Source organism: Herbaspirillum sp. SJZ107, assembly GCF_006715485.1.
Classification (GTDB): Bacteria; Pseudomonadota; Gammaproteobacteria; order Burkholderiales; family Burkholderiaceae_D; genus Telluria.
Genome location: NZ_VFNH01000001.1, coordinates 1 through 226,539 on the forward strand (window position 1 = coordinate 1; position 226,539 = coordinate 226,539).

At 63.9% G+C, this 226,539-nt stretch carries 218 protein-coding genes, 2 tRNA genes and 1 pseudogene (1 of these 221 only partly in view); 119 read left to right on the top strand and 102 right to left on the bottom strand.

Annotation, left to right across the window (positions count from 1 at the left end; translation table 11 throughout):
* On the top strand, positions 1-234 hold a 234-nt coding region (locus FBX97_RS00005), incomplete at its 5' end, for a TonB-dependent receptor (RefSeq protein ID WP_141828222.1).
* 435 nt (positions 235-669) lie between these two features.
* Positions 670-3,621 (top strand): TonB-dependent receptor, encoded by a 2,952-nt coding sequence (locus tag FBX97_RS00010; protein WP_141828223.1) that lies wholly within the window; start codon positions 670-672, stop codon positions 3,619-3,621.
* A 66-nt stretch (positions 3,622-3,687) separates the two neighbouring features.
* On the opposite strand, the gene FBX97_RS00015 is transcribed toward FBX97_RS00010, so the two are convergent.
* Complete coding sequence (locus FBX97_RS00015; protein ID WP_141828224.1) at positions 3,688-4,416, bottom strand: 16S rRNA (uracil(1498)-N(3))-methyltransferase; 729 nt, start codon at positions 4,414-4,416, stop codon at positions 3,688-3,690.
* A gap of 122 nt (positions 4,417-4,538) precedes the next feature.
* Between FBX97_RS00015 and tkt the strand changes: the two genes are divergently transcribed.
* The 3 genes from tkt (at position 4,539) to FBX97_RS00030 (ending at position 10,760) form a co-directional block, all read left to right on the top strand.
* Complete coding sequence (gene tkt / locus FBX97_RS00020) at positions 4,539-6,533, top strand: transketolase (RefSeq protein WP_370457104.1); 1,995 nt, start codon at positions 4,539-4,541, stop codon at positions 6,531-6,533.
* A 103-nt stretch (positions 6,534-6,636) separates the two neighbouring features.
* The gene (gene gap / locus FBX97_RS00025; RefSeq protein WP_141828225.1) at positions 6,637-7,647 is read left to right on the top strand and encodes a type I glyceraldehyde-3-phosphate dehydrogenase; all 1,011 of its coding nucleotides are present in this window, start codon (positions 6,637-6,639) and stop codon (positions 7,645-7,647) included.
* A gap of 254 nt (positions 7,648-7,901) precedes the next feature.
* Positions 7,902-10,760: a TonB-dependent receptor domain-containing protein gene (locus FBX97_RS00030; protein ID WP_185748405.1), complete on the top strand. Its 2,859-nt coding sequence runs from the start codon at positions 7,902-7,904 to the stop codon at positions 10,758-10,760.
* 98 nt (positions 10,761-10,858) lie between these two features.
* On the opposite strand, the gene FBX97_RS00035 is transcribed toward FBX97_RS00030, so the two are convergent.
* The 5 genes from FBX97_RS00035 to glnE form a co-directional block, all read right to left on the bottom strand.
* Positions 10,859-13,732 (bottom strand): TonB-dependent receptor, encoded by a 2,874-nt coding sequence (locus tag FBX97_RS00035; RefSeq protein ID WP_185748406.1) that lies wholly within the window; start codon positions 13,730-13,732, stop codon positions 10,859-10,861.
* 390 nt (positions 13,733-14,122) lie between these two features.
* Positions 14,123-14,890, bottom strand: coding sequence for a type I methionyl aminopeptidase (gene map / locus FBX97_RS00040; RefSeq protein WP_141828228.1), 768 nt, complete (start codon positions 14,888-14,890; stop codon positions 14,123-14,125).
* 155 nt (positions 14,891-15,045) lie between these two features.
* Positions 15,046-17,955: a TonB-dependent receptor domain-containing protein gene (locus FBX97_RS00045; protein ID WP_255517381.1), complete on the bottom strand. Its 2,910-nt coding sequence runs from the start codon at positions 17,953-17,955 to the stop codon at positions 15,046-15,048.
* A 556-nt stretch (positions 17,956-18,511) separates the two neighbouring features.
* Positions 18,512-21,421: a TonB-dependent receptor domain-containing protein gene (locus tag FBX97_RS00050; RefSeq protein WP_141828230.1), complete on the bottom strand. Its 2,910-nt coding sequence runs from the start codon at positions 21,419-21,421 to the stop codon at positions 18,512-18,514.
* Positions 21,422-21,534: 113 nt separating this feature from the next.
* Complete coding sequence (gene glnE / locus FBX97_RS00055) at positions 21,535-24,306, bottom strand: bifunctional [glutamate--ammonia ligase]-adenylyl-L-tyrosine phosphorylase/[glutamate--ammonia-ligase] adenylyltransferase (RefSeq protein ID WP_141828231.1); 2,772 nt, start codon at positions 24,304-24,306, stop codon at positions 21,535-21,537.
* Between the two features lie 220 nt (positions 24,307-24,526).
* On the opposite strand from glnE, the gene FBX97_RS00060 reads away from it, so the two are divergent.
* The 3 genes from FBX97_RS00060 (at position 24,527) to tldD (ending at position 31,236) form a co-directional block, all read left to right on the top strand.
* On the top strand, positions 24,527-28,813 hold the full coding sequence (locus FBX97_RS00060; protein WP_141828232.1) for a YhdP family protein: 4,287 nt from the start codon (positions 24,527-24,529) through the stop codon (positions 28,811-28,813).
* A complete protein-coding gene (locus FBX97_RS00065; protein WP_141828233.1) occupies positions 28,810-29,616 on the top strand; it encodes a carbon-nitrogen hydrolase family protein in 807 nt (268 codons plus the stop codon). Before FBX97_RS00060 ends, FBX97_RS00065 begins: the two co-directional genes overlap by 4 nt.
* A 159-nt stretch (positions 29,617-29,775) precedes the next feature.
* On the top strand, positions 29,776-31,236 hold the full coding sequence (tldD, locus tag FBX97_RS00070) for a metalloprotease TldD (protein WP_141828234.1): 1,461 nt from the start codon (positions 29,776-29,778) through the stop codon (positions 31,234-31,236).
* A gap of 76 nt (positions 31,237-31,312) precedes the next feature.
* Here tldD and FBX97_RS00075 read toward each other — a convergent pair whose 3' ends face one another.
* On the bottom strand, positions 31,313-34,183 hold the full coding sequence (locus tag FBX97_RS00075; protein ID WP_141828235.1) for a TonB-dependent receptor: 2,871 nt from the start codon (positions 34,181-34,183) through the stop codon (positions 31,313-31,315).
* Between the two features lie 448 nt (positions 34,184-34,631).
* Here FBX97_RS00075 and aroG point away from each other — a divergent pair, with 448 nt between their 5' ends.
* Positions 34,632-35,693 (top strand): 3-deoxy-7-phosphoheptulonate synthase AroG, encoded by a 1,062-nt coding sequence (gene aroG / locus FBX97_RS00080; RefSeq protein WP_141828236.1) that lies wholly within the window; start codon positions 34,632-34,634, stop codon positions 35,691-35,693.
* Positions 35,694-35,771: 78 nt separating this feature from the next.
* Here aroG and FBX97_RS00085 read toward each other — a convergent pair whose 3' ends face one another.
* On the bottom strand, positions 35,772-38,540 hold the full coding sequence (locus FBX97_RS00085) for a TonB-dependent receptor (protein ID WP_221631710.1): 2,769 nt from the start codon (positions 38,538-38,540) through the stop codon (positions 35,772-35,774).
* Between the two features lie 313 nt (positions 38,541-38,853).
* Between FBX97_RS00085 and FBX97_RS00090 the strand changes: the two genes are divergently transcribed.
* From FBX97_RS00090 to typA, 15 genes are all read left to right on the top strand, one after another.
* On the top strand, positions 38,854-39,804 hold the full coding sequence (locus tag FBX97_RS00090) for an ABC transporter permease (protein ID WP_141828237.1): 951 nt from the start codon (positions 38,854-38,856) through the stop codon (positions 39,802-39,804).
* Positions 39,801-40,829: an ABC transporter permease gene (locus FBX97_RS00095; RefSeq protein ID WP_221631711.1), complete on the top strand. Its 1,029-nt coding sequence runs from the start codon at positions 39,801-39,803 to the stop codon at positions 40,827-40,829. The genes FBX97_RS00090 and FBX97_RS00095 overlap by 4 nt, the downstream gene beginning before the upstream one ends.
* 4 nt (positions 40,830-40,833) lie before the next feature.
* Positions 40,834-42,531, top strand: a complete 1,698-nt coding sequence (locus tag FBX97_RS00100) for an ABC transporter ATP-binding protein (RefSeq protein WP_141828238.1) — start codon at positions 40,834-40,836, stop codon at positions 42,529-42,531.
* An 83-nt stretch (positions 42,532-42,614) separates the two neighbouring features.
* The gene (locus FBX97_RS00105; protein ID WP_141828239.1) at positions 42,615-43,853 is read left to right on the top strand and encodes a Gfo/Idh/MocA family protein; all 1,239 of its coding nucleotides are present in this window, start codon (positions 42,615-42,617) and stop codon (positions 43,851-43,853) included.
* A gap of 198 nt (positions 43,854-44,051) precedes the next feature.
* Positions 44,052-44,882 (top strand): DedA family protein/thiosulfate sulfurtransferase GlpE, encoded by an 831-nt coding sequence (locus FBX97_RS00110; RefSeq protein ID WP_370457192.1) that lies wholly within the window; start codon positions 44,052-44,054, stop codon positions 44,880-44,882.
* Between the two features lie 167 nt (positions 44,883-45,049).
* On the top strand, positions 45,050-46,090 hold the full coding sequence (locus tag FBX97_RS00115; protein ID WP_141828241.1) for a glucokinase: 1,041 nt from the start codon (positions 45,050-45,052) through the stop codon (positions 46,088-46,090).
* Positions 46,091-46,575: 485 nt separating this feature from the next.
* Positions 46,576-47,232, top strand: a complete 657-nt coding sequence (scpB, locus tag FBX97_RS00120) for an SMC-Scp complex subunit ScpB (protein ID WP_141828242.1) — start codon at positions 46,576-46,578, stop codon at positions 47,230-47,232.
* Positions 47,233-47,295: 63 nt separating this feature from the next.
* Entirely contained in the window at positions 47,296-49,377 is a 2,082-nt protein-coding gene (rluB, locus tag FBX97_RS00125) for a 23S rRNA pseudouridine(2605) synthase RluB (protein WP_141830727.1), read from the top strand.
* Positions 49,378-49,673: 296 nt separating this feature from the next.
* Complete coding sequence (gene rimP, locus FBX97_RS00130) at positions 49,674-50,162, top strand: ribosome maturation factor RimP (protein ID WP_141828243.1); 489 nt, start codon at positions 49,674-49,676, stop codon at positions 50,160-50,162.
* The gene (nusA, locus tag FBX97_RS00135; protein ID WP_141828244.1) at positions 50,159-51,724 is read left to right on the top strand and encodes a transcription termination factor NusA; all 1,566 of its coding nucleotides are present in this window, start codon (positions 50,159-50,161) and stop codon (positions 51,722-51,724) included. Before rimP ends, nusA begins: the two co-directional genes overlap by 4 nt.
* 95 nt (positions 51,725-51,819) lie before the next feature.
* Positions 51,820-54,726 carry a translation initiation factor IF-2 gene (infB, locus tag FBX97_RS00140; protein ID WP_141828245.1) on the top strand — a complete coding sequence of 969 codons (2,907 nt, stop codon included), beginning with the start codon at positions 51,820-51,822 and terminating at the stop codon, positions 54,724-54,726.
* Between the two features lie 149 nt (positions 54,727-54,875).
* A complete protein-coding gene (gene rbfA, locus FBX97_RS00145; protein ID WP_141828246.1) occupies positions 54,876-55,313 on the top strand; it encodes a 30S ribosome-binding factor RbfA in 438 nt (145 codons plus the stop codon).
* Positions 55,310-56,233 (top strand): tRNA pseudouridine(55) synthase TruB, encoded by a 924-nt coding sequence (gene truB / locus FBX97_RS00150; protein ID WP_141828247.1) that lies wholly within the window; start codon positions 55,310-55,312, stop codon positions 56,231-56,233. The genes rbfA and truB overlap by 4 nt, the downstream gene beginning before the upstream one ends.
* Before the next feature lie 102 nt (positions 56,234-56,335).
* The gene (locus tag FBX97_RS00155; RefSeq protein WP_141828248.1) at positions 56,336-56,893 is read left to right on the top strand and encodes a hypothetical protein; all 558 of its coding nucleotides are present in this window, start codon (positions 56,336-56,338) and stop codon (positions 56,891-56,893) included.
* 263 nt (positions 56,894-57,156) lie between these two features.
* Entirely contained in the window at positions 57,157-58,992 is a 1,836-nt protein-coding gene (gene typA, locus FBX97_RS00160) for a translational GTPase TypA (RefSeq protein ID WP_141828249.1), read from the top strand.
* A gap of 175 nt (positions 58,993-59,167) precedes the next feature.
* Here typA and FBX97_RS00165 read toward each other — a convergent pair whose 3' ends face one another.
* The 12 genes from FBX97_RS00165 to flgB all read right to left on the bottom strand — a co-directional run bounded on the left by FBX97_RS00165 (position 59,168) and on the right by flgB (position 69,056).
* Entirely contained in the window at positions 59,168-60,241 is a 1,074-nt protein-coding gene (locus tag FBX97_RS00165; protein ID WP_141828250.1) for a hypothetical protein, read from the bottom strand.
* Positions 60,241-61,152, bottom strand: a complete 912-nt coding sequence (flgL, locus tag FBX97_RS00170; protein ID WP_141828251.1) for a flagellar hook-associated protein FlgL — start codon at positions 61,150-61,152, stop codon at positions 60,241-60,243. The genes FBX97_RS00165 and flgL overlap by 1 nt, the downstream gene beginning before the upstream one ends.
* A gap of 17 nt (positions 61,153-61,169) precedes the next feature.
* Positions 61,170-62,540 (bottom strand): flagellar hook-associated protein FlgK, encoded by a 1,371-nt coding sequence (gene flgK / locus FBX97_RS00175; RefSeq protein ID WP_141828252.1) that lies wholly within the window; start codon positions 62,538-62,540, stop codon positions 61,170-61,172.
* Between the two features lie 45 nt (positions 62,541-62,585).
* Positions 62,586-62,942 carry a rod-binding protein gene (locus tag FBX97_RS00180; RefSeq protein WP_141828253.1) on the bottom strand — a complete coding sequence of 119 codons (357 nt, stop codon included), beginning with the start codon at positions 62,940-62,942 and terminating at the stop codon, positions 62,586-62,588.
* On the bottom strand, positions 62,942-64,036 hold the full coding sequence (locus tag FBX97_RS00185; RefSeq protein ID WP_370457193.1) for a flagellar basal body P-ring protein FlgI: 1,095 nt from the start codon (positions 64,034-64,036) through the stop codon (positions 62,942-62,944). Before FBX97_RS00185 ends, FBX97_RS00180 begins: the two co-directional genes overlap by 1 nt.
* A 97-nt stretch (positions 64,037-64,133) precedes the next feature.
* Entirely contained in the window at positions 64,134-64,799 is a 666-nt protein-coding gene (gene flgH / locus FBX97_RS00190; protein ID WP_141828255.1) for a flagellar basal body L-ring protein FlgH, read from the bottom strand.
* 2 nt (positions 64,800-64,801) lie between these two features.
* Positions 64,802-65,587 (bottom strand): flagellar basal-body rod protein FlgG, encoded by a 786-nt coding sequence (flgG, locus tag FBX97_RS00195; RefSeq protein ID WP_185748407.1) that lies wholly within the window; start codon positions 65,585-65,587, stop codon positions 64,802-64,804.
* Positions 65,588-65,599: 12 nt separating this feature from the next.
* A complete protein-coding gene (locus FBX97_RS00200; RefSeq protein ID WP_141828256.1) occupies positions 65,600-66,328 on the bottom strand; it encodes a flagellar basal body rod protein FlgF in 729 nt (242 codons plus the stop codon).
* Between the two features lie 29 nt (positions 66,329-66,357).
* Positions 66,358-67,545, bottom strand: a complete 1,188-nt coding sequence (locus tag FBX97_RS00205; RefSeq protein ID WP_141828257.1) for a flagellar hook protein FlgE — start codon at positions 67,543-67,545, stop codon at positions 66,358-66,360.
* A gap of 44 nt (positions 67,546-67,589) precedes the next feature.
* Positions 67,590-68,261: a flagellar hook capping FlgD N-terminal domain-containing protein gene (locus FBX97_RS00210; RefSeq protein ID WP_141828258.1), complete on the bottom strand. Its 672-nt coding sequence runs from the start codon at positions 68,259-68,261 to the stop codon at positions 67,590-67,592.
* Positions 68,262-68,266: 5 nt separating this feature from the next.
* Positions 68,267-68,671 carry a flagellar basal body rod protein FlgC gene (flgC, locus tag FBX97_RS00215; RefSeq protein WP_141828259.1) on the bottom strand — a complete coding sequence of 135 codons (405 nt, stop codon included), beginning with the start codon at positions 68,669-68,671 and terminating at the stop codon, positions 68,267-68,269.
* A gap of 25 nt (positions 68,672-68,696) precedes the next feature.
* On the bottom strand, positions 68,697-69,056 hold the full coding sequence (gene flgB / locus FBX97_RS00220; RefSeq protein WP_141828260.1) for a flagellar basal body rod protein FlgB: 360 nt from the start codon (positions 69,054-69,056) through the stop codon (positions 68,697-68,699).
* 206 nt (positions 69,057-69,262) lie between these two features.
* On the opposite strand from flgB, the gene flgA reads away from it, so the two are divergent.
* Positions 69,263-69,835 carry a flagellar basal body P-ring formation chaperone FlgA gene (flgA, locus tag FBX97_RS00225; protein ID WP_255517229.1) on the top strand — a complete coding sequence of 191 codons (573 nt, stop codon included), beginning with the start codon at positions 69,263-69,265 and terminating at the stop codon, positions 69,833-69,835.
* Positions 69,836-69,861: 26 nt separating this feature from the next.
* On the opposite strand, the gene FBX97_RS00230 is transcribed toward flgA, so the two are convergent.
* From FBX97_RS00230 to FBX97_RS00310, 18 genes are read right to left on the bottom strand one after another with little or no spacing between them, the layout of a single operon-like run.
* The gene (locus FBX97_RS00230) at positions 69,862-70,479 is read right to left on the bottom strand and encodes a glycoside hydrolase family 73 protein (protein ID WP_141828262.1); all 618 of its coding nucleotides are present in this window, start codon (positions 70,477-70,479) and stop codon (positions 69,862-69,864) included.
* On the bottom strand, positions 70,480-70,605 hold the full coding sequence (locus tag FBX97_RS29915; RefSeq protein ID WP_255517230.1) for a hypothetical protein: 126 nt from the start codon (positions 70,603-70,605) through the stop codon (positions 70,480-70,482).
* Positions 70,592-71,020 carry a flagellar export chaperone FlgN gene (gene flgN, locus FBX97_RS00235; RefSeq protein WP_141828263.1) on the bottom strand — a complete coding sequence of 143 codons (429 nt, stop codon included), beginning with the start codon at positions 71,018-71,020 and terminating at the stop codon, positions 70,592-70,594. Before flgN ends, FBX97_RS29915 begins: the two co-directional genes overlap by 14 nt.
* A 3-nt stretch (positions 71,021-71,023) precedes the next feature.
* Positions 71,024-71,299 carry a flagellar biosynthesis anti-sigma factor FlgM gene (gene flgM, locus FBX97_RS00240; protein ID WP_141828264.1) on the bottom strand — a complete coding sequence of 92 codons (276 nt, stop codon included), beginning with the start codon at positions 71,297-71,299 and terminating at the stop codon, positions 71,024-71,026.
* Positions 71,300-71,328: 29 nt separating this feature from the next.
* Positions 71,329-72,297 carry a flagellar motor protein MotB gene (locus tag FBX97_RS00245; RefSeq protein ID WP_141828265.1) on the bottom strand — a complete coding sequence of 323 codons (969 nt, stop codon included), beginning with the start codon at positions 72,295-72,297 and terminating at the stop codon, positions 71,329-71,331.
* An 11-nt stretch (positions 72,298-72,308) separates the two neighbouring features.
* On the bottom strand, positions 72,309-73,202 hold the full coding sequence (gene motA / locus FBX97_RS00250) for a flagellar motor stator protein MotA (RefSeq protein WP_141828266.1): 894 nt from the start codon (positions 73,200-73,202) through the stop codon (positions 72,309-72,311).
* 31 nt (positions 73,203-73,233) lie between these two features.
* A complete protein-coding gene (locus tag FBX97_RS00255; RefSeq protein WP_141828267.1) occupies positions 73,234-73,965 on the bottom strand; it encodes a FliA/WhiG family RNA polymerase sigma factor in 732 nt (243 codons plus the stop codon).
* A 22-nt stretch (positions 73,966-73,987) separates the two neighbouring features.
* Positions 73,988-74,458 (bottom strand): flagellar basal body-associated protein FliL, encoded by a 471-nt coding sequence (fliL, locus tag FBX97_RS00260; protein WP_141828268.1) that lies wholly within the window; start codon positions 74,456-74,458, stop codon positions 73,988-73,990.
* 45 nt (positions 74,459-74,503) lie between these two features.
* On the bottom strand, positions 74,504-75,772 hold the full coding sequence (locus tag FBX97_RS00265) for a flagellar hook-length control protein FliK (protein ID WP_141828269.1): 1,269 nt from the start codon (positions 75,770-75,772) through the stop codon (positions 74,504-74,506).
* 2 nt (positions 75,773-75,774) lie between these two features.
* Entirely contained in the window at positions 75,775-76,098 is a 324-nt protein-coding gene (locus tag FBX97_RS00270; protein WP_255517231.1) for a hypothetical protein, read from the bottom strand.
* The gene (gene fliS / locus FBX97_RS00275; protein WP_141828270.1) at positions 76,091-76,480 is read right to left on the bottom strand and encodes a flagellar export chaperone FliS; all 390 of its coding nucleotides are present in this window, start codon (positions 76,478-76,480) and stop codon (positions 76,091-76,093) included. Before fliS ends, FBX97_RS00270 begins: the two co-directional genes overlap by 8 nt.
* Positions 76,481-76,490: 10 nt before the next feature.
* The gene (fliD, locus tag FBX97_RS00280) at positions 76,491-77,906 is read right to left on the bottom strand and encodes a flagellar filament capping protein FliD (RefSeq protein WP_141828271.1); all 1,416 of its coding nucleotides are present in this window, start codon (positions 77,904-77,906) and stop codon (positions 76,491-76,493) included.
* Positions 77,907-77,920: 14 nt separating this feature from the next.
* Positions 77,921-78,358 carry a flagellar FliJ family protein gene (locus FBX97_RS00285; RefSeq protein ID WP_141828272.1) on the bottom strand — a complete coding sequence of 146 codons (438 nt, stop codon included), beginning with the start codon at positions 78,356-78,358 and terminating at the stop codon, positions 77,921-77,923.
* Positions 78,355-79,671: a flagellar protein export ATPase FliI gene (gene fliI / locus FBX97_RS00290; protein ID WP_141828273.1), complete on the bottom strand. Its 1,317-nt coding sequence runs from the start codon at positions 79,669-79,671 to the stop codon at positions 78,355-78,357. Before fliI ends, FBX97_RS00285 begins: the two co-directional genes overlap by 4 nt.
* Entirely contained in the window at positions 79,668-80,348 is a 681-nt protein-coding gene (fliH, locus tag FBX97_RS00295) for a flagellar assembly protein FliH (protein WP_141828274.1), read from the bottom strand. The genes fliI and fliH overlap by 4 nt, the downstream gene beginning before the upstream one ends.
* A complete protein-coding gene (locus tag FBX97_RS00300; protein ID WP_141828275.1) occupies positions 80,345-81,367 on the bottom strand; it encodes a flagellar motor switch protein FliG in 1,023 nt (340 codons plus the stop codon). The genes fliH and FBX97_RS00300 overlap by 4 nt, the downstream gene beginning before the upstream one ends.
* Positions 81,348-83,063, bottom strand: a complete 1,716-nt coding sequence (gene fliF / locus FBX97_RS00305) for a flagellar basal-body MS-ring/collar protein FliF (RefSeq protein WP_141828276.1) — start codon at positions 83,061-83,063, stop codon at positions 81,348-81,350. Before fliF ends, FBX97_RS00300 begins: the two co-directional genes overlap by 20 nt.
* A gap of 41 nt (positions 83,064-83,104) precedes the next feature.
* Entirely contained in the window at positions 83,105-83,449 is a 345-nt protein-coding gene (locus FBX97_RS00310) for a flagellar hook-basal body complex protein FliE (protein WP_141828277.1), read from the bottom strand.
* Between the two features lie 350 nt (positions 83,450-83,799).
* Between FBX97_RS00310 and FBX97_RS00315 the strand changes: the two genes are divergently transcribed.
* The 7 genes from FBX97_RS00315 to FBX97_RS00345 are packed head-to-tail and all read left to right on the top strand — an operon-like array spanning position 83,800 to position 90,087.
* The gene (locus tag FBX97_RS00315; RefSeq protein ID WP_141828278.1) at positions 83,800-84,663 is read left to right on the top strand and encodes a FliM/FliN family flagellar motor switch protein; all 864 of its coding nucleotides are present in this window, start codon (positions 83,800-83,802) and stop codon (positions 84,661-84,663) included.
* Between the two features lie 6 nt (positions 84,664-84,669).
* The gene (locus FBX97_RS00320) at positions 84,670-85,014 is read left to right on the top strand and encodes a FliM/FliN family flagellar motor switch protein (protein WP_141828279.1); all 345 of its coding nucleotides are present in this window, start codon (positions 84,670-84,672) and stop codon (positions 85,012-85,014) included.
* Positions 85,011-85,787, top strand: a complete 777-nt coding sequence (fliP, locus tag FBX97_RS00325) for a flagellar type III secretion system pore protein FliP (protein ID WP_141828280.1) — start codon at positions 85,011-85,013, stop codon at positions 85,785-85,787. Before FBX97_RS00320 ends, fliP begins: the two co-directional genes overlap by 4 nt.
* 3 nt (positions 85,788-85,790) lie before the next feature.
* Positions 85,791-86,060, top strand: coding sequence for a flagellar biosynthesis protein FliQ (fliQ, locus tag FBX97_RS00330; protein ID WP_141828281.1), 270 nt, complete (start codon positions 85,791-85,793; stop codon positions 86,058-86,060).
* 12 nt (positions 86,061-86,072) lie between these two features.
* Positions 86,073-86,861, top strand: coding sequence for a flagellar biosynthetic protein FliR (fliR, locus tag FBX97_RS00335; protein ID WP_141828282.1), 789 nt, complete (start codon positions 86,073-86,075; stop codon positions 86,859-86,861).
* Positions 86,858-87,997, top strand: a complete 1,140-nt coding sequence (locus FBX97_RS00340) for a flagellar biosynthesis protein FlhB (RefSeq protein ID WP_141828283.1) — start codon at positions 86,858-86,860, stop codon at positions 87,995-87,997. The genes fliR and FBX97_RS00340 overlap by 4 nt, the downstream gene beginning before the upstream one ends.
* The gene (locus FBX97_RS00345; protein WP_141828284.1) at positions 87,994-90,087 is read left to right on the top strand and encodes a flagellar biosynthesis protein FlhA; all 2,094 of its coding nucleotides are present in this window, start codon (positions 87,994-87,996) and stop codon (positions 90,085-90,087) included. Before FBX97_RS00340 ends, FBX97_RS00345 begins: the two co-directional genes overlap by 4 nt.
* A gap of 20 nt (positions 90,088-90,107) precedes the next feature.
* On the opposite strand, the gene FBX97_RS00350 is transcribed toward FBX97_RS00345, so the two are convergent.
* Positions 90,108-90,950: a hypothetical protein gene (locus FBX97_RS00350; protein WP_141828285.1), complete on the bottom strand. Its 843-nt coding sequence runs from the start codon at positions 90,948-90,950 to the stop codon at positions 90,108-90,110.
* Between the two features lie 98 nt (positions 90,951-91,048).
* Positions 91,049-91,936, bottom strand: a complete 888-nt coding sequence (locus tag FBX97_RS00355) for a flagellin (protein ID WP_141828286.1) — start codon at positions 91,934-91,936, stop codon at positions 91,049-91,051.
* A gap of 327 nt (positions 91,937-92,263) precedes the next feature.
* Between FBX97_RS00355 and FBX97_RS00360 the strand changes: the two genes are divergently transcribed.
* Complete coding sequence (locus FBX97_RS00360; RefSeq protein ID WP_141828287.1) at positions 92,264-94,489, top strand: tetratricopeptide repeat protein; 2,226 nt, start codon at positions 92,264-92,266, stop codon at positions 94,487-94,489.
* A 25-nt stretch (positions 94,490-94,514) separates the two neighbouring features.
* Positions 94,515-95,285: a class I SAM-dependent methyltransferase gene (locus FBX97_RS00365; protein ID WP_141828288.1), complete on the top strand. Its 771-nt coding sequence runs from the start codon at positions 94,515-94,517 to the stop codon at positions 95,283-95,285.
* A gap of 29 nt (positions 95,286-95,314) precedes the next feature.
* Here FBX97_RS00365 and FBX97_RS00370 read toward each other — a convergent pair whose 3' ends face one another.
* The 5 genes and pseudogenes from FBX97_RS00370 to FBX97_RS00390 all read right to left on the bottom strand — a co-directional run bounded on the left by FBX97_RS00370 (position 95,315) and on the right by FBX97_RS00390 (position 101,332).
* On the bottom strand, positions 95,315-97,249 hold the full coding sequence (locus FBX97_RS00370) for a response regulator (RefSeq protein WP_185748409.1): 1,935 nt from the start codon (positions 97,247-97,249) through the stop codon (positions 95,315-95,317).
* Between the two features lie 10 nt (positions 97,250-97,259).
* The gene (locus tag FBX97_RS00375; protein ID WP_141828290.1) at positions 97,260-98,747 is read right to left on the bottom strand and encodes an ATP-binding protein; all 1,488 of its coding nucleotides are present in this window, start codon (positions 98,745-98,747) and stop codon (positions 97,260-97,262) included.
* A 72-nt stretch (positions 98,748-98,819) separates the two neighbouring features.
* On the bottom strand, positions 98,820-100,610 hold the full coding sequence (locus FBX97_RS00380; RefSeq protein ID WP_141828291.1) for a sensor histidine kinase: 1,791 nt from the start codon (positions 100,608-100,610) through the stop codon (positions 98,820-98,822).
* A gap of 137 nt (positions 100,611-100,747) precedes the next feature.
* Positions 100,748-101,047: pseudogene (locus FBX97_RS00385) on the bottom strand (EamA family transporter); the annotation flags it as partial.
* A gap of 81 nt (positions 101,048-101,128) precedes the next feature.
* The gene (locus FBX97_RS00390) at positions 101,129-101,332 is read right to left on the bottom strand and encodes a hypothetical protein (protein ID WP_141828293.1); all 204 of its coding nucleotides are present in this window, start codon (positions 101,330-101,332) and stop codon (positions 101,129-101,131) included.
* 489 nt (positions 101,333-101,821) lie between these two features.
* Between FBX97_RS00390 and FBX97_RS00395 the strand changes: the two genes are divergently transcribed.
* The gene (locus FBX97_RS00395; protein WP_185748411.1) at positions 101,822-102,868 is read left to right on the top strand and encodes a DUF2806 domain-containing protein; all 1,047 of its coding nucleotides are present in this window, start codon (positions 101,822-101,824) and stop codon (positions 102,866-102,868) included.
* A 54-nt stretch (positions 102,869-102,922) separates the two neighbouring features.
* On the opposite strand, the gene FBX97_RS00400 is transcribed toward FBX97_RS00395, so the two are convergent.
* Entirely contained in the window at positions 102,923-103,585 is a 663-nt protein-coding gene (locus FBX97_RS00400; protein ID WP_141828295.1) for a recombinase family protein, read from the bottom strand.
* Positions 103,586-103,739: 154 nt separating this feature from the next.
* Here FBX97_RS00400 and FBX97_RS00405 point away from each other — a divergent pair, with 154 nt between their 5' ends.
* From FBX97_RS00405 to FBX97_RS00415, 3 genes are read left to right on the top strand one after another with little or no spacing between them, the layout of a single operon-like run.
* Complete coding sequence (locus FBX97_RS00405) at positions 103,740-104,777, top strand: hypothetical protein (RefSeq protein ID WP_185748412.1); 1,038 nt, start codon at positions 103,740-103,742, stop codon at positions 104,775-104,777.
* A gap of 33 nt (positions 104,778-104,810) precedes the next feature.
* A complete protein-coding gene (locus FBX97_RS00410) occupies positions 104,811-105,299 on the top strand; it encodes a Pycsar system effector family protein (RefSeq protein WP_141828297.1) in 489 nt (162 codons plus the stop codon).
* Positions 105,300-105,308: 9 nt separating this feature from the next.
* Positions 105,309-106,013 (top strand): adenylate/guanylate cyclase domain-containing protein, encoded by a 705-nt coding sequence (locus FBX97_RS00415; protein ID WP_141828298.1) that lies wholly within the window; start codon positions 105,309-105,311, stop codon positions 106,011-106,013.
* Between the two features lie 65 nt (positions 106,014-106,078).
* Here FBX97_RS00415 and FBX97_RS00420 read toward each other — a convergent pair whose 3' ends face one another.
* The 7 genes from FBX97_RS00420 to FBX97_RS00445 all read right to left on the bottom strand — a co-directional run bounded on the left by FBX97_RS00420 (position 106,079) and on the right by FBX97_RS00445 (position 110,638).
* The gene (locus FBX97_RS00420; protein ID WP_141828299.1) at positions 106,079-106,615 is read right to left on the bottom strand and encodes a hypothetical protein; all 537 of its coding nucleotides are present in this window, start codon (positions 106,613-106,615) and stop codon (positions 106,079-106,081) included.
* Positions 106,616-106,735: 120 nt separating this feature from the next.
* The gene (locus FBX97_RS00425; protein WP_141828300.1) at positions 106,736-108,031 is read right to left on the bottom strand and encodes a primase-helicase family protein; all 1,296 of its coding nucleotides are present in this window, start codon (positions 108,029-108,031) and stop codon (positions 106,736-106,738) included.
* A complete protein-coding gene (locus FBX97_RS00430; RefSeq protein ID WP_141828301.1) occupies positions 108,006-108,239 on the bottom strand; it encodes a hypothetical protein in 234 nt (77 codons plus the stop codon). The genes FBX97_RS00425 and FBX97_RS00430 overlap by 26 nt, the downstream gene beginning before the upstream one ends.
* Positions 108,232-108,402 (bottom strand): hypothetical protein, encoded by a 171-nt coding sequence (locus FBX97_RS29405; protein ID WP_185748413.1) that lies wholly within the window; start codon positions 108,400-108,402, stop codon positions 108,232-108,234. Before FBX97_RS29405 ends, FBX97_RS00430 begins: the two co-directional genes overlap by 8 nt.
* Before the next feature lie 361 nt (positions 108,403-108,763).
* On the bottom strand, positions 108,764-109,021 hold the full coding sequence (locus FBX97_RS00435; protein WP_221631712.1) for an AlpA family transcriptional regulator: 258 nt from the start codon (positions 109,019-109,021) through the stop codon (positions 108,764-108,766).
* A gap of 70 nt (positions 109,022-109,091) precedes the next feature.
* Positions 109,092-109,592 carry a hypothetical protein gene (locus FBX97_RS00440; protein WP_141828302.1) on the bottom strand — a complete coding sequence of 167 codons (501 nt, stop codon included), beginning with the start codon at positions 109,590-109,592 and terminating at the stop codon, positions 109,092-109,094.
* On the bottom strand, positions 109,589-110,638 hold the full coding sequence (locus tag FBX97_RS00445) for a site-specific integrase (RefSeq protein WP_141828303.1): 1,050 nt from the start codon (positions 110,636-110,638) through the stop codon (positions 109,589-109,591). The genes FBX97_RS00440 and FBX97_RS00445 overlap by 4 nt, the downstream gene beginning before the upstream one ends.
* 98 nt (positions 110,639-110,736) lie before the next feature.
* On the opposite strand from FBX97_RS00445, the gene dusA reads away from it, so the two are divergent.
* The 8 genes from dusA (at position 110,737) to FBX97_RS00485 (ending at position 119,914) form a co-directional block, all read left to right on the top strand.
* Complete coding sequence (gene dusA, locus FBX97_RS00450; RefSeq protein WP_185748414.1) at positions 110,737-111,741, top strand: tRNA dihydrouridine(20/20a) synthase DusA; 1,005 nt, start codon at positions 110,737-110,739, stop codon at positions 111,739-111,741.
* 251 nt (positions 111,742-111,992) lie between these two features.
* Positions 111,993-112,829, top strand: a complete 837-nt coding sequence (locus tag FBX97_RS00455; RefSeq protein WP_185748415.1) for a glycosyltransferase family 2 protein — start codon at positions 111,993-111,995, stop codon at positions 112,827-112,829.
* A complete protein-coding gene (locus tag FBX97_RS00460) occupies positions 112,826-113,221 on the top strand; it encodes a GtrA family protein (protein ID WP_141828306.1) in 396 nt (131 codons plus the stop codon). Before FBX97_RS00455 ends, FBX97_RS00460 begins: the two co-directional genes overlap by 4 nt.
* A 47-nt stretch (positions 113,222-113,268) precedes the next feature.
* Positions 113,269-115,371, top strand: a complete 2,103-nt coding sequence (locus tag FBX97_RS00465; RefSeq protein ID WP_141828307.1) for a hypothetical protein — start codon at positions 113,269-113,271, stop codon at positions 115,369-115,371.
* A gap of 12 nt (positions 115,372-115,383) precedes the next feature.
* Complete coding sequence (locus FBX97_RS00470) at positions 115,384-116,406, top strand: glycosyltransferase (RefSeq protein ID WP_141828308.1); 1,023 nt, start codon at positions 115,384-115,386, stop codon at positions 116,404-116,406.
* Positions 116,403-117,359, top strand: a complete 957-nt coding sequence (locus FBX97_RS00475; RefSeq protein ID WP_141828309.1) for an NAD(P)-dependent oxidoreductase — start codon at positions 116,403-116,405, stop codon at positions 117,357-117,359. Before FBX97_RS00470 ends, FBX97_RS00475 begins: the two co-directional genes overlap by 4 nt.
* A 346-nt stretch (positions 117,360-117,705) precedes the next feature.
* Positions 117,706-119,478 (top strand): methyl-accepting chemotaxis protein, encoded by a 1,773-nt coding sequence (locus FBX97_RS00480; protein ID WP_255517232.1) that lies wholly within the window; start codon positions 117,706-117,708, stop codon positions 119,476-119,478.
* A gap of 85 nt (positions 119,479-119,563) precedes the next feature.
* Positions 119,564-119,914: an energy transducer TonB gene (locus tag FBX97_RS00485; protein ID WP_141828310.1), complete on the top strand. Its 351-nt coding sequence runs from the start codon at positions 119,564-119,566 to the stop codon at positions 119,912-119,914.
* 58 nt (positions 119,915-119,972) lie between these two features.
* Here the strand turns inward: FBX97_RS00485 and FBX97_RS00490 are convergent, their stop codons facing one another.
* Entirely contained in the window at positions 119,973-121,490 is a 1,518-nt protein-coding gene (locus FBX97_RS00490; RefSeq protein WP_185748416.1) for a vanadium-dependent haloperoxidase, read from the bottom strand.
* A 295-nt stretch (positions 121,491-121,785) separates the two neighbouring features.
* Between FBX97_RS00490 and FBX97_RS00495 the strand changes: the two genes are divergently transcribed.
* Positions 121,786-122,160 carry a YXWGXW repeat-containing protein gene (locus FBX97_RS00495; protein ID WP_141828312.1) on the top strand — a complete coding sequence of 125 codons (375 nt, stop codon included), beginning with the start codon at positions 121,786-121,788 and terminating at the stop codon, positions 122,158-122,160.
* 108 nt (positions 122,161-122,268) lie between these two features.
* Here FBX97_RS00495 and FBX97_RS00500 read toward each other — a convergent pair whose 3' ends face one another.
* The 5 genes from FBX97_RS00500 to FBX97_RS00520 form a co-directional block, all read right to left on the bottom strand.
* Positions 122,269-123,858, bottom strand: a complete 1,590-nt coding sequence (locus tag FBX97_RS00500) for a hypothetical protein (RefSeq protein WP_141828313.1) — start codon at positions 123,856-123,858, stop codon at positions 122,269-122,271.
* 209 nt (positions 123,859-124,067) lie between these two features.
* Positions 124,068-124,143, bottom strand: a tRNA-His gene (locus tag FBX97_RS00505).
* A 105-nt stretch (positions 124,144-124,248) separates the two neighbouring features.
* A complete protein-coding gene (murI, locus tag FBX97_RS00510) occupies positions 124,249-125,088 on the bottom strand; it encodes a glutamate racemase (protein ID WP_141828314.1) in 840 nt (279 codons plus the stop codon).
* A gap of 146 nt (positions 125,089-125,234) precedes the next feature.
* On the bottom strand, positions 125,235-126,770 hold the full coding sequence (locus FBX97_RS00515; RefSeq protein WP_141828315.1) for a fumarate hydratase: 1,536 nt from the start codon (positions 126,768-126,770) through the stop codon (positions 125,235-125,237).
* Between the two features lie 16 nt (positions 126,771-126,786).
* Positions 126,787-127,395: a TIGR00645 family protein gene (locus FBX97_RS00520; protein ID WP_141828316.1), complete on the bottom strand. Its 609-nt coding sequence runs from the start codon at positions 127,393-127,395 to the stop codon at positions 126,787-126,789.
* Positions 127,396-127,622: 227 nt separating this feature from the next.
* On the opposite strand from FBX97_RS00520, the gene acs reads away from it, so the two are divergent.
* Positions 127,623-129,620 (top strand): acetate--CoA ligase, encoded by a 1,998-nt coding sequence (acs, locus tag FBX97_RS00525; protein WP_141828317.1) that lies wholly within the window; start codon positions 127,623-127,625, stop codon positions 129,618-129,620.
* An 81-nt stretch (positions 129,621-129,701) separates the two neighbouring features.
* Here the strand turns inward: acs and FBX97_RS29920 are convergent, their stop codons facing one another.
* Positions 129,702-130,028 (bottom strand): KTSC domain-containing protein, encoded by a 327-nt coding sequence (locus FBX97_RS29920; RefSeq protein WP_255517233.1) that lies wholly within the window; start codon positions 130,026-130,028, stop codon positions 129,702-129,704.
* A 140-nt stretch (positions 130,029-130,168) separates the two neighbouring features.
* On the opposite strand from FBX97_RS29920, the gene FBX97_RS00535 reads away from it, so the two are divergent.
* Positions 130,169-130,259, top strand: a tRNA-Ser gene (locus FBX97_RS00535).
* Positions 130,260-130,329: 70 nt separating this feature from the next.
* Here the strand turns inward: FBX97_RS00535 and FBX97_RS00540 are convergent.
* The 12 genes from FBX97_RS00540 to FBX97_RS00585 form a co-directional block, all read right to left on the bottom strand.
* A complete protein-coding gene (locus FBX97_RS00540) occupies positions 130,330-131,382 on the bottom strand; it encodes a tyrosine-type recombinase/integrase (RefSeq protein WP_141828318.1) in 1,053 nt (350 codons plus the stop codon).
* The gene (locus FBX97_RS00545) at positions 131,366-131,605 is read right to left on the bottom strand and encodes a DUF4224 domain-containing protein (RefSeq protein ID WP_141828319.1); all 240 of its coding nucleotides are present in this window, start codon (positions 131,603-131,605) and stop codon (positions 131,366-131,368) included. Before FBX97_RS00545 ends, FBX97_RS00540 begins: the two co-directional genes overlap by 17 nt.
* A gap of 72 nt (positions 131,606-131,677) precedes the next feature.
* The gene (locus FBX97_RS00550) at positions 131,678-132,250 is read right to left on the bottom strand and encodes a Lar family restriction alleviation protein (protein ID WP_185748417.1); all 573 of its coding nucleotides are present in this window, start codon (positions 132,248-132,250) and stop codon (positions 131,678-131,680) included.
* Positions 132,243-132,461, bottom strand: coding sequence for a hypothetical protein (locus tag FBX97_RS29410; RefSeq protein ID WP_185748418.1), 219 nt, complete (start codon positions 132,459-132,461; stop codon positions 132,243-132,245). Before FBX97_RS29410 ends, FBX97_RS00550 begins: the two co-directional genes overlap by 8 nt.
* Complete coding sequence (locus FBX97_RS00555) at positions 132,454-132,771, bottom strand: hypothetical protein (RefSeq protein ID WP_185748419.1); 318 nt, start codon at positions 132,769-132,771, stop codon at positions 132,454-132,456. Before FBX97_RS00555 ends, FBX97_RS29410 begins: the two co-directional genes overlap by 8 nt.
* The gene (locus FBX97_RS00560) at positions 132,768-133,865 is read right to left on the bottom strand and encodes a hypothetical protein (RefSeq protein WP_185748420.1); all 1,098 of its coding nucleotides are present in this window, start codon (positions 133,863-133,865) and stop codon (positions 132,768-132,770) included. Before FBX97_RS00560 ends, FBX97_RS00555 begins: the two co-directional genes overlap by 4 nt.
* Positions 133,866-134,203: 338 nt before the next feature.
* Positions 134,204-135,067, bottom strand: a complete 864-nt coding sequence (locus FBX97_RS00570; RefSeq protein ID WP_141828322.1) for a DUF551 domain-containing protein — start codon at positions 135,065-135,067, stop codon at positions 134,204-134,206.
* Positions 135,060-135,245 (bottom strand): hypothetical protein, encoded by a 186-nt coding sequence (locus FBX97_RS00575; protein WP_141828323.1) that lies wholly within the window; start codon positions 135,243-135,245, stop codon positions 135,060-135,062. The genes FBX97_RS00570 and FBX97_RS00575 overlap by 8 nt, the downstream gene beginning before the upstream one ends.
* A 19-nt stretch (positions 135,246-135,264) precedes the next feature.
* Positions 135,265-135,390, bottom strand: coding sequence for a hypothetical protein (locus tag FBX97_RS29925; RefSeq protein ID WP_255517234.1), 126 nt, complete (start codon positions 135,388-135,390; stop codon positions 135,265-135,267).
* A gap of 106 nt (positions 135,391-135,496) precedes the next feature.
* Positions 135,497-135,649 carry a hypothetical protein gene (locus tag FBX97_RS29415; RefSeq protein ID WP_185748421.1) on the bottom strand — a complete coding sequence of 51 codons (153 nt, stop codon included), beginning with the start codon at positions 135,647-135,649 and terminating at the stop codon, positions 135,497-135,499.
* 67 nt (positions 135,650-135,716) lie between these two features.
* Complete coding sequence (locus FBX97_RS00580; protein WP_141828324.1) at positions 135,717-136,133, bottom strand: hypothetical protein; 417 nt, start codon at positions 136,131-136,133, stop codon at positions 135,717-135,719.
* Between the two features lie 185 nt (positions 136,134-136,318).
* Positions 136,319-136,732 carry a hypothetical protein gene (locus FBX97_RS00585; protein WP_141828325.1) on the bottom strand — a complete coding sequence of 138 codons (414 nt, stop codon included), beginning with the start codon at positions 136,730-136,732 and terminating at the stop codon, positions 136,319-136,321.
* Between the two features lie 676 nt (positions 136,733-137,408).
* Between FBX97_RS00585 and FBX97_RS00590 the strand changes: the two genes are divergently transcribed.
* A complete protein-coding gene (locus FBX97_RS00590; protein WP_141828326.1) occupies positions 137,409-137,810 on the top strand; it encodes a hypothetical protein in 402 nt (133 codons plus the stop codon).
* Between the two features lie 31 nt (positions 137,811-137,841).
* Here the strand turns inward: FBX97_RS00590 and FBX97_RS00595 are convergent, their stop codons facing one another.
* The 5 genes from FBX97_RS00595 to FBX97_RS00615 form a co-directional block, all read right to left on the bottom strand.
* Complete coding sequence (locus tag FBX97_RS00595; protein WP_141828327.1) at positions 137,842-138,141, bottom strand: STAS-like domain-containing protein; 300 nt, start codon at positions 138,139-138,141, stop codon at positions 137,842-137,844.
* A complete protein-coding gene (locus FBX97_RS00600; RefSeq protein ID WP_141828328.1) occupies positions 138,122-138,985 on the bottom strand; it encodes an ATP-binding protein in 864 nt (287 codons plus the stop codon). Before FBX97_RS00600 ends, FBX97_RS00595 begins: the two co-directional genes overlap by 20 nt.
* 114 nt (positions 138,986-139,099) lie before the next feature.
* Positions 139,100-139,666 carry a hypothetical protein gene (locus tag FBX97_RS00605; protein WP_141828329.1) on the bottom strand — a complete coding sequence of 189 codons (567 nt, stop codon included), beginning with the start codon at positions 139,664-139,666 and terminating at the stop codon, positions 139,100-139,102.
* Positions 139,667-139,781: 115 nt separating this feature from the next.
* A complete protein-coding gene (locus FBX97_RS00610; RefSeq protein ID WP_141828330.1) occupies positions 139,782-140,162 on the bottom strand; it encodes a response regulator in 381 nt (126 codons plus the stop codon).
* 454 nt (positions 140,163-140,616) lie between these two features.
* The gene (locus FBX97_RS00615; protein ID WP_141828331.1) at positions 140,617-141,051 is read right to left on the bottom strand and encodes a hypothetical protein; all 435 of its coding nucleotides are present in this window, start codon (positions 141,049-141,051) and stop codon (positions 140,617-140,619) included.
* A gap of 359 nt (positions 141,052-141,410) precedes the next feature.
* Between FBX97_RS00615 and FBX97_RS29420 the strand changes: the two genes are divergently transcribed.
* From FBX97_RS29420 to FBX97_RS00670, 12 genes are all read left to right on the top strand, one after another.
* On the top strand, positions 141,411-141,608 hold the full coding sequence (locus tag FBX97_RS29420) for a hypothetical protein (protein ID WP_185748422.1): 198 nt from the start codon (positions 141,411-141,413) through the stop codon (positions 141,606-141,608).
* Between the two features lie 531 nt (positions 141,609-142,139).
* Positions 142,140-142,412: a YdaS family helix-turn-helix protein gene (locus FBX97_RS00620; RefSeq protein ID WP_141828332.1), complete on the top strand. Its 273-nt coding sequence runs from the start codon at positions 142,140-142,142 to the stop codon at positions 142,410-142,412.
* A 175-nt stretch (positions 142,413-142,587) separates the two neighbouring features.
* Positions 142,588-143,175 (top strand): hypothetical protein, encoded by a 588-nt coding sequence (locus tag FBX97_RS00625; RefSeq protein ID WP_141828333.1) that lies wholly within the window; start codon positions 142,588-142,590, stop codon positions 143,173-143,175.
* 56 nt (positions 143,176-143,231) lie between these two features.
* The gene (locus tag FBX97_RS00630) at positions 143,232-143,519 is read left to right on the top strand and encodes a hypothetical protein (RefSeq protein ID WP_141828334.1); all 288 of its coding nucleotides are present in this window, start codon (positions 143,232-143,234) and stop codon (positions 143,517-143,519) included.
* Positions 143,520-143,592: 73 nt separating this feature from the next.
* Entirely contained in the window at positions 143,593-143,988 is a 396-nt protein-coding gene (locus FBX97_RS00635; RefSeq protein WP_141828335.1) for a hypothetical protein, read from the top strand.
* Between the two features lie 24 nt (positions 143,989-144,012).
* On the top strand, positions 144,013-144,336 hold the full coding sequence (locus FBX97_RS00640; protein ID WP_141828336.1) for a hypothetical protein: 324 nt from the start codon (positions 144,013-144,015) through the stop codon (positions 144,334-144,336).
* A gap of 118 nt (positions 144,337-144,454) precedes the next feature.
* Positions 144,455-144,955 carry a hypothetical protein gene (locus FBX97_RS00645; protein ID WP_141828337.1) on the top strand — a complete coding sequence of 167 codons (501 nt, stop codon included), beginning with the start codon at positions 144,455-144,457 and terminating at the stop codon, positions 144,953-144,955.
* A complete protein-coding gene (locus FBX97_RS00650; RefSeq protein WP_141828338.1) occupies positions 144,952-145,668 on the top strand; it encodes a hypothetical protein in 717 nt (238 codons plus the stop codon). The genes FBX97_RS00645 and FBX97_RS00650 overlap by 4 nt, the downstream gene beginning before the upstream one ends.
* Positions 145,665-146,135, top strand: coding sequence for an ArsR family transcriptional regulator (locus FBX97_RS00655; protein ID WP_141828339.1), 471 nt, complete (start codon positions 145,665-145,667; stop codon positions 146,133-146,135). Before FBX97_RS00650 ends, FBX97_RS00655 begins: the two co-directional genes overlap by 4 nt.
* Positions 146,132-148,300, top strand: coding sequence for a DNA cytosine methyltransferase (locus tag FBX97_RS00660; RefSeq protein WP_141828340.1), 2,169 nt, complete (start codon positions 146,132-146,134; stop codon positions 148,298-148,300). The genes FBX97_RS00655 and FBX97_RS00660 overlap by 4 nt, the downstream gene beginning before the upstream one ends.
* A complete protein-coding gene (locus tag FBX97_RS00665) occupies positions 148,297-148,716 on the top strand; it encodes a hypothetical protein (RefSeq protein ID WP_141828341.1) in 420 nt (139 codons plus the stop codon). Before FBX97_RS00660 ends, FBX97_RS00665 begins: the two co-directional genes overlap by 4 nt.
* The gene (locus tag FBX97_RS00670) at positions 148,713-149,288 is read left to right on the top strand and encodes a hypothetical protein (protein WP_141828342.1); all 576 of its coding nucleotides are present in this window, start codon (positions 148,713-148,715) and stop codon (positions 149,286-149,288) included. Before FBX97_RS00665 ends, FBX97_RS00670 begins: the two co-directional genes overlap by 4 nt.
* A gap of 14 nt (positions 149,289-149,302) precedes the next feature.
* Here the strand turns inward: FBX97_RS00670 and FBX97_RS00675 are convergent, their stop codons facing one another.
* On the bottom strand, positions 149,303-149,563 hold the full coding sequence (locus FBX97_RS00675; protein ID WP_141828343.1) for a hypothetical protein: 261 nt from the start codon (positions 149,561-149,563) through the stop codon (positions 149,303-149,305).
* 32 nt (positions 149,564-149,595) lie between these two features.
* On the opposite strand from FBX97_RS00675, the gene FBX97_RS29815 reads away from it, so the two are divergent.
* The 8 genes from FBX97_RS29815 to FBX97_RS00715 are packed head-to-tail and all read left to right on the top strand — an operon-like array spanning position 149,596 to position 154,360.
* On the top strand, positions 149,596-150,111 hold the full coding sequence (locus tag FBX97_RS29815; protein WP_221631713.1) for a Ref family recombination enhancement nuclease: 516 nt from the start codon (positions 149,596-149,598) through the stop codon (positions 150,109-150,111).
* Complete coding sequence (locus FBX97_RS00685) at positions 150,099-151,448, top strand: site-specific DNA-methyltransferase (protein ID WP_141828344.1); 1,350 nt, start codon at positions 150,099-150,101, stop codon at positions 151,446-151,448. The genes FBX97_RS29815 and FBX97_RS00685 overlap by 13 nt, the downstream gene beginning before the upstream one ends.
* Positions 151,445-151,930, top strand: a complete 486-nt coding sequence (locus tag FBX97_RS00690) for a hypothetical protein (RefSeq protein WP_141828345.1) — start codon at positions 151,445-151,447, stop codon at positions 151,928-151,930. The genes FBX97_RS00685 and FBX97_RS00690 overlap by 4 nt, the downstream gene beginning before the upstream one ends.
* A 30-nt stretch (positions 151,931-151,960) precedes the next feature.
* Positions 151,961-152,695, top strand: a complete 735-nt coding sequence (locus FBX97_RS00695) for a phage antirepressor KilAC domain-containing protein (RefSeq protein ID WP_221631714.1) — start codon at positions 151,961-151,963, stop codon at positions 152,693-152,695.
* Positions 152,688-153,377 carry a hypothetical protein gene (locus FBX97_RS00700; RefSeq protein WP_141828346.1) on the top strand — a complete coding sequence of 230 codons (690 nt, stop codon included), beginning with the start codon at positions 152,688-152,690 and terminating at the stop codon, positions 153,375-153,377. The genes FBX97_RS00695 and FBX97_RS00700 overlap by 8 nt, the downstream gene beginning before the upstream one ends.
* Entirely contained in the window at positions 153,374-153,691 is a 318-nt protein-coding gene (locus FBX97_RS00705) for a hypothetical protein (RefSeq protein ID WP_141828347.1), read from the top strand. Before FBX97_RS00700 ends, FBX97_RS00705 begins: the two co-directional genes overlap by 4 nt.
* Entirely contained in the window at positions 153,645-154,013 is a 369-nt protein-coding gene (locus tag FBX97_RS00710) for a hypothetical protein (protein ID WP_141828348.1), read from the top strand. Before FBX97_RS00705 ends, FBX97_RS00710 begins: the two co-directional genes overlap by 47 nt.
* Entirely contained in the window at positions 154,010-154,360 is a 351-nt protein-coding gene (locus tag FBX97_RS00715; protein ID WP_255517235.1) for a DUF1064 domain-containing protein, read from the top strand. Before FBX97_RS00710 ends, FBX97_RS00715 begins: the two co-directional genes overlap by 4 nt.
* A 43-nt stretch (positions 154,361-154,403) precedes the next feature.
* On the opposite strand, the gene FBX97_RS00720 is transcribed toward FBX97_RS00715, so the two are convergent.
* Complete coding sequence (locus FBX97_RS00720) at positions 154,404-155,096, bottom strand: PEP-CTERM sorting domain-containing protein (protein ID WP_141828349.1); 693 nt, start codon at positions 155,094-155,096, stop codon at positions 154,404-154,406.
* Positions 155,097-155,308: 212 nt separating this feature from the next.
* On the opposite strand from FBX97_RS00720, the gene FBX97_RS00725 reads away from it, so the two are divergent.
* From FBX97_RS00725 to FBX97_RS00800, 19 genes are all read left to right on the top strand, one after another.
* Positions 155,309-155,857 carry a hypothetical protein gene (locus FBX97_RS00725; protein WP_141828350.1) on the top strand — a complete coding sequence of 183 codons (549 nt, stop codon included), beginning with the start codon at positions 155,309-155,311 and terminating at the stop codon, positions 155,855-155,857.
* Positions 155,858-155,999: 142 nt separating this feature from the next.
* Positions 156,000-156,725, top strand: coding sequence for a PEP-CTERM sorting domain-containing protein (locus tag FBX97_RS00730; RefSeq protein ID WP_141828351.1), 726 nt, complete (start codon positions 156,000-156,002; stop codon positions 156,723-156,725).
* 589 nt (positions 156,726-157,314) lie between these two features.
* Positions 157,315-157,506, top strand: a complete 192-nt coding sequence (locus tag FBX97_RS00735) for a hypothetical protein (RefSeq protein WP_141828352.1) — start codon at positions 157,315-157,317, stop codon at positions 157,504-157,506.
* Positions 157,506-157,673, top strand: a complete 168-nt coding sequence (locus tag FBX97_RS29425) for a hypothetical protein (protein ID WP_185748423.1) — start codon at positions 157,506-157,508, stop codon at positions 157,671-157,673. Before FBX97_RS00735 ends, FBX97_RS29425 begins: the two co-directional genes overlap by 1 nt.
* On the top strand, positions 157,670-157,963 hold the full coding sequence (locus FBX97_RS00740; RefSeq protein WP_141828353.1) for a hypothetical protein: 294 nt from the start codon (positions 157,670-157,672) through the stop codon (positions 157,961-157,963). Before FBX97_RS29425 ends, FBX97_RS00740 begins: the two co-directional genes overlap by 4 nt.
* A complete protein-coding gene (locus FBX97_RS29430) occupies positions 157,960-158,109 on the top strand; it encodes a hypothetical protein (RefSeq protein WP_185748424.1) in 150 nt (49 codons plus the stop codon). The genes FBX97_RS00740 and FBX97_RS29430 overlap by 4 nt, the downstream gene beginning before the upstream one ends.
* An 11-nt stretch (positions 158,110-158,120) precedes the next feature.
* Positions 158,121-158,477 (top strand): hypothetical protein, encoded by a 357-nt coding sequence (locus FBX97_RS00745; protein ID WP_141828354.1) that lies wholly within the window; start codon positions 158,121-158,123, stop codon positions 158,475-158,477.
* A 67-nt stretch (positions 158,478-158,544) separates the two neighbouring features.
* The gene (locus FBX97_RS00750; RefSeq protein ID WP_141828355.1) at positions 158,545-159,363 is read left to right on the top strand and encodes a hypothetical protein; all 819 of its coding nucleotides are present in this window, start codon (positions 158,545-158,547) and stop codon (positions 159,361-159,363) included.
* 20 nt (positions 159,364-159,383) lie between these two features.
* Positions 159,384-159,764, top strand: coding sequence for an HNH endonuclease (locus FBX97_RS00755; protein WP_141828356.1), 381 nt, complete (start codon positions 159,384-159,386; stop codon positions 159,762-159,764).
* 87 nt (positions 159,765-159,851) lie between these two features.
* Positions 159,852-160,256, top strand: a complete 405-nt coding sequence (locus FBX97_RS00760; RefSeq protein WP_141828357.1) for a P27 family phage terminase small subunit — start codon at positions 159,852-159,854, stop codon at positions 160,254-160,256.
* 2 nt (positions 160,257-160,258) lie between these two features.
* On the top strand, positions 160,259-161,935 hold the full coding sequence (locus FBX97_RS00765; protein WP_141828358.1) for a terminase large subunit: 1,677 nt from the start codon (positions 160,259-160,261) through the stop codon (positions 161,933-161,935).
* On the top strand, positions 161,935-162,111 hold the full coding sequence (locus FBX97_RS29435) for a hypothetical protein (RefSeq protein ID WP_185748550.1): 177 nt from the start codon (positions 161,935-161,937) through the stop codon (positions 162,109-162,111). The genes FBX97_RS00765 and FBX97_RS29435 overlap by 1 nt, the downstream gene beginning before the upstream one ends.
* Positions 162,111-163,334 carry a phage portal protein gene (locus tag FBX97_RS00770; RefSeq protein WP_141828359.1) on the top strand — a complete coding sequence of 408 codons (1,224 nt, stop codon included), beginning with the start codon at positions 162,111-162,113 and terminating at the stop codon, positions 163,332-163,334. The genes FBX97_RS29435 and FBX97_RS00770 overlap by 1 nt, the downstream gene beginning before the upstream one ends.
* Positions 163,335-163,341: 7 nt before the next feature.
* On the top strand, positions 163,342-164,355 hold the full coding sequence (locus FBX97_RS00775; protein ID WP_221631715.1) for a head maturation protease, ClpP-related: 1,014 nt from the start codon (positions 163,342-163,344) through the stop codon (positions 164,353-164,355).
* Between the two features lie 2 nt (positions 164,356-164,357).
* A complete protein-coding gene (locus FBX97_RS00780) occupies positions 164,358-165,587 on the top strand; it encodes a phage major capsid protein (protein ID WP_221631716.1) in 1,230 nt (409 codons plus the stop codon).
* Positions 165,588-165,643: 56 nt separating this feature from the next.
* On the top strand, positions 165,644-165,844 hold the full coding sequence (locus tag FBX97_RS00785; protein ID WP_141828361.1) for a hypothetical protein: 201 nt from the start codon (positions 165,644-165,646) through the stop codon (positions 165,842-165,844).
* An 89-nt stretch (positions 165,845-165,933) separates the two neighbouring features.
* Positions 165,934-166,221 carry a hypothetical protein gene (locus tag FBX97_RS00790; protein WP_141828362.1) on the top strand — a complete coding sequence of 96 codons (288 nt, stop codon included), beginning with the start codon at positions 165,934-165,936 and terminating at the stop codon, positions 166,219-166,221.
* A 9-nt stretch (positions 166,222-166,230) separates the two neighbouring features.
* Complete coding sequence (locus tag FBX97_RS00795) at positions 166,231-166,650, top strand: hypothetical protein (RefSeq protein WP_141828363.1); 420 nt, start codon at positions 166,231-166,233, stop codon at positions 166,648-166,650.
* Between the two features lie 3 nt (positions 166,651-166,653).
* Positions 166,654-168,972: a hypothetical protein gene (locus tag FBX97_RS00800; RefSeq protein ID WP_141828364.1), complete on the top strand. Its 2,319-nt coding sequence runs from the start codon at positions 166,654-166,656 to the stop codon at positions 168,970-168,972.
* A gap of 65 nt (positions 168,973-169,037) precedes the next feature.
* Here the strand turns inward: FBX97_RS00800 and FBX97_RS29440 are convergent, their stop codons facing one another.
* The gene (locus tag FBX97_RS29440; RefSeq protein WP_185748425.1) at positions 169,038-169,193 is read right to left on the bottom strand and encodes a hypothetical protein; all 156 of its coding nucleotides are present in this window, start codon (positions 169,191-169,193) and stop codon (positions 169,038-169,040) included.
* Between FBX97_RS29440 and FBX97_RS00805 the strand changes: the two genes are divergently transcribed.
* The 18 genes from FBX97_RS00805 to FBX97_RS00895 all read left to right on the top strand — a co-directional run bounded on the left by FBX97_RS00805 (position 169,192) and on the right by FBX97_RS00895 (position 187,382).
* Complete coding sequence (locus FBX97_RS00805) at positions 169,192-169,905, top strand: hypothetical protein (protein WP_141828365.1); 714 nt, start codon at positions 169,192-169,194, stop codon at positions 169,903-169,905. The two genes, FBX97_RS29440 and FBX97_RS00805, sit on opposite strands and share 2 nt — an antisense overlap.
* A gap of 169 nt (positions 169,906-170,074) precedes the next feature.
* A complete protein-coding gene (locus FBX97_RS00810) occupies positions 170,075-170,641 on the top strand; it encodes a hypothetical protein (RefSeq protein ID WP_141828366.1) in 567 nt (188 codons plus the stop codon).
* The gene (locus FBX97_RS00815; protein ID WP_141828367.1) at positions 170,638-170,946 is read left to right on the top strand and encodes a phage head closure protein; all 309 of its coding nucleotides are present in this window, start codon (positions 170,638-170,640) and stop codon (positions 170,944-170,946) included. The genes FBX97_RS00810 and FBX97_RS00815 overlap by 4 nt, the downstream gene beginning before the upstream one ends.
* On the top strand, positions 170,943-171,452 hold the full coding sequence (locus FBX97_RS00820; RefSeq protein WP_141828368.1) for a hypothetical protein: 510 nt from the start codon (positions 170,943-170,945) through the stop codon (positions 171,450-171,452). The genes FBX97_RS00815 and FBX97_RS00820 overlap by 4 nt, the downstream gene beginning before the upstream one ends.
* Positions 171,449-171,799, top strand: a complete 351-nt coding sequence (locus FBX97_RS00825; protein ID WP_141828369.1) for a DUF3168 domain-containing protein — start codon at positions 171,449-171,451, stop codon at positions 171,797-171,799. Before FBX97_RS00820 ends, FBX97_RS00825 begins: the two co-directional genes overlap by 4 nt.
* A 90-nt stretch (positions 171,800-171,889) precedes the next feature.
* Positions 171,890-172,522 carry a phage tail protein gene (locus FBX97_RS00830; protein ID WP_141828370.1) on the top strand — a complete coding sequence of 211 codons (633 nt, stop codon included), beginning with the start codon at positions 171,890-171,892 and terminating at the stop codon, positions 172,520-172,522.
* A 101-nt stretch (positions 172,523-172,623) separates the two neighbouring features.
* Positions 172,624-172,935, top strand: a complete 312-nt coding sequence (locus FBX97_RS00835) for a phage tail assembly chaperone (RefSeq protein WP_141828371.1) — start codon at positions 172,624-172,626, stop codon at positions 172,933-172,935.
* 53 nt (positions 172,936-172,988) lie between these two features.
* Positions 172,989-173,273, top strand: coding sequence for a DUF1799 domain-containing protein (locus FBX97_RS00840; protein WP_221631717.1), 285 nt, complete (start codon positions 172,989-172,991; stop codon positions 173,271-173,273).
* A 48-nt stretch (positions 173,274-173,321) separates the two neighbouring features.
* Positions 173,322-178,109: a hypothetical protein gene (locus tag FBX97_RS00845; protein ID WP_141828373.1), complete on the top strand. Its 4,788-nt coding sequence runs from the start codon at positions 173,322-173,324 to the stop codon at positions 178,107-178,109.
* Positions 178,106-179,560: a hypothetical protein gene (locus tag FBX97_RS00850; RefSeq protein ID WP_141828374.1), complete on the top strand. Its 1,455-nt coding sequence runs from the start codon at positions 178,106-178,108 to the stop codon at positions 179,558-179,560. The genes FBX97_RS00845 and FBX97_RS00850 overlap by 4 nt, the downstream gene beginning before the upstream one ends.
* A 7-nt stretch (positions 179,561-179,567) precedes the next feature.
* On the top strand, positions 179,568-180,887 hold the full coding sequence (locus FBX97_RS00855; RefSeq protein WP_141828375.1) for a hypothetical protein: 1,320 nt from the start codon (positions 179,568-179,570) through the stop codon (positions 180,885-180,887).
* A 9-nt stretch (positions 180,888-180,896) separates the two neighbouring features.
* Positions 180,897-183,680, top strand: a complete 2,784-nt coding sequence (locus tag FBX97_RS00860; protein WP_141828376.1) for a hypothetical protein — start codon at positions 180,897-180,899, stop codon at positions 183,678-183,680.
* Positions 183,677-184,249, top strand: a complete 573-nt coding sequence (locus FBX97_RS00865) for a DUF4376 domain-containing protein (RefSeq protein ID WP_141828377.1) — start codon at positions 183,677-183,679, stop codon at positions 184,247-184,249. Before FBX97_RS00860 ends, FBX97_RS00865 begins: the two co-directional genes overlap by 4 nt.
* A gap of 334 nt (positions 184,250-184,583) precedes the next feature.
* Positions 184,584-184,931, top strand: a complete 348-nt coding sequence (locus FBX97_RS00875; RefSeq protein WP_141828379.1) for a hypothetical protein — start codon at positions 184,584-184,586, stop codon at positions 184,929-184,931.
* Positions 184,928-185,173 (top strand): hypothetical protein, encoded by a 246-nt coding sequence (locus FBX97_RS00880; protein ID WP_141828380.1) that lies wholly within the window; start codon positions 184,928-184,930, stop codon positions 185,171-185,173. The genes FBX97_RS00875 and FBX97_RS00880 overlap by 4 nt, the downstream gene beginning before the upstream one ends.
* Complete coding sequence (locus FBX97_RS00885) at positions 185,166-185,657, top strand: lysozyme (protein WP_141828381.1); 492 nt, start codon at positions 185,166-185,168, stop codon at positions 185,655-185,657. The genes FBX97_RS00880 and FBX97_RS00885 overlap by 8 nt, the downstream gene beginning before the upstream one ends.
* The gene (locus FBX97_RS00890) at positions 185,636-186,043 is read left to right on the top strand and encodes a hypothetical protein (RefSeq protein WP_141828382.1); all 408 of its coding nucleotides are present in this window, start codon (positions 185,636-185,638) and stop codon (positions 186,041-186,043) included. Before FBX97_RS00885 ends, FBX97_RS00890 begins: the two co-directional genes overlap by 22 nt.
* A gap of 154 nt (positions 186,044-186,197) precedes the next feature.
* Positions 186,198-187,382, top strand: a complete 1,185-nt coding sequence (locus FBX97_RS00895; protein WP_141828383.1) for a winged helix-turn-helix domain-containing protein — start codon at positions 186,198-186,200, stop codon at positions 187,380-187,382.
* Here the strand turns inward: FBX97_RS00895 and FBX97_RS00900 are convergent.
* From FBX97_RS00900 to FBX97_RS00910, 3 genes are read right to left on the bottom strand one after another with little or no spacing between them, the layout of a single operon-like run.
* Positions 187,354-187,542 carry a hypothetical protein gene (locus FBX97_RS00900; RefSeq protein WP_141828384.1) on the bottom strand — a complete coding sequence of 63 codons (189 nt, stop codon included), beginning with the start codon at positions 187,540-187,542 and terminating at the stop codon, positions 187,354-187,356. The genes FBX97_RS00895 and FBX97_RS00900 overlap by 29 nt on opposite strands.
* 4 nt (positions 187,543-187,546) lie before the next feature.
* Positions 187,547-187,951, bottom strand: a complete 405-nt coding sequence (locus FBX97_RS00905) for an STY0301 family protein (RefSeq protein WP_141828385.1) — start codon at positions 187,949-187,951, stop codon at positions 187,547-187,549.
* Positions 187,951-188,352, bottom strand: coding sequence for a BPSL0067 family protein (locus FBX97_RS00910; RefSeq protein WP_185748426.1), 402 nt, complete (start codon positions 188,350-188,352; stop codon positions 187,951-187,953). Before FBX97_RS00910 ends, FBX97_RS00905 begins: the two co-directional genes overlap by 1 nt.
* Before the next feature lie 137 nt (positions 188,353-188,489).
* Between FBX97_RS00910 and imuA the strand changes: the two genes are divergently transcribed.
* Positions 188,490-189,224 carry a translesion DNA synthesis-associated protein ImuA gene (gene imuA, locus FBX97_RS00915; RefSeq protein ID WP_141828387.1) on the top strand — a complete coding sequence of 245 codons (735 nt, stop codon included), beginning with the start codon at positions 188,490-188,492 and terminating at the stop codon, positions 189,222-189,224.
* A 358-nt stretch (positions 189,225-189,582) separates the two neighbouring features.
* Here imuA and FBX97_RS00920 read toward each other — a convergent pair whose 3' ends face one another.
* From FBX97_RS00920 to FBX97_RS00930, 3 genes are all read right to left on the bottom strand, one after another.
* Positions 189,583-190,650: a bifunctional diguanylate cyclase/phosphodiesterase gene (locus FBX97_RS00920; protein WP_141828388.1), complete on the bottom strand. Its 1,068-nt coding sequence runs from the start codon at positions 190,648-190,650 to the stop codon at positions 189,583-189,585.
* Entirely contained in the window at positions 190,647-191,150 is a 504-nt protein-coding gene (locus tag FBX97_RS00925; RefSeq protein WP_185748427.1) for a GNAT family N-acetyltransferase, read from the bottom strand. Before FBX97_RS00925 ends, FBX97_RS00920 begins: the two co-directional genes overlap by 4 nt.
* 97 nt (positions 191,151-191,247) lie before the next feature.
* Entirely contained in the window at positions 191,248-192,321 is a 1,074-nt protein-coding gene (locus tag FBX97_RS00930; RefSeq protein ID WP_141828390.1) for a sensor histidine kinase KdpD, read from the bottom strand.
* A gap of 646 nt (positions 192,322-192,967) precedes the next feature.
* Between FBX97_RS00930 and FBX97_RS00935 the strand changes: the two genes are divergently transcribed.
* On the top strand, positions 192,968-193,408 hold the full coding sequence (locus FBX97_RS00935; RefSeq protein ID WP_141828391.1) for a hypothetical protein: 441 nt from the start codon (positions 192,968-192,970) through the stop codon (positions 193,406-193,408).
* A gap of 574 nt (positions 193,409-193,982) precedes the next feature.
* Here FBX97_RS00935 and FBX97_RS00940 read toward each other — a convergent pair.
* The 4 genes from FBX97_RS00940 to FBX97_RS00955 are packed head-to-tail and all read right to left on the bottom strand — an operon-like array spanning position 193,983 to position 197,914.
* Complete coding sequence (locus FBX97_RS00940) at positions 193,983-194,288, bottom strand: hypothetical protein (RefSeq protein ID WP_141828392.1); 306 nt, start codon at positions 194,286-194,288, stop codon at positions 193,983-193,985.
* Entirely contained in the window at positions 194,288-195,244 is a 957-nt protein-coding gene (locus FBX97_RS00945) for an alpha/beta hydrolase (protein WP_141828393.1), read from the bottom strand. Before FBX97_RS00945 ends, FBX97_RS00940 begins: the two co-directional genes overlap by 1 nt.
* Before the next feature lie 41 nt (positions 195,245-195,285).
* A complete protein-coding gene (locus FBX97_RS00950; RefSeq protein ID WP_141828394.1) occupies positions 195,286-196,803 on the bottom strand; it encodes an argininosuccinate lyase in 1,518 nt (505 codons plus the stop codon).
* Positions 196,804-196,813: 10 nt separating this feature from the next.
* Positions 196,814-197,914: a porin gene (locus tag FBX97_RS00955; RefSeq protein WP_141828395.1), complete on the bottom strand. Its 1,101-nt coding sequence runs from the start codon at positions 197,912-197,914 to the stop codon at positions 196,814-196,816.
* Positions 197,915-198,102: 188 nt separating this feature from the next.
* Between FBX97_RS00955 and FBX97_RS00960 the strand changes: the two genes are divergently transcribed.
* Entirely contained in the window at positions 198,103-199,014 is a 912-nt protein-coding gene (locus FBX97_RS00960) for a LysR family transcriptional regulator (protein WP_141828396.1), read from the top strand.
* The gene (locus FBX97_RS00965) at positions 199,015-200,217 is read left to right on the top strand and encodes a cation:dicarboxylate symporter family transporter (RefSeq protein ID WP_141828397.1); all 1,203 of its coding nucleotides are present in this window, start codon (positions 199,015-199,017) and stop codon (positions 200,215-200,217) included.
* Between the two features lie 15 nt (positions 200,218-200,232).
* On the opposite strand, the gene FBX97_RS00970 is transcribed toward FBX97_RS00965, so the two are convergent.
* Positions 200,233-201,813, bottom strand: a complete 1,581-nt coding sequence (locus FBX97_RS00970; RefSeq protein WP_141828398.1) for a PQQ-binding-like beta-propeller repeat protein — start codon at positions 201,811-201,813, stop codon at positions 200,233-200,235.
* Positions 201,814-202,076: 263 nt separating this feature from the next.
* On the opposite strand from FBX97_RS00970, the gene FBX97_RS00975 reads away from it, so the two are divergent.
* Both FBX97_RS00975 and FBX97_RS00980 read left to right on the top strand, forming a co-directional pair.
* Entirely contained in the window at positions 202,077-202,286 is a 210-nt protein-coding gene (locus FBX97_RS00975; protein WP_141828399.1) for a hypothetical protein, read from the top strand.
* 63 nt (positions 202,287-202,349) lie between these two features.
* The gene (locus FBX97_RS00980; protein WP_141828400.1) at positions 202,350-202,592 is read left to right on the top strand and encodes a hypothetical protein; all 243 of its coding nucleotides are present in this window, start codon (positions 202,350-202,352) and stop codon (positions 202,590-202,592) included.
* 40 nt (positions 202,593-202,632) lie between these two features.
* Here FBX97_RS00980 and FBX97_RS00985 read toward each other — a convergent pair whose 3' ends face one another.
* Complete coding sequence (locus FBX97_RS00985; RefSeq protein ID WP_141828401.1) at positions 202,633-203,631, bottom strand: aldo/keto reductase; 999 nt, start codon at positions 203,629-203,631, stop codon at positions 202,633-202,635.
* Positions 203,632-203,744: 113 nt separating this feature from the next.
* Between FBX97_RS00985 and FBX97_RS00990 the strand changes: the two genes are divergently transcribed.
* Entirely contained in the window at positions 203,745-204,977 is a 1,233-nt protein-coding gene (locus FBX97_RS00990; RefSeq protein ID WP_255517236.1) for an MFS transporter, read from the top strand.
* A 28-nt stretch (positions 204,978-205,005) separates the two neighbouring features.
* Here FBX97_RS00990 and FBX97_RS00995 read toward each other — a convergent pair whose 3' ends face one another.
* A complete protein-coding gene (locus FBX97_RS00995; protein WP_141828402.1) occupies positions 205,006-207,549 on the bottom strand; it encodes a TonB-dependent receptor domain-containing protein in 2,544 nt (847 codons plus the stop codon).
* 326 nt (positions 207,550-207,875) lie between these two features.
* On the opposite strand from FBX97_RS00995, the gene FBX97_RS01000 reads away from it, so the two are divergent.
* The 4 genes from FBX97_RS01000 (at position 207,876) to FBX97_RS01015 (ending at position 214,303) form a co-directional block, all read left to right on the top strand.
* Positions 207,876-210,077 (top strand): NADP-dependent malic enzyme, encoded by a 2,202-nt coding sequence (locus FBX97_RS01000; RefSeq protein ID WP_141828403.1) that lies wholly within the window; start codon positions 207,876-207,878, stop codon positions 210,075-210,077.
* Positions 210,078-210,173: 96 nt separating this feature from the next.
* Positions 210,174-210,572: a DUF2946 domain-containing protein gene (locus FBX97_RS01005; protein ID WP_185748428.1), complete on the top strand. Its 399-nt coding sequence runs from the start codon at positions 210,174-210,176 to the stop codon at positions 210,570-210,572.
* A gap of 99 nt (positions 210,573-210,671) precedes the next feature.
* Entirely contained in the window at positions 210,672-212,966 is a 2,295-nt protein-coding gene (locus FBX97_RS01010) for a TonB-dependent receptor (protein ID WP_141828405.1), read from the top strand.
* Positions 212,967-212,974: 8 nt separating this feature from the next.
* Positions 212,975-214,303, top strand: a complete 1,329-nt coding sequence (locus FBX97_RS01015) for a PepSY domain-containing protein (RefSeq protein WP_141828406.1) — start codon at positions 212,975-212,977, stop codon at positions 214,301-214,303.
* Here FBX97_RS01015 and FBX97_RS29445 read toward each other — a convergent pair.
* From FBX97_RS29445 to FBX97_RS01050, 8 genes are all read right to left on the bottom strand, one after another.
* Complete coding sequence (locus FBX97_RS29445; protein ID WP_185748429.1) at positions 214,300-214,461, bottom strand: hypothetical protein; 162 nt, start codon at positions 214,459-214,461, stop codon at positions 214,300-214,302. The two genes, FBX97_RS01015 and FBX97_RS29445, sit on opposite strands and share 4 nt — an antisense overlap.
* Before the next feature lie 205 nt (positions 214,462-214,666).
* A complete protein-coding gene (locus FBX97_RS01020) occupies positions 214,667-215,245 on the bottom strand; it encodes a PEP-CTERM sorting domain-containing protein (protein WP_141828407.1) in 579 nt (192 codons plus the stop codon).
* A gap of 20 nt (positions 215,246-215,265) precedes the next feature.
* Positions 215,266-216,762 carry a PhoX family phosphatase gene (locus FBX97_RS01025; protein WP_141828408.1) on the bottom strand — a complete coding sequence of 499 codons (1,497 nt, stop codon included), beginning with the start codon at positions 216,760-216,762 and terminating at the stop codon, positions 215,266-215,268.
* Positions 216,763-216,873: 111 nt separating this feature from the next.
* Positions 216,874-217,722, bottom strand: a complete 849-nt coding sequence (locus FBX97_RS01030; protein ID WP_185748430.1) for an alpha/beta hydrolase — start codon at positions 217,720-217,722, stop codon at positions 216,874-216,876.
* A gap of 60 nt (positions 217,723-217,782) precedes the next feature.
* Positions 217,783-218,718 carry a hypothetical protein gene (locus FBX97_RS01035; protein ID WP_141828410.1) on the bottom strand — a complete coding sequence of 312 codons (936 nt, stop codon included), beginning with the start codon at positions 218,716-218,718 and terminating at the stop codon, positions 217,783-217,785.
* Between the two features lie 152 nt (positions 218,719-218,870).
* Entirely contained in the window at positions 218,871-221,183 is a 2,313-nt protein-coding gene (locus tag FBX97_RS01040) for a xanthine dehydrogenase family protein molybdopterin-binding subunit (RefSeq protein ID WP_141828411.1), read from the bottom strand.
* On the bottom strand, positions 221,180-222,199 hold the full coding sequence (locus FBX97_RS01045) for a xanthine dehydrogenase family protein subunit M (RefSeq protein WP_185748431.1): 1,020 nt from the start codon (positions 222,197-222,199) through the stop codon (positions 221,180-221,182). The genes FBX97_RS01040 and FBX97_RS01045 overlap by 4 nt, the downstream gene beginning before the upstream one ends.
* On the bottom strand, positions 222,196-222,732 hold the full coding sequence (locus FBX97_RS01050; protein ID WP_141828412.1) for a (2Fe-2S)-binding protein: 537 nt from the start codon (positions 222,730-222,732) through the stop codon (positions 222,196-222,198). Before FBX97_RS01050 ends, FBX97_RS01045 begins: the two co-directional genes overlap by 4 nt.
* Positions 222,733-223,166: 434 nt before the next feature.
* On the opposite strand from FBX97_RS01050, the gene FBX97_RS01055 reads away from it, so the two are divergent.
* Positions 223,167-225,065 (top strand): diguanylate cyclase domain-containing protein, encoded by a 1,899-nt coding sequence (locus FBX97_RS01055; protein ID WP_141828413.1) that lies wholly within the window; start codon positions 223,167-223,169, stop codon positions 225,063-225,065.
* A gap of 23 nt (positions 225,066-225,088) precedes the next feature.
* Here the strand turns inward: FBX97_RS01055 and FBX97_RS01060 are convergent, their stop codons facing one another.
* On the bottom strand, positions 225,089-226,539 hold the 3' portion of the coding sequence (locus FBX97_RS01060) for a dienelactone hydrolase family protein (protein ID WP_185748432.1). The gene runs 139 nt beyond the window's last position; 1,451 of the gene's 1,590 nt are visible here — the last part of the coding sequence; its start codon lies off the right edge, out of view; the stop codon is at positions 225,089-225,091.

Below are 226,539 nucleotides of genomic sequence, written 5' to 3' on the forward strand. Positions count from 1 at the left end.
CCTGACTTCTACTGCCACGTTGCGTCGTTCACCACGACCAACCTGAACGTGCAGTACAAGCTGAGCCCGAACCTGACGCTGCGCGGCGCGATCCTGAACCTGTTCGACAAGCAGCCGCCGATCGACGTCGGTACCTACGGCAACTCGGGTACCCAGACCTCGTACAACGCTTCGCTGCACCAGGCAGGCGCTGTCGGCCGCTTCTACAGCCTGGGCCTGAGCTACACGTTCTAAGCCCTCCACTGCACGACATCCGTCGGCATCCAAGACCCCGGTGCGAACTCCGATTCGTACCGGGGTTTTTTTCATCTCTACCGTTGTATTCAACCAACATTACAAAAAAAGACATTTTGTCGTTATTGGTGGCCATGCGCCGGCTTTGTGCATTGAATACGACCGATGTCCCATCTCGGCGCATCGAACTCCTCATTGCCCAGTCAAATGCGTAATGACATCGCAGCCGGCGCTCGGTATGACCGTACGGAAAGTGCACAGTGACAGTGCATATGCCTTTTCAAGGCCTGTCTTTGATACTTTGACACTTGATATAAAGATATGTTTTTATATTGTAAATATTTCCTGAGAAAAAATTTGCGGTCTGAATGAAGGAAATATTGTTCAAGAAGGCAGTCCATAAAAATCCATGCCGTCATCGATATAGGACATCAAATGCTCAAGAAAACCGCGCTAGGACACGCACTTACCCTCGCATTCAGCGCTTCCATCGCCACGTTCGGTGCACAGGCGTTTGCACAAAGCGCCGTGGGCGGCATCAACGGCAATGCCGCCGCCGGCTCCACGGTGACGATCGAAAACCCCTCGATCGGCGTGACGCGCACCATCAGCGTCGAGCGGACGGGGCGCTTCCAACTGTCCCAACTGCCACCCGGTATGTACACTGTGCGCATCAAAAAGCCGGACGGAAGTACACAGGAAAACCAGGTGGTCGTAACCGCGGGACAGAATGCCAATGCCGACCCCGCGGCCATGACGCAGTCCGTGGTCGTGACCGGTCGCGTGTCGCGCATCGATGTCAAGTCACCCGAATCGAGCCTGACCTTGAACGAAGCCGCGATCGACCGCATTCCGGTAGCGCGCGACGTGACGGCCGTGGCCCTGCTGGCGCCGGGCGCGACCCGCGGCGACAGCCGGATCGGCTCGACCACGCTACGTACCGGTAACGTGCCATCGCTGGGCGGTGCCTCGCCGGCCGAGAACGTGTATTACATCAACGGTTTCAACGTCACCAACAACCTGAACGGGGTTGCCTTCAACCAGGTACCGTTCGAGGCGATCGCCCAGCAGCAGGTCAAGACTGGCGGCTATGGTCCGGAATACGGCCGTTCTCTGGGCGGTGTGCTGGCCGTGACCACCAAGCGCGGCACCAACGAATGGCATGGCGGCGTCAACGCGATCTACTCCCCGAAATCGCTGGCCGGCAGTGAACTGTATGCGGAAAAGAGCGCATCGACCGGCCGCTGGAACTTGAACGAGCGCGATGGTGGGACCGACGACCTGCAGGCAAACATCTGGGCCGGTGGTCCGCTGATCAAGGACAAGCTGTTCCTGTTCGCCTTGGTGCAGGGTGCCGACATCGAGCGCACCACCTTTTCCGAGAGCCGCGAAGAGATCGTAAAAACGAACACGCCGCGCTACCTGGTCAAGGCCGACTGGAATATCAACGACAAGAACCTGCTCGAACTGACCGCGTTCAGCGACAAGAGCAAGGACAAGGTCCACAAATATGTCTCGTCGATTCCCTACACCCCATCGCGCGGCGACGACCTCGGCGTCGATACCTACACCACGGGTGGCGAGAACTACATCGCCAAGTACACGTCCTGGATCACCGACGACTTCACCATCTCCGCACTGGCCGGCCTGGGCCGATACAACCGCAAGTCGGACATTGCGTCGGCAGCCTGTCCCCTCATCCAGGATAAACGGACGGATACGACGATAACCTACGGCTGCTCGACTGCGACCCGGATCACCGACCCGAATGCGAACGACGAGCGCAAGGCCTACCGTATCGATGCCGAATGGAACCTGGGTAGCCATACCCTGCGTTTCGGTGCGGACAACGAGAAATACAAGGTGGTCGACGGCACCTTCTACCCGGGCGGCGAATATTACGAGCTCCTCACGCTGAGCCCTGGCGGCGAACTGTCGAATCACTACGTTAACAACACCGGGGCGCCTATCAATTACATGTCGGTCCGCCACTTCGAGAACGGCGGCAAGTTCACTACCAAAAACTCGGCCTTCTACATCGAAGACCAGTGGCAGGTAACCAAGAACGTGGTCCTGAACCTGGGCGTGCGCAGCGAGTCCTTCGAGAACCTGAACGCCGACGAGAAGACCTTCATCAAGGTCGACAACACCATTGCCCCGCGCCTGGGCGCCGTGTGGGACGTGTATGGCAACGCCACGACCAAGGTATTCGGCAACATCGGCCGTTACTACATTCCGGTGATGTCGAACACGAACGTGCGCCTGGCCGGTGCCGAACTGGATTACACCGACTATTACGTCTTCAACGGTGCCATCGGCACCGATAAATTCCAGCTGCCCGGCAAGGGTGCGCAGTTGGGCAATCGCCTCGAGGTGTCGAATGGCCAGGCCGGCGATCCGCGTTCCGTGGTTGACCCGAACATCAAGCCGATGTACCAGGACGAATACATCCTCGGCCTGGAGCAGGCGCTCAACAACCGCTGGTCGGTGGGCGTGAAAGCGACCTACCGCAAGCTGCAGTCGGTCATGGACGACATGTGCAACGACGAAGGCGCATATAACTGGGCGATCGCCAACGGCTTCGACGATGACCGCGCATCGACCGTGGCAGGCGCCATCGGCCACTGCTTCCTGTACAACCCGGGCAAGAACCTGACCGCCAACATCGACTTCGGTGACGGCAAGGGATTGACCGCGGTTACCATCCCGGCATCCGCACTGGGCTTCCCGAAACCACAGCGCATCTACAAGGCACTGGAATTCACCTTCAACCGTGCATGGGACGGCGTGTGGTCACTGCAGGGGTCCTATGTGCTGGCCTATAACAAGGGCAATACCGAAGGTTACGTGAAGTCGGATATCGGCCAGGACGACGCCGGCATTTCGCAGGACTGGGACTACCCCGGCCTGATGGAAGGTGCCTATGGCTACCTGCCGAACGATCGCCGCCATACGCTGAAGATGTGGGGTTCCTACCAGGTCAGCCCTGAATGGCGCGTGGGTGCGAACACCATCATCCAGAGTGGCCGTCCACGTAACTGCCTGGGCTATTACACCGGCGATCTGGACACCGTGTCGGTCGCGTACGGTGCTGCCTCGTTCTATTGCAACGGGACGCTCCACCCGCGCGGTTCGTTCGGCCGCCTGCCATGGACCAAGGAAGTGGGCCTGCAAGTGGCGTACATGCCGAAATGGGTGAAAGGCCTGACTTTCCAGCTCGACGTGCTCAACCTTTTCAACAACCGCGAGGTGACGTCCGTGGACGAGGAAGGCGAGACCTCGGCGCCCAGCGAAAACGGGCCGAGCTCCCCGAGCAGGAGCTACCTGAAGCCGTTGTCGCTGCAGAGCCCGCGTACTTTCCGCTTCATGGCACAGTACGAGTTCTGATCGTAGCGATCGCCGAGCAACGCAATGCCGCCTGCGGGCGGCATTTTTGATGGGTCTGTCTATATATTAGATCCCACCCCAGCCGGCCGCCAGGATCGCCAGCGCCGCCAGTCCGGCGGTCTCGGTCCGCAGCACCCGCGGGCCCATCGACAGGGGCAGGGCGCCGGCAGCGATCGCCGCATCTTCCTCCTCGGCGCTGAACCCGCCTTCAGGGCCGACCAGCAGGCAGACGGCGCGCGGCGGCGTGGCACGGGTCCACTGCGCCAGCGAGGCATCCGCGCGCGGGCTGAGCAGGATGCGCACGGCGTCGCCGGCCGGCTGCGCGATCCAGCGGTTGAATTCCTGCAGCGGCGCCACCTCGGCCAGGCGGTTGCGCCCGCATTGTTCGGACGCGCTGACGACCACGGCCTGCCAGTGCGCCAGCCGTTTATCCGCGCGCTCGCCGGCCAGCTTGACCACCGAACGGCGCGCCGCCAGCGGCTGGACCGCGGTGACGCCCAGCTCGACCGCCTTTTCCACGATCCAGTCCATCTTGCTGCCCTCGGGCAGGCCCTGGGCCAGCGTCACGCCGAACGGCAGTTCGGCGTCGAGCGCTTCGTGCGCGATCACCTCGGCGCTGGCGCGGCGCTTGCCGACCTCGAGCAGGCGCGCCCGCACCTGGCCGCCTTCGCCGTTGAACAGCACCAGCTCGTCGCCGGGCTGCTGGCGCACGACGTGCAGGTGATGGGCGACGGTTTCCGGCAAGTCGACGGTGGTGCCGGCCAGAAGCGGCTGGGGGCAATAAAAACGTGGCATGAATGACCAGATGGACTGTTGGGAGGCCGCCATTTTAAAGCGATGGCAGCATGCTCTGGTAGAATATCCGGTTAACGCAGCCCGCTCTGCCTCAGCTTCCAATCCTCAGACTCACCACATCCATGAAACCTCTGCAAACCACCACCCTGATGGCCAACGCGATCCGCGCGCTGGCGATGGACGCCGTCCAGAAAGCGAATTCCGGCCACCCGGGCATGCCGATGGGCATGGCCGAGATCGCCGTTGCGCTGTGGGACGGCCACTATCGCCACAATCCGGCCAATCCGGGCTGGATGAACCGCGACCGCTTCCTGCTGTCGAACGGCCACGGCTCGATGCTGCACTACGCGCTGCTGCACCTGTCGGGCTATGACCTGTCGATGGACGACATCCGCAACTTCCGCCAGCTGCACTCCAAGACCCCGGGCCACCCGGAAGTGCACATCACGCCGGGCGTGGAAACCACCACCGGTCCGCTGGGCCAGGGTATCGCCAACTCGGTCGGCATGGCGCTGGCCGAGTGGCTGCTGGCCAAGGAATTCAATCGTCCGGGCTTCGACGTGGTCGACCACCACACCTACGCCTTCGTCGGCGACGGCTGCCTGATGGAAGGCATCTCGCACGAAGTGGCGTCGCTGGCCGGCACCCTGCGCCTGAACAAGCTGGTCTGGCTGTATGACGACAACGGCATCTCGATCGACGGCAAGGTGGAAGGCTGGTTCACCGACGACACCCCGAAGCGCTTCGCCGCCTACGGCTGGAACGTGATCCCCGACGTCGACGGCCACAGCGTCGAAGCGGTCGACGCCGCGATCGCGCAAGCGAAAACCTCGGACCGTCCGACCCTGATCTGCTGCAAGACCATCATCGGCAAGGGTTCGCCGAACCTGCAGGGCGGCGACAAGGTGCACGGCGCGGCGCTGGGCGAGAAGGAAGTCGCGGCGGTGCGCGAGCACCTGATCTGGGATGCGATCCCGTTCGACATCCCGGCCCCGATCTACGAAGCCTGGGACCAGAAGCAGAAGGGCGCCGCCGTCGAGGCCGAATGGAACGAACTGTTCGCCGGCTACCGCGCGCAGTTCCCGGAACTGGCCGCCGAACTCGAACGCCGCATGAAGGGCGAGCTGCCGGGCAACTTCGAAGCGACCCTGGCCGCCGCCATCGCCTCGACCATCGAGAAGAAGGAAAACATCGCCACCCGCAAGGCCAGCCAGAACGCGATCCAGGCACTGGCCCCGATCCTGCCGGAATTCCTGGGCGGCTCGGCCGACCTGACCGGCTCGAACCTGACCAACTGGAAGGAATCGATCCCGGTCCGTTCCGGCACCCCGGGCAACCACATCAACTACGGCGTGCGCGAGTTCGGCATGGCCGCCATGATGAACGGCATCGCCCTGCACGGCGGCTACATCCCGTTCGGCGCGACCTTCCTGACCTTCTCGGACTACAGCCGCAATGCGCTGCGCATGGCCGCGCTGATGAAGATCCGCTCGCTGTTCGTGTTCACCCATGACTCGATCGGCCTGGGCGAAGACGGCCCGACCCACCAGTCGATCGAGCACGTTTCGTCGCTGCGCCTGATCCCGAACCTGGACAACTGGCGTCCGTGCGACACCACCGAATCGCTGGTGGCCTGGGCCGAGTCGGTCAAGCGCACCGACGGTCCGTCGACCCTGATCTTCTCGCGCCAGAACCTGCCGTTCCAGGAACGCGACGCCGTCACCGTGGCGAACATCGCCAAGGGCGGCTATGTGCTGCGCGACGCGGCGAATCCGCGCGCGGTGCTGATCGCGACCGGTTCGGAAATCGAACTGGCGGTCAAGGCGGCCGACACCCTGGCCGGCCAGGGCATCGCGGTGCGCGTGGTGTCGATGCCGTCGACCGACGTGTTTGAGCGCCAGGACGCCGCCTATAAAGCGCAGGTGCTGGGCAAGGGCATCCCGCGGGTGGCGATCGAAGCCGGCGTGACCGACTTCTGGTACAAGTACGTCGGTCTCGAAGGCGCCGTGGTCGGCATCGACACCTTCGGCGAATCGGCCCCGGCCCCGGTGCTGTTCAAGCACTTCGGCTTCACCGTCGAGAACGTGGTGGGCAAGGTCAAGTCGGTCATGCATTAATCAGGTGGACTCCGCTGCACGGGACAGGAGACGGTTCCGTGCGGCAGGTTTTTCGCGCTATGCTCGCGTGATAACAGAATTTCTTTCAATCAGGAGTGTATAAATGACGATCAAGGTAGCAATCAACGGTTATGGCCGCATCGGCCGCAATGTCCTGCGTGCTTTCTACGAAGGCGGCAAGAAGCAGGACATCCAGATCGTGGCGATCAACGACCTCGGCAACTCGGAGTCGAACGCCCACCTGACCCGTTACGACACCACCCACGGCAAGTTCCCCGGCACCGTCGAAGTCGATGGCGACTACATGATCGTCAACGGCGACCGCATCCGCGTGTTCGCGCAGCGCAACCCGGCCGAAATCGGCTGGGGCGAGCTGGGCGTGGACGTGGTGCTGGAGTGCACCGGCTTCTTCACCACCAAGGAAAAAGCCTCGGCCCACCTGAAGGGCGGCGCCAAGAAAGTCATCATCTCGGCACCGGGCGGCAAGGACGTCGACGCCACCATCGTCTACGGCGTCAACCACGACGTGCTGAAAGCGTCGGACACCGTGATCTCGAACGCATCCTGCACCACCAACTGCCTGGCCCCGCTGGTCAAGCCGCTGAACGACGCCATCGGCCTGGAAAACGGCCTGATGACCACCGTCCACGCCTACACCAACGACCAGGTGCTGACCGACGTGATGCACGAAGACCTGCGCCGCGCCCGTTCGGCCACGCACTCGATGATCCCGACCAAGACCGGCGCCGCCGCCGCGGTCGGCCTGGTGCTGCCGGAACTGAACGGCAAGCTGGACGGCTACGCGATCCGCGTGCCGACCATCAACGTGTCGATCGTCGACCTGTCCTTCATCGCCAAGCGCGACACCACCGTCGAAGAAATCAACAGCCTGATGAAGGCAGCTGCCGAAGGCCCGCTGGCCGGCATCCTGACCTACAACAGCGCACCGCTGGTCTCGGTCGACTACAACCACAACCCGGCATCGTCGAACTTCGATTCGACCCTGACCAAGGTGTCGGGCCGCCTGGTGAAGGTGTCGTCGTGGTACGACAACGAGTGGGGCTTCAGCAACCGCATGCTGGACACCACCGTGGCGCTGATGAACGCTAAATAAAGTTTGTTCGCGGCCTGACGGCCGAAGCTGACGTTGTTTGCACCCCTGGATCGGGAAACTGGTCCAGGGGTGTTTGTTTTTGAACAGTACGATTATTGCGATATAAAAAACGTCTAAAAAAAACAACGAATATGTACGTCAGATTACAGATTCAGGAAAAATAGCTACAAAAATACAATTGCCTCGGTGACACTCGTTCATGCGTATTGATGCGATACGCATACATAAAAAATCACGATATACCGAGAGAAAACTTGAACAAGCAACTTATTCTGAAACGCAGTGTCGTCGCCGTCGCGCTCACGCTCGGGGGTACGTCGATCACTTTCGCCCAGACAGGCAGCAACAGCGACGGTAGCGGCGCCACGACCGGCCAGGCCCAGACCCAGGCTCAGGGCCAAGCCCAGGCCCCGCAGCGTGTGTACGTCACCGGCTCGAACATCAAGCGCACCGACCTGGAAACCGCATCCCCGGTAACCATCATGCGCCGCGAAGACATCGAACAGACCGGCGCCAGCACGGTGCGCGGTGTGCTCGAGAGCATGACCTCGTTCGACAGCAGCACGCTGCGCGACAATGGCAACTCGAGCAGCTTCGCAAGCGGCGCCTCCGGCGCCTCGATCCACGGCCTGGGCAAGGCTGCGACCCTGGTGCTGGTGAACAACCGCCGCATTTCGAACTATGCGTTTGCCGATGGCGGCCAGCAGGTGTTCACCAACGTCGACGCGATCCCGGCCGACTCCCTCGAGCGCATCGATACCGTGGCCGACGGCGCTTCGGCACTGTACGGTTCCGACGCCATGGCCGGCGTCATCAACTTCGTCACCCGCCGCCAGTTCGAAGGCGTGAAAGTGCGCGCCGACGTCACCCGCCCGCAAGGCGCGAGCTATGGCGGCGAAAACACCGCGTCCATCCTCCTGGGCAAGGGCAATTTCGACCGCGACGGCTACAACGTCTACGTCAACGTCGAAGGCTACCGCCGCTTCGGCTACATGCTGTCCGACGTGATCGGTGACTACCCGGCGTGGCACAAGCAGTACTACAGCCCGGCGTTCGGCGATCCGAGCCTGTATTCCTTCCCCGGCAACCTGAACGAAGCAGCCAGGACGGGCACGGGTGCGCATCCAGCCATCCGCCAGGCGGTCGCGGGTTGCCCGGCGACCCGGCGCAACGCATCCGGCCTGTGCACCAGCGACATCAACTTCATCAACCAGTATTCCGACCCGGCGGAGCGCGTCAACCTGTACAGCCAGGGCCGTTTCAAGGTGTCGAACACGACGACCGCCTTCGCCGAAGTGTCGTACTCGACCACCAAGACGATCTATCAGGGGCTGCCGTATGCCAACACTGCCGGTTCGGCCAGCAACTGGTTCGACGGTAACACCAAGACCTCGCAGTCGGTGCCGAAGCCCAAGCTGGCAGTCGGCAACCCGGCCAACCCGTTCCCGTATGAAGTCGGCATCGATTACCGCTTCATGGACAACCTGGACATGTGGTCGAGCCCGACCAAGGCGACCCAGTACCGGGTGATGACCGGCCTGGAAGGACAGCTTGCCAACGGCTGGGACTGGAAGACCGCGATCGGCCGCGTCGGCGGCGACGCCAAGGCGCGCGGCCGCGGCCCCGACCGCGACGCCATGCCGGCTGCCGTGCACAGCGGCGAATACGTGATCGGCGGCCCCAACTCGCAAGAGCTGCTGGATCGCATGTTCCCCGAAATCGGCACCAACGCCAAGCTGTCGCAGGACTGGATCGACGCCCAAGTCAGCGGCGAGACGCCGATCCAGCTGGGCGGCGGCGCGCTGTCGTTCGCGGTGGGCGGCGAAGTGCGTCACGAGAAGATGTTCATCCGCTCCACCGACAACGTGGTCGAGGCCCGCATCATCGGCCGCGGCTCGCTGTGGATCGACGGCGAACGCAACATGAGCGCCCTGTACGGCGAATTGAATGCGCCGTTCACCAAGAAGCTGGAAGCGAACGCCGCGCTGCGCGTCGACAAGAACGAAGGTTTCGATGCCCACGTGTCGCCGAAACTCGGCCTGGTCTACAAGGCGATCCCGGAAGTGATGTTCCGCACGACCTTCGCCGGCGGCTTCCGTGCGCCGAACATTCCGGAAACCCTGGGCAAGGTCGGCCTGACCGGCTTCTTCAACAGCACCCTGGATCCGAAGCGCTGCGCTACGGCGACCGGCATCCGCGACATCCTGAAGAACGGCAATGCCACCGACAAGAGCGATGCCACTCTCGCCTACAACTCGGGTTGCCTGACGTCGGTGCCGGTGATGATTTCGTCGAATGCGAACCTGAAGCCGGAAACCTCGCGCAGCGCCACCTTCGGCATCGTGCTCGATCCGCTCAAGAACCTGAACATGACGATCGACTACTGGCACCTGGAACGCCGCAACGAGATCAGCTACCGCGATCCGTCCTATGTGCTGGCGCGCGAAGACAATGCAGACTACAGGGACTACATCGCGCGTAACGCGGTCAGCGAGCAGGACGTCCGTCTGGCTGCCCGTGCCAACCAGCTGTCGCCGGGCGCCAACCTGGCCTTCACCAGCGGTACTATCCAGTCGCTGCTGCTGAATTACGAGAACTTCGGCAAGACCCAGACTTCGGGCGTCGACATCGATGTCAAGTCGCGCTTCCGCCTGGGCGAACACGGTACGCTGAACCTGGGCCTCATGAACACGGTCGCCCTGACCTACAAGCTGTGGGACATCGACGCCAACAGCTATCGTCCGAACCAGGTCGGCAATCGCACTGTCCCGCGCCTGAAGACGGTGCTGAGCGCAAGCTGGAACAAGGGCAACCTGACCTCGACCATCCGCGTCAACCGTACTTCGGCCATGGCGCTGAACTATGACGAGACCGACCAGGCGACCTGGAACACGACGGGCTGCCAGACGCGCATCAAGCCGACCGGCGATCTGCCGTGCTGGCAGCCTGCGTCCCTGCGTACCGACCTGAACTTCTCGTACACCGGCTTCCGCAACCTGCGCCTGGCGCTGGACATCCGCAACGCCTTCTACGATTCGGCACCGGTCGATCTGCGCGGCGGCTATACGCTGCGTCCGCGCCAGTTCAAGGGTACCGCGGAGTACACGTTCTGATGGGAAGACAGGTTCTAAGCAGTAAAGCGTTGATCCTGAAATAAAAAACCCGCCGGTGCAAACCGGCGGGTTTTTATTTATTGCTGACTACGCCTTAATCAACGGAACTTGTATTCCGCGGTCAGGCGCAGGCTGCGGCCCTGCACGTCGGTGATGCTCTGCGGGATCACGCCGCCGCCATCGCTCGAGAACGCACGCAGGTCGACCGGCGGACGATGGTCGAAGATGTTGCGCACGAAGGCCGACAGGGTCCAGCCCTTGAAGCCGCGGTAGCTCACGTTGTAGTCCCAACGCACGTAGGACGCCTTGCGGCACTCCGATGCGCTCCAGCCGGCGTCGGCACAGCCGGCGATGGTGTAGCTGTCATCGTAGTAGTCGCCCTGCAGCGAGGTCGATTTCTCGAAATTCGCGCGGATCGAGTGCGTGAAGCCGCGGTTTTCCAGGCTGACGGTGGTGTTGGCCACGATCCTCGGCGCGTCGTAGCGGCCGGCCAGGTTGTCGCCATACGAGCCCAGCGTCGAGCTGTAGTAGCGCAGGTCCATCAGGTAGGTGGCGTTGGCATCCACGGTCATGCGGCCGATCGGGGTGCCGAAGCGCGCGCTGCCGGTCAGGTCGAAGCCGCTGGTCTTGGTCTTCGACACGTTCTCGAACATGCCCGAGGTGCCCAGCAGTGCCGGCGTCGTGACGCCATACTTGGCTTGTTCGGCCGCGGTGAAGGTCTTGTCGTTGGCCAGGGTGCCGCGCTCGATCACGCCAGGCGCCTGGTCGGCTTCCGCCGCCAGCAGTTCGGCGGTGCTCTTCAGGCCGATCTCGTCCTTGCGTTCGATATGCCAGTAGTCGAGCGAGAAGCTGTAGCCCTTGACCGGTTCGACCACGAAGCCGAGGGTGGCGCTGCGCGAGGTTTCCGGCTTCAGGTCCGGATTGTTGCGCACGTTGCTGAACACACCGGTGGCGCACTCGTTACCCTGGACCGTGTCGGCGCGAGCCAGCAGGGTTTGCTTGGCCGGATCGCTGTCCGGCAGGGAGGCGGCCTGGGCCTGCAGGTCGCGTTGCAGCGCGCGTGCCGCAGGGCAGCGCTTCGGATCGACCACGCCGTTGTCGAACGCGAACTTGCTCGACTGTGCGCTCTCGGTCAGGTTCGGCGCGCGGAAGCCGGACTCGATGGTACCGCGCAGCATGAACTCCTTGTTGGCGGCGTAGCGGAAGGCCAGCTTCGGCGAGACGTGGGCATCGAAGTGCTCGTACTTGTCGACGCGGGCGGCGCCGTTCAGTTCGAGCTTCTCGGTGACCGGCACGTTGATCTCGGCGTAGGCGGCGCCGGTGGCGCGCTTGGCGTTGGCGCTGGCCGAACCGTTGCCGACGATGTCGCCGTTCAGCAGGTTGGCACTCGGGCTGATGTTGAACTTCTCGTGGCGCAGTTCGCCACCGATCGCCATGCCGACCGAACGGCCGCCGATCTGGGCGATTTCGCCGCTGATCTTGCCGTCGATGAAGTACTGGGTGATCTTGCCGTCATAGCCGTATTCCGGGAACAGGGTGTTCAGCACCTGGGCGGAATTCTGCTGGCCGATCTTGTAGTCGTGGTTGAAGAAGTTCGGATCGAGCGGATTGTAGTTCTCGTCGAACTGGGTGTAGTCACCGATGACTTGCTTGAAGCCGCTGGCGCTGAACGTGCCGCGCTGCTTCATCTTGGTCTTGCTGCCCATGGCGCCGACTGCGGTTTCCCAGTCGTACTTGCCCCAGCTGCCGCGCAGGCCGGTCAGTACGCGGTACTGGTCGCTCTTGACGCTGCTGTTGCTGCCGGCATCGGCGAAGCGATAGCGGAAGTCGGCCTGCTCGCCGGTCGGGTTGATCGGGCTGTTGGCCGCCAGCGGCAGGTAGGTGAAGACCTGGCGCTGACCGGTGGCCGGGTTGCCCCAGATGGAATCCGACACGGTGGCGCCGTAGGTCGGGAAAGCGCTCATGTAGTCGGTTTCGGTGTGCGAATAGAGCACTTCGGCGAAGGCGTCGACGTTTTCGTTGATGCGCAGCTTGCCCGATACCAGCGCGTTGGCGCGCTTGGCTTCCGGCACGGCCTGGAAGCGCGAAAAGCGGTCGTACTGGCACAGGCGCGAGACGACGGTGGTGCAACCGGTGACCGCGCCACCGGCGCCGGTGTCGAAACCGAGGATGTTGCCCGGATAGCTGTACGACGACGGTGCGCCGCGGTCGCCGAACAGCTTGCCGCTGCCCGGGGCGACGGCGCTGAACTTCTCGCCGTAGGCCGGGTTGATGTCGTTCACGACCTGGCGCCAGTTGACGTCGTCGCGCTGGTACAGCTCGACGTTGGCCAGGACGTTGTAGCCGTCCTGGGCAAAGTTACCGAAGCCGCCGGTGATGCTGGCGTTGCGGCTCTTGAATTCGCTGTTCTTGAGGGACTGGTTCTGGGTGGCCTTGATCTGGATGCCCTGATAGTCGCTGCGGGTGATGATGTTGATCACGCCGGCGACGGCGTCGGAGCCGTACACGGCCGAGCCGCCGTTGCGCAGCACTTCGACGCGCTCGATCGCGTCCATCGGCAGCGAGTCGAGGTTGGTGAAGACTTCGTTGTAGTCGGCCAGCGCGTACGGTGCCACGCGGCGCGAGTTCAGCAGGATCAGGGTCGACTGCTTGCCCAGGTTGCGCAGCGATGCGGACGAGGCGCCGCCGGCGAACGAGTTGCTGCCGCCGATGTCGGTCAGGCTGCTGGAAGCCGAAGTCAGGGTTTGCAGCAGTTCGGTCACGGTGTTGGCACCGGTGCGCACGATGTCTTCGCGCTTCATGATCGTCACCGGCGTGGAGGTTTCCGCATCGATGTGAGCGATGTTCGAGCCCGTCACCACGACCTTTTGGATCGGTTTGTCGGTCTCAACCTGTTGAGCGAATGCCACAGGAGAGTAAGCCAGGGCCAGGGCGACCGCCAGCGTGCTTTTTTTATACAGGGTTGGATGCACCACAAATCTCCGAATGTAAAGATGAGTCATCTGGACAGGGGTCTGTCCAAAATAGCTCAGGCGCATAATCTGACCGCACAATTTATTACAGTCAAGTTACAAAGCTTTACGTAGCACAGATACAACACATTTAGCCATGTAGATATGGTGGGGGAGTATCTAGCAGTTTTTGAAGGTGAAAAACGTGAAGTGTTGGGGGAGTATTTACATGGTGGCGCGTTTCAGATTCAGTAAATACATATATTGGTGAAATTTTATTGAACGGTCGGCTGCAGTAAATGTGTCATAGGGAGCCAGGCAGGATCGGCGGGTGATCGAGCTGCCATGAAAAAAGCCGGTCATGTCGACCGGCTTCCTTTGTGGGCGTGTCGCTGCGGTGTCAGCCGAAGTTCAGCCCGCCTTGGGCCACGGCGTCAGGATCTCGAACCCGTTCTTCGTCACCGCGATCATGTGTTCCCACTGCGCCGACAGCGAGCGGTCGCGCGTGACCACGGTCCAGCCGTCGTCGAGCTGTTCGACGTCGGCTTCGCCCAGGTTGATCATCGGTTCCACCGTGAAGGTCATGCCTTCCTTCAGCAGCAGGCCGGTATTGGGGCGGCCGTAGTGCAGCACCTGCGGTTCTTCGTGGTAGACCTTGCCGATGCCGTGGCCGCAGTATTCGCGCACGACCGAGTAGCCGGCCTTCTCGGCCAGGGTCTGGATCGCGTGGCCGACGTCGCCCAGGCGCGCGCCCGGACGCACGGTGCGGATGCCGGCCATCATGGCGTCGAAGGTGGTGTCGACCAGCTTCTTCGCTTCCGGACTCGGGGTGCCGGCGAAGTACATGCGGCTGGTATCGCCGTGCCAGCCGTCCTTGATGACGGTGACGTCGATGTTGATGATGTCGCCGTCCTGCAGGATTTCGGCCGCGTTGGGGATGCCGTGGCAGACCACGCCGTTGACCGAGGTGCACAGCGTCTTCGGAAAGCCGTGGTAGCCGACGTTGGCGGGGGTGGCCTTCTGCACCTTGCGAATGTACTCGTTGCAGCGCGCGTCGAGTTCCTCGGTCGAGACGCCGGGCACGACGTATTCGGAGATCATTTCCAGCACCTCGGCAGCCAGGCGGCCGGCGACGCGCATCTTTGCAATGTCTTTTTCGTTCTTGAGTTTGATAACCATGGATATGCTGTAGTGGTTGCCGGAACGGTACGCCGGCCTGCGCGTATGATAACCGGCGCGCGCGAAACAGGGAGGGGACGCTGCATCCCGGCGCAGTGCGCTCCATGAAAAAACGCCCTTGCGGGCGTTTTGAACCGGGATGCGGTCGACGTCGATCAGAGCTTGACGCGGATACCGGCGTACCAGCGGCGGCCGATCGGATCGTAGGTGCCGGCATTGGTTTCGGTGCCGGTGGTGTCGCCGTACAGGCCGCTGATGATCGGCGGCGCCTTGGTGTCGAAGGCGTTGTCCAGGCCGAAATAGAGCTGGGTTTGCTTCATCAGCTGGTAGGACAGTTGCAGGTTCGTGTAGGTGCGCGAACCGACCTTGACCGAATTGGGCGGCAGGTCGAAGCCAGCCAGGAACTGGTCGTCCAGCGCCGAACGGCCAATGTAGTTGAACGTCACATTCGCATCCAGCTGGTTCCACTTGTAGCCCACGTTCAGGTTCGCCTTGTTCTTGGCAGCACCCACCTCACCCGCGTACGGGTCCTGCGCTTCGCCCGGCAGTGGGATGGTGTAGTTCTTCTTCACGTAGGTGTACGCCAGGCGGGTCGCCAGGCGACCCGGACCGACGCGATCGTTCCAGGACGCGGTCAGGTCGATGCCTTCGGTAGCCAGGCCGCCGCTATTCGACACGGCGGTGTCGATGTAGCGCAGCGAGCCCGCGCTGTTCTGGCCGGTTGCGGTCGGACGGCGGGTGATGAACTGGCACATTGCCGGGCTCGAGCCGTCGTAGCAGGCGCTCAGCGCGAACGAGCGCGGGGTCGACACGATGGCGTCGGCGATCTTGATGTTGAAGTAGTCGGCCGTGAAGGTGACACGCTGGAGCATCGGCACCGAACGCGGAGTCCAGACGACGCCGACGGTGGTCGAACGGCCTTTTTCTGCCTTCAGGTTCGGATTGCCGCGGTTGAAGCCACTCACACCCTGCTGGTCGGACTGGTTGATGGTGAAGGCGCCGTTGGCGGCGATGTTCGCGGCTACGCCCGGATCGGCACGGCAGCGCGCATCGTAGGTACCTTGCGAGTTCGCGGTCACGCCCACGCAAGGGTCGGTCAGACCGGACGGGAAGTCCTGGCTCGGTGCCTGGTACAGTTCGTTGATGTTCGGTGCGCGGGTCGACAGCGAGCGGGTGCCGCGGAACTTGAGGTCGTCGATGAGCGCCCATTCGACGCCGGCATTCCAGCTGTTGGTGCTACCGACCGACGAGTAATCGCCGTGACGGAATGCGCCATGGACGGTCAGTTCCTTGACGAAGGGCTTGTCCTTCAATAGCGGCACGCGCGACTCGACGAAAGCTTCGCGCACGCTGAATTCGCCCTTGGTCGGCGGGGTGGCGTTGCCGGCGTTCAGGCCGGCCTGGGTCAGTGCGTCCGGGGTCGATTCCGAGAATTCCTTGCGGAATTCGACACCGGCAGCGATGCCAAGAGGGCCTGCCGGCAGGTCGAACAGGTCGCCGTTGATCTGGCCGCCGGCCAGTTTCTGGGTAGTGCGGGTGGTCAGCGAGCCCGGCGCGTTGACGTAGGCCAGCGCTTCCGGAGTGATGCTGTTGTAGCCGAACACGTTGATCGGTACGCAGCCCTGGGCACGCGCGTTGGCGTCGGCACACACCACGTTGCCGCTCGAATCGGTGACCGCATCGAGGGCATTGCGGAAGTTCAGTACGTTGACCTGGCCGCTCGTCTGCTGCGCTTCCTTGTTCTGGCCGTATGCGACATAGGCCTCGTAGTTCCAGTCTTTCCACGCGTGGAAGTCGCCCTTCACGCCAGTGGCCAGACGGAAGGTGTCGCGGTCCACGGTGTTGTTGCGGGTGCCGACTTCGGACAGGCGGCGGGTGAAGCTGTAGTCAGGAATGCCGTCGCCGTCGATGTCGGTGATGCGGTCGTACAGGTATTGCGGCACGATCGGGTTGCGCACCAGGCTGCCGTTGACGATTCTGCCGGCCGGTACCAGGCCGCCCGAATCCGGGAAGATATTTTCCGAGCTCAAGGCGAATGGCTCGATGACGCTGGCTGCACGGGTTGCCGCGTAGGTACCTTCGAGGAAGGCGGTGTGATGCTCGCCCAGCTTGCGCTCGCCGTTGGCGGCCAGCAGGAAGCGATCGACCGGCACGGCGATCGACCGGTAGTAGGAGCGGTTGAAGCCGGTGGCTTCCCTGGTGGCAGTGCCATTGGTCGACCAAGGAATGACGTTGCCGGCCTTGTCATAGGTGTAGTTGCCGGCAAGCGTAGGGCCATAGAAGAAGCGGCCTTGCGGTGCGTAGCTCGAGTAGTACGGACGGTCGGCGATGAAGGCGTCCGACGCCAGGCCGGTGCTCAGCATGCGCGAGTTCTGGTCGACCGCCGATGCCTCGCGGTCGCGCGACCAGACTTGGCCGTCGCGGGTGAAACCCAGGTGGCCCATCAGGAAGCCGTCGTCGTTGCTGCTGCCGAAGGTCAGCGACAGCTTGCGCTTTTCGCTGTCGCCCTTCGAGCTTTCGCCACCCTGGGCGTCCAGCAGCAGGCCGTTGAAGTTACGCTTGGTGATGATGTTGACCACACCAGCCACCGCGTCCGAACCGTAGGCCGCGGACGCGCCGCCGGTCAGCAGTTCGACACGCTCGATGAAATCGGTCGGGATCGCGTTCAGGTCGACCGCGGAGTCGCCGGGCACGCCCGAGACGAAGCGGCGGCCGTTGACCAGCACCAGGGTACGCGAGCTGCCGAGGTTGCGCAGGTCGACGGTGGCGACGCCGACACCGGCGGTTGCGAATGCCGTGTTGGTACGGCTGTAGCCCGGCGTGCCCAGAGTCGGATTCTGCAGCAGTAGCTCCTGCAGGTTGTTGGTGCCCGAAGCGGCGATATCCGCGGCACTCAGCACCTGCAGCGGCGACGGCGAGTCGGCATTCGGCGACGCGATACGGGAACCGGTCACCTCGACGCGCTGCATGGCGGCTGGCGCAGACTGAGTGTCCTGTGCGTAAGCCGACTGCGCCGCAATGGCGACGCCGCTTACGCAGATCAGGCGGATTGACCGGGACAACACTTTTTCCATCATTGCATGACTCCTGGGGGTTAGGGCACAGCAGTAGTTATGGCCGCAGGCATGTGAACGCTGCGGCGATTTTCAAAACGATGCTTGTCGCATTGCTTTGCAATATGGCAATAGAATCACTAGCGCGGAGGTATTGTCAACCGACTCATGTACATATCATGTACATATCGTGAATTGTTGCAATTATGCGTAATTACAAATGTCAACAAAACATAGACTTATCGTACAAAGAAAAGTCATCCTGCCCTGGACTCAAGACGAAGCGGCTGTAAATCCAAGGTATTTTCGCGTATTGACTGTGTCAGGTAAGACACATATTGGCGCGATTTTTGCACTACAACGGTGCACTTGAAGAGACAGAGACAGACGAGGATGGCATATCCAGGGAGGCGATCATGGGTTGAATGCTGCAATTTGGTGCGGTGGCAAGCGAGTGCGTCCACTCTGAAGGCCACTGCAACAAAATTTCTAAATTGCGAGAATAGCAACGATGTACATGTTGCGAGTCCGGCATGCGGCGACGGACTATGCTGGCGGTCATCGTGAACTAGAACGACTGGTTGTAGCGCACATAGAAAAAGCGGTCGATCGGCCGTTCCGGATCCACCGCCGAGGACGACGAGGCGCCGCCCAGCGCGCTGCCGGCATCGTAGACGATGGTCGGCTTGCGGTTGAACACGTTGTTGGCGCCGGCCAGCAGGCGCGCCTTCCACGGCAGCGCATAGCCGATCGAGAGGTCGCTGTAGACCATGGCGCCAAGGCGGTTGTAGCCGGTGCCCCAGCTGGTCTTGTCATTCGGGTTGCTGCACTCCTGGTTGAGCGGGGCGCTCCAGCAATGCACCTTGATCTTGCTGTAGTAGCGCGAGGCCAGGGTGGCGCTCCAGTTGCCCAGGCTCCAGTCGAGCGCCAGGTTGGACTTGACCCGGTTGTAGCCGTATTCGCCGGCATAGTGGAGCGGGGCGGCAGTCACGGTGCTGCGGGTATCGTACTTGTCGACGTAGGTCGTCTCGGTGCGGATGTTGAACTGGCCGAGGCGGGTGCGCGGCAGGCGGTAGGCCAGGCTCAGGTCGATGCCCTCCGTCGCCAGTTCGCCCAGGTTCAGGGTGCCGCGCGACAGGCTGGCGATCTGGCCGGTTGCCGGGTCGCGCCGGATGCGATCGCAGAAGGCTTGCACGTTTTCGATGTAGCACTGGTTGATCTCGAACACGGCGCTGACCGTGGTGATGCGGTTCTTCACCCGGATGTCGAACCAGTCGAGCGCCACCGACAGGCCGCTCAGCCAGGACGGGCTGTAGACCAGGCCCAGGGTGCGGGTGGTCGCGGTTTCCGGCTGCAGCGCGCCGTTGCCGAAGCCGACGTCGAAGGGCACCGGGGTCTGCGCGCCGGACGCCGGCACCGGGGCGCCGGCCTGGTTGACCTGGCGGAAGGTGACCGGCACCCCGGCCGCGGTGCAGCGCGCCTTGACCGCCGGGTTCCTGGCGGCTTCGCCATACAGGCTGTCGCAGGCGTCCAGGTAGGAGTCGTAGCCCTGCGAGCCGCCGCCGAAGCTGTCGGCCAGCGCCGGCGCGCGGAAGCCCTCGGCGTAGGTGGCGCGCACCAGCAGGTCGCGCACCGGTTTCCACAGCAGGCTGGCCTTGCTGTTGGTGGTGCTGCCGAAATTGCTGTAGTCCGAGTAGCGCGACGCGATGTCGAGTGCCAGGCTGCGCATCAGCGGCAGGTCCTTCAGCAGCGGGATGTTGAATTCCAGGTAGGCTTCGCGCACGCTGTACTTGCCGATCGTGGTGTTGCCGGCCAGGTCGCTCGAATAGCCCGACTGCTCGAACTGGCCGGGCCGGTCCTCGCCGCGCACCGAGCGGTGTTCGAGGCCGGCCGCCACGCCGAGCGCACCGGCCGGCAGCGTCAACAGTTCGCCGGTGATGTCGGCGGTGGCGCTGTTGACGGTCGAGCCGTAGGTGGCCTGGCCGACCGACATCACGTAGTTCAGTGCCGCCGCGGTCGAGGCCGACGGGCCGCCCAGGATGTCGAAGGGTACGCATTCGGCGAGCGCGATCGGGGCCGCCGGGGTGCCGCACTGGACCACGCCGCCGGCGTTGCGGAAGGACGGGCCGAGGGCCTTTTTCAGGTTCAGCAGGTTCAGGTTGCCGGTCGAGCGCACGTCGCCGTGGATGGTGCTGTGGTTGTAGCCCAGGTTCCAGGTCCAGGGCCGGTCCAGCAGCGAAAAGCCGCCTTCGAGCACGGCGTCGACGTGCAGGGTGCGGTTTTCGTTCTCGCTCACGCGCGGCACTTCGATCGTGCGGCGGTAGAAGTACAGGTCCTGGCCGGGACCGGTCGCGCCGATGCCCTGGCTGCCGTAGGGATTGTAGTAGCTGTTCCTGTCGATATACACCGGGAACTTGAGCTGGGTTTGCGAGTTGAGCGGGTAGCCGGCCACCTGGCGCGACGACAGGCGGTCGGCCAGCATTGCGGTGACGGTCAGGCGCGTGTCCTGCGGCAGCGCGATGCTGCCCTTGGTGAACAGGGTCGTCAGCCGGGTCGGCGAGGTGAACATCATCTGCTGGGTCGAGTTGAACAGGTCGGCGTCGGCGTTGGCATAGGTATGGTAATTGAGCCGGTTGCGGCTGTCGCTGCCGGTGCCGCTGCCGTCGTAGCTGCCGGTATGGTTCAGGTACTGGTTGAAGCCGCTGGCGAAACCGTTGGCGGCGACCTGGCGGATGCGCCCCCAGGGACCCTGGCCGAACCCGGAATTCAGGTGCGCCGGGCCGTTGGTGGTGGCGGTGACCTCGCGGTCCTTGGCCCACACCGCGCCCAGGTCGCTGTAGCTGAGGCCGAACATGATGCTGGCGCGTTCGTTGCCGGCGCCGTAGCTGAGCGACAGGTCCTTGCTGCGGCCGTCGCCGAGTTCGTTGCGGCCGGTGTAGGCGCTGGCCTGGCCGCCTTGCACGCTCTTTTTCAGGATGAAGTTGACCACGCCGGCGATCGCATCCGAGCCGTAGATCGCCGAGGCGCCGTCCTTCAGGATCTCGATGCGCTCGATGAAGGCGGAGGGAATGGTCGAGACGTCGGTGTAGCCGGCCACGGTCGTGGTCCAGCGCTTGCCGTCCACCAGCACCAGCAGGCGGTTGGCACCCAGGTTGCGCATGTTGATGAACTGGCCGCCCTGTTCGCGGCTCGCGCCCAGCGTCGAGCCGCGCGAGAACGCCGGCGTGCCGGCCACCGACAGGTTATTGATGATCTCGCCCACCGTGACCAGCCCGGTCTTCTGGATCTGTTCCTGGGTCATTACCTGCACCGGCTGCGCCGTTTCCAGGTCGACCTGGCGGATGCGCGAGCCAGTGACCTCCACCCGCTGTGGCGCATCGGTGGCGGTGGCGGCGGTGACGGCCTGCGCCTGGGCCGGCGGCAGGGCAGCCGGCAGGGTGGCACACAGGCCGAGCGTGATCCTGATATGTCGTTGCATGAAATCCTCTCTGAAGGACAGCACACTGCACGTATGTATCAGATCACTACGTATTGACGAGTGTCAATGCAAGGCAAATACTTGTGACACGCCCGGGGTAAAAAACAACACGGTCACGCGCCGAAGCAACTGTGCCACAGGCGCATCACGACCTCGGCATGCGCCGCCACCAGCGCCGGATCGACGCGCGCATTGTCCTGGCCCTGCAGGCGCACCTGGTGCTGGAGGCGGCGCAGCGCGCGGTAGGCGCTGGCCGTGTCCTGGGCCAGGCCCCTGTCGATCAGGTCGAGGTCGCCGCACAGGCGCAGCAGGGCGATGTTGCCGCTGTTGGCCGTCAGCTGCGGATAGTGCGCGGCGTAGCGCAGCACCAGGTACTGGACGATGAACTCGATGTCGATCATGCCGCCGGCGTCCTGCTTCAGGTCGAAGCGGCCGCTGTGGTTCGGGTGGGCGCCGCGCATGCGCTGGCGCATGTTGACGACTTCCGTGCGCAGCCGGTCGGCATCGGCCTCGCGGTCCTGGCGCAGCACGGCTTCGCGGATCGCCTCGAAGCGGGCGCCGATGGCGGCGTCGCCGGCGCAGAAGCGCGCCCGCGTCAGCGCCTGGTGCTCCCAGATCCAGGCCGAGGCGCGCTGGTAGCGCTCGAAGGCGTTCACCGACGACACCAGCATGCCGCTGGCGCCGTCCGGCCGCAGCGCGGTGTCGATGTCGAACAGGATGCCGGCCGGGGTGTGGGTGGTCATCCAGGTAATGAAGCGCTGGGCCAGCTTGGCGTAGTTGGACGGCGCCAGGTCGTCGTCGTCGTCGAACAGGAAGATGACGTCGAGGTCGGACACGTAGCCCAGTTCCTTGCCGCCCAGCTTGCCGTAGGCGATGACGGCGAACTGCGGCACCTCGCGGTGGCGGCTGGCGATCGTGCGCCAGGCGCGCTGCACGGTTTCGCAGACGATCAGGTCGGCCAGCGCCGACAGGTGGTCGGCCAGGCGCTCGACCGAGAGTTCGCCCGCCAGGTCCAGCGCCAGCAGGCGGAACATCTGGGCGTGATGGGTTTCGCGCAGGATGTCGAGCTGGCGCTCGGTGTCGCCGTCGGCGGCGTCGAGCTGGTTCTTGAGACTGGCGGCCAGTGCCGGCAGGTCGTCGGCGAAGCTGGCGGCGCTGTTGCCGCGGTCGTCCAGCAATTCGTCGAGCAGGATCGGGTGCTGGGTCAGGAAGGTGGCGGCCCAGCCGCTGGCGTTGATCATGCGCAGCACGCGCTCGAGCGTGTGCGGATACTCGGTCAGCAGCGACAGGTAGGCCGAGCGGCGCGCGATCGCTTCGAAGAAGTCGAGCAGGCGGCCGAGCGTGGCCGCATGGCTGCCGAGCCCGCTTTCCTGCACCACGGCGGCGATCTGCGGCAGCGCCGCGTTGACCAGCGCTAGCAGCCGGTTGCGGCTGGCTTCGGGCAGGGTCTGCAGGCGCGGCGCCTGCCAGGTCGCGACCAGGCGCCCGGCAGCGGCTTGCGGGTCGTCGAAGCCGAGGCTCGCCAGGCGGTCGGCGATGGCGCCGCGGTTGTCGGCATCGCTGGTGGCATCGATGATCGAGGCCTCGGGGTCGACGTTGTCGGCGCCGGCACTTTTATCGGCGAAGATGGCGTCGAACTGGGCCGCCACGAAGGTACGCCATGCGTCCAGGCGCGCCAGCAGCGCCGCTTCGTCGTCCAGGCCCATCATGCGCGCCACCGTGTGGCGGTCTTCGGGCGAGACCGGCAGGGTGTGGGTCTGGGCGTCTTCCAGGTACTGCAGCCGGTGTTCCAGGTTGCGCAGGAAGGTATAGGCGTCGAGCAGCTGCTGGACGGTGTCGGCGGTGAGCAGCTCGCGCTCGGCCAGCAGCCCCAGCGTCTTGCGGGTCGAGCGTTCGCGCAGGGCCGGGTCGCGGCCGCCGCGGATCAGCTGGAACACCTGGGCCAGGAATTCGATCTCGCGGATGCCGCCGCGGCCCAGCTTGACGTTGTGGCTGCGTTCCGGATGCAGGCGCTCCTGGCGGTTGACCTCGGCGCGGATCTGGGCGTGCATGGTGCGGATCGCATCGATCACGCCGAAGTCGAGGTAGCGCCGGAACACGAAGGGGCGGACGATGGCGTCCAGCGCGGCAATATCCTGTGGGTCGCCCGTGACTGCGCGCGCCTTGACCCAGGCATAACGTTCCCATTCGCGCCCTTGTACGATCAGGTAGTCCTCGACCATGTTCAGGCTCGCCGCAAGCGGACCCGACTTGCCGTTGGGGCGCAGCGCCATGTCGACGCGGAAGGTGAAACCGTCTTCGGTGATTTCCGACAGGGCGGCGATCAGCTTGCGGCCCAGGCGCACGAAGAACTCGTGGTTGGACAGGCTGCGTTGTCCCGGGCCGGCAGCGGTGTCGCCATCCTCGGGGTAGACGAAGATCAGGTCGATGTCGGAAGACACATTGAGCTCGAACCCGCCGTGCTTGCCCATGGCCAGCACCATCATCTGCTGGGGCCGTCCGGATTCGGCGCCGACCGGCATCCCGTGGGTCGCCGTCATCTCGGCCATGAGTTCGGCCAGGTGGGCCTGGACGGCGAAGTCGGCGAAGCGGCTCATCGCGGTGACGACTTCGTCGAGATCGGCCTGGCCGTCGAGATCGCGCTGGATAAGCCCGCAGATGAGGAGGTTGCGCAGGCGGCGCATGGCGCGTCCGAGCGGCAGCCGGGTGCCGTGCGGGCCGGCGGCGGCTTCGTGCTCCAGCGCTGCGCCGAGATCGAGCCGGGCCAGCGATAATGCTGTCAAGCCGGCCAGGCGCGCAGCGCGCGCCGGATCGGCGGCCAGCCAGCGCTGATAAAAGCGCGACAGGGTGGCGAGGGAAGCTTCAGGATTGACAACAGTATTCATGACGCGGATCCAGACGAGTTATGCGTTCCGGGACGCTTGCTATGCGGTAAAATTGCCCGCCTGCCCAGGTTGGCATGATGTTAAGGGAGTTGATGCCATAGTTGCAAATTGTTGCAATCGGTTTATAGGCACATCTTCATTGTACGAATAGTCTGAATCTGCGCGACACGGAAGCGACATTACCAAAGTTACATAGCGGCGAGTCTTTTTGAGCATATTGATGCACGACCCGGAACAGCAGGCAGCGCGCGCACGGCAGGCGGGGCGGGAATCCGCCCATGCCGGCGCCGGCACGCCTGTCGCCGACGACGGTCTTGCCGATGCCGCAGCCGAGGACGCGCACGCGGTCGAGGCGCACGCCCACCTCCCGCTGGCCGAACGCTGGCGCCGCCTGCGCACCGCCTACCGCTATGCCAACCTGGCCTCGCACCACGTGCTCGGCTTCACGCTGAAGGCCGGCCTGCTCGTCTATTTCGCCTTCATGCTGCTGTTCCTGGGGCTGCGCTACGCGATCCTGCCGAACATCGACCTGTACAAGCCCGACCTCGAGCGCGCCGCCAGCCGCGCGCTCGGCAACCCGGTCACGATCGCCCGCGTGTATGCCTCGTGGCGCGGCCTGCACCCTAATTTATATCTCGGCGACGTGCGCCTGCACGACCGCGCGGGGCGCCAGCTGCTGGCGCTGCCGTCGGTATCGGCCACGCTGTCGTGGTGGACCTTCGCCGCCTTCGAGCCGCGCTTCGAATCGCTCGAGATCAACCGTCCCGAACTGGACGTGCGCCGCACTCCAGATGGCGTGCTGCAGGTGGCCGGCGTGCGCCTGGACAGCAAGAAAGAAGAGGGCGGCGGCGGCGACTGGCTGTTCCGCCAGCGCGAGATCGTGATCCGCGAAGGGCGCATCGACTGGACCGACGGCCTGCGCGGGGCGCCGCCGCTGGCGCTGCGCGACGTCACCCTGGTGCTGCAGAACAACTGGACCGCCCACCGCTTCGCCCTCAAGGCCACGCCGCCCGCCACGCTCAGTGCCCCGCTCGACGTGCGCGCCCGCTTCACCCATCCGGCCTTCGGCGCGCGCCCGTCGGACACGCTGCGCTGGAAAGGCGAAGTCTACGCCGACCTGCGCAATGCCGACCTGGCGGCCTGGAAAACCTATCTGGCCTACCCGTTCGCGCTCGAGCGCGGGCGCGGCTCGGTGCGCGCCTGGCTGAGCTTCGACCAGGCGCGCCTGGCCGGCTTCACGGCCGACCTCGGCCTGGCCGACGTCGGCGCGCGGCTGGCGCCGGATGCGCCGCCGCTGGAGCTGGCCCGGGTCAGCGGGCGCCTGTCGGCACGCGAGGAAATCCGCCCCGGCGCCGGCGAGGGCAAGCCAACCTTCGGCGCCCTCGGACACACGGTCGGCATCGAAAACTTTTCGGTGGTCATGCGCGACGGCACGGTGCTGGCGCCGGCCACGCTGTCGGAATCGTGGCGGCCCGCCACCCGCAACCGCCCCGAGCGCGTGGAAGTGCGCGCCGACCGCGTCGACCTCGGCGCGCTGGCCGCGCTGGCGGCCCAGATGCCGCTCACGCCGGCCCAGCGCACGCTGCTGGCCGAACTGGCGCCGCGCGGGCGCCTGCTCGACGTCGACGCCGAATGGGAAGGGCGCCTGCCGCACCCGAGCGCCTACCGCGTGCGCGGCCAGGCCGAAGGACTGGGCATCGAGGCGCTGGCGGCCCAGGCCGAGCCGGCCCGGCCCGCCATCCCCGGTTTCCGCAACCTGTCCGGCAGCATCGACGCCAGCGACCGCGGTGGCAGCGTCACCCTCGATTCCAGCCGGCTGGCGCTGGCGCTGCCGGCCTGGTTCGCCAATCCCGACATGGTGTTCGACCAGCTCGGGCTGCGCGCGCGCTGGTCGTGGCCGCAGGACGACCGGCTGCTGGTCGAGGTCGACGGCATGAACTTCAGCCAGGGCGCGCTCAAGGGCACGCTGTCCGGCCGCCACCTGCTCCCGCTGGACGAGGCGCATGCGATCAAGGGGCCGGGCAGCGCGGACATCAATGCCACGATCGACAACTTCGACATCGCCAGCATCGGCCGCTTCCTGCCGCTGGCCACCCATGAGGGCTTGCGCGACTGGCTGACCGGTGCGCTGCAGGGCGGCACCCTGCACGACGCGCGCCTGCGCCTGCGCGGCGACCTGGCGCACTTCCCGTTCAAGGGCGACAGCGCTGCCGAGCGCGCGCGCGGCGAATTCCGCGTCAGCGGGCGCATCGAGAACGGCAAGCTGGAGTATGCGCCGGCGCACCGCCAGCCCGACGGCAAGACCCCGCTGTGGCCGCTGGCCGAAAACATCAACGGCAGCATCGTGTTCGACCGCGCGCGCATGGACATCCACGCCGACACTGCGCGCACCCTCGGCATCGCGCTCAACAACGTGCGTGCCACCATCCCGGAACTGGGCTCGCACGAATCGGTGCTCGACATCGACGGCAACGCCGCCGCCGCCCTGCAGGACCTGCTGCACTACGTGGCGGTGACGCCGGTGCTGGAGTGGATCGGCCACTTCACCGAAGACACGCGCGCCACCGGACCGGCCAAGCTGGGCTTGAAGCTGCACCTGCCGCTGGCCAACCTGCACGACGCCAAGGTGCAGGGCGCGCTGCAGCTGCAGAACAACGACGTTACCCTGTTCCCCGAACTGCCGCCGATCCAGGCGGCGCTGGGCCGGGTCGAGTTTTCCGAGCACGGCGTCAACCTGAACGGCGTCGGCGCCAGCTTCCTCGGCGGCCCGCTGGTGCTGTCGGGCGGCACCCAGCGCGAGGGCGGCATCGTGATCCGCATGGCCGGCACCGCCACCGCCGACGGCATGCGGCGCACCCGGTCGCTGCCGGCGCTGCAGCGCCTCGGCGCCAAGCTGTCGGGCGGGGCGCGCTTCGGCGGCAGCGTGACCGTCAAGGACCGCGCGACCCAGATCGTGCTCGACTCCACCCTGGCCGGCCTCGGCGTGGACTTGCCGGCGCCGCTCAACAAGCCGGCCGCCGACGCGCTGCCGCTGCACTTTACCCTCACCGGCCAGCCGACCGGGCTTGATGGCGTCGGCCACGACGAGATCCGCATCGGGCTGGGCAGCACGGTGGCGGCACGCTACGTGCGCGAGCGCCAGCCGCAGAAGCCCTGGGTCGTCAAGCACGGCGGCATCGGCGTCAACGTGCCGGCGCCGGAGCCGGACAGCGGCATGATGATCAACGTCAACATGAAGTCGATCAACGTCGACCGCTGGCTGGCCGCAGGGGCCGAGATCGCCGGGCAGGGGAGCAACGAGCATGCGGCCGGCACCGCCGCAGCAGAGAGCGCCGCTACCGGCCCGGGCATGGCCCAGTACGTGATCCCGGATACCATCGGCGCGCGCGCCGCCGAACTGATCGTCGGCGAGCGCCCGCTGCGCAACGTGGTGGTCGGCGCCACCCACCAGCCCGGCATGTGGCAGGCCAGCATCGATTCGCGCGAAGTGGTCGGCTACGTGACCTGGAACGAATCGCCGACCGGGCAGGGCCTGGGCAAGGTGACGGCGCGCCTGGCCTCGCTCGACATCCCGGAATCGACCGCCAACGAGGTCAAGGACCTGCTCGAATCGAACAAGGGCGCCAGCGCCAGCATCCCGGGCCTGGACATCGTGGCCGAGCGCTTCGAACTGTTCGACAAGCAGTTCGGCCGCCTGGAACTGGTCGCCAGCAACGCCCAGGCGCTGGCCGGGCGCGAATGGCGCATCGACAGGCTGGCGCTGACCAATCCGGACGGCCAGCTGAAGGCCAACGGCCGCTGGCTGGCGCGCGACGGCCGCAGCAATACCGCGCTCAACTTCAAGCTCGACATCAGCGACGCCGGCCGCCTGCTCGACCGCCTCGGCTTCCCCGGCACTTTGCGCCGCGGCAAGGGGCAGCTGTCGGGCGACGTCTCCTGGTCCGGCCTGCCGTATTCGCTCGACATCCCGAGCCTGTCCGGCCAGATCCAGATGAACGTCGAGGATGGCCAGTTCCTGAAAAAGGACCCGGGCGCGGCCAAGCTGCTCGGCGTGCTCAGCCTGCAGATGCTGCCGCGCATGCTGAAACTCGATTTCCACGACGTGTTCTCGGAAGGCCTGGCCTTCGACGGCATCACCGCCAACGCCCTGATCGCGCGTGGCGTGCTGCGCACCGACAACCTCAAGATGCACGGCGTCGCGGCCACCGTGCTGATGGACGGCAGCGCCGACATCGCCAACGAGTCGACCAACCTGCACGTGGTGGTGATTCCCGAATTCAACCTCGGCACCGGCCCGCTGGTGTACGGTCTCGCGGTCAACCCGGTGATCGGCCTGGGCAGCTTCCTGGCGCAGCTGTTCCTGCGCGCCCCGGTCATGAAAGCGCTGACCTATCACATGCAGGTGACCGGGCCGTGGAAATCGCCGTCGGTGGTCAAGCTCGACAACCGGTCGCTGCCGCCGACCGCCACGGCACCGGCCGCCACGTCTAAAAAGGAAAAACAATGAACGAGCAATCTATCGTTGCAGCCGTGCAGATGGTCTCCAGCCCGGTGGTCGAGGAAAACATCGCCACCGCGCGCCGCCTGATCGCCGATGCCGCCGCCACCGGTGCGAAGCTGGTGACCCTGCCCGAGTACTGGCCGATCATGGGCCGTGCCGACACCGACAAGGTGAGCCACGCCGAGCAGCCGGGCAGCGGCCCGATCCAGGATTTCCTGGCGGCCCAGGCACGCGAACACGGCATCTGGCTGATCGGCGGCACGCTGCCGCTCGTCTCCGACGACGCCGGCAAGGTGCTGAACACGACCCTGGTGTATGACCCGCAAGGGCGCCCGGTCGGCCGCTACGACAAGATCCACCTGTTCGGCTTCAACAAGGGCACCGAATCCTACGACGAGGCGCGCACCATCGTGCCGGGCACCACCGTCGGCGCCTTCGAGGCGCCGTTCGGCCGCGTCGGCCTGTCGATCTGCTACGACCTGCGCTTCCCGGAACTGTTCCGCGCGATGGGCGAGTGCGCGCTGATCGTGGTGCCGGCGGCGTTTACCCACACCACCGGCAAGGCGCACTGGGAAGTGCTGCTGCGCGCCCGCGCGATCGAGAACCAGTGCTACGTGCTGGCCTCGGCCCAGGGCGGCCTGCATCCGAACGGCCGCCGTACCTTCGGGCACAGCATGCTGGTCGACCCGTGGGGCGAGGTCAAGGACGTGCTGGCCGAAGGCGAGGGCGTGGTCAGCGGGACGATCGATGCGGCGTTCCTGGCGCAGGTGCGCGAGAACCTGCCGGCGCTGAAGCACCGCAAAATGTGATTCCGGCATTCGCTGGCGACATCACGTAGGGTGGGCACCACGTGCCCACGCTACGTTGTTGCAAATTCCTCATATATATAGCGCGGGCGTTCCCCCTCCGGTACGAACCAACTGGATATGGCACAATGCGGCTATCCATACCAGAAAGACCCCACGCACATGAAACCATTCGAACCGAATCTGTCCTCCCTCGCGGTCGCGCGCGACATTCTGTTGACGCCATTCGGCCTCGACGAAGGCAAGCTGATCACGACGCTCGGGACGATGTTCACGCACAAGGTCGACTATGCCGACCTGTATTTCCAGTTCACCAAGAGCGAAGGCTGGAGCCTGGAAGAAGGCATCGTCAAGAGCGGCAGCTTCTCGATCGACCAGGGCGTCGGCGTGCGCGCCGTGTCCGGTGACAAGACCGCATTCTCGTATTCCGACGACATCTCGCAGGCGGCCCTGCTGGATGCGGCTGCCGCTACCCGCACCATCGCGCGTGCCGGCGCCGGCCGCGTCAAGGTCGCGTCGGGCGTGCGCGAAAGCGGCGGCCGCTCGCTGTACCTGCCGCACGATCCGCTGGGCTCGCTCGACGCCACCGCCAAGGTGCAACTGCTCGAGCGCGTGGAAAAGATCGCGCGCGCCAAGGACCCGCGCGTGGTGCAGGTGATGGCCAGCCTGGCCGGCGAATACGACGTGGTGCTGGTGGTGCGCAGCGACGGCGTGCTGGCGGCCGACATCCGCCCGCTGGTGCGCGTGTCCGTCACCGTGATCGCCGAGCAGAACGGCCGGCGCGAAGTCGGCTCGTCGGGCGGCGGCGGCCGTTATGACTATGGCTACTTCAGCGACGAACTGCTCGACCAGTACGCCAGCGAAGCTGTCAAGTCGGCGCTGGTCAACCTCGAAGCGCGTCCGGCGCCGGCCGGTCCGATGACCATCGTGCTCGGCCCGGGCTGGCCCGGCGTGCTGCTGCACGAAGCGGTCGGCCACGGCCTGGAAGGCGACTTCAACCGCAAGGGTTCGTCGGCCTATGCCGGCATGATCGGCGAGCGCGTCGCCGCCAAGGGCGTGACCGTGGTCGACGACGGCACCCTGCAGGACCGCCGCGGCTCGCTCAACATGGACGACGAGGGCAACCCGACCCAGTGCACCACGCTGATCGAGGACGGCATCCTGAAGGGCTACATCCAGGACACGATGAACGCGCGCCTGATGAAGATGCCGGTCACCGGCAATGCGCGCCGCGAATCCTTCGCCCACCTGCCGATGCCGCGCATGACCAACACCTACATGCTGGCCGGCGACAAGGACCCGGCCGAAATCCTGGCCTCGGTCAAGAACGGCCTGTACGCGGTGAACTTCGGCGGCGGCCAGGTCGACATCACGAACGGCAAGTTCGTGTTCTCGGCCAGCGAAGCCTACATGATCGAAGACGGCAAGATCACCTACCCGGTGAAGGGCGCAACCCTGATCGGCAACGGTCCGGACACCATGAACCGCATTTCCATGATCGGCAACGACATGCGCCTGGATTCGGGCGTCGGCGTATGCGGCAAGGAAGGCCAGAGCGTGCCGGTGGGCGTGGGCCAGCCGACTTTGCGCATCGATGGCGTGACGGTGGGCGGTACGGCCTGATACGCCGCTTCCTCCAAAAAATGCCCGCATCGCTGCGGGCATTTTTTTTGGCCGGACGGCAGGCCTCATTGCAATCTCATTGGAATGTGTAGCGCGCCCCCACCGTGTAATACCGCCCCCGCGCCCCCTCGTAGTCGAGCGGGTTGTAGGCCTGGGCGCCATAGGTCAGCGGATCCAGCGGCGCCACCTTGTCGAACAGGTTCTGGATCGAACCGAACACTTCCCAGTTCGGTGCCGGCTTCCAGCGTCCCACCAGGTCGAAGGTGGTGAACGAGGCCAGTTCGCAGTCGCCGGGCGCATCGCGGCCGTCGGCGTAGTGGCTGGCGCAGCCGTCCGGATCGTTCTTGAACAGGACGTTGTCGAGTTTGCCGCGGAAGTTCACGTTGAGCGACACGCGCCAGTCGTTGCGGTCCCAGCCGACGCGCAGGTTGGCCTTGTTGTTGGGCGTGCCGGTGCAGTTGGTGATGTCGCAGTTGCCGTGGGTGCCCGAGAAGTCGCGCGAAGTCCCGTCGCGTTCGGTACGGGTCCACTCGAAGAAGTGGGTGTACTTCACGTCGAAGCTGACGTTGCCGTAGGTGTCGGGCAAGCGGTAGTTGTAGCGGCCGTCGACGTCGATGCCGCGCACCTCGGTCTGGGCCGAATTGACGTAGCGCGACAGCACCGCCAGCAGGGCGCCGGGGTCGCCCGGTATGCCGCTGACGCTGCCCGGGTCGCGCACCACGCTGCCGGCGGCGATGGCGGCGGTGGTCTGGTCCTGGTTGATCTCGTTCTTGCGCTTGATCTTCCAGTAGTCGACCGACACGCTGGCGCGCGGGATCGGATCCCAGATCACGCCCACGTTGTAGCTGCGCGAACGCTCGGGCGACAGGGCCGGGTTGGGCGACGTGATCACGGCAACGGACGCCGGGTCGCAGGTGCCCGGCACGCCCAGCGCGCAGCGCACCGGGTCGGCGGCGGTGGAATAGGCCGCCAGGCCGCCGACGCCGTTCTCGGCCGGGCTGGGCGCGCGGAAGCCGCGCGCGAAGGTGCCGCGCAGCGCGAACTCGCGCACCGGGGTCCATTTCAGGCCGGCCTTCGGCGTAAAGGAACTGTTGACGTCGGTGAAGTAGTCCCAGCGCATCGCCGCCGAGGCTTCGATGTTGTAGGGCAGCGGTGCCAGCGCCTCGCCGTACAGCGCGAACACGTTGCGGCCGCCGGCATAGGCGGAATAGCCCAGGCCGATGATGTTGCCGCGCTCGGTGCCGGTCGTCGCGCGCAACTCGGTGTTTTCGCGGCGCCACTCGGCACCGACTGCCAGGCCGAGCGGCGCTGTCAGGTAGGGGATGTTTTCGAACTCGCGCGTGGCCTTGATGTCGCCCTGGATGACCTTGCTGTTGGCGCGGTTGCCGATGGTCGGCGACAGCGCCGCGTACAGGGCCGGCGAGTTCAGTCCGGCATTCTCGCCGATGCGCCAGAAGGTGCCGGGTGGCAGCGCCGCGTAGGCCGGGCTGTTGGCCCTTGCTGCGGCAACGTTGGCGGCGCTCGGGTCGAGCAGGGCGTAGGTGACGTCGCGCTGCAGGTAGCCGTTCTGGATGTTGTTGACGTGGTTGTGCGAGAACAGGATCGCCGAATCCCAGTCCCAGCCGAAATGGGTGCCCTTGGCGCCGCCGATCCAGCGTATGAAGTTGGACCCGATGCTGGAGGTGCGCGGACCGACGTCGGCCGCCAGGTAGCGCAGGCGTGCCGGGCTGCCGAAGTAGGGGTTGTCGGGGTGGGCTGCACCGAACTGGACGGTGGCATTGTTGACCGGCCCGCCGGGGAAGCCGACCGAGGCGCTGATGCCCGAGGGCGTGGTCGCGGTATCGGTCTGGCTGGTGTAGTAGTTGAATTCGCTGTAGACCTGCAGGTCGGGCGTCGCCTGCCAGGTGCCGCGCGTGAAGAAGCTGATGTTTTCCTGCTTCGGCTCGAGCTGCTGGTAGACCTGGGTCGAGTCGATGATGCAGCCGCCGCCGGGGTCGCCCTGCGGGTGGTTGGTGAAGTTCGAGCAGGCCGCGCCCGGGAAGGTGCGGGTGAAGCCGGGGCCGGCCAGGTTGCCGCGGTTGTAGTAATTGGTGGGGTCGCCCGGATTGCGCACGTTGCCGTTGATCGCGCTGCCGGCGGCGCCGGTGCCCGGAATGATGGTGCCGGTGCCGCCGAGGGCCTCGTTGGCCGAAAAGCCCCAGGGCCGCAGGTCGATGCGGCCGATGTAGTCGCGGTCGGCACGGTCGCGGTACCAGATCTCGTCGAACTTCTTGTATTCGATGCTGAACAGGAGGTTGTAGCGGTCGGTGTCGAGGCTGCCGATGCCCTTGGTGAAGGCGAGGTTGGTACGCTTGCCGTCCCAGTCCTCGCTGGTGCCGCGCGAAAACCGGAAGGTGTTGCCCTGGTAATCCTTGCGCAGGATGACGTTGACCACGCCGGCGATGGCGTCGGAACCGTAGATGGCCGAGGCGCCGTCCTTCAGCACCTCGATGCGGTCGACGGCGTCGGTCGGGATCACGTTGAGGTCGGAGAACTGCTTCTGGCCGTCGTCGGCCAGGCCATAGGGGGCCATGCGCCGCCCGTTCAGCAGCACCAGCGTGGACGATGCGCCCAGGCCGCGCAGCGAGATGCCGGAAGCGCCGGCGGCGAAGCCGTTGCCGAAGGTGGTCGGCACCGAACCCTGGTTGTCGACCGCCAGCGTCTGCAGCAGTTCGGCCACGGTGTTCTTGCCGGACTTTTCGATGTCGGCCCGGTTGACGGTGATGACGGACGACGCGGTTTCGGCCTCGGAGCGGCGGATGTTGGAACCGGTCACTTCGACGCGGGCCACCGGCTTCGGCGCCGCTTCCTGGGCCTGGGCCGGCGGCAGGGCCAGCACCAGCAGGCCGAGGGCGCCACCGCCCGCGAACAGGCGCCGTATCGATCGGGATAAAGGTCTTTCAGTCATCTCCAGACTCCACACAGTAAAGGAAGGACCCGCAGATCGTGCTGGCAGCGCGAGCCGGGCGGGGCATGGGGAGACTTTTGCATCCGGGTCAAAGCAGGGACTGACATCTCTCAAGCGTGTTCGGCTCAGCCAGATCGGATGTCGGCTTCACGCAACCGTTCGTCTTGACAAGGCGGGCGCACGTGACGGCGCAGGGCGCGCGGAAAGCGCTTGCCAATGTTCGCCTGTTGTTGTTATAGTCGTTCGGACATTCCGGACCCGACCATGCGCCACACTGCCTTCTTTACTTTTCATTTTTGGTTTAGCCATTCCAGCCCAACGGCGGTGGAGTAGCGGCAGGTTCACGCAGCAACAGAACGAAGTCCGACACAAGATTCCAGAAAAACCGCCAGCGATGGCGGTTTTTTTTTGGCCCAAGCATGCCCACATTGACGATTGGAGAAACGTAATGCCCCGCACTGACGATTTACGCATCCGCGAAATGAAGGAACTGACCCCGCCGGCGCACCTGATCCGCGAGTTTCCGGTGACGGAACCGGCCGAGCAGACCGCCTCGCAGGCGCGCGTGGCGCTGCACCGCATCCTGCACGGCCAGGACGACCGCCTGATGGTGGTGATCGGCCCGTGCTCGATCCACGACCCGCAGGCCGCGCTGGAATACGCGCGCCGCCTTGTGGAACAGCGCAAGCGCTTCCAGGGCGAGCTCGAGATCGTGATGCGCGTGTACTTCGAGAAGCCGCGCACCACCGTGGGCTGGAAGGGCATGATCAACGACCCGTACATGGACAACAGCTTCCGCATCAACGACGGCCTGCGCATGGCCCGCGAGCTGCTGCGCGACATCAACGAGATGGGCCTGCCGGCCGGTACCGAATTCCTCGACGTGATCAGCCCGCAGTACATCGCCGATCTGATCAGCTGGGGTGCCATCGGCGCCAGGACCACCGAATCGCAGGTGCACCGCGAGCTGGCCTCGGGCCTGTCGTGCCCGGTTGGATTCAAGAACGGTACTGACGGCAATATCAAGATCGCCGCCGACGCCATCAAGGCAGCGTCGCAGGCGCACCACTTCCTGTCCGTGACCAAGGGTGGCCACTCGGCGATCGTGTCGACGGCCGGCAACGAGGATTGCCACATCATCTTGCGCGGCGGCAAGGCTCCGAACTACGACGCCGCCAGTGTCGAGGACGCCTGCAAGGCACTGGCCGCCAACGGCCTGGCCAGCCGCCTGATGATCGACGCCTCGCATGCCAACAGCAGCAAGAATCCGCAGAACCAGGTGCCGGTGTGCGCCGACATCGCCGGCCAGGTCGCCGGCGGCGAAGACCGCATCGTCGGCGTGATGGTCGAGTCGCACCTGGTTGGTGGGCGCCAGGACCTGGTGCCGGGCAAGGAACTGGTGTACGGCCAGTCGGTGACCGACGGCTGCATCGACTGGGACACCAGCGTGGGCGTGCTGGAAGGGCTGGCGGCGGCGGTGCGCCAGCGCCGCCTGCGTGAATTCGCCTGATCGGGCGGGCGCGGACAACGAAAAAGGCGAACCCGAAGGTTCGCCTTTTTTTCAAGCTAACCGATCAGGCAAGCCCGATCAGAACTGCGCCCGCACACCCACCTTGAAGTAGCGGCCGATCGCGCCGCTGGCATCCATCGGGTTGTAGCTCAGGCCGCCGTAGGTCAGCGGATCGAGCGGGGCCACCTTGTCGAACAGGTTCTGGATCGAACCGTACAGCTGCCAGTTGGCGCCGAGGCGGTAGCGTGCCGACAGGTCGACCGTGGTGAACGAGGCCAGGCGGCAGCCGTACGGCGCGCCGCTGCCGTCGGCGAACTGCGAGGCGCACTTGTCGCCGCCGAAGCGCACGTTTTCCATCTCGCCGCGGTAGTTGGCGATGGCGCTCACGCTGAGGTCGTTGCGGTCCCAGGTGGCGCTGGCGCTGATCTTGTTCTTCGGCGTACCGGCGCAGTTCGACGTATCGCAGTTGCCGTGGGTGCCGGCGAACTGGAAGGCGGTGCCGCTCTTCTCGACCCGCATCCAGGACGCGGTATGGCTCCAGGTCAGGTTGAGCACGGCGCGGCCGTAGCTGCCCAGCGGGATGCGCTGCTTGACGTCGAGGTCGATACCCTTGACTTCGGTGTAGCTCGAGTTCTGGTAAGGCGCGTTCGACAGCAGCAGGGTGCCGGTGTTCGGGACCACGGCGCCGTTCACGACCAGGTTGTTGTCCTGGCGGATCGCAGTCGGCAGCGCGGCCGCCTCGACGTAGGACAGCGGGTTGATCTCGTTGCTGCGCTTGATCTTCCAGCCGTCCAGCGTGATGCCGGTGTTCGGCAGCGGATCCCAGACCAGGCCCAGGGTGTAGCCTTTCGACTCTTCCGGCTGCAGGTTCGGGTTGCCGACCTTGACGGCGCCGATCGTGATCGAGCAGTCGGCCTGGGTGGCGCCGCCGGCGGCCGGCACGCCGCCCGGGCAACGGATCGGATCGCGCACCGACGAGTTGCCGGTGCTCTGGCTCTGGGCGCCGGCTTCGGCCGGGCCCGGCGCGCGGAAGCCTTCGGTGTAGGTGCCGCGCAGCGCGAAGCTCTTCACCGGAGTCCACTTGGCGCCGAGTTTCGGCGTGGTCGACGAGAAGTTCTTGTATTTGTCGTAGCGCACCGCACCGGTCAGTTCGACCGATTGCAGCACCGGCGCCGCGACTTCGACGAACACCGCCTTGACGTCGTCGCTGCCCTTGGCGGCGACGTACGACGAGTTGATGGTGCCGTCTTCGCTGCCCGACAGCGACGGGTTGTCCAGTTTCAGGCGGCGGTATTCGGTACCGACCGCCAGGCCGAGGGCGCCGCCGCGCAGCTGCATCAGCTCGCGCGAGGCCTTGAAGTCGACCACGTCGAGTTCGGTGGTCGAGTGCGACTTGGCGTTGACCACCATGGCGGCGTACAGCGAGGCCGGGTTGCGGCTGGCCTGGGTGCCGATGTAGTACGGATAGTACTGGCTGGCCGGGTTGCCGAGGGCGGCCTGCAGCACCTTCATGTTGATCATGTTGCTGTAGTTCAGGTCCAGCGCCGATTGCGAGTGGACGTAGCCGGTGTCGAAGTCCCAGCCGAAGCGCTGGCCCTTGAGGCCGACCACGAAGCGGCTGAACTCGTTATCGGCGGAGCGGGTGCTGGGGCCGACGTCGAACATCGAATAGCGCAGGCGCACGGCGGTGCCGTACGGGTTCTGCGGATGGTTGGCGGCCATCAGGATGGCGTTGCCGTAGTTGATCACGCCGGTCGGGTTGGCGGCGTTCGGCGGGAAGGCGACGGTGGTGCTGGTCGACGGCGGGACCAGGGTGAATTCGGTGTCGCGCTTCGAGTAGCCTGCTTCTGCGTACAGCTGCAGGTCGCCGTCCAGGTTCTTGGTGAAGCGGGTGTACAGGTTGATGCCGCCGATCTGCGGCTGCATCGAACGGAACTGGTCGGCGTACCACAGGCAGCCGCCGGCCGGGTCCTGGGCGGTGACCGGGGAGAATTGCGGGCAGCCGGCCAGGCCGACGTAGTTGCCGGTCTTCGGATCGCGCAGTGCGCCGGCCGGGCTCGGGCTGGCGGTGCCCGGCGTGATGTAGCCGGATGCGAACTGGCCGTTGGCGGCGTAGCCCCAGGGACGGATGTCGCCGTGGCCGATCCAGTCGCGGCCGGCACGGTCCTTGTTCATCACCTCGTGGTTGCCATAGACCTCGGCGTTGACCATCCAGTTGTAGCCGTCTTCGTCCAGCTTGCCCTTGCCCCAGGTGACGGCCATCTTGCCCTGCTCGGCGTCGTGGTAGCGCGATTCGCCGGCTTCGGCCTTGAACACCAGACCGGTGAAGTCCTTGCGCAGGATGATGTTGACCACGCCCGCGATCGCGTCGGCGCCATAGGTCGAGGACGCGCCGTCCTTCAGCACTTCGATGCGCTCGACGGCTTCCATCGGCACCGTCGACAGGTCGGTGAAGCTCTTCTGGCCATCGTCGGCGCGCGCGAACGGCGCCATGCGGCGGCCGTTCAGCAGCACCAGGGTCGAGGTCGCGCCCAGGCCGCGCAGCGAGATCGCGGTCGAGCCGGCGGCGAAGCCGTTGCCGAAGCCGGTCGGCAGCGAGCCGGCGCCATCGGCGGTCAGGGTCTGCAGGTAATCGGCCACCGTGGTCTTGCCCGAGCGGGCGATGTCTTCGCGGCTGATCACCTGGATCGGCGACGCGGTTTCGGCGGTGGCGCGCTTGATGCTGGATCCCGTGACTTCGACGCGCTGGATCGAACCCTGGGTATCCTGGGCCATGGCCGGCAGGCCGAGGGCGACATAGGCAAGGGCGAGGGTGACGGCTTGTGCAACTGCTCTCTTCTGGTGCATTACGACTCCGAGTTAAGGCTTTGTATTATGGAAGTGCGTAAAAAGATTTTATTTCGGTGCATATGTAAGCATATGTATGCCAATGTAATGCAGCGATACAAATCATTTCTCTCTCTTTGGTGCCAATAGACGTTCAATTATCTTTGGCGGCATCATCAGAACACTTGCTGATAATTCATGTCAATACCGTAACTGTAGAGGTATGGCGCGAATACAACGCTTTGCAAAACCCCGGCGCCATGTCGACTGCATCTTTTCTCGCTGCAAGCGGACGAATCTGGTCTATAGTTCGGTCTTCTGATCCGGGACTCCGATGTTTGCTTCGCAGTTGTCTTTTATCGTCCGACGTTTGTGGCAGATGCTGCCGACCATGGCCGGCGTGGTCGTGCTGGTGTTCGTGCTGTTCAACTGGGTCGGCGGCGACCCGTCCTACCTGTTGGCGGGCAAGATGGCGGATGCGCAGGCGATCGCCAACATCCGCGCCCAGCTCGGGCTGGACCAGCCGTGGACCGTGCAGCTGTGGATCTTCGTCAAGCAGATCCTCACCTTCGACTTCGGCAATGCCTGGAGTACCGGCGAGCCGGTCTCGCACATCCTGGCCAGCCGCCTGGGGCCGTCGCTGACGGTGCTGGTGCCGCTGACCGTGCTCGAGACCTTTTTCGGCATCGCGCTGGCGCTGGCCATCGCCTTCGTGCGCGGCTCGCTGACCGACCGCCTGGTGATGGTGGCGTGCACGGTCGGCATGTCGATCTCGATCCTGGTCTACATCATCGTGTTCCAGTACGGGCTGGCCTATAAACTCGGCCTGTTCCCGGTGCAGGGCTGGGGCGACAACTTCCTCGACAACCTGCTGCGCTATGCCACGCTGCCGATCCTGATCGGCCTGGCGGTGTCGATCGCGCCGACGCTGCGCCTGTTCCGCAGCTTCGTGCTCGACGAGGTCAACCAGGATTACGTGCGCACCGCGCGCGCCAAGGGCTTGCCGGAGCGGCGCATCGTCTGGGTGCACGTACTGCGCAATGCCGCGATCCCGATCATCACCTACGTCATGTCGAACCTGCCGGCGCTGCTCATCGGCGCCTTTCTGCTCGAGCGCTTCTTCGGCATCCCCGGCATCGGGCGCGAAGTGATCCTGGCGGTGGAGCGCAGCGACTTCCCGGTCATCAAGGCGATCACGGTGTACGTCGCCGCCGCCACCATGGTGTTCAACCTGCTGGCCGACCTGATGTACGCGGCGGTCGATCCGCGGGTGCAGCTCCGATGATGGGCGCGGATCCGGTGCAGCTGCGTGCGGCCTCGCCCGGCCTGTGGACGCTGGCCTGGCGCCGCCTGCGCGCCGACCGCGTGGCCATGGCGTCGCTGGCGGTGGTGTGCCTGTTTTTGTTGTCGGTGCTGCTGTCCGCCACCGGGCTGGTCGCCGCCGGCTGGGAAGACGAGGTGGCCGTGAATTACGCGCCGCCGGCCTTCATGGGGCCGGACCCGGCGCTGGCGGCCCTGAGCCAGCCGGCGGCGCCGGCGCCGCCGAATGCCTTCGATCCGCTGGCCGGCGACATCGCGCTACTGAAAGCCGAGCTGGCGCGGCAGGGCAGGACGGTGCAGGCGGCCAAGGCGGCCACGCTGCCCTTCGGCGCCGACAAATGGGGCCACGACATCGTCAAGAAGACCATCAAGGGTGGCCAGACCTCGATCGTGGTGGGCCTGGTGGCGGCCCTGGTCGCGGTGGCGCTGGGGACGCTGTTCGGCGCCTTGTCCGGCTTTTACGGCGGCGTGGTCGACGACCTGTTCAACTGGTTCTACAGCGTGTTCACGGCGATCCCGTCGATCCTGATGATCCTGACCGTGGCGGCGGTGCTGCAGACCCGCGGCGTGCTGACCATCGTGCTGATCCTGGGACTGACCGGCTGGACCGGGCCCTACCGGCTGATGCGCGCCGAGTACATCAAGCACAAGGCGCGCGAATACGTGATGGCGGCCGATGCGATCGGGGCATCCGGCTGGCGCAAGATGTTCGTCCACATCTTCCCCAACGTGTCGCACGTGGCGCTGGTGCAGATGTCGATCCTGGTGGTCGGCTTCATCAAGGCCGAAGTGATCCTGTCCTTCCTTGGCTTCGGGGTGCCGGTGGGCGTGGTCTCCTGGGGCAGCATGCTGAACGAGGCGCAGAATGAACTCATCCTCGGCAAGTGGTGGCAACTGGCGGCGGCGGCCAGCGCGATGGCGCTGCTGGTGACGGCGTTCTCGCTGTTTGCCGACGCCTTGCGCGATGCGCTGGATCCGAAACTGAAATGAGCCCATGACCGATCACGACCTGCTCGAAGTGCGCGACCTGCGCGTGGCCTTCCGCACCGACAAACACAACACGGTCGAGGCGGTGAAGGGGATTTCCTTCAGCGTGCCGGCGGATGCCACCGTGGCGCTGGTCGGCGAATCCGGCAGCGGCAAGTCGGTCAGCTCGCTGGCGGTGATGGGCCTGCTGCCGGCGGACACCACGGTGATCGAGGCCGGCTCATCGATCCGCTTCGACGGGCGCGAGCTGCTCGGCCTGCCGCTGGCGGAACGCCGCCGGCTGTGCGGCAAGGACATCGCGATGATCTTCCAGGAACCGATGTCCTCGCTGAACCCGGTGTTCACGGTCGGCTTCCAGATCGGCGAAGTCCTGCGCCTGCACATGGGCATGGACAAGCGCCAGGCGCGCGCCCGCACGCTGGCGTTGCTGGAAGAAGTCGGCATCCCCGACCCGGCCAGCAAGATCGACGCCTACCCAAGCCAGATGTCGGGAGGCCAGCAGCAGCGCGTGATGATCGCGATGGCGATCGCCTGCGAACCGCGGCTCCTGATCGCCGACGAGCCGACCACGGCGCTCGACGTGACGATCCAGAAGCAGATCATGGCCCTCATCGCCGGACTGCAGAAGAAGCACCGGATGGCGGTGCTGTTCATCACCCACGACCTGGGACTGGTGGGCGAGATCGCCGACCGCGTGATCGTGATGCGCCACGGCGAGGTGCGGGAAGAGGGCGCCGCGTCCGAGGTGCTGGTGCATCCTGCCGACGACTATACCCGAGCGCTGCTGCACTGCCGGCCGACGCTGGATGCGCGGCCGCTGCGGCTGCCGGTGATCGAGGACTACCTGGGTGGGCACGTGCAGCCCGGGTCGGCCTTGCAGTTGCCGCAGCGGACGCGCGGCTATGCGCCCGGCGACGAACCGCTGCTGGAAGTGCGCAACCTGGCCAAGAGTTTCCATGTGCGTGAAGGCCTGTTCGGCAAGCGCGAATTCAAGGCGGTGAAGGATGTGTCGTTCACGCTGCCGCGCGGGAAGACGCTCGGTGTGGTCGGCGAATCCGGTTCCGGCAAGACCACGGTCGGCCTGACCCTGCTGCGCCTGCACCGCGCCACCGGCGGCAGCGCGCTGTTCGACGGGCGCGACCTGGTGACCATGAGCGACCGCGATTACCAGGCCTATAAACGGCGCATCCAGATCATCTTCCAGAACCCGTACGCCTCGCTGAATCCGCGTTTCACGGTGGGGCAGATCCTGCTGGAGCCGATGCGCATCCACCGCATCGGCGCCAATGATGCCGAGCGTGTCGCGCACGCGCACGATCTGCTGAAGCGGGTAGGGCTGCCCGAGCAGGCGTTCTACCGGTATCCGCACGAGTTTTCCGGCGGCCAGCGCCAGCGCATCGCGATCGCACGCTGCCTGACCATGAAGCCCGAGATCCTGGTGTGCGACGAATCGGTGTCGGCGCTGGACGTGTCGGTGCAGGCTCAGGTGCTGAACCTGCTGCAGGACCTGCAGAACGAATACAAGATGAGCTACATCTTCATTTCGCACGATCTGTCGGTGGTGAAATACATCTCCGACCGCGTGATGGTGATGCACCACGGCAGCGTCGTCGAAATGGCGGACGCCGACGAGCTGTATCGCAATCCGCAGCATCCGTACACCCAATCGCTACTGGCTGCGATTCCGCGCACACCTTCCGTGTGAGTTGATTTGCTGTTAATCAAGCTGGCGCTGGTGTTCAAGAACCGATGCGAAGATGGCTTGTCTATTTATTCAGGAAAGCCACCATGAAACAAAGCCAGCCGCAGCGCCGGGAATTCCTGCGCTATGTGGGCACGCTGGCGGCGCTGTCCGCGCCCGCCATGCAAGCCGCTGCCAACGAAAAGGACAAAATTTCGTTTCCGCCGACCGAGGCCAAGTCCGAGAAGCCCGAGAAGACCGAGCCGCCCGGCGACCCGATGAGCGAGCGCATCGGCGTCGCCATCGTCGGCGTGGGCCGTATCGCGGTCAACGAGATGCTGCCGGCGTTTGCACAGAGCAAGCATGCGAAACCGGTGGCGCTGGTCAGCGGCGACCGTGCCAAGGCGCTCAAGGTGGCGCACCAGTACGACATTCCCGAAAGCGCGGTGCTGGATTACAAGGAGTACGAGAAGCTGGCCCAGATGCCGGAAGTGCAGGCGGTGTATATCGCGCTGCCCAACAGCATGCACGCCGAGTACACGATCCGTGCCGCCAAGGCCGGCAAGCACGTGCTCTGCGAAAAGCCGATGGCCAACAGCGTGGCCGAGTGCCAGCAGATGATCGACGCCTGCCGCAAGGCCGGCAAGAAGCTGATGATTGCCTACCGCAGCCAGTACGAGTCGAACGACCGCGCGCTGGTCAAGATGATCCGCGACAAGAAGCTCGGCACGCTCAAGGAATTCATCTCGGTGAATTCGCAGAACATGGGCGACCCCCAGCACTGGCGCCTGAAGCGCGCGCTGGCCGGCGGCGGCGCCTTGCCCGACGTCGGCCTGTACTGCCTGAATGCCGCGCGCTTCCTCAGCGGCGAGGAGCCGGTCGAGGTGATGGGCAACGTGTGGTCGACCCCGGGCGACGCCCGCTTCCGCGAAGTCGAGGAATCCTGCCAGTTCGTGCTGCGCTTCCCGAGCGGCTTCATCGCCAGCTGCAGCACCAGCTACGCTTCGCACAAGTCGCAGATGTTCCGCCTGAACGGTTCCGACGCCTGGGCCGAGCTGAACCCGGCTTACGCGTACAGCGGCATCAAGCTGAAGGTGTCGCGCGTGGTCGAAGGGAAGGAACAGACCAGCGAGGTCCAGGCCGAGGACAAGAACCAGTTCGCGGCCGAGCTCGACCATTTCGCCCAGTGCATCCAGCAGAACAGGGAGGTGCATACGCCGGGCGAGGAGGGCTTGCAGGACCAGCGCATCATGGAAGCGATCTACGAATCGGCGCGCACCCACCGGCCGGTCAGGCTGAAGGCGCCGGGGCGCACGCGCGGGCCGGAACCGCAGGAAGAAGGCTGACGCCGCCGGCTTGTTGTGGAAAAGCCATGGATCGGGGCGCCCCCGGCCGGCGCCCGGCTTTTCCGCTAACATGGCGGGATGGCCCAGCTCTCCCAATTGATACATACCTATGGCGTCCTGATCGTGTTCGGCACCGTGCTGCTCGAACAGATCGGCTTGCCGATTCCCGCGTTTCCGGTCCTGATCATCGCCGGCGCGCTGGCCGTCGACGGCGGCGCCAACTGGCCGCTGACGCTGGCGGCCAGTGTCGCCGGCTGCCTGATCAGCGATTATTTCTGGTTCCGCGCCGGCCGCCACTACGGCAAGCGCATCCTGCGCCTGCTGTGCAAGATTTCGCTGTCGCCCGATTCCTGCGTCAGCCAGACCGAAGACAATTTCGGGCGCTGGGGCGCGAAGTCGCTGGTGGTGGCCAAGTTCATCCCCGGTTTCAATACCATCGCGCCGCCGCTGGCCGGCGCCATGGGCACCACCACCAGCCGCTTTCTCTGGCTGTCCCTCGCCGGCGGCCTGCTGTGGAGCGGCGTCGGCATGGGCCTGGGCGCCTGGTTCCACGACAGCGTCGACGACGTGATCAGCTGGTTCGAGACGCTCGGCAGCACCGCACTGATGGTGGTCGGCGCACTGCTGGCCGTCTTTGTCCTGCTTAAATATATCGAGCGCAAGCGCAACCTGGGCGCGGCAAAGCTGCCGCGCATCAGCGTCGACGAGCTGAAAACCCTGCTCGAAGCCGGCCACGAGCCGCTGATCGTCGATGCCCGCAGCGTCACCGCACGCGGCCTGGAGCCGGGCATTCCCGGCGCGCTGGTGTACGGCGACGAACCGGCGCGCCTGATGGCCACGCTCGACCGCGAACGCCACATCGTCGTGTATTGCAGCTGTCCGAACGACATTACCGCGGCCCAGGTGGCCAAGGAATTCCTGAACAACGGTTTCCACCGGGCGCGGCCGCTGCACGGTGGACTGGATGCCTGGAATGCGCATTGCGCGGCAGGCGAGGCGGAGGTCGAGCTCAAGCCCAAGGCGGGCTGATGCGATAACACAGGCTGCGCACGGCGTAGCTCGACTACTCATTCAAGCACTTGTTTTTGAATAAGGTCAGCCAAGAAAATGATTTTGATGTAGCCAAACTACAGATAAGACTTGCGCTGCCGTCAATAAATCCTTTAAGCTTGGGCATTCGTTTTTCTCCTGCCGCCATGACTGCTTCGCCCGCCTCCGCCGTGTTCCAGACCTCGACCGCTCCCACCCACGACAGCCCGCGCCTGCTGGCCGACATCGGCGGCACCAATGCGCGCTTCGCGCTCGAACTCGGCCCCGGCAGGATCGAGCTGATAGACGTGCTCGGCTGTGTCAAGCATGCGACGCTGGCCGATGCCGTGCGCGCCTACCTGGCATCCGATGCGCTGGTTGCGGCCGGCATCGGCAAGATCCGCCATGCCGCGATCGCCATCGCCAACCCGGTGGTCGGCGACATGGTGCGCATGACCAATCACCACTGGGAATTCTCGATCGAAGCGCTGCGCCGCGAACTCGGACTCGACACTTTTGTCGTCGTCAACGACTTCTCGGCGCTGGCAATGGCGCTGCCGCACCTCGGCGATGGCGACCGCCAGCAGGTCGGCGGCGGCACGCCGCGTGCCGCGACGCCGATCGGCCTGGTCGGCGCCGGCACCGGCCTCGGCGTGTCGGGCCTGATCCAGGACAAGCAGGGCGGCTGGACTGCGCTGTGCAGCGAAGGCGGCCACGTCACCTTTGCCCCGACCAACGAGACCGAAGTCGCGATCCTGCAGTTTGCCTGGCGCGAATTCGAGCACGTGTCGGCCGAGCGCCTGCTGTCCGGCGCCGGCGTCGAGCTGATCTACCGCGCGCTGTGCCATCACCGCGGCCAGGCGGCGGAAGCGCTGGACGCGCCCGAGATTTCGCGGCGCGGCCTGGCCGGCGAATGCGCGCTGTGCGAAGAAGTGCTGGAAACCTTCTGCGGCATGCTGGGTACGGTGGCCGGCAACCTGGCCGTTACCCTCGGCGCCCAGGGCGGCGTGTACATCGGCGGCGGCATCGTGCCGCGCCTGGGCGAGCGCTTCGGCCTGTCGTGCTTCCGCAAGCGCTTCGAGCAGAAGGGCCGCTTCGCCGACTACCTGGCCCAGGTGCCGACCTATGTCATCACGGCCGAATACCCGGCGTTCCTGGGCGTTTCCGCGATCCTGGCCGACAAGCTGGCCACGCCCGGCGCCGCCTGACGGCCGTTCGCCGCGGCCACCGCGCGGCGCCTTGCCGGGTTTGTCGCCGTGCCGGCCGTGTGGCGCTTGTCGGGTCGCCGCCGCGCCGGCTGCGCGGCGCTTGTCCACTCTGGGGTTTTATCGGGTACAATGAATCGCTAGTTGGAAGAAACGATGTCGTTCGCTTGCCCAGCGCGCGCCCGAAGCCCCGCCTTCGCATCGTGCCGGCAGCCCGTTTCGCTTGAAAATCAACAGCTTGCAGCCCACTACGGTGGGCCGGCGCATGGCTGGGCGGCAGCCCGCCAAGGAATTCCGCCCGGCGCGCATCAGGATCGTAATCCAGGATCCGGTTGGCCGGGCTACGGAACCCCGTTTCAATCCTGCAGTCTCTCCAGCCATACGGGCTGGGTCCGCGCAGGTGCCGTCACCACGGCGCCGCTCAGGTTGAACCGGGTTGTTTGATATTTTCTTCGCATTCCTTTGCAAGATCCGCTGACGACATCGTTATGAACACTGATGAGGCCAAGAGGGTGCTCGAGACCGCCTTGTTGTGCGCGCGCGAGCCGCTGACCATCCACGGCATGAAGAAATTGTTTGCCGATACGGATGCGGCCGGGCGCCCCGTCGGCAGCGGCGTCGGGTCGGATACGATCAAGATCCTGCTCGAGGAACTGCGCCAGGATTGGCAGGGGCGCGGCATCGAGATCGTCAGCCTGGCGTCGGGCTGGCGCTTCCAGAGCCGGCCCGAAATGAAGACTTACCTGGACCGGATCGCGCCGGAAAAGCCGCCGAAGTATTCGCGGGCGACGCTGGAAACCCTGGCCATCATCGCCTATCGCCAGCCGGTGACGCGCGGCGACATCGAGGAAATCCGCGGCGTCGCGGTGAACTCGCAGACGATCAAGATGCTGGAAGACCGCGGCTGGATCGACGTGCTCGGCCACCGCGAAGTGGCGGGGCGGCCGGCCCTGCTGGGGACGACGAAGCAGTTTCTCGACGACCTCGGCCTGGCATCGCTGTCGCAGCTGCCGCCGCTGCAGCAGGTGGGCGATGCCGGCGCCGGGCGCAGCCTGGAAGCGCTGGAAGCGGCCCTGCAACAATTTGATGACACTTCACCCGTTGAAGTCCCGATTCCCGACCCTGCGCCAGCATCTGCAGCCTGATTTATACATCTGACTGTCAACGCCTGATTGTCGCGCCCGGTCAGTAAAACCAAGAAACGAATGATGAATCCAACCGACAAAACCGAGACGATCCCTGCCGAGGCAGGCGTAGAGACGGCCGCCAAACCGAAGCGCCGCACCAAGGCGCAGGTCGCCGCCGAACAGGCTGCCGCGCAGCCTGCCGCGCAGTCCGCAGATGCGGCGCAGGAAGCCCCTGCCAAGCCGAAGCGCACCCGCAAGCCCGCCGCCGCCAAGGAAGCCGATGCCGCTCCAGCCGTGAGCGCAGCGGCGCCCGCCGCCGCGGAAGCCGCACCGGCCGCCACCCCGGCACGCAAGCCGCGCGCCAGGAAGGCTGCAGCCGCACCGGCAGCGCCGGTGCCGGAGGCCGCGCCGGCGGCACCGGTGGCTACCCCGGCACCCGCCGCAGCCCCGGCTGCCGCACCGGCCGCGACCGTCGAACAGGCGGACACCGGCACCCAGGCTGCGCCACGCCAGGACGCAGGCCAGCGCAAGCCGCGCGGCCCGCGCCAGATGCGCGAGCAGCGCCAGGTGCGCGAAGCGCGCCAGGCCCGTCCCGCCGATGAGGCCGCGGACGCAGTGGCAATCCAGCCGGACCAGGCCCAGGCGCCCGCAGCCGGCCAGGATGGCGCCGACAGCGGCCGCACCGAAGCCCGCCGCGACGCGCGCGGCGCCCGCCAGCAGGACGGCCAGAAAAAGGGCCAGAAAAAAGGCCAGCAGCGCAACCAGCAGGGCCAGGGCCAGGGTCAGCAAGCCCAGCCGGGCCAGCCGGCCCAGCAAGGCCAGAATCCGCAGGGCAAGCAGGCCAAGGGCCGCAATGCCAAGGGCGGCAAGGACAACAAGGGCGGCAAGGGCAACGATGCCGACGCCGTGTTCTCCTTCGTCACCTCGGATGCCTTCGACGCCAACGAGGGTGGCCGCGGCCAGGGGCAAGCGTCCAAGGTGCGCCGCGACCTGACCGCCGACGACGATGCGCCGAAGCTGCACAAGGTGCTGGCCGAAGCCGGCCTCGGTTCGCGCCGCGACATGGAAGAGCTGATCGTTGCCGGCCGGGTGTCGGTGAACGGCGAGCCGGCCCACATCGGCCAGCGCATCCTGCCGACCGACGCCGTGCGCATCAACGGCAAGCTGCTGCAGCGCCGCGTCAACAACAACAAGCCGCCGCGCGTGCTGGTGTACCACAAGCCGGCCGGCGAAATCGTCAGCGCGGACGATCCGGAAGGCCGTCCGTCGGTGTTCGACCGCCTGCCGACCATGAAGACCGGCAAGTGGCTGGCCGTCGGCCGCCTCGACTTCAATACCGAAGGCCTGCTGCTGTTCACCAATTCCGGTGACCTGGCCAACCGCCTGATGCACCCGCGCTACAACATCGACCGCGAATACGCCGTGCGTACGCTGGGCGAGCTGGAAGAGGGCATGCGCCAGAAGCTGCTGGCCGGCGTCGAGCTGGAAGACGGCCTGGCCAGCTTCACCAAGATCGCCGACGGCGGTGGCGAAGGCGTCAACCGCTGGTACCGCGTGGTGATCGGCGAAGGCCGCAACCGCGAGGTGCGCCGCATGTTCGAGGCGGTCAACCTGACCGTCTCGCGCCTGATCCGTACCCGCTACGGCGCGATGACCCTGCCGTCCGGCCTGAAGCGCGGCCGCTGGGAAGAGCTGGAAGAAAACGACGTCCGCAACTTCATGACCGCCTTCGGCATCGAGAAGAAGGGCGGCGCCGGCGACGGTGCCGGCAAGGGCAAGGCGCAGGGCGGCAAGGGCCGCGGCGCCGATGCCGGCGAGCGCAACAACGACCGCAGCAACGGCAACCGCATCGACCGTGCCGACGCCAACCGCAATGCCGACCCGTTCGGCCCGCCGGTGGCGCGTGTCGGGTCGACCCGCAACCAGGGCGGCCAGGGCGGCGGTTTCGTCCAGGGCCGCAGCAGCCGTCCGGGCAATGGCGGGGGTTATGGTGGCGGCCAGGGCCGCGGCGGCAACGGTGGCGGCAATGGCGGCGGCAAGGGTCCACGCCAGCCGGATCCGCTGCAGACCACCTTCGGCTTTGCCGGTGCCGGGCAGAACCGCCGGCCGCAGGGTCCGCGCGTCAGCGACAGCGGCATGCCGCGCCGCGGCCGCCGCGGTTAAGTTTCGCGATTTCGCGGCGCGCAGGCCTTGAAAAACGCCTGAATTCCACCAAATTCAGAGCATTGCCTGCGCTCCGCTCGCCAAAAGAGTAAACTGTTGCATAGCTGTTCATTTTGGCGGCCCGCGATTGCGGCCAACCCTGTATCGGGTTATAATTCGCAACCTAATCAAAGCATTTCGCAGTAATTTCGGCGAATGCGGGTCTGGTTGGGAATAAAGATGGGCAGTTGCCCATTTTTTTTTTGTTGAATCGTTTTAAGGTCCGGCGCCCTGCCGGCGATCTGGAGAGAAGACCTGTGCAGTTGTTTGATTTGATTGCCAAGACAATCGGTGGACTCGGTTACGACCTGGTCGACATCGAGCGTGCCGAACGGGGCATCCTGCGCGTGTTCATCGATTTCCCGGCGGCGGTGGCGGACGAAAAGGGACTGATCACGGTCGAGGATTGCGCCACGGTCAGCCATCAGCTGTCGCACGTGTTCACCGTCGAAAACGTGGATTACGAGCGCCTGGAGGTGTCGTCGCCCGGACTGGACCGTCCGGTGCGCACTCTGGCCGACTTCGAGCGCTTTGCCGGCAGCGAATGCACCGTCAAGCTGCGCGTGGCAATGCCCGGCAGCGCCAACCGCAAGACCTACACGGGCATCCTGCATGCCCCGCAGGGCGACAAGGTCGGTCTCGAATTTGAAAGCAAGGATGGTCCGGCGTTGTTGGAATTTACGCTGGCAGAATTAGACAAGGCCCGTTTGGTGCCAAAGGTGGATTTTAGGAGTCGCAAAGCATGAGTCGCGAAATTTTGTTACTGGTTGATGCGCTTGCGCGCGAAAAGAATGTCGATAAAGAGGTCGTCTTCGGCGCCCTCGAGTTCGCGCTGGCGCAAGCCACGAAAAAGCGCTACGAAGGCGATGTCGACATCCGCGTGAGCATCGACCGCGACAGCGGCGAATTCGAAACCTTCCAGCGCTGGCACGTCGTGCCGGACGAGGCCGGCCTGCAGCTGCCGGACCAGGAAATCCTGCATTTCGAAGCGAAAGAACAGATTCCGGACATCGAAGTCGGCGAATACATCGAAGAGCCGATCGAGTCGGTCGAGTTCGGCCGCCGTTTTGCCCAGGACACCAAGCAGGTCGTGCTGCAGCGCGTGCGCGATGCCGAGCGCGAGCAGATCCTGCAGGACTTCCTGGAGCGCGGCGACGCACTGGTCACCGGCACCATCAAGCGCATGGAGCGCGGCGATGCGATCGTCGAATCGGGCAAGATCGAGGCGCGCCTGCCGCGCGACCAGATGATCCCGAAGGAAAACCTGCGTATCGGCGACCGCGTGCGCGCCTTCATCCTGCGTGTCGACCGCAACATGCGCGGCCCGCAGGTGATCCTGTCGCGTACCGCGCCGGAATTCATCATGAAGCTGTTCGAGCTGGAAGTTCCGGAAATCGAGCAGGGCCTTCTGCAGATCAAGTCGGCTGCCCGTGATGCCGGCGTGCGCGCCAAGATCGCGGTGTTTACCGCCGACAAGCGCATCGATCCGATCGGTACCTGCGTCGGCATGCGCGGTTCGCGCGTGCAGGCCGTGACCGGCGAGCTGGGCGGCGAGCGCGTGGACATCGTGCTGTGGTCGGAAGATCCGGCGCAGTTCGTGATCGGCGCGCTGGCCCCGGCCAACGTGTCGTCGATCATGGTCGACGAGGAAAAGCACGCGATGGACGTCGTCGTCGACGAGGAAAACCTGGCGATCGCGATCGGCCGTTCGGGCCAGAACGTGCGCCTGGCGTCCGACCTGACCGGCTGGAAGATCAACATCATGACGGCCGAGGAATCGGCCAACAAGGCGGAGCAGGAAACGGCGGCCGTGCGGTCGCTGTTCATGGAAAAGCTGGATGTGGACCAGGAAGTGGCCGATATCCTGGTCGAAGAGGGCTTCTCGAGTCTTGAAGAAATCGCTTACGTTCCCATCTCTGAAATGCTGGAGATCGAATCGTTCGACGAAGACACCGTCAACGAGCTGCGCACCCGTGCACGCGACGCGCTGGTGACCGAGGCGATCGCTTCCGAAGAGGGCCTCGAGGGTATGGAAGAGGCGCTGGTCAACCTGGAAGGGATGGACCGCACCACCGCCGGCAAGCTTGGCCTGGCCGGCATCAAGACCCTGGAACAATTCGCTGGCCTGGCCTACGACGAGTTCAGCGCCATCCTGGCGTTGCCGACCGAACGTGCCCGCGATCTGATCACGAATGAATTTAATGATGTGACCGACGATGAGATGAAATTGGTCGACGCCAAGTACGACGACCGCGCCAAGGCGCTGCAGGCGAAAGCCTGGAGCCAGGTGGAAACCGCCAAGGCATAAAGAAAAGCAAAGACCGCGGCGCCGCCTCGGTCTTTGCGCTTTCTTAATCAACAAAATTTCTTTATCATCTCGCGACACATAGAAAAGAGGACTGAATGGCGAGTAACAACGTAGCCCAATTTGCCACCGAACTGAAGATGCCTGCAGACCTGCTGCTGACGCAGCTGCGTTCTGCTGGCGTCGAGAAAAGTTCGACGTCAGATCCCTTGTCCAAGGATGATAAGGATAAGCTGCTGAACCACCTGCGCCGTACCCACGGCGCCGCCGACGGTGGTGAAAAGAAAAAGATCACGGTGACCCGCAAGGAAACCTCCGAGATCAAGCAGGCTGACGCGAGCGGCAAATCGCGCACGATCCAGGTCGAGGTGCGCAAGAAGCGCACCTTCGTCCAGCGTGACGATCTCGTCACGACCAAGCCGGCCGAGCCGGTGATCGACGCTGCCGAACAGGCACGCCGCGAGGAAGAAGCACGCAAGCAGGCCGAACTGCTGGCGCGCCAGGAGGCGGAGCTGCGCGAGAAGCAGGAACGCCTGGCCCGTCTCGAATCCGAAAAGGCCGCACAGGCCAAGGCGGCCGAAGAGCAGGCCAAGCGCGAAGCCGAAGAACGTGCCCAGCGCGAAGTCGAGCAGGCCGCTGCACGCGCTGCGCAAGCCGCGCAGGCCGCTTCGGCCAGCGCCAATGCCAATGCCAATGCCAATGCGAACGTGGCAAACGCTGCCGAGGAGGCCAAGCGCGCCGCTGCCGACGAAGCCAAGAAAGCCGCTGCCGAGGAAGCCAAGCGCAAGGCCGACGAAGCCGCCAAGGAAGCCGCCGAACGCGCTGCCGCCACCGAGCGCGCACGCAAGGCCGTGGCCGACGAAGTGGCCCAGATCAAGGCCATGATGGCGCAGCCGCGCCGCGTGATCAAGGCGCCGGAACCGGCACCTGCGGCTGTCAAGCCGAAGGCTGCCGAGCCGAGCACCCTGCACAAGCCTGCCGACAAGAAGCCGGCCGACGCTACCGCCAAGCCGGCGGAAGGCGGCGGCGCGCGTCCGAAACCGGGCGACAAGAAGTCGATCAAGTCGACGAATGTCGCTTCGACTTGGTCGGACGAGAAGAAGCGCGGCGCCCCGGGCGGCGGCATGAAGGGCCGCGGCGGCGCAGCCCCGACCGGCGGCCGTGACGGCTGGCGTGCGGGTGGCGGACGCGGCGGGCGCCGTGGTCACGACGACCGCGAATCGAACTTCCAGGCGCCGACCGAGGCGATCGTCAAGGACGTCCACGTCCCCGAGACGATCACCGTGGCCGAACTGGCACACAAGATGTCGGTGAAAGCGTCGGAAGTCATCAAGCAGCTGATGAAGCTGGGCCAGATGTGCACCATCAACCAGGTGCTGGACCAGGAAACCGCGATGATCGTGGTGGAAGAGATGGGCCACAAGGCCTTCGCTGCCGCCGAGGACGATCCGGAAGCGATCCTGGCCGACCAGGGCGAGCACGCCGAGTTCGAGTCGAAGCCGCGTGCACCGGTCGTGACCGTCATGGGTCACGTCGACCACGGCAAGACCTCGCTGCTGGACTACATCCGCCGTGCGAAGGTGGCAGCTGGCGAAGCCGGCGGCATTACCCAGCACATCGGTGCATACCACGTGGACACCCCGCGCGGCATGGTCACCTTCCTGGATACCCCGGGCCACGAGGCGTTCACCGCCATGCGTGCCCGCGGTGCCAAGGCGACCGACATCGTCATCCTGGTGGTGGCGGCCGACGACGGCGTGATGCCGCAGACCAAGGAAGCGATCGCCCACGCGAAAGCTGCCGGCGTGCCCCTGGTCGTGGCGATCAACAAGATCGACAAGCAGGGTGCGAACACCGACCGTGTGACCCAGGAACTGGTTGCCGAAGGCGTGGTGCCGGAAGAATACGGTGGCGAATCGCCGTTCGTCCCGGTGTCGGCGAAAACCGGCCAGGGCATCGACGACCTGCTGGAAAACGTGCTGCTGCAAGCCGAAGTGCTGGAACTCAAGGCACCGGTGGAAACGCCGGCACGTGGCCTGGTGGTCGAAGCCCGCCTGGACAAGGGCCGTGGTCCGGTGGCGACCATCCTGGTGCAGTCGGGTACGCTGCGCCGCGGCGACGTCGTGCTGGCCGGTTCCTCGTTCGGCCGTGTCCGTGCGATGCTGGACGAGAACGGCAAGTCGGTGACCGAAGCAGGTCCGTCGATCCCGGTCGAAATCCAGGGTCTGACCGAAGTGCCGAGCGCCGGCGAAGAAGCGATGGTGATGGGCGACGAGCGCAAGGCGCGCGAAATCGCACTGTTCCGTCAAGGTAAGTTCCGCGACGTCAAGCTGGCCAAGCAGCAGGCAGCGAAGCTGGAAAACATGTTCGACCAGATGGCCGAGGGCGAAGTCAAGAACCTGCCGCTCATCATCAAGACGGACGTGCAGGGTTCGCAGGAAGCACTGGTCGGTTCGCTGCAGAAGCTGTCGACCTCGGAAGTGCGCGTACAGGTCGTCCATGCGGCGGTCGGCGGCATCACCGAGTCGGACGTCAACCTGGCGACCGCGTCGAAGGCAGTCATCATCGGCTTCAATGCCCGTGCCGACGCCCAGGCGCGCAAGCTGGCGGAATCGAACGGCGTCGACATCCGTTACTACAGCATCATTTACGATGCGATCGACGAGATCAAGACGGCACTGTCGGGCATGCTGGCACCGGAGAAGCGCGAGCACATCACCGGCCAGGTCGAAATCCGCCAGGTCATCCTGGTGTCGAAGGTCGGCGCGATCGCGGGCTGCCTGGTTACCGATGGCGTGGTCAAGCGTACCTCGTCGGTCCGCCTGCTGCGCAACAACATCGTGGTCTGGACCGGCGAGATCGATTCGCTCAAGCGCTTCAAGGACGACGCCAAGGAAGTCCGTGCGGGCCTGGAGTGCGGCCTGTCGCTGAAGGGCAACAACGAGATCGAAGTCGGCGACGTGCTGGAAGTCTTCGAAGTCCAGGAAGTGGCGCGTACGCTGTAATTACCGCGCATTTCGGATAGTAGTAATAGGAGTACCATGGGGCCAGTCATCCCGCGCTACGGCGCCGGACGACTGGCCCCAAATTTTTATGCGTTGGCCATTCCACATCCGGCGCTAACGACAAAACAAGAATACACAGTAGTAAACATATGGCAAAACATAGCAAAAGCATCCCCTCGCGCGGCCTGCGCGTCGCCGACCAGATCCAGAAGGACCTGTCGGAACTGATCGCCTTCGAACTGAAGGACCCGCGCGTCGGCATGGTCACCATCAGCGAAGTCAAGCTGACTCCGGACTACGCCCACGCCAAGGTATATTTCACCCTGCTCAAGGACAGCCCGGAAGAGGTCAAGCAGACCCTCGAAGGCCTGAGCAAGGCGTCCGGCTACCTGCGCAACCTGCTCGGCAAGCGCCTGCACATCCACACGCTGCCGCAGCTGCACTTCGTGCACGACACCTCGACCAGCCGTGGCCTGGCGATGTCGGCCCTGATCGACCAGGCCAATGCCACCCGCGCCGCCGACGATCCCGAGACCACGGGCAAAGCCGACGAAGAGTCGGCCGGTGACGGCCTCGATTCCAAGTGAACGCACGGCCCCCGAAGAAGCCCCGCGACCTGGTCGACGGGGTACTGCTCCTCGACAAGCCGGTCGGCCTGTCCTCGAACGACGCCCTGATCAAGGCCAAGCGCGTGGTCAACGCCAAGAAGGCCGGCCATACCGGCACCCTCGATCCCTTCGCCACCGGCCTGCTGCCGCTGTGCTTCGGCGAGGCGACCAAGTTCTCGCAAGACCTGCTAGAAGCCGACAAGACCTACCTGGCGACGGTCCACCTGGGCATCACCACGACCACCGGCGATACCGAAGGCGAGGCGATCGAGACGAAGCCGGTCGATGTCAGTGTCGAACGGATCGAAGCTGCACTGGCCCGTTTCCGCGGCCCGATCCTGCAGGTGCCGCCGATGTACTCGGCGCTCAAGCGCGACGGCAAGGCCTATTACGAATACGCACGCGAAGGCATCGTGCTCGAACGCGAAGCGCGTCCGGTCACCATCCATGCACTGGAACTGGTGCGCTACGAGGCGCCGATGCTGGTCATCCGTGTCACCTGCAGCAAGGGCACCTACGTGCGCGTGCTGGGCGAAGACATCGGCGCGGCACTGGGCTGCGGCGCCCACCTGAACGCGCTGCGCCGGATCCAGGTCGGCGCGCTCACGGTGGACGGCATGGTGACGCTGGAACAGCTGCAGGCGCACCCCGAGCCGCTGTCGCTGCTGGCGCCGGTCGACACGCTGCTGTCGACCTTCCCGCGCGTCGAGCTCACGGACGAGCTGGCCAAGCGCTTCCTGAATGGCCAGCGCCTGGCGCTCGGCAAGGAGCCGGCGGTCAGCGTGCCCGCGCAGGAGGGCAGGGTACGCGTGTACCGCGACGGCAGGCTGCTCGGCACCGCGCTGCTCGGCGAGTATGCGATCCTGGCGCCGGAACGTTTGATCGCTTTCCAGGGCTGAGTCTTTCACGCAACAACGGGTACCGGAATGCTTGCCCATCCAGCATGGTTGGGGGATATTGAACGCCGATCACGTGTCGTGTGTAACCAGGCAGGAATCTCCATGCAAGCCATCCACCCCGCCCCCGGCGCCCGCGCGCGCCAGGCCAGCCGTGCCATCGGCGCGCTGTTCTTTTCCGTGTTCGGCGCAGTCCTGCTGGAAGTGTGGAACCGGCGCACGGGCGCCGGTGCCGGTCTGTTCAGCGCGATCGCCGTGGTGGGACTGGCGCTGGCTGCCAGTGCCTGGCTGACCTACCGCCAGCATGCGCCGGCGCTGGCGGAAGAGGCCGGTACGCCGGCAAAGAAGCGGGCCGACCGCATCTTCCACATCGTGAATGCGGGGCAGTGGATCGTGATCCTGGTGCTCGGCAACGTGCTGGCCCACTTCGGCTACGGCGCCTGGGTGGTGCCGATGGGGATCATCGTGATCGGCCTGCACTTCGTGCCGCTGGCCCATGTGTTCCGCAATCCGCCGCATTACGTCACGGCCGCTGCCCTGGTCGGCTTTGCCATCCTGTACCCGCGCCATGCCGCCGGTGGACCGGCCGACCCGGTCGGTTTCCTCGGCACCGGCCTGATCCTCTGGATGAACGCGCTGTGGGCGCTGCGCCGTCAGACATGAAACTGTTTGCGGGCTCTTGAAAGGCGGGCGATGCACGCCACATACGCCGTCACAAGCAGGTCACATCTCTGCGCCAAGCTGGCGCAAATCCCGCGGGCGAGCGCCCGGCAGGCAGCAAATCTTTGAAAATACAGGACTTTCGCGGCCGCCAGGGAGCAGTAACCGTGCAGCAACTGCCGCAAGCCTGCTATAATAGTCGGTTCTGGAAATCGGAAAGCTCGACTCATCCGCCCATCACGCAACATTCACTGTTGAAAACGCATATGTCAGACACCAAACGCGCGATTCGTAATATCGCAATCATCGCCCACGTTGACCACGGCAAGACCACCCTGGTGGACCAGCTGCTGCGCCAATCCGGCACTTTCCGTGAAAACCAGGCGGTCGACACCCGCGTGATGGACTCGAACGATCTCGAAAAAGAACGTGGCATCACGATTCTGTCGAAGAACTGCGCAGTCGAGTACGAAGGCACCCACATCAACATCGTCGACACCCCCGGCCACGCCGACTTCGGTGGCGAGGTCGAGCGCGTGCTGTCGATGGTCGACTCGGTGCTGCTGCTGGTCGATGCCCAGGAAGGCCCGATGCCGCAGACCCGTTTCGTGACCCGCAAGGCGCTGGCCCTGGGCCTGAAGCCGATCGTGGTCGTCAACAAGGTCGACCGTCCGGGCGCGCGCGCCGACTGGGCCATCAACCAGACCTTCGAACTGTTCGACAAGCTGGGCGCCAACGACGAGCAGCTCGACTTCCCGATCGTCTACGCCTCGGGCCTGAACGGCTATGCCGGCCTGACCGAAGACGTGCGCAGCGGCGACATGAAGCCGCTGTTCGACGCCATCCTGAAATACGTGCCGGTGCGCGACGACAATCCGGACGGCCCGCTGCAGATGCAGATCACCTCGCTGGACTACTCGTCCTACGTCGGCAAGATCGGCATTGGCCGCGTCAACCGCGGCCGCGTCAAGACCGGCCAGGACGTCGTCGTCCTGAACGGTCCGGATTCGACCCCGATCAAGGGCCGCATCAACCAGGTGCTGAACTTCAAGGGCCTGGAGCGCGTGCTGGTCGATGAAGCCGTCGCCGGCGACATCTGCCTGATCAACGGTATCGAAGAAATCGGCATCGGCTCGACCGTGTGCGCACCGGATACCCCGGAAGCGCTGCCGATGCTGACCGTCGACGAGCCGACCCTGACCATGAACTTCATGGTCAACAACTCGCCGCTGGCCGGCCGCGAAGGCAAGTTCGTGACCAGCCGCCAGCTGCGCGAGCGTCTCGAGCGCGAACTGAAGGCCAACGTCGCACTGCGCGTGCTGCCGACCGAAGACGACACCACCTTCGAAGTCTCGGGCCGCGGCGAGCTGCACCTGACGATCCTGCTGGAAAACATGCGCCGCGAAGGCTTCGAGCTGGCCGTGTCGCGTCCGCGCGTGGTCTACAAGATGGTCGACGGCGTGCGTCACGAGCCGTTCGAGAACCTGACGGTCGACGTCGAAGAAGTCAACCAGGGCGGCGTGATGGAAGAACTGGGCCGCCGCCGTGGCGACCTGCAGAACATGGAATCGGACGGCAAGGGCCGCGTTCGTCTGGAATACCTGATCCCGGCACGTGGCCTGATCGGCTTCCAGGGCGAATTCATGACCCTGACCCGCGGTACCGGCCTGATGAGTCACGTGTTCCACGAATACGCACCGGTCGACAACAGCAAGGGTGAACTGGCCGGCCGCCGCAACGGCGTGCTGATCTCGCAGGATGACGGCGCCGCCGTCGCCTACGCGATCTGGAAGCTGCAGGACCGCGGCCGCATGTTCGTCGAGCACAACACCCCGGTGTACGAGGGCATGATCATCGGTATCCACTCGCGCGACAACGACCTGGTCGTCAACCCGATCAAGGGCAAGCAGCTGACCAACGTGCGTTCGTCGGGTACCGACGAAGCCGTGCGCCTGGTGCCGCCGATCCAGATGTCGCTGGAATACGCCGTCGAGTTCATCGAGGACGACGAGCTGGTCGAGATCACGCCGAAGTCGATCCGCCTGCGCAAGCGTCACCTGAAAGAGCACGAGCGCAAGAAGGCCAGCCGCGAAAACGCGTAATCGCGCTTTCTGGTTGCAAAAAAACCCGCTGCCTGCAGCGGGTTTTTTTATGGTCGTGGCGTTTTTATGGTTGTAGCGTTCCAGGTCGTGGGGATGGAGGCAAGCAACCGGCGCGGGAAGTACAGGTGTGAAAAAAGCCGCCCTCGGGCGGCTTTTTCACGTCGCGGCGCGCCGATCAGCGCAAGCCCAGCAGGGCCAGCACGCGCTCGCGGCTGACGCCCACCAGCGCCGAGCTCAGCGCCAGCAGCGAATCGTAGTTGGTATTCGCCGCGGCGCTGGCGAAGTCGTCGGCCGCCAGGTCGACTTCCGGCGGCGGCGTGGTCGCGGTGACGACCTGCGAGCTGGCGGCGGAGAGCGCGCTGCTGGCGGCGTCCTGCGAACGGCGCACGCGCTCCAGGGCCTGCACGACCTCGCGCAGGCTCTGGCGCAGCGCGTCCGCATTGCCGGCGTTGCCGCCGTTCGTGCTGCTGTTGCTGCCGATCGTCCACTGCTGCGGCGCCAGCGACGGCGCGATTTCCTCGGTGGCGACGCGGCCGCGGCCGCTGACGGCGATGCTGTCCCTGACCGCCGGCCAGTTGGTTTCCGGGGTCGAGAACACCAGGCCGCCGTTGCTCAGGCCGGCCCGCACGCCCAGCGGCGCGATGGCGCGGTCGATCGCGCGCGCGGTTTCCTCGCTCGACTGGTCGGTGCCGATGGTGACCGCCAGCTGCGGGCCGCCGATGCCGCCGACCGAGAACGCCACCGTCTGCGGCGCGTTCTGCTGCAGGGTATCGATGTCCAGGCCGCGGATGCGGAAGCGCTGCTGGGCCGGCTGGCCGTCGAAGTTCAGGTTGGCGTCGACGCCGCCGCCGGCGCTGCTCTTGCGCGCCGCCAGCGTGTTGGTCAGCTGGCGCACCGCGCCGTCGAGCTGCTGGCGCTGGACGCTGCGCTGCTGGCTGCGCTGGCCGTTGCCGGCACCGGACAGCCTGGCGCTGATCTCGCCTTTCAGGTTTTCCAGCTGGCCGGCGACCTGCTCGAGGTAGTCGACCGCCTGCTGGGCGCGCGCGACCGAGTTCTGCAGCGCACTGCCGATGGCGGCGGCGCTGCCGTTGCTGCGCAGCGGGGCCGGCGCGGCGACGGCCGTGCCGGCGGCGTCCTTGTCGAGGTCGACGACGTCGAGGCTGCGTGCCGGCGCCAGGCGCGCCGGTGTGGAGGTGCCGGCGACGAGGGTGCCGCCGGTGGAGGAACGGAGTGCTGTGTCGATTGCCATCAGAGCGCCGAGAACAGGGAAAGAGTGCCGATCTTGCTGTAGGCTTTATAGGTGGCCTGCAGCGCCGTGGAATAACCGTTCAGTTCGATTGCGGCGGCGCCGACGTCGAGCTGGCCGATGTCGTTGATCGCCATCTGGTTCGACAAACTGACGTTCTGGTGATTGGCGTCGATGGTCGACAGGATGTTCTGCTGGCCGCCCAGTACGGCGACCTTGCCGGACAGCAGGTCCATCGCATCGTCGAAGCCGTCCAGGTTGGCCGACAGGGTTGCCTTGACCGTGGCGTCGCTCGCATCGCGGCCGGAGTTCGACAGGGTATCGATGGTCTGGTCGAGCTGGTTGAGCAGCTTTTCCAGGCCCTTCACGTTCTGGTTCGCGGTCTGGGTGATGCCGTTGCCGACGACCACGGTCTGGGCATTGGTGTTGCCGGCGTAGCTGTAGCGCGCACCCAGCGGCTGGGTGGCGTCGTAGGCGATCGGCGCGCTGCCCGTCACGGTGCCGGAAAACACGTGGCGGCCTTCCTGGTCGATCGTGTTGGCGGTGTACAGGATACTGTCGCGCAGCGAGGTCAGCGAGGTGACCATCGACTTCAGGTCGTCCGGCGTGTTGCTGCCGTCCGAAGCCCAGACCAGCAGGTCGCGCCCCGACTGCATGTCGTTGACCATGTTCTGCAGGTAGCCCTCGGTCTTCGACATGCGCTGCTGGACCGCGGCGATGTTGTCGCGGTACTGCTTGACGGCGGCTTCCTCGCGCTTCAGGCGCGACATGCGCACGCTGTCGACCGGATCGTCCGACGGCAGCTGGATGCGGTTGCCGTTCGCCATCTGCTGGGTGACGTAGGTGATGCGCTCCTGGTTCTTCTGGAGCGACTGGTTCATCATCGATTGGTATTGGCTGGTCGCGATTCGCATGCTCTTGTTCCTTAACCTTAACCCATCATGGCCAGGGTGGCGTCGAACAGGGCATTCGCCACCGACATCACCTTCATGTTGGCCTGGTACATATTCTGGTATTCGACCAGGTTCACGGCTTCTTCGTCCTGGTTGACGCCGCTCGTCGCCTGCCAGTCGGCATCGGCCTGGTCGCGCATCGACTGGGCGGTGTTCAGCGCGGTCTTGTTCTGCTGGCTTTGCACGGCCAGCTTGCCGACCAGCTGGGTGTCGGCGTCGCTGATCAGGACCGTGCCGAGGCCGGTCACCGTGATCGTCTGGTTCTTGATGTCGACCAGCTTCTGCAGGTTGCCAGTGTCGCCCGCGGTGCGGTCGCCCGAGAACGCCAGGTCGGCGGTCTGGAAGCCGTCGGCTACCTGCAGCATGTTCGAGGTATTGCCCGGCGTGTAGACGAACATCGGCTTGCCCTGGGTGCCGTCCATCGCGTAGCCGGCGGCGAGCTGGGTGTTGATCTTGTCGGCGACCTGCTTGGCGATGTCGGCCACGCCCTGCTGCAGCGGCTTCAGGGTGTCCGTGACATAGGTCGACAGGCCGCCGAGCTGGCCGCCGGCCTTGGTCGGGTCGAGCGCGAACGAGGTGCCGGCGAATTCGAGGCTGAAGGTCTGTTCGAGGCCGCCGCCCACGCTCAGCGTGCCGGCGACGCCGCCCAGCACCAGCGACTGGCCCGACTTCAGCGAGACGTTGCGGGTGCCGTCCGGCTGGTCGCTGACTTCCAGCGCCAGCTGGCCGGCCAGGCTGTCGATCGCCTGGTCGCGCGTGTCGATCAGGCTAGAAGCGTTGGTGCCGCTGGCATTCGCGTTGGCGATCTGCGTGTTCAGCGAGGCGATCGTGGCGATCGCGCTGTTGGCCGAGTCGATCACGGCGCTGCGCTGCTGGCGCACCGATTGCATCTGGGCGTTGTAGACGTTGTTCAGGCTGTTGAAGCGCTGGGCCAGCAGCGTGCCGGTGGTGACCACCTGCTGGCGCAGCGGGGTCGAGGTCGGATCGACGCCGGCGACTGCGTTCAGGGCGGCGAAGAAGCTGTCGATCCCGCTCGACAGGTTGGATTCGTCGTCGGCCATGACCTGTTCCAGCTGGGTCATGTAGGGCTGGGTCTGGGAGCGCTCGCCGACTTCCGAGTTGCTGCGCCACAGCTGCTGGGTTTTATAGTTGTCCGAAAAACGCATTAGCGAGCTCACACGCACGCCGTTGCCGGCCTGGTTGGCGCCGCCCGAAGGCGCCGCCGCCGTCAGCAGGGCGGACTGGCGCGTATAACCCTTGGTCTGCAGGTTGGCGATGTTCTGGCTGCTGGCGGACAGCGCCAGCTGCGATGCGAGCGCGCCGGACAGCGCGTTGTTCAGGATGCTCATGGGGTACGTCTCATATGGGCGGGATCAATACAGACAGGCGACCGTTCAGCCGGCTTTATTAAGTCCTTGCGGCAACAATTGCTTCAAAATGGCATCGGCGACGCCGAAGGCGCGCTGGTTGGCCAGGTTCCCGGCCAGCATGTTGTCGACCATGTCGGTCATGTCCTGGTTGACCTTGTTCTTGGCCGCGCTGTCTTCCGGGGCGATGGTGCGCTGGTTCTCGCGCATCTGGTGCAGCATGTGCGAGATGAAGAAGCTTTCGAATTCGACCGCGGCCTTGGTGGCCTTCGCCACGTAGGCCGGATCCGGTGCCTGGGCGGCGGCGGCGGCCGGGGCCACCGCATCGGCGGGGCCGGCCTGTTCCGGATGCAGCGGCTTGAGCGGGGTGAGGTTGTTCAGCATCAGATCACCACCAGTTCGCCTTCGATCGCGCCGGCCTGGTCGAGCGCCTGCAGGATCGCCATGATGTCGTCGGGCGAGGCGCCCAGGCTGTTGACCACGTCGATGATGGTCTGCAGGCGGGCACCGGCCGGCCAGTGGAACATCTGGCCCGAACCGCGGTCGACCGAGATCTTCGACTGCGGCGTGACCGCGGTCTGGCCGTTCGACAGCGGGCCCGGCTGGCTGACCGCCGAGCTTTCCGAGATCACGACCTTGAGCGCGCCGTGGGTGACGGCGGCCGATTTCACGCGCAGGCCGTCCGAGATCACCACGGTGCCGGTGCGCGAGTTGAACACCACCTTGGGCGTCTCGGCGCCGGCTTCCACCATCATGTTTTCCAGCTTGGCGACGAAGGCCACGCGCTCGGTCGGGTTGGCTGGGGCGACCACTTCGACGCTGGTGCCGTCGGCGGTGGTGGCGACGTCGCCGAAGCGGCGGTTGATCGCGTTCACGACGTTGGTCGCGGTGTCGAAATTCGGGTGGCGCAGGCGCAGCATGACTTGCGGGCGGGTCGAGAAGTCGGTCGGAATCTCGCGCTCGATCTGGGCGCCGTTCGGGATGCGGCCGCCGGTCGGCGTGTTCACCGTCACCGAGGAGCCGCTCTTGCCCGAAGCCGACAGGCCGCCGACCACCACGTTGCCCTGGGCCAGCGCATAGACTTCGTTGTCGGCCGCGCGCAGCTGGGTCAGCAGCAGGGTGCCGCCGCGCAGGCTCTTGGCGTCGCCCAGCGACGACACCGTGATGTCGATCGACTGGCCGCGGCGGTAGCCCGGCGGGAAGACGGCGGACACCATCACCGCCGCCACGTTCTTGTTCTTGGCATCCTCGCCCTGCGGCAGCTTGACGCCGAACTGCTTGAGCATGTTGACCACCGACTGGCTCGAGTACTTGACCTGGGTCGAGTCGCCGCTGCCGTTCAGGCCGACGACCAGGCCGTAGCCCACCAGCGGGTTTTCGCGGACGCCCTCGACGCTGACCAGGTTACGCAGCGCCTGGGTGCGCGGCATGGCCGGCTCCACCTGGGCCGAGGTCTTCGGTATGGCCGGCGCCGCCATGGCCACGGACGCGGCGGACAGCGAGAGGCTGGCCAGTACGGCCAGGGAAACGATACGGATCAGTGAAGCGGGACGTGCGAATGGAGTCATGTCGTGCTCAGAACGGCATCAGGGGGCCGGCGAAGAAGCGGGTCAGCCAGCCGGGGGTATTGGCGTCGGCCAGCGAGCCTTGGCCGGAATAGGCGATGCGGGCATTCGCCACGCGCAGCGAGGAGACCTGGTTTTCCGAATCGATGTCGGCGGCGCGCAGGTAGCCCTTCACGCGCAGGAATTCCTCGCCCTGGTTCAGCTGCAGGCGCTTTTCGCCTGCCACGCGCAGCAGGCCGTTCGGCAGCACTTCCTGCACGATCACGGTGACCGCGCCGGACAGCGCGTTCTGCTGGGTGCTGGTGGCGTCGCCCTGGAAGCCGCGGTCGGCGCTGGCGTCGATCGAGGTACGGCCGAAGGTCTTGCCGAGCGCGCCGAGCGGGGCCACCGAGACCGACGAGCCCTTGCTGAAGCTGGTGCCGGCCTTCTTGCTGGCCTGGGTGGTTTCCTGCAGCAGGATCGTCACCACGTCGCCGATGCGGAAGGCGCGCGCGTCCGAGGTCAGCGACACGGTGTCGGCCGAGAACACGCCGCCGGACATGCCGGTGCGCGAGGCGCTGGCCTTGGGCAGGGCGAGGGCGTCGTCGACCGGGGCCGCGGTACGCAGCGGCACGTTGGAGGCGCAACCGGTGAGCAGCAGGATGGCCGCTGCTGCTGCGGCATTCAGACGGACCATGATCAGCGCGCCGCCTGCGACAGGTACTGCAGCATGTTGTCGGCAGCCGACAGCACCTTGGTGTTCATCTCGTAGGTGCGCTGGGCGGCGATCATGTCGACCATCTCTTCCACCACCTGCACGTTCGAGCCTTCCAGCGCGCCCTGCTTGAGGGTGCCGATGCCGGCGGTGCCGGGCTGGCCCTGGTTCGGGTTGCCGCTGGCGGCGGTTTCCTGGAACAGGTTCTCGCCCATTGCCTGCAGGCCGGCCGGGTTGACGAAGGTGGTCAGGGTCAGCTGGCCGAGTTCGGTCGGGGCAGTGCTGCCCGGGACCGCGGCGCTGACCATGCCGTTGGCGCCGATGGTGAGCGACAGCGCGTTGTTGGGCACGGTGATCTGCGGCACCAGGGGCAGGCCCTGGGCGTTGACCAGCACGCCGTTGGCGTCGACCTGCAGCTGGCCGGCGCGGGTGTAGGCGGCGGTGCCGTCCGGACGGCGCACCTCGAGGAAGCCGTTGCCCGAGATGGCGACGTCGAGCGGCTGGCTGGTGGTCTGGATGCTGCCGTTGGTGAAGATCTTCTGGGTGCCGACGACGTGCACGCCGTTACCCAGCTGGACGCCGTTGGACACGGTGTTGTCCGCGACCTGGGCGCCCGGCTGGGCGTCGATCTGGTAGAACAGGTCTTCGAACACGACGCGGTCGCGCTTGAAGCCGGCCGTGTTCACGTTGGCCAGGTTGTTGGCGATGGCTTGCAGCTTCGCATCCTGGGCTTGCACGCCGGTCTTGCTGATCAACATTGCGGGATTCATGGGATTTCCTTTTTAAGCGCCGATCAATTTGTTACCGGCTTCATTCATCTTGTCGCTCGCCTGGAACAGCTTCATCTGGATCTCGAAGCTGCGGTTCAGGCTCATGGTGGCGACCATTTCCTCGACTGCCGACACGTTGCTGCCTTCCAGCGCACGCGAGCGCAGTTTCACGTTGGGGTCGGTGGCCAGGGGAGCGCCGTCGCGGGCGACGATCAGGCCGGCCTCGTTCTTGGTCAGTTCCGTGCCTTCGGCGTTCACCAGGCGCAGCTTGTCGATCACCTGCATCTGGGTCGCGCCTTCGGTCAGCACCGAGATGGTGCCGTCGGTGCCGATCTCGACCGCGGTGTGCGGGGGCAGCGTGATCGGGCCGCCTTCGCCCATCAGCGGGTGGCCGTGCACCGACAGCGCGCCTTCGGCGCTCATCTCGATCTCGCCCGAGCGAGTGTAGGCTTCGCCGTCGCCGTACTGCACGGCGAGCCAGCCCTTGCCGCCGACCGCCACGTCGAGCGGGCGGCCGGTCTCGCGCACGCTGCCGGCGCGGGTCGAGAGGGTGTCGGCCTGCATGTTCGTCATGTGCACGTCGTCGTAGCCGTAGCCGCCGTTCGGCTTGGCGTGGCCGGCGACTTCCATGCTGGCGCGGAAGCCCGCGGTATCCAGGTTGGCCAGGTTGTTGGCGTGGACCTGCTGGGCGCGCATCAGGCGGTCGGCGCCGGAAGCAGCGGTGAAGATCAGTTTATCCATGTCGGCTCAGTGTTCGATCGGTGTCCGGATTACAGGGCCTGCATCAGGGCCTGCATCATCTGGCTTTCGGTGGTCAGGACCTTGGAGTTGGCCTGGTAGTTGCGCTGCGAGGTCATCAGGCCGACCAGTTCCGAGGTGATGTCGACGTTCGAGCCTTCCAGCGCGCCGGTATTGAGCTTGCCCGCCAGGCCCACGCCCGGCACGTTGTACAGGGCCGCGCCCGAGCCGGCGTTGGCGGTCCAGCTGGTGTCGCTGATCGCCTGCAGCGCGCCTTCGTTGGCGAAGTTGGCGATGGCCACGGTGCCGACCACCTGCGACTGGTCGTTGCTGTACTTGGCGACCAGCGAACCGTCGCCGGCCAGCTCGACGCCGACGAAGGCGCCCGAGGCATAGCCGTCGCTGCGGTTGGTGGTGGTGGTGGCGTCGCCGGCGAAGCGGGTGGTGCCGGTGTAGTCGATGGTGACGGTGCCGGCAGCGGCGCCGCCTTTGGCGTCGTAGTTGACCGTGCCGGAGCCACCGGTGAGCTCGCCCTTGTCGTTGAAGGTCAGCTCGGCCTTGGCCGAGTTCATGTCGGCCTTGGCGCCGTCCAGCGAGTAGTACGCGTTGACGGTGTTGGCACCGGTCTTGACGAAGTACTGCGACAACGTGTGCTGGCTACCCAGCGAGTCGTACACGATCGACTGCTTGACCATGTTGTAGCTGCCTGCCTTGGTCGAGTCGAAGGACGCGACCGGCATGTCGTCCCAGTCGGCCGACACGTTGCCGACGAAGGCGATGTTCTTGGTGGCGACGGCCGGGATCTGGCCGGTCGGCACCTGGATGTCGCCCATGGCGCCGAGGGTGCCGTTGGTGGCCGGACCGTAGCCCTGCACCTTCTTGCCGTTGCTGTCGATCAGGTAGCCCCCGGTGTCGGTCGAAAAGATGCCGACGCGGCTGTAGGTCATGCCGCCCTGCGGATCGCGGCTGACGAAGAAGCCGCGGCCGTCGATGGCGGCGTCGAGGCCGCGGCCGGTGGTGGTGCTGCTGCCGTTCTGGCTGATGTTCTGGGTGACCGAACCGATCTCGGTGCCGTTGGCCTTGCTGCCGGCCATCACGGTGGCGAAGTTGGCGCGGCTGGCCTTGAAGCCGTAGGTGGCGGCGTTGGCGATGTTGTGCGAAACGGTTTCCAGCTGCTCGTTGATGGCCTGGATGCCGGACAGTGCGATGTCGAAGCTCATGTCGATTCCTTGATATTTTGATGCGGTAGAGGAGGGAGGCCCGCTCAGGAGCCCGTCTTGCCGTTGAAACCCGTGACGGTCGAGGGATCGACCTCGCCAATGCCCGCCACTTGCAATACGACGCCGGCGCCGGTGACGCGCACGCTGTTCAGGCGTGCCGCCACTTCGACCTGCGGTGCGCTGCCGTCGGACGGCTGCGCCTGGATGGAATAAGTGCCCGGCGCCAGGCCGAGCGCGTCCGGATCGATCGTGAAGGCCTGCTCGCCCGAACCGTGGGCGGGCAGCGCCACCACATGCTGCTGGCCGTCGATGCCGGTCAGGACCAGGTTGGTGGCGCTGCTGGCGCCGAGCAGGTTGATGCTGCCGTTGATCCTGGCGCCGTCCAGCTTGACGTGGTCGGTGACCACGGTCACGTCGGAACCGACCTGGCCGCCCATCGCCAGGGTCTGCAGGCTCTGCAGGATGCTGGCGTTGGCGGTGGTCATGGTCGACAGGTTCTGCAGCGCCTCGGTCTGCGACAGCTGCGACAGCTGGTTGACGTAGGTGGTCGGATCCTGCGGCTCGAGCGGATCCTGGTTCTGGATCTGCGCGACCAGCAGCTTGGTGAACATGTCGCGGTTTTCCGAGGTGCTGGCCTGGGGCGCGACGGCGCCGCTGCCGGCCGTCGTGGTGTTGTTGCCCAACGGGTTGTTGGTGGTGGAAGTCGTGGTAACCATGTCGATCAGCCCTCGCCCAGTTTCAGCAGCGACTGCTGCATCGATTTGATCCGGCCCAGCACCTCGACGTTGGTCTCGAATGCGCGCGAGGCGGACATCATGTCGGCCATTTCGGCCACTTCGTTGACGTTGGCGTAATACACCATGCCGTCGGCATCCGCCTTCGGATTGTCCGGCTCGTGCACGCGGCGCAGCGGCTCGCTGCTTTGCACCACGTCGAGCACCTGCACGCCGCCGCCGGCCTGGCCTTCGACCATGGCGGCGAACACCGGCTTGCGCGCGCGATAGGCTTCGGCTTCCGAGCCGGCCACGGCGTTGGCGTTGGCCAGGTTGCTGGCGATCGTATTCAGGCGCACCGATTGCGCCGTCATCGCCGAACCGGCGATATTCGAGATGTCCTTGAAGCCCATGTTCAGTATCCTTTGTCGGCCCGGGTTACTGGCCGTTGATGGCCTTGGCCAGACCGCGCAGCTGCATGTTCACGAAGGTCAGGCTGGTCTGGAAATCGGAAGCGTTCTGCGAAAACGCCGCCTGCTCGACGCCGATCTCGACGGTATTGCCGTCGGCGCTCGGGTGGAAGGGCACGCGGTACAACGGGTCGCCTTCGCCCAGGCTCATCTCGCCATTCTCGGAATCGATACGGTCCTGCAGCATCGCGCCGAAGTCGATGTCGCGGGCGGTGAAGCCGGGCGTGCTTTCGTTGGCGATGTTCGCCGCCAGCACCTTGGTGCGCTCCGCACGTACCTGCAGCGCATCCGCGTGCACCCCGAGTGCATCCTTGAAATTAAACGTCATGGTCCGGAATCTCCGTTGTCCTGCAATGCAATGTGATTGGTTAAAATCGGATTTCTTTCTACTGCCGCTATTCTCTAATGATTGCTTTCTGTAAGGCAACCCTTGTCACGACGACACTTGTGCTGGTTTCGGGCCTCGCAATTGCCGCACAGCAACCTTTATCGATACAAATCGAACAAGCCGCCCGTGCCGAATTGGAAAGACAAATGGCGGCGTCCGGATTGACCGAACCGCAGGTCGAGGTGGCCGTCGTGACCACCCGCGCGGCGCCGCCATGCACCCAGAATGTCGCCATCGAAGCCCTGGATACCCGTTCTCCCCTGCGGATGCGCTTCCTGGCGCGTTGTAACGACACGCCCGGATGGAGGTACGAGTACGTGGTCCGCGCGCGCCTGACGGCCATGGTGGCGGTCGCTGCGGCCCCGGTTGCCGCCAACGAGGCATTGACCGATGCACAAGTCACGATCGAGCGCCGTGATATTTCCAACATTGCCGATCCGATCACGACACCTGAAGATGCTGTCGGACAAATGTCACGTCGCATGTTGCGCCCAGGAGACATTTTGCGTGGCGGCCAGCTCAGCAGTCCCGTGATGGTCAAGCGCGGCGACGCCGTGACCATGATCGCGCGCCGCGACGGCATCGAAGTCAGCACTGCCGGCGAGGCACTGGATGCCGGCGCGCGCGGCGCCATGGTGCGGGTAAAGAATGCCAACAGCGGCCAGGTGGTGCGCATGCGGGTGGCCGGTCCGGGGATGGTCGAACCGGTCGGCAACTAACTAATAGATAGGGAACGGGGCGTTGTTCAGCTGCCGACGCCCTGCAGCTTGCCGGCCAGGCGCGACAGCTTGGCCGCGTATGAGGGGTCGGTGGCGTAGCCGCCCTTGGCCAGGCCCGATGCGAACGCATGGGCATCGCTGCCGGTGCCGAGCGCACCGCGGAAACGCGGATTATCGATCAGCATCTGCGCATAGTCGCGGAAGGCGCTGGCCTGGTCCGGATAGGCGCGGAAGCGCGCACTGGTCTTGACCGCCGCGCCGCCCACGTATTCGGTGGTGCTGTTGTCGGCGACGTCGCCTTTCCAGCTGCTGCCGGCCTTGATGCCGAACAGGTTGTGGGTCGAGCTGCCGTCGGCATTCTTCAGCGGGCGGCGGCCCCAGCCCGATTCCAGCGCAGCATGCGCGGACACCAGTTCCGGCGCCACGCCCAGCTTGTCGGCCGCTTCGCGCGCCCACGGCGCGATACTCTCGAGGAAGGCCTGCTGGTCGGGCGAGGCGGTACTGTCGCCGTCGCCGACGATGGCATTGGCGGCGCCGGCTTCGCTGGCGCGCGCGGCCCACACACGGCCTTCCGCGCTCAGGCTGGCGCTGCTGGTCCAGTCGCCGCCGCCGTTCTGGATGAAGTCGGCGACTTCGCCCTGCACCTAGCCGAACACGCCGCCGAAGTTGGCCCCCCCGTTACCGCCGCCGTTGCCGATGGCAGCGGTAGGGCGGGTCGCGGCGGTCGGCGCCAGCGCCGGGATCGAGGTCGTGAATTCAGCGTGGCGCATAGGTCTGGTCCTCACCATGCATCAGGCGCTGCATCACCGAATGCTGTTCCGCCATCAGATTGGCGTTGCGGGTGGTGGCGCGCTTGCAGTCGCGCACCAGTTGCTCCAGCTGGTCCCAGGCGGCGCTGGCGCCGCCGCGCTGGGCGTCGGGCAGGCTGCTGAACAGCTGGTCCATGCCGGCCTGCTGGCCGAACAGGGCGCGCACCAGCTGCACGCGCTGCTGGCGGCGCTGTTCCATGGTGTCCAGCTGCGGCGTCAGTTCGCCGGCCAGCGTCGCCAGTTCGGCGCCGCGGTGGCGCAGCGCGGCCTGGAACTGGCGTTCCAGTACGTCGCGGATGGTCGTGCAGGCGCGGAGGTCGTCCTGGATGCCGTCCAGCAGGCGCGCCAGCGCCTGGTCGCGGGTCATGCGGCTCATGCGTTACCCCTGGCTGCCATGGAAGCGCTGGATCAGCCCGGCGAGGCGGCCGGCGTCGAACGGCAGCTGGCCCTTGGCCAGGGCGTCGCGCAGCTCGGCCACGCGGGCAGCGTCGAAGTCGGGCAGGGCGCGCAGCGCGCCCTGGGCCGGTTGCAGCACCGCCGATTCGAGCGGCGATGATGATTCGGTCGCCGGGGCCGCCACCGCCACCGAAGCGGATACGGCGCCGGCTTGCGGCGTGATGGAGATGGAAGGAGTCGAGACGCCTGTGATCTTCATGCGTTGTCCTCTGGATTTCGATTGGATCGTCATGGTTTCTTCGCCATTTGGCTGCGCAGGTCCTGGAGCGCTTCTTCGCCCGGTTTGCTGACCGTGACGTCCTGCGTCAGCGATTCGGTCGGGCCCGGCGTGCCGAACATCGCCTTCACGCTGGCGGCCTGGGCACTGGTCAGGATCAGGAGTTCGATGCGGCGGTTCGCCGCCGCCGCCGGCTTGCTGACCTCGAGTGGCGCGCGGTCGGCCATGCCGACCACTTGCAGCACGCTTTCGGTGCGCATTCCGCCACTCAGCAGTTCACCGCGCGCAGCCAGTGCGCGGTTGACCGACAGGCTGGTATTCGAATAGCCCATCGGACCTTTATAAGTGTACTGCAAGGAATCAGTGTGGCCCACAATCAACATCTGATTTTCCATTTTTTCGAACAATGGCGCCATCGCACGCAACAGTTTTCCGAATTTCGTGGTCGGCAAAGGGCTGCCGCGCTCGAACATGCCCTGGCGGTCGGTGTCGTGCAACATCACGCGCAAGCCGTTCGGCGTGACCACCGTGGCAAGATTCGATGACAGGCCGGCATCGACGCTCATTTGCTGCAGCGCCCGGGCCAGGGCCGCCAGTTCGGACGCCGATTCGTACTTGGTACGGGCCGAGTCCTTGCCGCCGCTGCCGCTGCCGGTACTTTCGCTGCCGTTATTGGTCTTCGGCATCTCGAAGCGTTCGATCATGCTGCCGCTCGGGTTGCTGGCCAGCTCGGGCTTGCTGCCGCTGCCTTCGATCATGCCGCTGGCCATGTTGTCGCGCACGATCTTCTTGGCCTTCGCCGCATCTTGCGAGGCGATCAGCCACAGCACCAGGAACAGCGCCATCAAGGCCATGCAGAAGTCGGCGAACGCCACTTTCCAGGCGCCGCCGTGCTCGTCGTCGTGGTGCTTGCCGCCGCCGCGCTTGACGATGGTTTCGCCGTGGTGGTCGCCGCCGCCGCCTTTTTTATTTGCTTGCACTGGGGGCTCCGTTACGCTTTACGCTTGGCGCCGCCGGCGTCTTCGCCTTCGGCCATGGCGTTCAGCCAGGCTTCCAGCTGGGCGAAGCTGGGCTTGGTGTTCAGCTGGATCAGGCGGCGCCCGGCGTCGATCGCCAGCAGCGGCGGCTTGCCGGCCACGTGGGTCACCAGCACGACCTTCACCGTTTCCATGGTCGAGGCTTCGGAATTGACCAGCTGCTTCATCATGCCGGAAATCGGATCGAGCACGCCGTAGCAGAAGAAAATGCCGATGAAGGTACCGACCATGGCCGCACCGATGTGTTCCGCGATTTCGGCGGTCTCGGCGCCTTCGCCGACCGAGTTCATGGTGATCACGATGCCCAGCACCGCGGCCAGGATGCCGAAGCCCGGCATGCCTTCAGCCACTTTATGCAGCGACTTGGCCGGCTGGGTCAGCTCTTCGTGGATGGCTTCCAGTTCCTGCTCGAGCACGCCTTCCAGTTCGTGGGCGTTGATCTTGCCCATCGCCATCAGGCGGAAGTTGTCGACGATGAAGGCGAGCAGTTTCGGCTCTTCCAGGATCAGCGGGTAGCGCTGGAACATCGGGCTTTCCTTGGGTGCCTCGACGTGGGCGTCGAGCGCCTTCAGGCCGCCGGCGGCGGTCTGCAGCAGTTCGTACATCAGCAGCAGCAGCTGGCGCTGGAATTCCGAATCGTGCTTGTGCTTGCCCGCGACCTTTTTCATCTGGCCGAGCATCTCGACCAGCACGTGCTTCGGGTTGGCCAGCACCAGCGCGCCGAGGGCGGCGCCGCAGATGACGATCAGTTCGTTGGGCTGCCAGATGGCGATGGCGGTGCCGCCCATCAGCATGTAGCCGCCGAACACCGTGCCCAGCACGATGAGAATGCCTAAGATTTGCATGATCTTGTTACCTTTATTGTTGGTCGTGCAGCATTCAGGCCTGGGCCAGTGCGGCTTTCATCTTGGCCAGCGCGCTCTTGTTGAGCTGGCAGACGCGGGCGTCGGACAGGTCGAGCACGGCGGCGATTTCCTTGTAGCTGAGCTCGAACTCATAAATCATCTGGATCACGCGCTGCTCGCGCTCGTTGAGGGCGGCCAGTGCGTGTTCCAGGTTGCGCCGCACCGCGTACTGCTCTTCCGGCCCCGGCGCGTGGCTGGCGCGCTCGGTGCTTTCCTGCAGCACGTCGTCGAAGCTGAGCAGTTCCTCGGCGACGTCGTCGAGCAGGAACTGGCGCCACTCGTCCTGGCTGATGCCGAGCGCCTCGGCCGCTTCCTTGTCGTTCGGCTCGCGGCCGAGCTTGCGGGTGAGGGCGCGTACGGCGTCGCGCATCTTGTGGCTGTCCTGGCGCACGGCGCGCGGACGCCAGTCCTGGCGGCGCAGCTCGTCGAGGATGGCGCCGCGCACCCGCAGCGAGGCGTAGCTGGCGAAGCCGGTGTCGGGCGTGCCATAGCGGCGCAGCGCCTCGAGCAGGCCCATCAGCCCGATCTGTTCCATGTCTTCGCGTCCCATCGCACCGGAAACCTGCGAGTTCAGCTGGCGTGCGATGCGTTTCACCAGGGGCGCATAGGCGACCAGGTGGCGTTGCTCGTCCTTGGCGCTCATCGCCGCATGGTGGGCGGCGCCGGCGTATTCGGTGCTGGCGTAGCTGTCGGCGTAGTCGGTCATGTAACCCACGATATCCCCGGTGTCATTCGATGATGAGCTTGCCGATCATGACTTCGGCGAACGGTTTTTCGGCGTGCTCGTGCTCGTAGTTGGCATCGAACGCGTGGTTCAGCTTCTCGGCATACTTGTCGACGGTCATGCTCGATGCCTCGGCCATGGTGTAGCTCGACAGCGTGCGCACCGCCAGGCTGCGGATCAGCGGCAGGTTTTCCTTGGTTTCCTTTTCCTTGGCGTGCTCGGTGGCCAGCACCAGGTCGGTCGACAGGTAGTGCGCCTCGGTTTCGTCGGGGCCACGGCGCAGCATGACGATCACCTTGTCGAGGGTGACGTACTTCATCGGCTTGGCCTCTTTCTTTTCCGCTTCCGCTTTCTTTTCCTTGCCCTCGGCCGCGGCCGCAGCCGGCTTGGGCATGAACCACCAGACGGCGCCACCGGCGCCGGCGGCGCTGATGATCACGGCGCCGACGATGGCCAAAATCGTTTTCTTGTTCATTTTGCTTGTGCTTGTACTTGTGTCGTATCTGCTGAGGGTGGGCTATCAGGCCTCGCGTCCGCCGAGCGAAAACGCGGACCCGGCATGGTTGGCTTCGGCCAGTGCGCGGCCGGGTTCGTCCTGCTCGCGGCCCGGCTGGCGGCCGCGGCCCTGCTGTTGCTGCTGCGGATCGCCGAACGGGGACGCGCCGCTGTTCTTCGGTGTCGGGGTCACGGACACCGCGACGTCGGTGTACTGGCGCTGGGCCAGGTCGTTGCGCAGGTTGTCGCTGACGGTCTGGAGCTGGCGCAGCACTTCGCCGTTGCTGGCGGAGATGTTGACTTCCAGCGTGCCGTTGCTGTGGCGGATCGCGATGTCGATGCGGCCCAGCTGGGGCGGCTCGAGGCGGATCACGGCCTGCTCGACGTTCTTTCCGACCTGGACGTGCAGGCGGTCGCCGAGGGCTTCCTGCAGGCTCTGGCGCCAGGCGGTCGGCGGACCGGCCAGCTTGACCGTGTCGGCGCCCGGCTGGGCGCTGGCCGGTGCGGCGACTGCGACCTGCGGCGTGGCGGTGGCGGTGCCGGCCGTCACGGTGCGCTCGGCGGCGCCGTCCTGGCGGGCGTCGGCATCGGCACCGGCATTCGCGCCGGCCTGGCTGCCCGCCTGGCCGGCGGCGGCCTGGACGGCGAAGTGCACGGCGCCGTCGTCCTGGCGCGCGGCCTGGGCCGCCTGCGCCGGCAGCTGGGCCAGTGCGATGTCGGCGCGGCGGCCGCCATCCTGGCCGGCCGCGTTCAGGCCCTGCACGGCGGCAGTAGCGGCGCCGGCGGCCTGGCCGGCAGGCTTGCGGTCGCCGCCGGCGCTGCCTGAGGCCGTGTCGCCGCCCTGGGCGACCTGCACCGCCTGTGCGATCTGCATCGGCGTCAGCGGCATCAGCGGCATGGCCATGGCGGCCAGCAGCGTGTTGTCCTGGGCGCCGGCGCCGTCGTCGCCTTCGGCGGCCGGACGGGCGTCGGCGGCGGGTGCGCTAGCATCCGCGCTGGCGCTTGCCGGGCCGGACTGGACATCCGCCGGCGCCGCGGCCTGCAGGGCTTGCGACAGCGCGGCGAACGCATTCCCCGCCAGGACCGGCAGGGAAGGCTGGGCGGCGGCGCCGTCGGCCTGGTCGAGCCATTGGGCAAACGGCGCGGCGGCCGGGGCCGGCGCGGCTGCGGTGGCGGCCGGCTGCTGGCCGGTGCCGGCGGCAACGGTCTGCGCTGCCTGCACGGCGGCGCCGCCGTTCGCTGCGGCCGGTGCCTGTGCCGTCGAGGCGGCGGTGTTGACTAAGGTGGACATCATGCTCATCCCTGGCTCATGCCTGATTCGGTGTCGCTGTGCATCGCATATGCAGCCCAGCCGTCTTTGTTGTTACGAAGTTGCTCCAGGCGGGCTTCCAGCGCGCCGGAGGCCACGGCCGTGGCCTCGAGGGCCGCGTCGTGGGCCGTGCGCAGGCGCTGCAGGGCCTGGCGTTCGGCCGCGCTCCACGGACCGCGTGCGGCCAGCGCCTGCAATTGCGGCGCCAGCGCGTGCACGTGCTCCCCGAGCCGCGCCCAGTCGGCGGCGGCGGCGGCGGCACGCAGCGCGTCGCCCATGCGCAGCAGCTGGGCCTGGCGCAGCTCAGCCATTGCGTGCCTGGACGCCGTGCCAGCCCTGGCGGATCGTGGTCATGATCTTCACGACTTCGTCGATCATGGCGGGGTCCTGCTTGACGCCGGCGCCGTGCAGGTGGCGCGCGCAGAAGTCATACAGGTTGGCCAGGTTGGCCACGACCTGGCCGCCGCTCTCGAAATCGAGGGAGCTGGACAGGCCGTTGATGATGTCGACGCACTTGTTGATGCTGGCCGCGCGCGGCTCGTAGCGCTTGGCGACGATGTGGGCGCGCGCGCGCGCCAGTTCGTCGAGCAGGCCGTCGGTCAGCAGCAGGACGAGTTCGATGGGCGAGGCGCGCGAGGTCTGCGCATCCAGGCTGGTGGAGTGATAGCTGGCGTAGGCTTCTTGATAGGACATGGTTGCTCTCTCAGGACTTGTCGCTGCTGAACAGTGCGTCGAACATGGAAAGGTTGGAGTTCATCGTCGACTGCAGCGCTTGCAGGTCGGTGTATTGCTTCAGGTAGCGCGAGTAGGCCGAGTTGTACATCGTGTCGAGGTCGGCCTGGCGCTTGGTCAGGGTCGCCGACAGGGCGTTGTTGGCGTCGGTGCGCGTCTTGATCTGGCCGGTGGCGCTGTTGCTCCACTGGTTCAGGTAAGTGTTCAGGGAACCGGCGACGCCGCTCGGATTGCTGATGCTGGCCGAGCCGAGCAGCTTGTCGAGGCTGGTCGGGTCGACCGCCAGCTGCTTGGTCAGGCGCGCCGAATCCAGGCTCAGCGAGCCGTCGCGGTTGGCGGTGATGCCGTAGCTGGCCAGCGAGGTGGCGCCGAGCGGACGCATCAGCGATACCAGGCGGCTCTGCAGGGCCGAGACGCCGGCGTCGTGCGCGAAGGCGCCGGCGCTGACGTTGTTGGCCGGATCGCCGGCGTCGACCAGGCTGTCGATCGCGCTCTTGAGCTTGTTGTAGGCGTCGACGAAGGACTGCACGTTCTTGGTGGTGCCGTTGCTGTCGCCCGAGACCGTCAGCGTGACCGGCGTGCTGCCGGTGCTCTGGGCCTTGCTGACCGTGAACGACACGCCGTCGATGTTGGTGAAGGTGTTCGAGGACTGCTGGATCGCGGTGCCGTTCTCGCCGCCCAGCATGACGATCGCATCCTGGGCCGCGGTCACCATGGTGCGGTTGCCGATGGCCAGGCCGGTCTGCAGGCTGGTGCCGGTCGCGCCAGAGGGGTCGAGCGAGATGGTGTTGGCGACGCCGGTGTTCTTCGAGGTCAGCACCAGGCGGGTCTCGGTGCCGATGGTGACCACGCCTGCCGACACCTGGCCGGCGTTGCCGGAGGAACGGTTGATCGCGGATGCCAGTTCGCGCACGCTCAGCACGCCGTCCTTGTCGGTGTCGGCATTCGCGGCCGACAGGTCGACGTCGAAGGTGAGCGGGGTGGCGGTGGTCGAGCTCTCGTTCGACAGCTTGACCTTCAGCGTGCCGCCGGGCGTGGCGCCGTCGGCCAGGCCGTTGTACGAGACCTGGCCGGCGGTCGCGACCTGCTTCACGAACAGGCTGTAGGTGCCGGAAGCGGCGCTCGACTTGGCGCTGGCGCTGCCGAAGCTGGTGTCGGACAGGGTGGCGCTCTGCGCCAGCACCGACTTGCCCAGGCCGGTAAGCGTGTTCAGGCTGCCCTGGAAGGCGGAGATGGCCGAGCTCAGGGTCGACAGCGCCTTGGCGGTGGCGGTCGTGGTCGTGGTGTCGGTCTGGATCTTGGCCTGGGTGGCGGCGGTGTACTTTTCCGCCAGCGCCTGCGCGGTGGTGGTCGGGTCGTACGCCGGTGCGGTAATCGTTGATGCCATGTCTGTTCCTTTGGTTATTCGGCCCGTCCGGCCAGCCACGATTGCGTGGCGATTTCGTCTTCGCGCTTGCGCTGCGCGCGGTCCTGTTCGCGGGCGAACGCGGCTTCCTGCTGGGCCAGCACCTTGCCGAGCAGTTCACGCCGGGTCCAGGCTTGCGTCAGCCGGCCCTGCGAGACCGCCATGTTGGCCTCGTGCAGGTGCAGGTCGGTGCGGTGGGTGTCCGCCAGCGCGAACACGGCCTGCTTGTAGTTGCCGCAGTTGGCCGCCAGCACCGGCGACAGCGCGCCCGACGGGCCACTGCCGACAGCCAGGTCCGTCAGGCGGTCGACGCTGTTCTGGAAGCGCACGCGCGTCGCTTCCTGCTTGGCGAGATCGGCCTGCAGGCGCTCGACTTCGGTGCTGCGCAGGCGTACCAGCGTGCCCAGGCTTTCGATCGTATTCAGTTTGCTCATGCCATCATCGCTTTCAGCTGGTCGACCGACGGTGCCAGCGGCGCGTCTTCGCGCGTGCCCTGGCACAGGAAGGCTTCGATGTGCGGATGCAGCTTCACGGCGCGGTCGGTCTCCGGATCGGCGCCCGGCTGGTAGGCGCCGAGCGGGATCAGGTCGCGCACGCGCGCATGCTTCGCCATCGCCGCCTTCAGCTTGCGCGCGGCCTGCGCGTGTTCGGGGCCGACCACCTGCGCCATGCAGCGGCTGATCGACTGGGCGACGTCGATCGCCGGGTAGTGGCCGCGCTCGGCCAGTTCGCGCGTCAGCACGATGTGGCCGTCGAGGATGGCGCGCGCGCTGTCCACCACCGGATCCTGCTGGTCGTCGCCTTCGGCCAGCACCGTATAGATGGCGCTCATGCTGCCGTTGGCGTTCTCGCCGTTGCCGGCCGATTCGCACAGCTGCGGCAGGTTCGAGAACACCGACGGCGGATAGCCGCGCGTGGCCGGCGGTTCTCCCAGCGACAGCGCCACTTCGCGCAGCGCCATCGCATAGCGGGTCAGCGAATCGCACAGCAGCAGCACGTTCTGGCCGCGGTCGCGGAAGTGGGCCGCGATCGAGTGGCACATTTCCGTCGCCATCACGCGCATCATCGGCGATTCGTCGGCCGGCGCCACCACCAGCACCGCGCGCTTCAGGCCTTCCGGACCGAGCGACTTCTCGACGAATTCGCGCACCTCGCGGTTACGCTCGCCGATCAGGCCGACCACGATCACGTCGGCCACGGTCTGGCGCGTGATCAGGCCGAGCAACACCGACTTGCCGACGCCGGAACCGGCCATCAGGCCGACGCGCTGGCCCTTGCCGATCGTGAGCATCGAATTGATCGCACGCACGCCGACGTCCAGCGGCTCTTCCACCGGCGCCTTGCGCAGGGGATTGACCTTGGGCGGCGTGGTCGACAGGGTCTGGTCGCCGCCGAGGCGGCCCAGGCCGTCGATCGGCTCGCCCAGACCGTTCACCATGCGGCCCATCCACGACGGACCGATCTGGATGCTGGACGGGCCGGTGGCCGGCAGCACGCGCGCGCCGGTGACCAGGCCGTCCGCCTTCTTGAACGGCATCAGGTAGGTCACCTTGTCGCGGAAGCCCACCACCTGGGCGTCGAGCCAGCCGCCGTCGACGGTCTCGACGCGGCAGCGCTGGCCGGTGTGCAGCTTGCAGCCGACGCTTTCCAGCAGCAGGCCCTGCACCGCGACCAGGCGGCCGGTCGGCACCGCCACCGGCACCGCGCCGATGTCGAGGGAACGCAGGGTTTCGGCGAGCGCGCTCATTCTTCACCTTTCGTATCGGCGGCGGTCAAGCCCTCGCGCACCTGCTCCATGCAGGCGGCCAGGCGGTTCTGGCAGCCGGCATCGACTTCGTGGTCGCCGGCGCGCACGCGGCACTCGCCCGGCACCAGGCTCGGATCAGCCATCAGGTTCCATTTCTTGGCGCGCTTCGGATCGAGTTCCTGGATGCGCTTGAGTTCTTCCGGATTGAGCAGCACCTCGACCTCGTCGCGGGTCGGCGGCATGCCGGCCAGCGCCTCGTCGACCAGCGCCAGCATCTGCACCGGCTGCAGCGCCAGTTCGGCGCGGATCACCTGGCGCGCGATCTTGCCGACCAGGTCCACCACTTCGTTGCGCTGGGCATTGCGGTATTCGGTCTTCAGCTTCTTCAGGCCGCGCAGCATGGCGTCGACCGGCTTGAGCGCGGCTTCGATTTCCGCCAGCGCCTGCTGGCGGCCTTCCTCGTAGCCGCGCGCCAGGCCTTCGGCGTGGCCCGACTCCAGGCCCTCGGTGCGGCCCTGTTCGAGGCCGACATCGTAGCCGTCGCGCTGGCCCTGGCGGAAGCCGTCGGCGACCGCGCCCTGCCAGTCCTCGCCCGCATTGGACGAGGATGCCGTGGCGCCGCTCGCAGCGATGTACTGCGACAGCGGCGGGAAGTGATAAGGCCGGAACTGCTTCATTCCGCGGTCGCCTCGGCAAACAGCTGCACTTCGATCTCACCGTTGTCGACCAGCTCCTTGACCGACGCCATGATCTCGCGGCGGGTCTGCTCGATGCGCGACATCGGCACCGGGCCGGAACGGCGCATCAGGTCCTCGAAGCTCTGGGCCTGGCGCTTCGGCATCGCGCCCAGCAGGGCGTCGCGCAGGGCCGGCTCGGCACCCTTGAGTGCGATCGCCCACTGCTCCAGCGGGATCTCGTCGAGCAGGCGCGAGATGGTCTGCTCGGTCTGTTTCGACAGGATGAAGAAGTCGTACATCGACATCTCGATCTTCGAGACCACCTCCGGATCGTGGGCGCGCAGCAGCTCGACCATCGTGCCGCGGTTGGTCGGCAGGCGGTTCAGGATCTCGGCGGCCTGGCGCACGCCTTCGACCGTCGAGCTCTGGGTGTCGAGCGCGGACAGGCAACGCTGCACCAGCTCTTCCAGCTCGGCCAGCAGGTCGCGGTCGATCTCTTCCAGGCGTGCCAGGTTCAGCAGCACCAGCTCGCGGCCTTCTTCCGGCAGTGCGTCGATGATCTGGCCGGCCAGCGCAGCCGGCAGGAAGGCCAGGAACACGGCCTGCATCTGCACGTGCTCGTTGGCGATGTATTCGGCCAGCCACTTGGGCGAGGCGTACTGCAGGCGCGCCATCATCGGGCGGATGGCGTCGCCATAGATCGTGTTCAGGACCGAGTTGGCGATCTCGCTGCCCAGCGCCAGGTCGAGCGAGCGCTTCAGGTAGCTGCGCGACGCGCCGTGCAGGCCGCTTTGCTGGCGGTAGTCGTCGAAGAACTTCTGCGCCGCGTTCTTGACGGCGTCGACCTTGATGCCGCTCATCCGCGACATCACCTGGGTCAGCTCGATCAGTTCTTCGCGCTCGAGGCAGCGCAGGACGGCCGCGGCCGGCTCTTCGCCGATCGACAGCAGTACGATGGCGGCCTGTTCGACCGGAGTGAGAGCGACTTCCTGCATATCGTTACTGTTCAGTTCCGGCATTTTTCTTCTGCACCCATTGTTTGACCACTTCCGCGACCCGCTCCGGTTCCTTGCCTGCAAGGACCTTCAAGTGGTCGACCATCACATCCACGGCCGAACCGGCCGGGGGCAAATCATAGTTCTCGAGCAGCGGCTGGACCGGCAGCGTGCCGCCCAGCTCCGGGGTGGCGGCTGCGGCGCCGGCTCCCGCCGGGGCGGCCAGCGCACCGGCCGCCGCACCGCCGGCCAGGGCCGGGGTGCCCGCCGCACCCGCCAGTTGCGGGGCAGCGGCGCCTTGCGGCAGCACACGCTGGGTCAGCGCACGCATCAGCGGACGCAGGACCAGGAACCAGCCCAGGATGGCGCCGATCGCGTACATCGCCCAGCCGGTCATGTCGACCACGTTGTCGCGCTGCTGGTACCACGGCTCGATCGGGGCCGGTGCCGGGAAGCTCAGGGCGGATACCGCCAGCACGTCGCCGCGCTGGGTGTCGATGCCCAGGCCGCCGCGCAGGATCTTCTCGATGTTGGCGATCTCGGCCGGGGTCCAGCCGGTCTTCGGCGTGGCTGCCTTGGCGTTGTTCAGCACCACCGCCACCGACAGCTTCTTCAGGCGGCCGCGGGCACGCTTGATCTGGGTGATGGCGCGGTCGTAGGCGTACTGGCGGGTGGTCGCGTTCTTGCGGTTGCTGCCGTCATCCTGCTTGGGCGCAGCGTTAGGATCGGTGCCTGCTGCCGTTGCGCCGCCTTCCGGCGCCGCAGCGGCCGGCGGACGGTTCGACAGGGTGCCGGGCACGCCCAGCGCCATGCGGTTCCTGTCCATCTCTTCGCGCATCGCCTCGCTGGTCACCTTCGGGGCTTCGCCGTACTTCTCCTGGGTTTCCTCGACCTTGTCGTTGTCGACGTCGGCGGTCACGCTGACCTTGAAGTTGTCGGCGCCCAGCACCGGGCCGAGCAGCTCGTTGACGTTGGTGCGTACCTCGTCCTGGAAGCGCTTGGCGGCGCTGTCCGCCTGGGCGGCGCCGTCGAAGCCCTCGCTCAGGTCGACGCGCGAGGACAGGTAGTTGCCGTTCTGGTCGACCAGCGACACGCGCGCCGGCGACAGGCTGGCCACGCTGCCCGACACCAGGTTCACGATCGCCGCGATCTGTTCGTTGGACAGGGTGCGGCCCGGCTTCACCGCCACCACCACCGAAGCCGACGACTTGTCGCCGTCACTGGCGACGAAGGAGGTCGACTTGGCGATCGCCAGGTGCACGCGTGCCGAGGCGATCGCATCCATGGTGAGGATCGATTGCGACAGCTCACCCTCCAGGCCGCGCCGGAAGCGCACGTCCTGCACGAACTGCGACACGCCCAGCGGGTCGTTCTTGTCCATCAGCTCGAGGCCGGCCGGCAGTTGCGCGGTCACGCCTTTGGCGGCCAGCAGCATGCGCACCTTGCCGAGCTGGGAGGAGGGCACCAGCACCTGGCCGGACTGCGGATGCACGCGGTAGGGCACGTGCTCGGCTTCGAGCACGCCCATCATGTCGGCGGCGGCGACCTTCTCGGTGGCGCCGAACACCGGCTTGTAGCTCGACTGGTCGTTCCACATGTACAGCATCACCGCGGCGGTCACGCCGAGGGCGAGGACCAGCATCGGGGTCAGGTTCCTGGAGAACGCGGGCGGGAGCGCGAGGCGCTTGCCGGCGATGGCAGACTTTAATGCAGCGATCACGTTTCGATTCCTGGGTGATTAAGCTTGATCAATGAACTTGATTAAACTGGCAGCTTGAGCAGCTCGTCGACGGCGCCCATGACTTTATTGCGGACTTGCATCAGCATCGAGAAGGACAGGTTCGCCTGCTGCGACGACAGCATGGCACCGACCAGGTCGTCGCTCTTGCCGCTGTCGACCGCGGCCATCTTGTCGCCGGCGACGCGCTGTTCCTGATCGACGCCGGCGATCGCATCCTTCATGCTCTGCGTGAAGGAGGTGCCGCCATTCGCATTGGCCTGGCCAAGCTGGGCAGCGTCGATCGACGGCGCCACCGCCAGGCGGCTGGCGTCGTTGGTCAGTGCGGCCAGGTCGGCCTGGATCAGACCGGCAAGTTCAATTCCCATCGTGTTCCCACTCCATGATCAAGTGCTGTGTGTTTGTAGGTGCGCGGTAGAAATTTGACAGTGTTGCTTAGCGTCACTACCGGTCAAAGTTAATTGCTTTGAAGAAATTGTTAAATCTGCAGGGGCGTGGCAGAAACTGGGTATCCTCTGGTGTGGAAGAAATATCCACATGTATTTAGGTGACACACAGGCAATTTCGAGAAATCTGCATCGGATGTGAGCATCTTACCGTACGGCAATGGCGAAATCAAAGCGGATTCGCAAACGACGCGACACAATTTAACAGGTATAATTGTTGCCCAGGGGAATGAAAAGATAGCATTCCCGATTAGTAGATTGTTAATTTTAAAATGCCAATCGTTAACACAGCCAACGCCGAACAGCATGCCGTGCTCGACCCCCGTCTCCTGGGGCGTCCGGTGCATCTGCTGCCCCAGTTTGCAGTCCGTCTGCAGGATGACCTCGAGGCCCTGATGCAGGGCAGCGCGCGCCGCTACTGGGCCGGCTGGCGCCTGGAAATCGTCGAATTCGGGCGTGCGCCGCAGCTCGAGAACCTGCGTTGGATGGCCGCAACTGGCCTCCTGGGGACGGTTTCGGTGGCATTTGACCGTGGTTTATTGCTGACACTGTTGGAGCGGCGCTACGGTGGACGTGGTGCCGGCGCAACTCAGCAGGGACAGAAAGAGCGTCAGGGCGAGCGCGTGACCGCCACCGAAGACCGTCTCAGCGTCGTACTGACGCAACAGATGATCGACGTGTTGTATGGACGCGTCGCTGTCAGTACGGCAATGGAAGTCGCGCCGCAGCCGGTGCCGGCCAATGCTGTTGCTACTGCGACCATGCCGGGGGCGACCAATTGGGCCGTGCGGGTCGGGGTGCGCGACGCCGCCGACGTCGCCGGTGAGTTCTGGATTGCGCCCGATCAAGCCTTGATGGCAACTATTCTGGGCAGCCTGCGCCCGGAGCAGCCGCGCCCGCGCGCTGCGCGTGGTCCCAGCGAGCCGCTGGCGACTAAACTGCAGGTCAAGCTCGACGGCCGCCTGGTGAGCAAGGAAATCACCCTGGGTGCGCTGTTCGACTTGAAGGTGGGTGACGTCATCCCGGTCAGCATGGGCCGGGCCGACGTGTTGCTCGACGAAGCGCGGCTGTTTACCGCCGCGGTCGCCGAGAGCAAGGGAAAGCTGTGTTTAACCTCTTTTGAAGATGCCGAGTAACCCAATATGAACCTGAACGATCAATTCGCCGGCGGCGACATCATCATCGACGACCTGGCCGACGACGCCGCTCCGGTGGCCGCCGCTCCTTCGGCACGCCTGCCGCAGATGATGCGCCGCATCCCGGTGACCCTGACGCTGGAAGTGGGCTCGGCCCGCATCTCGCTGCAGGAACTGATGGCCATCGGTCCGGCCAGCGTGATCCCGCTCGACGCCCTGGCCGGCGAGCCGCTGGTGATCAAAGTGAACGGCGCCGCCATCGGCCGCGCCGAAGTGGTGGTCGCAGGCGAGCAGTACGGCCTGAAGGTCATCGACCTCGACGGCCTCAACCTGGACCTGATCGCACCATGACGTTCAAGCAGGGCGGCGCCGGTTTGCGCCGCTGGACGCCGGCCATCGCCGGCGTTTTCCTATTTGCCGCCGCTACCAGTGTCTGGGCCGCCCCGGCCGGACAGGACGTCCTGCCCGGCATCATCCCCGGTTCCACCAGCGGCCTGACGGTCAAGTCGCAGATCCTGGTCCTGATGACCATCCTCGGGCTGCTGCCCGTGATGGTCATGATGATGACCAGCTTCACCCGCTTCGTGATCGTGCTGTCGCTGCTGCGCCAGGCCCTCGGCCTGCAGCAGGGCCTGCCCAACCGGATCATCACCGGGGTGGCGCTGATCCTGACCCTGCTGGTGATGCGTCCGGTCGGGATGCAGGTCTGGAACGAAGCCTTCCTGCCCTACGACCAGGACAAGATCTCGCTGGAGACGGCCCTCAAGACGGCCGAGGTGCCGCTGTCGCGCTTCATGCTGGCCCAGACCAGCAAGACCGCGCTCAACCAGATCGCGCACCTGGCCGGCGAACCGGCGGACATGCAGCCGATGCAGCGCGCCTTCACGGTCAAGATGGCGGCCTTCGTGCTGTCCGAACTGAAGAGCGCGTTCCAGATCGGCTGCATGCTGTTCATTCCGTTCCTGATCATCGACCTGGTGGTGTCGTCGGTGCTGATGGCGATGGGCATGATGATGCTGTCACCGCTGGTGATCTCGCTGCCGTTCAAGCTGCTGCTGTTCGTGCTGGTCGACGGCTGGACCCTGACCGTCAACACGCTGGTCGGCAGCATTCACGGGTGGTAAGCCATGACACCTGATATCGCAGTCGACATCGTGGTCGAGGCCCTGCAGCTGGTGATGCTGCTGGTGATGGTGCTGGTGGTGCCCGGCCTGATCGCCGGCGTCATCGTCGCGCTGTTCCAGGCCGCGACCCAGATCAACGAACAAACCCTGAGCTTCCTGCCGCGCCTGCTGGTGACGCTGGTGGCGCTGGTCCTGGCCGGCCACTGGATGACGGGCAAGCTGATGGATTATTGCGTGTCCGTGTTCCAGCGCGCGGCCCAGCTGGTGGGCTGAGTGGGTACCTAGATGCTGGAAGTCGCAAACCTGCTGTTGCCGACCCTGATGGCGCTGTGGTGGCCGTTCTGCCGCATCATGGCGATGCTGTCGACCGCCCCTGTCATCGGCGAAGGCATGGTGCCGATCCCGGTGCGCGTGCTGCTGTCGGTGGTGCTGGCGTTCCTGATGCTGCCGATTACCAAGGTGGCGGCGATGCCGGATCCGTTCTCGCTGGCCGGCGTGGTCACGATGATCGAGCAGGCCGTGATCGGTGGCGTGATCGGGCTGGCGCTGCAGCTGACGATGGCGGTGGTGAGCATGCTGGGCTTCCTGGCATCGAGCCAGATCGGCTTTTCGATGGCGCAGATGAACGACCCGGTCAACGGCCAGCAGTCGGACGTGGTGTCCGCGCTGCTCGGACTGGTGTCGATGCTGGTGTTCTTCGCGATCGACGGCCACCTGGTGCTGGCCGGCGTGATGGGCCAGAGCTTCCGCGCCTGGCCGGTGGGTGGTGGCTTCGGCCCCATGCTGCTGGAGACGGTGGCGCTGAACGTCGGCTGGGTGTTCTCGGCCGCGGTCCTGCTGGCGCTGCCGATCGTGTTTTCGACGCTGGTGGTGCAGATCGGTTTCGGTTTCCTGAACCGGGTGGCGCCGTCGCTGAACCTGTTCTCGCTCGGCTTTTCGCTGGTGACGCTGTTCGGCCTGATGATGCTGGTGCAGGTGGTGCGCTTCGTGCCCGAACACTACGTGCAGATGACCAACCAGGTGCTGGAGATGCTCCAGCAGCAAATGACGATGGCCCATGGCGGACGCATATGAGTGAAAGCAGCGGCGGCGACAAGACAGAAAAGGCCTCAGCCCAAAAGCTGAAAAAGGCGCGCGAGCAGGGGCAGGTGGTCCGTTCCAAGGACCTGGCCACGGCGGTCGGCATCCTGGCCAGCCTGAAGCTGTTCGTGTTCCTGCTGCCGGATTACCTGGAATCGTTCCGCGCGCTGTTCCGGCTGGTCTACGTGCCGCTGGGCGCCGCGGGCTCGATCGAGAACGCGCTGTCGGTGGTATGGGGCAGCGCTGCGGCGCTGCTGGTCAAGATGGTGCTGCCGCTGCTGGGCGTGCCGCTGGCGATCGTGGTGTCGAGCATGGTGCCGGGCGGCTTCGTGGTCTCGGGCAGCAACCTGATGCCGCGCTTCGACCGCTTCTCGCCGGTGAAGAACCTGGGCCAGCTGGCATCCGGCAAGCACTGGACCACCTTCGCCGGCTCGGTGGCGAAGGCGGCCCTGCTGGCGACGGTGCTGGTGCACGTGGTGCGCTCGGCCGGCAGCGCCTGGGTCGAGCTGCAGCGCATGCCGCTGACCGACGCGCTGCTGCACGGCGCCGGCATGATGTTCGACGGCCTGATGTCGCTGGTCGCGGTGTTCCTGATCTTCGCCGTGCTCGACGTGCCGCTGCAGGCCTTCCTGTTCGCGCGCGGCCAGCGCATGAGCAAGCAGGAAGTGAAGGAAGAGTACAAGAGTTCCGAGGGCAAGCCCGAGGTCAAAGGGCGCATTCGTCAGCTGCAGCAACAGCTGGCGCGGCGCAGCGTGAACAAGACCGTGCCGACGGCCGACGTGGTGATCGTCAACCCCGAGCACTACGCGGTGGCGCTGAAGTACGATACCGACCGCGCCGAAGCGCCGTTCGTGGTGGCCAAGGGCGTCGACGAGATGGCCCTGTACATCCGTGCGGTGGCGGCCAAGCACAAGATCGAAACGGTCTCGCTGCCGCCGCTGGCGCGCGCCATCTACAACACCAGCCAGGTGCAGCAGCAGATTCCCGCCCAGTTGTACCAGGCGGTGTCGCAGGTGCTGAACTATGTGCTGCAATTGAATGCTTTCCGTGCAGGCCGGCGCCAGGCGCCCCCACGGTTCCCCAATGAAGTGGCCGTGCCGGCCCATTTGAGTGAGGTATCCGCTAAATGAACATGATTAACAGCCTGCTCGCTGAGCTGCGCCGCGTGAAGTACGGCACCCCGGCGTTCCTGGTGGCCATCCTGGCGATGATCATGCTGCCGCTGCCGCCGGTGCTGCTGGACGTGCTGTTCACCTTTAACATCGTGATGGCGCTGGTCGTCATCCTGGTATCGGTATCGTCGAAACGGCCGCTGGACTTCTCGGTGTTCCCGACCGTGATCCTCGGCACCACGCTGCTGCGCCTGGCGCTGAACGTGGCCTCGACCCGCGTCGTGCTGCTGCGCGGCCACGAGGGCACGCACGCGGCCGGCCAGGTGATCGAAGCCTTCGGCAACGTCGTCATCGGCGGCAATTTCGTGGTCGGCATGGTGGTCTTCGTGATCCTCATGATCATCAACTTCGTGGTGGTCACCAAGGGTGCGGAGCGGATCTCGGAAGTGTCGGCGCGTTTCACGCTGGACGCGCTGCCGGGCAAGCAGATGGCGATCGACGCCGACCTGAACGCGGGCCTGATCAACCAGGAAAAGGCGATCCAGCGGCGCAAGGACGTGGCCAACGAAGCCGACTTCTACGGCGCCATGGACGGTGCCTCGAAGTTCGTGCGCGGCGACGCCATCGCCTCGATCCTGATCCTCCTGATCAACATCATCGGCGGCGTCGCGATCGGCGCGCTGATGCACGACCTGTCGTTCGGCGAAGCCTTCAAGACCTATGCGCTGCTGACCATCGGCGACGGCCTGGTTGCCCAGATTCCGGCGCTGCTGCTGTCGGCCGCGGCCGCTATCCTGGTCACCCGCATCAGCGACTCCGGCGACTTCGAGCAGCAGGTCGGCGGCCAGCTGCTGGCGCAGCCGAACGTGCTGTTCTCGGCCGCCGGCGTGATGATCATCCTGGCCCTGGTGCCGGGCATGCCGTGGTTCTTCTTCATGGTGTTCGCGGCCGCCCTCGGCTACGTCGGCTGGAAGCTGACGCGCGAGATCAAGGCGCCGGACACCGCCGGCGTGGCCGCGATCGAGGCGGCGCTGCGCGACGACCGCGCGCCGGAACTCGACTGGCAGCAGCTGCCGGTGGTGCAGCCGATCGCGGTGGCCGTCGGCTACAAGCTGGTGCACCTGCTCGACAAGGCGCAGGGCGAAACCCTGACCAAGCGCATCATGGGCGTGCGCCAGAGCCTGTCCGAACAAATGGGCCTGCTGTTGCCGCCGATCGGCGTGCGCGACGACCTGACGCTGCGTCCGAACCAGTACTCGATCGCGATCAACGGCACCGTGGTGGCGGAAGGCGAAGTGCAGCCCGACTGCCTGATGGCGATCGCCTCGCCCAACGTCTACGGCGAGCTGGATGGCATCCCGGGCATCGAGCCGGCCTTCGGCATGGCCGTGACCTGGATCGAGGCGGACCAGAAGGCGCATGCGCTGGGGCAGGGCTACCAGGTGGTCGAAGTGGCGAGCGCGATCGCCACCCACACCTCGAAGGTCGCGCGCGACTACATGGCGGAGCTGTTCCGCCACGAAGACGTGCCGGCGATGCTGGAACGCCTGACGGCGCTGTCGCCCAAGCTGGCGGGCGCGCTCGACAAGGCGCTGACCCACACCCAGCTGCTGCGCGTGTTCCGCGTGCTGCTGGCCGAGAACGTGTCGCTGAAGGACATCGTGGTGATCGCCACCACGCTGCTGGACAGCTCGGAAACCACCAAGGATCCGATCCTGCTGGCGGCCGAGGTGCGCTGCGCGCTGCGCCGCCAGATCGTGTCCACGCTGTACGGCAAGAAGAAGGACATGCCGGCGTTTAACCTTTCGGGAGAGTTGGAAAACATGCTGCTCGGGTCGCTGAACCAGGCGCGCCAGGCCAATGGCGGCAAGGTCGCGCTGGACAACTACCCGATCGATCCGCAACTGCTGTCGCAGCTGCAGCTGAACATGCCGGTGGCGCGCGAGCAGATGAAGCAGCAGCACACGCCGCCGCTGCTGCTGGTGCTGCCGCAGATCCGTCCGCTGCTGGCACGCTATGCGCGCCTGTTCGCGCCGGGCCTGCACGTGCTGTCGTATAACGAGATTCCGGAAAACCGCGAAGTCTCGATCGTCGGCACCGTCGGTTGACCGATGCGCCGCTGCCGGCTTCAGGCCGGCAGCAGCAGCGCTAGTTCGGCCACCGCCCTGAACACGGGCAGACTCAGGGCCGATGCCGCCTCCGCCGACGGCAGGCGCGCATGCACCGGCCCGTCTTGCAGAATCTCGACGTACTTCCATCCGAGCACGCGCAAGCCGGTGCGCCGCACCGCCGCTTCCAGCTCCGGCTGCAGCGTGCGCATGCGTTCCAGCGTGCGGCTGTCCTGCGCCCACACCTCGATGCGGACTCCGTCCGCGACCGGCTCGGCCTGCACCGTGACGATGCTGCCGTCGGCCAGCACCAGTTCCAGGCGCAGGGCGGCACGGGCACGGCGGCGCCGGCGCTCCGGCTGCTGTTCGGGCTCACCCTGCACCACGCGCAAATGCTGGCCGCGGGCGCCGTTGGCGTGGATCGTGAAGCGCCACGCATCCTGCGGTGTGGTGAGGAGTTCGGCCTGGCGCAGTACCCGCGCATCGGCGATCGGCTGGCCGCTGAGCAGGATCGCCGCCGGCACCTGGCCGGCGCGCGCCTGCTGCTCGCGGGTGGCGAACTGGGTGCCGTAGTTGCGCACCATGCCGCGCCAGGAACTGGCGAGCGTGCCGCCGTCCGGCGTCGGCCAGTTCAGCTGGCGCGACATGATTACCTGGTCGGGCCGCATCGCCGCACCGTCCGGCACATCCGCGGCGGGGGCAGGCAGTGCCGGCGCCAGTTGCGACTGCGGCAGCGGCAGCGCATCGAGCTCGGCCTGCAGCAGCGCCACCGGCGCCACGGCTGTGACGGCGCCGACCGGCATCGGCGGCAGCGAAGGCACCGCGAGCGGCGGGGGCAGGGCAGGGAAGGAGAAGCTGGCCATGATGAGCACAGTGTAAAAGTAAAAAGGCCAACCGTGCGGCTGGCCTTCGTGAAAATCCCGCCTGTGTCAGCGCGGGAGAGTGCCCGTAGGCCGAACGATTACTGCAGGAGCGACATGACCATCGAGGACATGCTGTTGGTCTGCTTCAGCATCGCGGTGCCGGCTTGCATCAGCATCTGGTTCGAGGTCATGCTCGAGGACTCGGTTGCGAAGTCGACGTCCATGATGCGGCCAGCAGCGGCCTGGGTGTTCGAGCTGATGTTCGACAGGTTGTTGTAGACGTGGTCCAGACGGTTGGCCACGGCGCCCAGCTTCGAACGCAGCGAGCTGACGCTGTCGATCGCGGTCGACAGTTTGCCGATGGTGGCGTTGGCGTTGGTCGCGTTGATTTCGGTACCGGCGGTGGCGGCTGCGGTGCCGGCGGTGCCGTCGTACTGTGCAGCGGCTGCCTTGATGTCGGTGTGGACGTCGGTCAGTTCGGTGCTGAACTTGGCGACCATCTTCTCCGACGAGTCGGCGCCGATCTGGAAGGTCATGCCGGCAGTCGCGCCCAGCTTGCTGCCGGTGCCTGCCTGCAGCAGTGCGCTGCCGCCGAACTTGGTGTTCGACATGATGTTGCCCAGTTCGTTGCTCAGCTGGTCGAATTCACCCTGCATTGCGGTCTGGTCATCGGTCGACGACGAGGCGTCGGCGGACTGGGTGGCCAGGTCTTTCATGCGGACCAGGATGTTGTTGACTTCGGACAGCGCGCCTTCGGCGGTCTGCATCATCGAGATCGAGTTCTGGGTGTTGCGCATTGCCACGGCCATGCCGCTGGTCTGCGACTTCAGGCGGGTTGCGATCTGCAGGCCGGCGGCGTCGTCCATTGCCGAGTTGATGCGGTAGCCGGTCGACAGGCGGGTCATCGAGGTCGACAGCGACTTCTGGGTGGTGCTGATCGAATTTTGTGCGGAGAGCGAGGCGTTGTTGGTGTGAAGGCTCAGCATGGTGAAGCTCCTAGAAATAGTTTGGTGTTGGTCACTGGAGCAGCGATTCGTCGCGCTCTCACAAGTACAAGACGACCGGATTCAAGAGGTCATTAAGTGCCACATGGAAATTTTTTTGAAAAACTTTTCGCGTGCACTTTTAACAATGACGATCTGACATGAGGTGGCTTCGTCCTGTCATGTGTCAAACGGTAACCACGACAAACTTACAATTATGGTGGATATCTTTTGCCCTAGGGTAAGGGCACATCTATAATCCTTGTATTGCCGAACGGCATCCTCAGCGCCGTATTCCTCCTCCGCTCCTTACTGATCACATTCCCCATCATGGCTAAAAACCGCTCCAATCCGGTTCCCCAGCACGGCCAGGCCGGTGCTACCGCAGCCCGCGCAAACCGCTTCTATATAGAAGGCCTGCAGTTCCATCACCAGGGCGAACTGGAAAAGGCCGCGGCCGCCTATGAACAGGTACTGCGCCTGGTGCCGAAGCACGCAGAGGCCTTGCATCACATCGGCATCATCGCGTTCCAGGAAGGGAATTACGAACTGGCGACCGGCTTCCTGCGGGCGGCGCTGGCGCAGAACCCGGCCATGGCGGGTGTCCATTGCGACCTGGGCAACGCACTGAAGGAACTCAAGCAGTTCAAGGAAGCGCTGCAGAGCTACGAGCGCGCCATCGCGCTCCAGCCGAACGACGCCGACGCCCATTACAACCGCGGCGTGACACTGCACGCGATGGGCCGCTTCGAGGACGCGGCTGCCAGCTACGAACAGGCGCTGGCGCTGAACCCCGGCGATCCGCAGGCCTGCAACAACCTGGGCGTGGTGCTGAAGGAGCTGAAGCGCTACCAGGAGGCGCTGGCCAGCTATGACCAGGCGCTGGCGCTGTTCCCCGATTACCAGGAAGCGTATAACAACCGCGGCAACACGCTGCGCGAAATGGGGCAGTTCCAGGCCGCGATCGAATGCTTCGACCGTGCGCTCGGGCTGAACCCGCGTTTCGCCGACGCCCACGTGAATCGCGGCGTCGCGCTGCAGGGCCTGACGCGTTCCCAGGATGCGCTCGATTGCTACGACCGCGCGCTGCGCCTGAATCCGGACCTGGCCGAGGCCTACCACAACCGCGCCATCGCGCTGCACGAACTGGAACGCTGGGAGCCCTCGCTCGAGGATTCGCAGCGCGCGATCCGCCTGCGCCCCAACTATGCGGAAGCCTACGCCTGGCTGGCCGAGACCCTGCAGGAAATGCACCAGTACGAAGCCGCGGCCAAGAGCTACGACGTGGCGCTGCGCCTGGGGCATGCCACCGCCGAGCTGCACGAACGGCGTGGTGCCGCGCTGAAGGAACTCAAGCGCTTCGACGATGCGCTCGACGGTCTCGACCAGGCGCTGGCGCTGAAGGACTACGTCAACGGCCACCTCAACCGCGGCAACATCCTGCTCGAGCTGAACCGCCTGGAAGAAGCGCTGGCGGCCTACGAGCGCGCCATCGCACTGCAGCCGGAACTGGCCAACCCGTACAGCAACCGCGCGCTGGTGCTGGGCGAACTCGAGCGCGACGAGGAAGCGCTGGCCAGTTTCGAAACGGCGATCGAACGCGATCCATCGCTCGGCCTGGCTTACTGGAACCGCGCCCTGTTCCGCCTGCGCCGCGGCGACCTGCTCGAAGGCTGGCGCGACTATGAATGGCGCTGGCAGGTCCCAACCCTGGGCGTGTTCAAGGAAAAGCGCAGCTTCGCCGAGCCGCTGTGGCTGGGCGACGCGCCGCTGGCCGGCAAGACCATCCTGCTGTACGCCGAGCAGGGCCTGGGCGACAGCCTGCAGATGATCCGCTACGTCGAGCGCGTCGCCGCGCTCGGCGCGCGCATCGTGCTGGAAATCCAGGCGCCGCTGCAGGCGCTGGTGGCCGGCCTGCCGGGCGTGGCCGCGATCGTCACGCGCGGCAGCGAACTGCCGGCCTTCGACTACCAGTGCCCCCTGATGAGCCTGCCGCTCGCCTTCAAGACCGAGCTCGCCACGATTCCGGCGGCGCAGCGCTACCTGGCCGCCGATGCCGCGCGCGTGGCGGCCTGGGAAGCCACGCTGGGCCCGAAGACCGGCCTGCGCGTCGGCCTGGTCTGGAGCGGAAGCACGGTCCACAAGGGCGACCACCAGCGCAGTATCGCGCTGGCCGAGTTCGCGGCCCTGATGCCGGCCGGCTGCGAACTGGTGTCGCTGCAGAAGGAAGTGCGCGAGGCCGACCAGGCCGTGCTCGACAGCCTGCCGCAGGTGCGCCATTTCGGTCCCGAACTGAAGGACATGAGCGACACTGCCGCCCTGTGCGACACGATGGACGTGATCGTCGCGGTCGACACCAGCGTGGCCCACCTGGCCGCGGCGCTGGGCAAGCCGGTGTGGATCCTGCTGCCGACCATCGCCGACTGGCGCTGGCTGCGCGAGGGCAGCACCAGCCCGTGGTACCCGTCGGTGCGCCTGTACCGCCAGCCGGTGATGGGCGACTGGAACCCGGTGCTGGCCGCGGTCAAGTCTGACCTGGCCGTCTTGGCCGCCTGAATTCTTCCGCTTTCCAAGGACAACAATGACCCAACTCGCCGAACTGGAACAAGTTGCCTGCCCGGTGTGCCGCAGCGCCACCGAGCTGTACGACGTCGTCGACTTCAACAAGAATTGCGAGGAACCGCGCGGCGTCTTCCTGCCGCTGTCGGGCCGCCCCATCTATTACCACCGCTGCCCCGGTTGCGCCTTCACCTTCGCGCCGGAATTCCGGAAGTGGTCGAACGAGGAATTCCTGCAGCATATCTATAACGAGCGCTACGTCGAGATCGATCCCGACTACCTGGACACGCGCCCGCTGAACAACGCCGGCTTCCTGCGTGGCCTGTTCGACGCCGACAAGGCGCGTATCCGCCACCTCGACTACGGCGGCGGCAACGGCGTCCTCAGTGCGGCGCTGGGGAAGGAAGGCTGGGATTCGACCTCCTACGACCCGTTCCCGAGCAACGACAAGAAACTCCAGGAACTCGGCAAGTTCAACCTGATCACCGCCTTCGAAGTGTTCGAGCACGTGCCCGACGTCGACAGCCTGGTGAGCAACCTGAACGCGCTGATGGCCGAGGAATGCATCGTCATCTTCTCGACCCTGCTCTCGGACGGCAACATCTCGCCGAACAACCGCCTGACCTGGTGGTATGCCGCGCCGCGCAACGGCCATATCAGCCTGTTCTCGAAACAGAGCCTGACCACGGTGGCCGAAAGCAACGGCCTGGCTTTCGGCAGCTTCAACCAGGGCATCCACTGCTTCATCAACAAGCTGCCGCAGTGGGCGGAAAAGCTGCTCAACCAGGGGTAAACGAGAGAAAAACGCGCTTGCCGGCCGCGCTAGGACGGCGCGCGCGGCACGGTCCTGGCCCGCTCCAGCACCTCGAGCAGCTGGCCGAAGTCCACGGGTTTCACCAGGCGCGCATCGAAACCCGCGCTGGCGCTTTGCGCATGCTGGTTTTCGCCCCAGCCGGTGACGGCGATGATGCTCATCGTCTCGCCCCATGCGTGTTCGCGCACCCGGTGCGCGACTTCGTACCCGTTCAGCCTCGGCATGCCGATGTCCAGCAGCAGGATGGCCGGCCGGCGCTGCTCCGCCAGGTCGTAGGCGGCCTGGCCATCGTAGGCGGTGTGCACCTGGTAGCCTTCGGCGCGCAGCAGTTCGGACAGCAGGTCGGCGGCATCGACGTTGTCGTCGGCCAGCACGATTTCCGAGGGATGCAGGCCGGGTGAGGGCAGGGGGGCCGCTTCCGGCGTGGCGGTATGCGTCGCTTCGGCGAGCGGCAAGGTGACCCGTACCCGGGTACCGAGTCCCGCACCGGCACTCGACGCGCATACCGAGCCGCCATGCAGTTCGACCAGGGAGCGCACCACGGCCAGGCCGACGCCCAGTCCGGGCTCGCCGCCATGCATCTTGGTGTGGCCTTGCGCGAACATTTCGAATACGCCGCCGAGACGCGCGGCTTCGATCCCGACGCCGTTGTCGGCGATCTCCAGCACCGCATTGCCGTCTTCGTGCCAGGCACGGATTCCGATCTCGCCGCCGGGCGGGGTGAACTTGGCGGCATTGTGCAGCAGGTTGCCGATCACCTGGGTCAGGCGGACTTCGTCGCCGTCGACGACAAGCGGCTCGGCGGCCACGGTCTGGGTGGTCCGGTGCTGCTTTGCCTCGAATGCCGGACGCGCATTCTCGTACGCGATGTCGATGATGGTGCGCAGGTCGGTCGGCTTCAGGTCCAGCTCGATGCGGTTGCGCGTGATGCGGCTGACATCGAGCAGGTCATCCAGCAGCTTGCCCATGTGCGTGGTCTGGCGCTCGATGACATCCACCGCCTTGGCCATCTGCGGCGGCGGGGCACTGCGGCGCAGCATCGCCACCGAGTAGCCCGACGCGGCCAGCGGATTGCGCAGCTCGTGTGCCAGGATCGCCAGGAATTCGGTTTTCTGGCGGTCGGCTTCCTGCAGCTCCGCGCGCTGGCGTTTCAGGTCGTCCTGGATCGCGACTTCGGACGTGATGTCGCGCGCGCTGCCGACCACGAGTACGGCAGCCCCGGCCTCGTCGTGCAGCACCTTCGCGGTGGACGCGATCCAGCGCGTCACGCCGTCGGCACCCAGGGCGCGGAACTCGACGCGGTAGGGCCGGATGCCGCGCACGGCGTCGTCCCAGGCGGACAGCACTGCCGGGCGATCGTCCGGATGGATCGCCTCGGCCCAGTCGTGGACGCCGGCGTGCACGAAGCCGGGGGCGTGGCCGAACATGGGACCGAGGGCATCGGAGTAGCTGATCTGTTCATTGCGCAGGTCGACCTGCCAGCTGCCCATCCCGGCGGCTTCCAGCGTGATCTCCAGGCGTGCCCGCGCCACCGTCTCGCGCACGTGCGCTTCCTCCAGCCGCTTGCGCTGCTGCGCCCGTTCGACGCAGGCGCGCACCGTGAACGGTACGCGCGGATAGTGCTTGACGGTCTTGGTCACATAATCGTCCAGCCCATCCTTCATGGCGGCCACGGCGATTTCCTCGCTGCCGCTGCCGGTGAACATGATGACCGGACGCTCCGGGAAACGGCGTTTCAGTTCGTGCAGGACCGTGATGCCATCGCTCCAGCGCAACTGGTAATCGGTGATGGCGACGTCGAAATCTTCATCGAGCATGTGCTCGAACGCTTCCGCAGTCCCCGCATGCAGGACCCGCGGATCGTCGAGATCGAGCTTGAGCTGGCGCTCGACCAGGGCGCGGTCGTCCGGGTTGTCGTCGATCAGGAGGATGCTCAGGCCCATGGTCTCGTCCTCATACGGCCGGCAGATCGATGAGGAAGGATGCGCCGGCATCCGGCGCCGAGATGACGCCGATGCCGCCGCCCATGCGTTCGAGGCCTTTCTTCACGATCGCCAGGCCGATGCCGGTGCCGGGGAATTCCTCTTCGCTGTGCAGGCGTTCGAACACATTGAAGATGCGGCTCTGTGCCTCGAGCGGAATGCCGACGCCGTTGTCCTCGACGGCGATGCGCACCAGCGCGCCGCAGCGCAGCGCATGGATGCGCACATGCGGCACCCGTTCCGGAGGCACGAACTTGACCGCGTTCGACACCAGGTTGGTCAGCGTCTGCACCAGCGTCTGGCGATGCGCCTTGACGACGATATCGGGCGCCACGTCGATGTCGATCCGTGCCCGTGCGTAGCCGGGTTCCGCTTGCGACATGAGCTGCATGTCGCGTACGGCGTCGATCACCGCCACGGCGTCGATGGCGATCTCGGTGCGCGACAGGCGGGCAAACTCCAGCAGGTCGACAACCATGGTATCGACGCGCCGCGTCACGGCTTCGATGCGCGTGACGTACACGATGAACTTGTCCAGACGGCCTTCCTGGTAGTCCTCCTTGAGCGCGTTGGCGTAACCCTGGATGGTGCGCAGCGGTTCGCGCAGGTCGTGCGAGACCGAGAATCCGAAGGCCTCGAGCGCTTCGTTGGCCTCCTGCAGCTGGCGCGTGCGTTCGGCAATGCGCTGTTCCAGCTCGGCGTTCAGGCGCAGGATCTCCAGATTCGCGCGATGCAGCGGCGTGAAATCCTCGACGATGCCGTCGACCGCATCGTGGCCGTTGACGCGCACGCGTACCAGCTTGACCGTGCGCGCATGCCCGCCCTGAGCCAGGTCGCCCAGCACCTGCAGTTCGGCGGTGGCCAGGGTGGTATCGAGCCGGCCCAGTTCCTGCCGGATCCGCACGATCAAGGGGTGCGCTTCCAGGCCGTCGGCGTGCCCGGGCGCCAGGTCGAGCATGGCCCAGAAGGCGCCGTTGGCCTCTTCGAGCCGGCCCGCCAGCGACATGCGGAACACCCCCAGCTGGATGTTTTCCAGCAGGGCAGCCAGGCGGGTTTCGGTGCGGATCGCACGGGCCCGGATCTCGGTGCGGTCCAGGCAGGTGCGTACCGAGACCGGCAGCCGCGCGTAGTGGCGCGGACTCTTGATCACGTAGTCGTCCAGGCCATGCTTCATGGCTTCGACTGCGATCTCCTGCGTGCCGGTCGCCGTGAACATGATCACCGGCATCTGCGGCGCGTGCGCCTTGATGTACTTCAGCACATCCAGCCCGGTGGTCCAGCGCATCTGGTAGTCGGTAATCACCAGATCGAACGGCAGGTCGCTCGCGGCCACTCCCTCGAAGCCATGACGGTCGCCTACCTCGGTGATCGCGCAATCGCTGAAATGGCGTTCGAGTTCGCGGCGTGCGAGCATGCGATCGTCGGGATTGTCATCGAGCAAAAGGACGCGAAGTGTCATGGAACAAGAAATGGATTACGGGAGGTGCAGGCCAGCAACGCCCTAGTATAACTGTATTGTCAATACTCCCGTCTAGGCCTCGTGCGGCGTCCCCTGTTTCTCGGGGGGCGGCCTGAGCGACAGGACAGCCATGGCACCCCCGCCCGGCGCCTCCTCCATGCGCACGCTGCCACCCATCCAGTCGACCGCCTTGTGCACGATGGCAAGCCCGATCCCGGTGCCCGGATAACGCTCCTGGCCATGCAGCCGTTCGAATACCCCGAACACGCGGTCGCGGTCGGCGGGCGAGATACCGATCCCGTTGTCGGCGACCTCGACCCGGATGCGGTCTTCCGCTGCGTGTGCCCGCACCAGCACCCGGGGCGCCACGCCCGGGGCGACGAATTTGATGGCATTCCCGATCAAATTGTTGAACACCTGGACCAGCAAGGCCTCGTTGCCCAGCACCGCCGGCAGGGGCGAGGCCACCTCGATGCGGGCGCCGCTCGCTCCGATCTGGGCTTCCAGGTCCGCCAGGGCAAGCTGGACGGCGCGTTCGAGATCGACCGGACCTTGCGGCAGATCGCCGCGCGTCAGCTTGCTGTAGTCGAGCAGGTCGGAAATCAGGCGGTCGAGCCGGCCCACGCCACCGTCGATCCGCTGCAGGAACATACGGCCGGTCGGGCTCAGGCGCGGGGTCTCGTCTTCCAGCAGGGCCGAGGCAAAACCCTGGATGTTGCGCAAGGGCGCGCGCAGGTCGTGCGCCACCGTGTGCGCGAAGGCGTGCAGTTCCAGGTTGGTCTCGGCGAGCGCCTCGGTGCGCTCCAGCACGCGCTGCTCCAGGGTCTGGTTGGCCTCGTTCAACTTGCGCTGGGCGTCCTTGAGGCGCGTGATGTCCATGGCGGAGATGACGGCGCCGCGTGGACGGTCATCGATCAGCACCGGGTAGCAGCCGGCGATCCAGTCGTGCTCGGCGTCGGGCCCGCCCGCCGAGGGGGCGTGCAATTCCACGTTGAAACGGGGCGTACCGGTGGAAATCACGAGCCGGTAGATGGAGCCGACCTGTCCATCGGCGGCAGCGTTCTGGCCGACGCGGAACACGTCCTCGAAAAGCCGGCCCGCGGCATCGGCTTCCGACATGCCCAGGAACTTTTCCGCCACGGGATTCATGAAGCGCACCCGGCCGTCGAGGTCGACCGCCACCACGGCTTCGCCGATGCTGCGCAGCGTGGCGTCCAGCCGGGCACGCTCGTCGATGAGGATGACGGCATCGCGCCAGGCCAGCCAGCGCACCAGCACCAGCAGCGCGATCGACAGCGCGGCGACCACCGACACGGCAATGATGACGCGTATCTGGTCATTCCTGAGCTGCATTTCGCGGAAACCGAGCAGGCGCTCTTCCTCGGCACGCAAGCCGGCAGCCTGTTTCAAGATCGTCGTGCGCGTCGCCGCTGCGGCGTGGCGCTCCTCCAGCGTTTGCTGGCCGGCGTCGGCAGGGTCGGCCAGGGCGGCTTGCAAGGCGAGGGTGTGCCGGTCGAGCGTTTGCCTGTACGCCTGCAAGGCATCCTGCTGGCGCGGGTTGTCACGCGTCAGCCCCTGCAGCTTCTGGACGGCTTGCGGAATGGCGTTCAAGGTACGGTCGAGGGCAGCACGATCTTCCGCATTTTCTTCGAGCAAAACGGATTTCTGTAAAAAATCCGCTTCGTGCACGAAAGAAATGGTCATTTGCACGTGCTCGAGCACTTCGCGCGTATGGATGACCCAGCGCCAGGAGTCCCAGATATGGCGGATGCTGCTGGTGAGGGTCCCCACCATGACCACGAGGACCAGGATGCTGGCGATGGTAGCGTAATCGATGAAGAGGCGGGTTCGGCGGATCGGCATGGTTGCTGGGCACTAAAGTCGCTCGGGCCGTCCGGTCCTGCTGCACACGCCTGTGGAATCGAACCCCCATGCGGAGAAATTATAGTCGTCCGGCCACGACCATAGCGCCTGTTACGCTCAGTCAACGCATCGCCGTCCTATCGTTTGAAGGCAAGCAGGAGGACACCCGCAGCAACCAGACCGATACCGGCCCATTCGCGCAGCGAGGGGCGCTCTCCCAGGAACACCACGGCGAATACGGCGACCAGCACGAGACTGAACTTGTCGACCGGCGCCACCTGCGACGCCTGTCCGATCTTGAGGGCGCGAAAGTAGCATACCCAGGACGCGCCGGTGGCGAGCCCGGACAGCAACAGGAACAGCCAGGTACGCGCGGGCAGGGTGAACGGATTCGACCACTTGCCGGCATAGGCGACGAAGGCCGCCAGCACGGCGAGGTTTGCAAAAATGTAATCTGCGCGACGGTTTCACGTTAACCAGGGTATGGCGATTGCGCCGCCGACCTTGGCCGGCCGGGGTTAGCGGAGCCGGCCGCTTTGCCTTATCATGTCGGCTTCCGTCGCCAAGCGACAGTCCTGCTGTTTCCGCATGAGTTCCCAGATCGAGATTCCTGAAGGCGCTACGCCTTCCGCCGCAGCCATGCCGACGCCGGCACGCGGCTTGCCCAGCCGCCGCCTGTCGGTGGCCCCCATGATGGACTGGATATAAAAACCAGCATTCATGCGGCTTTCAAGGCTGTCGTGTGCATTCTGTGTGCGATCATCGATTAGCGTTTAGCTGAAGGCAGCAGCCCAGGGAAAAGTTTCCAGGCTTGAATTTTTACCAAAAATTTTGGCGAATATGCCTGTCGCAGCAACAGGACAGTGGATTTTGAATATTCGTCAAGAGCCAGCGGCTGGCTGAGCGTAGCCAGCACGCTTGACTAATACCCGTCAGTATCCGTAGAAATATTCGTGGGAGCGCTCCACCGTGACCGGGCAGAGGGAGTGCCAACTTAGCAGCCAACGCCGCTATAATCTCTTACGCAGTTTTAGAAAACCTAACAAAACCCCTAACTTGCTCTAGGAGCAACAACCTTGTACACTGAGCCATTCTGATCGTCCACAAAGGCTAGGAACAGCCTTTTGACGATGTCACTTTCCATGAACTCGCGCTTCCGAACATCGTGGGTAGAATCAAGGGCGGGAGGAACAATCACAAAAGGGGCAGGCGTGAGCGAGCAAAACACGGACGACGAGCAGGGAAGTGACGGCAATGAAGATAGTGGGCGACTGCTTAGCACCGCGACAGATTTAACAGAGATGGTCGTCACGGGGGTGCCAGCCCCAATTCGACGTAGCTTGATTAAGGTACTCGGAAGACTGACCACGGCTGCAGTCGAATACCCGGTCACCCTACTTGAGAATGCGATCAAAGAGCGTAAGGCGGAGTCAAATGCACGCGTTCGCCTGATCGATGCTTCCAAGACGCAGATAGCGAAGCAGATGAAGGTCGATCCGGCTTACGTTCAAGCTGCCGCAAGCAAATTTGCCGAGCGTATAGTCCGTGAAAGAGTTAATGTCGATCAGATTGCCGCGCTCACTGTAGAAGAACTTACGAAACTCCAGCCGCCTCATCAGGTGCCCGATAATTCGCCAGAAGATCGCTCCGACGTCGATGAAGACTGGCTGAACGTATTTGAGGGAGAAGCGGCCCAAGTAAGTAGCGAGCACGCTCAGAAGGTCTTCGCAAAAATCTTGGCGGGAGAAATCAACCGCCCTTCGTCGTTCTCAAAGAAGACACTCAAGCTCATTTCGCAGCTTGACAACAGCGCGGCGCAGCTCTTCAGTCTTGCATGCTCGATGTCGGTGTCCTTGCAGATACCCGGGCATATTATCGATGCCCGCGTGCTTGGCCTAGGCCGTATTGGTCAGAACTCACTTGCTACTTACGGAATGCCATACGGCGCAGTTGTAATCCTGCAGGAGTACGGGTTGATCGTATCTGACCTTGCCGGATACAGCGATTACCAACTCAGTCAGGTAGTAGATGGCACTGTCTCCTTGCCTTTGACTCATCAAAACGAACACTGGGCGCTGGTGAAGCAGCAAGGGCAAGCGCGTACCGAGATGCGTCTTGAGGGTATGCAGTTCACTGCAAGTGGGCGCGAGTTGCTTTCTATCGTGGAGTTGCAGCCCGTTCCCAAGTACACAGAGGCAATGGCAGCTTTCCTTCGGAATCAATTCCAAGTCGAACTGACGAAGATCGCCAAAGCCTGACTAGCCAAATAAACAACAACGACCCATCTGTGACTGGTATGTCGAATGGTTTTGTTAGGCGTTCTTAGTCAGTAAGCGGGATACCGTGGACTTGTGCCATTCACCCCCATTGAAGGTCTTCTCTCCACGCTTCGTCAGTTCTGCGGCGATCTGATCCAGTGTCATACGCTGTCCTTTCAGTCGCTTGATTTCGGGGACGAGTCGAGCAGCGAATGCAGCCGCTTTTGCAGCGTTAGTGGCTTGTCCCTTCGCCTGCGCTTCGCCCAGGTTGGTACGGTTGCCCAGCACTACCCCTTGAGCCTTCTTTGCAGCTAGCGCAACCTTGGTGCGCTGGCTGATCATCTTCCGCTCCTTCTCTCCTAGAGCGGCATACAAGTGCAGAACGAACGGGTCAACTTCTGTGCCTAGCTCGGCAACGATGAAAGGGACACCTTTCGACATCAAGCCCGAGATAAACGCCACATCACGGCTGAGTCTGTCCAGCTTTGCGACGATCACCGGGCATTTCAGCTTCTTGGCCTTAGCCAGTGCAGAGCGGAGTCCTTTGCGTTCATCAATGCCTTGAGCGCCGCTTGCGACCTCTGAGAACAGTTCAATGATGTCGAAACCTTCCGCAGCGGCGAAGTTGCGGATTGCCGCTTCCTGAGCAGCCAAACCAAGGCCTGATTTACCTTGCTCGGAAGTAGAGACTCGAACTAGGGCCACTGCTGTTTTCATAGCTAGGACTCACATTTTCTATGTCGTTGCAGTGATTATACGTCCGTATAAAGGTCTCAACAAGCTAAAAAATGTTGGTTAGCAGTTGCGTTGGTGCTAATATGATTGCAAAAATGAAATTGAATAACCTAGCCACTTTTCTTATTTCTCGAACATGACGAATTACGAAATTCTGAAGCTACTAAACGACAGTAAGGATGACATAAATAAACACGAAGTTTTCATAGAGAAACTTAGAATTCTTTCTGCTAACAATAATAGGATGATGGAACTGTTTGCTGAAATCTCTGGGTTCAACCAGCAGCAATCAAGCTACCTTAGTGCCTTACAGAATGAAATTAGCGCTGTTGTGCAGTATATGCATAGTTTTAGCTCGCGAATGTTTTTCGAAAACTCAATGAGCATATCGAATATTCTTAAGGCGTTGGTAGACGCTTTGCCGAGTTCGGGTCGCCCGATGACTATGCTGTTATACGAACTTAATTGTCTTCAAGATGCTTATGATGAGTTCAAAAGTAAGCACTCACAGGCGAAGCTCATGCCGCTAATTGAACATGCAAATAAGTTCATTGAATATCTTGATCTATTCTACGAGTACGTAGAAATGACAGATGCAATGCTAACTTCGAACGAAGAAGCGGCGGAAGATGCGGGGACGTTTGAACTTTATATGCCAGCAACATTAACCTTTGAAGATTTTGTCTCGCGTCTCAAATCAATAAAAGAAATTTATGATGAGCTTTGTTTGCTTTTGAATGTTTCCCCAAGTGCTCATCCGTTAAGAATAGCTAAAGTCGAATCTGGTAGTTTGTGGGCTAGTCTGTTCGGTGATTCCAAAGTGACTGCGTTGATGAATGATTTCATACGCGGCGGAGCCAACTACTTAAAACGCAATTACACAACAGAGGGTAAACTGGCTGCAATCCCAGGGACCGTCAAGACTATGGATGAAGTTCTAGGATACACAAAGAAGTTAAAGGAGGCCGGTGTGGATGTAAGCGACACAGAGGCCGAACTTGCGAAAGGAGCACTCCTAATCGCCAAGAACATGAATAATCTTCTTGCACGTCAGGCGTCAGTTGTGGTGAGCGGCGAGCTAATTACGCTTGTAGAAGGGAACGATCAAAAAGCACTTGAATTCCGAAACATGCCGAGACTGGAAAATGATAACGGTAAGGCTGATGGAGAGTAATCACTATCTCGCATTGAGTCTGATGTGCAAACTATGGAAAATACTAAAGACCGGCTAGTAACTGCGCAGTGGGTGTTCGAACGACAACTTGCTTGGATTGCTGCGGCTGAAGTTAAGCTAGCCGTAGTGATCGCCATTGATACCGCACTTTTAGGTGGACTCGCAGCCGCGTATAGCAGTGCGACGACTCACACTCATTGGACAATCTTGCTAAGCGTATTTTCCACTCTGGCGTGCTCGATTGCGATGTTCTGTGTTTCAATGGCAGTCCTTCCAAGACTCCAAGGGCCTAGCACTTCGCTCTTATTCTTCGGCAAAATCCGCGAATTGGATATTGACGAGTACAGCAGTAAATATGCAGTCGCAACAGATCAACAACTACTCGAAGACTGGACCGCGCAAATACACCGAAATGCTGACATTGCTTGCCTCAAGCATATATGGGTTCGTCGTTCAGTGCTATGGTCTTTTATTGCGGCGCCAGCGTGGATCATAGCGATTGGTTTGCTAGTAAAATTTTAAGGGGCAGGAATGGCCTTACTTGAAGACCTAAATGCCAGAGTAGGAGAGATAGTCAGAACAGCTTGGGGAAACATCCCAAATCCTCGCGTCATCCCAACGCCCGCTGATCTGACATTTGGAAACACCGGTGAGCGACTAAACGTCACCATGTTTTATGCTGACATACGTGGTTCGACTTCAATGGTTGACACGCTATCTGATACAAGGGCGGCAGAGTATTACAAAGCATTTTTGCATTGCGCTGCTAAAATAATCAAGGCAAACGATGGGGCTATTCAGGCCTATGACGGTGATCGTGTCATGGCGGCGTTTGTAGGGGAGCGACAGGCAGACAATGCAGTGAGAGCGGCAATGCAAATCAATTTCGCTGTGCTGAAAATAATCAATCCCCAATTCGACGCACTTTACTTAGGTACTCCATATACCCTTCGTCATACTGTCGGGATCGATAGCGGTCAAGTTTTGGTTGCTAAAACAGGAGTACGTGTTGATAGTGATCTGGTATGGGTCGGATCAGCCGCAAACTATGCCGCCAAGCTAAACAGTTTTCCCGGATCAGATCAAGCATGGCCGACGCGTATAACGGAACCCGTATTGTTGGCATTAAGCCATTCACGTCTTTACGATGTAGATGGTGATGTTATGTGGGCTGGCCCGTACAACGATATTAAACGCTCACATTATCGTTCGGCTCATTGGATGCCAATTTATTGAATTGTTTTAGTTAGAGTGTCGAATCTTCCGTTTTCACTCCGTAAATAAAGTTTTGCCGAGAGAATTTAATATCTAGCCCAAGTGAAGCAAATAAAAAAAGCATTTAAGCCTTGGAGATTTTCAAGCGATAGCATGAAGATGCCGTTACGGGCGCAGCGGCGTTCTTCGTTTAGATCGACTTGCTTCTCGTAGATCAGCACGAGCGGCGTGTTTGATGGTAGCTGAGCGGTCTTGCAAGCCATCGTTTGGATACTATGGTGCCACGCATTTTCAAGCTCCCTGTAAGGCCGTTTATCCGGGTCTAGGAACCCTCTAGCAATGTCTTCGTCTACCTTTGTCATTGCTGCGATTGCTGCAAGTTTGGTCTTCTTGCCATTCATCCTATGCGCCTTGAATTCAGCGTAGAAGCCGGTTGCTTCATGGATGAAGTCGGGCATTGCTTCGTACTCCGTGCCTTCGGCGTCAACGAACTTCTGCGGGAACTTCTGTTCATGCGGCACCCAGCCGTGGGGGTACAGCTTGAATGAGGCCTTGGCTTCTGCGGCTGATTTGTGAATCTTGCCCGTGACGCCCACGAACTTGGCTTTACTGTCGTATTTCATTTCTGCTCTCCTATATCGTTGACTTCAGTGCGAAAGAACGCACTTCGTATAAATTAATAAGTGCGGATGCACCCTTGCACCCTTGCACTTCGTTAGACACCTTGATTTCTAGGGCGCTATTCAAAATGGCGACCCTTGCATCTCCCTTGCACGACCCTTGCACCACTCTTGCACGTCTGTAGTAGTGAGGCCCATCGGGTAGTAGTACGTGCCGCGTCCGATGCCTGCAATCTGAATCTGGCTCTTCGTGTAGCCCAGCTTTTCCATGATGCGAGGAACATGGGACGGGCTGGCGTTTGGTAGCCCGTCTGCTCGGAATGCAGCTTGCAGTTCAGCGAGTGTGAAAATCTCGTTGTCCTCGATGAACCCTGCTGCAAATTCTTCGTGTGGGTTCACGCTTAGGGCCAGCATCGCCTTGAGTGCCTGCGACTCTGGCGGCCGCTTGTGATTGAAGCCCGTCAGGTCATACTCCATAAGCCAGTTGTAAATCGTGTCTAATGCTCCAGGACTCTTCACCCACGCATCCAGTGCAGCAATGAACTGTTGTGTCTCGGTGGCGTCAATGCGATGTCGCAGGCGATCAAAGACCAGCCAGCGTCGCTCGTCAGGATCAAGGTACAGCGGGCGTGCTTCATTCGATGCCAGAATGAAGCGCGTGTAGCTGGGAACCATCTTGCCTTGTTGCTGTTTCCGTTCGACGTACTGACGTTCTTCAGACAGAATCGATTTCAGCTTGGTTTGCGTGCTGTCGCTCGCTGACTTGCAGTCGTCCAGCAGCACTAGCAAACTCGTTTCCAACATGGTCGAGAAGCGGCCCATTACCTTGTCGTAGGAGGCGGCGACCTCGACGTGTAGCAGCAGGGGATGCAGGATGTGTTCCACAACATACCCTTTGCCTATGCCGGGTTCGCTCGGCCACATCAGATGCCAGGATGGGCGCTCCCATGGCTTCTGGAAGCAGTGGGCGATCCACTGCAAGGCTTGACCTCGTTTCACGGAATCGGGGATCAATCGTTCCCAGAATTCGTGCCACAAAGGGCTTACGTTGGCGCTGGTACTGGCTGGCTGATATTTCCGGCACGTATTTACATAAGTGAGCCTCGCTTGTGGATCGGTTGAGTATTCGCCGCCGCGAGGGTCGAACTTATGGCCGACTACGTGCACCAGTCCCTGAAGGATGTACCGACTGCCGGGATAGGGCGCTTCCTTGCGCTTCGCCCTGCACCAACGGTCAAAGTCCGATTCAAGAAACGTCGCGTACAACGTGTCTCCGGTCAGACGATTGAAGAGACGGGTCTGATTCGATGTGCTGTCATCGATAGCGCAGAATCTGCGGTGCTTCAGGTCAGTCACATACTCTGCAATGATTTCCTTTTGTTCGCGTGTTAGCTCAGGCCTTGGGGACGCTGTTTGCATGGCTGTTATCCTTTCGTGTGCCTCGGTCGGCGAGTTCAATTAGATGCTGGATCACTTGCGATCCACCTTGGCGGTTAGCTACGCAGATGCGTTGCAATGCCTGCCATGTTTCAGGCGGGAGGTATAGCGCCTGTCGTTCCAGCGTCATGCCTGCTTGCGTTACGACGCGTTGACGGCGAGTGCCTGCAACACCAATCGGGTTAGTCATGATCACCTCCTTGTTCCTGTTCGGTTGTGCTCGCCAGTTGCTTCCCTGCGCTGAACGCGGCGAGGTTTGTACCATTCCACTTCGGGAAGTCGTTCGGGAGTTGGACGCCCAGTGATAAGCAGAAGCCAATAAGCAAGGCGATTTGTGGTTGAGTTAGGTTCATTGCTATGTCCTTTCAAAATGCGGCGCCGCGTACGAACGAAGTGACACAAGCTCAGCGTCTTGTGTGCAGACGAAGCAAGGGCTGTCGGGTTGAACGACGTTCGATGTATGCAGCGCGTGATGTTACGAAGCCGTAAACCGGGAGATAAGCACTCTGTGCAATGGCCAGGGGCGATTGCCCTCAGAGTAAAATTCAGAGTGCCTAAAACAGGTAAAACGGGTACTTTCTTATAGTGCGACCATCAACAAATCATCCTGATTTGCGTGCGGATTTTTCCGCCTGAATGGACGAGTTTGCTTAGCAAAAGGTGTCATGACTATAAGTGCTGATAGAGTTGGTTGTTCTTCTATCGCACTTTTGGTCACAGAAGCTGGTCCTTTGCTCTGATACTCGTGCGCTTTCGGACGCGCCTGTCGATGTAGGCTTGCACTGCCGCGATGGGATATAGGTAGCTTCTGCCCAGCAAGACGTACTCTGGGCCTTCGCCGCGTTTCCGCCAAGCTTCGAGCGTTGTAAGCTTTACCCCGGCAAGGGCAGCAAATGCGAGTTCGTCAAGGCAGTTGACGAGCCGGGCAAGCTCAGTCGTGTGGGTGGACGGGATGCTGTGTTCTGCGTTCATGATTCCTCCTGTGTTGTTTGGAGGACGTACTGTACAAATCGAAAAAGCAGCATCCCGGCTGTTTTTCAATTTAGTTTGGTTTGTACCTGTTGGCGTAGTTTCTTACGGTCGCCTCTGTAACACCATACTCTCTCGCCAGTTCCTTAACGCGGCCACGCTCAGCGCGTCCGTTATGACTTGCCCAGTAAGCTTTGGCGATCCGCATGGCTTCTTGCTCGTCACGTGCACGAGGTTTCGACGCACGCTCGCTCTGGGATGTACTGTAGGCTTCAGCTTTCGCCATTGCTTGCGCTGCAATGATGGCATGTCGTATCTGTCCAAATACCGTCACGATCTGTCGCTGACGCATGATGAGAAGCGGCCAATCTTCTGGTGCGGCATCATTTTCTTTGTCGGGATGCAACATCTTGCCGTATGCTTGGCAGGTCATTACAAAGAAGCGATGCTGTTCATCCGTATCAACGAGGTACGGCTCTATCCAGTTGAGTGCCCGCAACGCATGTTCCCAGAACTGGTGGGGTGTGCCATCTTGTGGAAAGGTATCAAACGGGTTTGGGGCTGCTGTAGTCATGCTGCTTGCGTCTCCTTGCTGCTGAGTGCTTTTAATGCCGCGTGTACGTCCTCGGCCTTGGTATGGGTGTATCGCTTTAACTGCGTCCAGGTCTTATGCCCAGTGATGAGCGCAACTTGTGGGATTTCTAACCCCAAGCGGAATAGGTCACTGGTTGCCTTGTGGCGTAGATCATGGAAGTGAAGATCGTCAATGCCGAGCTTGGCGCAAGCACGTGTAAAGGCCGTGCTGACGCTTGATGCTGCATATGGAAAGACGCGTCCGGCTTTACGTTCTGACAAGATCGGTTCGACAATCGCCCACGCATCAGGAAGCAGAGGGACGGTTTGATTGTTGCCCACCTTCTTGCGAGGGTCTTTCCGATCGCGAATGACGACTGTCCGCTTTTCGGTATCGATGTCGTCTAATAGGATCGAGCAGATTTCCTCTTGGCGCATGGCGGTAGCAAGAGCGAATGCGCAGAGCATCGCCATCGGAATTTTCTGTCGCTTGTTATCTCGCCAATACGCAAACAGCTTTTCAAGCTCTGCCGGTGTTGGTTCGCGCTCTCGCTCGTTGCTTCGCGTGTTCACTTTGCGGGCTGTAAGATCCCGCCGTGCGTCGCGTGCGAGGTCAGTAGGTACGTCCAGCTTGCGGGAATGCTTACCCCATTTCAGAATCGCACCGAAGAAGGACAGGTCAGCAGCAATCGTTACGCCTCCAGCGCCAGCTTCCAGCCTTTTGTCGATGAAGTCTCGTAAGTGGATGCTATTTATACGCTTCAACGGGATGCCGCCAAGCTCCCGTTTTAACATGGCGTGGGTAGTCTGCTTCGTGCGTCCGCCCATGTTACACTCGCGGGCGTAGCCGTCGATTAGGTCGCCTACACTGTAGCCTTCGGGAACTGGCTGATAGCCGCTCGCGACGATGTGTTCTGCTTGTACCTCGATCTGCTGTGCCCATGCCTGAGCCTCCCGTTTCAGGGTGAACGTCTCCCCGCGATACATTCCACCTTTGCGGACCTGCGCCCGCCATTTTCCACTTGGAAGCTTTGTAAACGTAGCCATCGTGTGCAATTTCTGTGTGTCAAGTTATGCCCCGATTATGCTCCAGTTGATCCCCTTTGTGTGCACTTCGTGTGCACTTAATGCTGCAAATATGCAAAATGAACGATAAAAAACACAATAAAAACAATAGGTTACTAAGTGTTGCCCCGATGATGGACTGGACCGACCGCCACTGCCGCGTCTTCCACCGCCAGATCACCCGCCACACCTGGTTATATACGGAGATGGTGACCACCGGCGCCCTCATCCACGGCGACGTCGAGCGCCACCTGCGCTACGACGACGTGGAGCACCCGGTCGCCCTGCAGCTGGGCGGCAGCGACCCGGCCGACCTGGCGAAAAGCGCCAAGTTGGGCGAACAGTGGGGCTATGACGAGATCAACCTGAATTGCGGCTGCCCGTCCGAGCGCGTGCAGAAGGGCGCGTTCGGCGCCTGCCTGATGAGCGAGCCGCAGCTGGTGGCCGATTGCGTCAAGGCGATGCGCGATGCGGTGTCGATCGACGTCACCGTCAAGCACCGCATCGGCATCGACTACAACGAGGAATACGGTTTCGTGCGCGATTTCGTCGGCACCATCGCCGACGCCGGCTGCCGCACCTTCATCGTCCATGCGCGCAATGCCGTGCTGAAGGGCCTGTCGCCCAAGGAAAATCGCGAGATCCCGCCGCTGCGCTACGAGGTCGCCTACAAGCTCAAGCGCGAATTCCCGGACCTCGAGATCCTGATCAACGGCGGCATCAAGACCGACGACGAGATCGCGCTGCACCTGGAGCACGTCGACGGCGTGATGATCGGGCGCGAGGCCTATCACAACCCGTGGCTGATGGCCGGCTGGGATGCCCGCTTCTACGGCGACGACGCGCCCGGCAAGACCCGCGACGAGGTGCTGCAGGCGATGATTCCCTACATCCGCGCCCAGCTCGAGCGCTACGGTCCCCTCGGCCTGCGCCTGAACAGCATCACCCGCCACATGCTCGGCCTGATGGCCGGCCTGCCGGGTGCGCGCGCCTACCGCCAGCTGCTGTCCGACTCGCGCCGCCTGGCTGGCGGCGACCCCGACCTCCTGCTCGAAGCCGCTGCGCGCCTGCGCCAGGCTGCCTGATCCTTCTCTCCCTCCGGCCCGTGGCGTCCGCCATGGGCCGCGTCTTTGGTGGCGCACGTCATCATTCCCCTGCAGTACAAAGCCTTGAATTCAGCGCAAGAAGCGGTGAGATAGACTTTATTTAGTTGTATCAATTGCACTACGATTATGATTTTGTGATGATAAAAATCATAATTTTCGATAAAAAATTGAACGTTTATGTATGATGGTTTACTTTCGGTCACCTCGCCAGAATTATGTCGACTCATGCCATGCCTGCCGTATCCGTCTGTATTCCCTGTTATCGCGGCGCTGCGCACCTGGGCGCGGCGATCGCGTCGGTGCTCGCCCAGACCTGGACCGACTTCGAGCTGATCGTCATTGATGACAATTCGCCGGACAACACCGACGAGGTCGTGGCCGGCTTCGACGACCCGCGCATCCGCTACCTGAAGAATCCGCAGAACCTGGGGCCGGAAGGCAACTGGAACCGCTGCCTGGACGAGGCGCGCGGCCGCTTCTTCAAGCTGCTGCCCCAGGACGACCTGATTGCGCCGACCTGCCTGGAAAAGCAGGTGGCAGTGCTGGAAGCCGACCGCGAGCACAAGCTGGCACTGGTGTTCTGCGCCCGCACCATCCTCGATGCGCGCGACCGCACGGTGATGGTGCGCGGCTATCCGAAGCGCCGCAGCGGCGTCGTCGATGCGCGTGCGCTGATCCGGCAGTGCGTGCGCCGCGGCACCAACGTCATCGGCGAGCCCGGCAGCGTGCTGTTCCGCCGCGACAGCGCCGCCCTGGCCGGCCGCTTCGACGCCAGCATTCCCTACGTGCTCGACCTCGATTACTGGGTGCGCCTGCTGTGCCATGGCGATGCCTGGTACGTCAACGAAGCGCTGGCGTCGTTCCGGGTCTCCGTCGGCTCGTGGAGCGTGCGCATCGGCACGCGCCAGAGCCTGGAGTACCAGCAGTTCATCCGCAAGCTGGCGGCAAATCCGCGCTTCCGCGCCAGTACGCCCGACATCCTGGTCGGCAAGCTGATGGCGAAAGTGAATGCGCTGCTGCGTTCGGTGCTGTACCGGGTGCTGGCCATGCACGCGGTCAAGCCATGACGCGGCTGCACGCAATCTGGCAGCAGCATCGCTGGTTGCGCTTCCTGGTCATGGGGGGCATCAACACCGGCTTCAGCTATGGCGTCTATGCGCTGCTGGTGTATTGCGGCCTGAATTATGCGGTCAGCAACCTGTGCTCGCTGGTGCTCGGCATCCTGTTCAGCTTCCGGACCCAGGCCGCCTTCGTGTTCCAGGACGCCGCACGCGGCCTGTTCATGCGCTACGTGATGGTCTGGACCATCCTGTACCTGTCCAACATCCTGATGATCGGCTCGCTCATCCGGCTGGGCGCCAACGCGTATTCGGCGGGCGCGCTGGCGATCGTGCCGACTGCCGTGCTGTCGTATTTCTTGCAGAAGTCCTTTGTCTTTACCGGGGCCAGGCGGGCCTGAAGCCCCTGGCGTGAATGCGTGGATCGCCCTCCTGTCATGAGGTGTGAATGGAACGTGCGGCAGTATTCGATGGATCGCCTGCCTTGACAGCGCGTGCGATGCGTACCGGCCTGGTGCCGGTCGCATCGCTGTTTCTTTTCCTGTGTGCGTGGCAGTGGCGCGTGGCGGGCGCGCCGGCGCTGCCGGCCTGTGCTTCGCTGGCGCTGCTGCTTGGCCTGTATCTGCTGTATGGACACGTGTTCGCGCTGGCCAGTGCGCGCCTGTTCCGCAACACCATGGGCATGCCGTTCCAGTTGCTGTGCGGCTACTTCATGTTCAACACGGCGCTGTTCGTGCTGGCCCTGTGTTCGCCCCTCGGCATGGCCCTCGACGTGGCGATCCTGGGCGCTGCCGGCGCGGCCGCGGCCTTTGCCCTGCGCAAGCGCACCGTGCCGCCCGCCACCCATGCGCCGGGCTTCGAGGCCTGGGCACCGTGGCTGGCCGTGCTGATCGCGGGCGCCGGCGCCACGATCTGGGCCGGCGATGTCCAGGCGCCGCTGCAGGCCCAGGGCGACAACACGGTCTTCAGGGTCTGGCCCGACGTCTATATCCACGTGCGCGAGATCAGCGTGTTCGCACAGGCACACGGCCTGCGGACCATCCACGACATCAAACTGGCGGGCGGGCCGGCCCCGCTCTACCATTTCGCCAGTTACCTGTCGGCCGCGGTCGTCAACGCCCTGGGCGGTGCCAGCGCGATGCAGGTGTATGCGAGCTTCCAGCTGCCGTTCGGCATCCTGCTGACCGGACTCGCGGCATATTGTCTTGTCGGCAAGGTGTTGGGTCCTTGGCCAGGTGTCGCCGCCGCCGCCGCCGTGACCCTGCTGCCGGACGGTTTCCAGCAGGGCTTCGCCAACCGTTACCTGAGCTATTACTTCATTTCCCAGGTCAACCTGGGCATGTTGTATGGGATTGCCTGCGCCGCCCTGGCCTGGCTGTTCGTGCTGGATGGCTGCCGCCGCGGGAAATTCCAGACGGTGCTGCTGGGTTATGTCTTCCTCGGTATCTGCCTGTTCTACAAGGCGCATATCTTCGTGGCGAACAGCTATCTCCTGATGATGTTCCCCGTCCTGTTCTTCACGCCGCTGCAGCGGCGCTGGCGCGTTGCGATCGGCCTGGCCGCGACGGTGCTGTTCGTGGCAGTGGTGGCGTTTTCGCAAACCAATCCACGGGTGCCGGTGATGCGCCTGGATGGCAGCGGCATCAGCGACTATCTGATCATACTGCTGCACGATTACGAGCCCGGCGCGTTGAAATCCTTCTTTACCCGCGTCTTCCTGCAAGAGTCGCACGGCAAGCCGCTACAGCTGGTCTATGTGGTGGCGATGTTGTCGCTGTCGACCTTCGGCCTGTGGACGCTGCTGCTGCCGGCGGCGGTGGCAGGCGCAAGGAAGCGGGTCGGCTTGCCACTCCTGTGTTTTCCGCTGCTGGTGGTGGCCAATTACATCGTCATGGCGGTCGGCCTGGCGCAGGATACCCGTGGCGTCGGTACGCCGGACGAATTGACCAACCGGCCGCTGGTCTGGGCATATTTCGTGGCAGCGGCCTTCGGTGCAGGCTTGCTGTACCGCAACTGGGCCGGCCGGGTGCTGCCCAACCAGCCACTGCGGCGCGGCCTGTTCGCGGCCGCACTCCTCGTGGTGGCGCTGTGCGGGACCGGGTATTCGGCGCCGGGCCTGCAGACCTTCCCCGAGCGCAAACACATGGGCACGTTCAGCGAGATGAATGCGGTACCGACCTGCCTGGTCAATGCGGGCGCCTTCATCCGTACACGCGGCAAGCCGACCGACATCATCCAGGACTCGCATGGCGACCAGCGCTTCGTGCTGACCGCGCTGGCGGAGCGCCAGTTGTACGTCGGCTCGACCGGATTCGGCGGGACCCAGCACGAGCAGGCCGCACGCCAGGACGCCGTCCTGGGCTTCATGCGCATGGATGACGCGGCCCGGCTGCAGCAATTCACGGCGGCACGCGGCATCGCCTGGTTCCTGGCCTATCCCGGACAGGTGCTGGACTGGCCCCGTGACATTGCCGAGAAGCCTGCGTATGCCTGCGGCGGCTACCGGCTGTACCGTTTTCCGAATGCCGTCCAAGCCGCTGTCAACCCATAAGCGTGAGCGAACATGAATACCCAGACCGATCCCCTGCATCAAGAAGACGTTGCCGCCCACGATGCGCCGCTGCACCGCATCTCGATCGTGATCCCCGTGTACCGCGGCGAAACCACGCTGCCGTCCATCATTGCCGAAATCGAACCGCTCACCACCCAGCGCCTGAGCCCGGAAGGCAACCTGTTCGTCGTCTCGGAGGTGGTGCTGGCGCATGACTGCGGGCCGGACCGCTCGGACAAGGCCATCGAGGCGCTGGCGCAGCGTTATCCCTTCGTGGCGCCGGTCTGGCTGTCGCGCAATTACGGCCAGCATGCCGCCACCATGGCCGGCATGGCCAGCGCCACCGCCCAGTGGGTCGTGACCATGGACGAGGATGGCCAGCAGGACCCGGCCGACATCGCCCACCTGCTGGACGCGGCCATCGCGTCGTCGCTGCAGCTGGTGTATGCGCAGCCGCTGAATCCGCCGCCGCACGGCTGGCTGCGCAACACGGCCAGCCGCACGGCCAAGGCGATCAGCACGCGGATGCTGGGCAACAAGTCGATCGGCCGCTTCAACAGCTTCCGGCTGGTCGACGGCGAGATCGCACGCACGCTGGCGGCCTATTGCGGCAACGGCGTCTATCTCGACGTCGGCCTGTTCTGGATCACCGGGCGCATCGGCCACGCCCCCATCAAGCTGCGCAATGAAATGGACCGGCCGTCCGGCTACTCCTATTTCCGCCTGTTCGGTCATTTCTGGAACCTGATCCTGACCACCGGTACCCGGCCGCTGCGCCTGATCACCATCGTCGGCTTCATCTCGATGCTGCTGGCGATCTTCCTGGCCGCGTTCGCGCTGTACGGCAAGTACGTGGGCGACGTGCCGATCCAGGGCTGGACCTCGCTGGTCACGGTGGTCGCGTTCTTCTCGGGGACGATCCTGGCCTCGATGGGCATCATTTCCGAGTACCTGGCGGTCACGATGAATATTGTCATGGGCAAGCCGCTGTACGTGGTCAGCAGCAAGCCGGTACGGCCGCTGGTGCGCGCATGAAGACCGTATGGGTGGTCGGGGCAGGGGGGCTACTGGGCGCCGCGCTGTGGCACCGCTCGACTGCGCTCGGCGACGACGTGTTCGTCCCGGGCGAGCGCCTGGCCTGGGCCGAGCGTGCGCGCCTGATAGCGCAGCTGCAGGCGAATGCCGGCGCCTTTGCGCAGCGCGTCGCCGCATCGGCTTCGCGCGCGTGGGAGGTGTACTGGGCGGCCGGCGTGGGCACGATGTCCAGCCCGGCGGAAGCGCTGATGCTCGAGACCGAGGCCCTGGGCGTGCTGCTGGAAGCGCTGGCAGCGCATCCGGCGCTGGCCGGCACCCCGGGCGCGATCGGCTTCGCCAGCTCGGCGGGCGCGATCTATGCCGGTGCGCTCGATGAGATCATCAGCGAAATCACGCCTGTGGCGCCGACCACGCCGTATGCCCGCGCCAAGCTGCAGCAGGAAGACCTGGTGCGCGCCTTCGCCGCCGCGCGTCCGGACACGCGCGCGCTGCTGGCCCGTTTCAGCACCCTGTACGGCACCGGCCAGGCGGTCGGCAAGCAGCAGGGCCTGCTGACCCATATCGCGCGCAGCATCGTGCGCCACCAGCCGGTCCAGATCTTCGTTCCCTTCGATACGATCCGCGACTACCTGCGCGTCGAAGACGCGGCCGCGCACATGATCTGCGCGCTGCGCGAGACCGGCCCGGCGCACCAGCTCACCAAGATCATCGCCTCCGAACACCCGACCACCATCGCCGAGATCGTGGCCACCTTCCGGCGCCTGGCAAGGCGCTCGCCGCGCATCGTGACCAGCGCCAGCGCGCGCGCCGGCCTGTATGGCCGGCGCATGCAGTTCCGCTCCACGCTGGCGCTGCACGGCCATGAAGACCTGCCGGCCACCAATCTCACGGTCGGCATCGCGCAACTGCTCGAGGCAGAACGGGCGCGCTTCACGCATCCGCCCCAGCACTGAACCGGCGGCGTGCACACGCCGCCGCATGTTCAAAATCCGCGACGATTCTCGTCTGCAGATCCTTTCTCTGCGTAAATTTCTTGCCATGCGGCAAGGATGCGTTTCATACTAGTGTCCTTCTCCATGCTTTGACCGTCCTCAGGACAGCGTTGGAAGCCGGTTCAACTGTTGTGTTACTGAAACAGTTTTGCTACAAAGCATCTTTGCTATCTGCAACTTTAGCAAATTGATTTATCCTGAGGGAAATACACGAAGCCACCCGGAGAAGTTGGTGGTCGTGCATGTGCGACGCGCGGCGCAGCAGGTTCCGGGCGATCTCGATCACTTGAAACAGGGAAAGCAAGTAATGAATTTAACAAACATGAAGGTCGGTGTGCGACTCGGTCTGGGCTTTGCCCTGGTCCTGGTGCTGCTGGTCGTGGTGACTGTCGTCGGCATCGTCCGCATGGCACAGATCCAGAACCGGCTCGACCATGTGGTGAGCGTCAGCAATGTCGTCACCCGCCTGGTCGTCGACATGCGCAACAACGTCAGCGAGCGCGTCACCTCGCTGCGCACCCTGACGCTGATGACCGATGCGGCCGACATGGAACCGGAACTGAACCGCTTCAAGGAGCAGACCGCCAAATACGACGCCCTGCAGCAGAAGCTGAGCGAGAAGTTTGCGCTCGAGGCGTCGAGTGAAGAGAAAGCGCTGCTGGCCCGGATCAAGGAAGCGGAAAACGTCGCCATGCCGGCCATCGCCAAGGCATCGCAGCTCTACCTGGCCAACAATGCCATGGACGCCACCCGCGTGATGGTCAAGGAAATCCGTCCGGCCCAGAAGAAGTGGCTGGAAGCGCTGGATCAGCTCGGCAAGATGGAAGACAAGCAGAACGCCGAGACCCAGGTCGCTGCCGAAGCCGCCTTCGCCGGTGCCCGCAACTTCATGCTCGGACTGCTGGCCCTGGCGGTCGCGATCGGCGTTGCCGCTGCCTACATCATCACCCGCGGCCTGCTCAAGCAGCTGGGCGGCGAGCCGGGCTACACCGCCCAGATCGCCGGCAGCATCGCCCACGGCAACCTGTCGATCGCCATCGACACCAAGTCGAGCGACAGCGGCAGCCTGCTGACCGAAATGAAACAGATGCGCAACAGCCTGGTCGACATCGTCAGCCAGGTGCGCCGCGGCACCCAGACCATCACCACCGCATCGCGTGAAATCTCGGCCGGCAACGTCGACCTGTCCTCGCGTACCGAACTGCAGGCCAGCTCGCTGGAAAAGACGGCCTCGGCAATGGAAGAACTGACCTCGACCGTGAAGCAGAACGCTGACAATGCCCGCGAAGCGAACCAGCTGGCCGCCACTGCATCGGACGTGGCGCGCAAGGGTGGCGAAGTGGTGTCGCAAGTGGTCGGCACCATGGGCGAGATCAACAGCTCGGCCAGCAAGATCGCCGACATCATCGGCGTGATCGATGGCATCGCCTTCCAGACCAACATCCTGGCGCTGAATGCCGCGGTCGAAGCGGCCCGTGCCGGCGAACAGGGCCGCGGCTTCGCGGTCGTGGCATCCGAAGTGCGCAGCCTGGCCCAGCGTTCGGCGGCGGCAGCGAAAGAAATCAAGACCCTGATCGGCGACTCGGTCGAGAAGATTGGCCGTGGCAGCAAGCTGGTCGGCGAGGCGGGCGTGACGATGGAAGAAGTGGTCGACAGCGTCAAGCGCGTGACCGACATCATGAGCGACATCGCCGCCGCCAGCGCCGAGCAGAGCGCCGGCATCGAACAGGTGAACCTGTCGATCATCGAGATGGACGGCATGACCCAGCAGAATGCGGCGCTGGTGGAACAAGCCGCCGCCGCCTTCCAGAGCCTGCAGGACCAGGCTGCGGAACTGCAGCGCGTGGTCAGTATCTTCAAGCTGGAAGAGGGCATGGAGGCCGCCGTGGCAGCCGCCCCGGTGGCGCCGGCCGCCGCGACCGCCGTCGCCACCCGCGCCGTGGCCGCCCGTCCGGCCCGGCCGCAACTGAAGAAGCCGGCCACCCCGGCGCCTGCCAAGCCGGCAACGGCAGCGGACAAGAGCCCGGCCTCGAAAAAGGTGGCCGCCGCCGCAGTCAGCGACGACTGGGAAGAATTCTAAGCAGTCCTGCATCAATCAAGCTTTATCCGACGCCGGCCGGCCAGGCCGGCATTAAAAAAAACTGTGTTATTTAGGGGAAACAAAAATGTCCAATAAGAAATTTGCAGTCAGCCTGGTAGCAGCCCTGTTCGTGACCGGTTTCGCCGGTGCCGCCTTTGCCGCCGAAGTGCCGGCCAGCTTCGATGCGTCGAAGTGCAAGGTCGACTATCCGAAAGCCTCCCTGATGAACGAAGAGCAGGGTGTGACCTCGATGTCGTTCCAGGTCAACGCCGATGGTTCGGTGGCCGATTCGAAGCTGGAAAAGTCGAGCGGCTTCAAGGGCCTGGACAAGGCGGCACTGAAAGGCCTGGCCGCCTGCAAGTTCAAGCCGGGCACCAAGGACGGCGCCCCGGCCCAGACCTGGACCAAGGTCGACTACGCCTGGAAGCTGGACTGATTTTTTCATTCCATGCAACACAATCAAAAAAACCGGCCGAGGCCGGTTTTTTTTATTCCTACTGCGCAGGGCGGACCAGTCCGCGCCGGAACACCTCATCGGCCACCTGGCGCCCGACCAGCACGCCTTGCACCTTGTCGAATTGGAAGTGCACGCCGATGTAGATCCGGCTCTGGCCGGCTTCTTCCTCGGCTTGCGAAAAGCTGCCGTAGCTGCGCGGCAGCTTTGGCCTGACCCAGCCGTCGTTGTCGCGCGTGATGCCGTTCCATTCGTCGGACACGAAGGTGAACGGGACCCCGTCGCCGTACAGCTTGCGCAGCGTCCCGAACACCGAGCCGCCGGTCGCCGCGTGGCCCGACGGATAGGTCGGGAAGGGCGGCGTGTAATCCGGCCCGACCATGTTGCTGGCCGGCGCGCCCAGCGGCGTCCAGTTGGGGTCGGCCCGCGTGTCGGGATTGCCGTCGCCCTTGCCGGTCGGTCCGGTGCCGGGGTCGGCTTCGCGCACCGCGTGCACCGGGCGCCAGAAGCGGTAGTGGTACTTGGAATCCCATGCGGCGATGGTCGAATCCGCCATGGCCACGTTGACCAGGCCCAGGGCGCGCGCCACTTCGAGCGGGTCGCGCGTGCGCGTGAGCACGATCTGCAGCGCGATCTGGTTGTACATGCGTATCGGCGAATCGAGCCAGGCCGAGTCGTCGTAGCCCCAGAAGAGGCCGATCCGGGTCTGTTCCAGCGTACGCCGGGTCGGGGTGGTGACGCCGTCGCCGCCCAGCTGCTTCACTTCGTTGAAGGCATTGGTGTAGGCCGGGCTGGTCAGGGCCGGCGGCGGCGGCGAGCGGAACGGGAGGACCGAGGGCACCACGAAGGGTTTCACGGATCCCCAGTACGCCCCCAGCGCGACCGGAATGCGGCTGACCGGGTCGGGGCGCCATTTGCCCGGTTCGATGTAGAGCGGATAGTCCTCGCCGACGATTGGATTGGGGCGCTCGGACCCGTCGTTGGCGCGCAGCGCCAGGATCGCGGCGGCGGCGCGGCGGCCGACGTCGATGCCGTTCTGCTTGGCGCGGCAGTCGGGCAGCCTGGCCAGGTCTTCTTTCAGCAGCGCGTCGAGGCGGGCGGCCTGGCGCGTGTACAGGGCCACCAGCACGTCGTGCGAAGCCTGGGCGATCGCCGCATCGGGCATGCTGTCGGGCAGTGCCGCCAGAGGGCCGCTGTAGCCCGGATAGCGCTTGGTGATCGCATTCAGGGCATCGTAGACGGCGAGGTGGAAGATGGCCATCACGCGGCTGCTGCGCGTGCGCCCGCGCTGCTCCGCAAAGGCGAACGGCCCGCTAGGGGGCGGCGTCACGTCGAAGACGGCCGAGCGCCAGGCCTGCTCGCTCCAGTAAGCCAGCCGCGCCGTCGCATTGACCCCGGCCGGGGCGCTGTAGCGCGGCGGCAGTTCATGGGTATTCGGCTGGGTCGGGTAGGGATTGGGCTCCAGCAGCACGGGTGCGGCCGGCGCCAATGGGCCGGCGGCGGCAGTCAGCATCGATACCGACAGGATGCAGAGCAGTGACTTGATACGGGTTTTCATGGAAGAACTCCGAGCGGGCGTGGAAGAACTGGCGAACTCTGTCATTCCACGTTACGGGTTCAGCCAGGGCCGGACAAGGAGAAACGGAACGGATATTGATGAGTAGCAGCCCCGATTCCCCCGGAATTGAAGCCCTGTTGAGGCGGCGCATCACCTATGCATGCTGCAAAGACCGGAGTGCAACTGTTACTGTTTCTTAGCGTCATGTTTCGGTTGTAAGCACTTGCATCATTCCTACTGTGCTGGCGCCGGGCTCGCTATAGTGAGTCCAACACCAACCCAAAGGAGAAGCATCATGAAACGAATCCTCTGTGCCGCTGCCGCCGCTCTGATCAGTACTGCCGCTTTCGTGCCGGTGCAGGCCTTCGCCAAAGGTGAGGTCGTGGTTGTCCGTACCGCACCGCCGGCCCCGCGCCACGAAGTCGTGCCGCATGCCCGCCGCGGTTACGAATGGGCACCTGGCTACTGGAACTGGAACGGCCGCCGTTATACCTGGGTGCAGGGCCACTGGGAACGTGCCCGCAAGGGATATGCCTACCACCGTCCGGAATGGCGCCAGGGCAGCAACGGCTGGGAACTGGAACGCGGCGGCTGGCGTCGTGGCGACCGTGACGGCGACGGCGTGCCGAACCGTGTCGACAACCGTCCGAACAACCCGAACCGTTCCTGATCGTCACGCCTGATCGGGTCACGCTGATCGGCATCCAGGCTTACCTGATAAGCCCATGAATCAAAAAGCCCAGTCCTCGGACTGGGCTTTTTGTTGCCGGCGCAGCGCTCACTGCGCCGCCAGACTTCCTTTTCTTACATACACTTCGAGATCCGACATCGGTGCCCGCTTTTCGCGTTCGTAATTGTCGACGATCCACTTGTAGGTCACCGGATGAATGGCGCTGTAACGCATCTGGGGCTGGTTATCCAGGGCATGATTCGATAGCAGCACCATCTTGGGCGGCAGCTTTGCCAGACGTGCCAGTTCGGCCTGTTCGAAGCCGGCATCGCGGTGCGACAGGGCATAGATTTCCCATATCCCCATCCTCGACCTGTTGATGGCATACAGGCCCGGCAGGTTGGGGACGGCCAGGAAATTCGCCTGTGCGCCCGGTACCGTCGCCAGCGCACGCCGGCTGGCCAGGATGTGGTCGACGATGAAGGGATCGGTGTGCAAGGTACTGCCGTCGATCACGACGGTCTTCATGGTCCGGCCGAACAGCTTGCTGTTGATGATCATGACATCCTGGCCCACCGCCAGTACGGAAAAGCCGAGAACGCCGATCGCGACGGGAAGCACTGCACGGCCCAGCATGCTGCAACAGAAAAGAATCAGCAGCACGGGCACGACCGCCAGCGCCAGGTGGACCAGGTCGGCACGCGAGTAGGCGTAGTGTGCGTAGACCAGGCCCACGAATGCCGACGCGGTCAGCAGGTAGTGCAGTTCGGTGAACCCGGCGATACGCTTGCGCAGCATGGCGAGCAGCGCCAACACCGGCACCAGCAGCAGCGCGATGAAGCCCACGCCTTTCGCCACGTCGCAGGCCCACAGCACCCATCCGTTCTTCCCGTGTTCGGCGGTCCAGGGCCAGGGCACGGGCAGGGGAATATTGGTGGCGCCGGCGACGCTGTGGACGTGCTCGATGACCCCGGCGGCGAGCGCGTCCAGGAATCCCGGCTTGGCCAGCTCCATGAGGAAGGTCGGGCTGAAACCGAGAATCGTCCCGCCGATGAAGGCAAGCGCCGGACGCAGCACAGCGTGGCGATTTCCCTGCTTGAGCAGTACGAAGCCGAGGGCCAGCAGGGCGGAGGCCGCGCCGTACACGCCGTGATTGCGTCCCATGACAGCCGCCAGTCCCAGTATCACGCCGGCGCCGAACCAGCGTGCCGGCGAGCGCGACGTCAGTATCAGCACCGTCATCGCGACGATCAGGATACAGGTGCCGTAGTCATACACCTTGTAATAGGGCGTCGCCCAGAGATTCAGGATCAGGGCCACCGCGACCGCGAAACCGATGGTGCGCGCCGTGCCCAGCCTGGCCTGGAGTGCCCAGAGCGCCAGCCAGGTACCGACGCAGACGCTCAGCGCCTGATAGACGAATGCGGCCGAGTGTGCACCGAAAATGCCTTCGTCACCCATGACGAACATGATGGCGGCGGCCCACAGATAACGGCCGATGTCGTAGGCCAGGAAATCCCGTATCGGGACTTCGCCGCGCAGGACGCGTTGACTGCCGTACCAATAATAGCCTTCGTCGGCAAGATCGAAGCCGTAGTGCCATGTCAGCAGGAACCAGCACAGGGTGACGCCGATGCCGCTGGCCAGGGCGATAAGGACATTGCGATGGGGTGAACGGCTGCCTGTCATGGAATGCATGCCCTGTCGGAAATCGAAGGAGAATGGATGCCATGGCGCCGCAAAATGTATGCCAGAACAAATAAACGTTTGTTTTCAACCGTTTAATGTTGAGATGGCATTGATTTATAGCGCAATGTAAATTTTATCGACAGGGAGGGAGGACCGGCGACCACAGCAAAAAGGCCCCATGCTGTTCGCGATGGGGCCTTTGCTTGATACCGAATTCTTGGGGTGGCTGATGGGACTCGAACCCACGACAACAGGAATCACAATCCTGGACTCTACCAACTGAGCTACAGCCACCACTGTCTTACTTGCTGTCGCGTTGTTGTTGCTGCGACAGAACAAGATTATATAAGGTACTTCGCATTCTGGCAAATCGAGTTTTGCCGAACAGTGCGGCGGTCCTCATGCCAGTTCGAACGCCACCTCGTCCACAGGCGGATCGATGCCGACCAGGCTGTTGAAGGCGGCCGCCAGCGCGGTGGCGCTGGCGCTCGTGTAAGCGTGCAGGCTGGCGGGTTCGGCGCCATCGGCAGCGCGCAGCAACTGGCCCGCATCGAGCAGGCGCACCAGCTGGCGCGCCACGGCGTCGCCGGTATCGACCAGCACGATGCCGCGCGCGCCGCTGTCCGCGATCACGTCCTCGATCGACGCCCGCACCAGCGGGTAGTGGGTGCAGCCCAGCACCAGCGTGTCGGCACCCTGTTCCAGCAGCGGCGTGATGTAGCGTTGCAGCAGCTGGGTGGTGGCCTGGGCGTCGCCCGATTCGATCTGGTCGACCAGGCCGCGGCAGGCCTGCAGCAGGAACGCGGCGCCGGTGGCGGCGCTGATCTGGTCGCGCAGCTGCAGGAACTTGGCGCCGGCCAGCGTGCGCTCGGTGGCCAGCACGCCGATCTTGCCGTTGCGGCTGGCGCCGGCGGCCGGCTTCAGGCCCGGTTCGACGCCGACGATGGGCATGTCGGGGAAGCTTTCGCGCAGCAGCTTGACGGCGGAGATGGTGGCGGTGTTGCAGGCCACGACCAGCGCCTTGGCGCCGCGGGCCACCAGGAAGCGGGCAACGGCCAGCGAGCGCGCCGCGACCACGTCCTCGGACTTGTCGCCGTAGGGGGCGAAGCCGGTGTCGGCGACGTAGAGCAGGTGTTCGTGCGGAAGCTGGGCGCGGATGTGGCGCAGGATCGAGAGGCCGCCGACGCCGGAGTCGAAGATGCCGATGGGGGCGTCGTTGGGGTGTGCTTGGGTAGTCATGGACAGATGTTAACCCAGCTGCAGAGCGTTGGGGAATGTGGAATACATTGGGCCCCTGCCTGCGCAGGACGACGGCTCGACGACACGTGGCCGCAGATACGTCGCCCCTGCGCACTCAGGGGCCCAGGTTCAGCACAGCAGGCGATTTACGCGGTCGTGACCGGAATACCCTTCAGCGACTCGATCTTGGCCGACCATTCCTTCGGCCCGGTCTGGTGCACCGAGGTACCGGTCGAATCGACTGCCACGGTCACCGGCATGTCCTGCACCTCGAACTCGTAGATCGCTTCCATGCCCAGGTCTTCGAAGCCCAGCACCTTGGCCGACTTGATCGCCTTGGAGACCAGGTAGGCCGAACCGCCGACCGCCATCAGGTAGGCCGACTTGTGGTTCTTGATCGACTCGATCGCGGTCGGGCCGCGTTCGGCCTTGCCGATCATCGCGATCAGGCCGGTCTTCTCGAGCATCATGTCGGTGAACTTGTCCATGCGGGTCGCGGTCGTCGGACCGGCCGGGCCGACCACTTCGTCGCCGACCGGATCGACCGGGCCGACGTAGTAGATCACGCGATTGGTGAAGTCCACCGGCAGCTGCTCGCCGCGCGCCAGCATGTCCTGGATGCGCTTGTGGGCGGCGTCGCGGCCGGTCAGCATCTTGCCGTTCAGGAGCAGGGTCTGGCCCGGCTGCCAGGATGCGACTTCTTCCTTGGTGAGCGTGTTCAGGTCGACGCGCTTCGACTTCTGGGTGTCCGGGGTCCACTGCACGTCCGGCCAGGTCGACAGCGACGGCGGGTCGATGTAGGCCGGGCCCGAGCCGTCCAGCACGAAGTGGGCGTGGCGGGTGGCGGCGCAGTTCGGGATCATCGCGACCGGCTTCGATGCGGCGTGGGTCGGGTACATGTTGATCTTCACGTCCAGCACGGTGGTCAGGCCGCCCAGGCCCTGGGCGCCGATGCCGAGCGCATTGATCTTGTCGCACAGTTCGATACGCAGTTCTTCCAGCTTGTTCTGCGGGCCGCGCTGCTTGAGTTCGTACATGTCGATGTCTTCCATCAGCGACTCTTTCGCCATCAGCATCGCCTTTTCGGCCGAGCCGCCGATACCGATGCCGAGCATGCCCGGCGGGCACCAGCCGGCGCCCATCAGCGGCACGGTCTTCAGCACCCAGTCGACCAGCGAGTCGGACGGGTTCAGCATCACGAACTTGGTCTTGTTCTCCGAACCGCCGCCTTTTGCAGCCACTTTCACGTCGATGGTGTCACCCGGGACCAGTTCCATGTGGACCACGGCCGGGGTGTTGTCCTTGGTGTTCTTGCGCTCGAAGTGCGGGTCGGCCACGATCGAGGCGCGCAGCTTGTTGTCCGGGAAGTTGTACGCGCGGCGCACGCCTTCGTTGACGGCGTCCGTGATCGAGCGCTCGCCGAAACCTTCGAAGCGCACGTTCATGCCGACCTTCAGGAACACGTTGACGATACCGGTGTCCTGGCAGATCGGACGCTTGCCTTCGGCGCACATCTTCGAGTTGGTCAGGATCTGCGCGATCGCATCCTTCGCGGCCGGGCTCTGCTCGGATTCGTACGCGCGCGCCAGGTGCTGGATGTAGTCGGCCGGGTGGTAGTAGCTGATGTACTGGAGTGCGGCCGCGACGGATTCGATCAGGTCGTCCTGTTTGATGACAGTCATTTCGTTCTCGTTCAGGTTAATGTTTGGAGTTGCTCTGGGTGTTCATCATGATGCGGTCGGTGTAGGCGATCGCCATCGCCGACAGCAGGAACGCGATGTGGATGCAGGTCTGGGCGACCAGCACCTTGACCTCGTAGGCATTCGCGTTGATGAAGGTCTTCAGCAGGTGAATCGAGGAGATGCCGATGATGGCCATGGCCAGCTTGGTCTTCAGCACCGATGCGTTCACGTGCGACAGCCACTCGGGCTGGTCCGGGTGGTCTTCGAGGTGCATGCGCGACACGAAGGTTTCGTAGCCGCCCACGATCACCATGATCAGGAGGTTGGAGATCATCACCACGTCGATCAGGCCGAGCACGACCAGCATGATGGTGGTTTCGTTGAGCTTGGTCGGCGGCGGCGCGTTGGGCACGGCCACGGCCTGGATGATGTGCTGCAGGGCGTCCTCGTTGCCCATGGCGGCCAGCACCAGGTCCTTGAGTTCGACCCAGAAATGGAATACGTAGACGCACTGGGCAAGGATCAGGCCGAGATACAGGGGCAATTGCAGCCAGCGGCTGGCGAACATGAAATTGGCGAGGGCGCTGCGTTTTTTTGCTGCGGAAGGGGATTGCGATTCGAGCATCTGATCTGTAATGGGAGCCGGTTGGTGGAGCTTGTGACGCGGGCATCGGTCAAGACAGCTGAACATTCTACACCCGTACGCGATTGCTGGCTTGTCTTCCGCGATGCACAAAGGTTGGTAGAATCGTACGAGGGATGCCAGCGGGTGCACCGCACTGGTGCGCTGTAAGCGCTCAGTAAGCGAGTCCGCCTAAGGTATTGTGCAAAACTACTACTATGGAGACTAGTATGGCTGAGACCGAGACCAATCAAGAGCAGGGCGCACTGAACGAACAGCGCGTCTTCAACCCGCCCGCCGACTTCGCCGCCAATGCCGCCATCTCCGGGATGGACGCCTACCAAAAACTGTGCGACGAAGCCGCCAACGACTACGAAGGCTTCTGGGCCCGCCTCGCGCGCGAGAACCTGGCCTGGCAGACGCCATTCACGCAAACCCTGGACGAGTCGAACGCGCCATTCTACAAATGGTTCGCCGACGGCAAGTTGAACGCCTCGTACAACTGCCTCGACCGCAACCTCGAGAACGGCAACGCGGATAAAACCGCGATCATCTTCGAAGCCGACGACGGCAGCGTCACCCGCGCCAGCTACCGCGAGCTGCACGAGCGCGTCTGCAAGTTCGCCAACGGCCTCAAGTCGCGCGGCATCAAGAAGGGCGACCGCGTCATCATCTACATGTCGATGTCGATCGAAGGCGTGACCGCGATGCAGGCCTGCGCCCGCATCGGCGCCACCCACTCGGTCGTGTTCGGCGGCTTCTCGGCCAAGTCGCTGCAGGAGCGCGTGATCGACGCCGGCGCCGTCGCCATCATCACCGCCGACGAGCAGCTGCGCGGCGGCAAATCGCTGCCCCTGAAAGCCATCGTCGACGAAGCGCTGGCGATGGGCGGCTGCGACACGATCAAGGATGTCATCGTCTACAAGCGCACCGGCGGTAACATCAACTTCCAGGAAGGCCGCGACCTGTGGCTGCACGACCTGGTCGAAGGCCAGTCCGCCGACTGCGAGCCGGAATGGGTCGACGCCGAGCACCCGCTGTTCATCCTCTACACCTCGGGTTCGACCGGCACGCCGAAGGGCGTCCAGCACAGCACCGGCGGCTACCTGCTGTGGGCCGCGCTGACCATGAAATGGTCGTTCGACATCAAGCCGAGCGACGTCTACTGGTGCACCGCCGACATCGGCTGGGTGACCGGCCACACCTACATCGCCTACGGCCCGACCGCGGTCGGCGCCACCCAGGTGATCTTCGAGGGCGTGCCGACCTACCCGCACGCCGGCCGCTTCTGGGAAACCATCGCCAAGCACAAAGTCAGCATCTTCTACACCGCGCCGACCGCGATCCGCTCGCTGATCAAGGCCTCCAACGCGGACGAGAAAGTGCATCCGAAGAGCTTCGATCTGTCGAGCCTGCGCCTGCTGGGCACCGTCGGCGAGCCGATCAATCCGGAAGCCTGGATGTGGTACTACAAGAACGTCGGCGGCGAGCGCTGCCCGATCGTCGACACCTTCTGGCAGACCGAAACCGGCGGCCACATGATCACGCCGCTGCCGGGCGCGACCCCGATGATCCCGGGCTCGTGCACGCTGCCGCTGCCGGGCATCATGGCCGCCATCGTCGACGAAGCCGGCGCCGACGTGCCGAACGGGCAGGGCGGCATCCTGGTCGTCAAGCGTCCGTGGCCGTCGATGATCCGCACCATCTGGAACAACCCGGACCGCTTCCGCAGCGCCTATTACCCGGAAGAGCTGGGCGGCAAATACTACCTGGCCGGCGACGGCGCGATCCGCAACAAGGACACCGGCTACTTCACGATCACCGGCCGCATCGACGACGTGCTGAACGTCTCGGGCCACCGCATGGGCACGATGGAAATCGAATCGGCCCTGGTGGCGCATTCGGCGGTGGCCGAAGCCGCCGTGGTCGGCAAGCCGGACGACACCACCGGCGAAGCGATCTGCGCCTTCGTGGTGCTGAAGGGCGGCCGTCCGACCGGCGACGAAGCCAAGCAACTGGCGGCCGAGCTGCGCACCTGGGTCGGCAAGGAGATCGGTCCGATCGCCAAGCCGAAGGAAATCCGCTTCGGCGACAACCTGCCCAAGACCCGTTCCGGCAAGATCATGCGCCGCCTGCTGCGCGTGCTGGCCAAGGGCGAGAACATCACCCAGGACGTGTCGACGCTGGAAAACCCGGCGATCCTGGATCAGCTCAAAGAGTCTGCTTAATGGCAGGGTGGACGGCTCTGCCGTCCACGCGTTCATCCAACGCTATCTCTACGCCGCACCACGACAACGGTGCGGCGTTTTTCATTCCTCGCCCGGCTGCTTGAACAGGGCATCCAGCGGATTCGCCTTCTTCACCTCCGGTTCGGCACCGCCACCGAACAAGGCATCCAGCTCGGCACGCTTGCTCGCCACCTCGGCCCGCCCTCGCTTGCCGGCGAATTCCTCTTCGATGTTATCGCGGTAAAAACTCCAGGCCGCCCCGGACGTCGACAACCGCCGCCACACCTCGCTGCCGACGCCACTGTGATCGATGGCAGTGCCGTCGTCGAACTCGACCCGCAGGATGCGCTCGCGCGTGTCGTAGCCGATGGCACGCAGCTTGCCGGCGTTGATTTTTTTCATTTCCATTGTTGGCTCCTTGCGCGACGGGTTGGATGAGGGCGGATCAGATGACCCGTTACCTTAGCACGCTGCTTGCCAAGATGCTCTTGTGCAGCCGAGAAAGCTTGTTATAATAGGCGGCTTCGCAGTGATGCGAAAACCCATCAGGAGAGATGGATGAGTGGTTTAAGTCGCACGCCTGGAAAGCGTGTATAGGTTCATAGCCTATCGGGGGTTCGAATCCCCCTCTCTCCGCCAAGAATGAAAACAAGGCCGCTTTTTAGCGGCCTTTGTATTATTCAGCGGCAGTGTACTATTCAAATGACCATCAGCGCAGTGGTTTGACCACCTCCGGCCGACGCCGGTAGACCCGCTCCGTGATCTTGCCGTCCGCATGCGCGAGCAGCTGGCGCGCGTGCTCAAGCGTCTCGGCATCACTGGCGCACTTGGCCCGCAAGTCGTGTTCTGTGAAGTGCTCCTCGACCTTCGTCTCATCCATCACTCGGGCGATGAAGTTGCGCCAAAGCGATTCCCACCCGCCGGCGCGGCCAGTTTTCTCATCGATATAGCCCTCGCCATCCCGGTTGCAGAACAGGAAGGGTGACAGCTTCATTGGTCGCGCGCTCTTCGCCAGCGAGACCGCGGTGCGCAGTTCGTCGGACCATTCGATAATCATCCGCTTGCCGGTCGAGTCGCGGGTCTTATGGGGCTCGACGTGCATCCCGTCGTCCTTCAAGTCGGACATCGTCAGGCGCAGCATGTCGCCGCGACGTAGGCCGGTCAGCAGCTTGATCCTGATATAGGCCTGGGCCGCCAGCACGCTGCCAGCCTTGCGCCGCGGCGCCAGCGACAGGCACTCAACCACTTCCCAATCCTCAACATAGCGCGTGCGCGACTTTTCGCCCTCGAAGCGCGTCTCACCCTTGAACGGGTGCCGATCGATAAACCCCCATTCGACAGCCTTGGTCAGGGCGTGCGACAGCACTTCAACCTCGCGCTTCGCGCCGGTTTTCCCTGTGGCCTTATCGACGTACCGGTACACATGCATTGGCTTGATATCGGCCAGGCCCATCGCGCCGAACGCGATCCGGATTTTCTTTATTGCGCTTTGGTTCTGCGCCTGCGTAGTGACGGCCTTCTTTGGGATCACCTCAAGCGCGTATCGATCGAGCAGCTGGGCGACAGTCTTCGCATCCTGCACATAGCGGAGGCGCTCGGCCCACGCTGTGTAGGCGTCGGCAAGCGTAGCTCCGAGCCGGAACAGCTTCTTGCCGTCCCAGGCGGACTCCTGGCCAGGCGGCACCTGGTAGTAATAGGCGCCGTGTGTATGCCTCCAGCGCAGCGGCAGCCCCTTGTTTTCTGGCTTACGCTCGCGCGGCATCAAGCGCTCCCCAGTTAGGCTCTTTCGACTTGATCTTGCGAGTAGCGGCCGGGGCTACTCCGAAGACTTTCTCAACGTGCGCGCGCATCACCGCCAGGGTCCCGTCAGGGCGCTGTCGGTGCTCGATCCCCATCCCACGCAGCACCTTCACTTGGGCGGCCCGCTGCACGCGCTTCGTCATGCTGCGCAGTTCTTCGTCGTCTAGAAACATCCCGTCCATCATCTTTCCCTCCTACCCCTGCCGGCGTCTCCGGCACCCACATCAGCCACCATATCCATAGAGCTATAGCGCCGCTCAAGCTGAAGCATCCTGATCATTCTCCGCCTGCTTGCCAGGATCAGGAGCGGCAACGAGTACCTTGTCGATGTCCGCGCACAGGCTGACGGCCGGTACAATGTCCTTCCACGTTTCCAGTACCGCACGCGATTCCCGTAGCAGTCGCACCGCATCGCCAGCGCGGCTACCTGCCAAGGCGTCGATGTGGGCGATGATGGCGGCCCGGCTGGCTTTCTGCGCCTCGTCGCCATTGGTCCAGTTGTGGCCGAAATCTGCCAGCAGCCCGGAGAACTCCGGCGTATCGATGCTCCCTACCTGTGCTTTTGGCTGGGTGGGAGCGGCGCGGCGAGCGGCTTGTTCGTTCCACGCCCTGATGGCCGCAGCTGCGCCGGGAATTTCTTCGCCGTCGTCATCCTGCACACCAACCGGGCCGCGCGCCAAGCAGGCGCAGTGCTCATCAATCCTACTGTCGCACTGCACATAAGCAGCCGAATAATCCAGGCGCTCGACGTACGTATCGGTGCCGCCGCAAAACGGGCAAGGCAACAGGGCTGCATCTTCGCCCACAGGGCTGGTCTGGTGGTTAGTCACTGTCTTGCTCCTTGATGGTTTTGCGAATGCGGCCAGCCAACCGGCGCAGTTCGTCCATGAACACGGTTTCCATTGCGAGCGGCAGGCCGGCATCAATCGTCCAATCCGGCGAATCCTGAGTATCCAGCAGTGCAGCCGCGTACCGCCGCGCCTCTTGCCGCGCTTCCGTCTTCGTCCACCGCTTTCCGCCGCCGGTCTGGTGGTCAGGCATGGGGTGGCTCCTTTGGTTGCGTGGCGGCCATGATCGCCTCGTATGTCTCGCTGCCTTGTGACTCCCAGCATTGAGTAGCAGGGAACGCACCGCGTGCTCCTTCGGTCGCCTCGACGTACCAAGTCACGTAGCCATCCGGCGGCGGGATGCAGCGCAGCCAAATATGCTTTGGCATGCCCAGCGGCCATTCGTAGCCATCCGCACGCACCTGGCGCATGAACGCCTCGGGGTCATGATGTCCGCGTGACATCAGGGTGTAGATGTCTTCGCCGACATTCTCGATTTGCAGTGGATAGATTCGTTTGCTCATGCTGCACCTCCTTTCGCATCCTGTTGAGCGGCGGCCATGGCTGCACGATAGATCGCTGCGTAGCGCTGCGCCTCACTGACGCCGAGACCGGTATAGTCCGCAGCCATATCAACCATTTTCATGGCATGAATCATTTCGTCGGTCACGACTTGCGCATCCTTCTCGCCATCCCGGCCAGGGTGAGCGGCGCGGACCGACAGCAAAACATCCGCGATCTGGTCTGGCGACAGCCGGTCATCACCGAGGCAGCGCGAATACGCGGCAAACATGATCTTTCGCGCCCACGCATCGCGTGGGATAGCGTTTTTGGTAGGCACTCTGCAGTCTTTGAAGTCCGGCCAGTTGGCTTGCAGGTAACTAATATCTTCGACGTTCCACGCTGTCAGGAACGATATAGCTGCATCGTCGTTTTCGTGCTCTGCCAATTCCAGTGCAAATTGGATGGCATCGATTGGCGCACGCTCGTCCTGTACGGTAACGCCAAATAGCCGTTCGTATGGTTTCGTGTCCATGTAGCTCGCCTGATCGCTTCCTGCACCTGCTGCGGTGGCCGACAAAGCCTCGCCGTTGCCGTTGAAGTCCAGCCATGCCCGGATGTGCTTGCGGTATTCGTCCTGGCGCAGGTGGTCGTTAAGCGACGAAGACAGCCACAGCGACAGGCGGTCAGCGATATCGTGGTTGGTGCGCGCATGATCGGTCTTTGCAGCGGCACCGGCCAACAGTTCTGCTTTGTATCTGTTGACAATGTGCTTGTGAATGTCGAGTGGAGCGTCGTAAGCCGCCTGCAGCGTGCTCGGGGCAGCGGCATCATGGACAGGACGGGCGTAGAGTTCGCGGATGCTATAGCCCTCGTCTTTGTAAAACGGCACTTCCGATGGGTGGATTTCAAACCACTTCGACGATTCGCGCTCATCACCCTTTTCCAGAGCTTGAACCATGGCGGGCGCTCCGCTGGTAAGGGAGCGGCGGGCGAGAAAGCGGTCGCACGATTCCTTGTGATTGAAGACGATACGCACGGTGAAATCGCCCGTACGCTCGATTTCCAGTGCGTCCAGTTGTGCCAGATCGATGCTGGCGGTAGTCGGTTGGTTCATTCGTCGTCTCCAGCATTGTTGTCGAGTGGACAGTGCGCCCGGAAGTGGCCGGCTCTCTGTCATGGAACTGCGGGCAATCCGGGTGATGGCATTCGCCGTCCCGTCCAGCGGCACAGCGCGTCAGGAGCTTCTCAGCGACAGCCCGCCAGCAGATTTGCACGGCGTAGGGGGACGGGCGGCGCTCGGCCTTGCCAGCCTTCTCCAGCGCCTTGAGGCGACGCAGCACGAACGCCGTGTCGCAGCCGCTGTGCTTCTTCATCGATAGGCGAGCAGCGACCACGTAGGTCATGCACTGGCCGCCTTCGCGAAGTGCTGCCAGGATCTGATCGTCTGTCGGCTTACTCATCGCGGGCCTCGCCATCGGTGCTAGCTGCGCGCTTCGACTTCATGGCGCGAATGGCGGCATTGAGTTTTTTGACCGTTGTCGTGGTGCCGCCGTTTTCGCCGTAGGTCTGCATCCATTCCTGCATATCGACCACGGCGGCTTCGGCACATTCGATCAGTTCGGCCAGCGCCTGGTCCCGCACATCGGCCTGCACCTGGGCGGCCTGCTCGGGCGCTGCCTGGGGCTGGGTGCCAGGAGCGGCGGGCAACGGCATCCAGTGCGTCGGATGGCAGATGCAGTCAAAGCCGTGCTTCACGCCTTGCCACGACTCCCGCTCGCGGCCCGTATATCGAATAATGTTGATTGTTGGATCGCTGGTCTGTGCAGCGGTCGGGCGATATGCAATCACCTTCTGGCCAAGTTCCGGCAAGCGCTCATCGACGCTGATCCATGCCGAGGGCTGGGGGCCTTGCTTCGCTGATTGAGCGGCGAGAAGGCGCTCGACGTCGGCGGTGAGGTAGTAGTCCCCGAGCGGGCACGGCGCCATCGTGGGAGCGTGGCCGCGCACAGCAGAGTACCGCGTCAGCCCTTCGATACTTGCAGCACTCGGGGAGGCCGGCGGCAGAGGTTTGCCGCTCAAGACGCCCATCAGCGCAGCGTGTACGACGCCGGCATCTTTGATCTCCTGGCCGTTGTAGGTGATGCCGTCCTTGGTGATGCGCAGGCCGTGCATCACAATGTCCGGCGTAAGTATCGGCGCAGCGGCGATGGCGCCGGTAAGTACGGAACCGACAGGGATGGTGTAGCCCGACTCGCCCCACTGCAGCTGGCCAGGTGCGCGCTTGTCGTCGGCCCGGCGGTTCTGTGCGTTATCCATTTTGCTTTTTCTCCGTCTGGTCGTCGTTTGCTGCTGGCTGGGTGGCTGCTTCCTGCGCCTTCGCAGCTGCGGTGTCGCGCCGCGCGCGGGCGTTGTCGCTGGCGATCGCGTCCTCGAAGCGCTGGCGGCGCGATACGAATGGCGTCGGGAATGGGTTGTAGGAGCGGCGGCGTTTCATCTCTTGGTCCTTGTCGTTGTTATTGGCGCGCGTCGAGCTGCAGCACTTCACGCTCAATCGCGATTTCATCCAGGCGCTGGACTTCTGCCAGCAGGCCCAGGAACAGGGTTGCGCCCAGAAGTGCGGCGACGGTCCGGCGGATCATTGGCCGAACTTCGTCGCCACCAGGACGATCGCCTCCACGACACCCAGGATCATCAGGCCGGCGAGCTTGACCTTGGCTGCGGCGAGTTCCCGCTCGGTTACGCGGGTCACAGCACACGCTCCGCAGGAACGCCCAGCACGGTGACGCCCAGGGCGCCTCGGTCATACGCTGCATCCATCAGGGCATTGCGGTCGCCGATGGCGATATACGGGCGCTGCTTGATGCCGGCGCTGTCGATCACGGTGATGCGGAAAGCCATGCTGTTCTCCTGCGTTTTCGGTGTCGCACTGGCGCCGTGCCGGCGGCTCGATATCGAGCGATAGGGGTTACATCGAGTTCTGCGCTTCCAGTAGCCGGATCGCCGCGCCGACGATCGCCGCCCAAGTGGCCGCATCCGGGCTTGGGTGGTCGGCATAGCTCTCGGTGATGTTGCGTCGACCGCCGCCAGCCCCCGCGGACACCGTGCCTTCGTGCGGGTCATGGATAACCGAGATGCCCAAGTCGGTCGACAGCGGGCCGGCCGCATTCCAGCTGCGGCGCCAGAAGGGCAGGCCATCATCGCCAGGGCGATACGACGGCGGCATGAACTTGTAGCCGCGCTTCGTGGTCGGGCGTAGGGTCGTCACCGCGGTTACTAAGTTCGGTACCGCTACGACGTGGCCCATGGCGCGCGCCAGGTCGACCTCTTGGCGGATCGCAGCGCGCAGGTAGCTGTCAGTCCAGGGTTGCGGAATCGCGTTCATCTCAAAAGCTCCCAATCAAATTCCAGATGCCGGTGGCCGCAACCGCCAGGCCTGCCGCAACCCAGATGCCAACAAACCAGTCAGCGGCGGTGTAGCGGTATCGCGCTTTCTTGCGCGGGGTGTTTTTCCTGCGGTCCTGCAACGTTCTTCTCCTGTGCGCCCGGCGGGTGGGCGCGGGGCTGTGACTATCCGCCTACCGCGATTACGCCGGATCGGTCACTGCCGGCGGCGGCGACTTTCTTCCTTGCGCTCATATCTGGCATCTCGACGACCTCGAGATCATCGTCGTCCTCCGGCTCTTCTTCGTCACAAGCAAAGAGCCCGCCGCCGAACCCGGAAGCCATCGTCTTGCCGTCGAAGTGCCAGTACGAGTAATCCGTGGTGCCGCTGTCGTTCCAGGGCCAGGGCCAGCCATGCTCCGGCAACGTGACGTCGTTGCGGGCAGCGAAAAAACTGCTCACTGCGGCGCGGTAAGACGCTTCGTCAGTCGCGCTGCGCACCGCCTCAGTGATCCCGTCCGGGTACCCGTCCCAGCCGATGCTGCCGAGCCATTCCGCGTTCTTGCCTTTGCCTACGTAAAAATCTGCACGAGTTCCCATTCCGATCTCCTGTCTCGCTGCGCCCAATGCGCCGCCTGATTTCGTTACCGAGGCCGATTTGCCTCGCGCTCTGCCTCAACCATGTGCCAGCCCAACTGGCGCCGAATTTCTTCCAGGCTCGGCGGTGGCCCGTTCTGTTCCTGCCTCTGCTGCATCCAACTACGCACTTGCTGATTGCTCGGCTTGGTCGTCTGCTGCATCGCTGGCTCCTGGTGAGTTCGCTGCGTTGATGTAGTTACTTTACCCCTAGGTAAAAACTAACGCAAGTAAAAATATACCCTCAGGTAAAAATATGTGTAGAATTCGCTTACCGGTCGAGTTCGGCTGGTTGCAAGCCTGGAGCAGGGAGGGGAAACCGCCGACGTCCAGGGCCAAGTGCCAAGGAAGCCGGAAGGGCAACGCGTGGGTGGTAGTTCGTAGAGCGCGCCGGGGGATCAGGTGGAGACACCTGGAAAGTCTGCGAAACAGCGAAAGTGTCCGAAAGCGAAAGCATGGGATGCAGGCGCTCTCCACGGAAGCGAGTCTTTTTGACTGGCCTTTAGGGAGGGTGCCGCTCTGGACCTCGGCTCTGCTGGGATACCCTTAGAACCAGTAACTTAGAAATACCTTCTCAGAACAGCCAAGAATTGATACTTCAACAGTACCTATAGAGGGTGCGGATAAAAAAGGTCCGAAAATGTCGGAAAAAATCACGCTGACGCGCTACCTGCAGGGCAGGGGCGAAGTAAAGGCGCTGACGCACATCGAGGCGTTGGCGTTCGGCGTGCCGTATCCGCTGCAGCCTGGCTGGCCAAGAAAGTACGGCCCGATCGAAATCACCGAGGCCATGCTCGACGATCTGCGAGCGCGGATCGCCACAGCGAAAGGCTCGACAGCCAGCAAGGCGCAACGTGGCTTGGATGGCCTGATGAGAGCGCAGGAGGAGACGAAACCGGCGCCTGCTGCCGCTCAGGTCCGGCCGGTTACAGCTGCGCCGCGCGCAGTCCCGGCGTTACCCATGAGGTCGTCGCCAGTGCCAGGCTTCGTTCCACGCCTGGCCCGGCGCTACCGCAAGAGCAAGTCAGCACCCTGGGCGTAAAAAAGCCCGCTCAAGGCGGGCTGGCTCATGGTTATCGTGCTGCGCTACACCGCGTAAGTATCACATGCTTCATAAGCGGCTTAGCGGCATCGCTTAGGTTGCTCAGTTTTACTCGCTCGCGGAAGTCCTTCATTCCAATGAAGGCAGCAAGCTGGCCAACACATTCATCCGCAAAAGATGGTGTCAGGCTCTTGAAGTGAAAGTCAATGTCGATACTCTCGTGCTCTTCGAGTAAGGCGAGTAATTGTCGCCTTGCGCCAGCGCCTACTGGGCGCGAAGTTAGCTCTGGAGCAATGTCACCAATATCGACTTTAAAAGTTGAAATCATCATCGCTCATATCCTCAGGTAGTGGCATCTCGCGGTAAACTTGTCCTATATCTACTGGGCCGTCCAAATTCCATTCAATTACAAGTAAGGTACCATCCCAGTGCAAATTTGTCTTGATGCTTGTCGTTTTGCCTTTTGACAAACAGAACGCCTCGTGACCAGACCTCACGTATAGCACCCCATTGTTCTGCTCAAGGAGTCGGCGCGCTACGTGTAAACCGTAACCCGAGTGTCCCTTGCCTGGCTTGCCTGTAACTCCAAATTCTGTTGCCATCTGACAACAATTTTCTTCGTCTAAGCGACCTTTCAGCAGCTCATTCTGCTCCAATGAGTTGCGAATACCGATGCCAGTATCGGCCAGGCAGATCTGCGCTCGCCGACCCCCGTTCCAGAGTTGAGCGCAGATAAGACCGTAGACCCCGTCAGTGACCTCGCAATGCGAAAAGCAGTTATCAATAAGCTCTCTCATCATTGTTTGCACTGCATCAATTGTCTGTTCGTTTTCACACACAGACCTGAATAGCAATGCGAGGGCGTTAGACAGCCCCTCCGTCGACCGGACATCACGTAGCAACACGATGGGATGGTACCGGCCCTTTGGCCGTCTAGCTTTGGGCGGGAAGGGCGATGCAATGCCTAACGCTTCCCATAACTGCATGGTGTCCGCGTACGGTGCAATCTTGTCGTCAATGTTAAGCGTCGTCGGGTTTTGACGGCGGAGCATATGCGCAAGCGTTGCAAGGTGAAACGGCTTAATAAAGCGCGGGCTGTCGCAAGTACGCGTTTCGCGTAGTTGCTCAAGAGTGGCGAGCCAATAATCAATGTCGGCATGCGATGTGCTATTCATACTTCACCGGAAAATTATGAGGCGCTTACGGCGGCGACCTGGTTTATAGCCATTTCTCGCTTCGCCAAATTTGTCGATAGTACGCTGTCAGAATAGCAAAAGACTCTCCAATTATCACGGCGCCGCTGGCCTGGCTGCCTCAATCGCTTTGCGCGCTGACACTGCGCGCTCGGTTGCCGTAACCACAGCAGCAGACACGAACACCGAGTTGCACCCCATGTCGTCTGAACAGATCAGCTCGATATGCATCCCCTTCGAGTTCCACTGAGCCGAGTGGATGCGCGAGCCCGGGCGCGACTCGCGCGTCGATTGGCCGAACCGACCAGTAATCGAATTCAGAATTTCGACGAAGCTACTAGCTTGGGCCGTGTGTGCGCTGAACGATTCAAGTGTGCCATCGCGGCTCACGTCGATACGGAATGTTGCGTGAGCGGCCCATAGCGGGCGCTTGTCGGAGCCCGGCACAATCACAATGCCGGATTTTGTCCCTTGGTAGGTAGTAGGGGCGTCAACCCAGCACATCGAGCGAGCATCGGTGCCGACCTCTTTGAACGAACACTGTCGGATTGGCATCTTCAACTTGCCGCCCAGCGGCAGCCCCAGGACGGTCACTGGCTCGGCCGCATGCGTTGCCGTAGCTGCGCTCAGCAGTAAACCAGCGAGCAAGGGAAGTGCTCTCATATTGGTCCCGTGCGGCAGCCCAGCGTGCCGTATCGCTCGCGCGAGTATAGCTGGGTAAACTTGCCAAAAGCTCACGGATTGTCACTGCATTGAGGAAACGCTGTCAGAAGATCAACTACAGAAGGCCATGACGACCAAGCGCCGACCGAAGATCAGCCTTGAACACGTTATAGTCGACAGCTTTGTGAATGAAGTCGTCCGCACCAAGTGCGAGCGCGCGAGCGCGATGCTCGGCAATTCCAAAGCCGGAGACGATGATCGTTGGGATCAAACCAGCCCCATCAGCATGCAGGCGTTCCATCAGCTCAAAGCCGTCAAGCAGCGGCATTTTGATGTCGAGCAGAAGTAGGTCGAAATGGATCGTTTTGAGGAGTCTATACGCCTCCTCGCCGTCATACGCCAGCTTGACCGTGTACTGACTATGAAAGCTTTCGACGGCGATGCGGATTAGCATCATGTCGACATCGAAGTCATCGGCAAGAAGAATTTTCTTCATACATCCGTTTCATAGAGACCTGCAGCTTCAACGAGCGTCGCCAGCTGGCCAGGTCGAGCCAGACAGCGTAATTTTCTTGTTTGCGCAAGGCCGCAATAGCCTGCGCAGTATGCGTGCAGGCATGCTAAGTAGTGACTCGTACGAATATTTGCTCGGATAGAACGTCTCGAAATTGACCATTACCAATGGAGTAGACGCTCCGTCCATCCAGTGCAATGAAGCTCTTGGTTCCACGGGCGGGGGTGTGGTGATTGTGCAGCATGGCTTTAGAGGAGCTAACAGTGGTGTACTCAACAATGACGCACCGGTCCCCATCTCTTGCTTCAGCCTCGAAGCGATCTGTCTGTTCTTTGCGCAAAATGATCTCCTATTGTTCTTTCGCTAATTGATCGAGCATACGCTACTAAATCGGTAGGGCAGATTCAGTTCCGGAGATCATCTATTAGGTTGCTCGCTATATGACGCCATCGTTCGGTAAGTCGAGCCACACGCTGTAGTGATCGGCACTGCCACGGATGACCGCGGCACATTCGAAGATCAAGGTACGGCCGAGGCCAACGTACGTGGCGGCCCGCCGGAAGTCGCGAGCATTGGCGCGGGGGAGGTAGCCAACAGTGCGGCCCCTTATTGACACTCGAATAGCCTGTCGCTCGAATCTGTCGTCACTCTCGAGGATCAGGCGGGCCTGGAGCATCATGTCGATGCCGCCGTCGATTCTCGATCTGCAGATCCGATCCAGGCCGCCCGAGCAGTCGCTCTCAGGCACCACCTCCACAGCGTATTTGCCGGTCCCAACCAGTCTCGGCACAACTGCGACCTCCGGTTCTCTGGCGCGGATCCACAAGATCAATACCAGCAGTACGATCAGCGCAACGACGGTAGGCCACATATAAGCCTCGCAATGAACAAGAGAGCAGGTCTCGGTTATTCATCATAGGTTGGTGTACTTACAAAGGTGGTAATTGCGATGATAGCTATCAGACAAACCCATGATAAATGTGTCATGTGGTCCACAAGCTGGGCCTGGATTGCGTAAGCGAAATATCTCCAATTTCCACAATTTGAAGCTGCACAGAAATATTTATTTGGACATGCCACTTTGTCAGTAAAGTGCGCTAAACTTTGACCCATACTGTATAGATATACAGTACTCAAGGAAGAAAACGAACAGCCGAGCTTGGCGCCCTACAGCACCTGGGCGCCATTGGCGGCACTACACAACGGCAGGAATCTCCAGGCGGAGGCGTAGTGGGACAGAAGAACAGCAACCAATCCGATGAGGGCGACACCCTCTCATTGACAAGCAACGAGCGTCTTATCATCCGCAACTACCGAGCGATGAAGCGAAGCGTCCAGCTGACGTTCGTCGACATCTCTGAAGAGTTAGCCATGGCGCTGCCGGCCGCGCGGCCAGCCGCTGGGCCTTCGCCCGCGCAGGGCTGTTAGTCGTCGGTCTTCTCGACTGTAGTCGCCACGCGATGAATTATATTTTTCCCTTCCTCGGTCGCGCGGCGGAATAGGTCTACGATCTCTTTCTCTGCTCGATCCAAGCGGTCAAGCGTAGTCTCAGCCGCTACGACCGGGGGCGCCGGCTCTGGCTTGGTGGCAGGCGAGACCTGGCTAGCCGACGGACGCACAGCTTGCGTGTCTTCCGATCCCTCAAGCACTTCAGGCTGACTATCCAGTGTCCCACGAGGCAGCGAGAGCGCGTCCTCGATAAGGTCCCGCATATCCTCGCCAATCCGTTTCTTCCCAGCTTTCCCTTCTGGGTAAAGCATCCTTGAAACATAAGACGGCGAACGATCTATCAAGTCGGCGAGCGTAGCCGCCCGTCCGCCGCAATGGCGGTGCAGGAGGGCGGAAAGGTTCTGTCGCCGAGTTTCATATTTGTCCATGCGGCATTCAAACAGCAATTTACTTACAGGTAAATGACCCATAGGTATTGACTTCTACTTTACCCGCAGGTAAATTGTAGTCATGGACAAATTGCTGAAGTACCTCAACTCCTTGTCAAAGGAAGGTCGAGCGGCGTACGTCGAGGCGTGCGGGACCAGTGAGGGGTACCTACGAAAAGCCGCTAGCCGACACCAGTCGTTCCGGGCAGAACTCTGCATCTTGCTCGAGCGCGAGTCTGGCGGCGCCGTCCGCTGCGAAGACTTGCTACCCGACGCTGACTGGGCATACATCCGCTCGCAATCGCCGGCCGCTTCGCCTGGTGCCGCCGTGAGCTCTGCAGCGTCACGCAGCTGACGGGCGCGGCGCTCGCCACAGTAGATCGTTACCACGCCGGCGCCACCCACCTGGAGCGGAACGGCAACCAGATCAAGGTTCATCAGTACGAAAGCTTGGGGAGCAGGCATTTGTTGGGCCTCGAATGTTGTCGAAATTCAGTGTCGCCAGATTAAGTTATAAAAAGGAAACAGTCATGAATATGAATACTCATGCAAGTAGCGTCGCCGGCATTCTCCGCACTGAGATCGAGGCCTGGCGCCGCGCGAACACGATCACCTGCATGAGCCGTGAGGCCTTCGCAGCGATGGTGATGGAGTCGCACCAGGCGCTGGGCGGCGAGGCCGCAACGGGCGTCGACTTCACGTTCTCGGGCGACACCTACACCCAGGCCAAGAAGGCGGCGCAGAAGCTGTTCCGCTGGCTGGACGAAGGTTGCCCGCTGCCGGCCGGGATTGTCCCGAGCATCCTGGCCGCGCTGCCGCTCGACGTGAAGCTGCATTGCCTGAATCAGATGTACCGCCCGATCGGTGTCGAGTCGCACAGCCTGGCGTCCGTTACGCCGGCGCCGTTCAACGCCATGCATCACCTGCAGAACATGATCAAGGAAGGTGCCGAGGCCAAGGCGGCGCTGGTGACCGCCTCTATTCAGCAAACGCCCGAGGCCTTGCAGCACGCCATCAAGGAGGTCAGCGAATCGATCGAGGCGGACACCGCGGCGAAGCGCTCGCTCGAGGCGGCGCTGCTGGCATCTGAATACGGCGTCGAACCGGTTTCGAAGTGAGCAGCAACCCAGGCGACAGGGGTGTCGCCACCAACACTACCACCAGGGAGAGAGCAATGACCGCAGCAGCAGCAGCACCGGCCAGCCAGGCCGAAGAGTTCAACCCGGATCCGGGCGCACTGCTCGATGCGGTGACGAAGCATCTGAACCTGAAGAACGACGCGGCCCTGGCGCGGGCCCTGGAGTTCGCCCCGCCGGTGATTTCGAAGATCCGCCACAGCAAGCTGCCGGTCGGCGCCATGGCCCTGATCCGCATGCACGAAGTCTCGGGCATCGAGATCAAGGACCTGCGCGCGCTGATGGGCGATCGCCGCAAGCATTTCCGCGGTCAAGCGTCCGAGTAGGCCGCACCCCACCGATACCACGATAACCCGGCGCGCGTCAGCGGATATGCGCGCCGTCATGAAAGGAGGGCACTTGAATCAAACGAACAAGCCGGCGGCGATGACCGAGGAAGCGCGCAAGGAGCGCGTGCGCGAAGTGTTGCGCACCGCCAGCGAGCCGCTCAGCCCGATCCAGATCGCCGAGTGCATTGGCGAAGCCTGGTGCATGTGGAACGGCTCGGGCTTCGGCTCCGCGGTGACGCCGCTGCTGCGCAAGATCGGCGCGAAGAAAAGCAGTGGCAAGTGGTCGCTCGGCGCGCCGCGCCTGCAGTTGGATCCAGGCATGCAGTTCCAGACCGTGAGCATGCCTTCGGCCGACGCCATGCTGCTGGAGTCGATGCGTATCGAAGTGGCGCCATTGGCGATCGAGCCCGGCCACGTAATGAAGCGCGAGAAGTTCGAGCAGATGTTCGCCGGCCAGCCGGCATAACCAACCAGACCAGGGGAAACCAACATGAAAAAAAGCTTACTGATCAAGGCGATGCTGGCAGTCGCGCTCGCGAGTTCGGCGGCCGCGCAGGCCGGCAACTGCTACTCGGAAGGCGTGCGTGTCGGCGTGATCCAGAAGTTCTCGCAAAAGGGCATCGTCAACAAGAGCTGGGAAGGCGAGATGGTCCAGGAGGGCGAGCGCGTGAAGGCCAAGGGCAACGGCGCTGGCGTCACGAACATCTGGAAGTTCAGCGTGCTGGACCCGGCGATCGCGCGCCAGTTAGACGACGCAGTGATGTCCGGCGGCGCTGTCGCGGTGCGCTACTGCCAGGTCCAGTTCACCGGCTAGGAAACCGACACCGGTTACCGCATCACTCAGGTGCGGCCGCGCCAATAGATAGGGCGGAAATGACAAAGCCCGGTTGCAGCCGGGCTCCGTGAAACAACTACAACGCATTGGAGATAGCATGTTAGCAGAAAACTTAAATCCCGCGTCGCAAACCGGTGAAGATCAAGCCTCAAGCGAATTCGCATCGCGCTGGGCGCACTGGGGCCGAGTACAAACCGGCGTGGTCGAGGTGGTGAAGACGCAGGGCTGGTCGACCACGCAAGAGAAGTTCGACGCCGAGACCCTGTCGAACCTCATCCTGGCCAACGACTACCTGCGCGCCGGCGACGTCGTCTACTCGGCCGACAACAAGGCGCTCAAGCTCAGCGACCTGATCACTGCCGACGACATCATCCCGATCATGGCAGCGCGCGCCAAGGCGCGGGCCGGCGAAGAGATGGCCGCCGGCTATCCGGACGTCAGCAACCTGCACAAGCGGATCCTCGACGGCGCCCTGCGCGGCTGGATGTCCCTGTGCTGCGCACCGGAGTTCTTCGGCGTCGAGAACATCCAGCCTCACAAGGTAACGGATCTGGACCTGGATGCGGCCGCGCGCGTCGTGATCGGCGGTGCGCAATGAGCAAGCACGCCAACCTGCGTCTGACGGCCAAACTGCTGCCGATCATCGCCCCGTTCATCGCCAAGAACGACATCCGCTACTACCTGAACGCCATCAACGTTCGGCCACACAAGGACGGGGGCGCTGTGATCTGCGCGACCAATGGTCATGCCCTTGGCGCCATCCACGACCGCGATGCAGTTTGCGAGCACGAAGTTATCCTCCGTTTCGACGCGCGCATGCAGCAGGCCTGCGCCGGCGGGCTCAAAAGCGCCCGTGAAGTGGTGATGATCGGCGGCCGCCTGGCTGTAGTGGAGGGGGGCGGCAGCGAAATCTACATCCAGGCTGGCAACCCAGAAGTGGAAGCTACCTACCCTCGCTATGAGCGCGTTATTCCGAAGGAATCTGAACTGCAGCCCGGCCTGGTCGGAATGTATGGTGCACCGATCATCGCTCTGTGCGAAAAGGCGGCCGCTGCTGCAGCCAAAACCGGAGGGGCGCGGCTACGTGGATACAGCGGGCTCCAGTTCTTTACCGTCAATGGCGACCCCAACGCTAGCGCTGTAGTTCGCCTGGGCGCGGCATTGGATTTTGTCGGCGTCTTGATGCCAATGCGCGGCGACAGCCCTGTTTCACCATCGCCGGCTTGGGTGGCAGCGCTGCCTCAGGCCGATGATCTCGCCGGCATGACAAAGGCCGCGGCGCCTGCGGAAAGCGCCGAGGTACCAGCATGACCCGCTCCCACTTTACCCCCAACAGCCACACCGTCGCCCGCTTGGCGAGCCTGCGCAAGCTGGTAAACGCCCTGACGGTTCGTGAGATGACGCGCGCCGAGATCGCCAAGCTGCTGGGCATCGGCGAATCCGCAGCGCGCACGTACATCGCAGACCTGCGCGAGCACCTGACGATCCTTCACTGCGAAGCCGCTGTCACATGGCCGCTGAAGCCGGGCGTCTACCGGCTCACAGCGGACCCGGAAGCGATCGCCGCCTGCCTCAAAAGCCTGGGCGGCGTCACCGCGGTGCGTCCGGTGCGGGCATCGAGCATGGAAATCGCAGCGCGCGACCCGCGCCGGCACTTCCACATCCTGGGCGACGACGAACACTACGCCGTCCGCGTCAGCCGCGCTGCGCCGGCGCGTGACCCGATGGTTGCTGCGCTGTTCGGCGCTGGGCCGGCATCGGTGGGAGCGCACGCATGAAGCGCGATCTTATGACTATGGCCCTGGACCTGGGCCACGAGCTGATCATCGACAACTTCGCCGGTGGCGGCGGGACCAGCACCGGCCTGGAGGCAGCCTTCGGCCGCCCGGTCGACATCGCCATCAACCACGATCCGGAAGCGCTGGCCATGCACGCCATCAACCACCCGCACACGAAGCACCTGTGCGAGAGCGTCTGGGACGTCGACCCGATCAAGGTCACGAACAACCAGCCGGTCGGCCTGGTGTGGTTGTCGCCGGACTGCAAGCACTTCAGCAAGGCCAAGGGCGGCAAGCCGGTCGAGAAGAAGATCCGCGGCCTGGCCTGGATTGCCCTGCGTTGGGTTGCGCTGACTAAGACCCGGGTGCTCATGCTGGAGAACGTCGAGGAGTTCAAGACCTGGGGACCGCTGATGCAGGACGAGCAGGGCAATTGGAAGCCAGACCCAGCGAAGCGCGGCAAAACGTTCGACAGCTTCGTGCGCCAGCTGCGTGGCCACGGTTATCACGTCGAATATCGCGAACTGCGTGCCTGCGACCACGACACGCCGACGATCCGCAAGCGCTTCTTCCTAGTCGCGCGCCGAGACGGCCTGCCGATCCGCTGGCCGGAGGCGACGCACGGTGCTCCAGACTCGCCAGGCGTGCGCGCCGGTCGCCTGCAGCCATACCGCACCGCTGCGGAATGCATCGACTGGTCGCTGCCGTGCCCGAGCATTTTCGATCGCAAGAAGCCGCTGGCCGAAGCGACGCTGCGTCGCATCGCCAAGGGCATCATGCGCTACGTTGTCGATGCAGCGGACCCGTTCATCGTGAACACTGCCAACAGCAAGACCACCGGCAGAGGGCCCAACGTGTGGCCGGGCGATGAGCCAGTACGCACGGTGACCTCGGCCCCGGGCTTCGCCGTCGTGGCGCCGTCCATCGTTCCGGTCACGCACCAGGGGAGCGTGCGCAGCGAGTCCGTTCACGAACCGTTCCGCACGATCACCGGGGCCCAGCGCGGCGAGAAGGCGCTAGCCAGCGCATACCTGTCGCCGTACTACAGCGACAAGCGCCCGGCCGACGCGCGCGGCACCGCGCCGGACGAGCCGATCAAGACGATTACGACCGAGAACCGGCATGCGCTGGTGACCGCGTTCCTGAACGAGCACGCCAACGCCAGCAACCAGCGCGTGATGCCGGCGGACGAGCCGCTGCGCACGATCTGCGCCCAGGTCAAGGGCGGGCACTTCAGCATGGTGTCGGCCGCCCTGGTCGGCGTCGGCGGCCGCGCTGGCGACAGTCGCCCGCGCGCCGCAGACGAGCCGACGGCCACGATCACCGCAAAAGGCGACACGGCGATCGCGACGGCCTTCTTGGCCAAGCACTACACCGGCGTGGTGGGTTCGGACCTGAGCGACCCCATCGGCACGGTCACCAGTACTGACCACCACAGCCTGGTGACCGCGCACGTGACCAAGTTCCGGACCGGGTCGACCGGCGCCGACCTGGCCGAACCGCTGCCGACCATCACCGCAGGGCCCAAGGAGAACCCGGCCGGCGCGCCACATGCACTGGGCATCGTCACCGCGCACATCCAGCGGGACATGGGCAAGAGCATCGGCCATGCCGCCGGCGCACCGCTGGGGACCGTAACAGCCGGCGGAGGAGGTAAGTCGGCCCTGGTGTCCAGCCACCTGGTGAAGCTGCGCGGCACCAGCACCGCGGCGGGCGCCAATGAGCCGCTGCACACGATCAGCGCCGGCGGCCAGCATCACGCCGAGGTGCGCTCGTTCCTGCTGGCGTACTACGGCGCGAGCGAGACGAACAACTTGGCGGACCCGCTCAATACGGTCACCGCCCGGGACCGGTTCGGCCTGGTGACGATCCAGGGCCAGGACTACGAGATCGTTGACATCGGGCTGCGCATGCTGGCGCCGCACGAGTTGTACCGCGCCCAAGGATTCCCGGCCGACTACATCATCGACGAGATCCCGGACCCGGCGCGCCTGTTCGTCGACGGCCGCCAGGTGGAAGGCGATCCGCTCGCGCTGCCGCGTGTCCCGCTGACGAAGTCGGCCCAGGTGCGCATGTGCGGCAATAGCGTGTGCCCGCCGCTGTCCGAGGCGCTCATCCGCGCGAACTTCGCGCACGAACACGAAATTGTTGGGAGAGCAGCATGATCACCGCCCTTATTCAAGCCACCCCACACCGCAGCGCGGCCATCTACGCCGCCGCGGCCATCATCGACAAAGCCGGCCCGATGCAGCGCCTGGAGCTGTATGCCGCCATGGACTTCGGCCCGGCCGACAAGCGCGAGACCAAGTTACGCGAGGCGTTCGAGACCGACTGGCTGCGCGAGACGCCGTCGGGCCACCTCGAGCTGACCGAGTACGCGAAACGCCACTTCGAACTGCACAAGCCGAAGGAGCAGTACGCCGGCCAGATCACGCCTCCACAGTACCGTCCGGACATCTTCCGCAGCCAGGGCCTGAGCAAGCGCTACATCCCGAACAGCCGCGGCCCGCGTGCGGACGTGCCGGCCTGGTCGGTGCGCGAGGCGGTCAAGATCGTGACCATCAAAAGGAGCGAGCCATGAAAGAGCGTCCAATCCTCTTCACCGGCCCGATGGTCCGCGCCATCCTGGACGGCAGCAAGACGCAGACGCGGCGGATCGCGAAGGAATTCGCTGGCCGCGATGACCTCGACGCTATCCTAAAGCGCTTCCCGAATCAGAACGGTTGCCCGCACGGCCAGCCCGGCGACCGCCTGTGGGTCCGCGAGACCTTCGGCCACCCTTGGCACCACGCGCAACCCGACTACTTTTACCGCGCCACCGATGCGGCAGTTGAAACCCATCCGGACTTCGGCCGCTGGACGCCCAGCATCCATATGCCGCGCCGCGCCAGCCGCATCCTGCTGGAGATCACCGGCGTGCGCGTCGAGCGGCTGCAGGACATCAGCGAGGCGGATGCCTGGGCTGAAGGTATCGAAGCCTTCGACGGCGCGTTAGAAGACATGGCGATTTTCGAGATGGCGCGCCGCACCGGCCGCCCGTTCGAAGACGCGGCGACCACCTACGCCGCTCTCTGGGAGAGCATCAACGGCGCCGGCAGCTGGGACGCCAACCCCTGGGTGTGGGTGATCGAGTTCAAGCGGGTCGCGCCATGATGGGCGCCGTCAAATCAACCTTTGCTGGCGACTGCCTCGTCGATCATGCTCTTCGCGGCTTCGATCGCCTTGTCCTGCGCGTCACCCTCGGAGGGCTCAGGGATGCCGAGGGAGCCAAAGATAGTGGGCGTGTCAGCTTTGGTCGCACGGAAGGTGCCCATCCATTTGCTAGGCTCGCTCGTCGACGGACTCACTGCCCATTCGATGATGTAGCCCTCGTATTTATCGAGCTCTTCGGTGTAATCGAGGTTCTTTTTGTATTCGTTGTTTCGCATCGGTCTTCTCCTTATAAAAATGGAATCCTAGCATGATGCGCCGCTCGCCCCTCAAGCAGGGCAAGCCCTTGCAGCGCAAGAAGGCGATGTCGCGCGGCGCAGGATTCTCGCGCGCTGGCACCAAGACACCGGCCGCCGGCGCCGGCCTGCTGCGCGTTGCCGCGGTCAGGGTTCGAGAAACGAAGACGCCGAAGCTGGCCAAGCCGATGAAGTCGCGCGGGATGAAAGGCCGCCCGCCGACCGCCGAGGAAGCGCGCTTCATGGACCGCATGGGCAAGCTGCCGTGCATCGCCTGCCTCAAGGACGGCTGGACGAACAAGGTCATAAGCCTGCACCACATCGACGGCCGCACGAAGCCGGGCGCGCACTTCCTGGTCCTGCCGCTGTGCGGGCCGCACCACCAGCAGGACGACAGTGACCCGCGCCAGCGCATAAGCCTGCACGGCCGCAAGAAGCCGTTCCAGGCGCGCTACGGCACCGAGCGGGATCTACTTGCCGAGTGCATCGAAAAACTGAAAGAGCAGGGAGACGTTGAATGCGTGACTTGAACAACGAGGCCCCGGCCGCGCCGGTGCCGTTCGTCCTGCACCTGGGCGACTGCCTGGAGGTGATGCGCGGCCTCGACGACAGCAGCGTCGATGCGATCGTGACCGATCCGCCCTACGAACTGGGCTTCATGGGCAAGAGCTGGGACGCCAGCGGCATCGCGAACAGCGTCGAGATGTGGCGCGAGGCGCTGCGCGTGCTCAAGCCGGGCGGCCACCTGCTTGCGTTCAGCGGCAGCCGCACCTACCACCGGATGACTGTCGCCATCGAGGACGCCGGGTTCGAGATTCGCGACCAGATCATGTGGGTCTACGGCAGCGGCTTCCCGAAATCGCGCGACATCAGCAAGGATATGGACCGCATGGCTGGCGTCGAGCGGGAAGTGATCGGCACTGTTCCTATGCGGCTTGCGCAGGCACAGGCTTCCGGCTGGGGAAATTCCGGGGCCGATAACTTTCGGGACTCCCGCAGAGGCACGATCGAAACCGAAATCACCGCTCCGGCCACAGACGCAGCGCGCCACTGGGCCGGCTGGGGGACGGCGCTCAAGCCCGCTCACGAGCCGATCTGCGTCGCCCGCAAGCCCCTAGCAGGCACAGTCGCAGCGAACGTTCTGGCCAACGGCGTCGGCGCGCTCAATATCGACGGCTGCCGGGTTGGCACCGATGGTGGCACGTCGCGCGGCGCCAGTGGATCAAACGCAGGCAAGACCCGAAATACGCTGCACGGTGGTAACTTCGGCATCGAGCAGCTGGACGCGGGGCGCTGGCCTGCTAACCTCATCCACGACGGCAGCACCGAGGTGGTGGCTCTGTTTCCAGTGCAGGAAAGTGGATCTCGGGCCCCTAGTGTGCGCAAGGGCATGGGCTTTCATGGCGCCGATGGCGACGGCGGCCCGGCGATCGCTGGCAGCATCGGCAGCGCGGCCCGGTTTTTCTACTGCGCCAAGGCCAGCCGCGCCGATCGCAACGAGGGCTGCCCTATTTCTGACGTGCCGGCGGTGTCCGCCCACGCCACCATGCGCGAGCGCGAGGTCGCCGATTGGCCGGCGCGCAACGGCAACCACCATCCGACAGTCAAGCCGACGGATCTGATGGCCTACCTGGTGCGCTTGGTAACGCCACCGGGCGGCGTGGTCCTGGACCCGTTCATGGGCAGCGGCTCGACCGGTAAGGCCTGCATGCGCGAGGGCTTCCGCTTCATCGGCATCGACATGACGCCGGAATACGTCGAGATTGCCCGCGCGCGCATCGAGCACGAGTTGGCTGCGGTGACTGCGGCAGCCGAAGCAGCTGCGGCGCCAGCGCCCCAGCGCGACCTGTTCGAGGAGGTGGCATGAAAAAGCCCCGCAACAAGAAATACCGCCCGCGCCCGGTCGGCGCCGCCGGCGGCCTCTCGGTAGTCGCCAAGTGCTTCGCCCGCGGCGAGGATGCTGCCCCACTGAACGACGGCCAACTGCAGGACCTGGGCTTGGCGTACTGGCTGAACCTCGAGCAGCTGCGCAGCGGCGCCGCCACCGAAGAGGCATGGTCGGTCGTGGTCACCGCGCTGAACATCGGCATGGCCCTGGCGGAGAGCGGCGTCGGCGTCGATCACGAGCAGACCTTCACGGGTGCGCTAGCCGGCGCCTTCCGCGCCAAGACCCGCAGCGCCCGCACGAAGAACTTCCGGCTGGACGGCGACGCCATGCGCGACATCCAGGCCGCGCTGGCGGTGCACGACCAGCAGATGGAGATCGCCAGCCGGGCGCAGATCGTCGAGGCGATGAACTTGGTGCGCCAGCGCGTCGACGAGGGCCACGTCTACAAGGATGCTGCTTGAAGCGGCGCCAATAGATAGAAAGGAAACGACATGGGAAGCATTCTGGCATTGCAAACCAACGGCGGCGCCGACGTCACGATGTCGAGCCGTGAGATCGCCGAGCTGACGAAGAGTTCGCACGACAATGTTATGAAGACGATACGTCGCCTCATCGCTGAGGGTATCGTTTCCGGAAACGAGACCCCTTACCACCACCCGCAGAACGGCCAGACCTACAGCGAGTTCCTGCTGTCGTTCCGCGACACGATGGTTGTGGTCTCCGGCTACAACGCCGAGCTGCGCGCCCGGATCATCGATCGGTGGCAGGAGCTGGAGCGAGCAGCCCCGCCGACTCCCGCACCGGTCGCTGTGCCGGCGGTGCCAAAGACGTTTGGCGAGGCGCTGCGCCTGGCTGCCGATCAGCAGGACGTAATCGAGGCCCAAGCTGCGCAACTAGCCGCCGCGGCGCCGGCCGTGGAGTTCGTCGACCGCTATGTCGAGTCGACCGGCCTGATGACGTTCCGCCAGGTGGCGAAGCTGCTGAAGGTGAAGGAGCCGGAGTTCCGCCAGTTCCTGCGCGAGGCCAAGATCATGTACGTGCTGGGCGGCGAATGGACCGCGCACGCGCAGCACATCGAGGCAGGTCGATTCGAGACCCGCGCCGGCACTGCGCAGAACAGCCATGCCTTCAACGCCTGCAAGTTCACGGCGAAGGGCGTCAAGTGGGTGGCGGGCGAGCTGGCGAAGTGGCAGCTGGAGCAGCGCGGGGAGGGCGCCCATGCGTGATTATTCCCCGCTGCGCGGCCTGGCCGCCGCCAACCCGACTGTGCACCTGAAGTCGACCACCGTAATCGAACTGCTGGACGAGCTCGACCGCCTGCGCGCCGGCGGCGCCGCGCCCGCCAAGGTCAAGCGCAACGACTACCCGGCCGACTTCGAAGCGGTATGGGAGGTCTACCCCGCACGCCCGGGCGACAGCAAGAAGGCCGCGCACAAGGCCTGGGCCAGCAGGATCAAGGCCGGCGCCACCGTGGCCGAGATGCTGGTCGGCGCGCAGGCATACGCTGCCTATGTGAAGGTCATGCGCACGGAGCCGCAGTTCATCCTGCAGTCGGCGACGTTCTTCGGGCCGAGCGAGCGCTATGCGGCCGACTGGACGCCGCCGGCGCAGCAGCCGAAGCCGGCCGGCGGCGGAGCCTGGTGGCTGACCGATGCAACGCGGCTGGCGAAAGCGAACGAGGTGGGTGTCGGCGCTGCTCACTACGGCGAGTCGACGGCCAGCTGGGAGGCTCGGATCCGCGCAGCGATCGACAACGGCGGCAAGCCGCCCGCGCCGCCGCGCCTGGCGCAGATCGTCACGCCGCCGCCCGCACCGCCAGTGATCGAGCAGGCGCCTGAAGCCCCGCGCCGTGTCGGCCGGCCTGAGGGGCTGACGAAGATGCTCAAAGACCTGGGCCACGCTGCATGAGCGAAGAGATCGGGGACATCTGCGCCCTGTGCAAGCACTTCAAGATGAAGGCGCACCCGCAGCACGCGGCGGTCGGCATCGGCCGCTGCCACGGATACGACGACGATCCGTTCACGAAGCTGAAAAACCCGTTTATCCCATGGAGCAAGAAGAAGTGCGCGCGGTTCAAGCAGGACTACGCCGGCACGGCGAAGCGGATCGCGTGGGTCGAAAAGCAGCGCGCCGAACGAAACAACGATGCAGTCCAACCCGAAGCAAAGGAATTCGATGGGAAACGACATCAAGCAGCCAGCAGCATCACCAAGCAGTCATGAGGCCAACCGCCGCCTAGCCGAACTGCTGGGCTGGACTGATCTGTTCAGCACCGGCGGCGCATGGCTGGGCCAGCCTCCGGGCGTATTGCCCCCGTCGAGGGTGCCGGACTGGTGCGGCGACTGGGCGGCATGCGGACCGCTGCAGGCCCAATACGTGCGCCGGCTGTATGTCTGGCCCCACCGAGTAGTGGTCGGCACGACGCCCGGCGGGCCAGACGGCTACGACGTCATGCTCGACCGCAGCCAAGGCGAGACTGGCGAGCAGCTGCTGCGCCGCACGATCGTCACTGCGATCATCAAGCACCTGGAGATGGGCCTGTGACGCAGCAGCGCGCGCTCCAGGCGCTGGGCCGGCTCAAGGTCGGCCAGATGAACAAGACCGAGGCTGCCTATGCTGCGACGCTGGCGCAGCGGCAGCACGCCGGCGAGGTGGCTTGGTTCAAGTTCGAGGGGCTGAAGTTCCGACTGGCCGACAACACGTTCTACACTCCAGACTTCGCTGTGATGCTGGCCGACGGCGCGCTCGAGGCGCACGAGGTCAAGGGTCACTGGCAGGACGACGCGCGGGCGAAGATCAAGATTGCCGCGGATATGTACCCTTGGCGTTTCGTGGCCGTCCGGGTGAAGGCGAAGAAGGACGGTGGCGGCTGGGCGCTTGAGGAATTCTAGGCTGCAGGCCGCGCGCCGATCAGCGCACGGCGATCTTGCTAGATTATGCGGACTTCTTGCTACGGCGCGCTACGCCGACTGCGCCGAGTGCGCCAACGGCCAGCAGGGCCACGCTGCCCGGCTCCGGAATTTCTGATGGGCCGACGTAGGTTGGAACAATCCGCCTAACTCCATACTCGTAGCCACCCGAGTTATCGAGACTCCGCACTTTGCTTTCGCTTACGGTGCTGCGAGTCACCAATCCAGTAATCGTTCCCGAGTTATACAGAGTGCCATCTCTGAAATAAATCGAAGTTGCATACTGTGCGCTGTACGAAAAATTGCCTGCGGTGTCGCGTGAAAAATCGAGGCTGATTTGGCCCTCATTGAAGTCGAAATCGTCGTAGACGCTAAAATTTGTTGGCCCATTTTGCCGGAAGTGTGTGGTAGCCGACGTGTTGTGATCGCTGCCATCCCCTGTCCCGACGATAGGATAAAAAGCATACGCAATATACGGATGAGCCTCCGAAGCAATCGGCAACAAAAAGCGGTAGTCTGCTATGGATAGATCATCGTCATGCTGAATGAAATACCCACTGAGCGGCCCAGAGCTGAAGTTGTATTGGACATAGCCCGCCGATGCATTCAGCGAGAACAATGCGGTTACGGCGAGAGCCAAAGCTTTTTTAAACATAGTAGATACCTCGATTAGTAGGACCCACCATAAAGCAATCTCCATGCCATATGGAGCTTTCATTTTTTAATCAATAAGTTGCAACATTTAATAAGAAGTGTAGGTGCGCTTGTTGTAAATTTATCCGACGGCAATGTTTCGTTATGAATTGGCACGCTAAATCATCACAAAAAACCACACATTGCAATTTAGAAAACTTAGTGCAGGGCAATTTTAGCGATTCCGGGTGGTAAGCTTCAGGCAGCTGGAACTCAGCTATACCACCGGAGATAGAAATGCCTTTCGAAGACCGCTACCTGAATGCACTGAACAGCACGAACCTGCTGGACGACGACAAGCATCACCAGACCGAAGCCTTGGCGGCGGCGGCGCTGGCGGACCTGTCGGGCGGTTCGGGCAGCATCTTCGGCAGCATGCTCGCGCGCGCCAAGATCGACGGCGTGCCGCGCGAGGCGATCGCATCCGGCAGCCATAGCCTGGCGGTGCTTTTACGCGTGTGGAAAGAGGCTGTGTTCCAGAAGGGCAGGGACCGCAAGTGGATCCGGGTCGTACAGCCCTGGGACATTCCCGCGCTCGAAGGCATCTGCAACAAGATCGCGCTGCAGTCCCTGGCGCACTGGCTGGGCGGCGAGTGCTCGACCTGCAACGGCACAAAGATCCACGCCGCCCGCGCGTGCACGCACTGCACTGATACGCCAGGCCGCGAGCCAGTGGCGGGTACTGGCCTGCTGCGCGAGCACATCCTCGACATGATCAGCGACCTGGAAGGCCTGTATCAGTCGCACGCTGCGCGCGCCGGCGCCAAGATGCGTAAGGCCGCGTAAAGGTATGGCCACGCGAGCGCCAGTGTCGAAATACTTTACAGCAATACTTTAACTTACTGTTAAGTCATTGATTCTTAGTAGCTAGTTTAAGTGGCCCGGTTCTTGCTGTTCTTGAATTTCCAGAACAATAAGGGAATAAAGAATGAAACCAGGGATTCTTGCTTGCGTTGCTGCTGCTGTGATGGGCGTAACCTCACTTGCCTCGGCCACTGCCATCACCATCGACTTCGAAGAGTTTGCCTATGGCACAGCCATCGGGGACTACTATGCTGGCGGAAAAGACAGCCTTAATCGCGCGAGCGGTCCTAACTATGGACTGACCTTCAACGGTCCCAGCACTATTAAGAACACGCCAAGTGGGGCGTATCTGGCAGGGTTCACGTACCTGACCATTGATCCGAATGTTGTTAAGTCTATTCTTAAGGCCGATGCTTACTATATTTCCTTTAACGCCGGTGTGTACGGTTTTGAGGAAAGGGGCATTTACGCAAGATTCGAGAGTGGCCTGGCCGAACAGAACGCATACGTGTCGGGCAATGGAAGTCCTGACTGCGGGTCCCATCCAGATACCTGCTACCGCACAATTTACCAAGGCCAAATGGGAGGCTATTACGTTGGGCAGGGCTACGGTTTAAATGACTCCGCAGTGTCGCTTACGTTTCCTGTTGATCGGTTAGACAATATCCAGATTCATTCTTACGATGCCTCCACGACCATCATCCGCCCTGGAATTGTCACGAGCAGCTATGAGACGGGCCGAGACATTCCTGAGCCGGCAACACTTGGATTGTTGAGCATTGGGGCCGCGGCGTTAGCTTTCCGTAGCCGCTCGCGTAAGAGTATTGCGCAACCGAAAAAACAGGCGTAAACTTCAGTCTTCCAATTCCCTCGGTCCAATGTAATGCGCGCGAAAGCGCCGCCATAACCCGAGGCAGTCGAGTGCCCAGCCCGCAGTAAAGCCGGCGCTCGCCTGCAAATAAGCCCACCGCCCTGGTGGGCTTTGTCGTTTACGCGCCACCCCGCAGATAGCCTGGGGCGCGATGGCATGAGGGAGATTGGCTCTTCATCTCAACCTACAGCGGAGGCAGCATGCAAGAAGGTATTGGCATTGCGTAATCCGAGTTGTACCTCGAAGCGCAGCGGCTCGGCCCCGCTGTGATGCAATCAGTTCCTGATTTCATGGGAGAAACCCTGCCTCATGGGAGCTTCGACGCCTCACCGGCGCAACCGGTGGCCACACAAAGCCTAAGCCTGACAACCACGTTCCACGTGTGCGGATGGCGGCCGAGGGCTTTGTGTGGCGAGGAATGCGCATTCGTGCGCAGCGGTTCTGCGTCCGTGACTTAGCCGGTGTTCGATGTGCCACCGGCCGCCACAACTTGTCTCCTCCAAGATTCTCTTGGACTTCGCCGCCTGTCGCAGCAATGCGCCGGCGGTTTTTTTATTTGAGGTGCGCGATGCGCTTTTCCCCGATGTTGAGAGTCGAGGTGGGCGGGCAAATCGTGCGCCGTGTCGGTGAGGTTGAGATCCTCGCCCACGACCCGCTCGGCCGCCCGACCATTGCGCGCATGCGCCCACAGTTGCTGGCTGGCGAGGTGTTGCGTGAGCGCCTGGGCACAATTCCCGAAATCATTCAGGAGCGCCGGTGATGGCCTCGACCGAAATTACTTTCCTCATCCGTGTTCGCATGCGCTGGTGGTTGAAGCAGTGGGTACGAGCCACCCTCGCGATCCACTGCCTCACCGGCTGGGCGCCGAAAGAAGAAACGCGTGCCGCAATCATCAAACGCGGCGTTTATGCGGAGCAGATCAAATGAGCAAAATCGCCGACATCTACGCCAACGAGATCGTGCGCGCTGTCCTCGGTTCGCATGCTCACGCGGGCAAGGTCGACAATCCTACCCGCGTGCGCCAGATCGCCGAGCGCCTGGCCGATAGCGAGCTGGCCCAGTCTGCGCTGCAGGCCAAGGGCTACGGACGCGGGAGCTGCACGTTCCTTGAGCTGACACGCGAGGTGCCCAACTACACGCCTGGCATGCTGGTCCGGATGTTCGCGCCACGCACGCCGGCGAGCTACCCGATCCCGGCCTCGCGCCGCACGGCATGACTGCTTCTACCTGGTTCGCTATGGCTGCCGTGCTCGGCGCCATGTCCCTGTGCGGACTCACCTTCATTGGCATCCTGGCCCTGGTGCTGTCGCTGCTGGATCGCCGCCGCTATGCGCGGCGCTTGCATCGGATGCGCCGAACTTAATCGAGCCTCGTATGAATAACATCTCATCCCGCATCGAAGTGCTGCGCCCCAAGACCGGCGACACCATCGTCGTGCACATCGACGCCGACCATCTGTCGATCCAGCAGCGCGACTGCATCCATGCCGCTGTCAGTCCACTGCTGCCGGTCGGCGTGAAGGCGATGGTCGTCGCCCGTGGCGTGACGCTGACGCACATTGCGGCCGATGATGTCGACGTCGAGCAAGCGCCCGAGCCGTTCCACTTCGCCACCTGGCTGCGTGACCGCAACGAGAGCGCGCACCGCGAGTTTATGGAGCGCACGGCCAACCTTCCACCCTGCGACACCAGCATCGAGGGCATTGCGCGCTACATGGGCGCGCCGGTCTGATGCTCGACCGCTTGTGCTGCGAAAAACAGCTGATCCGTTATCCTTCTAAGGTTCTAACGGAGGCGATATGTCTGAAGCGGCCAGCATCCCCATGCGCGCTTGCACGAGATGCAAGCAACCTTTTCTCGCAACCCTTGAGCACTTCCCATCCCATAAGATGGGGAAGTATGGGCTCCACTCCAACTGCCGGTCTTGCAAGAAGCTGAGCGATGCGGAGAAGAGAGCCAGGCCTGACCAGAAGGAGCGACAGCAGGCCTGGCGGGATGCGAACAAAGGCACTGTCAAAGAGTACAACCAGGCATATCGCGCAGCTGGATATAAGTCGACCCAGCACGTAGCTGAGTGGCGAGCCAAGAACATGGAGCATGCTCGTGAGTATGCAAGAGCAAAGGCGCGCCGCGTGAGGGCGGCGGATCCAGCAAAGTACCTGCGCATAGCGCGCAACTACTACTACCGCAACCACGCCAAGGTGCTACAGCGCGCACGTGATTACTTGGATCGCAATCGCGAGACTATCAATGCCAAAGCCCTGGAGCGGCATACTAGGTTCTACCGCGAGCGTCCTGAGTTCAACCTTCAGAAGAAGATCGGCGCGCGCCTTCGGCGAATGATTCAGGATAAGGCTGGCGCAGCGACGATGGTGATCCTCGGCTACAGTCGAGAAGAGCTGGTTGCCCACATTGAGCGGCAATTTACGAAAGGGATGTCGTGGGCAAAGGTATTGGCCGGCGAGATCCACATCGACCACATCATCCCGGTCTCGCACTTCCAATGCAGAAGCATTCACGACCCAGGATTCAAGGCCTGCTGGGCGCTGTCGAATCTGCGGCCGCTGTGGGCGAAAGACAATCTAAGCAAGCAGGACAAGATCCTTACCTTGCTATAAACAATACGTGAAGGACCTGCATGCCGCCTCGGCCGAAATCGATATGCCGGAAAGCGGCATGCGGCGCGCTGGTTGATGCCCCTGGCTACTGCCAGAAGCACGCCAAGCAGTCCTCTGGCTGGGAGCGTAGCAACGGCGGCAAAAGCAGTTCCGAGCGCGGTTACGACTACGCATGGCAGAGGCGCCGTGAGCGCATCCTGAGCCGCGATGCTGGCCTCTGCCAGATCAAAGGTCCAGCCTGCCGATTCATCGCGGGGGAGGTCGACCACAAGGTCAACAAGGCCGCTGCGCGCGCCCTGGGCTGGACCGATGAGCAGATCGAGGCCGACTCGAACCTGCAGGCAGCCTGCGGCGCTTGCCATAAAGCAAAAACCCGCACCGAACGGACGGGGCGGGTCTGATCTTCAGGGCTTTTCGGACCTAGACCGACATGTTCGCTTCTTTCTTACTTCCGCAATTCAGAATTCTGAGTATTAGGAGGGCTACCGATGCCCAAACCCCGAACCCCTTCGACGGTGCTCGAGGCTCGGGGTGCTTTTGACAAGGACCCAGGCCGCCGGCGCGAAGACTTCGCAGCCGGCACCTTCGATCCAGCGCCGCCGAAGTACTTCACCGTCAAGCAAAAAGCGGTCTGGACAGAGATCGTCACTGCACTGCCGGCGTCAGTCCTGCAGGCGACTGACCGGATCGCGGTCGAGTTGGCGGCGCGCCTTGTTGCGAACTTCCGTGCGCAGCCGGACTCCGAGGTGACCTCGGCGCAGGTGGCGCAGATCCGAACCGCGCTTGCGGTACTTGGAATGACGCCGGCGGATCGGTCCCGCGTCTCGGCCACGAAGGACGCCCCATCCAATCCGTTCCTCGACATGATGGGCGGCAGCAAAAAGGCACATTGACCATGCCGGCCGATTTCGTCGGCATGGCGCAGGAATACGCGCAGGCAGTCGTCAAAGGCAAGATCGTTGCGTGCAAGTGGGTGAAGCTGGCCTGCAAAAAGCACTTGGACGACCTCAAGGCCAGCCGGCGAAAGGCATTCCCGTATTACTTCGACGAGGATGCGGCCACCAAGGTCTGCACGTTCCTGTCGCTGATGCCTCACACAAAGGGCAAGTGGGCGCGAAAGCGCGAGACAATCACGCTTGAGCCATGGCAGTGCTTCGGGTTCGTTGCGCTGTTCGGCTGGAGGATCAAGAAGAACGACCGGCGCCGGTACCGAAAAGCGTACTTCGCAGTGCCGCGAAAGAACGGCAAGTCGATCATCGGTTCGGGCATAGGCTTGTACATGTTCTCGGTCGACGGCGAGTTCGGCGCCGAGGTCTACTCGGGCGCAACCACCGAAGCGCAGGCCTGGGAGGTCTTCCGGCCGGCCAAGCAGATGCTCGAGCGCACGCCCGAGCTGCAGCAGGCGCTGGGCGCCGAGGTCTGGGCCAAGGCGCTCCTGGTCCCAGCCGACGGATCGCGCTTCGAGCCGGTCATCGGCAAGCCGGGTGACGGCGCCTCGCCATCCTGCGCGATCGTCGATGAGTACCACGAGCACGATACGTCCGAACTGGTCGACACCATGGAGACTGGTATGGGCGCGCGCGAACAGCCGCTGCTGCTCATGATCACGACAGCCGGCTTCAATATCGCCGGGCCCTGTTACGACCAGGAGGTCGAGGCTAAGAAAGTCCTCGAGGGAGCGCTGGACGACCCGGAGTTGTTCGCGTTGATCTACACGATCGACGAGGGCGACGACTGGACCAAGCCTGAGGCGCTGCGCAAGGCCAACCCGAACTTTGGTATCTCGGTCGACGAGGACTTCCTGCTGGCGCAGCAGCGCGGCGCGATTCAAAGCGCAGCGAAGCAGACCCGATTCAAGACAAAACACCTGAACATCTGGTGCTCGGCGAAGTCGGCCTGGCTGAACCTGTTGGAGTGGAATAAGTGCGCGGACTTTACGCTGCGCCCCGAGCAGTTCAAAGGAGAGCGGTGCTACATCACCCTCGACTTGGCGAGCCGCTCGGACGTCTGCGTGATCATGCTGATGTTCGTGAAGGTGATCGACGGGAAGCAGCATTTTTACTTCTTCGGCAAATATTACCTGCCCGAGAACGCGATCGAGAACGACCCTAAGAACTCGGGCGCGTATCGCAAATGGGTAATCGAAGGCTTCCTAGAGCAGCACGAAGGCGCCGAAATTGACTTTGACCTGATCGAGCAAGACACGCTTGAGCTGGTAAGCGAGTACGGCCCGGAAGAGGTCGTTTTCGACCCATACCGCGCGGCGCAGCTTGAGCAGCGCCTGACCAAGAACGGCATAACTGCGGTCGAGTTCCGCCAGATCGTAGCGAACATGTCGCTCCCGATGAAGGAGCTTGAGAGCGCGATCAAAGCCGGCCGCGTGCACCACGACGGTAATCCGATGCTGACTTGGATGATGTCCAACGTTGTGGCGAAGCTCGACGCCAAAGACAACATCTACCCGCGCAAGGAAAAGCCCGAACAGAAGATCGACGGCCCAGTGGCCGCAATCATGGGCGTGGGCCGAGCCATCAGCGGCGAGTTCGCTGCAACATCATTCTGGGAATCCTGATGAAAAAACTGATCACGATGGTTCCCGACGCCCTCATCCTTAGCGGCGCCGGGGCGCTGTCCCATGGCGCTGGCCTACTGCACCCAGCGGCCGGCTTCATCATGGCCGGAATCCTGTTGCTGGTCGGCGGCGTGAGCGCGGCCCGCCGCGCGCCGGTCGAGAAGGATGAGGCCTGATGTCATTCTTCGTCCAAAAGGGGCGCCGCAACCAGGCGTTCACCGAGCCTTTCTGGCAGGAGTGGATTGGCGCGCTGGAGTCGGCAACTGGCAAGGCGGTCAACTGGAAGACTGCGCTGCAGGTTGCAACCGTGTTCGCGTGCTGCCGCGTGATCGGTAACGGCTACGCGCAGGTCCCGTTCAAGCTGATGCAGAAAAGCGGGCGCCGCAGGGTTCCCGCGACAAAGCACCCGCTGTACCGCTTGCTATCGCTGAAGCCTAACGACTGGCAAACCAGCTTCGAATTCCGGCAGATGCTGGCCTGGCACATCGAGCTGTGCGGCAATGCCTACGTATTCAAAAATCGCAGCGTGACCGGCAAGTACATTGAGCTGATCCCGCTTCCCCCAGGCAGGGTTACGCCGAAGCAGGACGAAAATCTGCTCATTACGTACGAAGTGATGGGTCTCGACGGCACAACGCGGACGCTCACCAGGGACCAAATCTGGCATCTGCGCGGACCGACCATTGACGGATTTCACGGACTTGACGTCGTCAAGTTGGCGCGAGAAGCGATCGGCCTTGCGATGGCCACCGAAGAGGCGGCAGGGCGGCTGCACAAGAACGGCATCCAGAACACTGGCGTCTACGCGGTCGACTCGACGCTCGATAAAAAGCAGTATGACGACTTGTCGGGCTGGATAGCCAAGCAGTTCGCTGGCCTGCAAAACGCGGGCAAGCCGATGATCCTGGACCGCGGCGCCAAATTCCTGAACACCTCCATGAGCTCGGTCGATGCACAATCGAACGAGACCCGGAAGACGCAGGTAGAACAAATCTGCTCATTCATGGGCGTCTTGCCAATCAAGGTGGGTTTTTCCGATAAAACGGCCACGTTTGCAAGCGCAGAAGAAATGAACCGGGCGCACCGCGAAGACTGCCTTGCGCCAAGGTGGGAGTCGTTCGAGCAGTCGGCAATGATCAATCTCCTGACGGACGATGAGATCGACGCCGGGCTTTACTTCAACTTCACAGAAGAGGGCCTGCTGCGCGGATCCGCGAAAGACACTAAGGATGTGATCTTGGGCTACGTGAACGGCGGCTTGATGTACCCGAACGAGGGGCGCGACCTGCTCGACCTGAACCCAGACGACGACCCCGCAAGCGACCGCCTGCGCATTCCAGCAAACATCGTCGGCGAGCCAAAGGCCGCCGAGCCAGCAACACCTGCTCTTCAGGAGTAACTCCCGCATGCCATCCCCAAATATGCAGCGCAAGGCTGCAGGACGAGTGCTGTCCGCTGAAAACGAACGCATGCTGCGCGAGGCGCGCGACAGCCTCGATAACGTCCTGTCGAAGTTGGCCCAGGAGGACCCGGAAGACGCCGGGTCGGTCCGCCATATGAACCGCATGGCGCTGAAGCCGGGCCACGTTCGCGTCAATGCGCAACTGGCCGACAATGAGGCCGAGGTGCTGATCTACGGCGACATCGGCTACGGCTGGTACGACGAGGGCATCACCGGCGAGTCGATCTCGAACCAGATCGCCGAGCTGGATGCTGACACGATCCACGTGCGCATCAACAGCGGCGGCGGCCTGGTGTTCGAAGGCCTGGCTATCTACCAAGCATTCGCTCGCCACGACGCTCACATCATCGTCCACATCGACAGCATCGCGGCCTCGATCGCCAGCGTCATCGCGATGGCCGGCGACGAGATCCGCATCAGCGAGGGTGCGAACCTGATGATCCACAAGCCCTGGTCGGGCATGTGGGGCGATGCCGATGCGCTGCGCAAGGAAGCCGACGTGCTCGACCAGCTGCAGGCCGGCCTGATCAACATCTACGAAGCGCGCACCGACGCGAAGCGCTCTGACCTGGAATCCTGGGTCAACGGCGAAACGTGGTTCCTCGGTCAAGCGGCCGTCGATGCCGGCTTCGCCGACGTCGTCGTGCCGGCCAAGAAGAAAAAGGCCGCCGCCTCGGCGATGCTGAACCACTTCAAGAATACCCCTCAGAACCTGCTGGCGTCCGCTAGTGGGCCGGAAATTCGCGAGTTTGAAGCCTTCCTCCGCGACGGAGAAGGGCTCTCGAACGCGCAAGCAAAGCGCATCGCAGCCGCGATGCCGCGGGTGAATCGCGACGATTCCCCGGAACCGCCAGAAAACCCCCTCCGCGATGGTGGGGACCCTGCGGATGAACAGCGCGCCGCGGCTTCGCGGATCGCGCAGCACATCAAAAACATCACCTCCACCATCAAGGAATGACCATGGCAGATAAAGACGCCGCACAAGAAGTAATGGAAGCGTTCAACGAGTTCAAGCGCACCAACGACGCGAACCTGCAAAAACGCAGCGCCGACCTGGACGCGAAGCTCGACAAGATCAACGCAGCACTGGACAAGCACGAAGCCAACAGCCAGCAGCTGACGCTGATCGAAAAGCAGAATAAGGCGATCCAGGATCAGGTCGACGCCATCGAAAAGATCGCCAACCGCGCCGGCCTGGGCGGCAACAGCGATCCGGCCGCTAAGGCTGCGCAGGAATACATGGAAGCGTTCAACCGCGTCATGCGCAAGCCGTCCGGCGACCGCGATCCGGTCGACATGGCAATGGTTCGCGAGCGTCAGGCTGCGCTGATCAAGACCGACGACGCGAGCGCCGGCTACCTGCTGGCCCCGCCGGAGATGCAGAAAGAGATCATCAAGAACGTGATCGAGCTGACCCCGATGCGTGCGCTCGCGACCGTCCGCTCGATCGGCGTCGGCAGCCTGAAGATGCCGAAGAAAACCGGCAACGGCTCGGCATCCCGCGTCGGCGAAACCGCGCAGCGCAACAACACCGGCGATCCGGCGTACGGCATGCTGGAGTTCTTCGCTCCGGAAATGTTCGCCCGCATCGAAGTGTCCCAGCAGATGCTGGAAGACGCCGACTACGACCTGTTCGCCGAACTGCAGGAAGACGCTTCCGAACAGTTCGCCGTGCGCGAAGGCCTGGAGTCGATCAGCGGCACCGGCGGTTCGGCGCAGATGGAAGGCATCCTGACCAGCACCGACATCGGGTTCACCCTGAGCGGCGCCGCGGCCGATCTGACCGCCGACGGCCTGATTTCGCTGTACCACGACCTGAAGACCGCGCATGCGCGCAACGCCGTCTGGGGCCTGAACCGCAACACCCTGGGCAAGGTCCGCAAGCTGAAGGACACCAACAACCAGTACCTGTGGGCGCCGGGCATCGCCAACGGTGTGCCGAACACCATCCTGGGCTCGTCCTATGCGGAGATGGCCGACATGCCGAACGTCGCAGCCAACTCGTTCCCGATCGTCTTCGCCGACTTCAAGAAGCTGTACGTGATCGTCGATCGCGTCAACGTCTCGCTGCAGGCCGACTACACCACCGGCGCCGACCATGGCCTGGTGGTCTTCCGCGCCCGTCGACGCGTCGGTGGTGGCGTGCGCCAGGCCGAAGCCGGCCGCAAGCTGAAGATCGCCGCTTCGTAATCGCAACCACCCAAAGGGCCTGGTGAGAACCGGGCTCTTTGTTTTAGGAGAAAGCGATGAAGCTTGCAAAGCACTTCCAAGGTGTGCCTGACGGGAAAATCTACCCAGTGCAGTACCAGCCGGGCGACGAATGCCCGCCCGAACTCGAGGCTGCGGCCGCCGAACTCGGCGCGCTCAACGCTGATGCGCCGGCGCCGGTTGACGGCGGCGACCAGCCGACGCCGCCCAAGTCCGGCCGCGGCTCGCGCGCCAAGTAACCCATGAAGCCCGAAACCGCCGCCTGGCTCGCCCGCGTGCGCGCCGGCCGGCGGTTTCTGCTCGTTCGAACACCCTGTCGGAGATCCACATGATCCACCTGACGATGACCCCCGAAACCTTCAGCGTCCGTGCATACGACCGGCCTGACGGCTACGAAAAGCGGCTGCCATACCGAGCCATCGTGCAGGTGAAAAGCCTCGACGGGAAGGTCGCCCATCTGGGCGGCGCGATCGGCACGGTAGATCGTGAGACCTGGGGTGCGCTGCTCGTTCTGCTGCGGGAGAAGGGCTTTACCGCAGTGATGCTCGAGCGGCACAAGAAAATCAAAACCATCACGCTGGGCTCGGCCGATGCCGACCCGGTTACCGAATCCTGAAAGGCCGCCATGTCTTCGACCGCATACGACAGCTACCTGGACGACGTCCTGGCCGGCAACATCACCAAGGGCGACACCTATTACGTGATGCTGGTCGGCTCGGGCTATACCGAGAACAAAGGCACGCACACCAAGCGCTCGGACATCACCAGCGAGGTGAGTGGCACCGGCTACACCGCCGGCGGCCAGGCCATAGTGCCGACCTTCACCAAGGACACGACCAACCACCGCGTGGTCGTTACGTTCCCGCAAGTCGCCTGGGCCAACTCGACCATCACCGCGCGCAAGGCCGTGTACTACAAGCGCCGCGGCGGCGCGGCATCCGCTGACGAACTGGTCTGCGTCGACGACTTCGGCGCCGACGTCTCCACCAGTGCAGGCACCTTCACCCTGAACGCGACCACCATTACCATCAACACCCCGGCCTAAAGCATGAAATTTCCCGAGCGCGTAAGAGTTGCAACGACCGGCGTCGGCACAGGCTCGCTGACCATGGCGGCGACAGCCGTTTCGTCCGAATATCGCACCGCGGCGGCCGCTGGCCTCGTGGCTGGCGATACCTTCCCCTATTCGATCGGCCTCGCCGGCTCTGCGGAGTGGGAATGCGGCATTGCCACCATCACGACCGTGAGCAACGCTGCCGTCACGTTCTCGCGCACGCCGACTGCAAGTTCGAATGGCAATTCGCTGGTCAACTTCAGCGCCGGCCCCAAAGAGGTCATCTGCACGCCGCTGGGCGCCACGCTGACGAAGTGGGAAAACGGCACATCGACGCGAGTGGTGTTTGCCTCCTCGTCCATCGTGAGCGATAGCACTCTCGGCATGACGCCAGGAACCGGCGCGGATCAAGCCGCGAAGGCGCAGACGCTGCTCGACCTGGCTGCGAATGGTCCTTTCATGTTGATCTGGGACATCGCAGGCAGCCTCGGCTCGACGTTGCGAGCGCGCAGCAATACGACCGTCAAGGCGCTGCCGAACTGCGGCGCCGTCATGCTGCCAGGTAGTAACGTTCCCATGTGGCGTAACTACAACCCGACGAAATCGCCGGGCGGCATCATCGACGAAAATATCCGCTTCGAGGGCGGCATCTGGCACGGCAACCTCGGCACGATGACGGCGGGCGATCAGGTTACGCTATTCGATTTCTACGGCGTCAAGAACATCTCGACCGGTGGCGAGATCGAATTCCGCAAGCCGGCAGGGTTCGCATTCCGTGTCACGAACGGCGTTCGCATCACGGTAGACGGCTACACCGTCGACCACGGCGCCGGCAATACTCTGGTGAGCACTGACGGCGTCCACATCAACGGCCCGGCAAGCCACATCCGCATCGCGCGCGGACGCCACTACAACGGCGCCGACGACGGCATCGCCCTGAATGCAGACGATGGCTGGGGCGCGATCACTCCAGGTCCGCTGGACGGCTCCTATGGTCCGATCACCGATGTGACCATCGATGACATCGAATTTCAGACCTACGTTTGCGGCGTGCGCCTGCTGTCGGGCGGTTCGCCCATCGACAACGTCAGCATCAACAACATCAAGGGCAAGACCGGCGCATATGCTTTCATCGCCGACAATTTCAACCCTGCGCAGACGCAGCAGACGGGGCCCGGCAACATCGGAACCGTTCGTCTGAGCAACGTTGCAATGGAGAACGTTCCGGTGAACGGCTGGGGCAAGATGGCCGTGCACCTCAACTGCAAAATTGGGCAGTTTATTTTCGAGGGCGTCACCAAGAACAAGCTCAACAACGAACTTTTCCCCTCGCTTCGTATTGGCGAGAAGGCCGACATTGGCCAGCTACTGATCGACAAGTACATCAGCCGTCCGAGCAACGGCGCCACCTACCTGACGAAGCAAATTCACTTCGTCGCGGGTTCCAAGGTCGGCCAGGTGGTGCTTGCCAACTCGATTTTCTATGCGCCATCAGCAGTATCTGGCTGTCCGGTCGTTGTCGAGAGTGGCGCCACAATCGATCAGATGGTCCTCAGCGGGAACCTCGGTCGCAACTTTACCGATTTCGTGGAGAACAACGGCACTATCGGCGCCGTCATCTCCCCAGCGGGCAGCAACAGCATGGTTACGCCAGCCGCTCCTACTGGCTGGGTCACGCAGAGCGGCACGCCATGGGGCGCCTCGACGGATTCGAGCGCGATCACGTACAACGGTCCGGTTCCTGGCGTGATCGCCTCGGCGAAGCAAGCCGTCAACGATGCTTTCAACGGTAACGTCAAGGTCAAGGCGCGCCTGCGTTTTGCGACGCATACGACCGTCACGCAGCATGCGGCCATCTTGGTCCGTGGTACCAGCCTGGTGCCATACAGCGGCGTCAAGAATTTCATCGGGATGGACATCGCGCTCAACCAGAGCGGCGGCGCAGCGGTCAAGTCGCTGAAGTCCGTTGGTGGCGTGCAGAGCAATATCAGCCAAGAAATGAACGCAGGCGCCAACCTCGCTACGGCAACCGACTACGACATCGAGTTCAATGTCAAATCGTCGAGCGCGAGCCAGCATCAGGTCGACATTTATATTCAGCGGGTGTCCGACCAGAAGTGGCTCAAGTACGACAACACTTGGTCCGATACGAAAGTTCAGGCGCGAGGCGATGCTCATGCGGATGCTAATTTGCCGCCTGTGTCTGGCGAAGTCGGCGTCTACGCCTACGACGAAGGGGACAGTCAGCATGCTGGTGACGGCGTCACGCCAACCATCAGTTTCTCCAACTTTACTGTCGCGGCAGCGTCTTAAGCCATGATCGGATACTCGCCCATTGGAGTTACCCCGATCGGGGCGATAGCGGCCGCAACAGCGAGTCAGAATGCGACGGCGCCGGGTGCGAGCCTGGTGGCGACGAGCAGCGTGGTTGGCGGCGCTGCAGTCGGCGCGGCGGCCGGCATCGCCAGCGGTGCGCAGCTGATTGCGACCAGCAGCATGTCGCCAGGATCGGCGTCCGGGTCCCGGTCGGCCATGGCGAACGGCGCGGTGCTCGTCGCATCGAGCGCGATGGCGCCAGGGGCGGCGATTGGCGGCTCTTCAGGTGGAACAATCCCAGGGGTGGTAACTGTGCCGGCATCACGAACCGCGAAGTTCGCAGCAAATCCGCGTGCAGCCGTGTTCAATACGACGCGGCCGGTGTCTTTGACGAAAGGCGCATTGGACGAGCTGTGGTTTGTCGGCGACTTCACCAAAGACCTGACGGACGCCGCGACGACGACGGTGTCGGTCGTACCAGTGTCGGCCGCCGTGGTTGTTCTCGAGGGCCCGTCGCTCCAGGGCGCGCTCGGCCTTGTCAAGCTGGGCGCGATGAGTTCTGGGTCGGCCTCCTTCACATTCCGCGTGACCTGCGCGAATGGCGAGGTGTTCGATCGGACCATCCTCCTGACGGCAGTGGAAGACCGCCTGTGGGTATTTGGCAAGGATCCAGACGACCAGCGGTTCTACGCGTTCGACTTCGCTGCCGACCTGGCGCTCAGTGCGAATACCACGTTGGCATCGGTGGGCACGCCCATCGTCGTCGGCATGACCGCGCTCTCGGGGCCGAGCATTCAGGGATCGCAGGTCGTCATGAAATTCGGTGGCCTGGCTGCAGGCGACACGGTCAACTCGTGCGGCTTGCCGGTCAACTTCGCTAACGGCGAAAAAATTTACCGCTCGATTTACTTCACCAGAGAGGACCACTGATGATCAACGCTGCTGACCTCCTGGCTGCGCACGTCCGGACTGAGGGCGGGACGAAGATCCCTCCGCAGCCGGCCGACCCGGCTGATCCGGTCGAATACGTCGGCGCGCCTGCGACAAGCGGTGCACTGCCGATCGGAGGCCGGCCGCCTGCAACTCAAGGGAGCGCCCGATGACCTTCAAGATTGTGGTGCGCCCGACCGCTTTGGCCGTATCGATGCAGGAGGCGCAATCGAACGCGCGCGCCGACGTCGGGGCGGACGGCATTTCGGCGCTTGACGCCGACATCGTGCGCGCGATCCGGACCTACACTGCGGAAGCCGAGACCGAAACGAACCGGCTCATCATGGAGCAGACCTGGGAGCTGACGCTCGATGCCTTTCCGGCAGAGCGCTCGATCAAGCTGTATAAGCCGCCGCTACTCGCCGTCGACTGGGTCAAGTTCTACGACGTCAACGGCGAACAGCGGACGCTCGACCCGGCCGACTACCAGGCCGACGCCAAGTCGGATCCGGGCTACGTCGTGCTCAAGCCCGGGCGCGCCTGGCCGGCGACGGCCGACATGATCGGCGCCGTCGAAGTGCGTTTCCGCTGCGGTTATGGCGCAAATGCCGCTGCGGTGCCCGACGGCATCTCCGGCTTCATCCTGGCGCGCGTACAGGAGCATTTCGAAACCGGCGGCCAGCCCAAGAACGAATACATCAGGCGGCTGTTGTGGTCGGAGGTCTACTACGCATGACGATGAACCACCGATTCACCTTGCTGCAGCCGAACACGGCGCGTGACGCTGCCGGTCAGCGGGAGCGCGGGTTCGAGCTGGTCGGCGAGCGCTGGGGTGACGTGCTCTTTCAAACCGGTGCAGAGACAATGCGCGCGAATACCGAGGTGGTGATCAAGCGCTGTTCGATCCGGGCCAACTACGACCCGGCCGTCAACGAGTCCTGGCGCGCGCGGTACCTGGGCGTCGAGTACGAGATCAAGTCGGCTGTGCCGGATTCGAAGGACCGCCGGAAGATGTTTCTGGTCTGCGAGAGCGTCAAATGATCGGCTTCGATACCACGGACCTGTTGCGCGCGGTGCAGGAAACTATCGGCCAAATCACGCCGGATGAAGGTGTGCTGCGCGCCATGGGTGTTTCCGGCGCCGAGATTTTCCGCGAGGAGGCGAAGCACAACGCGGCATCGCATGCCAAGACCTGGACGATCCACCGCAACATCATCATGAAGCACCTGCCGGAGGATTCCGACGGCGCTCAGCGGCAGGCCTATCTGGTTACCGTCCGGAAGGGCGGCTACGGTGGCGGTGATGCGTTTTACTGGCGCTTCGTCGAGGAGGGTCACAAGTTCGTGCCCAAGAACACCAAGATCGGCAAGCGCGGCAACAAAATCGGCTGGGCCGCGCACCGGAAAGCCGCCGAGCTTGAATATGGCACTGCCAGCGCGCCGGCTTATCCGTTCATGCGCCCTGCATACGACAGCAGGAAAAGCGACGCGGTGAACGCCATGTCGCTGACGCTCAAACAGCAATTGATAAGGAATGCCACACGATGAGCGTCCACATCGAAGTGCGCGAGGCCCTGCGCGGCTTGGCCGGCGACAAGGTGTTTCCGCTCACGGCCCCAGAGGGTACGCCGCCGCCTTACATCGTCTTCCAGGTGGTGGGTGGCGCCGTGCAGGAGTTCGTGAGCGGCGAGAAGCCCGAGAAGAGACAGCGCCGCGTGCAGGTCAAGGTCTGGTCGGAGTCGACCATTGAGGCCGCCGAGATCGCGGAGCAGGTGGAGGATTCGCTCCGCGCCGCCGTCGACCTGCAGCCTGAAGTCTTGACGATCCCGATCGATATCCTGGACGAAGCCACCAATTATCGCGGCACGATGCAGGACTTTTACCTGTTCTGCTGATCGTTTTACCCCATCACCAGGCCGCCTGAGCAATCCGGCGGCCTTTTTTCATGCCCGGCTTCCGGGCTTTTTTCCATCTGAAAGGCCCAAATGCAACTGCCCAACAACATCGCGTTCGCCGTGGCGAGTGCTTTCGCCGCCGCCGTCAACATCACGGCAGCGACCAACGCTTCGGAGTCCGTGTGCACGGCAACCAACACCTTCGCCAACGGCGACTTCGTCGAATACACCGGCGGCTGGAGCAAGGCCAATGGCCGCGTGTTCCGCGTGAAAGCCGTCTCCGGCACCGGATTCACCATCGAAGGCCTGGACACCACCGACACTTCGCTGTTCCCGGCCGGTGCCGGCGCCGGCTCGGTGCGCAAGGTCACCACCTGGGTGCCGATCGTGAAGGTCACCGCAGCCGATATCTCAGGCGGCGACGGCAAATTCGCCGAGGTGCCGCTGCTGGATACCGACATGCCTGTCTCGCTGCCGGACGGCTTTACGTCGACGACCGTCGCGCTGACGATCGCTGACGAGCCGACCGCGGCGCACCACGCAGCCCTCAAGGCCATCTCGGATGGCGTGAAGCTGACCTGTCTGCGCGGCGTGCTGCCGAATGGCGGCGTGCTGCTGTACGCCGGCTACTGCTCGTTCAACGAAAGCCCCAGCCTGAGCAAGGGCAACGTCATGGCGGTCAAGGCCACCTTCTCGCTGCAGAACAAGGTCGTCCGCTACTAAGCCGCATCTGCTTTGCCAGCCGGCGCCTGGTCGGCGTTGGCCTTTCCGCCGCGGGGTAGCTCCTCGCGGTCTTTTTATTCCCTCCTGAAAGACAAAAAATCATGGCGAAAATTTCCCTCGATCCGAACCCGACCTTCAAAGCCAAGGCCCCGATCCACGTCCCGGGTGGCCGGAAGGCCGAAATCGAATTCAAGTTCAAGTACCGCGATGCGGATGAATTCAAGGACTTCACCGAGAAGCTGGAAGGGCGCTCGGACGTCGACATCCTGATGGACATCGCGGTCGACTGGGATCTGGATGAGGCTTTCGACAAGCAGAGCGTCGAGAAGCTGACCAAGAAATACATCGGCTCGGCCCGCTCGGTCCTCAACACCTATGTCGACGAGCTGACCGGCGCCCGCGCAAAAAACTGATCGACGTTGCGACGGCTCTCTACACGCCCGAGCCGACCGACGAAGAACTCGAGGTGGCCGGCCTGACGCGTCAGGACGTCGCAACGTCGATCGAGGTGTGGCCGCAAACCGAACGGGCTTTCAGCCTGTTCCGCAGCCTGCGCACGCAATGGCAGGTCGGGATGGGCGGCCCGGTTGGACTCAACTTCGTGGTGGCCTATCACCGCATGGATCGCATGGGCCTGGCGCCGGCGGAATATGACCAGCTCGACCAAGACCTTCAGATTATGGAGGCGGCGGCACTGCAAGTCATGCACGAGCAGATTGAAGAGCGCGCCCAGCGCAGTGCTCGCGAATAACACAGCATTAACAAAGCCGCCACAGCGCGGCTTTTTCATAGGTGCGCCATGTCCGATATCGTCAACACAGCAACAATCAAGGTGGTCGCAGATGCTACTGGCGTAGAGGCCGGCTTGCGCCCTGTCGACGATGCAGTTGCCAAGACTGGTAAGAATCTCGAAAACCTCGGCGCAACCGCGAAGACAACTGCCAAAGTCATCGAGGAGGCCGGTAAAGGGGTCGACTTCCGACCGGTTGACGAGGCAGCCGAAAAGACCGGAAAAAATCTCGACAGCCTGGGCGCAACTGCCAAGACCACCAGCAAGGTAATCGAGGATATTGGCCGAGGCTCGGGTTTGAATGGGATGGGCGACAGCGCTGGCGCAGCCGCAACGCGCGTCGACCGCGCTACCAAGAGCATGGCCGACTCGATTCAGCGTGCTATCCAGGCGCAAACCGCGTTGGCCGCCGGCGCCAAGGGCACGGCCGAGAACTACGCCGCCTTGGCTCAGGTGCGCGGCGTGAACGTCGATGCTCTCAGGCCGCTGCTAACTCAGCTGGATGAGGCGAAGCGGAAGGCATCTGAGGCCGCTGATGCTACTCGCCAGCTCGACGAGTCGACTAAATTTCTCGCTGACCTAAGGTCTCGAACCGAGGGGATTGGAAAGAGTGCTTCCCAGCTTGCCGAGCTGCGCGCAGCCCAATTGGGTGTGACCGACGCTGCCGGCCCGATGATCGCAAGGTTGCGTGAAGCTGAGACTGCTGGCGAGGGAGCTTTCGGTAAGCTTAGTGATCTGGCCGGTAAAGCAAAGGCTGGGCTGCTTGCTGTAGCTGCTACGGCAGCCGCCACGGTGGCTAGCCTTGCTGTAATGATCAATAAATCGCTTGACGATCTCGGCCAGCTAGACGATATGGCCCAGAAAACCGGCGCGAGCGTCGAGAGCCTTTCCAAGATCCAGAAAGTGGACGCCGTTTTCGGCAATGGTATGGATGGGGTGAGCAGTGCGCTCAATAAGCTCGCCAAGGGCATGGCCACCGTTGACGATGAATCGAATAAGACGCAGAAGGCGCTCGGCGCACTGGGCTTGTCTTCGAAAGATGCATCCGGCAAGTTGCGCGATCCTGTCGAAGTGCTGGTTGACGTCGCGAAGAAGCTGCAGGGCTACAGCGACGGCGCCGCCAAGGTCGCACTCATCACCGACCTAGTTGGGAAGTCTGGCGCCGACATGCTGCCGTTCCTGAACGACCTCGCCGAAAACTACGACAAGGTAGGGGCCGTCTCGGCGGATGCCGCATCGGCCGGCGCCGCATTCCAGGATCAGATGGGGTGGATGAAACTCCGGCTCAAGGAACTATTCACGACCGTTACCATCGACGCGTTGCCGGCGCTCGGTGATCTGGCCGGCGCATTTTTGGACGTCTACAACGGACAGAAGGATCTTGGCAAACCGGACACGAAAAAGTGGGCCGACGAAATTGCGCAGGCAATCGCGCAAGCAGCTGACGCAGCAGCCATCCTTGGCCGCAGCATTTCAATCGTCTGGAACAGCCTGAAGGCGGTCAGAGCTGACATCAACTTGATGTCGACTGTTCAAGAGAATTCGAATCCCTTCAAGGTCGGCTACAAGCTGGCTACCGGAGGCGCACCGCTTGCGGACATCAAGAAAGCGTTCTCTGATCGAAACAAGGTTGTTGAGGATGCCAACAACACGCTGAGCGACTTGCTGTCCAAACCGCTGCCGGAGTTCGAGAAGGCGTTCTTGGCGCGCGTCGCTGCGCGTGGGAAGGAGGCTGTAAAGCCGGCGGCTGAAACGAAGGACCTGATCTACCAGACCGGTAACGATCCGGCGGCGAAAGCCGCTGAGGCTGCGGCAAAGAAAGAGGAGTCCGCTTACGCCAGCGTGACTGCTGCCATCCAGGCCAAGATCGAAGAGAACAAGCTTGAGATCAAGGTCAGCCAGGATGCCACCGAGTCCCAAAAGCTGCAGATCAAAGTCGACCAGGAGATCGCCGCCGGCAAGCTGAAGCTGTCCGATGCGCACAAGCGAGTCGTGCAGGCGAAGCTCGACGAATTGGCCGTTTCGGAGAAGGAGTTGAAAGCCAACCAGGTTGGTCGGGAGGTTGCGAAATACGTCACTGAAAGTACGATCGCCCGTGCGCAGCAAACTGCCGCACTCGCCATTGAGTATGAGATGTATGGCAAGACCGCCGACGCACGCCAGTTGGCAATGATTGCGATTAAGGCAGAGGCCGACCTGGAAAAGGAACTCGCTGTGCAGCGGCTCAAGGGCATGACCCAGGAGCAAGAGGCACAGTTTCGAGCCGCGAAGGACGCCCGAGTAGCGCTCGAGCAAAGCGCCTTAGGTCAGACGAAGGCGCTGCAATACGCTGCCCAACTGGACGACCAAAACAAGAAATTCAACCTGCAGTACATCGCTGACGTCAAGGCGCGCGCCGCGGCCGAACTGGCGATCGATTCCGAGGTTTGGCAGGAGCGCATTAAGAATGCCGGCGACGGCACGCTGGCGCAAAAGCAGCTGCAGATGAATTTCGACGAGTGGTATGCCAACCAGTCGGCAAAGCCATTTTTGGACGAGCAAAAGAAAACCTGGGATGGCATTGAAGCTGCTGCGCACGACACGTTCCTGAGCATCGAGAACGGGGCGAAGTCGGCCGCCGACCGGGCGAAGCAGGCCCTGAAGAATGGTCTGTATGAGTGGCTGTGGCAGATGGCTTTGAAGCCGATCTACCTGGACATCCGGGCCGCCTTTACTTCTTCCGGCGCGTCCATTCCCGGTCTTGGCGATGGGGTCGGTTCTGCTGCGGGCTCGATCAGCTCCAATCCGCTGATCGGCGCCGCCAATGCGGCATCGGCCGCCTACAAGGCCATCAGCGGTGGCTTCGCTTCGATCGGTGATTCGATTGCCGGCGGCGTGCAAACCGCGATGACGTCAATGGGCTATGCGCCGCTGGGGTCTTCTGGTTTGGCTACAGCGTCGGGCCAGGCGCTAACGCCGCTCGCCAGTGCGGCGGGGCAGATCGGAACGATGGCGGCTGGCTACATGGCGGGCTCCACGCTGAATAGTGCCATTTCCGGAAAGTACCAGACCGGGTCGGGACTCATGAAGACGGAGCAAATTGCCACGGCGGTCGCTTCGTATTTCAGCCCGATCGCCGGCGCTATCGTGGGCGGCGTGTCAGGGCTCATCAACCGCGCTTTCGGCATGGGTCCGAAGGAAACCCAGACTACAGGGCTCAGCGGCAGCATCACTGCCAATGGCCTGACGGCGTCCAGCTATGCGAAGTGGCACGAGGACGGTGGCTGGTTCCGATCGGACAAGAACGGCACCGACAGCAAGTCGCTGTCGACCGACGCGCTTGCTGCAATCAGCAACGGGCTCGATCAGATCAAGGCAGTGTCTTCGAGCTTCGCCACGAGCCTGGGCGCCGACGCCAGCTCGATTGCTAGCTACACCAAGTCCTTCAACATCGACCTGGGCAAAGACGGGAAGATCGAGGACGGCGTTACCAAGCTGCTGAGCAGCGTCGGTGACGAGCTGGCTACGCGGTTGGTGCCGAACATTGCCCAGTTCACGAAGTCGGGCGAGACCGCATCCAGCACGCTCGAGCGCCTGGCGGGCGACTTCACCGCGACCACGCAGATGGCCCAGTTGCTGGGCAAGACCGCGGTGGAAGCATTCGGGTCGGCCGGCCTCGCGTCAGTAGCAGCGCGCGAGCGCCTGATCGATCTGGCCGGCAGTGCGTCGAACCTGACGTCGTGGGCATCGAGCTACGCGCAGAACTACCTGACCGAACAGGAAAAGCTGGCGCCGGTAAAGAAGGCGGTGGACGAGGCGATGTCGAGCCTGGGCCTGGCATCGGTCACCACGCGCGACGAGTTCAAGCGGGTGGTCGCTTCGCTGGACCTTACGACCGAAGCCGGGGCAAAGCAGTTCACGTCGATGATGCAGCTGGCGGATGCCTTCGCCCAGGTGCACGCCGCCACTGAGGTTCTGACTCGGACCGAGTCGGACATCGCGTCGGAGCGGGCGAGCCTGCAGGACCAGCTCGACCAGCTGACGATGACCTCGACCCAGTTGCTGAAGAAGCAGCGGGATGCACTTGCCGAGGCCAACCGGCCGCTGTTCGATATGGTCCAGACGGCGCAGAAGTTGGCGGACACCTCGGGCAGCCTGAAGACCTTCCGCGATTCGGTCCTATCGCTGTCCGACAGTCTGTCGGTGGGCAGCCTGTCGGTGCTCACGCCTGAGGCGCAAGAGGCTGAGCTGAAAAGCCAGTACGAGAAGATCCGTGCGGCGGCGATGGGTGGCGACACTACGGCGCAGGGCAAGTTTTCGGATGCCCTGACTGCATGGCTGACGGCCTCGCAAAAGCTCAATGCCGGCGACACGCAGTATCAAGCCGACTTCTCGCAAGGCCGGCAGGATGCGGCGGCGGCAGCTTCGTGGGCGACGGGTCAAATCGACGCGGCGCAGGCCCAGCTGAATTCGATGAACTCGCAGACGCTGGCCCTGCAGGGCATGAACAACACGCTGACTGCAGCCAACAAGATCCTCGACACGATCGCGCAGAACACCAGTCCTGCGCCGATCCAGTCGGGTTTCGTGCTGAGCAATGCACTGTCGATCCTGTCTAGCGCTGTGAAGTTGCTTAAGGAAAACAGCGACAAGCAACAGCAGGAGGTTGCCGGCCTGCGGAAGGACCAGCAGGTGCAGACCGGCGAGACCATCGCCTCCAACGCTGAGGCGCAGCAGCAGAACGCACAAACCATCGTTTCTGGGATGAGCCTGCTTGCGCGGGTCATTGCCAGCAATCAGAAAGTTACCTTGGAATGACAATCTCTGATGCGCAATACGCTGCGTGGCTCGAAGACTCGACCGCGCAGCGCGTGACTCTTTACCGCGTCGGCTGCCTGAGTGGCGGGGCGCAGGTGACGCGCCGGCTGTCGAACCGACCTTTCACCGGGTCGGCCGCGGCGCCGTATTCCGCCGTGATCGCCAAGGACCTCGAGATCAGCAGGTCAATCTCGATCGATGGCGATGCCAAGCTGTCGGCTGGCGACGTCGAAGTCTGGAACGTCGGCGGGGAGCTCGATTCCTGGTTCACCGATGTGTGGGCAAACCAGCGGGTCGAGGTCTACGTCGGCGATGTCCGGTGGGATGAGGGGGATTTCCGCCTGTCCTTCGTCGGCAACCTGGCGGACATCGCCTACGGCACCGACCGCACGACGCTCGTCCTGAAGTTCCGGGACGCGCTGCAGCGGCTGAATACCCCGGTATCGGAAGCGAAGTTCGCGGACGGCACCCTGTATCCGGTCGCGCTCGGCGAAGTGCCCAACATGACGCCAAAATACGACTCGGTGACCGGGCGGTATTACTACCACTGCGGCCCGGCAGAGGGCCTGATCGAGCCGCGCACCGATGGCAAGAAGCGCTCGCCGGACGTGACGGACGATCCGACCAACAGCCGGTTCGCCTTCAACACCGCGGTTGGCCCGGGTGCCGTGACCTGCAGCGTCCAGGGCGATAAGGCCGGCGGCATATACCGCAACCGCATTGCCCAGCTGGTCCAGCTCCTCGCCACGCAGTACGGCAAGGAATCGACCCGGATGGTGGCGAGCGACCTCGACGCGGCAAACCTGGCCCTGTTCGATGCCGCGAACCAGCAGCCGGTCGGCTTGGCTATCCTCGACCGGACCAACGTTCTGACCGCGGCGGCGCAGCTGGCGTCGAGCAAGGGCGCCCAGGTGATCCCCTCGATGCTCGGCAAGCTGCGTCTGATCCAGTATGCGATCCCGACGTCGGCAACGCTGAGCATTCCGCGCTCGATGCAGGTCCAAGACTCGCTGGTGCCGGTAGCGCGGACGACGCCGGCGGCCGCGGTGCAGATCCGGTTTTGCCGCAACTACACGGCCCAGCCGAATCTTCAGACCTCGCTGCCGGCCGAGCACAAGCAGATGTTCGCGACCGAGTGGCAGACCTATACCGCGGTCGACGCGGCGACGCAGGCGACATACAGCCAGTACACCGACCCTGCTCCGATCGACACATGCCTGCTGACGCCGGCCGACGCAAGGGCAGAAGCCGAGCGTCGCCTGGCGATCGTCAAAGTGCCGCGCGCAACATACCGCGTCGAACTGACGCCGGCCGGCATGCTGGTCGAGCTAGGCGAGGCGCGCAACCTGTTTAGCGACCGCTTTGGCCTGGACGCTGGTAAGCCCGGCCTGGTCACCAGCCTGACGACGAATTTCGGCACCTACGCCGTCACGGCAGAAGTCACGATTTAAGGAACCCATGGGAAATCTGAGGATCATCGCCAGCAACGCGGCGCGCCGCGTCACGCCCGGACTGATCGCCAGCAGCACCGACGGCCTGCTCGTCGCCGCTAACTTGGTGTCGGACAAGAAGAGTGACGTCTGGCGCGCCACCAGCACGGCGGCCCGGATCGGCGGCGCGCTGCCGGCGCCCGAACTGGCGTCTGGAGTTGCGCTGCTCGGCAACTTCTCGCCAGCGACCACGATGCGCGTCCGCTTGTCGAACGAGGTGAGCAAGACCAACCTGATCACCTACAGCGAGGCCTTCGGCGACGGCAGCTGGGAAAAGGTCGGCCTGAACCTGTCGGGCGGCGTCTCGGCGCCGGATGGTTCGAACAACGCGTTCGCCATCGCGGCGACTGGCTCAGATCCGTATTTCGACAAGACGCTGACCCTGTCGCCCGGGACCTACACCTTCTCGATTTTCTTGAAGGGCGTCGGTGGCAGCGTCGGCAAGGCACCGAACGTCTGGTTCTGGAACATCGGTGGGCTGGGCGGCTTCGCCTCGGCGGTGGATGCCCGGCCGCTGGGCGCCGGATGGGTGCGCTACGCTGCCACCTGCACCGTCGCCACCGGCGGCAGCTACCGAGTCCGCGTCGATGCCCCGGACTCGGCGAGCGCCGGCGACGTGGTGCACATCTTCGGCGCGCAGGTCGAAAGCGGTTCGCTATCCTCGTATTTCCCCAGCGGGGCGACGCAGGGCGTGCGACCGGCAGGCTACATCGATACCTGGCAGAGCTACGACTGCGACACCGGCGTCGCGCTAGCGTGCCCGGCGCCGGCGATCCAGTTGGAGGGCTGGACGGCTGCGCAATCGGCAAGCGCTTATGCCTACGGCGGCGGCACCTTCGCGCGCACATGGTTCCCCGAGACGCAGTTCCGCGCCTTCGCCATCGACCTAGTCGACACCGGCAACGCGCAAGGGTACATCGAAGCGTCCAAGCTGGTGATCGGCCGGTATTGGTCGCCGCCGTATGGATTGACGTCCGTCTCGGCGACGGATGTGGATGCGACGGCGCACTATAGCACCGCTGCCGGGGACCTGCTGAGCCGTGCCTCGACGATAAGTAAAGAGGTCTCGATCGAGATGAGTGCGCTGACCCAGGCGGATCGCGCGCGGCTCGCCAGCATCCTGCGCGCCAGCCGGGCATACCCGATCTTTGTGAGCGTGCGCACCGGCGACCCTGATCTCGATGCGGAGCGTGCGCATACCGTCCTCGGGAAGCGTATGGGCGATTCTGAGGTGGCGCTGCAGGCCGCCGAGCGCTATGGATCAAAAGTCACTGTCCGGTCAATCTGAAGGAGCCTCATGGCTACTGTAGTCAATTTCATCGACACGACGCTGCAGGCTGCGGCGGCGCGCACGGTCAACCTACCGACCGCCGACATCCAGCTGCTGCCGTCGGCGCCGCTGTTTAAGGCAAATGCCGACGGCTCGATCACGCCGGAGTCGATCACCTTCACGGCAACGCTGATCGATCTGGATGCGCCGCTGACGTTCAACGCCACAGGTGCGCCACTGAGCAGCCCTACCGCGAAGTCGGTCACCGTCGTAGGCGCCGCGATGACCGGATCGAGCGTCACCGTTATCGCGAGTGCGACCGTCAACGGCCGCACATACACCAAGCCGTGCACGATCACGAAAGTGCAGGACGGCGTGGATGGCTCGACTACCTACACCTGGATCAAGTATGCGGACTCGGCGGCCGGCGCCGGCCTGAGCGACGACCCAACCGGGAAAGCCTACATCGGCCTGGCGTACAACAAGCCGTCGCCGATCGAGTCGACCATCGCCTCCGATTACACCTGGTCCCTGATCAAAGGCACGGATGGGCAGCCCGGGCCGCCGGGAGAAGACGGCGCGCAACTCTACACCTGGATCAAATACGCGGACTACGCGAACGGCGACGGTATGTATGATCTGCCGACCGCGAACACACTCTACATCGGCATTTCGGTCAACAAGACCACGGCAACCGAGTCGAACAATCCAGCCGACTATGTGTGGTCGCGGTTCAAAGGCGATCAGGGCGTGCCCGGGCCGGCGCTGTACACCTGGATCAAGTATGGGGATTCCGCCGCTGGCGCTGGCCTGAGCGACGATCCGACAAACAAGGCGTACATCGGCTTCGCGTACAACAAGACCACCCCGGTCGAGAGCGAGAACCCAGCGGACTACACGTGGTCCCTGAATCAGGGCGGGCAGGGCGTGCCGGGCCAGCCGGGAAAGGACGGGACGACCTACTACACGTGGATCAAGTATGCCGACGTGCCGGACGGTACTGGTCTGTATGACGTCCCGACCGATTCGACCGTGTACATTGGCATCGCCGTGAACAAGGTGACCGCCACGGAATCGACCAACAAGGCCGACTACACCTGGTCGAGATTCAAGGGCGGGCAAGGCGTCCCCGGTAACCCGGGCCAGCCGGGCCAGCGCGGCACCGTCGACATCTCGGCCGGCACCGCCGGCAGCGTGTGGTCGGACAGCGAGGCAACCGCCGCGATTGCGCAGACTGGCTACGGCGTGCCGCAGATGCTCGACGTCGTGACGCTCTACAACCAGGCCGCGGGATTTGCCAGCACCCGTTACTGGAACGGCAGCGCCTGGATCCCGGTGGCGCAGGTCATCAACGGTAGCTTGCTGGTGAAGAACACCGTGGCGGCCGACAAGATCGATACGCGCGGGCTCAGCATCAAGGATACGCAGGGCGGCGTCATCCTGGCCGCCGGCTCAGCACTTGATCCGGCCTATGCAGCGCCGGGCACGCTGAATAGCGCTCTAGTGCCATCTATCACTGCCGCTCAAAATGCCGCCACCGCAGCGGCCGATATGAACTTGATCGCGCGCGGCGCATGCACCGTGCTCGGCAACACGGCGACGAAGGCGCTCGGCAGCGCTGCAGGCTGGAACTCGGACGTCTACAGCAAGGAAGGGTACGCCGGCGGAGTCACGGCGAAGGTGACTATCCCCAAGGCCACTGGCTACGACATGTTCTTCGGCCTGAACAGCGATCCGGCGGCCGACGGCAGCTACACGTCGCTCGACTACGCGCTGCACATCCCAGGTGGCGGCACCGTTGAATACTGGGAGAGCGGAAGCCTCGTCGCCTCGCTCGGCTCAATGAGTGACGGCGATGTGCTGGAGATCACCTATAACGGGTCGAGATTGCGCTGCACGCGAAATGGCCTGCAGATGCGGGACGTCGCTCTTTCCACCGCCGCCGTGCTGTACTTCGACAGTTCGTTCTCGACGCCCGGCGCGACGATGACGAATATCCGGTTTGCGCCGATGTCCGACGTTTCCGCCGGGGTGGCGGCGCTTGCCGCGGTCAACGACCCGACCCTCGGTCTTGCGCAGCGCCTTCGCTCAAATGCGCAGAACTTAATGTCGGGTGGCGCCGCGCTGACGGTTGGGTCGCTGGTTACGGACGGCAGCGGGCAGCGGGTTAGCGGCTATGGCCTGGGCTTCACATCTTACGGCCTTGTGGCATACAACTCCGCTGGCGCGCCAACGATCACGGTCAACGGCGCCACCGGCGCGATTGCCGTCGCTGGCGACCTCAGCGGCTCAACCGGTACCTTCGGCGCGGTGCGAGTTGGGGTTTCGCTGGCGACCCAGGCAACTGGCTACAACAGCGATGCCGGCATCTGGCAGGGTATGGTCAACGGCGTGCCGAAGATGAGCATGGTCGCGCCGGGCGGCGCGAAGATCCTTTTTGATCCGTCAGCGTCTCAGCAGATTCAGCTCGTCAACGTGGGGGTGGCAAGCAGCTTCAGCGCGACGCTGGTCGACACCACTGGCGCTTACTCATACACCGTATCGAAGTCCACCAGTGGATCGTCGTATGCAGGAACGTACAAGGCGCTGCCAGTCAATGGCTCTGGAAATTACACCTATAGCTGGTCGGTCTCCAACACTGCCGGCGTCAACTGCTGGCTGAGTGCGACCAACGCGCAGCAAGTTGTTCTCACTGTCACCGGCAATAACCTGGTGTGGGACCAGATTTTCACGCTGACCTGCATCGTCTCTGACGTTGGCGGCAACATCGTCAAAACAATCAACGTAGACACCACGGTCTCCTTCTCATGACTCAATTCCTCATCAAGAGAAAATCGGATGGCGTCATTATCGGGGCATGCGGCCAGCCCGACGCGCTGGATGCTGGGCCGGCGGCGCAGCCCCCGGACGAAACCAGCGAACACGAGTTCATCCCCTGGCAAGAGCGCATCGCGTTCAGTGCGGCGCCCACGTCAACGTCGGTGCTGAGATTCCAGGAAGCTCCGGTTTGGGTGGAGATGGCGCCGCTCGATGAGCTCAAGGGGCGGAAAAACGCTCAGATAAACCAGTGGCGCTCGGCGGCAAACCAGTCGACATTCCCCTTCGGCGATAAGCTGATCGATTGCGACGCGCTGTCCAGGTCGGACATCGACGCCGTGGCGAACCATATCGGGCTGTTCGGAAAATTCCCGGACGGCTTTCCGATGGCATGGAAGACGGCCGACAACGACTATATCCCTCTGCCTGACGTGGAAGCATTCAAGGCGATGTACCGCGCCATGACGGCGCAGGGCACAGCCAACTTTGATCGATCCGAGGCGCTGAAGGTGGCACTGGGAAACGCGACTGATGCCGCCGAAGTGGCGGCGATTGCCTGGTAGCCCAGGTCACTTCCAGCATTGAAAGGAAAACCCATGAGCCGACTGCGTGAAGTAGCAGTTGCTTTCGACCAGCTGGTAAACGCGATCCTGGGCGGGTACTGTGATGAAACGATTTCCGCGAGGGCTTATCGGCTTCGAGCAGTCCGGCCGTATAACACCCTAAGGCCCATCATCGATGGGCTTTTTTTCTGGCAAGCAGACCACTGCCGCGCCTCGTATGAGGCTGAGCGTGCGCGCTCCCAGCTCCCGCCGGAATACCGCTGATGCTCCTTGCAACCGCACCACCATCCAACCCGCTTCGGCGGGTTTTTTTACGCCTACTGAAAAGGCCCCAATGAACCCACAATGGCAACAAGAAGCGGCGCGCCTCGGCGGCCCGGCGCTGGTCCAGGTCCTGTGCGAGCTGCGCGACGGCCAGCTCGAGCTGATGGCCAACATCGACGCCCTGAACGTCAAGACCTCGCAATCCGAGGCGGCGATTACCCGGCTGCTGTCTGGCTTTCCTGCCGACGACGTCGAGGGCCATCGCCGGTACCACGAGTCAGTTATCGAATGGCGCGAACTGCGCAACAAGCTGGTGCGCGAGGCGCTGACGAAGATGGTCGGCGCCGGCGCGCTGGCCGCGATCGGCTGGCTGGTCCTGGCCTTCTGGCAGGCCTTCAAGGTGACGGTGACGAAATGATGGCCCGGCTCAAATCCTGGCTGCAGTCGGCCGGCGTCTGGTTCAACGCCATGTTGCTGGCCGCGTTCCCGTTCGCCGACCAGATCATCGACGCGATCAGCGACAACCTGCCTGCGCTGGCCCAGTACCTGCCGCCGAACGTCTACAAGGCCGTCGGCGTCGCCGTCGTCGTGTTCAACCTGGTTCGCTCGGCGCAGCGCGCGCACGCAGCCGCAAAAGCAAAGGCGGTGACCAATGGCTGAGCAATCGAAGAAGCCGGCGCGCCGCGGCCTAATCGCCGCGGTCGGCTCCTGCGCCGCGGCTGCGCTGCTGGCATTCACGCCGGTGCAAGAGGGCAGGGCGCTCAAGACCTACCGCGACATCGGCGGCGTACTGACCTACTGCGATGGCGCCACCGAGAACGCCCAGGACGGCAAGATCTACACGCCGGCCGAGTGTGACGCCCAGCTCGACCGCGACCTGGATCGGCACGCCGCCGGCATCGCCAAGTGTGTGCCCATGGATCGCCTGACGGATGGCCAGAAGGTGGCGTTCGTCGACGCGGCCTTCAACATCGGCGTGCCAGCCTTCTGCGGCTCGAGCATGGCACGCCGGACCAACGCCGGCGACATGGCCGGCGCCTGCGACGCACTGCTGCTGTGGAACAAGGTCGGCGGCCGCGAGGTGGCTGGTCTGACGAAGCGCCGCCAGCGTGAGCGCGAACTGTGCCTCAAGGGGCTGCGGTGATCGCCGCCGCCCTGGCGCCGTACAAGCTACAGCTGGCGGCCGTCGTCGGCGCGGCCGCTGCTGTCCTGTGCTTCGGCGCCGGCTGGGCTGTCAACGGCTGGCGACTCGGCGCGGGCGTGGCGAAGCTGCAGGCCAAGCACGCCCAGGAACAGGCTACCCAGGCCGCCGCCACCGTCAGCACTCTGCAGGCCGACGCCGCAGCGATCCATCAGGCCGCCACCGAGTACGCCGGCATCCAGTCCACCCTCGCGCCCAAGATTGCGGCGCTCACCAAGGAGCTGCGCAATGCGCCTCGCCTTCCTGTGGATTGCCGCCCTGACGATGTCCGGGTGCGCAACCTCGACGCCGCCATCGACGCCGCCAACCAGGCCGCCACCGCTCGATAGCGCGCTGGCGGCGCCGTGCCCGGAAGTCCCGAAACCCGAATCGCCCGACTACGACGTGTGGCAGGTCTGGGCAATGAACCTAGTGCGCCAGTACGCCGACTGCGCTGCGCGCCACGCCAAGACCGTTCAGGCCTGGCCCAAGTAAAGGAAATGCATGAGCAAGACCATCATTGACCCGAGGCTCCTCGAGTTCGACCCCACTCCACGCCAGGCGGAGTACATCGAGGTCATCAATCGCCTGGGCAGCATGCGCGCCGCGGCGCGCGAGCTGGGCGTTGCCAAGAACGCGGTCCAGGAATCCATGCTGCGCCTGAGGAATGCCGCGGCCGCGCGCGGCTATGCACCCGAGTTCGACCTGCAGCACCCGGTGGCGCCGGGCCAGATGCTGAAAGGCACCTCGACGCTGTACAAAGACGGCCAGCCGGTCCTGCAATGGGTGAAGACCCGGGCGGACGCGGCGCAGATGGAAGAGTTCATGCGCGCCGCCGCCGCGGCGATGGCCGAAGAGTTACCACGCGCCCGGCCGACAAAGGCGCCGCGTGCGACGCTCGACAAGTTGGCCAGCGTCTACACCCTGACGGACAGCCACGTGGGCGCGCTCTGCTGGCACCGCGAGAACTTGGCAGCTAATGGCGACTGGGACCTGGCGATCGCCGAACGTACGCTTACCGGCTGCTTCGAACACATGGTCAAGGCCAGTCCGCCGGCGCGCGTGGGCATCGTGGCGCAGCTGGGCGATTTCTTGCACAGCGACGGCCTGGAGGCGAAGACGCCGACGTCCGGCCACATCTTGGACCAGGACGGTCGGTTTCCGAAGGTGGTTCAGTCGGCCATCCGGATCCTGCGCCGGGTGATCGGCTTCGCGCTCGAGCGGCATGAGAAGGTGGTCGTGCTGATGGCGGAGGGTAATCATGATCTCGCCAGCTCGGTCTGGCTGCGCGCGATGTTCAAGGCGCTGTACGAGAACGAGCCGCGGGTCGAGGTGATCGATTCCGAACTGCCGTACTACGTCTACCAGCACGGCGAGACCATGCTGGCCTGGCACCACGGCCACCTGAAGAAGAACGATCAGCTGCCGCTGCTGTTCGCCGCCCAGTTCCCGAAAGTCTGGGGCGGCACCACGCGCCGGTACGCGCATACCGGCCACCGCCACCATTTCGAGGAAAAGGAGCACTCCGGCATGTCGGTGGTCCAGCACTCGACGCTGGCCGCCCGGGACGCTTACGCCGCGCGCGGCGGCTGGATGAGCGAACGCCAGTGCACGGCCATCACCTACCACAGCGAGTTCGGCCAGGTCTGCCGGAACACCGTCACTCCAGAAATGTTGGAAGCTGCATAGGCCGGCGCTGTTCCGGGCTGTTGAGCACCCGGGCGGCGACGTCGGCCGGCACGCCGCTGTCGACCATCGATTGCACTGCCTCCTTGAGCGAGATGATCGGCAGAAGGGCGAGAATCAAGTCGACCCGGCTGGCGGTGATGGTGTCTTTGCGCTCTGCCATCTCGTCACCGGCAGGCCGCAGTGATTGACGTGACGGAGCCTTTCGAGCTTGTCGTCGCGGTTACCTCGCAAACCGTGGCCCTGTCATCCATTCGGCGGGACAGTTGAACAGCCATCTTCCCATAGGTGCAGTACAGCCACTTTTCCTCGCCCGGCTGGAAATTCCAAGTAGAGATAGTTGCGCCCTTGGCCTTCTTCGAAGACGCCTGTACCAAGTACCGCATCTCGGCCGGCGCGCCGCTCAGCATGCCGCCGCCATCCAGCCAGACCGGCGTGGACGCGCTCGCCTGCCAGCCCTCCGGCGCCCGCTGCACCTGAATCGAGCCTTCGGTGATTATCGCCGGGCATGAAATGGTCTGAGTCGCAGCCAGGCTCGGCAGGGTGGCCGCCAGGATAAAAAGTCGCCTCATCACTCAATCACCGAAAACGCTTCCGCGTTGTTGCTTGGGTCGCGCCATTTCCCATCAAGATGCTTGCCCTGGCGCCGGATGTGCCTCAACGAGACGACCGGCTTTTTGGGGTCGTTCTTCCACTGATCCATCACCCATATGCCGGAGCCGGCCGACGAGATAAATAACGCCGCATGCTGCCCGGTCCGGTGCTGAGGGTACTGTCCATCCTCAAAGGTCGCGATTGCGGTGCCCACCGGCAGGCTGTGCGCTACGTCGACAACGTGCTCACCCGGCCGCCAGGCGAGTGTCGTAACACCCTTCAGCCCAGGAGCGAAGGCCTTGATCAACTCTACGCAATCCCCGCTGCCAACTAGTTCGTGACCGGCGAGCTGCCGGGCTTCTTTGTACACATGTGGCATATGCCCTCCTGTATTTGTTGAGGGCATGGTGTCAGTCTTGGGTTTACTGCAAGTTGGCGCCCATCAATAGTGAGAAATAGATAACGCAAGCTTTCGCTGCTATACTGTGTTTTTATACAGTATTTCTAGGCGGAACTATGAATAGCCAAATCTCGGCGCTCGACCCTGAGACTCTTCATCCCGCTCTCTGGCGCGCATCGCAGCTGGGGCGCTCGACGACGAAGTGCGTTGACACCGGTTACACGGCGCTATCGAATCAACTGCCCGGCGGCGGCTGGCCGACCGGATCGCTCACCGAGCTACTGACGCAGCAGTCGGGCATCGGCGAGATGCGCCTACTGGCGCCGGCACTGAGGAAGGTTGCAAAGCGCAAGATCGTCATGCTCGAGCCGCCGCACCCACCTCAAGCTCTGGCGCTGGCTGCGATGGGCGTGGCGCCGGACCAAGCACTCTGGCTGCGCGCGAAGACAACGTCCGACATCTTGTGGGCGGCCGAGCAGGTGCTGCGCAGTGGGGCATGCGGCGCGCTATTGCTGTGGCAGACGCACGTGCGGCAAGAGAGCCTGCGGCGCCTGCACCTGGCGGCCCAGGCCGGCGAGACGCTGTGCTTCGTGTTCCGGCCAGTCGCCGCGGCCCAAGATGCGTCGGTGGCGCCGCTGCGCCTGGCGTTGCGGCCGACCGCCGGCGGGCTCGACATCGGGTTCGTGAAGCGGCGCGGGCCCAGCACTGATCAAACACTGTTCTTGCCCATGTCCATCGGCTCCGGCACCCGTCCGATGCCGCAACGGCACCCGGCCATTCACTCTGCGCAGACACAACTGGCATCTGAGTATGTGGCGGAAAAGGCGCAAAAATCTGTACTATTGAACTGACCTCAGCCCAATCAAAACAATGGGTTATGAGGCGACTGAGTAAAATCTATAGTACATCTTAGTGCACGTAAGATATTGATTATATTGCTACAAAAAGCAATCAGATGGAGAGGTTCATAGCCTATCGGGGGTTCGAATCCCCCTCTCTCCGCCAGAACATTGTCCTGACCTGTTCAGGTACGTCAAAAAGCCCGCTGTTCTCATAGAGACAGCGGGCTTTTTTCGTCCTGTGCTATCCGGCGTGCCCCCGGACAGCCAGGATGTTTGGAGCCAGAGTTGGGAACACTCCGCGCTCCCGCCAGACGCGCACGAAGCTTCGGCAGCTCGATGGTACCGAAAACAGGCGGATCTACGGCGTCTATCCGAAAGTTTCGCTCAGCGATGTAGTCAGCATATTGCCCTGCTGTGCCAGCGCTAATGTAGTAGCTTCCGGCGTGAGCGGCTTATAGTAGAAGTACCCCTGGACGAAATCGCTGCCCATGTCGCGCAATAGGCGCTGCTCGGCATCTGTCTCGACGCCCTCGGCGACCACGTCCAGCCCGAGCGCATGCGCCAGCGTCAGCACCACGTCGACGATCTGGCGCTTGTCATCCAGCCGGTCCAGCTGGCTGACAAAGGAACGGTCGATCTTCAGTGTATCGATCGGCAAACGGCGCAGGTAGCTGAGCGAGGAGTAGCCGGTGCCGAAATCGTCCAGGCTGACTCGCACGCCCAACGCCTTCAACTGAGCCAGCACCACGAGCGCGTGCTCGGCATCGGCCATGACGGCGCTTTCAGTCAGTTCAAGCTTGAGGGTGGACGGCACGACGCCGGTGTCGCGCAGGACCCGGCGCACTGTCCCAGCAAGTTCGTCGCCGTTGAATTGGACTGCGGACACGTTCACACTCATTTCGAGTCGTATGTCGAAACGCTGCTGCCATTCGCACAACTGGCGACAGGCTTGCGCCAGCACCCAGGCGCCGATCTGGCCTATCAGGCCGATTTCCTCGGCAACTGGAATGAATTCATTTGGCGGGACCATGCCGCGCGCTGGATGATTCCAGCGCAGCAGCGCTTCGAAACCGCTGATCCGATCGTCGTGCAGCGATACGATTGGCTGGTAGTGCAATACCAGCTGGGACTGTGCCAGGGCGTCACGCAAGTCGGCTTCCATCTGCAGGCGCCGCAGTGCCGCAAGCTGCATGACACGGTCGAATATGACCCAGCGCGCGCGCCCGGCCTTTTTGGCGTGGTACATGGCGATATCGGCATCACGCAGGATGTCCTCGACGTCGGCATAGCCGGTGGCGCTGAGCGCGATACCTACGCTGGCAGTAACGAACACACGATGCCCAGCCATCTCGAAGGGTTCCGCCAGCCTGGCCATGATGCGTTCCGCGACCATGGTCGCGTGTTCGGCGCTGCCGATGCTGTCCAGCAGGATCACGAATTCATCACCGCCCAGTCGCGATACATGACGTATGCAGAGACATAGCCATATTGGGGATGTGCAAACGCTTCTGGAATTTTGCCCACTCTCCTGAAACCGAGTGAACGATACAAGGACAGGGCAGCGAGATTAGTGGCGACGACTTGGTTGAACTGCATTGCCCGAAATCCTGATGCCTTTGCCTTTTTCAGGCAGTGCTCCATAAGTTTGCGACCAAGACCTTGCCCTCGTGCCTCCTGAGCAACCAGGAAAGTAGCCGTTGCAATATGTGTACCACGGCCAGGCATATTGGCGCCATAGCGGTACATGGCAACCAGCTGGTCGTGGCTATATGCCAGGACACAGCCGGATGCGCCGAACCACTGGGTGTCGATCAAGTCACTGTCGACGCCGCTCGTGAAGGGAAGCGTGTCTCCCTCGATCGTTACTGAACGAAGCAACGAAAGCATTGCAGGCGCATCCGCTCTGGTCGCTGTACGAAATATAAACTCGTTCATGATGTCGGGCCTCCAATGTACCAGGCATCGTATTGTAACGACCGAAATTCCTCCGATAAATCCCTGAAGGTGTAATCCATACTCTTGCGGTACTTGATCAGATTCGGTCCATCGGTATGGAAAAGAAAAAAGTCGTGCCCGAAGCATTGCTGTCAACAGTAATACTGCCCCCATGCTGCTCCGCGACCGTGCGCACATACGGCAAGCCGATTCCCCAACCCACAATTCCTCCCCCTTTATCGGTACGCAAACGCCTGAATAACTGGAAAATGGCTTCTGTGTGATCTTCCGGAATAGGGGGGCCTTGGTTTGAGATGGCGACGATCGCACAACAGTTTTTTACACCAATTGAGACGTCTAGCGGTGTGTCCCTGGTGCTGTATTTGACGGCATTGTTGAGCAGATTGTCGACTGCGCGGCGGATTGCCATCGCATACCATCGACCATTTACCTGCACGCCGCGAAATCGTATCTCGCGGCCAGACGACAGGGCCACGTCGGCAACAGCTTCTGCGACGATGTCATACAACGCGGTATCCGTCACTTCTAACGTTGTCGGTCCGGCATGGAACACCATCATGTCGAGCAGATCACCGATCATGCTAGCAAGCGTTGCGTGCTGGCGTATAGCGATCTCTGCCATTTGCCGCGTGCGTGCCAGATCGTCTGTCTTGTGAATTATGCCAACTGCAGCCGACGCTGCCGCAAGAGGCGTGCGCATATCGTGCGTCAAAGCGGAGAAAAACTGTTCACGGATCTGATCCTGCGACTTTGAAAACCCGATCAAGGATTCCCGGAGCGCTAGATCGATCTCGTTGTTCAAGCGACCGACTTCGTCCAGGTTCAGGGTTATGCCGTTCGCATGCCACGTGTCGATAATCGCCGAGCGGAACAGTTGAAACTCGTGGCCGATGTCACCCGCATTGAACCGCGTTACGCGTGCGCGTTGCCCTCCATGCTCCGCTGCAATCGTGGAATGATCGAAAGCTTCCTCTTCGCCGACTATGGTAAGTACCACGTGCTCATAAAAATCGGGCAATGTGTTGATAAGTGCTCGGCGGCCCACGTTGCCTGCATACGGTATCTGTTCCTTCACCTGGGCTAGCCAGCGTGTAACTACTTCATCCCTGATGGCAACCAGTTGTTCAAAACGTGACGAGTCCTTATTCATCCTGGTCGCTCCTAGTCGATTTTATGTGAATCGGGTAGGTCTGGCATGATAAACAAGAAGGCAAATGAGGCAGAAAGTAATCGTGGAAAAACATTCTCGTCTCCTGCTGTACAAATAAATATTCATCTTTCTAATTTTCAACAAAATTTTGATAGCATAATCTGTTCAAAATCTGCTGAATTTGATGACTTTTTTAATAGCGGTATTCTATACTCATGAATCTATGATGGTTAAAAAATTTGAATAAATTGTCTTCAATTAAATCGTTGTGTGGTAATTTCTGATAATGATGTACGTGAATTCTTAGAGTAATAGGAATTTTCTTATGGTTTGGTCAGAAAATTCCTATAACATCGAGCAGGAATTTGTTAAAAGTGAAATCTATATTTAATGTAGGAAGGATTTTATGCATTTCGGTTGCGCGTGGCACACCTTGTGCTGAAAGAGAGTTCGATTTCAAAATTGCGTCAATCGATTATTGATTGATAAATTGATTGTGAAAATTAATTCCGGATAGAAGGTGGTTACCATCTTCTATCTTAATGAATTGGATGCCAGGGATATTGGCTGCTCTGGAAAGGCTGTGTAATTTAAGAGCTTTGAACTTATCAAAACATAATATTTATATTTCAAGGTAGGAGGCGCGATGTGGTTCCTATTTTTTGCTACACTAATTTTTTCTGGCCTTTGGTGGGCCGTTCTTGCGTGGTATAAAAAACAGAGACTGAGAACTCGAATCGTAGGTAATGGTGTATTTAGTGTTCAGATCAATGCCGCAGGCAAGCATATTTTGAATTTGAAGAAATTATGTGGACGTCGCACTGCTGATTGCATAAACCGTAAAACCGAAGCCTGTCTTACCATTGAAAATAACAAACTCGAGAAGTATGCGGTTCGGGTGACTATACAGGGCTATACTGTCGGATATTTGCCGTGTGCGTCGGCCATAAATTTGCGACATGCTTTGATAAATGCCGGGCTTGGTAAAGTGAAGTTATTGGAATGTGCGGCGAATATTCGTGGAACCTGGGATGCGGGGCAAAGAGAACAGGGCAACTTTGGCGTATGGCTCGACCTTCCAAAATGAAAGCGTATTTAATGAATTCGATATGCCTTGTGTAGGTGCAGCGCTAAAGCAAGAGGGCCTGCCAGGTAGACAAAGATGGCTTGGTCGGTCAGGCGCGTCCGGCGATGATGCCGTTGCCGCCGGACGCAAGCCCATGCAGTACGCTCCCATGATCGCTTTCATGTTGGTGCCTGGAAGAAGGCGAATCCGATGCTGCATGCGGCTACTCGCCATTCGCCATTCGCCATTCGCCATTAGCCAGTCGATGTCGATGGCCATCGGAACATGTCAGACCTATAATATGGCAAGCATTTCGCTGCAAGGTACCAGCAGGCCGATGCCACCGAGCAAAGCAGCAATCGTCGCCAGCGCTTCCATACAAGCATATAGATGCAGGGCCACTTTTATGATGAACTGCCAGGGACTGCTGTCCGGGTCACCAATTTTGGGGCAGTTTTGGGGACATTCGTTGCCAGAAGAGGGGCAGCGTCATGGAGGAATAGGACTCCTGCTCTTTCCGCCAAGATCAAGGTATGATGTTCAAGACAAAAGCAGACTTTTATAAGTCGGCTTTTTCTTTGCCTGCCGTATAGATTTAGCGGGTATCCTGCAGCCGCGTCAGCGCCCCAAGAATGGCGGCCGGCGTATCCGGCCAATGGAAGCCTTCCCGTTCTGCCGCTTCACGCAAGCTGATGCCACCTTTCGCGCCGAGTAGGGCCAGGACAGCATCCCGGGTCTGCCAGGCTGCCACAGGAACGACTTGCCCGTTTTCGAAACGATAGATCGCATACAGGTCGCCAGGCATCGTATGAAGACGCAGGCCGCGCAAGCTGGCAGTGATGAGTAACGATGTATCGGTCTCCTCGACCGCGCCTGGCGCCTCGAGGGCAATTGCTTTCATTATCCGACGAAGCCGTGTTCACGTAGCCAATGTTCGAACCACGCGGGCCATTCGGCGCTCGGCGAACCGGCTTTGCCCATGCCGAATCCATGCCCGCCAGTCGACAGCCGATGCGTTTCGATCGGTACGCCTGCCTGGCTCGCAGCCTGCGAGAGCATCGTGATGTTCGCAGGATCGGCAATCGGATCGTCCTCGGCCTGCACTGCGAACAAGGGGGGCATCTGCTTGCCGATCCAGGTGTCGACCGACCAGTCCGCACTTTCCTTGGGGGTAGGGTGGGTACCGATCAGTACGCGCCTTGTGGAGGTGCGGTCGTAGGGGGCGCGCAAGGTCACGACCGGGTAGATCAATGCCGCTGCCGATACCCGAGCGGACAACTTGTCGATGTCGTCTTGCGGGGGATAGGAGGCGAAATCCGGGCGTGCAGCCGCCATGCCCATCAAGTGGCCCCCGGCCGAGAACCCGAGCGCTAACAGCCGCGCTGGATCGAGGCCATACACGTGCGCATTGGCACGGATGAGACGAATGGCGCGCTGGGCATCCTGTAAGGGCGCAAGCGGCCCGGCGGCCCAACCGTCGCCAGGCAAGCGGTAGTCGAGCACGAATGCGGTCACGCCCCTTTGTGCCAGCCAACGCGCGGCCGGATACGCTTCCGACGCCATCTGGATGCGTTTGTAGCCGCCGCCGCCTGCGATCAAGGCCGCACTGCCATTTGGGCGCGCCGGTATGAACACTTCGAGTATCGGCGCCACGACGTGGCTCAGGGCCCCCTTTGCCGAGCGCTGGGACGTGCCGCCCATCGTTTCGTTACCAGGGATGCCCCGGTCCCACAGCGGCAGGGTCGCGCTGGCGCTTGCAGGCGCTGTCGTTTGCGCTGCGGCGAAGCGCAAGGGTGGCGCGAGGGCCAGGGCCGAACACGCAAGGACATGGCGCATCAAGGTGCGTCGCTTCATCATATGGCTCCGGTTGAAAACGTCATGGCATGAGGGAGGTAGCGTCATTTTCCTTGCGGCGCCGCCTTGCGGTCCTGAGGTAGCAGCTTGTCGAAGTCGCGGTCCAGCCTTGCCAGGGAAGCGTCGATCCGGCTGCGTTTTTCCTTGATCCATGTGTCCTGTTGCGCCAGCCTTTGTTGCGCCTCCTTGCGCATGCGGTCCATCTCGGCGGGCTGCGGTCCACCGGCGGTGGCGCGGTGGCTGACGATGGCAACCGGGTCCAGCGCCGCACGGAATTCCTTCTCGCTCATCGGCAGCTCGCCGGTGGCGTAATCCCTGGTTGCTTCCTTGTAGATGCGGCGCGCCTGGACATAGGGGAAGTCGCTCGGCCGGAGGTTATGCGCCTTGGCGTAATCGACGACTTCCGACGCGAAATGGTGGCCCTCGCGGAACGGCAGCTTGTAGTTGCGCATCAACAGGTCGGCGAGTTCCTGCGAGGCGGTCCAGTCGCTGTTCAGCTCCTCCAGCGCACGGTCCTTGTCGATGACGAGCGACTTCAGGATCTTGTCCCAGTCAGCCAGGACCTTGATCGCGCTGTCCACCATTTCCGCGTTCGGCTTCACTTCCTTGGCGTCGCTCATGCCCGGCGGGATATTGTGCGCTTCGAGGACCGGCCCCATCGCGAGCGTGATCGCCATCGATGCTTCGCGGCGGGTCGCATTCAGCAGGCCGGGATTGCGCTTCTGCGGCATCGCGCTCGACACATAGGTGTTGCCGCCGCCTTCGCGCAGCAGGATCCAGGGACGGGCCTGGCCATATTGCGCCATCACGTCCTCGATGAAGCTGCCGGCATGCAGGGCAATGCCGGTGACGATGGAACCCACCTCCACCGGATAGTCGACCGCCGCGATCTGGTGCGCATCGTAGGCATTGTCGACGATGGCCGCGAAGCCGAGATAATCGGCCATCCTGCCGCGGTCGAGCGGCCAGCTGCTGCCATTCAGCACGGTGGTGCCCATCGGCGACTGGTCGATGCGCACATACGCCTCGCGAATGCGCTGGGCGTCGCGATCGAGGCCGGCGGCATAGCCGAGCAGATAGTGGCCATAGCTGTTCGGCTGCGCCGCCACGCCGTTGGTGTAGTTGGGGACGATCGTCTTCTCATGCAGCCCGGCCAGCTGCACGATCGTGGCGGCGGTCCGGTTCAGCTGCTCCGCCAGTTTCAGCATGTTGTCGCGCATGATCGCGGCGCGGTAGGTCGCATGCATGTCCTGGCTCGAGCGGCCGGCATGCAGCAGTGTCACGTCCGGGCCCGCAGCCTTGATCATCAGCGGCTCGAAGGTGATCACGGTCGACGGCCGCTTGGCACCCGGCTGCTTGCCGGCCTCGATCACCTCGTTCAGGCCGGCGGCAATACCCGCCACCTTCGATGGATCGAGCAGGCCTTGCTGCGCATTGATGACCGCCGAGGCCTTGTTGATCTCGCCGAGCCAATAGAACTCGTCGCGCCCGTTCTGCTGCTGCGCCTGCGCCGCATGGGCAAGCAACAGGAGGGCGACAGGAAGCATTTTCAGTTTGAACATGGTAGTCATCTTAGAACGTGTGCATGATGCCGGCCGCCATGCCGCGCTGGCGGGTCTGGTTCAACTTGGTCGTCCCGCCGCTGGCGAAACCGCCTTTCAGCCTGGTGTTGTCGACTTCGGCGTAGAGCGTGGTGCGCTTCGACAGCTGATAGGTGATGCCGGTGATCAGCATCGTTTTGTTTGCATCGCCGACCGCTGCCGCCGCGGTCGCCTTGGCGTTGTAGCCCTTGTTACGGTACCAGGCGGCGGTCAGGTCGAAGCGGGGCGTGATCTGGTAGCTGCCGCCGAACCAGTCCCAGGTCGAGGTGGTGTCGCGCGCGGTCGTTTCCTGGGTCTGTTTGATGTGGCCGACCGCCAGCGACAGGTCGCCGAAGTCGTAGGAAGCGCCGAGCGCCACGTGATCGTAGTCGCGGTAGTTCGGCGCACTGGTGGTGCCGACGTTCTGCTTGGCGATCGAATAGCTGGCGCCTGCCTTCAGGCCGCCGTGGGCATAGTTGGCGCCGACGGCCTTGGTGGTGCCGTAGTCGGCATCGCCGGCGACTTCGCCGAGCGCCCATTCGGCGCGCGCGGTCCAGTCGCCGAAGCGGCCGGTGTACTGGACGTCGTTGTCCTTGCGGATGCCATTGGTGGAGGACAGGACGTAGGTGATGCTCGGGTAACGGAACTTGAACGGATCGAAGGCAAGAATGGTGCGGTAGGCCACCGTGTAGTTGCGGCCGGCGTCGAGGGCGCCCCAGGCGCCCGACATGCCGACGTGCGCTTCGCGCTGGAAGATCACGTTGTTGGTATTGTTCAGCGCGCCCGTGCCGGAATTGAAGCCCATCTCCAGCACGAAGTTGACCTTGTTGCCGCCACCGATGTCCTCGCTGCCGCGGAAGCCCAGGCGGTTGGAGCGGAAGGTGCCGTTCGAGCTCATGGTGGTGTCGCTGTTGCCCTCGGGGTCGACGTTGGTTTCGTGGCGCAGTCCGCCGTCGATCGAACCGTAGACGGTGACGCTGCTGCTGCCGACAGTCGCGCCCGTCTTGGGCGCGTCGGCGCTGCCTTCCTCGGACTGGGCATGGGCGTGCAGGGATAGGGCGGCCAGGGCGGCCGCCAGCAAAGTGTGTTTCATGGGTGTCTCCGGGTTGTGCTTGTAGTTTTAAGGTGTACGCGGTGCGACGTGCGTGACCGGCGGTTGGGGCTGGACATCGTCGTCGCGAACATCGTTTTTATTCGCGTACAAGAATGCTACCGAGAAGCTTCTTCAATGTAAAATATATCGAAATAGCACTCTCAATACTTAATAAATATGGACTTCGCATGGAACTGAGACACCTGCGCTATTTCGTCGTTGTCGCCGAAGAAGGCCATTTCACCCGCGCCGCCGAACGCCTGGGCATGCAGCAGCCGCCCTTGAGCCAGCAGATCCGGGCGCTCGAGCAGGAGCTCGGCTTCGATCTGTTCCGCCGCCATCCGAAAGGGGCAATGCTCACTGCGGGCGGCGAAGCCTTCCTGCTGGAGGCACGCGCCATCCTCGACAACGTGGACGCGGCCGTCGTGCGCGCCGCGCGCGCCAGCAGTGGCAGCGTCGGACGCCTGTCGGTCGGGCTCACCAGTTCGGCGGCCGCCCATGCCTTCATCCCGCAGGTGATGCGCGCCTACCGCGACGCCTGGCCGCAGGTCAAGCTGGAATTCCGCGAGGGAAACGCGGCCGAGCTGACCGAGGCGCTGGTACAGAACCAGCTGGATGTGGCCTTCGTGCGGCGTCCCGTCAGCCAGCCGGAAGGATTGTCCTTCGAACGCCTGCTCGAAGAAGAACTGCTGCTGGTGCTGCCGGTCGGCCATCCGGCGCTGCCGCGCGCGCGTGGCCACGGTCGTCCGGCGGTGCCGCTGTCGTCCCTGCGCGACGAGCGCTTCATCCTGGTGCGTCGCAGCGGCGCACCCGGCATGTACGCGAACCTGGTCGAAGCCTGCGTGCAGGCCGGTTTCGTGCCGAACGTGGCGATCGAGGTCGAGCGCATGCTCACGAATATCAGCCTGGTTGCCGCGGGCGCGGGCGTTTCCGCGGTACCGGCTTCGATGCAGGGCTTCCATGCCGAGAACGTCGTGTACTGCTCGATCAAGGATGCGCCGCCGGCGCTTTCCGCGCCCCTGACGCTGGCCTGGCGCGACGACGGGCAGCGGCCCACGCTGCGTCATTTCATCGAACTCGCACGCCAGGGACAGGCATAGGTGAAGGGCTTCCTGCCGCTGGCAATACCGGTCGCCGCAGGCCTGGGCCTGGGCTTGTCTGCACCCTCGCTCGCGGTGCAGATGCAGCCTCTGGCCCAGCTGTTCATTCACCTGCTGGGCTGGCTCACTTATCCGCTGATTTTTTGTATGCTGGTCTCCAGCGCTTCGACGCTCGGCCGCCAGCGCGAGCCCGGACGGATCGCTGCGCTGGCCTTTGCGTATTTTGCGGTGCTGTCCTTGTTGTCGATGCTGTTCGGACTGGCTTCCGGCTGGGCGCTCGAACCGGGCACCGGCGCGGTGCTCGCAAGCGCATCCTCCCCGGCCATGCCGGTGCCGGGGGAGACCCCGGCCTCGATGCCGGGCTGGCTGGACCGGCTGCCTTCACTCAAGGCGAACAACCTGCTCCTGCTGGCCGCGGCCTTGCCCGCCGGGCTGCTGCTCGGCCGCTTTCCGGACACACGGGTGCCGGCATGGGTAGAGCGTTGCCGCCTCCGCCTGCTCGGCGTCATCAAGTTTGTGCTGATGTTGGCGCCATTGGCCGCCTTCGGCGCCATGGCGGCTGCGGTGGGACGACATGGACTCGCACCGCTGCTGCCGCTGCTGAAGTTCATCGCCGCCATCAATCTTGCAAGCGCCTTGTTCGTACTGGTCGTCCTGGGCGGCGCGGCCTGGCTTGCGGGCATGTCGCTGCTGCGCTTCATCGCCTACATCAGGGCCGAACTCTATCTCGTATTCTTCACGAGTTCGTCCCTGGCCGGCCTCGTACCCCTGAGCGAGAAGCTCCAGGATCTGGGCTGTCCGCGCCAGGTCACGGACGTGGTGCTGCCGTTCTCGTATTCGCTGAACCTGGCCGGGACCTATCTCTACATTGCCATGGGCCTGGTTTTCCTCACCCAGGCCGCAGGGGTGCGGCTGGGCTGGCATGAACTGGCGTGGATGCTGGGCATGGCACTCATCAGCAGCAAGGGCGCCGTCGGCGTGGCGGGATCGGGTGTGGCGACGCTTGCGGCGACCGTCGCCCTGCTGCACGTGGTGCCGCCGGAGCTGATGGCAATCCTGTTCGCGATCGACAGGACCATGAAGTGCCGCCTGCTGACGAATGTGATCGGACATGGCGTCGCGTGCGTCGTGGTCGCCGCCGGTGACAGGTGCCTGGATCGCAAGGCGCTCGCGCGCGCCTTGTCGGCTGCGCGTTCGCCATGATTCAGGCCGGAAGGCTCACTTCTGCAACCGGATCGCCACCAGCTTGCCAGTACTGCTCGTCGCCCCAACCGCGATATACAGCGTACGATCGGCCGACAAAGCCAGGGCCCCCGGCTCCGCATACCGCCACACGCTCTTCCGGGTCGCCAGGTCGATCGCATACACCGCCCGGTCGGTGCTCACGAACAGCAGATTGCGCGTCACGATGATATTCCGGTGAATGGCCTCGGCCGACTCCGGCGGGAACCAGCTCCACAGCACCTTGCCGGTCGCCTCGTCCATTGCCTCCAGCACGGATGGCGTATTGCGGCCGGCGTACAGCACGCCGTCCGCCAGCGCCGGTGCGGTCAGGTAGGCGTTGGCGGTGGACCAGTTGTAGCGGCGCTGCGCCAGGTCGAAGCTCGACAGGACGCGCTGGTCGTAGTGTTCCTGGCTGGACGATGCACGGCCGCTGAAGGCGCCGCCGGCGAACGAGATGGCGTCGCGCTTGCTGCCGAGGACAGGGCCACCGAAATAACCGTTGCTGGTGTTGCTGGTGCCGAGCGGATCGGCGATCTGGGCCACCGTGGCGCCGGTGGCGCGGTCGATGATGAACAGTGCGGCGCCGTTGTGGTGATACACATAGGTGTCGTCGGCCGCCGGTGCCCACATGTCCCATGCGCCGCCGGCATCATGCACCCACTTGCTGGCGCCGTTCGAGGTCGAGAAGGCATAGGTCTTGCCGCCGTATTTGCCGGCGCCGGTCAGCACCATGTCTCCAGTCACGGTCGGCGCCATCACGTTAGGCCACTGGCCTTCGAATGCCGACTTGGCCAGCACGTCGCCCTTGGCGGCGTCGAAGGCCCAGAGCGCGGTCTCTTCCTGGCCCGTCACGGCGGCGTACACGCGGCCCTTGCTGACCGACGGCGGGCTGAGGGCGGGCACCTGGCCCATCGGGTAGCGCCAGGTCTCGCTGCCATCCTTTTCCGACAGCGCGTACACGATGCCCTGGCCGAAGTAGACGTCGCCGCTGATGAAGACCTTGCCATCGCCGGTGACGACCGGATTGATGGCGGCGCCGAGCGGACTGGTTTCCTTGCGCTGCCACTCCCAGGCCTTGGCAAAGCGCGCCGGGTCCAGCGTGAACGGGACGTAGCCGGTATGGGCGGCGTTGCCCTGGTACATTTCCCACTCGACGGCGGTGACTTTCATCGTGTACGCCAGGCTGGCCGTGCCTGCCCAGGTGTCGGTGCAGGCCGCGTCCTTGCAGGCGCGCAGTTCGAGCGTGCCGTTATAGGAGCCCGCTGCAAGCGTGCTCGGGGCCGAAAGCTTCATACTGAAAGTGGTACCGGCGGCGATGGCCGGCTGCGGCAGGGTGAAGCGGCCGCCGGCATCGCGCACGCTCAGGTAGACCGGGGCGTCCAGGTTCTGCTTTGACCACGTGCCTTGCACGGTCACGTCGGCGGATTCGCCGCTGATGATGTTCAGGTCGACGGGGGCGGTCGTCACCGCCAGCGATACCGACGGTGCCGGCGCACTGCCGCCGCCACCCCCGCCACAGGCGGACAGCAGCGACAGCACGAGGCAGGAAGGGAAAAGAGGGGAACGTAGACGCATGGCTGGAGTTGGTTTTTGTAATAGGCTAAATATTAACACCTGTAAATATTTGTTATTACGTTCCAGCGAGAAATCGTTCCCAAAATACAAAAAAACGACAGCGTGCCGTGGGCGGTAATGTCCCTAACGGAACCGACACATGCCTGTCCCCGTCCAATTACGCACCGGCAGGACAGCAACAGTACAAAGGCAATTGCACACCGACACTCGACAACAGAGGCAAGACAATGAAAGTCACATATCAAAGCGCAAGGCGCGCACTATTGACCGCCGCTATCGCGCTGGGCACGGCAGGATGCAACTGGACCGGCACCAGCATCGGTGGCAGGGACATCAAGGGACCGGTTGCCGCGCCCAGGGGGCCTATCGGCAGCAGCGGCAGCGGCGGCGCTACCGGTTCCGGCGGCGGCAAGCTTCCGGCAGCGCCGGGACGCAGCCCGGACAGTGGCAGGCAGCATGCCATGGCTGCGTGATCCTTACGCCTTGCGCACCAGTCGCCTACAATGCCCCTGTTGTCACTACGCTTCGAAACATCCATGGACCAAAACACCATCGGCGCGACGTCCAGCGCCAGGCAAAGGCATACCATTCTCGTCATCGGGACCGTCATCGCAGCCATCGCTTTCGGATTCGGTGCCGCCGCCTTGTTCATGCAAGGGGAGAGTGGCCGGGCTGCGTTTTATGGATGTCTGTGTCTGCTGAGTATCGTGCTGGGTATCCGGGCCTGGAAAGACAGGCAAAAGGCCGGTAGGCCCAGCACGCCGGACCAACCGGGCTGACGGGGTGCGAACCGCGGGGACGCGGTCCGCACTGCGCCTCTCAGGCATTCGCTTTCTTCGGCGGCAGCGGCGCCTCCTGCGCCACCAGGCCCTCGATCCGCAGCTCTTCCCAGAACGCGGGTGCAATCTCCATGTGCATCAGCGTGGCATTGCGCTTCAGGTGCTCCGGGCTGCTGGCGCCGGGAATCGTCGCGGCCACCACCGGATGCGCGACCCCGAATTGCAGCGCCGCCGCGGCCAGGTCGACGCCATGGTTGGCCGCGATCTGGCGCAGGCGCTCGCGCTTCTGGATCTGTTCCTCTTTCGCCGGCAGGTAGTCGTAGTGCGACCCGCCCGCCAGGAAGCCCGAGTTGAACGGGCCGCCCAGCACCACGTGGGCACCGCGCGCGGCGCACAGCGGGAACAGTTCCTGCAGCGGCGTCTGCTCCATCAGCGTGTAGCGTCCGGCCAGCAGGAAGATGTCCGGATCCGACATCTTCAGCGCGCGCAGGCAGGGTTCGAGGGTGTTCACGCCCAGGCCCCAGCCCTTGATGATGCCTTCCTCGCGCAGCTTGACCATGCCTTCGAAGGCGCCGCCCGGCCCGGCCGCGATCTGGAAGTAATGTTCGAACTGGTCGCCCAGTGCTTCCGGCGACAGGTCGTGCACGTAGGCGATGTCGATGTGGCCGAGCGCCAGGCGCTGCAGGCTGTCCTCGACCGAGCGGCGTACGCCGTCGGCGGTGTAGTCGAGCACGCGCTTGAAGGGCAGGGCGTTGACGAAGGGTGCGGCGATCTCGCCCGGATGCTGGGGATGCAGCAGGCGGCCGACCTTGGTCGACAGCGTGTACTGGTCGCGCGGGCGCGCGCGCAGGGCGGCGCCGAAGCGGTGCTCGGACATGCCGGCGCCGTAGTGCGGGGCGGTATCGAAGTAGCGGATGCCGGCTTCCCAGGCGGCGTCGACGGTGGCCTTGCCGGCTTCGTCGGTGGTGGTGTGGTACATGTCGCCAAGCCCGGTGCCGCCCAGGCCCAGGCGCGTGATCGGTTGGTAGCGCTGGTTCACTGTTGGTCCTTTTCTGTTCGTGGATGACCCATGCTACACCGGCCGGGCGCGACGCATGGTTCGCTTCAATCGATTACACTGCGCGGTCGATCAATACGACCTGAGCAACACCTGTGCAGCAAGCAACCCATTTCTCTTCTTCCTCCTTGAGCAAGGCGCGCCTCGGCGCCATGACGGTGCTGTTCGTCAACGGCGTCATCTACGCATCCTGGGGCACGCACGTGCCCACCATCAAGGACAAGTTCGACCTGTCCGACGCCAACCTGTCGCTGTCGATGCTGGCGGTGGCGCTGGGCGGCATCCTGATCATGGCCTGGGCCGGGCGCTGGATCGCGCGCGTGGGCAGCGCTTGGGCTTCCGTCAAAAGTGCGCTCTTGCTGTCGCTGGCGGCCTTTGGCATCCTGTTGATGCCGCAGTATGCGCTGCTGTTGTTCTGGCTGGCGCTCTACGGTGCCATGTCGGCGGTGAACGACGTCGCGGCCAATTCGCAGGGCGCGGTGATCGAGGCGGCGTTCGGGCGGCCGGTAATCGGTTCGCTCCACGGCAGTTTCAGCCTGGGTGGCATGTGCGGCGCACTCGTGTCGAGCGGCTGGCAGGCGATGGGCTGGCCGAACCAGTGGCACCTGGGCGTGGTGTGCGCCTGCTGCGCAGTGCTGATTCTGTTGACCTCGGGCTGGCTGTTGCCGGAGTCGAGCGCCCATGCACATCAGGCCGCTTCAAACGCGCAGGGTACCCAGGGCGATGCGCCGGCGCCGGCGCCGCTGCAGGATCACGCCTTGCCGCCGGGCCTCAAGCGCAAGCTGGTGGTGCTGGGCTGCCTGGCCTTCCTGGCGCTGATCGTCGAGGGCGCGATGTACGACTGGAGCGCGGTCTACATGCGCGAGGTCGCGCTGGCCGGTGGCGGCTTCGTCAGCGCCGGCTATGCCGCGTTCTCGGTCGGCATGGCGGTCGGGCGCTTCAGCGGCGATCCGGTGCGCGCGCGCTTTTCCGAAGGCGCGCTGGTCGTGGCCAGCTGCGCGCTGTCGTTCGCCGGGCTCGGCCTGGCGCTGCTGCTGCCGGGCGTGTGGACGGCGCTGGCCGGGTTCCTGCTGTGCGGCCTGGGCACCGCCAACATCATCCCGGTGATGTTCTCGTCGGCCGGGCGCATGGCGCTGGCCAGCGGCGGTTCGGCTTCGACCGGGCTGGCGGTGACGACGCGCCTGGCCTACATGGGCTTGCTGATCGGTCCGGTGATCGTCGGTTTCATTGCGCACCGTTTTGACTTGCGTATCGCGCTGGCACTCAGCCTGCTGGGTGTGGTGGCGATCGCGGCCTCGTCGCGCCGGGTCTTCAGTTTCGGCCGCTGAGGGAGCGCCCGGTTCGGCGGCTTGCGCGTCAGCCGCCGAAGCCGCCGCCACCGCCACCGCCGCCACCGCCGCCGCCGCCGCCGCTTCCTCCTCCCCAGCCGCCGCCGTTCCCGAAGCCGCCGCCACCAGCGCCATCGCCGCGGCCTCCCGGCCCGCCCCGGAACATGCCGCGTCCGCCATTGCGGACGCGCTCGTCGCCGGTCACGCCGCCCCACTGGTAGCGCAGGCCGAGGTAGACCACGCGCGGCTGTGCCGTCGTGAGGGTGTACAGGCGCAGCACTTCGTTTTCGGTGTCGCTTTCGATGTCGCCGGCGCGGAACAGGTTCTGCACGTTCAGGTTCATCGTCAGGCGCGGCGAGAAGCGGTGCTGCCAGCTCAGATTGGTCAGGGTGACGCCGCCGGTGCGGCCCTGGCCGTTCAGCGACGCATCCCTGCGGTTCACGTTCAGCTGCAGCGATTCCATGCCGACCTGGTAGGCCAGGCGCAGCTTGATGTCTTCGCGGTGGGCCTTCAGTTCGCCCGGCAGGCTGTCGGCGCCGAAATTCGAGATGCGCATGCGCGTATCGTTGGTGAGCGTGACGCCCAGGTTGGCCGACAGGCCCTGGAGGAACAGCTTGCGCACGTTGAAGTTCATGTCCAGTCCGGTCGAGCGGTTGCTGCCGAAGTTGATCGGCGAGGTCACGATCACGTCCGGGTCGGTCGGCAGCTGGTAGGTGCGGTTGCCGATTACCGGCGATTCGCGCCGCGCGAACAGCTTGAAGCTGCTGTTGACGGTAAAGAACTGATCGTTATAGACGATTTCGCCCAGGTCGTTGTTCACCGGCTGCAGGTCGGGATTGCCCTGGCGCGCGCTGAAGTCGCCGTAGTACACCAGGTTGGGATTGAGGTCGCGCTCGTTCGGGCGCGCAATGCGGCGGCTCAGGCGCAGCTGCAGCTGGGAGACGTCGCTCAGGTCCCGGGTGACGTAAAAGCTCGGCAGCCAGTTCATGTAGTCGTACTTGTTTTCCTGTTGCAGCAGCGGCTGGCGCACGTCGAGTTCCGTGTACTCCGCGCGCAGGCCGGCCTGCACCTGCGTCGCCGCGCCCAGCTTGGTGGCCAGGATGCCGTAGAGCGCGGCGTTGCGGTCGGTCGATTCGAAATCGCTGATACGGCTCGGCACCGGCAAGTAGGTGCCGGTGCCCGGATCGACGGCCAGGTAGTTGGTGGCGTTCTCGTTCCTGCTGTCCGCGATCTTGCCGCCGGCTTTCAGGGTCCAGGTCTCCCACAGCGTCTTCTGGTAGTCGACCGAGATGTCGAGGATGCGGTTGCGCACGCCGGTGTCGCGCATGTTGTTGGTAGTGTAGCGCTGCGGGAGCAGGCGGTAGTCGTACAACACGTCCTGGTGCGCATCGTTGTTCTGGCCGGTATAGCGCAGGTCGAACTTCAGCTCTTCGCCCGGCTCGCCGCTCTTGTGGCTGTACGAGGCGCCGATGCCGAAGTTCTCGGACGGCGCATGCCGGCGCGAGGTGTTGGTGAAGTCGGCGGTGGGGACCATGCCGGCGCCGAAGCGCTGCGTCGTGCCCACGCTGTCGCTGTCGTTCTGGCGCTTCGAGTAGCTGGCGGTCGCGCCGGCCTGGTCGCGCTCGCCGACGTTGTAGGTGAAGGTGGTGGCCGCCATCAGCGTGCGCGACGGCGTGATGTTGTCGCTGCTCGTGTTGCTGGCGCCGATCGCGTTGCCGGTCTGCGGGTCGAGGTCCTCGCGCCGGGTCTCGGCGTGGCTGCTGCGCACGTCGTGGCGCACGCCGAGGGTGCCGCTGATCGAATACGGGCCGGCCGCGTACTCGCCGCCCAGGTTGCTGTTGTAGCGCTCGGCCGAGCCCTTGTTGGCGCTGAGCGTCAGGCGCGAACCCGGTTTGCGGTTGCGCCTCAGTACCAGGTTGATGATCGGGCCGCTGCCGCCCTCGTTGCCGAACTCGGCGCCCGGCACGTTGATCACCTCGATCGACTCGATGCTTTCGGCCGGGAAGGCGTTCAGCGCGTCGCCGCGGTTCTGGCCCTGGAACTGGGCGTCGCGCTTGCCGTTGACCATGATCTGCACGTTCTGGTTGCCGCGCAGCGCCACCGTGCCGTCCGGATCGACGGTAACCGCCGGCACGTTGTTCAGGACGTCGGCCGCCGAGGCATTGCTGGTGCTGATGTCGTTCTTGAGGTCGTACACGTCGCGGTCGACCTTGGCGGTCGGGCGCGAGGCGACCACCTCGACGGTTGCCATGTCGTCGCCGGCGCCGGCCGCCGGTGCCGGCTTGTCCGCGCTCGTGGCCGTGCCAGTGCCGGTGCCGGTGCCCGCCGTGCCGCTCGCGGCAGCGGCCGTGGCGGCGCTTCCCGCCGGCTGGGCCGGCGTGGCGACGCCTGGCGCTGCGGCACCCTGGGCTTGCGCAGCCGGGCGCTTCGGCGGCGGCGTCTGCGGCGCGGCGGTCTGGGCAAACAGCGGTTGCGCAACGAAACACCCCAGCAGCAGCACAGGCAGGAGTTTGGGCGTCGGAGTGCCCTGGCCGGCGGCAGGTCTGGCGGCGGCGGAACGGATAGGGGTCATGGGGAAATCGATCGCAAGGTTGGACTGCCGGAGTGTCAACTTAACGCGGATGCGCCCGCCAGGATGACAGACTGCGAAAAGAATCACCCATTTGATCGCGTAAATACGTGATTTTGGGCGCAAATACAGGGGCGATCTTCGGGCTAAGGTGGGGAAAAACGTATTTTATTCGGTAGGGGCGGGGTGAATATTCATGGCGCGCCCAGCAGGATTAATGATTCAAGGCTAATATGCTTGGTTTTATAGTTAGCGCGAACGCACCGCCGGTGCGCCGCGGCGCGTGCCACTGCGCGAGCAGCAGCCGGTACGCGGCACAGGAGAACAATATGACGACCGAAAGCAGCTTGAACGAGACCAAAGACACCCAGTTGCGCGCCGACGCGCTGGAATACCACCGCAGCCCGACGCGCGGCAAGATCGAAGTGGTGGCGACCAAGCCGCTGTCGAACCAGCGCGACCTGTCGCTGGCCTATTCGCCGGGCGTCGCTTACGCCTGCGAAGAAATCGCCGCCGACCCGGCCATGGCCGCCGAATACACGTCGCGCGGCAACCTGGTCGCCGTGATCTCGAACGGCACCGCCGTCCTCGGCCTCGGCAACATCGGCCCGCTGGCTTCGAAGCCGGTGATGGAAGGCAAGGGCTGCCTGTTCAAGAAGTTCGCCGGCGTCGACGTGTTCGACCTGGAGCTGGCCGAGAACGACCCCGATAAACTGATCGAAGCGATCGCGATGCTCGAGCCGACCGTCGGCGGCATCAACCTCGAAGACATCAAGGCGCCGGAATGCTTCTACATCGAGAAGAAGCTGAGCGAGCGCATGAACATTCCGGTCTTCCACGACGACCAGCACGGCACCGCGATCATCTCGAGCGCTGCACTGCTGAACGCCCTGAAAGTGGTGGGCAAGGAGATTGGCAAGGTCAAGCTGGTGGCCTCCGGCGCCGGCGCCGCCGCCATCGCCTGCCTCGACATGATGGTCAGCCTGGGCGTCGACCAAGCCAACATCTACGTCACCGACTCCAAGGGCGTGATCTGGAAGGGCCGCGAAGCCAACATGGAAGCCAACAAGGCGCGCTACGCACAGGATACGTCGGCGCGCACCCTGGCCGACATCGTCGATGGTGCCGACGTGTTCCTGGGCTGCTCGACCGCCGGCGTGCTCACCGCCGACATGGTCAAGACCATGGCCGACAAGCCCGTGATCCTGGCGCTGGCCAATCCGGAACCGGAGATCCGTCCGGAAGTGGCCAAGGCCGCGCGTCCGGACGTCATCATCGCCACCGGCCGTTCGGACTACCCGAACCAGGTCAACAACGTGCTGTGCTTCCCGTACATCTTCCGCGGTGCGCTCGATTGCGGCGCCACCCGCATCACCACCGAGATGAAGCTGGCCTGCGTCACCGCGATCGCCGACCTGGCCGAAGCCGAAGCCAACGACGCCGTCATGGCCGCCTATGCCGGCGAAGACCTGAGCTTCGGTCCCGACTACATCATCCCGAAACCGTTCGATCCGCGCCTGATGGGCGTGATCGCGCCGGCCGTGGCCAAAGCCGCTGCCGAATCGGGCGTCGCCACCCGTCCGATCGAGGATATGGACGCCTACCGCGACAAGCTGGGCCAGATGATCTACCACACCGGTTTCTTCATGAAGCCGGTGTTCGCAAAGGCCAAGGCCAACCCGCGCCGCGTCGCCTACGCCGAAGGCACCGACCAGCGCGTGCTGCGCGCGGTGCAGACCGTGGTCGACGAAGGCATCGCCCAGCCGGTGCTGATCGGCGCCGCGGCGGACGTCGAAAAGGCGATCAAGCAGTCGGGCCTGCGCCTGAAGCGCGACGTCGACTACACGCTGGTCGAAGCCGAAGCCGACACCACCTTGCAAGGCACGCGCCTGCTCAAGGACGGCATCGTCGACGCGCTGATCTGCGGCATGCAGGGCAACTACGACAGCCACCTGGCGCACGTGCAGAACGAGATCGGCACCGCCCCGGAAGCCGGCGTGCTGGCCGCGATGAACGCGCTGGTGCTGGACAAGCACACCCTGTTCATCACCGACACCTACGTCAACGACGCACCCTCCGCGCAGGAACTGGCGTCCATCACCCGCCTGGCGGCCGAGCACATGCGCCACTTCGGCATCGAGCCGAAGGCCGCGCTGCTGTCGCACTCGATCAACGGTTCGTCCGAGCGCCCGTCGGCCCGCCGCATGCGCGAAGCGGTCGCGCTGCTGGCCCGGAACGCGCCCGAGCTGGACGTGATCGGCGAAGTGCACGGCGACGCCGCGCTGTCGGAAGACATCCGCCGCCTGTACCTGCCGGAAGGCGGCTTCAACGGCAGCGCCAACCTGCTGGTGATGCCGTCGCTGGACGCGGCCAACATCCTGTTCAACGTGCTGAAGGTCGCGGCCGGCAAGGGCGTGACCGTGGGCCCGATCCTGCTGGGCGCAGCCAAGCCGGTGCACATCCTGAGCCCGAGCGCGACCGTGCGCCGTATCGTCAACATGACGGCGCTGGCCGTGGCGGACGTGCGCTGATCCTGCCACCAGCTCGTCATTCCCGCGAAGGCGGGAATGACGAGCATCCGTTCAACCGTCACGCCCCCTCGTCAAGGCGTGATCTATAATAAAAATATGTACAAGACGACAAGACATTGGGCAAAGTACGCCTGGATCGCCTGCCTGGCCATCCTGTTCAATGCCTTCGTCCCTGTCGTCTCGCACGCCCTCAACGCCTCTTCGTCGGCCACGAGCACGAAGATGGAAGTCTGCACCGCCATGGGCATCGAAATGCTGCCGATGGCGCTGCCCGACGACGACGGCAAGCAAGCCTCCGACAAGCTCCTCAAGAGCCTGACGCACTGCGGCTATTGCGCCACCCACGCCGCCTCGTTCGGCCTGCCGCCGCAGCCGCCGGCCGTGTTCGCCGTCATTGGCGGGCACGACGTTTTCCCGCCGCTGTACTACGCCGCACCGCGCACGCTGCCGGCCTGGTCGCCGGCGCAGTCGCGTGCGCCGCCTGTGACCCTCTGAACCGCCGCGGCCCGCGCCGCATCCCCCGGGCATCGACGATCCGCCGTGCACCCTGTGTACGCCGGCGCTTGCTCGTTTGTCAGAGTCACAGGAACCACCATGAAAACAGTCCGCACAACGCTGGCGCTGACCGCGCTCGCCACTGCCGTCGCGTCGGCCTATGCCGAAGACGCCACGCCCGAAGCAGCTACTCCAGTACGCAACCTCGGCACCGTCGTCGTCACCGGCAGCAACCCGACCTCGCTGCCGACCCAGATCCCGACCACGATCGAAGGCGTCAGCCGCGAAGAGATCGCACGCAGCATCAACGCCTTCGATGCCGAAGACGCCTTGAAATATCTGCCGAGCCTGCTGGTGCGCAAGCGCTACATCGGCGACTACAACCACGCGGTGCTGTCGACGCGCGCCTCCGGCACCGGCAACAGCGCGCGCTCGGCCGTGTACGCGGACGGCATCCTGCTCTCGAACTACCTCGGCAACGGCGCCAGCTTCGCGCCGCGCTGGGGCATGGTCAGCCCGGAAGAGATCGAACGCGTCGACGTGCTGTATGGCCCGTTCTCGGCGGCCTACGGCGGCAACTCGGTCGGCGCCGTGGTCGACTACGTCACGCGCATGCCGACCCGTTTCGAGGCCCACGCCAAATTCTCTTATTCGCGCCAGCCGTTCGAGCTGTACGGGACCGATACCACCTACAGCGGGCGCCAGGGCAGCATCGCGCTGGGGAATCGTGCCGGACGCTGGTCCTGGTACCTGGACGTCAGCCGCGCCGACAGCGAAGGCCAGCCGCTGACCTTCCCGACGCGCCCTATCGCGGCGGCTTCCACTGATGGCACACCGGTCACCGGTGCGGTGGCGGGGCAGGACAGGACCTACCACGATTGGCTGATCCTCGGCGCCGCGACCCAGTACCATACGAAACAGGACCACGTGAAGGCCAAGCTCGCCTACGATTTCTCGCCGACGCTGCGCGCGACTTACGTGTTCGGCTGGTGGAAGAACGATTCGCAGGGCCGCCCGCAATCCTACCTGCGCGACGGCGCCGGCCAGCCGGTCTACAGCGGCCCCGTCAATATCGACGGCGGCGCCTACACGCTGGTGCCGACCGATTTCAACCAGTCCAACGAGAGTCTGCAGCACTACATGCACGGCCTCACCGTCAAGAGCCATACCAAAGGCGTGTTCGACTGGGAAGTGGCGGCCAGCCTGTACGACTACGACAAGGACATCCTGCGCGCGCCGACGACGATCGCCTTGCCGGCCGCGGCCAACGGCGGCAAGGGGCGCATCGTGAACCAGGGCGGCACCGGCTGGAACACCTTCGCGGCCAAGGGCATCTGGCGTCCGGAGGGCGTGAACGGCGACCACGTTGCCGAATTCGGCTACCAGCGTGAATCCTATAAATTGCGCAGCATCGAGAACGGCACCGCCGACTGGATAGGCGGCGCGCCGGGGGACTTCAACCAGGCCTTCAGCGGCCGCACCGGCATCGACGCGCTGTACGCCCAGGACACCTGGAAGTTCGCGCCACGCTGGAAGACGGTGCTCGGCCTGCGCTACGAGCGCTGGCACGCACGCGACGGCCGCACCTCGAACGCCACGTTCACGGTGCCCCACGGCAGCCGCCACGACGCTTATTTTTCGCCCAAGGCGGCGCTGGCCTTCCAGGCCAACGACGACTGGGTGCTGAAGGCCTCGTTGGGACGCGCGGTGCGGATGCCGACCGTGTCCGAGCTGTACCAGGGCGGCATCAACGCGGCCGGGGACCTGACCAACAACGATCCGAACCTGAAGCCCGAACGGTCGTGGACCGGCGAACTCACCGCCGAACGCAAACTGGAGACGGGATTGCTGCGACTGACCGCTTTCGGCGAGCGCACCCGCGACGCGCTGTACTCGCAGACCAACGTGCTGGTCACGCCCAGGGTCACCAACGTGCAGAACGTCGACCGCATCGCAACCAAGGGCCTCGAGCTGGCCTATGCCGCCACCGACGCCGGCATCGCCGGCCTGGCCCTGAACGCCAGCGCCACCTGGACCGATTCGAAGATCGAGCGGAACGACAAATTCCCGGCCAGCGTCGGCAAGTGGCAGCCGCGCATCCCCGAGTGGCGCGCCACCGGCCAGGCGACGTATCGCATGAACGACCGGCTGGCGGCGACGCTGGCGGCGCGCTACAGCGGGCGCCAGTATTCGACGCCTGATAACTCGGACCCGAACGGCTTCGCCTACCAAGGCGCCAGCAAGTACTTCACCACCGACCTGCGGGTGACCTACAGGATCGACCGCCAATGGAGCATGGCGGTCGGCATCGATAACCTGAACAACTACAAGTACTGGAACTTCCACCCCTATCCGCAGCGCACCTATGTCGCCGAGCTGAAGTTCGACCTGTGAGCATGACGATGAATACTTCGACCCTGGCCGCAAGGCGCCGCAGCCTGTTCTGGCGCATCCACTTCTGGGCGGCGCTGATCGCTTCTCCCTTCGTCCTGGTCGCCACGCTGACCGGGCTGCTGTACATCTTCACGCCGCAGATCGAGGCCGGCCTGTACGGCCACCTGGAACGGGTGACGCCGCCGGCGGGCGCCGCCATGCTGCCGCTCGACACCTCGGTGGCGGCCGCGCGCAGCGTGGCGCCGGCCGGGCTGGAGATCCAGTCCGTGCTGCCGCCGGCCACACCGCAGGATGCGCTGAAGGTGGGCTTCGGGCCGCCGTCGCGCGCCGCGGGCGAGCATGCGAGCCACGTGCCGGCGGCGGCGCGGCCCGCAGCCGACCTGGCCAGGCGCACCGTCTTCGTCGATCCCTACGACGCCCGCGTGCTCGGCACCCAGATCGACCAGGACCGCTTCAGCGAATGGGCGCGGCGCCTGCATTCGCGTCTGCTGCAGGGCGAATCGCTGCGCTGGATGATCGAGCTGGCGGCCAGCTGGATGCTGGTGATGCTGCTGACCGGCGTCTATTTATGGTGGCCGCAATCGAACCAGCCGGCGCTGCCGCGCGCCGGCGTGCGTGGACGCCAGGGCTGGCGCCAGTGGCACGCCTTCCTCGGCGTCGCGCTGGGCGTGCTGAGCCTGGCGATGGTCCTGACCGGCATCACCTGGAGCAAATACGCCGGCAACCAGGTCCGCGCCGTGCGCGACTGGGCAGGGCAGGCGTCGCCGCAGGTGCCGCCGCACCTGCACTCGATGCCGACCGGCGGCCCGCAGCTGGATTACCAGCAGGCCTGGCAGCGGGTGCAGGGGTTGGTGCCCGGCGTGCCGGTGGCCTTGACCCCGCCGCGCGGCCCGCACGGCTTGTGGCGCGCCGCGTCCGCCGATCGTCCGCATCCGGGCAACCGCTTCGACCTGGTGTTGAACGCCTACGACGGCAGCGTGCTGTACCGGGCGGGCTGGGAACGCCAGACCGCCTTCGGCAAGGCCACCGCGGTCGGTATTCCCTTCCACCGCGGCGAGCTGGGCCTGTGGAACCAGGCGCTGCTGTTCGTGTTTGCGGCCGGGGTGCTGTTTTCGACGGTGTCGGGCTGGGTGATGTTCTTCAAGCGCCGCCGCGCGGGGCAGCTGGGCTTGCCGAAGCTGTTGCCGGGCGCCTGGCGCGCGGCGCCGCTGTGGGCGGTGGTGCTGGGGATCGGCCTGTGCGTGCTGATGCCGCTGCTGGCCCTGAGTACGCTGGTGCTGCTGGTGGTGGAAATCGGGCTGGGACGCGCGCGGCTGCGCGCGCAGGCCGCCGCTTAGTTACGCGGCTGCCGGCGCCGTTCGTGGTGGCGCCGTGCCTGCGGATTGGCGACGGTCCGCAACAGGATCTCGGTGGGTACGTGGCAGCTTTCCAGGTAGCCGAGCGCGAACTTGAGCCCACGCGTTTCCGCCAGGAATAGCGCGTATTCGACTGTCATTCCAGTTTCTTCGTCGACTCTTCGTTGGGGCATAGGTCCACCTGTCAGTAAATGCAAATGCCAACATCACGAAAGTGGCGTTGCCATGTTGCTATTCTATATTTACCGAACGAGGGGACAGAATGATTATGTTAACAATTGTTACGGCTGTGGTGGCGGGTCCACAGCCGTATTTTTTAGAACAATCGTGCTATCAGCCGAGTTGTCAGCCGCGTTGCCGGCGGCGCATGGCAAGCAGGCCGGACATGCACAAGGCCGACAGCATCAGCGCCGCCGTCGACGGTTCCGGCACCTCGGCGGTGATCGAGAAGGTGTCGCCGGCGCGCAGTCCGGCCGTGCTCAGCAGCCAGTCGGTGGCGCCGGCTTCGCCGAGCGGATCGCCGAAGTGGAACTCTGCCCATTCCGGCGTCCTGAAGTCGATGCCGGCGTAGTCGCTGCCGTAGCTGATGCGGCCCAGTGTGCCGAAGGTCGGGGTGACGCTGCCGGCCTGGGCAAAGCGGATGCCTTCCAGGTGGAAGTCGAAACTTGTCAGCGCGGCGCCGCTCAGGTTGCGCACGATGGCGTTCAGGCTCAGCGGGCCGAGCAGGTCGTCCGCTTCGAGCCGGAAGTCGAGGCGGGTCGGCGCGAAGCGTTCTAGGTCGAGGTCGAACGAGACCGCGCCGGGCGTGCTGTAGTCGGTGACGGCATTGCCGCCGTGGGCGCTGCTGCCGGTCAGCACGGCGGCGTGGCCGGCCGACGACAGCGCGAGGGCGCAGGCGAGGGCGCACAGGGTTTTTGCTTGCATGAGGGGGTCTCCTGGAAGGTTTACAGAGGGCCGAGCGCCCACGGTCCCGCGATGGCGAAGGTGATGCCCGGGGTCTGGATGTTCACGAACAGGTAGCGGCCGGTCGGATCGAAGCAGCAGCCGGCGAATTCGTTGCCGCGGTGGTCGCCCGCCAGCGAGGTGCGCTTGCCGGCCACCTGCAGCTGGCCCGCAGTCAACACCACGTTGTTCTTGGCAAAGATGTAGGCGTCGCCGCCGCCGGTGATGCCCATCAGGCGCTGGCCGAAGCCGAAGCTGTCGGTGGTGGCGCTGGAGGCGTCCTCGCAGATCAGGATGGCGTTGCGCGGGCTGATGGTGAGGTTGTCGCCCATGTTGCCGACGGTCGTGTTGGGGCTGGCGTAGATGCAGCGCATTACTTGCGCCGCCAGGTCGAGTTCCCAGATGGCGCCGCGCGAGATCGGGCCGCCGGCGGTGTCCATGACGAACATCTTGCCCTGCGCATGCCAGATGCCTTCGCCGCGGTTCATGCGCAGCGCACCCTGCACCCAGCCCTGCACGAAGGGGCCGGCGGCATTGGTGATGGTGGTGCCCGACGGGCCGGTGGCGTCGCCGCGGTTCTGGTCCGGATTGGCAATGTCGACCCAGTCGAGGGCATAGGTGTCGCCCACCAGCGCGCCGGCGATGTTGGCGTTGACCCTGGTCCTGGCGCGCGCCATCTGCAGCACGCCGCCCATGGCCAGCGTGCCGTAGCCGCCGCGCACGTCCGGCACGTAGCGGTAGAAGCCGGATTTGCCCGACTGGTCCTCGGTCATGTAGACGATGCCGGTGGCCGGATCGACGGCGGCGGCTTCGTGGGCGAAGCGGCCCATGCCGACGATCGGCAGGCCGGTGGTCTGGCTGGGCTCGGGCGACACTTCGAACACGTAGCCGTGCTTCTTGCCGGCGCTGCTGACGGCGTCGGAGCCGACTTCCTCGCAGCTCAGCCAGGTGCCCCAGGGCGTGATGCCGCCGGCGCAGTTACCGTCGGTGCCGCCCAGGCTCGGCGTGACGCTGACCCAGTTGCCGTCGCGGAACAGCAGGTTCGTGGTGCCGCCGCCCAGCTGGGTGCTGGTGCTGCTGTAGCTGCTGTCGTAGACGCCGTGGGCGTCGATGAAGCTGGCCGGGCTGGCGGCGTGCACTTCATGGTTACGGATCAGCACCAGCTCGCTGCTGCGCCCGGCCTTGCGCGCTACCACCACGCCCATGCCGTCGTGGGCCGCCGGGCAGGGCTTGCCGTTGCTCATCAGGTCGCCGGTCCAGCCGAAGCTTTTATAGGTGAAGCCGGCCGGCAGCTGCAGCAGCGGCAGGCCGGTCGTCAGGTCGTTGACCGGCGCGATCGGGCCGTAGGGGCTGGCGACCAGGGCGCTGGCGCCGTTGGTCACGGCGGCGGCTTCCCTGGCTTGCAGGGCGGCGAAGGCACCGACGAAGGGCAGGGTCGATGCGCCGGCCATGCCCTTGAGCAGGCTGCGCCGCGAGGGCGAGATATCCTTGTTTGTCATGCTGAGCGCTCTCCAGTAGCGTGCCGGGCTGGCACGGGCTCATGCATTAAAACAAACAAAAACTACAGTGTAATGACAGCAGAATGACAAGTTTCAGGTGCTGCCCGGCCTTCAGCCGCGCCGTTCGCCGAGCCGCAGCAGCCAGTCGCACAGCGGCTGCGCCGCATCTTCCCAGCGCGGCTCCAGCATCAACGCGTGGGCCAGGCGCGGCACCAGCGTCGGCAGCACGCCGTAGTAGGCGGCGGTGCCGCGCACCGCATCGGCACCGATGAAGCGGTCGGACCCGCCGCCGAGCACGAACATCGGCGGTGCCTGCCAGGGCGCGGGCGCGAACGGGCGCCAGCCCTGCAGCTCGACGCCGACGTGGCGCGATTCGCCGTGCACGCGCGCCATGAAGCGCGCATAGGTGGCGTCGGGCAGGTCGTCGGAGAACAGGTTGCGGCGCATGATGGCCGGATCGAGACCGGCGGCGCTCTTGCCGTCCAGGCGCAGCAATTGCTGGAACAGGTCGGGCGCGGACAGCAGCATGCGCCAGGCGGAATAGGCCAGGCCCCAGGGCGGCACCGAGGCCAGCAGCGCCGCGCCGGCCAGCTGGCCGCCGCTGTTGCCGCCTCGGTTGCCGCCCCGGTTACCGCCGGTGCGGATCCAGTCCTGCAGCACTGCGCCGCCGAGCGAGTGGCCGATCACCACCAGCGGTCTGTCGGCCAGGCCGGCCGCGGTCTGGCGCAGGTCTTCGGTGTAGTCGGCCAGGCGCCAGTCGTTGAGGCGTTCGCGGCCCTCGCTGCCGCCATGGCCGCGCAGGCTCAGGGCGTGCACCTCGAAGCCGGCATCGGCCAGGTAGGGCATGAAGTGCTCTTCCCAGACCCAGGCGCCGACGCAGATGCCATGCACCAGCAGCAGGCGCGGGCTGTCCGGGCGCGGACGCGCGGGTGTGCGCACGAGGATTTCGAGTTTCGGCATGGCGATGGCCTGGAAGACACGATGCCCCATCTTAGCGCATCGCGGCATCAGTGCCACGCCTCAATAGGCCGGCGCGTCCAGCATGGCGTCGAACAGGGCGGCGCGGGCCTCGCCGTGCGGACTGCGCCAGTACGAGGCTGTCGTGGAGGCGGGCACGCCGTCGCGCAGCAGGCGGTGTTCCAGCGGGCGTCCCATCAGGCGCACGTGGACATAGCCGGCGAAGCTGTCGGCGATGTCTTCGTGCACGCTGGTGGCCGCGTACAGGGTCGGAAAGCCGGTGCGGCCGAGTGCGAGGTAGGCGGCTTCGGCGTCGCGCAGCGACAGGCGCGGCGCGCCATAGTAGACCAGCTCGCCGCGCTGCGAAAAATCGTGGCCGGCGCGTGGCGTGAAGCGGCCATCCGGCGCCGCCTGCCAGCACAGGTCGAGCAGCGGATACGAAGGTGCGCCGGGGCCGGGGCGCCACCACATCGGCGCCAGCGCCTTGATGGCGGCCAGCACGTGGCCGAACTCGTGCAGCAGCACGAACTGCAGGGCGGCGACGCGGTCGTCGCCGGCGGCGTCGGCGATGCGCGCTTCCAGGCGCAGGCCGTCGGCGGCCTCGAACGGCATGTTCTCGCGCCGCTCGAACCAGCCGTTGGCGGTGACGCCGGCGAAGGCGCCGGCATCGATGGCCACGAAAGCGCCGATCAGTTCGCCTTCGGGGCCGGCGACCACGCTGCTGACCGCCGAGGCGCCGGTGCCATCCATCACGAACACGCCCAGCAGGCAGGGCGCGAGGTGGCGCAGCACGGCGCCGGGCAGGCCGGCCAGGGCGGCGTCGAGGTCCCGGTCCAGAGCGGCATCGGGGCGGGCGGGGCGCGCCACGGCGGCCTTGCCGGTGGCTGCGTGATGGCGTCCGATGAAGTCGATCAGCTCGCGCGGGGCGAGGCCGCGGCGCTCGGTGAGCGGGTGGCGCAGCAGGGTTTCCCAGAGCAGGGGATCGGAGGTGACGAGCATGATGTCGACGCGGCGGTTGCTGGATGGCTTATTGTCGCCAGAGTGCGCGTCGAAGGGAATCGGGGGTGGTGTAAATTCAGGTAAAAGGCATGCAGTCCAGGTTGTCGCCGGCAGCTGCACGTCGCCCCTGCCTGCGCAGGGGCGACGGCCTGTCAACTACGCTGAGCCACCGGCACCTCATGATCCCCCAGCAGGATCTTGTCCGGCGTGATCGGCGTGCTGCGCAGACGCTTGCCGGTCGCATGGAAGATCGCATTCGCCACCGCCGCCGCGGTGCCGACGATGCCGATCTCGCCGACGCCCTTGGCACCGAGCTGCTTGCTGACCACGCGGTCATCCTCGTCGACAAAGATCACATCGATGTCGTGGATATCCGCGTTGACCGCCACATGATATTCCGCAAAGTTGTGGTTCATGAAGCGGCCCAGGCGGTGGTCGGTGAAGCTTTCCTCGTGCAGCGCCTGGCTGATGCCCCAGACCACGCCGCCGATGATCTGGCTGGTGGCGGTCTTGGCGTTGATGATGCGGCCGGCCGCCACCGCATCGACCACGCGCGTGACGCGCACGATGCCGAGCTTTTCGTTGACGCGCACCTCGACGAACACCGCCGAGTGGACCGCGCGCACGTACTTGCGCTGCTTCAGCATCTGCGGGGTCATCAGGAATTTTTCCTCGACCCTGTCCTTGCCGGCCTGGGCCAGCAGGGCGGACAGCTCGATGCCGTTGTCCGGCTGGCCGCGCAGGTGGATCTTGCCGTCGTTGAACTCGACGTCTTTGGCCTTCATGCCTTTGAAGATCGAATCCTTCTGCGACTGCGCCATCTTCAGCAGCGTGGCCTTGAGCTTGTCGCAGGCGCCATGCACGCCGCCGCCGACGGTGGCCATGTGCGAGGAACCGCCTTCGATCGGCGCCAGCGGCAGGGTGGAGTCACCCAGCTGGAAGGTCACGCGTTCGAGCGGCAGGCCGAGCTGTTCGGCGGCGACCATCGCCATCACGGTGTACGTCCCGGTGCCGATGTCGGATGCCGCGCTGGACACCACCAGGCGGCCGTCGGCATGCAGCACCGCCGAGACGCGCGCCACCATCACCAGGGAATCCCAGATGCCGCTCGCCATGCCCCAGCCGATCAGCTCCTCGCCGTCGCGCATCGAGCGCGGCTCGAGCGGGCGGTCTTTCCAGCCGAAGCGTTCCGCGCCCTGCAGGTAGCACTGGCGCAGTTCCTTGGTCGAGTAGGGCTTGTCGTCGAGCGGATTCACCTCGGCGTAGTTCTTGAGGCGGAATGCGAGCGGGTCCATCTTGAGTTGGTACGCCATCTCGTCCATCGCCACTTCGAGCGCGTGCACGCCGTGGGCCGCGCCCGGCGCGCGCATGTCGATCGGGCTGTGGCGGTCCTGGCCGATCACCTTGTAGTCCAGCTTGATGTTGTCGCAGGCGTACAGCTGGCCGGACCAGTTGACGATCACTTCGACGTAATCCTCGAGACGCGAGGTTTCCTGCAGCGCTTCGTGCCAGATCGCCTGCAGCTTGCCGTCCGGCGTGGCGCCCAGCTTGACCTTCTGCCAGGTCTCGGGACGGTGGCCGAAGCTGAACATCTGCTGGCGCGTGAGGACCACCCGCACCGAGCGCTTCAGCTTGAGTGCCGCCATCACCGCCAGCGGCAGCTGGTATTGCGGACGCAGGCCGGAGCCGAAGGCGCCGCCCACGTAGGGGTTGCGTACCGTGACCTTGTCCTTGGACAGGCCGAAGGCATGCGACACGTACCAGCGGCAGTTCTGCGAACTCTGGTTCTTGTCGTAGATGGTCAGGTGGCCGTCTTCGCCGTAGACCACGGTGGAGGCGAACATCTCCATCGGGTTGTGGTGCTCGACGCCGTGGTAGAACTCGGATTCGATCTTGACCGGCGCCGCGTCCCAGGCCTTTTCGCCGTCGCCCTTCGAGCTTGGCGGCGTGAAGCCGGCCTTCAGCGGGCGCGGCTTGTAGGCCTTGTTCAGGCTGTCCAGCAGGTTGGTGTCGTGCTCTTCGATGTCGTAGGTGGCTTTCACCAGGGCTGCGGCATGGCGCGCCGCCTCGAAGGTCTCGCCGATCACCAGCGCGATCGGCTGGCCGCTGTAGAAGATGCGGTCGCTGAACAGCGGGCGGAAGGGCGAGCCGGCCGGTGCCGTCATGTCCTTGAAGGCCAGGTCGTTGGAGCGCATCTTGGGCCGGTTCTCGTGCGTGATCACGTCGATCACGCCGGGGGCGGCCAGGGCCGCACTGGTGTCGATGCTCTTGATGCGGCCTTTCGTCGCGGTGCCGCTGACGACCACGCCGTAGGCCAGGTCGGGCGCCGCGTGTTCGGCCGCATACCGGGCGGCGCCGGTCACCTTGGCGTGGCCGTCCACGCGCGACACGGCCATGCCGGTGCGTACGCGGCCGGTGCCCTCGGGCGCGACCGGAGTGCGCAGTTCGGGAATCAGGTCGGTCATTCTGTACCTCTCTTTGCAAACTCGGTGCCGCGCACGGCGGTGTTCAAGGCCTGCACGATGGCGTTCTTCGCCAGCGTCAGCTTGAAGGCGTTCTGGCCATAGCCGCGCGCACCCTGCAGGATGCGGTCGGCGGCCGCTTCGAAGGCGGCGTCGCCGGCGGTCTTGCCGACCAGCTGCTGTTCCGCTTCCTCCACGCGCCACGGCTTGTGGGCGACGCCGCCGAGGGCGATGCGGGCGGCGCGGATGGTGCCGCCGTCCAGGTCGAGCGCGGCGGCGACCGACACCAGCGCGAACGCATACGACAGGCGGTCGCGCACCTTGACGTAGGCCGAGTGATCGACGAAGCGCGCCGCGTCGGGCAGCGTGATGTAGGTGATCAGCTCGCCCGGCTGCAGGTTGGTGTCGATGTGCGGCGTGTCGCCGGGCAGGCGGTGGAACTCGGCGAACGGGATCGCGCGTTCGCCGCCGTTGCTTGACCTCACGTGCACCGTGGCGTCGAGCGCGCGCAGTGCCACGCACATGTCGGACGGGTGGGTGGCGATGCATTGCTCGCTGGTGCCGAGGATGGCCAGCTGGCGGTTGATGCCGTTCTTGGCCGGGCAGCCGGTGCCGGGTTCGCGCTTGTTGCAGGGCGTGCCGACGTCGTAGAAGTAGACGCAGCGGGTGCGCTGCAGCAGGTTGCCGCCGTTGCTCGCCATGTTGCGCAGCTGCGGCGAGGCAGCGGCCAGCATGGCGGCCGACAGCAGCGGGTAGCGGCTGCGCACCGTGTCGTGGTAGGCGGTGGCGGCATTGCGCGCCAGCGCGCCGAGGCGCAGGCCGCCTTCGTGTTCTTCGATCACGTCGAGGCCCGCATGTTCGAGCGGGTTGATGTCGACCAGGCTGGAAGGCGTCATCACGCCTTCCTTCATCAGGTCGAGCAGGTTGGTGCCGCCGGCAACCGGGCGCGCGCCATCCGGCGCGAGCAGGGGCAGGGCGGCATCGATGTTCTGGGCTTGGGCAAAGGCGAATGGATTCATACGAGCACCGGTCCGGTTGTCAATCCATCGGCACCGGACGCTGCGCCCGGCTTGCCTTCTTCGATCCCCATCACCTTGCATACGGCCTGGCGGATCTGCGGGTAGGCGCCGCAGCGGCACAGGTTGCCGCTCATCAGTTCGCGCACGTCGTCGACGGTTTTCGCCTGGCCTTCGGCGATCAGGCCGGCGGCCGAACAGATCTGCCCCGGCGTACAGTAACCGCACTGGAAGGCATCCTGTTCGATGAAGGCCTGCTGCAGCGGATGCAGCTCGTCGCCTTTCGCCATGCCTTCGATCGTGGTGACTTCATGCCCGTTCTGCATGACGGCCAAGGTCAGGCAGGAATTCACGCGCTTGCCGTCGACCAGCACGGTGCAGGCGCCGCACTGTCCGTGGTCGCAGCCTTTCTTGGTGCCGGTCAATCCGGCCCGTTCGCGCAGCAGGTCGAGCAGGGTGACCCAGGATTCGACTTCGAAATCCCGGTCCTGGTCGTTGATGCGCAGCCGGATGGGGTACTGCTGGTAGAGGTCCATGGCCGTCCTTTCATGAGCGAAGCCTCTACCTTACGAGGCAGAGGCGCGCTGGACGGTTAAATGACACACATAATGAAAAGACAACTCAAAGTCGGACGCTGTGGTACCAGCGCGACACAAGCCTCACTCTTTTGTAGCCAGGTAATGTATTGGCGTCACAATGGATACCAGACAGCCAGCTACAGGGAAAGGCTGCATAAACCGTGAATGCAGCCTGATTATTTCGTTGTAGAATCACAAAAGTTTTTATTGGTAATCAAATATTTCTATAGGGTAATAATTGTGGTGGCAATGCACTATACACCCGAGTTCGGCTAAAATCGGGCACATCCAGCTGTGCTTTGCGCCGACACCACCGCGCCCTCGCTACCCCAGCTTTCATCCGGCCCCAACGCTGCCGGTTCTTTCTTCGCCCACCGCGGCAAGGATTGTTAATGCTCAGCCAACAAGAACTCGCAGAACAAGAACGCATCTCGGCATTGCATCGCCTGAACGTCCTCGATACCCCCGGGGAAGAACGCTTCGACCGTTTTACACGCCTGGCGGCGGCCGCCTTCGGCGTGCCGATCGCGCTCGTCTCGCTGGTCGACACAGACCGCCAGTGGTTCAAGTCCTGCATCGGCATCGACTCGCCCGGGACGCCGCGCTCGGTCGCCTTCTGCAGCCACGCCGTGGCGCTGGACGACATGCTGGTGGTGCCGGATACCCAGCTCGACGAGCGCTTTGCCGCCAATCCGCTGGTGACCGGCGCCCCCCACGTGCGTTTCTACGCCGGCCAGCCGGTACGCAGCCTGGATGGCCAGCCGCTCGGCACCCTGTGCATCGTCGATACCCGTCCGCGCATGCTGGACGACGCCGGCCGGCGCATGCTGCGCGACCTGGCCCAGCTGGTGCAGGATGAACTGAACCGCAGCGTGCTGGTGGCCGCGCGCGACGCCGCCCGGCATGAGCTGATCGAACTGAATGCGCGGCTGGAACGCCGCGTCGAAGAGCGCACGCGCGAGCTGCACGAGAAGAATCACGCGCTCGAGCAGGAAATGCAGCAGCGCCAGGCTGCCAGACAGGCGCTGCGCCAGAAGCAGGCCTTGCTGGATGCGGTGCTGGAATCGGTGGACGTCGGCGTGCTCGCCTGCGATGCGGACGGCAAGCTGAGCGTGTGCAACCGCGCAGCGCGCGAGTTCCAGGAACTCGACGGCGTGGCCAGCATCGACCGCGCCGCCCACTACGCGCTGTACCGCGACGATGGCGTGACGCCGCTGGGCGCCGACGAACTGCCGCTGGAACGTGCATTATTGGGCGAGCGGATCCAGGATATGCCGATAGTGGTGGGCGGCAGCAGCGCCGCGCCGCGCCGCGTGCTGGCCAGCGGCCGTCCTCTGAAAGGCCTCGGCGGCGAAACGCTGGGCGCCGTGGTCGCCCTGAAGGACGTCAGCGAGCTGTATGCCTCGCGCACGCTGGCGCTCGAAAGCGAGGAACGCCTGCGCACCATCGCCGACAACGTGCCGGCCCTGATCGCCTACCTCGACACCGGCCTGCGCTACCGCTTCGCCAACGACCGCTACCGCGAGTGGTTCGGCGTGCGCTGCGACACCATGGTCGGCAAGACCGTGCCTGAAGCAATGGGCGAGGCCTTTTATGCGCCGCGCCGGGCGGCGCTGGAGCGCTGCCTATCCGGCCACGGCTCCTATCTCGAGATCGAAGAAGAGCGGCGCGGCCGCAAGCGCGTGATCAGCACGACCTACCTGCCGCACCTGCGCGATGGCAAGGTGCAGGGCATCTACGTGCTCTCGACCGACGCCACCTCGTCGCGCGAATACGAGCGCCAGCTGCATGCACTGGCCCATTCCGACCACCTGACCGGCCTGCCCAACCGCCGCAGCTACGAAGAACGCCTGGTGCAGGCGATCGCGCGCGCGCGCCGCGGCGCCATGCCGCTGGCCCTGGCCTACCTCGACGTCGATCACTTCAAGCAGATCAACGACAGCCTCGGCCATGCCGGCGGCGACGCCGTGCTGCGTGAATTCGGCCGCCGCCTGAATGCCGCCGTGCGCGTCACCGACACCGTGGCGCGCCTGGCCGGCGACGAATTCGTGATCGTGCTCGAGCAGGTCGGCTCGCCGCTCGAATGCCGCCGCATCGGCGACAAGCTGCTGGAAGCGATGCAGGCGCCGTTCGAGATCGAGGGCAAGCAGCTGCCGGTTACGGCCAGCATCGGCTTCGCCTGGAGCGCCCACCCGGAGCAGGCCACGCTGGCGCACGGCGCGGACGCCGCCCTGTATGCGGCGAAGCGCGCCGGCCGCAACACCGCGTCGGTGCAGGTGGCCGGACACTGATTAACGTAAAGTAGCGCAGTTGCTCAGGGCGCCGAGGCGCCTTGAGCAGCTGCGCCGTGTTCCTTCACATACCGGATCGCGTCGAGGTTGTTCGGATCGAGTTCGAGCACGCGGCGGTAGCTGGCCAGCGCTTCCTGTGCCTGGCCGGTCTTGGCCTGCATCTCGCCCAGGCCGTCGTACATGATGCTCTGGTTCGGATACAGGTGGGCGCCGAGGCGGAAGATCTCGCGCGCCTGCGCCGGACGTTCGATCCGGGCCAGTTGCACGCCCCAGCCGATCAGCGCACTCTCTTCCAGCTTGAACGCCGGGTTCTGTGCGACGAAGCGCGCGTATTCCGGAATCGCCTTGTCGAAGCCGGCGGCCGCCAGGCTGCGCACGAAGCTTTCCTGCGTCGGCGGCATGCTGCCCTTGTGGCGCCGGATGTCGGTGAGCATCGTGTGCGCCGGCACCCCGTTGGCCGCCGGGGTATTGTTGAGGAAGGCGAGGCCGCTGCTGTCGCCCTTCAGGTAGGCATCCAGGAAGCGCAGCGTGTAGCGCGCGGCCCAGCTGTGCTGCAGGTTGATTTCGTCGCGGCTGTAGTCGCCGAAATCGCTGAACTCCTTGTCCGGCATCATGCGCAAGGCATACGAGGCAAAGTCCGGATGCTTCATCGGCAGCATCGACACGATGTACACGTCCGAATAGGTCATCTCGTTCATGAACGAATAATCGGTGCGCATGTTCTCCGAGCGGTTCAGGGCTTCCATCGTCTTCGGGCGCGCGCCCACGAACAGCATCGGCAGCGCCACCCGCGCCGGCGTCACGTAGCGCGCCGACTCCTTGCCGCCGTCGACCAGCTTCGGAAAGCTGCGGATCGACCCGTCCAGGCTGACCAGCGCCTTGATGCGCGCATCCCTGGCTGCGGCGAACACGTTCGCGAGGCCGCCCCAGCTGAAGCCCACCGCCGCCACCCTGACGGTATCGGCTTGCGGCAGGGTCGCCGCGTAGCCGATCAGGAAGGAGATGTCCGCAGCCTGCGCTTCCAGGCCCGCGATGTCGGTCGTCATCGCGCGTGTGTGCGCCCCCAGCGAAGGGCTGGACAGCACGATGTAGCCGTGGCTGGCCAGCAGTTCGCACAAATCGGTGTTTTCGATGGCGTAGGCGGAGTAGCTCGGCGCATAGATCACCACCGGGAATTTGCCGCCTTCGGCACGCGCATCGCGCACCGCCAGCTGCGCCCGGGCGATGTCGCGCAGCAGCGCCTCGCGGTGGCCGTTGGTGTTGCCCTCGATGCGTTCGGCGGTCATGCGCTTGATGTCCGCCGGGCTGCGCGTGAACTCGTCTTCGCTCGGCACCGTGTCCAGGTAGTCGCGGTAGGTGACCGGCTTGCCGCCGCGCGCCGCCGGGTACCAGACCAGCGTCTGGACCGGGCGCGCGCGCTCGCCCTTCACCGGTTCGCCGGTGGCCAGGTCGATCTCGGCCTTGTAGCTGCGCG

Excerpts from the sequence above, each read along its gene's own strand:
- fliL (WP_141828268.1), bottom strand. The coding sequence starts at position 74,458 with ATGAACAAGAAAACGATTTTGGCCATCGTCGGCGCCGTGATCATCAGC.
- FBX97_RS01005 (WP_185748428.1), top strand. The coding sequence starts at position 210,174 with ATGTACAAGACGACAAGACATTGGGCAAAGTACGCCTGGATCGCCTGC.
- FBX97_RS00300 (WP_141828275.1), bottom strand. The coding sequence starts at position 81,367 with ATGCCGGAACTGAACAGTAACGATATGCAGGAAGTCGCTCTCACTCCG.
- FBX97_RS00350 (WP_141828285.1), bottom strand. The coding sequence starts at position 90,950 with ATGGCCAGCTTCTCCTTCCCTGCCCTGCCCCCGCCGCTCGCGGTGCCT.
- FBX97_RS00465 (WP_141828307.1), top strand. The coding sequence starts at position 113,269 with ATGGAACGTGCGGCAGTATTCGATGGATCGCCTGCCTTGACAGCGCGT.
- FBX97_RS00495 (WP_141828312.1), top strand. The coding sequence starts at position 121,786 with ATGAAACGAATCCTCTGTGCCGCTGCCGCCGCTCTGATCAGTACTGCC.
- FBX97_RS00360 (WP_141828287.1), top strand. The coding sequence starts at position 92,264 with ATGGCTAAAAACCGCTCCAATCCGGTTCCCCAGCACGGCCAGGCCGGT.
- FBX97_RS00645 (WP_141828337.1), top strand. The coding sequence starts at position 144,455 with ATGTTAGCAGAAAACTTAAATCCCGCGTCGCAAACCGGTGAAGATCAA.
- dusA (WP_185748414.1), top strand. The coding sequence starts at position 110,737 with ATGAACGATAAAAAACACAATAAAAACAATAGGTTACTAAGTGTTGCC.
- FBX97_RS00470 (WP_141828308.1), top strand. The coding sequence starts at position 115,384 with ATGAATACCCAGACCGATCCCCTGCATCAAGAAGACGTTGCCGCCCAC.
- glnE (WP_141828231.1), bottom strand. The coding sequence starts at position 24,306 with ATGAATACTGTTGTCAATCCTGAAGCTTCCCTCGCCACCCTGTCGCGC.
- FBX97_RS00545 (WP_141828319.1), bottom strand. The coding sequence starts at position 131,605 with ATGATGGACGGGATGTTTCTAGACGACGAAGAACTGCGCAGCATGACG.
- FBX97_RS00730 (WP_141828351.1), top strand. The coding sequence starts at position 156,000 with ATGAAACCAGGGATTCTTGCTTGCGTTGCTGCTGCTGTGATGGGCGTA.
- FBX97_RS00610 (WP_141828330.1), bottom strand. The coding sequence starts at position 140,162 with ATGAAGAAAATTCTTCTTGCCGATGACTTCGATGTCGACATGATGCTA.
- flgC (WP_141828259.1), bottom strand. The coding sequence starts at position 68,671 with ATGGGCTTCAAGGACATCTCGAATATCGCCGGTTCGGCGATGACGGCG.
- FBX97_RS00995 (WP_141828402.1), bottom strand. The coding sequence starts at position 207,549 with ATGACCCCTATCCGTTCCGCCGCCGCCAGACCTGCCGCCGGCCAGGGC.
- FBX97_RS00945 (WP_141828393.1), bottom strand. The coding sequence starts at position 195,244 with ATGATGAAGCGACGCACCTTGATGCGCCATGTCCTTGCGTGTTCGGCC.
- FBX97_RS00980 (WP_141828400.1), top strand. The coding sequence starts at position 202,350 with ATGGACCAAAACACCATCGGCGCGACGTCCAGCGCCAGGCAAAGGCAT.
- FBX97_RS00455 (WP_185748415.1), top strand. The coding sequence starts at position 111,993 with ATGCCTGCCGTATCCGTCTGTATTCCCTGTTATCGCGGCGCTGCGCAC.
- FBX97_RS29415 (WP_185748421.1), bottom strand. The coding sequence starts at position 135,649 with ATGGCTTTCCGCATCACCGTGATCGACAGCGCCGGCATCAAGCAGCGC.
- FBX97_RS00775 (WP_221631715.1), top strand. The coding sequence starts at position 163,342 with ATGCCATCCCCAAATATGCAGCGCAAGGCTGCAGGACGAGTGCTGTCC.
- FBX97_RS00970 (WP_141828398.1), bottom strand. The coding sequence starts at position 201,813 with ATGCGTCTACGTTCCCCTCTTTTCCCTTCCTGCCTCGTGCTGTCGCTG.
- FBX97_RS00905 (WP_141828385.1), bottom strand. The coding sequence starts at position 187,951 with ATGAGGCGACTTTTTATCCTGGCGGCCACCCTGCCGAGCCTGGCTGCG.
- FBX97_RS00345 (WP_141828284.1), top strand. The coding sequence starts at position 87,994 with ATGAACATGATTAACAGCCTGCTCGCTGAGCTGCGCCGCGTGAAGTAC.
- FBX97_RS00595 (WP_141828327.1), bottom strand. The coding sequence starts at position 138,141 with ATGATGATTTCAACTTTTAAAGTCGATATTGGTGACATTGCTCCAGAG.
- FBX97_RS00725 (WP_141828350.1), top strand. The coding sequence starts at position 155,309 with ATGCCTTTCGAAGACCGCTACCTGAATGCACTGAACAGCACGAACCTG.
- FBX97_RS00655 (WP_141828339.1), top strand. The coding sequence starts at position 145,665 with ATGACCCGCTCCCACTTTACCCCCAACAGCCACACCGTCGCCCGCTTG.
- FBX97_RS00925 (WP_185748427.1), bottom strand. The coding sequence starts at position 191,150 with ATGAACGAGTTTATATTTCGTACAGCGACCAGAGCGGATGCGCCTGCA.
- FBX97_RS00105 (WP_141828239.1), top strand. The coding sequence starts at position 42,615 with ATGAAACAAAGCCAGCCGCAGCGCCGGGAATTCCTGCGCTATGTGGGC.
- fliQ (WP_141828281.1), top strand. The coding sequence starts at position 85,791 with ATGACACCTGATATCGCAGTCGACATCGTGGTCGAGGCCCTGCAGCTG.
- FBX97_RS00420 (WP_141828299.1), bottom strand. The coding sequence starts at position 106,615 with ATGAAATACGACAGTAAAGCCAAGTTCGTGGGCGTCACGGGCAAGATT.
- FBX97_RS29405 (WP_185748413.1), bottom strand. The coding sequence starts at position 108,402 with ATGAACCTAACTCAACCACAAATCGCCTTGCTTATTGGCTTCTGCTTA.
- FBX97_RS00100 (WP_141828238.1), top strand. The coding sequence starts at position 40,834 with ATGACCGATCACGACCTGCTCGAAGTGCGCGACCTGCGCGTGGCCTTC.
- FBX97_RS00500 (WP_141828313.1), bottom strand. The coding sequence starts at position 123,858 with ATGCATTCCATGACAGGCAGCCGTTCACCCCATCGCAATGTCCTTATC.
- FBX97_RS00155 (WP_141828248.1), top strand. The coding sequence starts at position 56,336 with ATGCAAGCCATCCACCCCGCCCCCGGCGCCCGCGCGCGCCAGGCCAGC.
- map (WP_141828228.1), bottom strand. The coding sequence starts at position 14,890 with ATGGTTATCAAACTCAAGAACGAAAAAGACATTGCAAAGATGCGCGTC.
- murI (WP_141828314.1), bottom strand. The coding sequence starts at position 125,088 with ATGACTACCCAAGCACACCCCAACGACGCCCCCATCGGCATCTTCGAC.
- FBX97_RS00605 (WP_141828329.1), bottom strand. The coding sequence starts at position 139,666 with ATGAGAGCACTTCCCTTGCTCGCTGGTTTACTGCTGAGCGCAGCTACG.
- FBX97_RS00755 (WP_141828356.1), top strand. The coding sequence starts at position 159,384 with ATGCCGCCTCGGCCGAAATCGATATGCCGGAAAGCGGCATGCGGCGCG.
- FBX97_RS00700 (WP_141828346.1), top strand. The coding sequence starts at position 152,688 with ATGCGTGATTATTCCCCGCTGCGCGGCCTGGCCGCCGCCAACCCGACT.
- flgG (WP_185748407.1), bottom strand. The coding sequence starts at position 65,587 with ATGAATCCCGCAATGTTGATCAGCAAGACCGGCGTGCAAGCCCAGGAT.
- FBX97_RS00865 (WP_141828377.1), top strand. The coding sequence starts at position 183,677 with ATGACTCAATTCCTCATCAAGAGAAAATCGGATGGCGTCATTATCGGG.
- FBX97_RS00875 (WP_141828379.1), top strand. The coding sequence starts at position 184,584 with ATGAACCCACAATGGCAACAAGAAGCGGCGCGCCTCGGCGGCCCGGCG.
- tkt (WP_370457104.1), top strand. The coding sequence starts at position 4,539 with ATGAAACCTCTGCAAACCACCACCCTGATGGCCAACGCGATCCGCGCG.
- FBX97_RS00430 (WP_141828301.1), bottom strand. The coding sequence starts at position 108,239 with ATGACTAACCCGATTGGTGTTGCAGGCACTCGCCGTCAACGCGTCGTA.
- FBX97_RS00955 (WP_141828395.1), bottom strand. The coding sequence starts at position 197,914 with ATGAAACACACTTTGCTGGCGGCCGCCCTGGCCGCCCTATCCCTGCAC.
- fliD (WP_141828271.1), bottom strand. The coding sequence starts at position 77,906 with ATGGCATCAACGATTACCGCACCGGCGTACGACCCGACCACCACCGCG.
- FBX97_RS00380 (WP_141828291.1), bottom strand. The coding sequence starts at position 100,610 with ATGCCGATCCGCCGAACCCGCCTCTTCATCGATTACGCTACCATCGCC.
- FBX97_RS00810 (WP_141828366.1), top strand. The coding sequence starts at position 170,075 with ATGACCTTCAAGATTGTGGTGCGCCCGACCGCTTTGGCCGTATCGATG.
- FBX97_RS00375 (WP_141828290.1), bottom strand. The coding sequence starts at position 98,747 with ATGACACTTCGCGTCCTTTTGCTCGATGACAATCCCGACGATCGCATG.
- FBX97_RS29430 (WP_185748424.1), top strand. The coding sequence starts at position 157,960 with ATGACTGCTTCTACCTGGTTCGCTATGGCTGCCGTGCTCGGCGCCATG.
- FBX97_RS00390 (WP_141828293.1), bottom strand. The coding sequence starts at position 101,332 with ATGAATGCTGGTTTTTATATCCAGTCCATCATGGGGGCCACCGACAGG.
- tldD (WP_141828234.1), top strand. The coding sequence starts at position 29,776 with ATGAAACCATTCGAACCGAATCTGTCCTCCCTCGCGGTCGCGCGCGAC.
- FBX97_RS00800 (WP_141828364.1), top strand. The coding sequence starts at position 166,654 with ATGAAATTTCCCGAGCGCGTAAGAGTTGCAACGACCGGCGTCGGCACA.
- FBX97_RS00075 (WP_141828235.1), bottom strand. The coding sequence starts at position 34,183 with ATGACTGAAAGACCTTTATCCCGATCGATACGGCGCCTGTTCGCGGGC.
- rbfA (WP_141828246.1), top strand. The coding sequence starts at position 54,876 with ATGGCAAAACATAGCAAAAGCATCCCCTCGCGCGGCCTGCGCGTCGCC.
- FBX97_RS00745 (WP_141828354.1), top strand. The coding sequence starts at position 158,121 with ATGAATAACATCTCATCCCGCATCGAAGTGCTGCGCCCCAAGACCGGC.
- FBX97_RS00770 (WP_141828359.1), top strand. The coding sequence starts at position 162,111 with ATGTCATTCTTCGTCCAAAAGGGGCGCCGCAACCAGGCGTTCACCGAG.
- FBX97_RS00720 (WP_141828349.1), bottom strand. The coding sequence starts at position 155,096 with ATGAAAGCTCCATATGGCATGGAGATTGCTTTATGGTGGGTCCTACTA.
- FBX97_RS00540 (WP_141828318.1), bottom strand. The coding sequence starts at position 131,382 with ATGCCGCGCGAGCGTAAGCCAGAAAACAAGGGGCTGCCGCTGCGCTGG.
- FBX97_RS00895 (WP_141828383.1), top strand. The coding sequence starts at position 186,198 with ATGAGCAAGACCATCATTGACCCGAGGCTCCTCGAGTTCGACCCCACT.
- FBX97_RS00355 (WP_141828286.1), bottom strand. The coding sequence starts at position 91,936 with ATGCTGAGCCTTCACACCAACAACGCCTCGCTCTCCGCACAAAATTCG.
- fliI (WP_141828273.1), bottom strand. The coding sequence starts at position 79,671 with ATGAGCGCGCTCGCCGAAACCCTGCGTTCCCTCGACATCGGCGCGGTG.
- FBX97_RS00600 (WP_141828328.1), bottom strand. The coding sequence starts at position 138,985 with ATGAATAGCACATCGCATGCCGACATTGATTATTGGCTCGCCACTCTT.
- FBX97_RS00825 (WP_141828369.1), top strand. The coding sequence starts at position 171,449 with ATGAGCGTCCACATCGAAGTGCGCGAGGCCCTGCGCGGCTTGGCCGGC.
- rluB (WP_141830727.1), top strand. The coding sequence starts at position 47,296 with ATGAATCCAACCGACAAAACCGAGACGATCCCTGCCGAGGCAGGCGTA.
- FBX97_RS29435 (WP_185748550.1), top strand. The coding sequence starts at position 161,935 with ATGAAAAAACTGATCACGATGGTTCCCGACGCCCTCATCCTTAGCGGC.
- FBX97_RS00640 (WP_141828336.1), top strand. The coding sequence starts at position 144,013 with ATGAAAAAAAGCTTACTGATCAAGGCGATGCTGGCAGTCGCGCTCGCG.
- FBX97_RS00090 (WP_141828237.1), top strand. The coding sequence starts at position 38,854 with ATGTTTGCTTCGCAGTTGTCTTTTATCGTCCGACGTTTGTGGCAGATG.
- FBX97_RS00185 (WP_370457193.1), bottom strand. The coding sequence starts at position 64,036 with ATGGCGGCGCCGGCCATACCGAAGACCTCGGCCCAGGTGGAGCCGGCC.
- FBX97_RS29440 (WP_185748425.1), bottom strand. The coding sequence starts at position 169,193 with ATGGCCGACCGGGACCCGGACGCCGATCCTGGCGACATGCTGCTGGTC.
- FBX97_RS00650 (WP_141828338.1), top strand. The coding sequence starts at position 144,952 with ATGAGCAAGCACGCCAACCTGCGTCTGACGGCCAAACTGCTGCCGATC.
- FBX97_RS01015 (WP_141828406.1), top strand. The coding sequence starts at position 212,975 with ATGAATACTTCGACCCTGGCCGCAAGGCGCCGCAGCCTGTTCTGGCGC.
- FBX97_RS00835 (WP_141828371.1), top strand. The coding sequence starts at position 172,624 with ATGGCGAAAATTTCCCTCGATCCGAACCCGACCTTCAAAGCCAAGGCC.
- FBX97_RS00795 (WP_141828363.1), top strand. The coding sequence starts at position 166,231 with ATGTCTTCGACCGCATACGACAGCTACCTGGACGACGTCCTGGCCGGC.
- flgK (WP_141828252.1), bottom strand. The coding sequence starts at position 62,540 with ATGAGCATCCTGAACAACGCGCTGTCCGGCGCGCTCGCATCGCAGCTG.
- FBX97_RS00065 (WP_141828233.1), top strand. The coding sequence starts at position 28,810 with ATGAACGAGCAATCTATCGTTGCAGCCGTGCAGATGGTCTCCAGCCCG.
- FBX97_RS00620 (WP_141828332.1), top strand. The coding sequence starts at position 142,140 with ATGGACAAATTGCTGAAGTACCTCAACTCCTTGTCAAAGGAAGGTCGA.
- FBX97_RS01035 (WP_141828410.1), bottom strand. The coding sequence starts at position 218,718 with ATGCTCGTCACCTCCGATCCCCTGCTCTGGGAAACCCTGCTGCGCCAC.
- FBX97_RS00580 (WP_141828324.1), bottom strand. The coding sequence starts at position 136,133 with ATGAACGCGATTCCGCAACCCTGGACTGACAGCTACCTGCGCGCTGCG.
- FBX97_RS00900 (WP_141828384.1), bottom strand. The coding sequence starts at position 187,542 with ATGGCAGAGCGCAAAGACACCATCACCGCCAGCCGGGTCGACTTGATT.
- FBX97_RS01025 (WP_141828408.1), bottom strand. The coding sequence starts at position 216,762 with ATGACAAACAAGGATATCTCGCCCTCGCGGCGCAGCCTGCTCAAGGGC.
- FBX97_RS00320 (WP_141828279.1), top strand. The coding sequence starts at position 84,670 with ATGAACCTGAACGATCAATTCGCCGGCGGCGACATCATCATCGACGAC.
- FBX97_RS00935 (WP_141828391.1), top strand. The coding sequence starts at position 192,968 with ATGTGGTTCCTATTTTTTGCTACACTAATTTTTTCTGGCCTTTGGTGG.
- FBX97_RS00940 (WP_141828392.1), bottom strand. The coding sequence starts at position 194,288 with ATGAAAGCAATTGCCCTCGAGGCGCCAGGCGCGGTCGAGGAGACCGAT.
- FBX97_RS00830 (WP_141828370.1), top strand. The coding sequence starts at position 171,890 with ATGCAACTGCCCAACAACATCGCGTTCGCCGTGGCGAGTGCTTTCGCC.
- FBX97_RS00860 (WP_141828376.1), top strand. The coding sequence starts at position 180,897 with ATGGCTACTGTAGTCAATTTCATCGACACGACGCTGCAGGCTGCGGCG.
- FBX97_RS00735 (WP_141828352.1), top strand. The coding sequence starts at position 157,315 with ATGCGCTTTTCCCCGATGTTGAGAGTCGAGGTGGGCGGGCAAATCGTG.
- FBX97_RS00440 (WP_141828302.1), bottom strand. The coding sequence starts at position 109,592 with ATGACTACAGCAGCCCCAAACCCGTTTGATACCTTTCCACAAGATGGC.
- FBX97_RS00670 (WP_141828342.1), top strand. The coding sequence starts at position 148,713 with ATGAAAGAGCGTCCAATCCTCTTCACCGGCCCGATGGTCCGCGCCATC.
- FBX97_RS00520 (WP_141828316.1), bottom strand. The coding sequence starts at position 127,395 with ATGCTCGAATCGCAATCCCCTTCCGCAGCAAAAAAACGCAGCGCCCTC.
- FBX97_RS00555 (WP_185748419.1), bottom strand. The coding sequence starts at position 132,771 with ATGAGCAAACGAATCTATCCACTGCAAATCGAGAATGTCGGCGAAGAC.
- FBX97_RS01020 (WP_141828407.1), bottom strand. The coding sequence starts at position 215,245 with ATGCAAGCAAAAACCCTGTGCGCCCTCGCCTGCGCCCTCGCGCTGTCG.
- FBX97_RS00710 (WP_141828348.1), top strand. The coding sequence starts at position 153,645 with ATGGGAAACGACATCAAGCAGCCAGCAGCATCACCAAGCAGTCATGAG.
- FBX97_RS01045 (WP_185748431.1), bottom strand. The coding sequence starts at position 222,199 with ATGAATCCATTCGCCTTTGCCCAAGCCCAGAACATCGATGCCGCCCTG.
- FBX97_RS00625 (WP_141828333.1), top strand. The coding sequence starts at position 142,588 with ATGAATATGAATACTCATGCAAGTAGCGTCGCCGGCATTCTCCGCACT.
- FBX97_RS00740 (WP_141828353.1), top strand. The coding sequence starts at position 157,670 with ATGAGCAAAATCGCCGACATCTACGCCAACGAGATCGTGCGCGCTGTC.
- FBX97_RS00200 (WP_141828256.1), bottom strand. The coding sequence starts at position 66,328 with ATGGATAAACTGATCTTCACCGCTGCTTCCGGCGCCGACCGCCTGATG.
- FBX97_RS01050 (WP_141828412.1), bottom strand. The coding sequence starts at position 222,732 with ATGGACCTCTACCAGCAGTACCCCATCCGGCTGCGCATCAACGACCAG.
- FBX97_RS00765 (WP_141828358.1), top strand. The coding sequence starts at position 160,259 with ATGCCGGCCGATTTCGTCGGCATGGCGCAGGAATACGCGCAGGCAGTC.
- FBX97_RS01040 (WP_141828411.1), bottom strand. The coding sequence starts at position 221,183 with ATGACCGACCTGATTCCCGAACTGCGCACTCCGGTCGCGCCCGAGGGC.
- FBX97_RS00910 (WP_185748426.1), bottom strand. The coding sequence starts at position 188,352 with ATGCCACATGTGTACAAAGAAGCCCGGCAGCTCGCCGGTCACGAACTA.
- FBX97_RS00210 (WP_141828258.1), bottom strand. The coding sequence starts at position 68,261 with ATGGTTACCACGACTTCCACCACCAACAACCCGTTGGGCAACAACACC.
- FBX97_RS00095 (WP_221631711.1), top strand. The coding sequence starts at position 39,801 with ATGATGGGCGCGGATCCGGTGCAGCTGCGTGCGGCCTCGCCCGGCCTG.
- FBX97_RS00850 (WP_141828374.1), top strand. The coding sequence starts at position 178,106 with ATGACAATCTCTGATGCGCAATACGCTGCGTGGCTCGAAGACTCGACC.
- FBX97_RS00585 (WP_141828325.1), bottom strand. The coding sequence starts at position 136,732 with ATGGGAACTCGTGCAGATTTTTACGTAGGCAAAGGCAAGAACGCGGAA.
- FBX97_RS00310 (WP_141828277.1), bottom strand. The coding sequence starts at position 83,449 with ATGGGAATTGAACTTGCCGGTCTGATCCAGGCCGACCTGGCCGCACTG.
- FBX97_RS01000 (WP_141828403.1), top strand. The coding sequence starts at position 207,876 with ATGACGACCGAAAGCAGCTTGAACGAGACCAAAGACACCCAGTTGCGC.
- FBX97_RS00490 (WP_185748416.1), bottom strand. The coding sequence starts at position 121,490 with ATGAAAACCCGTATCAAGTCACTGCTCTGCATCCTGTCGGTATCGATG.
- FBX97_RS00960 (WP_141828396.1), top strand. The coding sequence starts at position 198,103 with ATGGAACTGAGACACCTGCGCTATTTCGTCGTTGTCGCCGAAGAAGGC.
- fliP (WP_141828280.1), top strand. The coding sequence starts at position 85,011 with ATGACGTTCAAGCAGGGCGGCGCCGGTTTGCGCCGCTGGACGCCGGCC.
- FBX97_RS00750 (WP_141828355.1), top strand. The coding sequence starts at position 158,545 with ATGTCTGAAGCGGCCAGCATCCCCATGCGCGCTTGCACGAGATGCAAG.
- FBX97_RS00665 (WP_141828341.1), top strand. The coding sequence starts at position 148,297 with ATGATCACCGCCCTTATTCAAGCCACCCCACACCGCAGCGCGGCCATC.
- FBX97_RS00285 (WP_141828272.1), bottom strand. The coding sequence starts at position 78,358 with ATGAGCAAACTGAATACGATCGAAAGCCTGGGCACGCTGGTACGCCTG.
- fliH (WP_141828274.1), bottom strand. The coding sequence starts at position 80,348 with ATGAAGCAGTTCCGGCCTTATCACTTCCCGCCGCTGTCGCAGTACATC.
- infB (WP_141828245.1), top strand. The coding sequence starts at position 51,820 with ATGGCGAGTAACAACGTAGCCCAATTTGCCACCGAACTGAAGATGCCT.
- FBX97_RS00015 (WP_141828224.1), bottom strand. The coding sequence starts at position 4,416 with ATGCCACGTTTTTATTGCCCCCAGCCGCTTCTGGCCGGCACCACCGTC.
- FBX97_RS00165 (WP_141828250.1), bottom strand. The coding sequence starts at position 60,241 with ATGGCAATCGACACAGCACTCCGTTCCTCCACCGGCGGCACCCTCGTC.
- flgH (WP_141828255.1), bottom strand. The coding sequence starts at position 64,799 with ATGGTCCGTCTGAATGCCGCAGCAGCAGCGGCCATCCTGCTGCTCACC.
- FBX97_RS00820 (WP_141828368.1), top strand. The coding sequence starts at position 170,943 with ATGATCGGCTTCGATACCACGGACCTGTTGCGCGCGGTGCAGGAAACT.
- FBX97_RS00575 (WP_141828323.1), bottom strand. The coding sequence starts at position 135,245 with ATGAAACGCCGCCGCTCCTACAACCCATTCCCGACGCCATTCGTATCG.
- FBX97_RS00705 (WP_141828347.1), top strand. The coding sequence starts at position 153,374 with ATGAGCGAAGAGATCGGGGACATCTGCGCCCTGTGCAAGCACTTCAAG.
- FBX97_RS00475 (WP_141828309.1), top strand. The coding sequence starts at position 116,403 with ATGAAGACCGTATGGGTGGTCGGGGCAGGGGGGCTACTGGGCGCCGCG.
- FBX97_RS00845 (WP_141828373.1), top strand. The coding sequence starts at position 173,322 with ATGTCCGATATCGTCAACACAGCAACAATCAAGGTGGTCGCAGATGCT.
- FBX97_RS00685 (WP_141828344.1), top strand. The coding sequence starts at position 150,099 with ATGCGTGACTTGAACAACGAGGCCCCGGCCGCGCCGGTGCCGTTCGTC.
- FBX97_RS00760 (WP_141828357.1), top strand. The coding sequence starts at position 159,852 with ATGCCCAAACCCCGAACCCCTTCGACGGTGCTCGAGGCTCGGGGTGCT.
- FBX97_RS00690 (WP_141828345.1), top strand. The coding sequence starts at position 151,445 with ATGAAAAAGCCCCGCAACAAGAAATACCGCCCGCGCCCGGTCGGCGCC.
- FBX97_RS29920 (WP_255517233.1), bottom strand. The coding sequence starts at position 130,028 with ATGGAAATGAAAAAAATCAACGCCGGCAAGCTGCGTGCCATCGGCTAC.
- FBX97_RS00615 (WP_141828331.1), bottom strand. The coding sequence starts at position 141,051 with ATGTGGCCTACCGTCGTTGCGCTGATCGTACTGCTGGTATTGATCTTG.
- FBX97_RS00885 (WP_141828381.1), top strand. The coding sequence starts at position 185,166 with ATGGCTGAGCAATCGAAGAAGCCGGCGCGCCGCGGCCTAATCGCCGCG.
- FBX97_RS00570 (WP_141828322.1), bottom strand. The coding sequence starts at position 135,067 with ATGGATAACGCACAGAACCGCCGGGCCGACGACAAGCGCGCACCTGGC.
- FBX97_RS00780 (WP_221631716.1), top strand. The coding sequence starts at position 164,358 with ATGGCAGATAAAGACGCCGCACAAGAAGTAATGGAAGCGTTCAACGAG.
- FBX97_RS00950 (WP_141828394.1), bottom strand. The coding sequence starts at position 196,803 with ATGTTCAAACTGAAAATGCTTCCTGTCGCCCTCCTGTTGCTTGCCCAT.
- FBX97_RS00435 (WP_221631712.1), bottom strand. The coding sequence starts at position 109,021 with ATGAACGCAGAACACAGCATCCCGTCCACCCACACGACTGAGCTTGCC.
- flgA (WP_255517229.1), top strand. The coding sequence starts at position 69,263 with ATGGCGGCGTCCGGATTGACCGAACCGCAGGTCGAGGTGGCCGTCGTG.
- FBX97_RS00675 (WP_141828343.1), bottom strand. The coding sequence starts at position 149,563 with ATGCGAAACAACGAATACAAAAAGAACCTCGATTACACCGAAGAGCTC.
- FBX97_RS29925 (WP_255517234.1), bottom strand. The coding sequence starts at position 135,390 with ATGATCCGCCGGACCGTCGCCGCACTTCTGGGCGCAACCCTGTTCCTG.
- FBX97_RS00205 (WP_141828257.1), bottom strand. The coding sequence starts at position 67,545 with ATGAGCTTCGACATCGCACTGTCCGGCATCCAGGCCATCAACGAGCAG.
- fliR (WP_141828282.1), top strand. The coding sequence starts at position 86,073 with ATGCTGGAAGTCGCAAACCTGCTGTTGCCGACCCTGATGGCGCTGTGG.
- FBX97_RS00415 (WP_141828298.1), top strand. The coding sequence starts at position 105,309 with ATGGCCTTACTTGAAGACCTAAATGCCAGAGTAGGAGAGATAGTCAGA.
- FBX97_RS00400 (WP_141828295.1), bottom strand. The coding sequence starts at position 103,585 with ATGAAAACAGCAGTGGCCCTAGTTCGAGTCTCTACTTCCGAGCAAGGT.
- FBX97_RS01055 (WP_141828413.1), top strand. The coding sequence starts at position 223,167 with ATGCTCAGCCAACAAGAACTCGCAGAACAAGAACGCATCTCGGCATTG.
- FBX97_RS29410 (WP_185748418.1), bottom strand. The coding sequence starts at position 132,461 with ATGCCTGACCACCAGACCGGCGGCGGAAAGCGGTGGACGAAGACGGAA.
- acs (WP_141828317.1), top strand. The coding sequence starts at position 127,623 with ATGGCTGAGACCGAGACCAATCAAGAGCAGGGCGCACTGAACGAACAG.
- FBX97_RS29445 (WP_185748429.1), bottom strand. The coding sequence starts at position 214,461 with ATGACAGTCGAATACGCGCTATTCCTGGCGGAAACGCGTGGGCTCAAG.
- FBX97_RS01010 (WP_141828405.1), top strand. The coding sequence starts at position 210,672 with ATGAAAACAGTCCGCACAACGCTGGCGCTGACCGCGCTCGCCACTGCC.
- FBX97_RS29915 (WP_255517230.1), bottom strand. The coding sequence starts at position 70,605 with ATGCGCCACGCTGAATTCACGACCTCGATCCCGGCGCTGGCGCCGACC.
- FBX97_RS00315 (WP_141828278.1), top strand. The coding sequence starts at position 83,800 with ATGCCAATCGTTAACACAGCCAACGCCGAACAGCATGCCGTGCTCGAC.
- FBX97_RS00515 (WP_141828315.1), bottom strand. The coding sequence starts at position 126,770 with ATGACTGTCATCAAACAGGACGACCTGATCGAATCCGTCGCGGCCGCA.
- FBX97_RS00050 (WP_141828230.1), bottom strand. The coding sequence starts at position 21,421 with ATGCAACGACATATCAGGATCACGCTCGGCCTGTGTGCCACCCTGCCG.
- FBX97_RS00010 (WP_141828223.1), top strand. The coding sequence starts at position 670 with ATGCTCAAGAAAACCGCGCTAGGACACGCACTTACCCTCGCATTCAGC.
- FBX97_RS00560 (WP_185748420.1), bottom strand. The coding sequence starts at position 133,865 with ATGAACCAACCGACTACCGCCAGCATCGATCTGGCACAACTGGACGCA.
- flgM (WP_141828264.1), bottom strand. The coding sequence starts at position 71,299 with ATGAAGATCACAGGCGTCTCGACTCCTTCCATCTCCATCACGCCGCAA.
- FBX97_RS00785 (WP_141828361.1), top strand. The coding sequence starts at position 165,644 with ATGAAGCTTGCAAAGCACTTCCAAGGTGTGCCTGACGGGAAAATCTAC.
- FBX97_RS00930 (WP_141828390.1), bottom strand. The coding sequence starts at position 192,321 with ATGAATAAGGACTCGTCACGTTTTGAACAACTGGTTGCCATCAGGGAT.
- fliS (WP_141828270.1), bottom strand. The coding sequence starts at position 76,480 with ATGTCCTATCAAGAAGCCTACGCCAGCTATCACTCCACCAGCCTGGAT.
- FBX97_RS00855 (WP_141828375.1), top strand. The coding sequence starts at position 179,568 with ATGGGAAATCTGAGGATCATCGCCAGCAACGCGGCGCGCCGCGTCACG.
- FBX97_RS00790 (WP_141828362.1), top strand. The coding sequence starts at position 165,934 with ATGATCCACCTGACGATGACCCCCGAAACCTTCAGCGTCCGTGCATAC.
- FBX97_RS00880 (WP_141828380.1), top strand. The coding sequence starts at position 184,928 with ATGATGGCCCGGCTCAAATCCTGGCTGCAGTCGGCCGGCGTCTGGTTC.
- FBX97_RS00630 (WP_141828334.1), top strand. The coding sequence starts at position 143,232 with ATGACCGCAGCAGCAGCAGCACCGGCCAGCCAGGCCGAAGAGTTCAAC.
- FBX97_RS00265 (WP_141828269.1), bottom strand. The coding sequence starts at position 75,772 with ATGATGTCCACCTTAGTCAACACCGCCGCCTCGACGGCACAGGCACCG.
- FBX97_RS00485 (WP_141828310.1), top strand. The coding sequence starts at position 119,564 with ATGTCCAATAAGAAATTTGCAGTCAGCCTGGTAGCAGCCCTGTTCGTG.
- typA (WP_141828249.1), top strand. The coding sequence starts at position 57,157 with ATGTCAGACACCAAACGCGCGATTCGTAATATCGCAATCATCGCCCAC.
- FBX97_RS29425 (WP_185748423.1), top strand. The coding sequence starts at position 157,506 with ATGGCCTCGACCGAAATTACTTTCCTCATCCGTGTTCGCATGCGCTGG.
- FBX97_RS00445 (WP_141828303.1), bottom strand. The coding sequence starts at position 110,638 with ATGGCTACGTTTACAAAGCTTCCAAGTGGAAAATGGCGGGCGCAGGTC.
- FBX97_RS29815 (WP_221631713.1), top strand. The coding sequence starts at position 149,596 with ATGATGCGCCGCTCGCCCCTCAAGCAGGGCAAGCCCTTGCAGCGCAAG.
- FBX97_RS00180 (WP_141828253.1), bottom strand. The coding sequence starts at position 62,942 with ATGCTGAACAACCTCACCCCGCTCAAGCCGCTGCATCCGGAACAGGCC.
- FBX97_RS00115 (WP_141828241.1), top strand. The coding sequence starts at position 45,050 with ATGACTGCTTCGCCCGCCTCCGCCGTGTTCCAGACCTCGACCGCTCCC.
- FBX97_RS00405 (WP_185748412.1), top strand. The coding sequence starts at position 103,740 with ATGACGAATTACGAAATTCTGAAGCTACTAAACGACAGTAAGGATGAC.
- FBX97_RS00340 (WP_141828283.1), top strand. The coding sequence starts at position 86,858 with ATGAGTGAAAGCAGCGGCGGCGACAAGACAGAAAAGGCCTCAGCCCAA.
- FBX97_RS00815 (WP_141828367.1), top strand. The coding sequence starts at position 170,638 with ATGACGATGAACCACCGATTCACCTTGCTGCAGCCGAACACGGCGCGT.
- imuA (WP_141828387.1), top strand. The coding sequence starts at position 188,490 with ATGAATAGCCAAATCTCGGCGCTCGACCCTGAGACTCTTCATCCCGCT.
- FBX97_RS00805 (WP_141828365.1), top strand. The coding sequence starts at position 169,192 with ATGGCGAACGGCGCGGTGCTCGTCGCATCGAGCGCGATGGCGCCAGGG.
- FBX97_RS00255 (WP_141828267.1), bottom strand. The coding sequence starts at position 73,965 with ATGACCGACTACGCCGACAGCTACGCCAGCACCGAATACGCCGGCGCC.
- FBX97_RS00085 (WP_221631710.1), bottom strand. The coding sequence starts at position 38,540 with ATGCACCAGAAGAGAGCAGTTGCACAAGCCGTCACCCTCGCCCTTGCC.
- FBX97_RS00695 (WP_221631714.1), top strand. The coding sequence starts at position 151,961 with ATGGGAAGCATTCTGGCATTGCAAACCAACGGCGGCGCCGACGTCACG.
- FBX97_RS00480 (WP_255517232.1), top strand. The coding sequence starts at position 117,706 with ATGAATTTAACAAACATGAAGGTCGGTGTGCGACTCGGTCTGGGCTTT.
- scpB (WP_141828242.1), top strand. The coding sequence starts at position 46,576 with ATGAACACTGATGAGGCCAAGAGGGTGCTCGAGACCGCCTTGTTGTGC.
- nusA (WP_141828244.1), top strand. The coding sequence starts at position 50,159 with ATGAGTCGCGAAATTTTGTTACTGGTTGATGCGCTTGCGCGCGAAAAG.
- FBX97_RS00365 (WP_141828288.1), top strand. The coding sequence starts at position 94,515 with ATGACCCAACTCGCCGAACTGGAACAAGTTGCCTGCCCGGTGTGCCGC.
- gap (WP_141828225.1), top strand. The coding sequence starts at position 6,637 with ATGACGATCAAGGTAGCAATCAACGGTTATGGCCGCATCGGCCGCAAT.
- FBX97_RS00060 (WP_141828232.1), top strand. The coding sequence starts at position 24,527 with ATGCACGACCCGGAACAGCAGGCAGCGCGCGCACGGCAGGCGGGGCGG.
- aroG (WP_141828236.1), top strand. The coding sequence starts at position 34,632 with ATGCCCCGCACTGACGATTTACGCATCCGCGAAATGAAGGAACTGACC.
- FBX97_RS00425 (WP_141828300.1), bottom strand. The coding sequence starts at position 108,031 with ATGCAAACAGCGTCCCCAAGGCCTGAGCTAACACGCGAACAAAAGGAA.
- FBX97_RS00270 (WP_255517231.1), bottom strand. The coding sequence starts at position 76,098 with ATGGCTGAGCTGCGCCAGGCCCAGCTGCTGCGCATGGGCGACGCGCTG.
- FBX97_RS00590 (WP_141828326.1), top strand. The coding sequence starts at position 137,409 with ATGTCGGAAAAAATCACGCTGACGCGCTACCTGCAGGGCAGGGGCGAA.
- flgN (WP_141828263.1), bottom strand. The coding sequence starts at position 71,020 with ATGAGCCGCATGACCCGCGACCAGGCGCTGGCGCGCCTGCTGGACGGC.
- FBX97_RS00370 (WP_185748409.1), bottom strand. The coding sequence starts at position 97,249 with ATGGGCCTGAGCATCCTCCTGATCGACGACAACCCGGACGACCGCGCC.
- flgL (WP_141828251.1), bottom strand. The coding sequence starts at position 61,152 with ATGCGAATCGCGACCAGCCAATACCAATCGATGATGAACCAGTCGCTC.
- flgB (WP_141828260.1), bottom strand. The coding sequence starts at position 69,056 with ATGACGTTTAATTTCAAGGATGCACTCGGGGTGCACGCGGATGCGCTG.
- FBX97_RS01030 (WP_185748430.1), bottom strand. The coding sequence starts at position 217,722 with ATGCCGAAACTCGAAATCCTCGTGCGCACACCCGCGCGTCCGCGCCCG.
- FBX97_RS00660 (WP_141828340.1), top strand. The coding sequence starts at position 146,132 with ATGAAGCGCGATCTTATGACTATGGCCCTGGACCTGGGCCACGAGCTG.
- FBX97_RS00410 (WP_141828297.1), top strand. The coding sequence starts at position 104,811 with ATGGAAAATACTAAAGACCGGCTAGTAACTGCGCAGTGGGTGTTCGAA.
- FBX97_RS00460 (WP_141828306.1), top strand. The coding sequence starts at position 112,826 with ATGACGCGGCTGCACGCAATCTGGCAGCAGCATCGCTGGTTGCGCTTC.